This is a genomic window from Piscinibacter defluvii, from assembly GCF_004011805.1.
GTDB classification, from domain to species: domain Bacteria; phylum Pseudomonadota; class Gammaproteobacteria; order Burkholderiales; family Burkholderiaceae_C; genus Piscinibacter; species Piscinibacter defluvii.
This window is the reverse complement of sequence record NZ_RCHJ01000015.1, coordinates 54,772-240,380: the sequence shown is the minus strand read 5'-3', so window position 1 is coordinate 240,380 and position 185,609 is coordinate 54,772. Positions and strand designations below refer to the sequence as shown.

Sequence of the window (185,609 nt, the reverse complement as noted above, 5' to 3'; positions counted from 1 at the left end):
ATGCTCATCCTCATGGACATCGAGGCCCTCATGGCCTCCACCGACATGGGGCTGTTCGAGACCACCCATTGAGACCACGCCAAGGACAAGACCAATGAACCCCCTGACCTCCTTCGGAATCTCCGGCCGCCTCTACGCCGTGGCCGGTGTGCTCTCGCTGGCGCTGGCCGGCGTGGCGGGCATGTCGTACACGAAACTCAGCGACGTCGAGGAACTCGCCCACCACACCGAGGAACAGCGCGTGCCGCAACTGCAGCGCGTGGCGCAGCTCGAGCTGAACGTCACGCGCACCTCGCTGCAGCTGCGCCATGCCATCCTGTCGCGCACGCCGCAGGAGCTGGAGGCCACGCTGGCCGACGTGGGCGAGAAGCGCAAGCTCATCGCCGAGCTGATGGCGAGCTTCGAGAAGGCCCTGGAGACGCCCGAAGGCAAGTCGCGCTTCGCCAAGCTGCCGCCGCTGTTCGACAAGTTCTGGGCCGTGGGCACCGAGAACATCCAGCTGATCAAGGCCGGGCAGAAGGTCGAGGCCTTCGCCTTCCTCGTGGACAAGACCATCCCCGCGCGCAACGACGTGCTGGTGGTGCTGGCCGACCTGGTCAAGCTCCAGGAAGGCCTGCTGCGCGAGGACCTCAACCGGGTGGAAAGCCAGGCCGCCACGACGCTGAAGGTGCTGATCGGGCTCGTGCTGGCCACGATGGGCGGACTGATGGTCTTCTCGTGGCACATCTCGTCGGTGCTGCGCCGCCGCGTGGCCACCTCGCGCGAGGTGGCCGAGCGCGTGCGCGACGGCGACCTCGCCACCGCCATCCGCGACGACGCGAAGGACGAGTTCTCGCCCCTGCTGGCCGCGCTGCGCGACATGCAGGAGGCGCTGACCCGGGTGGTGAGCAACGTGCGCGGCAACGCCGAGAGCGTGGCCACCGCGAGCGCGCAGATCGCCCAGGGCAACCAGGATCTCTCCGGCCGCACCGAGCAGCAGGCCAGCGCGCTGCAGCAGACCGCCGCCACCATGGACGAGCTGGGCAGCACGGTGCGCAACAACGCCGACAACGCGAAGCAGGCCAACCAGCTGGCCGCAGGCGCTTCCTCGGTGGCCCAGCGCGGCGGCGAGGTGGTCAGCCAGGTGGTCGACACGATGAAGGGCATCAACGACTCGTCGCGCAAGATCGCCGACATCATCGGCGTGATTGACGGCATCGCCTTCCAGACCAACATCCTGGCGCTCAACGCCGCGGTGGAAGCGGCGCGCGCCGGCGAGCAGGGCCGCGGCTTCGCGGTCGTCGCCGGCGAGGTGCGCAACCTCGCGCAGCGCAGCGCCGAGGCGGCCAAGGAGATCAAGTCGCTGATCTCCGACAGCGTCGAACGCGTCGAGCGCGGCAGCCAGCCCGTCGACGAGGCCGGCACGACGATGGCCGAGATCGTCCATTCGATCCAGCGCGTCACCGACATCATGGGCGAGATCAGCTCGGCCAGCGTGGAGCAGAGTTCCGGCGTGGCGCAGGTGGGTCAGGCCGTCAATCAGATGGACCAGGCGACGCAGCAGAACGCGGCGCTGGTCGAGCAGAGCGCGGCCGCGGCCGAGGGCCTGAAGGGCCAGGCGCGCCAGCTGGTCGATGCGGTCGCGGTGTTCAGGCTCTCCCACGACGCGGGCTACCGCACCGCCGCCCCGGCCCCGACCCCGGCCGCGACGGTTCGGGCCGCCGTGCCGGCCAAGAAACCGGCTGCGAAACCGCTCGCGGCGCCCGTGGCCAAGCCCGCCGCGAAAGCCTCCGAGAAACCGGCCGTCAAGCCGGCAGCGCCGACGGACGCCGCGCTGGCCGCCGCCGGCACCGACTCCTGGGAAACCTTCTGACCGGGGCGACCGCGCGGCGCCGGCCGGCTACTCGGCCGCGCGCCGCAGTGTCTCGACCACCGGCCGGCGCAGCACCTCGCGCAGCCCCCACCAGCCGGCGCCGAGGGCGAGCAAGGCACCCGCCAGCGTGCCGGCCAGCGGCACCCAGGGTGACGGGTTCCAGCTGAACTCGAACACCCAGCGCGCCAGCGACCAGCCCACCGCCACCGCGGCGGCCGAGGCCAGCAGCCCGGCCAGCGCACCGACGCCGAGCAGCTCGGCGCGCTGCACCTGGGCGAGCAGCTGCGCGCCGGCACCGAGCGCACGCATCACCGCGAACTCGCGCGAGCGCGCCTCGCGCGTGGCCGTCACGGCGGCGAACAGCACCACCAGGCCGGCCGCGAGCGTGAAGCCGAACAGGAACTCGACCGCCCGGATGACCTGGTCCAGCACGCGCTGCACCTGGGCGATCTGGGCCGTCACGTCGATCGCGGTGATGTTCGGGAAGTCGCGCGACAGGGCGTTGTCGAAGACCGCGCCACCGCCCGGGCCGCCGGGCGCGCGGAACGCGGCGATGTAGGTCGAGGGCAGCCCGTCCAGCACCGCGGTCGGGAACATCACGAAGAAGTTGACCCGCATCGAGGTCCAGTCCACCTTGCGCAGGCTGCTGATGCGGCCTTCGACCAGCGTGCCGGCGATGTCGAAGCGCAGCCGGTCGCCGAGCGTCACGCCGAGCGTCTTGGCCAGGCCCTCCTCGACGCTCAGCGCATCGGGTTCGTCCTCGACCCAGCGGCCGCCCACCAGCTCGTTGTGCGCCGGCAGGCGGGCGGCGTGGCTCAGGTTGAACTCGCGGTCGACCAGGCGCTGCGCACGCTCCTCGCCCATGTCCTCGGGCCGCACCGAACGGCCGTTGATCGCCACCAGGCGGCCGCGGATCATCGGGTACCAGTCGTGCCGTCCCACGCCGGCCTCGGCCAGGCGGGCCTGGAAGGCCTCGGCCTGCTCGGGCTGCACGTTGATCACGAAGCGGTTCGGCGCGTCCGGCGGCGTGGCGGCGCGCCAGCTGGCGATCAGGTCGGTGCGCAGCAGCACCAGCAGCACCAGCGCGAGCAGGCCGACCGACAGCGCCGAGACCTGCAGCACCGCGAAGGCCGGCCGCGCGGCGATCTGGCGCGTGGCCAGCACCAGCCAGCGCGGAGCGCGCGACTCCGGCACGAGGCGCCGCAGCAGGCGCACCGCCACGTAGGACAGCAGCGCGAACAGCGCCACCGCGGCAGCGAAGCCGCCCACCGCGAACAGGCCGAGCTTCGGGTCGCTGGCCACCGCCAGCAGCAACGCGACGAAACCGGCCGCGCCGGCCGCCAGCACCGTCAGCGAGGCCGGCTTGAGCGCGCCCAGGTCGCGCCGCATCACGCGCAGCGGCGGCACGCGCGCCAGCTGCAGCACCGGCGGCAGGCCGAAGGCGGCCAGCAGCGTCAGCCCGACACCGAGACCGAACAGCGCCGGCCACACGCCGGCCGGCGGCAGGCGGCCGCCCTCGACCAGCCCGGCCAGCAGCCAGACGAACACGTGGTGCACCGTGAAGCCGAGCGCCACGCCGGCGCCGCTGGCCACCAGGCCGACACCGCCGAACTGCAGCGCGTACTGCCAGGCGATGCGCCGCTGCGGCTGGCCGAGCACACGCTGCATCGCGCAGTCGTCGAGGTGGCGTTCGGCGAAGTCGCGCGCCGCGATGCCCACCGCCACCGCCGCCAGCAGCGCGGCCAGCAGTGCGACCAGGTTGAGGAACTTGCCGGCCCGGTCGAGCGTCTGGCGCATCTCCGGCCGGCCGCCGGCGAGCGACTCGATGCGCAGGCCGCGCAGGTCCTGCTGCTTGATCTGCGCCTCGGCCCAGGCGACGAAACGCTGCACGGCGGCATCGTCGCCCGCGCGCGAGGCCACGGCCAGGCGCCAGGTGACGCGGCTGGCCGGCTGGATCAGGCCCGAGGCCGGCAGGTCGGCCGCATGGAACATCACGCGCGGCGCGAAGGCCATGAAGCCGGCACCGCGGTCGGGCTCGATCAGCAGGGTATGGGTCAGCTGCAGCGCGGCGTCGCCGAGCAGCAGCGTGTCGCCGAGCTTCAGGTTCAGCGCGACCAGCAGCGCCGGGTCGACCCAGGCGGTGCCGCGCGCCGGCGCCTGCGCCAGCTCGGCCTCGCGCCCCGCAGCGTCGGCGATGCGCAGGCGGCCCCGCAGCGGGTAGGCGTCGCTCACCGCCTTGACGGTGACCAGGCGGGTCGCGCCGCCACGTTCGTCGGGCGCCCGGCCCATGCTCGGGAAGGTGGCGCTGTCGGCCGTCACCAGGCCGAAGGCGGCGGCCTGGGCGGCGAACGCCGGCGGCGCCGGCTTGTCGCTCGCCACCACCGCGTCGCCGCCGAGCAGCTGGCGCGCGTCGCGCTGCAGGCCGCGGTCGATGCGGTCGGCGAAGAAGCCCACCGCGGTCAGCGCCGCCACCGCCAGCATCACCGCGACGATCAGCAGGCGCAGCTCGCCGGCGCGCAGGTCGCGCAGGGTCTGGCGCCAGGCCAGTTGCAGCAGGGAGGGCAGTTGGTTCGGTGGCACGGTCGGCAGCCTCGGCGGGTGGGGCAGGCGGCAGACTGTGCCACGGCGCGCGAAACCGCATCGGTGGCCGGACCGGTGGCCGGGCCGGCGGCCGGGTCGGCATGCAGCGCACACGGCGGCGCGGGCGCTCGAGCCTGCCGACATCGGCGCGGTGGCGCAGTGCTTCGAGTGCATCCGGCACGACACGCGCCACGCCGCTGTGCTGCCGCTGCTCGACGGCGCGGCCACCGAGCGCGCCCTCTCCGGCCGGGCGATGCGCTGCGTCAAGCCCGGCGCGCCGACACCGAGCCGCAGCCGGGCTGAACGCTGCGTGCAAGCCGGCTGAGCCGAGCGCGGCGGCGCTGGTGCTCCAATGCAGCGCATGGACACGCTGCCTTCGATCTTCGTCTCGCACGGCTCGCCGATGACGGCACTGGAGCCGGGCGCGGCCGGTGCCTTCTTCGGCGCGCTCGGCCCGGCCATCGACGCCGCCTTCGGCCGGCCCAAGGCCATCCTGGCCGTCTCGGCACACACGCTGATGCGCGCCCCGGTGCTGCTGGCCGCGCCGCGCCACGCCGCGGTGTACGACTTCGGCGGCTTCGATCCGGCGCTCTACACGCTGCGCTACGACGCGGCGGGCGCACCGGCGCTGGCCGGCCGGGTGGCCGAGCTGCTCGGCGCCGCCGGGCTGCCGGCGCACCAACTCACGGAGGGCGATCTCGACCACGGCATCTGGACGCCGCTGCGCTATGTCTACCCGGCAGCCGACGTGCCGGTGCTGCCGCTCGGCTGGGTGCCGGGCTGGACGCCCGCGCAGCAGTTCGCGCTCGGTGCCGCGCTCGCGCCGCTGCGCGCGCAGGGCGTGCTGGTGCTGGCCAGCGGCAGCATCACGCACAACCTGCGCCGGGTGTTCGCCGACGGCCTGCGCGGCCCGGTGGACAAGCCGGAGATCCCGGAGAGCGCCGCGTTCCGCGACTGGTTCGCGCAGCGCAGCGCGGCGCGCGACTGGGACGCGCTGTTCGACTACCGCGCCCGCGCGCCGCATGCAGCGGACATGCACCCGACCGACGAGCACCTGCTGCCCTGGTACGTGGCCGCCGGCGCCGGCGGGCGCGACGCGGCGCCGCAGCGCCTGCACACGAGCATCACCTACGGCTGCCTGGGCATGGACGCCTACGCGTTCGGCGATTCGGCGCCTGCGCTCACCCAGCGCCTGACCGCCGCCGCGAGCTGAGCCTTGGCCACCGGCTTGGTCAGGTAGTCGTCCATGCCGGCGGCCAGGCAGCGCTCGCGGTCGCCGGCCAGGGCATCGGCGGTCAGCGCGACGATCGGCACATGCCTTGCGTTGCCGGCCTCCTGCGCGCGGATGCGACGCGTGGCCTCGAAGCCGTCGACGCGCGGCATGTGGCAGTCCATGAACACCAGGTCGTAGCCGCCGCGCTCGAGCGCGCGGCAGGCCTCCTCGCCATCGCCGGCCAGCACCACCTCGCAGCCCAGGCCGCGCAGCATCTCCTCGACCACCATGCGGTTGACCAGGTCGTCCTCGGCCAGCAGCAGGCGCGCCTGCAGCGCGCCGATCTCGGCCCAGGTGGAGGGCGTGGGCAGCGGTTCGCCGGCGGCGCGCGCCAGGCGCAGCTCGACCCAGAAGCGCGAGCCCTCGCCGAGCCGGCTCTCGACGCCCACGGTGCCCCCCATCAGCTCGGCGATCTCCTTGACGATCGCCAGGCCCAGTCCGCTGCCGCCGTGGCGCCGCGTGGTCGAGGCATCGGCCTGCGTGAAGGCGTCGAACACCGTGTCGGTCTTGTCGGGCGGGATGCCGATGCCGGTGTCCTGCACGGCGATGCGCACGCGCAGCGCCTCGCCCGCAGCCTCGAGCAGCGCCAGCTCGAGCACGACGCTGCCACGTTCGGTGAACTTGATCGCGTTGTGCAGCAGGTTGACGAGCATCTGGCGCAGGCGCAGCGGGTCGGCCTCGACATGGCGCGGCAGTGCCGCGTCGACCGTGCAGCGCAGCTCGATCGGCTTGTCGCGCCCGATCGCCTGCATCAGGTCGACCGCCTCGGCCACCAGCGCGCGCAGCTCGATGGTGGACGGATGCAGCGTCAGCTTGCCGGCCTCGATGCGCGAGAGGTCGAGCACGTCGTCGATCAGCGCCAGCAGCGCGTTGCCCGAGTGCTGCGCGGTGCGGGCGTACTGGCGCTGCTGCGGCGTCAGCGGCGTCTCCAGCAGCAGCGCGGTGGTGCCGAGGATGCCGTTCATCGGCGTGCGGATCTCGTGGCTGATCATGGCCAGGAACTGCGATTTCGCCAGGCTCGCCGCCTCGGCGGCGCTGCGCGCCTGCTCGAGCTCGCGCGCCTGCGCCTCGAGCGCCTCGGTCTTCTGCTCCAGGCGCGTGACCAGGCCGCGTGCCGCCTCGACCGCGCGGCGCGTGCGTGCACGCAGCCGCTCGCTGACCACCCCGGTGAAGGCGAGGTAGGTGCCCAGCAGGTACATGGTGGCGGCGATCGGGCCGCGCTCGGCCCACGCCAGCGGAGCGTCGAAGGCGCCGAGCCAGGCGCAGTAGCCCAGGTAGGCGGCGATCACCACATGGTTGAACCACAGTGCGCGGCGCAACCCGACGTTGGCCTGGTCGGCCACGCGCACCAGCAGGAAGTAGGCGAAGAACAGCCCGCCGCGCTCGAAGTGGTGCAGGTTGACCAGCCACACCAGCAGGTCGAGGTGGAACAGCAGCAGGCTGGTGTCGACCCGCCGCACGTGCCGGTGCGCCCAGATCGACCAGGCCCAGGCCAGCGCGGCGTAGCCGAAGTTCAGCGCGACCAGCACCTGCAGCGGGGGATGGGCCGGGACATCGTGCAGCCGGAGGTCCTGCACGATGGCCATCAGGCTCAGGATCACGAAGCCGCCGGTGCGGATCAGCGGGATCTCGCGCGTGTGCACGCGGCGTGCCGCGGCCGCCTTGCGGCGTGCCAGCTGCTCGGCATCCAGCGTGAACTCGGCGTCGATGTCGGGCGGCGGTACTGAACTTGCCACGTGCCCTCCCTGCGGCAGCCATTCTCCGCCGCCGCGCGGCCGCGCGCTACGGCAATCGGCCGACCACGCCCTGCACCAGCCAGTCCATCGTCGCGATCGCGGCGTCGTCGAGCGTGCCGGCCCCCAGCCGCACGCGGCCCTGCTGATCGCGCAGCGGGGCGTCGAAGGGCTGGCGCCGGCCGGCCAGCAGCGCGGCACGGCGCTCCTCCAGCCCGGCACGCAGCGCGGCGGGCAAGGCGGGGTCGAGCGCCTCGAGCTGCACCGTGCCGTCCCGCAGGCCGCCCCAGTAGGGCCGGTTCGACCAGCGGCCCGCCAGCACGCTGCGCGCCACGTCGGTGTAGCGGCCCTCCCAGTGGTGCGTCACCGCGGCGAGCTGGGCGTCCGGCGCGTAGCGGCGCATGTCGCTCTGGTAGGCGATCACCCGCACGCCCTTCTCGCGGAACGCCGCCTGCGCCGCCTGCGGCACGGCCGGGGAGCCGCTGTGGTTGGTCAGCACGTCGGCGCCCTGGTCGATCAGCGCCTGCGCAGCCTCGCGCTCACGCGCCGGGTCGAACCAGGTGTTGAGCCACAGCACGCGCAACTCGGCCTTCGGGTTGGCCTCGCGCAGGCCGAGCGCGAAGGCGTTGATGCCCTGCACCACCTCGGGCACCGGGAAGCCGGCCACGTAGCCGGCGATGCCCGAGCGACTGGTGCGTCCGGCCAGCCAGCCGGCCAGCCAGCGCGCCTCGTAGAAGCGCGCGTTGTACGTGGCGAGGTTGGGCGCGCTCTTGTAGCCGCCGGCGTGCTCGAACTTGACCTGCGGGAACTCGGCCGCGACGCGCAGGGCCGGCTCCAGGTAGCCGAAGCTGGTGGCGAAGATCAGGCCGTGGCCCTGGCGCGCCAGGTCGCGCAACACGCGTTCCGAATCGGCACCTTCGGCGACCGCCTCGACCACCGTGGTCTGCACCTGCGCGCCGAGCGCGCGCTGCAGCGCCCGGCGGCCGAGGTCGTGCTGGTAGGTCCAGCCGGCCTCGCCGACCGGGCTGACGTAGACGAAGCCGACCTTCAGCGGGGCGTCGGCGGCGATGGTGGGGGGGCTCGATGCAACGGCCAGCGCGAGCGCGCCGGCGCGCATGAGGTTTTTGAGCATGGTTGTCCTCGACATGGCTCCGGGGGTTGGAAACGACGAAGCGGCCGGGAGCACGGCCGCTTCGTGGGCTGGATTATGCGGGGTCGGTCAGCTGATCGCCCCAGGAGGTCACCAGCGCCTGCAGGGTCTGCGCGACCACGCGGCAGGCCGGTGCCAGCTTGCCGTGCCGGGGCAGTGCCAACGTGACGTGGCGGACCAGGTCGGGTCGCACCAGGCGGCTGGCCTGCAGCTGGCCGCGCCGCAGTTCGTCGGCGATCGAGTAGGGCCCGAGGAGCGAGTACAGCCCGGCCTGCTGCGCCACCAGCGCCTTCTGCACCGTCAGCGAATCCGCCTCGGCCACCGGATCGAGCTTGAAGCCCAGGCTGCGCGCGGTCTCGTCCAGCGCGTTGCGCCAGTGGCTCGGGCGGCGCGGCAGCACCAGGCGCGCTCCGGCCAGGCGGGCAAAGGGAATCGTCGGCTCGCGCGTCAGCGCATCGCCGGGTGCCGAAACCAGGAAGGTGTGCGCGACGCTGAGCAGGCGTTCCTCGCCGCCGCTCGGGCGCTGGAAGCGGAACAGCACCGCCAGGTCGACCGCGCCGCTGTCGAGCATCGTGTCCAGCTCGGCGCCCTGCGCCTCGGCGATGTCGAGCCGGATGCCCGGGTGCTCGGCCTGCAGGCGCTCGAACAGGCGTGTGGTCAGCGGATGGGCTGCGGAAGGAATGATGCCCAGCCGCACCACGCCCGTCAGTCGGCCCGCCTCCGAGCGCAGTTCCTCGGCCAGCCGCTCGGTTTCCTGCAACCAGGGCCGCAGGCGCGCCAGCGCGCGCGTGCCCAGCTCGGTCAGTGCCACGCCGCGGCCGGTGCGGCGGAACAGCTTACCGCCGCACTCGGCCTCGAACTCACTGATCTGGCGGCTGACGTGCGACTGCACGGTCCGGCGGCGTGCCGCCACCTTGCTCAGGCTGCCGGCCTCGGCCGCCTCGACGAACAGCCGGACGCTGGAGGGGTTCATGGGCGGGCTCCCCGTGATATGCCTGAAATGGCAAGTCTGAAAGCTCTGAATTCTATCTAGCCGCAGATCTGCTCGGTCCCTAAAGTGACCCTACCGCAGCCCGAAACCTCCCCCCACCGAAAGGACACTCCCATGAACGCCCCTGATCTGCGCGGCCTGGTTCCCGCTCCCATCACCCCCTTCACCCGCGACGGCGCGGTCGACTACGCGGCCATCCAGCGCCTCGGCTCCTGGCTCGCCAGCGTGCCCGGCGTCACCGGCCTGACCGTGCTCGGCCACGCCGGCGAAGGCACCTTCCTCGAGCGTGACGAACAGTTCAAAGTCATCGAGGCCTTCAAGGAATCGGTCGGCGGCCGCCTGCCGATCATTGCCGGCATCACGCTCGAAGGCACCCAGGTCGCGGCCGAGGAGGCCAAGCGTGCCGTCAAGGCCGGCGCCTCGGCCGGCCTGGTCTACCCCTCGCACGGCTGGCTGCGCTTCGGCTACCAGAAAGGCGCGCCGCAGGACCGCTACCGCGCCATCTACGAGGCCAGCGGCCTGCCGCTGATCCTGTTCCAGTACCCCGACGTGACCAAGGCCACCTACAGCCTGGAGACCATGCTCGACATCGCCGCGCAACCGGGCGTGTTCGCGATGAAGAACGGCGTGCGCAACATGAAGCGCTGGGACCGCGAGATCCCGGTGATCCGCAAGGAGCGTCCGAACCTGCAGGTCTTCACCTGCCACGACGAGTACCTGCTGCACACCATGTTCGACGTCGACGGCGCGCTGGTCGGTTACGGCGGCATCGCGCCCGAGCCGCTGATCGAGATGATCGCCGCGGGCAAGGCCAAGGACTACAAGAAGGCGCGCGAACTGCACGACCGCCTGCTGCCCGTCACCGCCAACGTCTACCACCGCGGCTCGCACATGGAAGGCTCGGTCGCGCTGAAGTGGGCGCTGGTGGCACGCGGCATCCTCGACCACGCCACGGTGCGCTCGCCGCTGCTGCCGCTGGCCGAGGGCGCCGAGCAGGAGATCGCCGAGGCGATGCGTGCAGCCGGCCTGGGCCGGGTGCGCTGAGCCCGACGCGGCCGATCACGACACCACCAGGAGACGACATGCGACTGCTCAGCACGCTGGCCGCGCTGCTGCTGTGCCCGGCCCTGCCGGCCGGCGCACAGGGCACGGCCAAGTTCCCCGAGCGCGACAAGACGCTGAAGATCGTCGTGCCCTTCGCGGCCGGCGGCGGGGTCGACAACGCGGCCCGGCTGCTCGGCGAACAGCTGCGCAAGCAGCTGGGGCTGACGGTGATCGTCGAGAACAAGGCCGGCGCGAGCGGCAGCATCGGCGGCAAGGCGGTGCAGACCGCCCCGGCCGACGGCTACACGCTGCTGTTCTCCGCCGCGACCCATGTGCTCGCGAAGCAGGTGCTGAGCAGCCCGCCCTACGACCCGCAGACCGACTTCGCGCCGGTGGCGCGGGTCGGCGAGGCGCCGCTGATGCTGGTGATCGCGCCGCAGCTGCCCGAGCGCAGCCTGGCCGAGGTGCTGGCGGCGGCCAAGGCCAAGCCCGAGAGCTGGATGGCGGCGATCCCCGCGGCCGGCGCGCCCAGCCACCTGGCCACGCTGCTGCTGGCCCAGCAAGGCGGCGTCAAGTTCAGCTACGTGCCCTACAAGGGCACGCAGCCGGCGCTCGTCGATGTCGGCGGCGGGCATGTCAACCTGCTGATGGACTCGATGATCTCGCTGCTGCCGCTGGCCAAGAGCGGCAAGGTGCGGCCGATCGCGATCACGTCGACGAAACGCAGCCCGCTCGCGCCCGAGGTGCCCACCGTGCAGGAGAGCGGGCTGGCGAAGTTCGCCTACACCTCGTGGTACGGCGTGTGGGCGCCGAAGGACACCCCGGCCGATCGCATCGCCACCCTGAACGGCGCGATCAACCAGGCCGTGACGGAACTCGGCCGCTCCGGCGCCTACGCGAGCCTGGGCATCGATCCCGTCAACGAGAGCGTCGAGCAGTTCCGGCGCTTCGTCGCCGCGGACGTGGCGCAAGGCGCCGAGCTGCTGAAGAACGCCGGCTACCGCCCCGAGTAGGCCGCCACCCGACACACCAAGGAGACCTTCCGATGAACACCGTTCTGGCGGCCGCGCTGGCCGGCCTGGGCGCGAGCGCGCTCGCCCAATCCTCCGTCACCCTGTCCGGCACGCTCGACGTGGCCGTGCGCCAGGTGCGCAACGACACGCTGGGCAGCATCAGCTCGCAGGTCAGCGGCTCCAACTCCACGAGCAAGCTGATCGTGCGCGGACAGGAAGACCTGGGCGGCGGCCTCGCCGCCGGCTTCTATCTCGACGGCACGCTCCTGGCCGACACCGGTGGCGCCGGCGCGGCGACACCCGCGGGCCAGTTCTGGGACCGCCGCTCGACCGTCGGCCTGACGCACGCACGCTTCGGCGAAGTGCGACTCGGGCGCGACTGGGTGCCCACGCACCTGGTGTGGAGCGGCTTCGATCCGTTCGCGACGCTGGGCATCGCGGGCGCCAACAGCTTCCGCTCCTTCGCCGGGTCGCGTGCGCTCGGCCAGGCCTTCGGCACGCTGCCGGACGCGCAGGCAGCCAACCCGACGCTGCGCGTCAGCAATGCAGCGGAGTACTTCCTGCCGGCGAACCTGGGCGGGGTCTACGGCCAGCTGATCGTGACGGCCGGCGAAGGCGGCGCGACCGCGGCCGGCTTCACGCGCGGCAACGGCTTCCGGCTCGGCTGGGCCGGCGCGGGATTCAACCTCGCCGCGGCACAGTTCACGACGCGCAACTCGACGGCCAACCGGTCGTTCAAGGACCAGGTGCTCGGGGCGTCCTACGACTTCGGCGTCGTGAAGCTGAGCCTCGCGCAGCGGCGCTGGGTGTTCGGCGCGGACAAGACCGTCAACACGCAACTCGGCGCGGTGATTCCGGTCGGGCCGGGCGTGGTCAAGCTGACCCACGTGCGCGCCGATCAGAAGGGCGTCGCGGACGCCAACGACGCCAGGCTGTTCGGTGCCGGCTACGTCTACAACCTGTCCAAGCGCAGTGCGCTGTACGGGCATGTCGCGCGCATCGACAACCAGGGGGGCGCGGCCTTCGCCATCGCCGGCGGACCGGCCACCAGCGGCAATCCGACCGCGCCGAACTACTTCGGCGGCAAGGCGTCGACAGGCCTCGAGTTCGGCCTGCGTCACGACTTCTGATCGGCATTGCGCCGCGCCATCCACGCGGCGTAGAAATCGACGAAGGCGCGCACCTTCGGCGGCGTGTGCCGGCCCGGCGCCCACACGGCGTGGATGCCGCCGCTGGGCAGCTGCCATTGCGGCAGCAGGCGCACCAGCGTGCCGGCGCGCACCCCGGCCTCGGCGTTGAACTGGTCCATCACGCTGATGCCGGCACCGGCCTCGACCAGCGCACGCAGCGAGAGCGAGGCGTCGCTGCGCAGCCGGCTGGCCATGCGCACCGTGCGGCGCTGGCCGCCGGGGGAGACGAAGGTCCAGGTGAGCGGGCTGCGCAACAGCGTCAGCGCGACCCAGTCGTGGCCGGCCAGGTCTTCCGGACGGCGTGGCGCGCCGCGGCGCGCCAGGTAGGCCGGCGCCGCCACCAGGTGCTGCTCGAAATCGCCCAGGCGCCGCGCGCGCAGCGTCGAGTCGCGCAGCCAGCCGATGCGCAGGGCCAGGTCGATGCCCTCGGCCACCAGGTCGACCACCCGGTCGCTGCTGCGCAGCTCGATCTGCAGCGCCGGATGCAGGGCCGCGAATTCGGCCACGGCCTTTGCCAGGGACAGGCTGGCGTACTCCGCGGTGCTGGCGATGCGCAGGCTGCCGGAGAGCCCGGCGCCGCGCGGCTGGCCCAGCGTGGCCAGTGCCGACTCCAGCTGGCGCAGCGGCGCCAGGCCCTCGCGCAGCAGCGCCTCGCCGGCCTCGGTGAGCGTGGTGCGGCGCGTGGTGCGCACGAACAGCCCGGCGCCGAGCCGGGCCTCGAGCCGGGCGACGTCCTGGCTGACACGCGCCTTGCTCGTGCCCAGGCGCTCGGCCGCCGCGGTGAAGCCGCCGGCCTCGGCCACCGCGGCCACGCTGCGCAGCGCGTTCAGGTCGACGGCGTGGCGGAAGGTCATGCCGAGATTGTCGTCGAAACGATGACAGTACGTTCCGATTGTGACGGTTGATCGTGCCAATGAAGGCCGCGAGGATGACACCCGTCCTGCATCCCCCACGAAGGAGTTCCCATGAACATCGCCCTGATCGGCGCCAGCGGCTTCATCGGCTCGGCGCTGCTGGCCGAAGCCCTGCAGCGCGGCCACCACGTGACCGCGCTGGTGACCCGCCCCGAGAAGATCGCCGCGCGCGAGCGCCTGGCGGTCGAGCGCGTCGACGTCAACGACGGTGCCGCGCTGGCAGCGCAGCTGCGCGGCAAGGACGCGGCGCTGAGCGCCTTCAGCGGCCATGCGCAGGCCGACGTGCGCGGCTACTACGTGGCCGGCATGCGCTCGGTCATCGCCGCCGCGAAGCAGGCCGGGCTGGCGCGCCTGCTGGTGGTGGGCGGCGCGGCGAGCCTGGAGATCGCGCCGGGCAGGATCCTGCTCGACTCGCCCGACTTCCCGGCCCAGTGGCACGGCACCGCCGCCGGTGCGCGCGACGTGCTGAACCTGCTGCGCGACGAGCCGACGCTCGACTGGACCATGCTCAGCCCGTCGGCCCACCTCGAGCCCGGGCCGCGCACCGGCCGCTTCCGCCTCGGCGGCGACCAGCTGCTGGTGGACGCGGACGGCCGCAGCCACATCTCGGTGGCCGACTACGCGGTGGCGATGCTCGACGAGCTGGAGCGGCCGGCGCATCGCCGGCGCCGCTTCACGGTGGGCTACTGACCCCGCCGGCGGGCAGGCCTATTTGAGAATGATTCTCATTTGATGCAGAATCCGTCGCATCCCGGACCGACGGAGTTCCGCATGCCCTGCCCCCTCCATGCGCTGGCCGACGAGCACGAACTGCCGTCCAGCGAAGCGGTGATCGCCGCCACGCTCGCCCTGATGACCGGCTACAGCCAGGCGCTGCAGGCCGAGCTGCACCCGCAGCAGCGCCTGCTGATGGGCGCCAAGATCGGCCGCAACCTCGAGCTGCTGGCCGGGCACCCGGCGCTCAGCGAAGGCTTCCAGCGCATCGCGCTGGGCCTGCAGGCGCGCTGGCAGCTGATGAGCGCGTGCACGCTGCAGGCCGAGCCGGCCGCGACGCCGGCCCGGATTCACTGAGCCGCGGCGGCGAAGGCCTCATCGAGCTGCGCGATCCAGCCGGCCTTGGCCGCGTCGTCGGCAAAGCTCGCCTCGAAGCTGTTGCGCGCCAGCACGTAGGCCTCGCGCGCGCCGAGCTGCGGCAACGCCGCGAAGGTCTCGACGAAGTTCTGGTTGATGTAGCCGCCGAAGTAGGCCGGGTCGTCCGAGTTCACGGTCGCCTTCAGCCCGGCCGCCAGCAGCGCGGGCAGCTGGTGCTCGGCCATGGTCTTGTAGACGCACAGCCTGACGTTGGACAGCGGGCACACCGTCAGCGGGATGCCCTCCCTGGCCAGGCGCGCCATCAGCGCCGGGTCCTCGATGCTGCGCACGCCGTGGTCGATGCGCTCGACCTCGAGCATGTCGAGCGCGCTGCGGATGTACTCCGGTGGGCCCTCCTCGCCCGCATGCGCCACCACGTGCAGCCCCGCGGCGCGGGCGCGGTCGAACACACGCACGAACTTCTCCGGCGGGTGGCCGCGCTCGCTGCTGTCCAGACCGACGCCGATGAAATGGTGCCGGTACGGCAGCGCGGCCTCGAGCGTGGCGAGCGCCTCGTCCTCGCTCAGGTGGCGCAGGAAACACAGGATCAGCTTCGCGCTGATGCGCAGCTCCTGGTGTGCGCGCCGGCAGGCATGGTCCAGGCCCTTGATCACCGTCTCGATCGGCACGCCGCGCGCGGTGTGGGTCTGCGGGTCGAAGAAGATCTCGGCGTGCAGCACGTTGTCGGCCGCGGCGCGCTGCAGGTAGGCCCAGGCCAGGTCGAAGAAGTCCTCTTCCTTCAGCAGCACGCTGGCGCCGGCGTAGTAGATGTCGAGAAAGCTCTGCAGGTCGGTGAAGGCGTAGGCCGCTCGCAGCGCCTCCACGCTCGGGTAGGCGAGCGCCACGCCGTTGCGCTGCGCGAGCCGGAAGATCAGCTCGGGCTCGAGCGAGCCCTCGACGTGCATGTGCAGCTCGGCCTTGGGCATGGCGCGCAGCAAGGCGGGCAGGCAATCGCGCGGAATGCGATCGAAGGCGGTGAACGTCATGGCGTCACTCCGAAGGTGATGGCTCGTTCCTTTAAGTATCGGCGGTAGGCGGCCGAGCTGCGGTCGGCGGCGCAATGCACTTCACCGGACAGGGGCAGCCGCTTCGGCCGCTGGGACTCCAGCACCGGCTGGTCCTGCGTGAAGATGGTGTGCTGGAAGGCGGTGATCTCGGCGTCGCTGGAGTCGAAGTCGGTCAGCGCCATGCGGAACCAGACGCGGCTCGACTCCTCGTCGACCGGGCTGACGAACAGCGCGATGTCGTCGCGGTAGCCGCCCTGCCTCTCGGGCAGCTTGGTCAGCAGCGCGGCGTAGGGCGCGAGCAGTTCGTAGCGATACTCGACCCACGAGCCCTCGGTCGAGAGCCGGTTGCTCTTGGGCTGCCAGGCGCGGCAACCGGTGGCGACGAAACCGGTGGGCGTCGGCTCGGTGCGGTAGTCGTCCAGCGCGACATGCGCGCGGTCGCCCAGCCAGCCCTCGTGCACGAAGCCGAAATGGGCCAGGTCGAGGAAGTTCTCGACGATGCGCGGCGCGCTGGTCGCCACGTCGTACGGGCCGACGTTGAGCTTGCGGAGTTTCGGGTCGCTCTCCGCGTCCAGGCGCGGCAGCGGCGCGCCGGCTTCGAGCTGCAGCCACAGCAGGCCGTGTGCCTCGACCACTCCGAGGGTCGCCAGGCCATGCGACGCCGGCGGCGCGAAGCTCGGCAGCGCGGGGATGTGCACGCAGCGCCCGCTGCCCTCGAAGCGCCAGCCGTGATACGGGCACTCGAGCTGCCCGTCGCAGATGCGGCCCAGCGACAGCCGGGTGCCGCGGTGCGGGCAGCGGTCCGGCGCGGCGCGGGGCGTGCCGCCCGCATCGCGCCAGAGCACGATGTCGTCGCCGAGCAGGCGCACGGCGACGGGCGCATCGCCCAGGACCCGCGCGTCGAGCACGGGATGAGCGACGCGCCGCTCCACCATCACTTGTCGCCCGGCACCTTGCCTTCGACGCCCTTGACGTAGAACTTGATGCCGCCGAGCCACTTGTCGTCGGCGACCTCGTCCTTCTTCAGCACTTCCTTGCCGTCCTGGCCGACGATCGGGCCCTTCCAGATCGCGAAGCTGCCGTCCTTCAGGCCGGCCTTGACGGTCTCGACCTTGGTCTTGATCTCGGCGGGCACCTTGTCGGAGATCGAAACGATGTCGATCGTCCCTTCCTTGACGCCCCACCACGAGGCCTCGTTGCCCTTCCAGGTGCCTTCGAGCGCGTCCTTCGTGGCCTTGATGTAGTACGGGCCCCAGTTGATGATCGCCGAGGCCAGGTGCGCCTCGGGCGAGTAGGCGCTCATGTCGCTGTCCCAGCCGAAGGCGTACTTCTTGGCCTTGCCGGCGGTCTGCAGCACGGCCGACGAATCGGTGTTCTGGAACAGCACGTCGGCGCCGCCGTTGATCAGCGACTGCGCGGCCTCGGTCTCCTTGGGCGGGTTGAACCACTCGTTGACCCAGACCACCTTGGTCTTGATCTTCGGGTTCACGCTCTGCGCGCCGAGGGTGAAGCTGTTGATGTTGCGGATCACCTCGGGAATCGGGATCGAGCCGACCACGCCCAGCGTGTTGGACTTCGTCATGCCGCCGGCGATGATGCCGGCCATGTACGCGCCCTCGTAGGTGCGGCTGTCGTAGGTGCGCATGTTCTCGGCCTGCTTGTAGCCGGTGGCATGCTCGAACTTCACGTCCTTCAGGTCGGCCGCGACCTTGAGCATCGGCTCCATGTAGCCGAAGGTGGTGCCGAAGATCAGCTTGTTGCCCTGGCCGGCCATGTCGCGGAACACACGCTCGGCGTCGGCCGCCTCGGGCACCTTCTCGACGAAGCTGGTGATCACCTTGTCGCCGAACTCCTTCTCGACCGCCTTGCGGCCGTTGTCGTGCGCGAAGGTCCAGCCGCCGTCGCCCACCGGGCCGACGTAGGCGAAGGCGATCTTCAGCGGCTCGGGCTTGGCGGGGGCGGCGGCGCTCGCGGGGGCCTCGGCCACCGGTGCCGGCGCGGCAGCCGGTGCCGGCTCCTCCTTCTTGCCGCAACCGGCCAGGGCGGCCAGCGCGGCCAGCGAGGACCAGCCGGCCAGCTTCAGCAGCGAGCGCTTCGAATCGAGAGTCATGAAACCTCCGAGGGAATGGTCTGGGGGTGGTATCGGGAAACGCGGATTATCCGGTGCGTCACGAGCCCGGGAAGAAGGGCTTGCCGATCGACGCGGGCATGTTGACCTTGATGAAATTGGCGTTGCGCGAGATCAGCACCAGCACGACGATGGTCGCGACATAGGGCAGCATGGTCAGGAACTGGCTCGGCACCTGCACGCCCTCGCCCTGCAGGTGGAATTGCAGCATGGTGACGCCGCCGAACAGGTAGGCACCGAGCAAGACACGTGCCGGTCGCCAGGTGGCGAAGGTGGTGAGCGCGAGCGCGATCCAGCCCTTGCCGGCGATCATGCCCTCGACCCACAGCGGCGTGTAGATCACCGAGATGTAGGCCCCGGCGACACCGCACAGCGCCCCGCCCACCACCACCGCCAGCAGGCGGATGCGGCGCACCGGGTAGCCGAGTGCGTGGGCCGATTCGGGCGACTCGCCGACCGCGCGCAGCACCAGCCCGGCGCGGGAGCGGTACAGGAACCACGCCAGCCCGAGCGTCAGCGCGACGGCGAAGTACACCATCGGATGCTGCTTGAACACGGCCGGCCCGACGAACGGGATGTCGGCCAGGAACGGGATCTCGAAATGCGGCCGCTCGGACAGCTTCTCCTGCGTGTAGGCGATGCCCGCGAAGGCCGAGAAGCCGGCCCCGAACAGGCTCAGGGCCAGGCCGGTGGCGTACTGGTTGGTGTTCAGCCAGATCACCAGCACGCCGAAGGCCGCGGCCATCAGCGCGCCGGCCAGCGCGCCGGCGCCGAAGGCGAGCCAGTCGTTGCCGGTGTGCACCGCGGTGGCGAAACCGGCGATCGCGGCCACCAGCATCATGCCTTCGGCCCCGAGGTTGACGATGCCGGCACGTTCGTTGATCAGGAGGCCGAGCGCGGCGATCGCCAGCACGGTGCCGGCGTTGAAGGTGGCGGCCAGGAGCAATGCGAAGGCGTCCATCTCAGGCCTCCTTCGTGGTCGTGTTCACCACGGCCGCTTTCGCCGCCGGCACGTGCGCCGTCTTCCAGCGGATGCGGTAGTGGATCAGGGTGTCGCAGGCCAGCAGCGTGAACAGCAGCAGCCCCTGGAACACGCCGGTCAGCGACTTGGGCAGCCCGAGGCGCGACTGCGCCAGTTCGCCGCCGATGTAGAACATGCTCATCAGGACGGCGGAGAACACGATGCCCAGCGGATGCAGCCGACCGACGAAGGCCACGATGATGGCGGCGAACCCGTACCCCGCCGGCACGTGCGGCGTCAGCTGGCCGAGCGGTCCGGCGGCCTCGAGCCCACCGGCCAGCCCGGCCATGCCGCCCGAGAGCAGCAGCGCCGTCCACAGCGCCTTGCGCGACGAGAAGCCGGCGTAGCGTGCCGCCGCCGGCGCGAGACCGCCCACCTGCAGCTGGAAGCCGGCGTAGGTGCGGAACAGCAGCACCCAGAACGCGGCGACCAGGCCGAGCGCGAGCAGCAGGCCGATGTTGACGCGGAAGCCCTGCATCAGCTTGGGCACCTGCGTGCTCTTCAGGAAGGTGATGGTCTGCGGGAAGTTGTAGCCGGCCGGGTCCTTCCAGGGCCCGTAGACGAGGTAGCCGAGCACCATGTCGGCCACGTACACGAGCATCAGGCTGACCAGGATCTCGCTGGCGTTGAAGCGGTCGCGCAGCAGTGCCACGATGCCGGCCCACACCATGCCGCCCAGCACGCCGGCCAGCAGCACCGGCACGACGATCCAGCGCCCGGTGTCGGGCGTGGCCTGCATGGCCACACCGCTCGCGAAGATCGCCCCGAGGATGAACTGGCCCTCGGCGCCGATGTTCCACACGTTCGAGCGGAAGCACACCGCCAGGCCGAGCGCGATCAGCAGCAGCGGCGTGGCCTTCATCGCCAGCTCGGAGAGCGCGTACAGGCTCTTGACCGGCTCGACGAAAAACACCTGCAGGCCGCGCACCGGGTCCTTGCCGAGTGCGACGAACAGGATGGTGCCGATCACGACCGTGATCGCCAGCGCCAGCAGCGGCGAGGCGATGGACATGAACTTCGACGCTTCCGGGCGGGCTTCAAGCTTCAGCATGGAGCGCCTCCTTGTTCCAGAGACCACTCATCCACTCGCCGATCATCTCGATGGTGGCCTTCGAGGTGGCAATGCTGGGCGACACCCGGCCCTGCGCGATGACCACCAGCCGGTCGCAGATCTCGAACAGCTCGTCGAGCTCCTCGCTGACCACCAGCACGGCGCAGCCGGCGTCGCGCAGCTTCAGCAGCTCGCCGCGGATCTGCGCCGCGGCGCCGACATCCACGCCCCAGGTGGGCTGCGAGACGATCAGCAGCTTCGGGTTGGCATCGATCTCGCGACCGACGATGAACTTCTGCAGGTTGCCGCCCGAGAGCGACTTCGCAGCCGCCTCCGGCCCGCCGGCCTTGACGTTGAAGCGGCGGATCAGGTCCTCCGCGAGCTTCTTCACCTCGCCGGTGCGGATCCAGCCGCTGCGGTCCACCGTGCCGGTGCGCGTCAGCAGCGTGTTCTGCGCCAGCGAGAGCGTGGGCACCGCACCGCGGCCCAGGCGCTCCTCGGGCACGAAGTGCAGCCCTTCCTTGCGCCGGCGGCGCGGCGAGTCGTGCGCGATGTCCTGGCCGAACAGCGTGATCGAGCCGGCCGGCGCGCGCAGGTCCTCGCCCGAGAGCGCAGCCATCAGCTCCTGCTGGCCGTTGCCGGAGACGCCGGCGATGCCGACGATCTCGCCGGCGCGCACCTCGAAGCCGATGTCCGTCAGCGCGGTGGCGAACGGGTCGGCCTTGGGCACCGACAGGCCCTTCACTGCCAGCACCGTGCCGCCGAGCTTCGCCTGGATGTGCTGCAGCGAGGGCGGCTCGGCGCCGATCATCAGGCGCGACAGGCTGGCGTTGGTCTCCTGCGTCGGGTCGACCTCGCCGGTGACCTTGCCGCCGCGCAGCACCGTGCAGTGGTGGCACAGCGCGCGGATCTCGTCGAGCTTGTGGCTGATGTAGAGGATCGAGCAGCCCTCGTCGGCGAGTTGTCGCAGCGTGACGAACAGCGTCTCCACGGCCTGCGGCGTCAGCACCGAGGTCGGCTCGTCGAGGATCAGCAGCTTGGGATTGGTAAGCAGCGCGCGCACGATCTCCACGCGCTGGCGCTCGCCCACCGAGAGCGTGTGCACCGGGCGCGCCGGGTCGACGTCCAGCCCGTAGCTCTTGGCCACCTGGCCGATGCGCGCCGTCACGTCCGCGAGCGAGAGGCTCTTGTCCAGGCCGAGCCAGACGTTCTCGGCCGCGGTCAGCGTGTCGAACAGCGAGAAGTGCTGGTAGACCATGCTGATGCCGAGCTGGCGGGCCTGCGCCGGCGAGGCGATCTCGACCTTCTGGCCGTTCCAGCGGATCTCGCCCTCGTCGGGGCGGACCGCGCCGTAGATCATCTTCATCATGGTCGACTTGCCCGCGCCGTTCTCGCCCAGCACGGCGTGGATCTCGCCGGGCTTGACGCGCAGGTTGACGCGGTCGTTGGCCTTGACGGCCGGGTACTGCTTGCTGATGTCGACCAGCTCGAGGCGCAGCATGTCTCCTCCTTCGTCTGCCGGGCGCGACCTGGTGCCGCGCGACCGGCATGGTGCCCCAGTCTAGAAGTGGTACTCGGCGCGGATCATCGGGGTCTTCGCGAAGGCACCGTCGCCGGCCGGGCCCTGGTGGTCGTTGCCGAACTTGTTGCGCCAGTACTGGTACTCCAGGCCGACCTTGAACTTGCCCTTGCTGCCCCAGGCCGAGCTCACGTCGTACATGAGCTGCATGTCGATGTTGGTCTCGGGCTTGGTGCCGCCGCCGAACTCGTTGCTGCCCTTGGAGGCGATCCAGTTCATGAAGCCCTCGAACGACAGCCCGGTGCTGCCGATCGGGATGCCCCAGGCGGCGTTCAGCATCGGGTGCGTCTTGTACGTGTAGCGCGACACGCCGGTGTTGGTGAAGGTGTTGTAGGGCGCGTTGCTTTCCTCCAGCAGCAGCAGGCTGAGGTTCAGGAAGCCCGGCACGTCGACGAACACCGTCGGGCCGAGCACCAGCATGCGCTTGCGCGAGTTGTAGCCGGCGTGGTTCTTCGCGTTCGCGTCGAAGCCGAAGGTCAGCCCGGCACCGCGGATCGGGCCGAACGCGATCGGGCTGCCGGTGAGCTTGCCGAAGTCCAGCGTGTGGCGGTAGACGATGTAGACCTCCTGCGCGCCGGCGCTCGAGCCGGCGCCGCCGGGGTCCTTCGAGTCGGACAGCAGCAGGTCGGCATTGAAGAAGTTGGTGCCCCAGGCGTAGCCGCTGACGTGGTTCAGGTTGACGATGCTCTTCTTGATGTCGTTCGGGTTGAACGGCTCGGCGAACTTGGTGCCGTAGCGGTAGCCGATGGAGGTGTCGCTCCAATCGGCGGCAGCCGCGGTGCCGCCGAGCAGCGCGAGCGCAACGGCGCCCGCCATGGAAGAGAGCTTGCTCATGGTCGTGTCCTCTTGGTGTGTGGGAAGGGGTGACGGATACCGGCGGGGGTGGTCCGCAAGTTCCGTGCCCTCGGCGGCTCAATGCCCGCCGACGTAGATGAACTTGAACAGGAACACGCCGGCGATCAGCCACACCATCGGATGCACCTCGCGGGCGCGCCCGGTGCACCCCTTCAGCACCGCGTAGGTGATGAAGCCGAAGGCTAGGCCGTTGGCGATCGAGTAGGTGAAGGGCATGGCCAGGGCGCAGACGGCCGCCGGGATGACCTCGGTGCTCTCGTCCCAGTCGAGCTCGGTCAGCTCGCGCAGCATCAGGCAGGAGACGAAGAACAGCGCCGGCGCGGTGGCATAGGCCGGCACGGAGCCCGCGAGCGGCGAGATCGCCAGGCAGGCCAGGAACAGCACCGCCACGGTGACGGCGGTGAGCCCGGTGCGGCCGCCGGCCTGCACGCCGGCCGCGCTCTCGATGTAGGCGGTGGTGCTGGAGGTGCCCAGCAGCGAGCCGGCGAAGATGGCGCCGCTGTCGGCCAGCAGCGCCTTGTTCATGCGGTCCATCTTGCCTTCCTTCAGCAGCCCGGCGCGCTTGGCCACGCCCATCAGCGTGCCGGTCGCGTCGAACAGCTCGACCAGGAAGAAGACCAGCACCACATTGAGGATGCCGACCGAGAGCGCGCCGCTGATGTCGAGCTCGAGGAAGGTGGGCGCGATCGAGGGCGGCGCGGAGAACACGCCGCCGAAGGTGTTGCCGCCGAAGAAGAAGGACAGCACCGTCACCGCCAGGATGCCGACCAGGATCGCGCCGGGCACACGCAGCCGGTCGAGCACGACGATCAGGAAGAAGCCGAGCACCGCCAGCACCACCGTGGGCGAGTGCAGGTCGCCCAGCGTCACGTAGGTGGCCGGCGAGGCCGCGACGATGCCGGCGCTCTTGAGCGAGATGATCGCCAGGAACAGCCCGATGCCCACCGTGATCGCGCTGCGCAGCGTGTGCGGGATGCCGCGGATGATCAGCTCGCGCAGGCGGAACAGCGTCACCGCGAGGAACAGGCAGCCCGAGATGAACACCGCGCCGAGCGCCACCTGCCAGGAAAAGCCCATGCCCTTGACGACGACGTAGGCGAAGTAGGCGTTCAGCCCCATGCCCGGCGCCAGCGCGATCGGGTAGTTGGCGAACAGGCCCATGATCAGCGTGCCCAGCGCCGCGATCAGGCAGGTGGCGACGAACACCGCATCGCGCGGCATGCCGGCGTCACCGAGGATGGCCGGGTTGACGAAGACGATGTAGGCCATCGTCAGGAAGGTGGTCAGGCCGGCCACCAGTTCGGTGCGGACGGTCGTGCCGTGTTCTTCGAGCTTGAAGAACTTCTCGAGTGCTTGCACGCTTGTCTCCTGTGCATGGGTCGTGATGAGGGCGCCGTCTGATGCGGCGCTCCGGGTTCGGCCGGGCGGCCGGTCAGGGCACGCCGGTGGGCGGGCGGCGGTAGCGTTCGACGCCGGCCACGCGCGTCGAGACCAGGTTGCTGCGATCGGCCAGCGTCGCCCAGGCGAACAGCTTCTCGTGCAGGCCCCGCGCCACCGCCAGGCGGCGCGCGGCCACGGGCTCGCTGGCCCAGTCCCAGACGCAGACGTCGGCCAGCCGGCCGGGCTCGAGGGAGCCAATCTCGGCGTCGAGCCCGAGCGCGCGGGCTCCGCCGCGCGTGGCGGCGTACAGGCCCTTCCAGGCCGTCAGCCGCTCGCCCGACAGCGCCTGGATCTTGTAGGCGTCGCGCAGCGTCGCAAGCATGGAGAGGTCGGTGCCGCCACCCACGTCGCTGGCCAGGCTGACGGCCGCGCCGCCGGCCTCGGCGTCGCGCCAGCGGAACAGCCCGCTGCCGAGGAACAGGTTGGACGAGGGGCTGTGCGCGATCTGCGCGCCGGCGTCACGCAGCGCGGCGCGGTCTTCGTCGTCGAGCCAGATGCCGTGCGCCAGCACGCTGCGCGGGTGCAGCAGCCCGGCGCGGGCGTAGACGTCGAGGTAGCTGCGTGCATCGGGGAACAGCTCGCGCACCCACTGCACCTCGGCGCGGTTCTCGGCCACGTGGGTCTGCATGTAGAGCGTCGGGTCGGCGCTGCAGAGTGCGCCGGCCATCGCCAGTTGCGCTGTAGTGCTGGTCGGCGCGAAGCGCACGGTCACCGCATAGGCCAGGCGCGCCTTGCCGTGCCAGCGCGCGATCAGGTCGAGGCAGTCGCGCTCGGCGCCGGCGACATCGTCGCGCAGGCCGTCCGGCGCGTTGCGGTCCATCAGCACCTTCCCGGCGATCACGCGCATGCCGCGCTGCTCGGCGGCCGCGAACAGGCGGTCGGCCGAGACCTTGTGCACCGTCGGGAACACCACCGCCGCGGTGGTGCCGCGGGCCAGCAGCGCGTCGAGGAAGACCGCCGCGCCCTGCTCGGCCACGCCGGCGTCGGCATAGCGCCGCTCGGCCGGGAAGGTGTAGGTCTCGAGCCAGTCGAGCAGCTCGGTGCCGTAGCTGCCGATCACGTCCAGCTGCGGGCTGTGCACATGGGTATCGATGAAACCCGGCAGGATCAGCCGCCCGGCCTGGTCGTCGCGCACCCACTCGGGGCCGGGCGCTTCGGCCTGCACCGCGACGATGCGGCCGTCGTCCACCAGCAGCCAGTGGCCGGGGCGGAAGCGCACCGCGGGCGACTCGGTGTCGCCCCAGGCCGGCTCGGCGGTGAAATCGAGCAGGTCGCCTCGGAGTGCCAGCTTCATGACGCCGCCTCCGCGCGGCCGCGCCGCAGCATGCCGTGCGTGCCGAGGTTGCGCGCCACGTCGCGCACCTGCTCGCGCAGCCAGCGGTTGGCCGCGGACGCATGGGTCACGTCGTGCCAGAGCTGGTAGTAGGTCAGCGGCGGGAAGGCGACGGGGCAGCGCACGATGCGCACCGGCAGGGTGTCGACGTAGCGGCTGCAGAACAGCCGCCCGGTGGTCAGCACCAGCAGGCTCTGTGCCACCATCAGCGGGATCAGGCTGAAGTGCGCGCTGCGCACCACGATGTCGCGCGTCACGCCCTGCGAGGCGAGGTGTTCGTCGATGACGCCCGGCGCGCCGCCGCTGGCCTTGGCGTGCAGCGGGGTCGGCGCGACGTGCTCGCTCGCGAGATACCGCTCGGCCGTCCAGCTGCGCGCGCTCATGCGCGCCGCCGGGTGCTGCTCGCCGACCAGGCAGACGATCTCGTCGGACAGCAGCTTGCCCAGGTGCAGTTCGCCCGGCGGCTCGAGCCAGTTGCCGATCACCAGGTCCACCGCGCCCTGCGCCAGGCCGCGCCGGTAGTCGAACTCGCCCGACAGCGGCAGCAGTTCCAATCGCACGCCGGGCGCGGCGCGCTTCAGGTGCGCCACCAGCTCGGGCAGGAACAGCGGGTCGAGGTAGTCGCTCGCGGCGATGCGGAAGGTCAGGGTGCTCGCCAGCGGCTCGAAGCCGCGCTGCGGCGCATGCGCGCCGAACAGGCGCTGCACGTCCTGCAGCACGCGGTTGGCCGGGTCCAGGAGTTGCAGCGCGGTCTCGGTGGGCACCATGCCGTTGCCGGCGCGTACCAGCAGCGGGTCGCCCGTCAGCGTGCGCAGCCGCTTGAGCTGGGCGCTGACGGCCGGCTGCGAGCTGTGCAGCTTCATGGCGGCCCGCGAGACACTGCGTTCGGTGATCAAGGTCTGCAACACCCGGATGAGATGGAGCTCGATCTTGTCCAAAGCCAAAGGCTGCGCCATAAGGCATCTCCCATAACCGATATGAGAAATCCCGTATACCACTTCCGCCGGATCGGCGTAACTTGCGGCTTCTTCGCACGCCGCTGAACCCGCCATGAGCACACGCCCCATCCGCTTCTTCCACCGTGGCCAGATCGTCGAAGTGGCCGACGCCGCGCCGACCCGCTCGGTGCTCGACTGGCTGCGCGAGGACGCGCACTGCACCGGCACCAAGGAAGGCTGCAACGAGGGCGACTGCGGCGCCTGCACCGTGGTGCTCGGCGAACTCGACGTCGACGGCCGGCTCGCGCTGGCCACCACCAACGCCTGCATCCAGTTCCTGCCCACGCTCGACGGCAAGGCCCTCTTCACCGTCGAGGACCTGAAGTCGCCGCAGGGCGCGCTGCACCCGGTGCAGCAGGCGCTGGTGGACTGCCACGGCTCGCAGTGCGGCTTCTGCACGCCGGGTTTCGCGATGTCGATGTGGCACGTCTACCAGCAGCACCAGCCCTGCGGCACGCAGGCCACGCGCGCCGAGATGGCCGACGCGCTGTCGGGCAACCTGTGTCGCTGCACCGGCTACCGGCCCATCCTCGATGCCGGCGAGCGCATGTTCGAGCTGCCGGCCGCCGCGTTCGACCCCGCCCCGGTGGTGGCGGCGCTGCAGTCGCTGCACCAGCCGATGAGCTTCGCCTACGACCAGGGCGCCGGCTACCACGCGCCGCGCACGCTCGACGAACTGGCGGCGCTGCGCGAGCGCCTGCCGCAGGCGCGCCTGCTGGCCGGCTCGACCGACATCGGCCTGTGGGTCAACAAGCAGTTCAAGGACGTCGGCACGCTGATCTACGTCGGCGAGGTGGCCGAGATGAAGGCCATCGAGCCGCGCGACGGCGGGCTGTGGATCGGCGCGGCCGCCTCGCTCGAGGCCGCCTGGGGCGCGCTCGCGCAGCGCCACCCGTCGCTCACCGAGGTGTGGCGGCGCTTCGCCTCGCCGCCGGTGCGCCACGCCGGCACGATGGGCGGCAACGTCGCCAACGGTTCGCCGATCGGCGACTCGGCGCCGGTGCTGATGGCGCTGGACGCGCTGATCGAGCTGCGCCGCGGCGAGCGGGTGCGCCGCCTGCCGCTGACCGACTTCTACGTCGACTACATGAAGAACCGGCTCGAGCCGGGCGAGTTCGTGCAGGCGCTCTGGTTGCCCGAGCTGCCGGCGTCGCGCCAGGTGCGCGCCTACAAGATCAGCAAGCGTTTCGACTGCGACATCTCGGCGCTGCTGCTGGCGGCGTCGATCGAGCTCGACGGCGACAGCGTGAAGGCCATCCGCCTCGCCTATGGCGGCATGGCCGCGATCGTCAAGCGCGCTGCCGCGGCCGAGGCCGCGCTGCTCGGGAAGCCCTGGACCGAGGCGAACGTCGCCGCCGCGATGCAGGCGCTGGCGCAGGACTTCAAGCCCCTGACCGACATGCGGGCCAGCGCCGCCTACCGCGCGCAGGCGGCGCAGAATCTGCTGCAGCGCTTCTGGCTCGAGACCCGGCGCGACGCGCCGCTGGCGGCCGCGCAGGTCAACGTCTTCGTCGCTGCCTGAGGAAGGAGACCGCCGTGAACAAGCCCCTTCCCGCCGCCCTGCTCGACCCGCAGCTGCAACCCGCCGAGGAGGCCGCGCACCGCGCCGGCGCGCGCGTGGGCATCAGCCGCCCGCACGAATCGGCCCACCTGCACGTGGCCGGCGAGGCCGCCTACATCGACGACCTGCCGGAGCTCGCCGGCACGCTGCACTGCGCGCTCGGCCTGTCGCCGGTGGCGCATGGCCGCATCCGGGCGATGGCGCTGGAGAAGATCCGCGCGCTGCCGGGCGTCGTCGCGGTGCTGAGCGCCGCCGACATCCCCGGCACGAACGACTGCGGCTCGATCGTGCACGACGAGCCCATCCTCAGCGACGGCGAGCTGCGCTACCTCGGCCAGCCCGTGTTCGCGGTGATCGCCAGGACACGCGACGCCGCCCGCCGCGCCGCCGCGAAGGCGAAGGACGTGCTCGAGGTCGAGCCCCTGCCGCCGGTGCTGACCCCGCGCGACGCGCACGCGAAGCAGCAGTACGTGCTGCCGGCTATGCACCTCGAGCGCGCGACCAACGGCGGCGCACGCGCCGCGATAGCCGCCGCGCCGCGCAGGCTCAAGGGCAGCTTCGACGTCGGCGGCCAGGAGCAGTTCTACCTGGAAGGCCAGATCAGCTACGCCGTCCCGCTCGAGAACGACGGCCTGCTGGTGCACTGCTCGACGCAGCACCCGAGCGAGATGCAGCACCTCGTGGCGCACGCGCTCGGCCTGTCCGCCCACCACGTGCAGGTGCAGTGCCGGCGCATGGGCGGGGGCTTCGGCGGCAAGGAGTCGCAGTCGGCGCCGTTCGCCTGCATCGCCGCCGTCGCGGCGCGGAAGCTGAACCGCCCGGTCAAGCTGCGCCTGGACCGCGACGACGACTTCCTGATCACCGGCCGGCGCCACTGCTTCTGGTACGAGTACGAGGTCGGCTACGACGACGACGGCCGCATCCTCGGCGCCGAGGTGACGATGGTCTCGCGCGCCGGCCACTCGGCCGACCTGTCCGGCCCGGTGATGACGCGTGCGCTGTGCCACTTCGACAACGCCTACTGGCTGCCCGACGTGGCCATGCACGGCTACTCCGGCAAGACCAACACGCAGAGCAACACCGCCTTCCGCGGCTTCGGCGGGCCGCAGGGCGCGATCGCGATCGAGAACATCGTCGACTCGATCGCCCGCACGCTCGGCAAGGATGCGCTGGACGTGCGCAAGCTGAACTTCTATGGCCAGGGCCAGCGCACGCCGTACGAGCAGCCGGTGGTCGACAACGTGATCCACGAGCTGGTCGGCGAGCTCGAGGCCACCAGCCAGTACCGCGAGCGCCGCGCCGCCATCGCCGCGTTCAACGCGACGAGCCCGGTGCTCAAGCGCGGCCTGGCACTGACGCCGGTGAAGTTCGGCATCTCCTTCAACGTCAAGCATTTCAACCAGGCCGGCGCGCTGGTGCATGTCTACAACGACGGCTCGATCCTGGTGAACCACGGCGGCACCGAGATGGGCCAGGGCCTGAACACCAAGGTGGCGCAGGTGGTGGCGCACGAGCTCGGCGTGCACTTCGAACGCGTGCGCGTGACGGCCACCGACACCCAGAAGGTGGCCAACACCTCGGCCACGGCCGCCTCGACCGGCAGCGACCTGAACGGCAAGGCGGCGCAGGACGCCGCGCGCCAGATCCGCGAGCGCCTGGCCGCCTGCATCGCGGCACACCATGGCGGCGAGGCATCGGCGGTGCGCTTCGCCAACGACTTCGTCGAGGTGGCGGGCAAGCGGCTGCCCTTCTCGGCCGTGGTGGCGCAGGCCTACGTCGACCGGGTGCAGCTCTGGTCCGACGGCTTCTACGCCACGCCCGGGCTGAGCTGGGACCGCGAGAAGCTCAAGGGCCGGCCCTTCTACTACTACGCCTACGGCGCGGCGGTCAGCGAGGTGGTGGTGGACACGCTGACCGGCGAATGGAAGCTGCTGCGCGCCGACCTGCTGCACGACGTGGGCAAGTCGCTGAATCCGGCGGTGGACATCGGCCAGGTCGAGGGCGCGTTCATCCAGGGCATGGGCTGGCTGACGATGGAAGAACTCGTCTGGCACCCGCAGAGCGGGCTGCTGACCACGCACGCGCCGAGCACCTACAAGATCCCGACCGCGAACGACTGCCCGGCGCAGTTCACCACGCGGCTGTTCGAGAACACCAACGTCGAGGACAGCATCCACCGCAGCAAGGCGGTCGGCGAGCCGCCGCTGCTACTGCCCTTCTCGGTGTTCTACGCGATCCGCGATGCGGTCTCGGCGGTGGGCGGGCACCGGGTCGATCCGCCGCTGTCGGCACCGGCGACGAGCGAATCGATCCTGCGCGCGATCACCGCGGTGAAGGCGGGCTGAGCATGGACCCCTTGCGCCGCACCGCAACGCAATGGCTGGCCGGGGGCGAGCCGGCGGTTCTGGTCGAAGTGACCCGGGCACTCGGCTCGGCCCCGCGCGAGGCCGGTACGCGCATGCTGGTCTCGGCCGCGCGCTGCGCCGGCACGGTGGGCGGCGGCCACCTCGAGCTGAAGGCCATCGAGCAGGCGCGGCAGATGCTGGCGGCCGGCAGCACCGGGCCGCTGTCGGTGCACTACCCGCTCGGCCCGGCCCTCGGCCAATGCTGCGGCGGCGCCGTGACGCTCGGCTTCGCGGCGTTCGATGCCGCCGCGCTGGCGGCCTGGCCGCAGCGCGCGCCGCGCTTGCATCTTCAGCTCTACGGCGCCGGCCACGTCGGCCGCGCGATCGTGATGGCGCTGGCGCCGCTGAACGTGCGCATCGACTGGATCGACGAACGCGACGCCGAGTTTCCGCCCGATGACGAGCTGCCCGAGGGGGTGCGCAAGGTCTGCGTGGACGCGGTCGAGGCCGAGGTCGACGAGGCGCCGCCCGGCACCTTCTACCTCGTGCTGACGCACCGGCACGACCTGGACCTGCGCCTCGCGCTGGCCATCCTGAAGCGGGGCGACGCCGGGTTCTTCGGCCTGATCGGCTCGAAGACCAAGCGCGCCCGTTTCATTCGCCGCTTCGAGACCTACGGGCTCCCGCCGGCGGCGATCGCCCGCATGACCTGCCCGATCGGCGTGCCGGGCATAGCGGGCAAGGAGCCGGAGGTGATCGCCGCGTCGGTGGCCGCGCAACTGCTGCAGGCGAGCAGCGCCGCCGCGCGCGGTCACAGGTCGGCCGAGGTGCCGGCCGACGCGCCGGCTCAGGACGAGGCGACGACCCGCAGCGCGCCCACGTCCTGTACGCTGACGGTGTAGCCGCGCACCTCGATCAGGCCCTTGCGGCTGAGCTGGCGCAGCAGGCGCGACAGGGTCTCGGGCGTGATGCCGAGTTGTGCGGCGATGTCGCGCTTGCGCTCGTGCAGGGTGACGATGGCCTGCTCCGGCGCGTCGGGCACGGCCACGCAGCGCTGGATCAGCCAGTCGCAGAAGCGCGCCTCGGCATCCTTGTGCATCAGGTCGTGCGCCACCGTGGTCAGCTGGCGCACCTGCTGGGCCAGCACGTGCAGCAGCGGCGCGGCCAGCTCGGGCTGGCGCAGCAGCAGCGCCTGCACCTCGGCCACCGGCAGGGCCAGCACCCGCACGTCGCTCAGCGCGATCGCGTCCTGAGCCGGCGTGCCGCCCAGCCAGGCGCTGGCCGGGTCCAGCCAGTCCGGGCCCTGCAGGCTGCGCTCAGGCTGGAACGGCGCGCCTTCCTGCACGAAGCCGAGCGCGGCGTCGCCGTGGGCCAGGACGAGCAGCTCACGGGCCGGTTGCTGGCGCGACACCAGCAGGCTGCCGGCGGGCAGGTCGCGCGCAGTGGCCAGCGCCTGCAGTTCGTCGATCAGCGCCGGGCCCGGCACGGGCAGGCCGAGCAGGCCGCCCCACAGCGCGCGCTCCATGCCGCTGGCGCTGCCTTCGCCGGCGCCGACGAAACGCTGCCGCGGCGGCCGCAGCACCGTGCGCCGCCCGACTGCTGCGTTGCTGGCGATGTTGGTGTCCACTGCAGTCCCCACCCTGGATTCGGATGAATTGACTGTGGCGCAGCCGCTGGCGGGCTGCCTTGCGGCTCGTCAAACGGGCCCGGACTGGCCGGCGCCGGGTGTCGGACTGGGGAGGCGCGTCAGCGGCCGAGCCACTGCTGCAGGGCGGCGCCGTCGATCAGGCGCAGCGGGCTGCCGGCGGCGAAACGCTGCGCCTCGCGGCTGAAGCGGCCCTGGCAGACGACGAAGCCGCCGGCCGCCGCGCGCGACCGGATCTCGGCCTGCAGGTCGCGCAGCGCCTCGATGCCGACCTTGTCGGCCTGCCACTGGCGGCTGTGCACGAGAAAGGTGCCACGGTCGCGCCGCAGCACCAGATCGACCGGCCCGCCGGTGCCGCCGGGCACGATCTGGTAACCCTGGGACTGGAAGGCTTCCGCCAGGCGCCCCTCGAATTCGCGCCGGCTCCGGGAGACGGCCGACGGCCCGCGAGGCGCGCTGCGCCGGCGCCATTGCCACAGCGCTGCCGCCGCCAACCCCAGGCCGGCCGCCGCCACGGCCGGGGCCGCGGCACCCAGGCCGGCCCGGTGGCCGACCAGCTGCAGGCCGGCCACGCACAGCGCGACGGCGCCCGAACCGATCACCCAGGGGGTGAGGCGGACGAGTTCGGGGCGGGAGGAACGTTTGCGGCCCATGACGACATGATCGGCGACACCCCGCCGGGCTTGAGGCCGGATAACCGGCCGAGGCTCATTCAGGCGTGACCGGATGTTTCGCCAGTAGTTCCAGCGCCTTGACCAGCGCCGAATGGTCGAGCTGGTCCCAGCCCTGGGCAGCGCAGGCCTGCATCAGCTGGGCGGTGCTGGCGGTGTTGGGCAGCGCGACGCCGAGCGATCGGGCGCCTTGCAGCGCCAGGTTCAGGTCCTTCTGGTGCAGCCCGATGCGGAAGCCCGGGTTGAAGGTGCGCTTGATCATGCGCTCGCCGTGCACCTCCAGGATGCGGCTGGACGCGAAGCCGCCCATCAGCGCCTGGCGCACCCTGGCCGGGTCGGCCCCGGCCTTGCTGGCGAACACCAGCGCCTCGCCGACGGCGGCGATGTTCAGCGCCACGATGATCTGGTTGGCGACCTTGGTGATCTGCCCCGCGCCGGCCGCGCCGACATGGGTGATGTTCTTGCCCATCAGCGCCAGCAGCGGCTGCACGCGCTCGAACACCTCGGCCTTGCCGCCGACCATGATGGTGAGCGAGGCCGCCTTGGCGCCCACCTCGCCGCCGGAGACCGGCGCGTCCAGCCAGTCGCAGCCCAGCGCCTCGATCTGCTTCGCGAAGGCCTGGGTCTCGATCGGCGAGATCGAGCTCATGTCGACCACCGTCTTGCCCGGGGAGAGGCCGGCGGCCACGCCGTTCTCGCCAAACAGCACCTTCTGCACGTCCGGCGTGTCCGGCACCATCGTGAAGATCACCTCGGCGGCGCGCGCCACCTCGGCCGCGCTGGCGCAGGCCACGGCGCCGGCGTCCAGCAGCGCCTGGGGCAGCTTGCTGCGCGTGGTGACGAACAGCTCGTGGCCGGCGGCGCGCAGGTGGCCCGCCATCGGCGCGCCCATGATGCCGAGGCCGATGAATCCGAGTTTCATGGCAAGTCCTTTCGAGTCGGGGGTCAGTAGCTGCCGGAGCCCGTCGGCGCCGGTGCGCCGGCGCGCATCTTCGCCACCACCTGCTGCGCGCCGGCAGCCATCAGACGGGCGTCCGAGCTGACCGTGACAAAGCGGAAGCCCCTGGCGACGCGCGCCAGCGCCGCCTCGGGCGTGCCGTTGTGAATGCCGGCCACCAGGCCGTGCGCGCGGGCCCGCGCGAGGATGTGGTCGATCGCCTGCACCACCGGCGGGTCGACGTCGTCGAAGGTCGGCCGGCAGCCGAGCGCCAGCGAGAGGTCCGAGGGGCCGATGTAGATCGCGTCCAGGCCCTCCACCGAGAGGATGGCGTCCAGGTTGTCGAGCGCCTGCGCCGTCTCGATCATCGCGAAGCGCACGATGGTGCGGTTGGCGTGCTCGGGGTAGTCCGCCCCGCCGTACAGCAGCGCGCGGATCGGCCCGAAGCTGCGCGTGCCCTGCGGCGCATAGCTCGTGTAGGCGACGAAACGCTGCGCGTCCTCGCGCGTGTTGACCATCGGGCAGATCACGCCGTAGGCGCCGGCATCCAGCGTCTTCATGATGATGCCGGGCTCGAGCCAGGGCACGCGCACCACCGGCACGGTGGGCGTGGTGGAGATGGCCTGCAGCATCGAGACCATCGCCTGGTAGTCGACCACGCCGTGCTGCAGGTCGATGGTCAGCGTGTCCCAGCCCTGGTGGGCCATGGTCTCGGCGGCGAAGCCGCTCGGGATCGCGAGCCAGCCGTTCAGCGCGGCCCGGTCGTCCTTCCACAGGATACGCAGGCGGTTCTCTCTCATCGTCTCCTCCGGGTGTGGGTCACATCGGCGCGGGCGAGATCATGCGGCCGTCGCGCAGGAAGCCCTGCAGGTTGTCGAACACGCGGTCGGCCATGGCCTGGCGCGTCTCCTCGGTGCCGCTGGCGATGTGCGGCACCAGCACCACGTTGTCCAGATCGAACAGCGCGCGCGGCACGTTCGGCTCGTCCTCGAACACGTCCAGCCCCGCTCCGCCGATGCGGCGCTCGACCAGCGCTTGCACCAGCGCCGCCTCGTCGATCACCGAACCGCGGGCCACGTTGACCACGAAGCCGCGCGGGCCGAGCGCCTCCAGCACCTCGGCGTTCACCAGGTGGCGCGTGCCGGCGCCGCCGGCGGTGATCACGACGAGGTAATCGCACCAGCGCGCCAGTTCGACCAGCGCGGGCTCGTGCAGCCACGGCGCGCCCGCGACCGGCCGGCGCGTGTGGTAGCGGATGTCCATCCCGAAGCCGGCGGCGCGCCGCGCGATCGTCTGGCCGATTCGGCCGAAGCCGACGATGCCGAGCTTCGCGCCGCTCACCTTGCGCGCCAGCGGGAAGCTCTTCGCGCCTGGCGTGGTCCAGGCGCCGCGGCGCACGAAGCGGTCGGCCTCGCTGACGCGGCGGCCGATGTCCAGCAGCAGCGCCATCGCGAGATCCGCGACGCAGTCGTTCAGCACGTCGGGCGTGTAACCCACCGCGATGCCGCGCGCCCGCGCGGCGGCGAGGTCGAGCTTGTCGAGGCCGACGCCGAAGCTCGAGATCACGCGCAGCCGGGGCAGCCTGTCCAGCGTCGCCGCGGTGAAGCCGACGCCGGCCGAAGTCACGAAGCCTTCGAAGCCGGCACCGTACTCGGCGAGGTAGGCCTGCGGGTCGGGCTGCTCGGCCAGCAGCACGGTGTCGAACGCCGCCGCGAGCCGCGCCTCGAGCGAAGGCAGCAGCCGGCCGGCCTGCAGGATGCGCGTCTTCATGTCAGTCGAGTTTGACGCCGCCGGACTGCACCACGGCGGCCCAGTTCCGGCGCTCCTTCTCGAAGAACGACGCGAACTCGGCCGGCGTCATCGTGTACACCTCGGCGCCCTGCGAGACCAGTCGCTCGCGCACCTCGGGCAGGCGGATGATGCGCGTCAGCTCGGCGGACAGCTTCGCCAGCACCGCCGGCGGTGTCGACGCCGGCACCAGCACCCCCTGCCAGGTGCCGCTCTCGAAGCCCTTGACTCCCTGCTCGGCGATGGTCGGCACGTTGGCCAGCAGCGGCACGCGGCTCGACTTCGACACGCCGAGCACCTTCAGCTTGCCCGACTGCACGTGCGGCAGCGTGGCCAGCATGCCGTTCATCAGCACCTGGGTCTGGCCGGCCACGGTGTCTCCGATGGCCTGCGCGCCACCCTTGTACGGGATGTAGGTCCACTCGGCCCTGGTCGCCTTCTCGACCGCCACGCCGGCCAGGTGCGGCGCGCTGCCGATCGCCGTGACGGCGAAGTTCAGCTTGTCCTTGTGCGAAAGCGCCACCAGCTCGGCCAGGTTGTTCGCCGGCACCGAGGGGTGCACGACGAGCAGGTGCGGCGAGTAGGCCAGCATCGTGACACCGCGCAGGTCCTTGCTCGGCTCGAAGGGCAGCTGCTTGTAGACCGAGGCCGTGATGGCCAGCGCGCCGACGTCGCACAGCAGGATCGTGTGGCCGTCCGTCGACTTGGCCACCGCGTCGGTGCCGGTGTTGCCGTTCGCGCCGGCCTTGTTCTCGACGATCACCGTCTGCTTCAGCGCCTCGGACAAGGGCTGCGAGATGGCGCGGGCGATGATGTCCGACGAGCCGCCCGGCGGGTAGGGCACGACGATGCGGACCGGCTTGGTCGGCCAGGCCTGGGCAGCGGCCGCGAACGGCAGCAGGGCCAGCGATGCAGCCGCGAGGGCCTTCAGGGCGAGTTGTTTCATGCTTGGGTGTAGGCGGTCTTGACGGTGGTGTAGAACTCGGCGGCGTAGCGGCCCTGTTCGCGCGGGCCGTAGCTGCTGCCCTTGCGGCCGCCGAAGGGCACGTGGTAGTCGACCCCCGCGGTGGGCAGGTTGACCATCACCATGCCGGCCTGCGCATGGCGCTTGAAGTGGGTGGCGTGTTTCAGCGAGGTGGTCGCGATGCCGCTCGAGAGCCCGAACGGCGTGTCGTTGGCCAGCGCCAGCGCCTCGTCGTAGTCCTTCGCCCGAATCACGCTGATCACCGGGCCGAAGATCTCCTCGCGGTTGATGCGCATGCCGGGCGTGGTCTCGGTGAACAGCGCCGGGCGCAGGTAGAAGCCGGGTGCGCCGTCGGCATTGCGCTCGATCGCCTCGCCGCCGGCGGCGAGCGTCGCGCCTTCCTTGCGACCGATCTCGATGTAGTCGAGGTCCTGCGCCAGCTGCGCGGAATCGACCACCGGGCCGATGTCGGTGCCGGCCTTGCGCGCGTCGTCGACCTTCAGCGCCTTCATCTTCTCGGCCACCGCGGCGACGAAGCGGTCGTGGATGCCCTCGGTGACGATCACGCGCGAGCTCGCGGTGCAGCGCTGGCCGGTCGAGAAGAAGCCGCTCTGCACGGCGCAGTTGACGGCGACGGCGAGGTCCGCGTCGTCGAGCACGACGAACGGGTTCTTGCCGCCCATCTCGAGCTGGAACTTCGCCATGCGCGCGGCGCAGGCCGCGGCCACGCGCTGGCCGGTGGCCACCGAGCCGGTGAAGCTGATGGCGTCGACGCCCTTGTCTTCCAGCAGCACCGCGCCGACTTCCGAGCCGCGCCCCATCACGAGGTTGAACACGCCCTTGGGCAGGCCGGCGCGGTGCAGGATGTCGGCCAGCGCCCAGGCCGAGCCGGGCACGAGATCGGCTGGCTTCATCACCACGCAGTTGCCGAAGGCGAGCGCGGGGGCGAGCTTCCAGGCGGGGATCGCGATGGGGAAGTTCCACGGCGTGATCAGGCCCACCACGCCGAGCGGCTCGCGCGTGACCTCCACGCCCACACCCGGCCGCACCGAGCCGATCACCTCGCCGCCCACGCGCAGCGCCTCGCCGGCGAAGAACTTGAAGATGTTGCCGGCGCGCGCGACCTCGCCGATCGCTTCCGGCAAGGTCTTGCCCTCCTCGCGCGCGAGCAGGTCGCCGAGCTCGGCCTTGCGGGCGAGGATCTCGCTGCCCGCCGCATCGAGCAGGTCGAAGCGTTGCTGCGGCGTGGTGACGCTCCAGCCGGCGAAGGCCGCACGCGCCGCGGCGATGGCCTGCCTGGCCTGGGCGGCATCGGCCTGCGCGTACTCGCCGACCAGGTCGCGCGTGTCCGACGGGTTGATGTTGCGGCTGACGCGGGCCCCCTCGACCCACTCGCCGTTGATCAGGTTCCTGTGCATCGCATCTCCTTCGAAGTCAGCGGACCATGCAGGGGCGCTTGGGGTCGAACGTCCAGTTCGGGATCAGGTACTGCATCGCGACGGCGTCGTCGCGTGCCCCGAGCCCATGCTGCTTGTACAGCAGGTGGGCCTTCTCGACCTCGGCCATGTCGAGCTCGACGCCCAGGCCCGGCTTCTTCGGCACGGCGACGTGGCCGTCGACGATCTGCAGCGGCTCCCTGGTCAGGCGCTGGCCGTCCTGCCAGATCCAGTGCGTGTCGATGGCCGTCACCTTGCCCGGCGCGGCGGCGCCGACATGCGTGAACATCGCGAGCGAGACGTCGAAGTGGTTGTTCGAGTGCGAGCCCCAGGTCAGGCCCCAGTCGCGGCAGGTCTGGGCCACGCGCACCGAGCCGGCCATGGTCCAGAAATGCGGGTCGGCGAGCGGGATGTCGACGCTCTGCAGCGCGAGCGCGTGGCTCATCTGGCGCCAGTCGGTGGCGATCATGTTGGTGGCGGTCGGCAGGCCGGTGGCGCGGCGGAACTCGGCCATCACCTCGCGGCCGCTGAATCCGCCCTCGGCCCCGCAGGGGTCTTCGGCGTAGGCCACCACGCCGCGCATGCGCTGGCCGAGGCGGATCGCCTCCTTCAGCAGCCAGCCGCCGTTCGGGTCGAGCGTCACGCGCGCGTCCGGGAAACGCTCGTGCAGTGCCGTCACCGCATCGACCTCGGCGTCGCCAGCCAGCACGCCGCCCTTGAGCTTGAAGTCGTTGAAGCCGTAACGCTCGCGCGCCGCCTCGGCCAGGCGCAGCACGGCCTCGGGCGTCATCGCGGTCTCGTGGCGGACGCGGAACCAGGCGTTGTCGGCCTCGGGGTCGCTGACGTAGGGCAGATCGGTCTTCGCCTTGTCGCCGACGAAGAACAGGTAGCCGAGCATCTCGACCGAGTCGCGCTGCTGCCCTTCGCCGAGCAGCGCGGCGACCGGCAGGCCGAGGTGCTGGCCGAGCAGGTCGAGCAGCGCCGACTCGACCGCGGTGACGGCGTGGATCGTCGTGCGCAGGTCGAAGGTCTGCAGGCCGCGGCCGCCGCTGTCGCGGTCGGCGAAACGCTGCTGCATCTGGCGCAGCACGGCCTGCACGTTGCCGATCGGCTGGCCGACCACCAGCGCGGCGGCGTCTTCCAGCGTCTGGCGGATCTTCTCGCCGCCGGGCACCTCGCCGACACCGGTGTTCCCGGCGCTGTCGGTCAGGACCAGCAGGTTGCGGGTGAAGAACGGGCCGTGCGCGCCGCTGAGGTTCAGCAGCATGCTGTCGCGGCCTGCGACGGGAATCGCGCGCAGCGCGGTGACGGTTGGTGTCGAACTCATGGCGTCAGTCGGCAGTGATCTTGCGCGCCTCGATCAGCTTCTTCCAGCGCGCGTACTCGCTGGCCTGGAAGGCGGCGAACTGCTCCGGCGTGTTGCCGACGATCTCCAGCCCCACCGAGGTGAACTGCTGCCGGATCTGCGGATCGTTCAGCGCCGCGACCACGGCCGCGTGGAACTTGAGCTTGATGTCCTCGGGCAGGCCCTTGGGCGCGGCGATCGCCTGCCAGGAGTAGACGTCGACGTTCTTCACGCCGGCCTCGGCCATCGTGGGCACCTCGGGCAGCACCGGCGAGCGCTTCGCGCCGGTGACCGCGAGCGCCCGCAGCTTGCCGGCCTTGATGTGCTGGAAGACGGTGTTGACGTTCTGGAACGAGGCGTCGACCTGGCCGCCGAGCAGGTCCGACACGGCCGGACCGCCGCCCTTGTAGGGGATGTGCAGGCCGGTGGTGCCGCTCTCGAGCCAGTACAGCTCGGCGGTGAGGTGGTCGCTCGAGCCGTTGCCCGAGGAGGCGAAGCTCATCTTGTCCGGGTTGGCCTTCTGCCAGGCCATCACGTCGGCGAGCGACTTGTGCGGCGACGCCGCCGGCACCACCAGCACGTTGGGCGCCTGCACCGCGACGGTGATCAGGTCGAAGTCGTGCAGCGCGTCGTACTGCACGTTCTTGATCAGGTGCGGCGCGATGACGAACGGGCCCAGCGAGGAGACGAAGAAGGTGTAGCCGTCCGGCGGCGAACGCTTGACCGCCGCCGCGCCGATCGTGCCGGTGGCGCCGGCCTTGTTGTCGACGACGAAGGTCTGGTTGAAGGTCTTGGACAGCGCGGGGCCGATGGCGCGTGCGATCGAGTCGGTCGAGCCGCCCGGCGGAAAGGGCACCAGCAGCGTGACCGGCTTGTCGGGCCAGGCCTGGGCCGGGGCGGCGAGCCCGAGGGTGAAGGTCGCGAAGGCCGCGAGGGCAAACAGTTTCTTCATGGCTTGTCTCCTGGGGGAAGTCATTGCGGGCCGAGACGCGCGATCAGCGCACGCAGCGCATCGACCTCCGGCGCCTTCAGGTCCGACAGCGGCGGGCGCACCGGACCGGCACCGTGGCCCACGATCGTCGCGCCGGCCTTGACGATGCTGACGGCGTACCCGGCGCCGCGGTTGCGCAGTTCGATGTAGGGCAGGAAGAACTCGTCCAGCAGCCGGCCGGTGGTGGCGTGGTCGCCGCTCGCGCTGGCCTCGTAGAACTGCATCGCGGTGCGCGGGATGAAGTTGAAGACCGCCGACGAGTACACCGGGCAGCCCATCGCCTTGTAGGCGCCGGCGAACACCTCCGCGGTGGGCAGGCCGCCGAGGTAGGCAAAGCGGTCGCCCAGGCGCTGGCGGATGGCGACGAAGGCCTCGATGTCGCCCACGCCGTCCTTGAAGCCGACCAGGTTCGGGCAGCGCGCGGCCAGTTGCTCCAGCGAGGCCGGGCTCAGGCGACAGGCGCCGCGGTTGTAGACGATCACGCCGAACTTCACGCTGCGGCACACCGCCTCGACATGCGCGACCAGGCCCTCCTGGGTGGCCTCGGTCAGGTAGTGCGGCAGCAGCAGCAGGCCCTGTGCACCCAGGCGCTCGGCCTCGCGGGCGTACTGGATGGCCAGCGTGGTGCCGCCGCCGGCACCGGCGACGATGGGCACGCGGCCGCGGCAGGTCTCGACCGCGGTCTTCACCACCTCGGCGTACTCGGTCGGCTCGAGCGAGAAGAACTCGCCGGTGCCGCCGGCGGCGAACAGCACGCTCGCGCCGTAGGGCATCAGCCACTCCAGGCGCTGCGCGTACGGCCGTGGCGCAAAGCGCAGGTCGGCGTCGAAGTCGGTGAGCGGGAAGGACAGCAGGCCCGAGGACATGGCCTGCTTCAGTTGCTGCGGATTCAAGACGGTCGCTCCGGGTCGGGTGGGTGAATCACAGGTCAGTAGTTGTATGTCATCGTACAACTAGATCCGCCGAAGTCAACCGCCCGCCGATAAGGACTATTGCGTACCCGCCCCCGACTCGGCAAATGCCCGGCGGCGCCGCTCGCGGCTGTTGGCCAGGTGCGTGCGCATCGCGGCACGCGCGGCGTCGGCGTCCTGCGCGGCAATGGCGTCGAAGATGCTCTCGTGCTCGGCGTTCACGCGGCGCAGGTACTCCTGGCGCGCCGGGTCGGGCGGCGCGGCGGGCGCGGCGCCCTCGAGCCGGGCACGCGGGATGATCTGCGCACCCAACGTGGCCATCAGCCCGGTGAAATGCTCGTTCTGCGTGGCGCGCGCGATCTCGGCGTGGAACTGGAAGTCGGCCGCCACCGCGTCGGTGCCCGCCTCCACCGCGGCGGCAAAGCTGTCCAGCGCGGCGCGCATCGCCGCCAGGTTGGCGGCCGTGCGGCGCCGCGAGGCGAGCGCGGCGGCCTCGCTCTCGACGCCGATGCGCAGCTCGAGCACCGCGATCACGTCGCGCAAGGTGCCGAGCTGGGCCGGCTCGATGCGGAAGGCCGAGCCGTCGCCCACGCCGACCACGAAGGTGCCCACGCCGTGGCGCGTTTCCACCAGGCCCGAGGCCTGCAGCTTGGAGATCGCCTCGCGCACCACGGTGCGGCTGACGCCGAACTCGGCCATCACCGCGGCCTCGGTGGGCAGCTTGTCGCCCGGCGCCAGCCGGCCGTCGCGGATGCGCTCGCCGAGCGCCTCGACGAGCCCGAGGGCGAGGGTGCGGGGCCGGCGCGCGGCCAGGGCGTCTGGGTTCATGGCACTTCGGTACAAACCCCGATCGGCTTGCCTTGACAGGCGGTCGGGCATCGCTGAACAATCAAGTTATACGACAACTGATGTCTGACCTCAAGCGTGTCGACCCGGACTCTAGCAGACACCGACCCCGGTACCCGCCTTCTCCCGACATGACTGCCCTGCACCCCACCGGCCTGCGCTTCGGCCGCCTCCTGCTGACCGGCGCCGCCGGCGGCCTGGGCCGCGAACTGCGCGGCCGGCTCAAGGCCTACTGCGACACGCTGCGCCTGTCCGACATCGCCGAGCTCGGCCCGGCCGGCCCGGGCGAGGAGCTGCAGCGCACCGAGTTGGAGGACCGCGCCGCCGTGCTGGCGCTGCTCGAGGGCGTCGACGCGGTGGTCCACCTGGGCGGCATTTCCACCGAGCACCCGTTCGACGCCATCCTGCAGGCGAACATCGTCGGCACCTACAACGTGTACGAGGCCGCGCGCAGGCAGGGCGTGAAGCGCATCGTGTTCGCGAGCTCGAACCACGTGATCGGCTTCTACCGCCAGGACGAAGTGATCGACACCCGGGTGCCGATGCGGCCCGACGGCCACTACGGCCTGTCCAAGGCCTTCGGCGAGAACCTGGCGCAGTTCTACTGGGACCGCTACGGCCTCGAGACGGTGAGCCTGCGCATCGGCTCGTCGTTTCCCGAGCCGAAGGACCGCCGCATGCTCGCCACCTGGATGAGCTACGACGACCTGGAGCGCCTGGTGGTCGCCAGCCTCACCGCACCGGCGGTCGGGCACACGGTGATCTACGGCGCGTCCGACAACGCGACGAGCTGGTGGGACAACACGCACGCGCGCCATGTCGGCTACCGCCCGCAGGACAGCTCGGAGCGCTTCCGCGCCGCCGTCGAGGCGCGCCAGCCGGTGATCGACCCGGACGACCCGGCGGCCCGCCACCAGGGCGGTGGCTTCGTCACCAAGGGTCCGTTCGAAGACTGACTTCCCTTCCCGTCAACAGGAGACATCCATGGCTCTGCGCCGTTCACTCATCGCCGCTGCCGCGCTGGCCGTCGCCGGCGCCTTCGCCCCGTTCGCCACCCAGGCGCAGATGGTGCTCAAGGCCGTGGACACCCACCCGGCCGGCTACCCCACCGTGGCGGCCGTCGAGATGATGGGCAAGAAGCTCGAGACGGCCACCAACGGCCGCATCAAGCTGCAGATGTTCCCGGGCGCGGTGCTCGGGCAGGAGAAGGAGGCGGTCGAGCAGACACAGCTCGGCGCGGTGCAGATCGCGCGCATCTCGCTGGGCGTCATCGGCCCGGTGGTGCCGGAGGTCAACGTCTTCAACATGCCCTTCGTGTTCCGCGACATCAGCCACATGCGCAAGGTGATCGACGGCGCGGTGGGCGACGAACTGCTCGCCAAGGTCACCGCCAGCCCGGCCAAGCTGGTGGCCCTGGGCTGGATGGACGGCGGCTCGCGCAGCCTCTACACGAAGAAGCCGGTGCGCAAGCCCGACGACCTGAAGGGCCAGAAGATCCGCATGATGGGCAACCCGCTGTTCGTCGACACCATGAACGCGATGGGCGGCAACGGCATCAGCATGGCCTACGGCGAGGTGTTCAGCGCGCTGCAGACCGGCGTGATCGACGGCGCCGAGAACAACCCGCCGAGCATGTTCACGAGCAACCATTTCTCGGCCGGCGCGAAGTACTACACGCAGACCCATCACCTGATCATCCCGGAGATCCTGGTGATGTCCAAGGTCACCTGGGACAAGCTGTCCAAGGAGGATCAGGCGCTGGTCAAGAAGCTCGGTCGCGAGGCGCAGATGGACCAGCGCGTGCTGTGGGACAAGAGCGTCGAGGAGTACACCGGCAAGCTGAAGGCCGCCGGCGTCGAGTTCATCCCGATCGACAACAAGCCCTTCTTCGACGCCACCGCGCCGGTGCGGGCCAAGTACGGCGCGCAGTACGCCGACCTGCTGGCGAAGATCGAAGCGGTCAAGTGAGCGCCGCCGCCCCCGTCATGAAGGAACGCTTCCTCGCGTTGAACGACGCGCTGTACCTCGCCTGCCTGTGGGTCGCCGGCATCGCGATCGTCGTGATGTCGCTGGTGATCCCCTGGGGGATCTTCGCGCGCTACGTGCTGGGCACCGGCTCGCAATGGCCCGAGCCGGTGGCGATCCTGCTGATGGTGGTGTTCACCTTCCTCGGCGCGGCGGTCAGCTACCGCGCCGGCGCGCACATCGCCGTCGCGATGCTGACCGACCGGCTCGGTGCCGTGCCGCGCCGGCTGCTGGCCGGCATCGTGCACGTGGTGATGCTGGCGGTGGCCGCCTTCATGGTCTGGTACGGCACGCGGCTGTGCATCGAGACCTGGGGCCAGAGCATCGGCGAGCTGCCGTTCATCCCGGTGGGCCTGAGCTACACGCCGGTTCCGGTCGGCGGACTGATCACCCTGCTGTTCGTGCTGGAGCACATCCTGTTCGGCAGCCAGCACACGCGGCCGGTCGTCACCTTCGACCACGAGCAACCCGCGCCGGAGCCCGTCTGACATGGATGCCCTCGTCCTGCTCGGCTCTTTCTTCGTGCTGATGATCATCGGCGTGCCCGTCGCCTACGCGATGGGCGCGGCGGCGCTGGTCGGCGCGTGGTGGATCGACATCCCGCTCGATGCGCTGATGATCCAGATCGCCGCCGGGGTCAACAAGTTCTCGCTGCTCGCGATCCCGTTCTTCGTGCTCGCCGGCGCCATCATGGCCGAGGGCGGCATGTCGCGCCGGCTGGTCGCCTTCGCCGGCGTGCTGGTGGGCTTCATCCGCGGCGGGCTCTCGCTCGTCAACATCCTCGCGTCGACCTTCTTCGGCGCGATTTCCGGCTCGTCGATGGCCGACACGGCCTCGATCGGCTCGGTGCTGATCCCCGAGATGGAGAAGAAGGGCTACCCGCGCGACTTCGCCACCGCGGTGACGGTCAGCGGCTCGGTGCAGGCGATCCTGATCCCGCCCAGCCACAACGCGGTGATCTACTCGCTGGCCGCGGGCGGCTCGGTGTCGATCGCGGCGCTGTTCCTGGCCGGCGTGCTGCCCGGCCTGCTGCTCGGGCTGACGCTGGCGATCCTGTGCCTCGTGATCGCGCGCAAGCGCAACTTCCCGGCCGGGCGGCGCATCCCGCTGGGCGAGGCGGTGAAGATCAGCATCGATGCGCTGTGGGGCCTGATGACCATGGTCATCATCCTCGGCGGCATCCTCACCGGCGTGTTCACGGCCACCGAGTCGGCCTCGATCGCGGTGATCTGGGCGTTCTTCGTCACGATGTTCATCTACCGCGACTACCGGTGGCGCGACCTGCCCAAGCTCGTGCACCGCACCGTCAAGACGCTGACCATCGTGATGATCCTGATCGGCTTCGCGGCGGCCTTCGGCTACGTGATGACCCTGATGATGATCCCGCAGAAGATCACCGCGGCGATCACGCAGCTGTCGAGCAACCCGATCATGGTGCTGCTGCTGATCAACGTGCTGCTGCTGGCGCTGGGCACGCTGATGGACATGGCGCCGCTGATCCTCATCATGACGCCGATCCTGATGCCGGTGGTCAAGTCCATCGGCGTCGATCCGGTGCACTTCGGCATGATCATGATGGTCAACCTCGGCATGGGGCTGATCACGCCGCCCGTGGGCGGGGTGCTGTTCGTCGGCAGCGCGGTCGCCAAGCTGCCGATCGAGCGGGTGGTCAAGGCGCTCTACCCGTTCTTCGGCGCGCTGCTGATCGTGCTGGCGATGGTGACCTACCTGCCCTGGCTCTCGCTGTGGCTGCCGAACCTGCTGCTGAAATGACCCCTGCTGCCGCGCTGCCGATGGGCAGCGAGCCCCGCGTGCCCTTCGTGCCGTCGAGCCGGCTGCCCGACCCGGCCGTCGAGCTGCTCGACCCGTCGTTCGCCGCGTTGCGGCTGTACGGCGGCACCGTCGAGCAGCTCGTCACCGGGCTGCGCTGGGCCGAGGGGCCGGTGTGGTTCGGCGACATGCGCTGCCTGCTCGTCTCCGACATCCCGAACGACCGCATCGTCCGCTGGGACGAGGCCAGCGGCCTGACCAGCGTGTTCCGCGCCCCGTCCGGCCATTCGAACGGCCTGGCGCGCGACGCGCAGGGCCGGCTGCTCGCCTGCGAGCACCTCGGCCGGCGCATCACCCGCACCGAGTACGACGGCTCGGTCACGGTGCTCGCCGACCGCTTCGACGGCGCGCGGCTGAACTCGCCCAACGACATCGTCTGCCGGCGCGACGGCTCGATCTGGTTCACCGACCCGCCGTTCGGGATCGGCGGCTGGTGGGAGGGCGAGCCGGCGGCAGCCGAACGCCCGCACGGCGTGTACCGGCTCGGCACCGACGGCCGGCTGGAATGCGTGCTCGACGACCTGGCCGGCCCGAACGGCCTGGCCTTCGCGCCCGACGACCGCGTGCTCTACGTGATCGAGAGCCGCGCGGTGCCGAGCCGGCGCGTCTGGGCCTGGGACGTGGACGCCGCCGGGCGCCTCTCGAACAAGCGCCTGCAGGTCGATGCCGACGGTGCCGGCGCGCTCGACGGCATCGCGGTCGACGTGCAGGGCAACCTGTGGTGCGGCTTCGGCAGCGACGGCCGGGCCGGCGCGGACGCCGCGGCGCTCGACGGCGTGCGCGTGTTCGACCGCGACGGCCGGCCGATCGGCCACATCCACCTGCCCGAACGCTGTGCCAACCTGTGCTTCGGCGGTGCGCGCCGCAACCGTCTCTTCATGGCGGCCAGCCACAGCGTCTACGCGCTGGCCGTCAACGTGCAAGGTCTGTGATGTCCGACCCCCTGGCGATCCGCATGCAGGCGGACGACAACGTGGCGATCGTCGCCAACGACGGCGGCCTGCCCGCCGGCACCGCGCTGCCCGGCGGGCCGGTGCTGCGCGACAAGGTGCCGCAGGGGCACAAGGTGGCGCTGGCCGACATCCCCGCCGGCGCGCCGGTGCGGCGCTACGGCGTCGCGATCGGCTTCGCGAAGCAGGCCATCGAGGCCGGGCGCTGGGTGCACGAGAAGCTGCTCGAGATGCCGGCCGCGCGCACGCTCGAGGCCCTGCCGATGGCCACCGTGACGCCGGCGCCGCAGCCGCCGCTGGAGGGCTACACCTTCGAGGGCTACCGCAACCCGGACGGCTCGGTGGGCACGCGCAACCTGCTGGCCATCACCACCACCGTGCAGTGCGTGGCCGGCGTGGTGGCCCATGCGCTGCAGCGCATCCGCGACGAACTGCTGCCGCAGTACCCGAACGTGGACGGCGTGGTCGCGCTCGAGCACAGCTACGGCTGCGGCGTGGCGATCGACGCACCCGACGCGGTGATCCCGATCCGCACGCTGCGCCACATCAGCCTGAACCCGAACTTCGGCGGCGAGGTGATGGTCGTCAGCCTGGGCTGCGAGAAGCTGCAGCCCGAGCGCATGCTGCCGCCGGGCACGATCGCGATCGCCGAGCACGACGGCAGCGCGGATCTCGACGTGGTGCGCCTGCAGGACGAGGCCCATGTCGGCTTCGGCTCGATGATCGACTCCATCCTGCGCCAGGCGCGTGTGCACCTCGAGCGGCTGAACCGCCGCCGGCGCGAGACGGTGCCGGCCAGCGAGCTGGTGGTCGGCGTGCAGTGCGGCGGCAGCGACGCGTTCTCCGGCGTCACCGCCAACCCGGCGGTCGGCTTCGCGGCCGACCTGCTGGTGCGCGCCGGCGCGACCATCATGTTCAGCGAGAACACCGAGGTGCGCGACGCGGTCGAGCAGCTCACCAGCCGCGCCGCGACGCCCGAGGTCGCCGAGGCCATCGTGCGCGAGCTCGGCTGGTACGACCGCTACCTGGAGCGCGGACGGGTCGACCGCAGCGCCAACACCACGCCGGGCAACAAGGCCGGCGGCTTGTCCAACATCGTCGAGAAGGCGATGGGCTCGATCGTCAAGAGCGGCCGCATGCCGATCGCCCACGTGCTCGCGCCCGGCGAGAAGCTGCGGCGCGACCAGCGCGGCCTGGTGTTCGCCGCCACGCCGGCCTCGGACTTCATCTGCGGCACGCTGCAGCTGGCCGCCGGCATGAACCTGCACGTCTTCACCACCGGCCGCGGCACGCCCTACGGCCTGGCCGCCTGCCCGGTGGTCAAGGTGGCGACGCGCAGCGACCTGGCACGCCGCTGGCACGACCTGATGGACCTGAACGCCGGCCAGGTGGCCGACGGCGCGAAGAGCATCGAGGAACTGGGCTGGGAGCTGTTCCACCTGCTGCTCGACGTGGCCAGCGGCCGGCGCACCTGGGCCGAGCAGCACCGGCTGCACAACGCACTCGTGCTGTTCAACCCGGCCCCGGTGACCTGAGCGTCGCGGCGGCCGCACGGCCATCGAGGATTGCCGGTGATCCTTCACGCCGGGGCGCGGCGGCGGCGGCCGGCGACGGCCCCGGCGCAATCGCCGGCGGCACACTCCGCCGCGATCGCCCGACAACCGCCCGCTGGAGCCCACGATGACCGACCGACTCCGCCGCCCCGTCCCCCTGCTGCGCCGCCGCGACCTGCTGTGCCTGGCCGGCGCCGGGGCCGCCTGCCTGGCCGCCCCGGCACGGGCCCAGGGTCGCGTGATCCGCATCGGTTCGACCTTCGCCAACAGCGGCCCGGAGAAGGTCAACGGCGCCGGCCTGTTCCAGGGGTCGACGGCCTTCTTCAACGCCGTGAACCGGTCCGGCGGCATCGGCGGCGCGAAGGTCGAGCTCGTGATGGCCGACGACCAGTTCAACCCCGACATCGCGAAGCAGAACGTGCTGGCCTTCCAGGCCGACCCCACCGTGCTGGCCCTGCTGCACCCGCTCGGAACGCGCCAGACGGCGGCGGCCATGGACGCCGTCAAGGACATGGCCATCGTCGGGCCGAACACCGGCACCGTGGCACTGCGCAAGAAGCCGTCGCCGAACACCTTCTGGGTGCGGGCGAACTACGAGCAGGAGGTCGAGAAGCTGATCTCCACCGCCACCACGCTGGGCATCTCGCAACTCGGCCTGGTGCACCCCAAGGATCCGCTCGGCGCCGGCCTGCTGGCGGCCTTCACCGCGTCGTGCGAGAAGCACAGGATCAAGCCGGCCGTCATCGCGACCACGCCCGGCACGACCAGCCCCGAGGTCGAGCCCGCCGCGCAGGAGATCGCCAAGGCGGCGCCGCAGGTGGTCATCATGGGACTGGGGGCCGGCACGGCGCCGCTGTTCGTGCGCGCGCTGCGCAAGACCGGCAGCACCAGCACGATCTACGGCCTGTCGATCGCGATGAGCGCGCAGAACATCCGCGACCTCGGCGAGCTGTCGCGCGGCCTCGGCTTCTCGATCGTCGTGCCGTCGCCGGTGGCGACCAAATACGAGATCGTGCGCCGCTACCAGGCCGACATGGAGGCCTCCGGGTCGACAGACTTCTCGCTGCCGAGCCTGGAAGGCTACGTCGGCGCGCGCGTGCTCGCCGAGGGCCTGCGCCGGGCCGGGTCGGCGCCGAGCCGCGCCGCCATCGTCGCGGCCCTGGAGCAGGTCGACGCGCTCGACCTGGGCGGCCTGCGCATCGGCTTCGGCAAGGGCCAGCGCGAGGGCAGCCACTTCGTCGACGTGGCGGTGATCGGCAGCGGCGGGCGCTTCATGAGCTGACGCCCCCGGCGCGGCCGAGCGCCTGCCGCAGGCGCTGCGCCCGGCGCGAGGTCCAGCCGTCCAGCGTGCAGCCGGACAGCAGCGCCTCGATCTCGGCCCGGGCCGCGGCCAGCGCGGCGGGCTCGGCGGCGGCCAGCGCGCGATCCAGCCACGCGGCAAGCGCTGCCACCGCCGGCGCACCGGGCCGGGACAGGATCCAGCGCAGCAACGCAGCCACGGCCGTGGCCAGATCCAGGCCTTGACGGCAGGCGGCCTGGATCGCGCCCTGCACATCGTCGTGCAGGGTCCGCGCCACCAGCCGCTCGGCCACTTCGGCGGGCGAGCGTCCGGCCGCGGCATCGGCGGCGGCGCGCGCCAGCATCTCCCGCAGGGTATCCGGCGCGCCGGCGCAGATGCTCAAGCGGACCTCCCCGTCCAGCGCGTCCAAGCCGAGCCCCGCACGCCGCGGCGCGCCCAGTGCGTAGCGCACCGCACCGCCCTGCTTCAGCCGCATCTCCGGGCTCGCGCCGATATGAGCCTCGAGCGCGCCGAACAGCCCCATCGAGGCCACGCGGTGCAGTTCGGCCGCCTTGCCGGCCTTCTGCGCCGCCGCGCGTTCGTGCACCAGCACGCAATGGGTCTGGTCCGTCAGCAGCTGGTAGCGCACCGCGAACGCGGCGTCGTGACCGCCTTCGGCCCAGCGGCGCGCCGCCGCCAGGCGGGCCAGCGTGTCGCCGGCCACCGGGGCCTGGGCTTCGGTGGCCGCGAGCGCCTGCCCGGCGCCGTCGAGCAGACGCACCCCGGCGGCCGGAGCGCGGGCGAAGCCGGCGCAGGCGAACAGCGTGTCGCCGTCGAACAGGCCCTGCGGCAGCGGCAGCTGCCAGGCGGGCTCGGCCCCCCAGTCGATGCGCAGCCCGCTGCGGCGCGGCTGGCGCATGCGCTGCAGCATGCGCTGCGCCGCCAGCGCCAGCGCCTCGCCGGGCGTCGCGAACTCGCAGGCCCCGCCGGTCGCCTCGGCCAGGCGCCGCAGCGGGGCCTCGGCCGGCGAGTGGCCGACGCCGATCACGAACACGCGCTGTCCGCCGCGGCGCGCCGCGGCGACCACGCCGTCGGTGTCCCAGATCTCGCCGTCGGTGATCAGCAGCACGTCGGCCGCGCCGCCGGGCTGCGCGAACGCGGCCTCGAGCGCGGCCGCCATCTCGGTGCCGCCCAGGTCGGCCTGCAGGCCGTCGACCGCCGGCGCGAGGCGGCGCAGCGTGGCCGCACCGGCCGGCGCGAGCCCGGCCAGCACGTCGGGCGAGGAGCCGAAGCGGGTCAGCGCCACGCGGTCGCGCTCGTCGAGCGACGCGAGCAGCCCGCGCAGTGCGCTGCGCGCCGAGTCGATCGCGGCGCCGGCCATCGAGCCGGAGCAATCCACCAGCAGCTTCAGTGCAACCGGCGCGTCGGCCGTCGCCGCGGGCAGCTGCAGTGCGGCCAGGCGCACCTGCGCCGCGGCGCCCTCGGCCGCGTCGTGGCCCTGCACCAGCAGCGACGGGCGCGGTTCGCGCGGCGTGACGAGCACCACCAGGTCGCGGTCGAGGAAGGCGCGGCCGGCCAGGCGCAGGCAGCGTTCGCCGCCGGCGGCCTCGAGCGTGACCGCATGCGTCGGGCATTCGACCGTCGCCCCGGCGAGCGCGGCACCGATCGCGAGGCGGCACTCGAGCGGGTACTCGACGTCGAGCCGGCTCTCCGGCACCTGCTGCGGCTGCAGGCCGGCAGCGCCGGCATCGCCGTAGCGCGGTGCGATCGTCGTCGGGATGGCGATGCGCAGCCGGCCCTGCTCGAAGCGCAGCAGTTCGGCGAAGCGCAGCTCGATCGCCAGCTCGTCGCCGGGCTGCAGGTTGCCGACGTTGGCGGTGTACAGCCCGTCGCCCAGCGCCTCGAGCAGCACCGGCGCGTCGCCTTCGTCCAGCGCGGCCTCGTAGCGCGCCTCGGCCCGGCCGCGCTGCGTGACCACGCCCTCGAGCCGGCGCCCGTTCAGCGTGCTGGCGAAGCCGAGCAGCACGGCCTGCGCCGGCAGCGGGAAGGTGTAGACGACCTCCAGCACCCGCGGCCCGTCGTTGCGGTAGGACTGCTGCAGCGTCTGCTCGAACAGCACCGCGTCGAGCCGGCCCTCCAGCCGCACCCCGGTCAGCACGGGAGCAGGCATCGCGGGATGGCGGCAGCACAGCTGGAAGGCATGTTCTCGTGATTCAGGCATCGTCGTTCTCCCGGGTCGGAAGGGGCAGGGAAGCGGCCGGCGGCGCGGGCGCCGCGTCGGCTGCACGGATGTCCCGGTACAGCGCCGTCACGCCCCGCACCAGGGCACGCACCTGCTCCGGCGCGAGGCCGGCGCGGCCGGGTTCGAGGTGCAGCTCCACGCCGTCGGCCAGGGTGACGCGGCTCCACACCTCGACCGAACCGGGCGCGGCGCGGCGCGGCGGGGGGTCGTCGGGCGCGCCGGCGATCAGCTCGCGCACCCGCTCCAGGCTCAGGCCGGCCTCGGTCCAGCGCCGGATCAGCAGCAGCTGCTCGAGGTGGCGGCGCAGGTAGTGCGCGCCGCGCTTCTCCCCCGCCGGGCGCGAGACCAGCCCCTCGGCGATGTAGTAGCGCACCGTGCGCGGCGTCAGGCCGGCCCGCGCCGCGAGCTCGTCGAGCGAGAAGCGTTCGGGGTCGGCAGGGGCAGGACTGGCGGGCATGCGCCAGTATCAGACAGTTATTTCAGACAGTCAACTGTCTTAAATCTGCCCTGCCCCTCGTCAGGCCAGGTGGCGCAGTTCCCGCAGGGCCACCGACAGCATCGCGAGGTCGGCCGACTTGGCGTCCGCCAGCTCGACGAGCAGCTTGCCGGCGCGCTCCAGCACCGCGGCGTTGCGCTCCTCCCATGCGGCCAGGCGCTGCGCCGCGCTGCCCTCGCCGCCGGACACCGCGTCCTGCGTGATGGCGCGCTGCAGCCCGGCCAGGTCGTCGCGCAGCGCGCCCTTGGCCAGGCCCTGCCAGTGGCTGCCGCCGGGCAGCGCGTCGATCTGGACGCGCAGGCGCGCCAGGCCGAGCCGCGCGCCGATCGCGGCGAACACCTCGGCCACCTCGGGCAGCGGGCGCTGCGCGGCCTCGGCCACCTCGGCCACGTCGAGCGCCGCGACCAGGCCGTCGGCACAGGCGATGCGCGCGGCCAGCGGCGCCGGCACGCCGGCGGTTATCCAGCCCTGCGTGCGCGGCTGCGCCGCCTCGGCCGGCTCGAGCCGATCGCGCAGCGCGGCCACCGCGGGCGTGAAGCGCGCCACCGTCTGCTCCATCGGGTCGGCCAGGCGCCGGCTGCGCAGGAACCAGGTGGTGGCGCGCGAGGTCAGCCAGCCTTCCTCGATCAGCAGCTCGGCCTGCAGCGCGTCGGGCACCCGGTTGTCGAGCGCCTCGACCTGCTGCCACAGCGCGACATGGCCGAACACCTCGCGCGCCGCCAGGTAGGCGCGCACCACCTGCGCCGGTTTCGCGCCGGTGGCCTCGATGATGCGGTGCGTGAAGGTGATGCCGACGCGGTTGACCATGCTGTTGAGCACGTGCGTGGCGACGATCTCGCGCTTGAGCGGGTGGCGCGGGATCCAGGCGCCGAACTTCTCGCGCAGCAGCGCCGGGAAGTAGCGCGCCAGCGCGGTGCCGACCCAGGGGTCCTCGGGCAGGTCGCTGGCGAGGATCTCGTCGAACAGCCACATCTTGCAGTAGGCCAGCAGCACCGCGCGCTCGGGCGTCGTCAGGCCCTCGCCGTGGGCCTGGCGCTGCGCGAGCTCGTCGTCGTCGGGCAGGAACTCGACCGCCCGGTTCAGCCGCCCCTGGCGCTCGAGGAAGCGCATGAAGCGGATCTCGGCGTCGAGCAGCCGCGGCCCGAGCCGGTTCAGCACCGACAGGCACTGGGTCTGGAAGGTGTTGTCGCGCAGCACCAGCGCCGCCACGTCGTCGGTCATCTGCGCCAGCAGCGTGTTGCGCTGCTTGACGGTCAGCTCGCCGTCGGCCACCGCGAGGCCGAGCAGGATCTTGATGTTGACCTCGTGGTCCGAGGTGTCGACACCCGCCGAGTTGTCGATCGCGTCGGTGTTGATGCGCACGCCCGCCTGCGCCGCCTCGATGCGGCCGCGCTGGGTGAAGCCGAGGTTGCCGCCCTCGCCCACCACCTTGCAGCGCAGCTGCCGGCCGTCGATGCGGATCGCGTCGCTGGCGCGGTCGCCGACCTCGGCATGCGTCTCGTCGCTCGCCTTCACGTAGGTGCCGATGCCGCCGTTGTAGAGCAGGTCCACCGGCGCGGCCAGGATGGCCGAGAGCAGCTCGTTGGGCGTGAGCCGCTCGGCCGTGATGCCCAGCGCCGCGCGCACCTGCGGCGACAGGGGAATCGACTTCTCGCCGCGTGCCCACACGCCGCCGCCGGCGGAGATCTTCTGCAGGTCGTAGTCGGCCCAGCTCGAGCGCGGCAGCTTGAACAGCCGCTCGCGCTCGGCGAACGAGACCGCCGGGTCCGGATCGGGGTCGAGGAACACGTGCCGATGGTCGAAGGCCGCGACGAGCCGGATGTGGCGCGACAGCAGCATGCCGTTGCCGAACACGTCGCCGCTCATGTCGCCCACGCCCACCACCGTGAAGGGCTGCGACTGCGTGTCCACGCCCAGCTCGCGGAAGTGGCGCTTGACGCTCTCCCACGCGCCGCGCGCGGTGATGCCCATGCCCTTGTGGTCGTAGCCGGCGCTGCCGCCGGAGGCGAAGGCGTCGCCCAGCCAGTGGCCGTATTCGGCGCTGACGGCGTTGGCGAAGTCGGAGAAGGTGGCGGTGCCCTTGTCGGCCGCCACCACCAGGTAGGGGTCGTCGCCGTCGTGGCGCACCACCTGCGGCGGCGCCACCACCTGGCCGCCGACCAGGTTGTCGGTCAGGTCGAGCAGGCCGCGCAGGTAGTCCTGGTAGCAGGCCACGCCCTCCTTCATGAAGGCGTCGCGGTCGCCGGCCGGCGGCGCCTTCTTGAGCACGAAGCCGCCCTTGCTGCCCACCGGCACGATGACGGTGTTCTTCACCATCTGCGCCTTCACGAGACCGAGCACTTCGGTGCGGAAGTCTTCCGCCCGGTCGCTCCAGCGCAGGCCGCCGCGCGCCACCTTGCCGCCGCGCAGGTGGATGCCCTCGAACCTCGGCGCGTAGACGAAGATCTCGTACAGCGGCCGGGGTTCGGGCAGGCCCGGCACCTTGGCCGACTCGAACTTGAACGACAGGAACGCCCGCCGCGGCCCGGGGGCGCCGGTGTGGCCGGTGCCGGTGCGCCAGAAGTTCGTGCGCAGCGTGGCGCGCACCAGCGCCAGCAGCTGGCGCAGCACCCGGTCCTCGGACAGGTTGGCCACCTTCTCGAGCGCCTGCTCGATGGCATTGCCCTGGGCACGCTCGCCTTCGGCGTCGCGGCCGGCCGGGTCGAAGCGCAGCTTGAACAGCAGCACGAGCATGCGCGCGATGCGCGGGTGCGCCACCAGCGTGGCCTCGATGGCCGCCTGCGAGATCGCGAAGCCGATCTGCTTGAGGTACTTGGCGTAGGCCCGCAGCACCACCACCTCGTCAGCGGCGAGCCCGGCGCGCAGCACCAGGCGGTTGAAGCCGTCGTTCTCGATCTCGCCGCGGAAGGCGCGCGCGAAGGTGTCCTCGAACAGGCGCGCCAGCGTGTCGGGCTCCTGCTCCTCGCTGCCCGGCGCGCTCAGCTCGAAGTCGTAGATGCCGATCGCCGCGTCGCTGCCTTCCAGCCGGGCCGAGTGTTCGGCCAGCACCCGCACGCCCAGGTGCTCGAGCATCGGCAGGCTGTCGGACAGCACCACCGGCTCGCCGAGCCGGTAGACCTTGAAGCCGAGCTGGCCGGCCGCCGCGCCGAGCGGGCGGTACAGCGCCAGCGCGAGCGGCGCCTCGGGCGTCAGGGCGTCGACCTTGCGCACGTCGGCCACCGCGGCGCGCGGGCTCACGCGCTCGCGGTAGGCGGCCGGGAAGGCAGCCGCCCAGCGCTTGAACAGCACCAGGCCACGCGCCTCGCCCTCGGCCTCGACCAGCGCGTCGCGCAGCTGGTCGGGCCAGCGCCGCGCGGCCTGCGCCAGGCGCGCCTCGAGCGCACGGCGGTCCACCTCGCGCACGGCGCCGGGCGTGGTGCGGATCGTGAAGCGGATGCGCGCCAGCGCGATGTCGCCGAGCTGCACCTCGAAGTCGGCCGCGCTGCCGCCGAAGGCCTCGCCGAGCAGGCGCTGGCACTTGACGCGCAGCTCGGTCGAGTAGGCCTCGCGCGGCACGTAGAGCAGGCAGCTGACGAAGCGGTCGAACGGGTCGCGCCGCACGAACAGGCGCAGGCGCTGCCGCTCGCCGAGCGCGAGGATGCCCAGCGCCGTCTCGTACAGGTCGTCGTCGGCGATCTGGAACAGCTCGTCGCGCGGAAAGGTCTCGAGGATGTGGTCCAGCGCCTTGGCGAGGTGGCCGCCCGGCGGCAGCCCGGCACGCCGCGCCAGGGCCTCGACCTTGCCGCGCAGCAGCGGCGTCTCGGCCACCCGCGCCGAGTAGGCGGTGGCGGTGAACAGGCCCAGGAAGCGGTGCTCGCCCACCACGCGGCCCTGTGCGTCGTAGCGCTTGATGCCGACGTAATCGGTGTAGCCCGGACGGTGCACCGTCGAGCGGGTGTTCGCCTTGGTGACGATCAGCACCGGCGCCGGGGCCCGTGCCAGCGCGCCGGCGCCCGGCGGCAGCGGCACCGGCGCCGTGCCCTCGCCGGCCGCCTCGCGCAGCACGCCCAGCCCGCTGCCGGGCACGAGCTGCAGCGCGTCGGCGCCGCCCTCGGCGAGCACCAGGTCGTGGCGCCGGTAGCCCAGCAGCGTGAAATGGTCGTCGGACAGCCACTGCACGAAGGCGCGGCTCTCGGCCACCAGCTCGGCGTCGAGCACGGGCGGGGCCAGCGCGAGCTCACGCTCGGCCTCGGCCAGCCGGTCCAGCATGGGCTGCCAGTCCTCCACCGCGGCGCGCACGTCGGCGAGCACGCGCTCGAGGCCGGCCACCAGCTCGGCGCGCTGCGCCGCGTCGACGATGCGGTCGATCTCGACCAGCATCCACGATTCGCCGCGGGCCGTCGGCGCGTCGCCGGGCAGCTGCAGCGACTGCAGGTGGCCGGCCGCGTCGCGCGTCACGCCGAAGATCGGGTGCACGATCAGGTGCAGCGTCAGCCCGTGGCGGTGGATCTCGGCGCTGGCGGAATCCACCAGGAAGGGCATGTCGTCGTTGACGATCTGCAGCACCGAGTGGCGCGAGGCCCAACCCTGCTCCTCCACGCTCGGGTTCAGCAGCCGCACCTTGGGCCGGCCCGGCAGGCGCTGCGCGCCGAACTGCCAGTGCGCCAGCAGCGCGCCGTACAGGTCTTCCGCGGAGCGCTCGGCCAGGTCGTCGAGGTCGAGCTGGCGCAGGTGGGCCTGCACGAAGGTCTCGAAGCCGGGGCGCTGCGCCGCGGCCGGCGCGGCCAGCGCGAGCACGGCCTCGGCGCGCTCCTGGCGCAGCGAATCGGGGGCGGGCGACATGGTGTCTCCTCGTTGTTTTCGTGTCCGCGGAGCTTACGCCCGTGCGTCCGCCGCAGCCATGCCTGATGCGCATGGCTTGCACCGTTCGATGCATGGGCTGGCCTAGGCCACCCGGGCGCCCACGGCGTGTCAGCGCGCCTTGCTGCCCTTGGCCGGCGCGGTGCCGAAGATCTGCTCGAAGTCGATGCCGCGCGTCGGCGTGCTGGGCGGCTGGATGCCGGCCTCGACGTGGTCGAGGTGCGTCAGCATCAGCTTCTCGGCGCGGCGCGCGTCGCCGGCTTCGATGGCCTCGACGATGTCGGCATGTTCGTGCTCGGGGCAGGCGCTGTGGGCCTGCGCGTCGTACTGCGCGATCACCAGGCTGGTCAGCGCGACCAGGCGGCGCAGGTTGTCGGAGAACAGCCGGTTCTCGGTGATCTCGGCCAGGCGCACGTGGAAGATGCCCGTCAGGCGCGCCAGCTCGGCGCGGTCACCCGCCGCGCGCGCGCGCGCCTCGGCCTCCAGATGGCCGCGCATCGGCGCCAGCGCCTGGCCGGCGTAGCGCGTGGCCAGCTGGGCGGCGATGGCGCGCTCGAGCGCGCGCCGCACCTCGAACACGTGCTGCATGTCGCGCTCGCTCGGCCGGGCCACGAAGGCGCCGCGGTTCATGTGCAGCTCGACGATCAGCTCCTGCGACAGCCGCATCAGCACCTCGCGGATGCGCGTGCGGCTGGCGTGGAACGCCTGCGCAAGGCGCTCCTCGCTGAGCTTGGTGCCGGGCAGCAGGCGGCGGTCGCTGATCGCCGCGTAGATGCGCTCGTAGATCTCCTGGTTGCTCAGCTCGCTCACGTCGTCGTCGGTGGGCCCGGGGGATGGCATGCATTATCCGCCGAGGTACAGGCGCCTCACGTGGTCGTTGTGCATCAGCTCCTGCGACGGGCCTTCCAGCGCCACGTGCCCGGTCTCCAGCACGTAGGCGTAGGAGGAGAGCGCCAGCGCCATGCGGCTGTTCTGCTCCACCAGCACGATGGTGATGCCGTCGGCCTGGTTGATCTCGCGCAGGCTGCGCCCGATCAGGCGGATCACCTGCGGCGCGATGCCCAGCGAGGGCTCGTCCAGCAGCAGCAGCTTCGGGCGCGCCATCAGCGCGCGGCCGATCGCCACCATCTGCTGCTCGCCGCCCGACAGGCTGGAGCCCTGCTGGTGGAAGCGTTCCTTCAGGAGCGGGAAGCGTTCGCAGACACGCTCCAGGTCGGCGGCGATGCCGTCCTTGTCGCTGCGCGTGTAGGCCCCCATCAGCAGGTTGTCCTTGATGCTCATGTAGGGGAACACGTGGCGGCCTTCCGGCACCATCGCCACCCCCTGGCGCACCAGGGCATGCGCCGGCTCCTGCCGGTCCTTCGAGTTGATCGTGCGGCCTTCGAGCTTGACCTCGCCGCCGGCCACCTTGCGCAGGCCCGTGATGGCGCGCAGCGACGAGGACTTGCCCGCGCCGTTGGCGCCGATCAGCGCGACGATCTGGCCGCGCTGCACCCTCAGCGAGACCTGCTCCAGCGCCCGCACCTCGCCGTAGCGCAGCGAGACCTTCGTCAGCTCGAGGTGCGGGGTTCCGTTCACGGCGCTCACAGCCCCAGCTCCTCGTCTTCCTGGCCCAGGTAGGCTTCGATCACCTTCGGGTCGTTGCGGATCTCCTCGGGCGTGCCCTCGGCGATCTTCCTGCCGAAGTACAGCACGTGGATGCGGTCGCTGATCGCCATCACCGCCTTCATGTCGTGCTCGACCAGCAGCACCGAGACACCGGAGGCGGCAATCTTGCGCGTGATGGCGACGGCGCGGTTGGTCTCCTCCGGGTTCAGGCCGGCGTACGGCTCGTCCAGCAGCAGCACCTGCGGCCGCGCCGCCAGTCCCATCGCGATGCCCAGCAGGCGCAGCAGGCCCTGCGGCAGATGCCGCGCGGCCACGTCGGCGCTGGCCGAGAGTTCCATCAGCTCGAGGATCTCGCGTGCGCTTTCGCCGAGGCGGATCTCGTCGCCCTTGGCGCGTGGTGCGCCCAGCACCACTTCCAGGTCGCTGGCCTCGCGGTGCAGCTGGTGCGCCAGCGAGACATGCTCCATCGCCGTCAGGTCCGGGAAGATCGTGGTTTCCTGGAAGGTGCGCACCAGGCCCAGCCTGGCGATGCGGTGCGGCGGCATGCCGGTGATGTCCTGCCCGTGCAGCAGCACCTGGCCGCTGCTGGGCCTGAGGAAGCCGGAGAGCATCTTGAAGAAGGTGCTCTTGCCGGCGCCGTTCGGGCCGATCACCGAGATCACCTGGCCCACCGGGGCCGGAAGCACGAGGCTGACGTCCTCGTTGGCCGTCAGGCCGCCGAAGCGCTTGGTGATGCTGCGCGCCTCCAGGATGGGTGCACTCATGCCCGACCCTCCTTCGTGGCCGCGCGGATCGCCATCAGCCCGTTGGGCAGCAGCAGGATCACCGCGATCATCAGCACGCCGTAGATCAGGGTCTGGTACTGCTGGAACTGGCTCAGCAGCTCGAACAGGATGGTCAGCGCGAACGCGCCGATCATCGCGCCGGAGACGAACTCCAGCCCGCCGAGGAAGCAGAACAGCATGTAGTAGATGCTGTGCTCGACCGTGAAGCTCTGCGGGTAGACGCTCTGCGTGAACACCGCGAAGTAGCTGCCGCCCAGGCCGCCGAGCGCGCAGGCGATCGAGAACGCGACGACGCGGTAGCGCCAGACGTTGGTGCCGAAGCTCTCGGCCAGGTCCTCGTTCAGGCGCATCGCGCGGAAGATGCGGCCCAGGCGCGAGTAGTGCACCCGCCAGGTGACCAGCAGCCCGACACCCAGCAGCGCGACGGCCAGGTAGTACATCGGCAGCGGCGAATCACCCTCGAAGGGCTGCGGCAGGCCGGTGATGCCCTTGCTGCCCTGCGTGAAGTCGCCGCCGTTGAGGAAGGCCAGGCGGATCGCCTCGGTCAGGCAGATCGTCAGCATCGAGAAGTAGATGCCGCGCAGCTTCAGGATGAAGCTGCCGATCACGGCCCCCGCGGCCGCCGAGACCAGCGCCGACAGCGGCAGCGCGAGCCAGAAGCTCAGGCCGAAGCGCGACAGCAGGATCGCCGTCGCGTAGCCACCGATCAGCGCGAAGCCGGCCTGGCAGATGTTGATGCGCCCGATCGTGAAGGTGATCCACACGCCGAAGGCGATCAGCGACAGCCCGGCGCAGTTCATCAGCACCGACAGCAGGTAGCGCGAGCCGCCGAGCGCCAGCGGCAGGAACGCCAGCACGACGAGGAAGCCGAGCGCGATGGTGAGGTCGCGTTTCTTCAGGGGATTCATGGTGGCCTCCTTCAGCCCCAAGGCTTGCCGTAGAGCCCGTTGGGCTTGAAGACCAGGAACACGATCATCGCGACGAAGATCAGCAGGTAGGTCACGCTGCCGGGCAGCAGGTCGTAGCCGATCGCCTCGGCGAAGCCGAGCAGCACGCCGCCGACGATCGCGCCCTGCGTGACCCCGGCCCCGCCGATCATGATCATGATGAAGGCCTTGGTCGAGATGTTGGTGCCGACGCCGGAGTTGACGCCGTAGGTCGTCACCAGCAGCCCGCCGGCCAGGCCCGCCAGCGCGGCGCCGATCGCGAAGCCGAGCGTGGTGGTGGCCTTCACGTCCACGCCCTGCAGGCGCGCAGCCTCCTTGTCCTGCGCCACCGCGCGCAGCGCGCGGCCGGGCCGGGTGTACTGCACGAAGGCGAGCAGCCCGACGATGGCCACCACCGCGAGCAGCGCGACCATCGCGTTCGGGTAGGTCAGGATCGCGCCGCCCTCGGCCACGTCGCCGAAGATGAACGCGCCGTCCACCACCGGCGGCACGCCGCGCTGCTTCTCGCCGAACACAGTGAGCGCGAGGTTCTCGAGCAGCAGCGCGGTGCCCACCGCCATCAGCATCGAGTTCTCCTCGCGCGTCGCGTTGGCGAGCACGGGCTGGAAGAAGAAGCGGTTGAACAGCACGCCCACCACGCCCAGCACCGCGGCGGCGGCCGGCAGCGCGACGAAGAACGGCGCGCCGTACTCGCCGTAGAGGTAGTACACGACGAAGGCGCCGAGCATGTACATCTGCCCGTGCGCGAAGTTCACGACCCGCATGATCGAGAACACCATCGTCAGGCCGAGCGCGATGAGGGCGTACACGCAGCCCAGCACCGCACCGTTGATCAGGACCTGGGCCATGGCTGGCGCCTTTCGTGTTCGGTCGCCGGTCAGTTCTTGATGGTGCCGACGAACAAGGTCTTGAACTCCTTGCCGTCGAACTCGTTCACCACCAGCGGCACGCCCACCTGGCTGCGCCGGCCGAAGTCGGCGTTGCCGGTGAACTCGAGCTTGGTCGTGCCACCCTTGACATACGGGTTGGTCATCGAGAAGGTCGCCATCTCCTTCTTGAACACCTCCACGTCGTTCATCGCGGCCGGGTTCTTCTTCAGCACCGCGAGGATCAGCTCGAGCGCGTACACCTTGGTGCCGGCCTCGTCGTTCCACTCGCCGACGCGCTTCTTGTAGGCCTCGGCGAAGGCCTTCATCTCGTCGGACTGGATCTCCGGCGTCGAGGCGCCGCCCACGCTCATGAAGCCGGCCGCCTTGGCGCCGGCCACTTGCGCGAGGATCTTCGCGTCCTGCGCGGTCTCGGTGGAGATCGTGCCCTTGAAGCCGAGGTCGCGCGCCGCCTTGTTCAGCAGCGGCGCATCGGCCGGCGCCACGCCCGAGAGCACGATGTGGTCGGGCTTGGTCTTGATGATCTTGGTCATCACCGGCATGAAGTCCTTGGTGCCGGGCTCGTAGCTCTCGTTCGCGGCCACCACGTACAGGCCGAGTTTCTTCGCGGCCTCGACGCCCTCGACCTGCTGGTTCTTCGCGTCCGACTCGTTGCGCGCCAGGAAGGCGATCGACTTCACGCCCTTCTTGCCCTTCAGGTAGTCGTACATGATCGGGCCGACCTGGTAGCTCGCCACCATGCCCAGCACCGAGGCGTTGGCCGGCGCCTTGTAGAGCTCCTTGGCGAAGGCGTACGGGAAGTTCATCGCCTTGGCACGCTCCATCACCGGCTTGACCGCCAGTGCGGTGGTGTCGATGTTCGGGCCGATGACGTACTTGATGCCCTGGCTGGTGAGCTTCTCGGCGTTGGTCACCGAGATCTTCGGGTCGTTCTTGTCGTCCAGCGCGACGATCTCGAGCTTGTACTTCTTGCCGCCGATCTCGACGCCGCCCTTGGCGTTGTAGAGGTCGGCCGTGGTCTCGGCGCAGTACTTGTTGACCAGGCCCCAGGAGGCGGCCTCGCCGGACATCACGCCGTTGACGCCGATCTTCAGCACCTCCTGCGCGTGGGCCGCGCCGGCGAGCAGCAGGCTGCTGGCGAAGGCCACGCGCAGCAGGGTCGGGCGGAGAACTTGCTTCATCGGGAGGTCCTTTCCTCAGGGTTCGTTCGGTGTGCTCTCGAGCTCGCTTGCTGACATTCACGGCTTGAGATTGCATACAATCTAGCCTAGAGTCTTGCGGACATAGTTGGTACTTTCCCGCAGGCAAACTTCACGGAGCCGCTCATGCGCATCAAGGTGATCAACCCCAACACCACCTGGTCGATGACCGAGACGATCGCGCACGCGGCGCGCGCGGCGGTGTCGCCGGGGGTCGAGATCGAGGCCGTCAGCCCGGCGCACGGGCCGGTGTCGATCGAAGGGCACTACGACGAGGCGATGGCCTGTCTGGGCCTGCTCGACGAGGTGAAAAAGGGCGAGCGCGACGGCGTCGACGCCTACGTGATCGCCTGCTTCGGCGATCCGGGGCTGGACGCGGCCCGCGAGATCGCGCGCGGCCCGGTGATCGGCATCGCCGAGGCCGCGATGCGTTCGGCCGGGTACCTGGCCACCGGCTTCTCGGTGGTGACGACGCTGCAGCGCACCGTGGTGATCGCCGAGCACCTGCTCGACAAGTACGGCGCCCGCGCCCAGTGCCGGCGCGTGCGCGCCTGCGAGATCGCGGTGCTCGAGCTGGAGAACCCGGCCAGCGACGCCTACCGCACCATCCTGGCCGAATGCCGCCGTGCGTTGGCCGAGGACGGCTGCGGCGCGATCGTGCTCGGCTGCGCCGGCATGGCCGACCTGTGCCGGCGCCTCTCCGGCGAACTCGGCGTGCCGGTGATCGACGGCGTGGCCGCCGCGGTGGCCACCGCCGAGGCGCTGGTGCGCATCGGCCTGGGCACCAGCAAACGCGGCGACTACGCCGCGCCGCTGCGCAAGCCCTACGCCGGCATGCTGGCGCCCTGGGCCCCGGGGGGCTGAGCCGAGAGCACGCGGTCGCGCCCGGCGCGCTTGGCGGCGTAGAGCGCGCGGTCGGCCTCGCGCCAGGCGGCGTCCCAGCCCGCGCGGCTGGTGCAGGGCTGCGAGATGCCCACGCTGACCGTGCAGCGCATCGGCGCCCTGCCGTCCGGCGTCGGCAGCGCGAGCGAGCGCACCGCGTCGCGCAGCCGCTCGGCCAGCGCGGCCGCCGTGCCGGCGTCGCCGCCGACGCAGCCGACCAGGAACTCCTCGCCGCCGACGCGGGCGACGAAGTCGCTGCCACGCACCGCGCGCGCAAGCGCCTGCGCCACCGCGTGCAGCGCGGCGTCGCCGGCGGCGTGGCCGTGTTCGTCGTTGATGCGCTTGAAGTGGTCGATGTCGACCTGCAGCAGCGTCAGCGGCTGCACGCTGCGGGCGGCAAAATGCCGCGCCAGCACCTCGTCCAGGCCGTTGCGGTTCAGCACCCGGGTCAGCGCATCGCGCGAGGCCAGCTCGGCGAGCTGGCGGTGCAGCCGCACGAACACCATCCACAGCAGGTTCAGCCCGAGCAGCACCGCGGCGAGCGAGGCGTAGACGTAGTAGGCCTGCGCGAAGCCGCCGCGGTACATCACCTCGACGCCGCGCTGCGCGATGTGCACCCCGCGGACCACGGTCAGCGCGGCCAGCAGGCCCATCACCAGCGTCAGCACGATCAGCGGGGCGCGCAGCGGGCGGCCCTCGCGCGACAGGGCGCGCAGGTTGTCGATCACCAGCACGGCGTAGGCCAGGCCGAGCGCCAGGTTCAGCAGCGCATATCGACCGCCCTGCCCGGCCGCCGCCACCATGGCGCCCTGCGCGAGCAGGAAGCCGACGATCAGCGCGGCGAGCTGGGTCGCCGTCGGCGCCGCCCGGCCGAGGAAGCGTCGCAGGCCGCCGATGAACAGCAGGGCCGCGAGCAGCATCGCCGCGTCCAGCAGCAGCATCCAGGCCTGCGGGTTGGACAGGCCGGCAGCGAGCCGAGCCACGTAGGCGCAACCGAACAGCACGGCGCCGGCGCTCCAGTGCTGCAGGCCGCTGCGCGGCGGCATGCCGCGACCGATCAGGTGGAACAGGCCGCCGACGCAGACAAGATTGATCGCGAGGACGATGACGAGGGTGACCGGATCCATGGGTCCGGCGATTATCCCGGCCGAGCCTGACAAGAGCCCCAGCCCGCTCCTGGGGCAGACGCCCGGGTTTTTGCCGCGCAGACTTCTAGGTACGGACCGCGCTGCGGCGGCGCACCGCCTCGACCACCTCGTGCGGCGGCACGGTGTCCTCGAAGCCGGTGGAGTGGAAGGTGGTGCCCGGGCCGCGGCCGTGCCAGGCATGGCCAGCCTGCTCGCGCCGCTCCTTGAGCGTGATCAGCACATGGTCGACCGCGAGCCAGGCCACGATGGCACCCACGATCAGCGCGACAGCGGTCAGCATGACCCTCTCCTCCCGGCAAGCCTCAGCGTCGAAGAATCTACGCCGGCTCGTGACGGACTCCACCCCCCGGAATGGAGGCCCGTGCAGGTTGCGTCAGAGCACCAGCAGGGCGCGGAAGTCGTTGACGTTGGTGAAGGTCGGCCCGGGCACGACCAGGTCGCCGAGCGGCGCGAAGAAGTTGTAGGCGTCGTTGCGGTCGAGGTAGTCCTGCGCCTTCAGGCCCTTCGCGGCGGCACGCTCCAGCGTGTCGGGCGCGACGATGGCGCCCGCGTTGTCCTCCACGCCGTCGATGCCGTCGGTGTCGGCCGCCAGCACGTGCACCCCGGGCTCGCCCTGCAGCGCGATCGCGCAGCCGAGCAGGAACTCGGTGGCCCGCCCGCCGCGCCCGCCCTTGGCCCTGACCGTCACCGTGGTCTCGCCCCCGGAGAGGATCACGCAGGGCTTCGCGAACGGGGCGCCACGCCGCGCGACCGCGCGCGCCAGCGCCGCATGCACCTTGCCGACCTCGCGGCTCTCGCCCTCGATCTCGTCGGACAGGATGTGCGCGTCGACCCCGGCGCGCCGGGCCAGCGCGGCGGCCGCCTCCAGGCTCTGCTGCGGCGTGGCGATCATGTGCACTTGGTGGCCGGCGAAGCGCGGGTCCCCCGGCTTGGGCGTCTCGAAGCTGCCGGTCTCCAGGCCGACCCGGGCCGCCGCCGGCAGCGGGATGCCGTAGCGCTCCAGGATGGCCAGCGCGTCGGCGCAGGTGGTCGGGTCGGGTACCGTGGGCCCGCTGGCGATCACTTCCGGCGCATCGCCCGGCACGTCGCTGATCAGCAGCGTCACCACCCGTGCCGGCGCACACAGCGCCGCGAGCCGCCCGCCCTTGATGGCCGAGAGGTGCTTGCGCACGCAGTTCATCTCGTCGATCGCGGCGCCGCTCTTCAGCAGTGCCTTGTTGATCTCCTGCTTCTGCTCGAGCGTCAGCCCGGGCGCGGGCAGCGAGAGCAGCGCGGAACCGCCACCGGAGACCAGGCACAGCACCAGGTCGTCGGCCGTCAGCCCCTGGGCCAGCGCCAGGATGCGCGCGGCCGCCTGCCGGCCGGCTTCGTCGGGCACCGGGTGCGAGGCTTCGACCACCTCGATGCGGCCCGGCCGCGCCCGGTAGGCGGGCGGCACGTGGTCGTAGCGCGTCACCACCAGGCCGGACAAGGGCGCGCCGGCCGGCCAGAGCGCATCGACCGCCGCGGCCATCGCGCCGCCGGCCTTGCCGGCGCCGATCACGACCGTGCGGCCTTTCGGCGGCGGCGGCAGCCATGCGGCGGTGTTCTCGGCGGGCAGCGCACGCGCCACCGCGGCGTCGTACAGCGAGCGAAGAAATGCGCGCGGGTCGGTCTGGTGCGATTCCATGTTCATGCGTCGATTATCGAGAGGGTGCTGGGGGAGGACAACGCGGCGTCGATGGTGCACCATCGGCGCACCGCACTTGGAGTGGCTCGTGATGACGACAATCGATCTGCGCGCTGGGTTGGCAGGCGGCGCGACACTGCTCGTGGCCCTGTGGCTGGCCGGCTGCGCCGTGCCGCCCGCCGCGTCCCCCGCCGCGTCCCCCGCCGCATCGCCCGCCGTGCAGGCGCCCGCCGCGCCGGTGGCCGCCGCGCCCGCGCCGCCCCCCGCCGCCGCCCCGGCAGCACCGGCCGCGGCCCCGGCGGCCCCGCCGCCGCCGATCCTGCCCTTCGACGAGGCCGTGCTCAGCGCCGCCACCAACCTGCTCGGCAAGGCCCAGCTGGCCGACCCCGGTGCGCGATACCCGGTGGTGATCGATCCGCTCATCGACGGCGTCACCGGCATGCAGTCCAAGGCCACGCAGGACATGGGCCGGCGCCTGGCCGGGCTGATCCGCGAACGCTACGAGCAGCGCTACGAGTTGCAGCCGTTCAACACCGGCACGGTGGCGAAGTCGCCGCTGGTGCTGATCGGCACCTTCACCGGCGTGAACGCCGAGCGCAAGACCGAAGGAACGCGCGAGGCCTTCCGCATCTGCTTCGCGCTCGCGGATCTGCGCACGGGCAAGCTGGTCAGCAAGGGCCTCGCGTTCGCCAAGGCCGAGGGCGTGGACATCACGCCGACGGCCGCGTTCCGCGATGCGCCCGCCTGGGCCGAGGACCCGGCCACGCTGGGCTACATCCGCACCTGCCAGGGCACGCGCGCGGGCGACCCTATCCACCCGCTGTACGTGGACCGCATCCTGGTCGCCTCGATGCTCGCCGAGGCGATGGACGCCTACGACGCCGGTCGCTACAAGGACGCGCTGTCGCTCTACGACACCGTGCTGCGCACACCGGTGGGCCGCCAGCTGCGCACCTACACCGGCCTGTACCTGACCAACCTGAAGCTCGGCCGGCGCAACGACGCGGCGCGCGCCTTCGGCCAGATCGTCGACCAGGGGCTGGACGCGAAGCGCCTGGGCGTGAAGTTCCTGTTCCGCCCGGGTTCGACCGCGTTCTGGAACGACGCCCGTGCCGGCGCGGCGCCCTACCCGATGTGGCTCAGCGAGATCGCCTCGCGCGCGGGCGAGCGCAAGGCCTGCCTGGAGGTGGTGGGTCATACCAGCGCCACCGGACCGGAGCCGGTCAACGAGCGGCTCTCGCTGCTGCGCGCCGAGTACGTCAAGGGGCAGATCGAGCGCACGAGCCCCATCCTCGCCGGCCGGATGATCGCCAACGGACGGGGCTCGCGCGAGACCATGGTCGGCAACGGGCGCGACGACGCGTCGGACGCGCTCGACCGCCGCGTCGAGTTCAAGGTCGTCGGCTGCTGATCAGGCCTTGGCCACCTCGTGGTTGGCCATGAGCTCGAGCGCGCGCACCAGCGCGGAGTGATCCAGGTCCTGCATGCCGTTGGCGGCGCAGGCCTGCATCAGCTGGGCGGCGTTGGCGGTGTTGGGCAGCGCCACGCCGAGCGCGCGCGCGCCCTGCAGCGCCAGGTTCAGGTCCTTCTGGTGCAGCCCGATGCGGAAGCCCGGGTCGAAGGTGCGCTTGATCATGCGTTCGCCGTGCACCTCCAGGATGCGGCTGGCCGCAAAGCCGCCCATCAGCGCCTGGCGCACCTTGGCCGGATCGGCCCCCGCCTTGCTGGCGAACACCAGCGCCTCGCCGACGGCGGCGATGTTCAGCGCCACGATGATCTGGTTCGCGACCTTGGTCGTCTGGCCGTCGCCGTTGCCTCCCACCAGCGTGATGTTCTTGCCCATCAGCTGGAACAGCGGCAGCACCTTGTCGAAGGCCGCCTGCGGGCCGCCGACCATGATCGTGAGCGAGGCCGCCTTGGCGCCCACCTCGCCGCCGGAGACCGGCGCATCGAGGTAGTCGCAGCCGAGCGCGTTGATGCGCTTGGCGAACTCCTTGGTCGCGATCGGCGAGATCGAGCTCATGTCGACGACGATCTTGCCCTTCGTCAGGCCGGAGGCGACACCGGTCTCGCTGAACAGCACGCTTTCGACGTCCGGCGTGTCCGGCACCATCGTGAACACGATGTCGGCGCGCTCGGCCACGCCGCGTGCGTTGACGCATTGCGTCGCGCTGCTGGCGGCGATCTCCGGGTGCAGCTTGCCGTGCGTGAAGACGAACAGCTGGTGGCCGGCCTTGAGCAGGTGCAGCGCCATCGGCGCACCCATGATGCCCAGGCCGATGAAGCCGAGCTTGAGAGGCGAGGAAGTCATGTGGTTCTCGGGGTCGTGAGGTGAAGGTCAGGTCGTGGCGCGCAGCGTGCGGCGCGCCTGCTCGAGCCAGCCGAGGCCGGCCTCGGTGGTCGACGCCGGCTTGTACTCGCAGCCGATTGCGCCGCGGTAGCCGAGCTGGTCGAGCCGCTTGAACAGGAAGGCATAGTTGATCTCGCCCGTGCCCGGCTCGTGGCGGCCGGGGTTGTCGGCCACCTGGATGTGGGCGATGCGCGCGAGGTGCTTCTCCATCGTCGCGGCCAGCTCGCCTTCGCTGCGCTGCGCGTGGTAGATGTCGTACTGCAGGAACAGATTGTCCGCGCCGACCTCGTCGATGACGGAGATCGCCTGCGCGGTGCGGTTCAGGTAGAAGCCCGGGATGTCGTAGGTGTTGATCGGCTCGATCAGCAGCTTCAGGTTGGCCTTCTTCAGCTCGGCGGCGGCATAGCGCAGGTTGGCCACGAAGGTCTTGCGCAGCGATTCCTCGCCCGCGCCCAGCGGCACCTTGCCGGCCAGGCAGTTGAGCTGCGGCGCGCCCAGCACGGTGGCGTACTCGATCGCCTTGCCGACGCCGGCGCGGAACTCGTCCACCCGGTCGGGCAGGCAGGCGATGCCGCGCTCGCCGGCCTCCCAGTCGCCGGCGGGCAGGTTGTGCAGCACCACTTTCAGGCGGTTGCCCTGCACACGCGCGGCCACCTCGCCGGGCGTGTGCGCGTAGGGGAACAGGAACTCGACGCTGCCGAAGCCGGCGCGCGCGGCGCGTTCGAAGCGGTCGAGGAAGGGCACCTCCGTGAAGAGCATCGAGAGGTTGGCGGCAAAGCGGGGCATGGCGTGCTCTCCGGAATCAGTCGAGAAGACCCGCGAGCTCGAGGCCCTTGGTGCCCTCGGGGTGTCGGCAGTCGATCGCCTCGAACTCGTTGACCTTGTCGATCTCGGTGCCCATCGCGATGTTGGTCACCTTCTCGAGGATCACCTCCACCACCACCGGCACGCTGTGCTGGCGCGCCAGCGCCGAGGCCTCGGCGAGTGCGCCCTGCAGCTTCTCGGGGTCGGTCACACGCAGGCTCTTGCAGCCCAGGCCCTGCACCACCGCCTGGTGGTCGACGCCGTAGCCCTTGAGCGCCGGGTCGTCGACGTTCTGGTTCTCGAAGGCGAGCTGCACGCAGTAGTCCATCTCGAAACCGCGCTGGCTCTGGCGGATCAGGCCGAGGTAGCTGTTGTTGACCAGCACGTGCACGTAGGGCAGGCGGAACTGCGCGCCGACCGCCAGCTCCTCGATGAGGAACTGGAAGTCGTAGTCGCCCGAGATGCCGACCACGGTGCGCGTCGGGTCGGCGGCCACCACGCCGAGCGCGGCGGGGATGGTCCAGCCCAGCGGGCCGGCCTGGCCGCAGTTGATCCACTGGCGCGGGCCGTAGACGTGCAGGAACTGCGCCGCCGCGATCTGCGACAGGCCGATGGTCGTGACGTAGATCGTGTCGCGCGGGAACGAGGCGTTCATCTCCTCGTAGACGCGCATCGGCTTGATCGGCGTCTCGGTGTAGTGCGTCTTGCGGTGCATCAGCTTCTTGCGCTCGGCGCAGCGCTCGGCCCAGTCGGCGTAGCTCTTCAGCGTGCCGGCCGCCTTGCGCTCCTTCGCGACCTGCACGAACAGCTCGAGCGCGCTCTTGGCGTCGCTGACGATGCCGTAGTCGGGCGAGAACACGCGGCCGATCTGCGTCGGCTCGATGTCCACGTGGACGAAGGTGCGGCCCTTGCAGTACACCTCGGTCGAGCCGGTATGGCGATTCGCCCAGCGGTTGCCGATGCCGAGCACGAAGTCGCTCGCCAGCATCGTGGCGTTGCCGTAGCGGTGGCTGGTCTGCAGGCCGCACATGCCGGCCATCAGCGGGTGGTCGTCGGGGATCGCACCCCAGCCCATCAGCGTCGGGATCACCGGCACGCCGAGCGTCTCGGCGAGCTCGACCAGCAGCCCGGACGCGTCGGCGTTGATGATGCCGCCGCCGGCCACGATCAGCGGCTTGTCGGCCGCGAGCAGCATGTCGATCGCCTTTTCGGCCTGCCTGCGCGTGGCCGCGGGCTTGTAGACCGGCAGCGGCTCGTAGGTGTCGATGTCGAACTCGATCTCGGCCATCTGCACGTCGAACGGCAGGTCGATCAGCACCGGGCCCGGGCGGCCCGAGCGCATCAGGTGGAAGGCCTGCTGGAAGGCGCGCGGCACCTGGGCCGGCTCGCGCACCGTGACGGCCCACTTGGTGACCGGCTTGGCGATGGACTCGATGTCCACCGCCTGGAAATCCTCCTTGTACAGCCGCGCACGCGGCGCCTGGCCGGTGATGCACAGGATGGGGATGCTGTCGGCGCTGGCCGAGTACAGCCCGGTGATCATGTCGGTGCCGGCCGGGCCCGAGGTGCCGATGCACACGCCGATGTTGCCGGCCCTGGCGCGGGTGTAGCCCTCGGCCATGTGCGAGGCGGCCTCGACGTGGCGCGCCAGCACGTGGGCGATGGAGGCGCGCTCGCGCAGCGCGGCATACAGCGGGTTGATCGCCGCGCCCGGCACGCCGAAGGCCTGGCTGATGCCTTCCTTCTCCATCACCAGCACCGCCGCCAACGCGGCCTTCATCTTCGCCATGGAAGTCTCCTTGAGTGTGAATCCGATTGGCGCCGATGGTCGGCGCAGGCGCGCGCGGCGTGAAGCCCAGCCCGGGCATCAGACCTATTCCGTGCCGGAATGGCTGTCAGGCGCCGGGGCGCTCCGAGAATCCACCGGCCAGCACCAGCACTCCGTCCTCCTCGCGCAGCCCCAGGTGCGGCAGCGGGCGCGGCGCCGGGCCCGAGACGACGGCGGCGCCGCGCAGCGGGTCGAAGTGGGAGAAGTGGCAGGGGCAGTGAAGCAGCTGCTGCCGCGGGCGCCAGTCGCGCACGGCGCAGTCGCCATGCGTGCAGACGGCCGAGTAGGCCAGCACGCCGTCGGCCGAGCGCGCCCGCGTGGCCGCGTCCATCGCGGCCGGGTCGAGGCGGATCAGCAGGATGCGGTGCCGCGGCGAGCCCTGGCGCGCGCGGCCGGTCGCCGGGTCGACGGCCCAGACGAGCCGCGGCGCCGCACCGGTGGCGAGCATGTCGCTGCGCAACGTCGGCGTGCCGGGCTCGGCCGCCAGCCGGTCGCCGGCGCGCGGGGCGTCGTCGTCGCCCGCCGCGGGCACGGCCCACCAGGCGGCCGCACCGGCCAGCAGGCGGCGACGGGACGAGCGTCGATCCATGCCCGGCAATGTACGCCGGCCCCCGGCAGTGCATGATGGGCGCCCATGGACCGCATCACCGGCGTACAGCTGTTCGTCCGCATCGTCGAGACCGGCAGCTTCAGCAAGGCCTCGGCCGACCTGGGCATCACCCAGCCCACCGCCACCAAGCATGTCGCCGCGCTCGAAGCCAAGCTCGGCGCGCGGCTGCTGAACCGCAACACCCGCGGCGTCAGCGCCACCGAGATCGGCCAGCTCTACTACGAGAAGTGCAAGACCATCCAGCGCGAGCTGGAGGAGGCCGACAGCCTGGCCGCGCTGCTGCAGAGCAAGGTGGGCGGGCAGCTGCGCATCAGCACCTCGGTGGCCTTCGGCCGGCGCATCGCCACGCCGCTGGCGCTGCGCTTCATGCGCGAGCATCCGGAGGTCACCATCGACCTGAGCTTCGACGACCGCTACGTCAACCTGGTCGAGCAGGGCGTGGACGTCGCGCTGCGCATGGGCCGGCTGGCGGATTCCGCGCTGGGCGCGCGCTACCTCGGGGTGAACCCCTGGCTGACCGCCGCGGCGCCCGACTACCTGGCGCGGCGCGGCACACCGGCCACGCCGGCCGAGCTGGCCACGCACGACTGCCTGGTCTACAGCAGCGTGCAGGGCGACGACCGCTGGGCCTTCACCGCCCCGGGCGGCGAGGAGCAGTCGGTGCCGGTGCGCGGCCCGCTGCGCTCGAACAACCTGTCGGCCGTGCTGGCCGCCTGCCGCGCCGGGCTCGGCCTGGCGGTGCTGCCCTGGTACGTGGCGCGCGAGTCGGTGGCCGACGGCAGCATCGTGCCGGTGCTGGCCGAGTTCGGCCTGCCGGCCCAGGAACTGCACGCGGTGTTCCCGTCGCCGAAGCTGGTGCCGCACAAGGTGCGCAGCTTCATCGAGTTCCTCCGCGTGCAGCTGGACGGCGAGTGGTGGATGCGCGCGCCCTGATCAGGCGGCCGCCGGCGTGCCGGCCGGTGCGCTGCGCCCGGCCAGGCGCATCGCCACCAGGTAGATCGCCGCGCCGGCCACCGCGCCGATCACCCAGCCGAAGTTGTTCTCCGGCAGCACCTTGAAGAGCTGCGTGGCCAGTTCCCAGCCCACCGCGATGGTGCCCGAGACCGCCAGGGACAGCAGGCCCAGCTTGTTCCAGCCGCCGTCGTAGTGGTAGCGCCCGGTGGGGGCCATCGTGTAGAGGTCGGCCGTCTTGATCTGCTGGCGCTTGACCAGGTAGTAGTCGGCCACCATCACGCCGAACAGCGGGGCCAGCACGGCGCCGAACACGCTGACGAACACGGTGATCGCCTGCGGGCTGTCGACGAAGATCCACGGGCACACCACCACCGCCAGGATGGAGGCGATCAGCCCGCCCTTCTTGAAGTCGATGTGCTTCGGGAACAGGTTGGCGATGTCGTAGGCCGGCGAGACGAAGTTGGCGACGATGTTGATGCCCATGGTGGCGATCACGAAGGTCACGCTGCCCAGCACGACGGCCCACTTGTTGTCGATCCGGGCGACGATCTCCACCGGGTCCATGATCATGTGGCCGAACACCTTGGCGCTGCCGGCGGTGACGATCACGACGATGATCGCGAACAGGATGAAGTTCAGCGGCAGGCCGAGGAAGTTGCCGCGGCGCATCGCCTTCTCGCTCTTGGCGAAGCGCGAGAAGTCGCCGAAGTTCAGCAGCAGCGCGGCGAAGTAGCTCACCACCAGCAGCACGGCGCTGCCCATCGCGACGATCGACTGCGTGGGCGTCAGCACCTTGTCCGACAGCGACAGGTCGATCGCGTCCCAGCCGGCCTTCCAGAGGATCCAGCCCATCAGCAGGAACATCACCAGGTAGACCGCGGGGCCGCAGAAGTCGATGAACTTGCGGATCGTCTCCATGCCGCGCTGGAAGATCATCAGCTGGAAGAACCACATGAACAGGAAGCAGCTCCAGCCCAGCAGGTCCAGCCTCAGCACGCTGGTGGCCTGCAGCGAGGCCGCTGCGGGGAAGAACACCAGCACCAGCGTGGCCACCGCCTTGGAGGCGAAGTAGGTCTGCACGCCGTACCAGACGATGCCGACCACGCCGCGGATCACCGCCGCCAGGTTGGCCCCCATCACGCCGCACGAGACCCGCGCCATCACCGGGAACGGGATGCCGTGCTGCTGGCTCGGCTTGCCGATCCAGTTCATCAGCACGTTCACGATGCCGATGCCGATCACCAGCGCCAGCAGCACCTGCCAGCCCGACAGGCCGAGCAGGAACAGGCTGGCCGCGAAGGTGTAGCCGCCGACGCTGTGCACGTCGGACATCCACATCGCGAACACGCTGTAGGACGACCAGGTGCGCTTGTCGGGTGGTACCGGCGCGAGGTCTTCGTTGATCAGCCGAGGGTCGGCCCCGGGCAGGGAGGAGGTGGTGGCGGACATGGGCGCTCCTTGGGGGTGACGGGTCAATGTACGCACAAACTGTATACACTTTGTGCGACAAAACGAATAGAGGATTGCCCGCGATCGTTTGGTCAGTTCTGTTTTGACCCGGGTGCCGGGAATCGGGCCGCCCGCGGGCCCGCGGCACAATCGTCCGCATGCACCGATACCGAACGGCCTTGGCCTGCGGCGGCCTGGCGGCCGCCTTCGCGGCCGCGGCCGCCCCGCTGCCCGACACGCTGGCCCAGCGGGTGGCGCCCTGCACCGCCTGCCACGGCAAGGAAGGGCGGGCCGCCCCCGACGGCTACCACCCGCGCATCGCCGGCAAGCCGGCCGGCTACCTGTACAACCAGCTGCTGAACTTCCGCGACGGCCGGCGGCGCTACGCGCCGATGGTCTATCTGGTCGATCCGCTCAGCGACGGCTACCTGCGCGAGATCGCCGAGCACTTCGCCGCGCTGGACCTGCCCTACCCGGCGCCGGCCCCGACCCGCGAGGACGCTGCCACCCTGCAGCATGGCGAACGCCTGGTGCAGCAGGGCGACCCGGCGCGCGAGCTGCCCGCCTGTACCGGCTGCCACGGCCGGCAGCTCACCGGCGTGGCACCGGCGGTGCCCGGGCTGCTCGGCCTGCCGCGCGACTACCTCGGGGCGCAGCTCGGTGCCTGGGTCAGCGGCCAGCGGCGCGCGCAGGCGCCGGACTGCATGGCGGCCATCGCCCGCAAGCTGACGCCGCAGGACGTGGCGGCCCTCGCCGCCTGGCTGGCCAGCCGGCCGGTGCCGCAGCCGGCCAGGCCGGCCGCGCGTTTCGAGGCCGACCCGCCGCTCGAATGCGGCGGCGTGCCGCGCAGCCCATGACGGCACGCTTCATCGCCCTGCTGCTCGTGCTGCTGGCGCTGCTGGCGGCCGGCGTGGCCTGGCTGAACCAGCGCGGCGAGCCCGCCATCGCGCCCGGGGCGGTGCCGGCCGACGGCACGCCGGCGCAGATCGCCCGCGGCGCCTACCTGGCCCGCGCCGGCAACTGCGCGGCCTGCCACACCGAACGCGGCGGCGCGCCCTATGCCGGCGGGCGCGGCATCGCCACGCCCTTCGGCACCGTCTACGCAAGCAACCTGACACCCGACCCGGCCACCGGCCTGGGGCGCTGGAGCGCGGACCATTTCTGGCGCGCGCTGCACCACGGGCGCTCGGCCGACGGTCGGCTGCTCTACCCGGCCTTCCCCTATCCCGACTACACGCGGGTGACACGCGAGGACAGCGATGCGCTGTACGCCTTCCTGCGCTCGCTGCCGCCGGTGGCGCAGGCCAACCGGCCGCATGCGCTGGAGTTCCCGTACCGCACCCAGGCGGCGCTGGCGGTGTGGCGCGCGCTGTTCTTCCGTGCCGGGGTGTTCGAGCCCGACCCGGCGCGCTCACCTGTCTGGAACCGCGGCGCCTACCTGGTGCGCGGGCTCGGGCATTGCGGCGCCTGCCACGGCGGCCGCAACGTGCTGGGCGCCACGCCCGACGGCGGCCAGTCGCTGGCCGGTGGCGTGATCCCGATGCGCCAGTGGTACGCCCCGGCGCTCACCTCGCCGGCCCAGGCCGGGGTGGCGGACTGGCCCGAGGACGAGGTGGTGGCGCTGCTGCGCGACGGCGTCGCGCCGCGCGGCAGCGTGCTCGGGCCGATGGCCGAGGTGGTGCTCGGCAGCACGCAGCACCTGGACGAGGCCGACCTGCGCGCGATCGCCAGCTTCCTGAAGTCGCTGCCGCAGGCGGCCGCGTCGCGCGCCGCGCCCCGGCCGGCCGATCCGCAGGTGCTGGCGCTGGGCGAATCGACCTACGCCGACCATTGCGCCGGCTGCCACGGCGCGCAGGGCGAAGGCGGGCGCAGCGCGGACGGCCGGCTGCTCTACCCGGCGCTGCAGGGCAGCCGGATGGTGGCGATGGACCCGCCGGTCAACCTGGTGCGCGTGATCGTGCACGGCGGCTACCTGCCGGCCACACGCGGCAACCCGCGGCCCTTCGGCATGCCGCCCTTCGGCCTGCTGCTCGACGACGCCCGGATCGCCGCGCTGGCCACCTGGCTGCGCCAGCGCGAGGGCGCCGCACCGGTGGCGCCGCAGGAGGTGGCGCGGCTGCGCGGCGCGGCGGCGGTCGACTGAGGCGCTCGCCGGCCGGATCCGCGCCCGCGCATCCGCCGTGGGCCCGGACAGGGGGCCTGGCCCGCGTCAACGTCGCCTGCGCGGAACTTTCGCCGGCGGCGGATCCGCGGCCCGGGCCGCGCCGCCGGCCCCGCGCATCGCCGTCTCGATCATCCGCATCACATGCTCGGGGGCCTGCGCCCCCACCTTGGGCGCCAGCTTCAGGCAGTCCATCACGTTGGCGTGCGTGATGCTCGCGAAGCCGTGCATCGTCGACCAGATGAACATCGCATTCAGGTCGACTTCGGCCCGCATCGCCGCGGACTCGCCGTGGAGCCGGCGCAGCACGCCGCGCAGCACGTCGAAGGCATGCACCGCATCGCGCACCAGCTCCGGATGCTCGGCCGGTTCGGGCCAGGGCGTGCCGAACATCAGCCGGTACTCGAGCGGGTGGGCGGACGCGTAGCCCAGGTACTGCCGCCCCAGGGACTCGAGGTCCTCCATCGGGTCGTCGTTGCGCTCGCGGGCGTCGAGGGCCTGCGCGAAGCTCTCGAAGCAGCGCCGCATCACTTCGGCCAGCAGGTGGTCGCGGCTCGGATAGTGGCGATACGGCGCCTGGTGCGACACGCCGAGCTTGCGCGCCACCTCGCGCAGGCTCAGCTGCTCGACGCCATGCTCGGCGATCACCTCGCGGGCGGCGAGGATGCAGGCCTCCTTGAGTTCGAGCGGCTCGTCCTTCTTCTTCGGCATCGGGCACGGGTCAGCGGGCAACGCCGGCACGGTAACACGGCCGCATCCGCGACGGCTCTCAGCGCGTGGGCGCGACGCCCGGGCCGCCGTCGCGCCGGCGCCCGGTCATGCCCTTCATGACCCGGGCGAGCAGCACCACGCGCATCGGGCGCGGCAGCGTCGCGAGCGACCAGCCGAGCAGCTTCGACAGCCAGCCGGGCCGAACGGTGCCCTGCCGGCCGAGCGCGTCGATGGTCTGCCGGGCGACCACCTCGGCGCTCAGCATCGTGCCCGGCGCCAGCCGGGCGCGCGCGGCAAACCCGGTGTCCACCGGCCCCGGCGCGCTCGCGAGCACGTCGACGCCGCGCCCGCGCAGCTCGCCGCGCAGCCCCTCGGCCAGGGACTGCACCCAGGCCTTGGTCGCCGCATAGTGTGCCGAGCCCGGCACGCCGTTGAAGGCCAGCACCGAGCTGAGCAGCACGATGCCGCCGCGTCCGCGATCCGCCATCCGCGGGGCGACGTGGCCGACCAGCTCGAGCACCGACGCGCAGTTGACGGCCAGCATCTCGCGCTCGGCGCCGAGCGGGCTGTCGACGAACGCGCCCGAGGTGCCGAAGCCCGCCGCGGCCACGAGCACGCCGACCTCGTGCGCCGCGATCATGCGCCGCACCGCCTCGCAGCCCTCGGCCGTGCCCAGGTCCGCGGCGAGCGCCTGGCACTCGACGCCGTGGCGGCCGGCCAGTTCGCGTGCCAGCTGCTGCAGCCGCTCGCCGCGGCGCGCCACCACCACCAGGTGGAGGCCGCGCGCCGCAAGCTCGCGCGCGATCGCCAGTCCGATGCCGTCGGAGGCGCCCGTCACCACCGCCCAGGGGCCGTAGCGATGCGCGAAGGCGTTGTCACGAGGCGCCGGCAAGGCGTTCTTCGCGGTCTCGTGCTGCGGGCGGCTCATTTCGCCACCCTCACCTCGAGTTCGACCGGCTGGCCGTCGGCGACCTTGAACGCCGCTTCGTCGAAGCGCGGCGCGCGCAGCGTCGGCCGCACGTTGTTCGACACGCCCCAGGCCTCGGTGGGCATGCCCAGGAAGTTGGTGTCGACCTTGCGGTTGCCGTTCAGGTCGTGCGAGACCGAGACCGCCCAGGTGCCCGGGGCCACGTCGGCGAAGCGGCAGGCGACACCGGCCGCATCGGCCTTCACCCACACCTGCCGCGCGCCGCCGGCATCCATCGGGAAGGCCGTGCCGGCAGGGAACAGCGCGCAGCCGATCTCGCCGGCCGACCCCGCGAGGCCGCTGACGCGGACGACGACTTCGGTGGCCGCTGCCCGCGCGGGCCCGGCCAGCAGGAGCAGACAGGCGGACGCGCACAGCGCGGCAGGCGGGCATCGCTTGGGCTTCATCGCAAGACTCCTTCGAGGTTGACTTCGATCCCCGGGACCAGGCGGAGCCGGACGGGGAGTTGACAGCGTCAACAGCATAGACGATCATTGTTGACACCGTCAACTCAGATCATCGAAACGAGCTGCCATGCACCAGGTCCTGCCTTCCGCACCGTCGGCCCCGGCGACCGCTCCCTGGCCGACCTTCGCACCGGCCGGGGCCGCGCTCGTGGCGCTCACGCTGCTGGCCGGCTGCGCCGCGCCGCCGACCGTCACGCGCCCGCCGACGACCGGGCTGCCCGCCGCCTTCGGCGCGACGCCGGCACCCGCGGCCGCGTTCGACGAACCCTGGTGGCGGGCCCTCGGCGACGCGCCGCTGCAGGCCCTGGTGGCCGAGGCCGGCGAGCGCAATCTCGACTGGCGCATCGCCGTCACGCGCGTCGAGCAGGCCCGCGCAGGCGCCAGCGCCGCGGCCTCGCGGCTCGCGCCCATGCTGGCCTTGAACGCCGGAGCCTCCGACCAGCGCAGCGGTCTGCCCGACGAGGTCAAGCGCGGCTCGCCCGACACGCGGGCGCTGCGGGCTTCGGTCGACCTCGGCTGGGAGCTCGACCTCTTCGGCGCCGCGCGTGCCGCGCGCGCTGCCGCGGCCTTCGATGCCGACGCCGCCGCCGAGGGCGCGCGCGCCGCGCGGCTGCTCGCCGCCGCCGAGACCGCCCGCCAGTACGTCGTCTGGCAGGGCGCCCGCTTGCGGCTCGCGCAGGTGCAGGAGCTGCTGCGCACCCAGGCCGAGACCGAAGGCCTGACGCGCAGCCGCGAGGCCGCCGGCCAGGCGAGCCGCTTCGACGTGGCGCGGGCTGCGGCCGAGACGCGCGCGCTCGCGGCCCAGCTGCCGCCGCTGCGCACGCTCGTCGCCAGCACCGAGCACCAGATCGCGCTGCTGCTCGGGCGCCCGGCGTCGGCGCCGCTCGATGCGCTGCCGCGAGCGCAGGCCGCGGCGCTGCCCGAGGTTCCCGCACTGGCGCCCGGCCAGCCCGCCGAGTTGCTGCTGCGCCGCCCCGACCTGCGCGCGGCCGAGCGCCAGCTCGCCGCCGAAGACGCGCGCCTGCGCGAGGCCCGGGCCGACCGGCTGCCGAAGTTCTTCCTTGCCGCGCTGCTGGGCCGCCAGGACCTGCGCCTGAACGGGCTGGACCTGAGCCCGGTCGGCTACCGCAACGTGGCGCTCGCGTTTGCCTGGCCGCTGTTCGACGCCGGGCGCCTGCAGGCGGGCGAGGAGCGCGCCGCGGCCCGCGCGCGCGGCGCGACGCTGCAGTTGGAACGCACCTGGCTAGCGGCGCTGCAGGAGGTCGAGTCCAGCCTCGTCGCGCTGGCCGAGGAACGCGAGCGCGCCGCCCCGCTCGACGCCTTGCGCGAGGAACGTGCGGCGGCGCTGCGCCATGCCGAGTCGCTGCGCCGCGAAGGCCAGATCGACCTGCTGCAACTGCTCGACGCGCAGCGCGGCCGCATCGCCGCCGAGCTGGCGTGGACCGAGCACCGCACCCAGCTGGCGCTGAACGGCCTCCAGCTCTACCGCGCGCTCGGCGGCGGCTGGTCGCTCGACGCCCCACCCGCCACCCGCGTTTCGGAGGTCCGCCCGTGAACCCTCGCCCGTCCTTCGCGCTGGCCGCGCCGCTGGCTGCCGCGCTCGCCGCCTGCAGCCCGCCCGGGTCCACGCCGCCCGCGCTGCCCGCGGTCTACGTCACGCCGGTCGTGCTGCAGCCGGCCGCGCACGAACGGCGCTTCACCGCCGTCGTCGCGCCGCGCGTCGAGAGCGACCTGGCCTTCCGCACCGGCGGCAAGGTGCTGGCGCGGCTGGTGGACCTCGGCCAGTCCGTGCGCGCCGGCCAGCCGCTGGCGCGCCTGGACGGCAAGGACCTGCGGCTCGCGGTCGACGCCGCGGCCGAGCAGTGGCGCGCCGCCGAGGTCGACGCGCAACAGGCGGCGAGCGACGCGGCGCGCTTCACGCGGCTGGCGGCCGACGGCTCGATCCCGGGCGCCGACCGCGAACGCCAGCAGGCGCGTGCCGATGCCGCCGCGGCGCGCCTCGCGCAGGCGCAACGCCAGCTCGACCTGGCGCGCAACCGCGACGGCTACACCACGCTCGCCGCGCCGTTCGACGGCGTGGTCACTGCAGTGCGCGTCGAGCCGGGCCAGGTGGTGGCGGAAGGGCAGCCGGCCTTCGCCATCGCCCGCGCGCAGGAACTGGAACTCGCGGTCGACGTGCCCGAGGCGCTGGCCGCGACGCTGGCCCTCCAGCAGGCCAGCGCCACCGGCCCGGCGGGCGCGGCGCTGCCGCTGCGCCTGCGCGAGCTGGCGCCGAGCGCCCATCCGGCGACGCGCAGCTTCCGCGCCCGCTACGCACTGGCCGCGCCCAGGCCCGAGGGCTGGCGGCTCGGCATGACGGTCGAGCTGCGCCTGGCCGGCCGGGCCGCCGCCGCAGTGGCCGAGCTGCCGGCCGGCGCGCTGCTCAAGGCCGATGGCGCGCCCGCCGTGTGGCTGGTGGCCGACCCCGCCAGGGACTCGGCCGGCACGCTGCGCGCGCAGCCGGTGGAGGTGCTGGGCCAGTCGGGCGACCGCGTGCGCCTGCGTGGGCTGCCCGACGGCGCCTGGGTGGTGAGCGCCGGCGCGCACAAGCTCGATGCCAGGATGCGCGTGCGGCCCGTCGCCCGTCCGCTCGATGCCCCGCTGCCGGCGGCACCGGCGGTCGCGGTCGCGCGCCAGGAGTCGCGGCCGTGAGCCGCTTCAACCTCTCCGAATGGGCCGTCGCGCACCGGCCGCTGGTGCTGTTCCTGCTGATCGGCACCCTGCTCGCCGGACTGGTCTCGTTCACGCGACTCGGTCGGCTCGAAGACCCGGTGTTCAACGTGCCGACGATGACCGTGATCGTCGCCTGGCCGGGGGCGCCGGCGCAGCAGGTGCAGGACCAGGTGCTGAACCGTCTCGAACGCCAGCTGCAGGAGCTCGACGCCCTCGACAACGTGCGCAGCTTCGCCCGCCAGGGCTACGGCGGCATCACGCTGTGGATGAAGGGCGGCACCTCGAAGGCCGATCTCGAGACCTCCTGGTACCAGGCGCGCAAGAAGATCGGCGACATCCGCCACGAGCTGCCCGACGGCGTGCGCGGGCCGTTCTTCAACGACGAGTTCACCGACGTCTACAGCCTGCTGTACGCGCTGGCTGCGCCCGACCTGTCGCAGGCCGAGCAGCAGGCGGTCGCCGAGGAGGTGAAGCGCGCGCTGCAGGTCGTGCCCGGTGTCGTCAAGGTCGACGTGATGGGCCGGCAGGCGCAGCAGGTGCACGTGGAGGTCTCGACGCGCCGGCTCGCCGCGCTCGGCGTGCCGGTGCAGGCGGTCATCGACGCGCTCGCGCGCCAGAACCTGGTGCTGCCGTCCGGCGCCTTCGAGGGACCGGCGGACCGGCCCTTCGTGCGCGTCAGCGGCAGCGCGCGCAGCGCCGCCGAGCTGGCGCGGCTGCCCATCGAGGCGGGTGGCCGGCTGCTGCTTCTCTCCGACGTGGCCGAGGTGCGCGAAGGGCTCGAAGACCCGCCGTCGTTCACCGTGCGCCGCAACGGCGAACCGGTGCTCGCGATCGGCGTGGCGTTCTCGCGCCAGGTCAACGTGCTCGAGGTCGGCGCCGCGGTCGAGGCGGCTGCGCAGGCCGCCACCGCGAAGCTGCCGCTGGGCGTGACGCTCGAGAAGTACGCCGACCAGCCGAGGATCGTCGACGCGGCGGTGTGGGAGTTCGAACGCGCCTTCCTGGAGGCGCTGGCGATCGTGCTCGCGGTGTGCTTCGTCGCGCTCGGCTGGCGCAGCGGCATCGTCGTCGCCGCCTCGGTGCCGCTGGTGCTGGCGCTGGTCGCCACCGTGATGGCCGCGGCCGGTTGGGCGCTGGACCGCATCTCGCTCGGGGCGCTGATCATCGCGCTCGGGCTGCTGGTCGACGACGCGATCATCGCGGTGGAGATGATGGTCGTGAAGATCGAGCAGGGCTGGGACCGCGTGCGCGCCGCCACCTTCGCCTACAGCTCGACCGCCTTCCCGATGCTCACCGGCACGCTGGTCACGGTGGCCGGGTTCATGCCGGTGGGCTTCGCGAAGTCGATCTCGGGCGAGTACGCCGGCGGCATCTTCTGGGTCGTCGGGCTGGCGCTGCTGGCCTCGTGGCTGGTGGCGGTGGTGTTCACGCCCTACCTGGGTGTGCTGCTGCTGCCCGCGCGCATGCAGGCCGTGGCGCACGATCCCTACGACCGGCCGATCTACCGGCGGCTGCGCGGGGTGGTCGGATTCGCGGTCGGGCACCGCTGGTGGGTGCTCGGCGCAACCGCGCTTGCCTTCGGCGCCGCCGGCGCGGGCATGACGCTGGTGCAGCAGCAGTTCTTCCCGACCGCCTCGCGCAGCGAGCTGCTGGTGGACCTGCGGCTGCGCGAGGGGGCCTCCTTCGCGGCGACCGCGCTGCAGGTGCAGCGGCTCGAGGCGGTGCTGAAGCAGGATGCCGACGTCCAGGGCTTCACGGCCTACACCGGGGCCGGCTCGCCGCGTTTCTACCTGAGCCTCGCGCCCGAGCTGCCGAACCCGGGCTACGCGCAGTTCGTGCTGCAGACCGCCGGCACGCCCGAGCGCGAGGCGGTGCGGCGGCGCCTGATCGCGCTCTTCGATGCCGGCGAAGCCTTCCCCGACCTGCGCGGCCGCGTGCAGCGGCTCGAGTTCGGCCCGCCGGTGGGCTTCCCGGTGCAGTTCCGGGTGATCGGGCCCGACCCGGTGCAGGTGCGGCAGATCGCCTACCGGGTGCGCGACCTGGTGCGCGAGAGCCCGCTCGTGCGCGACACGCACCTGGAGTGGAACGAGCAGGTGCGCACGCTGCGGCTGGACGTGGACCAGGACCGTGCGCGGCTGGCCGGCCTGTCGAGCGCGGAGGTCGCCAACGCCGTGCAGCTCGCGCTCTCGGGGGCACCGGTGGCGCAGTTGAAGCGCGGCGAGGAACTCGTCGACGTGGTGCTGCGCGCCGCGCCCGAGGAACGCCTGACGCTCGACGCGCTGCCCGATCTGCGCCTGCCCACCCGCGGCGGCGGCGCGGTCGCGCTGTCGGAAGTGGCGCACATCGACACCGGCTGGGAAGACCCGGTGCTGTGGCGGCGCAACCGCGACGCGGTGCTGACGGTGCGCAGCGACCTGGCCGACGGCGTGCAGGGCCCGTACGCGACGCAGAAGATCCGGCCCTCGCTGCAGCCGCTGCTGGACGCGCTGCCGCCCGGCTACCGCATCGAGCAGGGCGGCGCAATCGAGGAGAGCGACAAGAGCAACCTGGCGCTGTTCGCCGTGTTCCCGGCGATGTTCGCGGTGACGCTGCTGCTGCTGATGCTGCAGCTGCAGAGCTTCGCGCGCATGGGGCTGGTGTTCCTGACCGCGCCGCTCGGGCTGATCGGCGTCGTGCCGGCACTGCTGGCCTTCGATGCGCCGTTCGGCTTCGTCGCACTGCTGGGCGTGATCGCGCTCGGCGGCATGATCATGCGCAACGCGGTGATCCTGGTCGACCAGATTGACCGCGACATCGAGGCCGGCGCCTCACCCGCCCAGGCCATCGTCGATGCGACGGTGCGGCGCGCGCGCCCGGTCGTGCTCACTGCCGCGGCAGCGATCCTGGCGATGATCCCGCTCACGCGCAGCGTGTTCTGGGGCCCGATGGCGATGGCGATCATGGGCGGGCTGCTGGCCGCCACGGCGCTGACGCTGGTGTGCGTGCCGGCGCTCTACGCCGCGTTCTTCCGCGTGCCGCGCCCGCGGCCCGCGCCGCCGGCCGGCGGCGCAAGCCCGGCGGTGCCGGCCATCGCGCCATAGACGAAAGGAGTCGAGATGCCCCCCTTCGTCGATCGCCTGCCCGCTCCGCGGCGGCGGCACCTGCTGCTCGGCGCGCTCCTGTCACCGCTCGCGCTGCCCGGCTGCGCCGCATTCGACTACCGGGAGGGCGACGCGCCGGAACCGCTTGCCGACGTGCCGCCGCTGTCGCCCCGCCCGCGCATCGCGCTCGTGCTGGGCAGCGGCGGGCCGCGCGGCTATGCGCACCTGGGCGTGCTGCGCGTGCTGGAGGAGGCCGGGGTGCAGCCCGACCTGATCGTCGGCAGCAGCGTCGGCGCGCTGATCGGCACCTTCTGGGCCAGCGGGCTGGACGCGGCGCGCCTGGACGAACTGTCGTTCCAGGGCGGCCCGCTGACGGTGTTCGATCCCAGCCCGTTTGCCGACCGCGGCTGGATCCGCGGCCAGAAGCTGCAGGACTACGTGAACCGCGGCGTGGCCGGCCGGCCGCTCGAGGCGCTGCCGCGGCGGGTGGTCGTCGCGGTCACGCGGCGCGACGACAAGCAGCCGCGTTTCTTCCTGCGCGGCAACGCCGGCGTGGCGGTGCGTGCGTCGGGCGCGATGCCCGGCATCGTGTCGCCGGTGGGCATCGCCGGCATCGAGTACGAGGACGGCGACGAGTCGCTGCCGGTGCCGGTGCGCGCGGCGCGCGCGGCCGGCACGCAGTTCGTGATCGCCGTCGACGTGGCCGCGCGCACGACGCCCGCGGATGCGTCGGAGGCGATGCGCGAACGCGACCGGCGCCGGCGCCTGCGCATCGAGCCCGAGGTGGCGCAGGCCGACTTCCTGCTCCATCCGGACCTCGACTACCGGGCCGGTCCGTGGCGCAGCTACTTCGTCGACTCGCGCGCCCGCGGCGAGGCGCACGCCCGGCAGCGGCTGCCGGACCTCCTGCGTGCGCTCGAGGCACGTTTCGGTCCGGATGCCCGGCAGCGCAAGGCAGCGACGGCCATGGCGCCGACCGGGTGACCGGCCCGGGCACGATCCGTCGTCGGGTCGGGCCTGGGCTTCTGCGCGCCGCTCAGAGATCCAGGACCAGCCGCGCCGTGGCCGCGCGCGAGCAGCACACCAGCATCTGGTCGCCGGCGGCCTGCTCCTCGGGCGTGAGGTACATGTCGCGGTGGTCGGGCGTGCCCTCGATCACGCGTGTCAGGCAGGTGCCGCAGACACCCTGCTCGCAGGAGGTGGCCACGGCGATGCCCTCGGCCGCCAGCGCCTGCACGATCGTGCGGTCCGGCGGCACCACGACGATGCGGCCGGAGCTGGCCAGCAGCACCTCGAATGAACCGTCGTCCGCCTTCTGCGCCACCTCGGCGCCGAAGAACTCGTAGTGCAGCTGGGCCTCGGGCCAGCCGGCCGCGCGCGCGCTGGCCAGCACCACGTCCATGAAGCCCTTGGGCCCGCAGACGTAGAGATGCCGCCCCGGCTGCGGCGCTTCGAGCAGCGCCGGGATGTCGAGCTTCTGCACCGTGGCGCCGTCGTCGAAGTGGTAGTGCACACGGCCGGCGAAGGACGAGGCCACGATGCGCTCGACGAACGCGGTGCGTGCGCGCGAGCGGGTGCAGTAGTGCATCTCGAACACGGCGCCGGTGTTGGCCAGCCTCTCGGCCATGCACAGCAGCGGCGTGATGCCGATGCCGCCGGCCAGCAGCAGGTGGCTCTTCGCCTCGTGCGCCAGCGCGAAGTGGTTCTTCGGCGTGCTGATGGCGAGGGTGTCGCCTTCCTTGACCACATCGTGCATGGCCACCGAGCCGCCGCGCGAGGCGGCGTCGCGCAGCACGGCGATCTGGTAGCGGTGCGTCTCGCGCGGATCGTTGCACAGCGAGTACTGGCGCGTCAGCCCGCCGGGCACCTGCACGTCGACATGCGAGCCGGCCGAGAACGCCGGCAGCGGCGCGCCGCCGACGCTCACCAGCTCGAAGCTGCAGATGCCCTCGGCCTCGACCGCCTTGCGCGCCACGCGCACCTGGAGCGTCGCGCCACTCACGAGGCCTGCTCCTGCGCCACCAGGCGCTCGATGATGCGGCGCGCCTGCACGCCGCCCAGGTCGGTGTTCAGCGACAGCAGCTTGCGCTCGGGCTGCGCGCTCAGGTTGCGCTGCTGGGCTTCGAGCATCTCCAGGTCCTCCAGGAACACCTTGCCCTGCGCCTCGCGGATCGAGGCGGTGAGCGCCTTGTCCTCGGGACGGAAGTTGCGCGCCAGGCCCCAGAAGTACCAGATCGAGGTCTCGGTCTCGGGGGTGATCAGGTCCACCACGATGCCCGAGGTCTTCACCGGCGCCGGCGCGTCGAAGCCCCCCTGCCCGGCCAGCGCGACGCCGACGTCGATCATCACGCTGGACGGCGGCATGAAGCGGCAGCGCTGCCAGCGGTCCACCGTGGCCTCGCCGTCCAGCCCGTTGCCGCGCATCGCGGTGGCCCAGAACGGCGGTGCCTTCACGCCCGGCATCTCGCGCTTGGTGATGACGAGGTCGCCTTCGGTCACGGTCTGCGGCACCACCTCGTCGAGTTCCTTCTGGCCGATGCTGGTGGCATGCACGTACTTCTCGTGCGTCAGGTCCATCAGGTTGTCGACCATCAGGCGGAAGTCGCACTTCACGTGGTACATGCCGCCGCCGTAGGCCCAGCCCGGGTCCTCGGCCCAGTCGAGTCGGGGCAGTTTCGCCGGGTCGGCCTGGGCCGCATCACCCGGCCAGACCCAGACGAAGCCGTGGCGCTCGATCACCGGGTAGCTCTTCACGCCAGGGAAGCCGCGCACGCGCTGGCCCGGCATCGCGACCACCTTGCCCTCGCAGCCCATCTCCAGGCCGTGGTAGCCGCACACCAGCTTGCCCTCGACCACCTGGCCGAGCGAGAGCGGAGCGCCGCGGTGCGGGCACCAGTCGTCCAGCCCGACGGCCTGGTTCTCGGGGCCGCGGAAGAACACGATCGGCTCGCCGCAGATGCGCCGGCCGAGCGGCTTCTCGTCGATCTCGTGCGGCATGCAGGCCACGTACCAGGCGTTCTTGGGGAACATGGGAAGTCTCCGGGGCTTGTAGATTGGATCCAATTGTGCGACAAACAAGCCATTGAACGCAAGATTCGAGCTTCAATGGATCCAATTAAACCCTCCGGGACGGAAACCACCAGCGTCGTGGCGACACTGCGCCAGCTCATCGTCGGCGGCCGGCTGCCCGCCGGCGAGCGGGTGGCGGAGATCCCGGTGGCGCAGTCGCTGGGCGTCTCGCGCACGCCGGTGCGGCTGGCCTTCCGCGCGCTCGAGCAGGAGGGGCTGCTCTCCAAGGCGGGCAAGCGCGGCTACGTGGTGCGGCGCTTCTCCGAAGCCGACGTGCGCGCCGCCATCGAGGTGCGCGGCACGCTCGAGGGCCTGGCGGCGCGCCAGCTGGCCGAACGCGGACTCGACGAGGCGGTGCGCGCGGTGCTGCACGAGTGCCTCGCCGAGGGCGCCGCGGTGCTCGCCAAGGGTCACCTGGAAGACGCCGACGTGGCGCGCTGGAGCCGCCTGAACAAGCGCTTCCACGACGCGCTGGTGGACGCCCACGAGAGCCGCGTGATCGCCGATGCGATCGCGCGCAACAACCACCTGCCCTTCGCCTCGGCCGACTCGATCGCGCTCGACCGCGCGGCCTTGCCGGCCGAGTACGAGAAGCTGCGCATCGCGCAGCTGCAGCACCAGCTGGTGGTCGACGCGCTGGAGCGGCGCGAGTCGGCGCGTGTCGAGATGCTGATGCGCGAGCACGCCTGGGTCGGCTTCCGCTACGGCGCGCTGGTCGGCGCCGCGCCGGTGCTGGCCTGATCGGCGGCTGATGGGCGGCGTCAGAACGCGGCCAGCAGCGCCGCGACGTCGAGCACGCCCCAGCCCTGGCCGCGGTCCCAGCGGCCGTTGAAGTTCTGCGTCTTCTGGCGCAGCGCGCCGGCGATCTGGTTGGCCCCGGGCACACGCCCGGCCTTGGCACCGCGCGACAGCAGCAGCGCGATCGCGCCGGCCACGTGCGGTGCGGCCATGCTGGTGCCGTCCTTGCGGGTCACGCCGTCGGCGCTGCCTCCGCGCGCGGCCCTCACGCCGACGCCGGGGGCGCACACCAGCGGCTTGCGCTGCCCGTCGCGCGTCGGCCCGTAGGACGAGGACTTGCCCACCCGCACCGGCCGGCTCGCCTCGACCGAGCCGACCGCGATCACGCTGGCGGCGGTGCCCGGGATGCTGAGCGTCACGTTCTCGTCCGCATGGTCGAGGAAGCGGCTCGGCGCCCCCGGGCTGCGCTCGATCCACACATGCACCTCGCCGCCCTCCGGCGCGTCGATGCCCTGGGCCTCGAGCGCCCATTCACCCGGTGCGGCCGGCGCGGCGTCGCGGCCCAGCTCGATGGCCAGCAGGCTGTCGCCGTTGTCGACGTGGCGCGGCGTGAAGACCAGCCGGTACGGCCCGCCGTCGGGCAGGCTGCCGGCGCACTCGGGATGTGCCGCGTCGACCCAGTCGGTCCAGTGCGCCGCGGCCGGACCGCGCAGGCGGAAGGCGAGCTGGTCGGCGCTGCTCCACCACAGCTCCAGGCGCTCGACCGCATCGGCGTCGGGGCTGCGCTGCCAGCGCAGCGCGTCCAGCCCGCCGGTGGGCACGGTGAGCAGCGCGTGGCCGCCCTTGTCGCGCTCGTTGCCGGCCGACTTCACCACCACCCGGCCCGGCTTGCGGCCGGATTCGGCGAAGGCGTCGAACGCCACCTCGAGCGCCGACTTGCCGTCGTGCGCGCCGGCGTTCATGCCCTGGCTGAGGTTCACCACCACCGGCAGGCGCAGCTCGTCGGCCACGCGGTCGATGAAGGCCAGCGCGTCGATGTGGCTGCCCGAGTAGCCGGTCGGCCCGGAGGCGGCGGCGATCACCACCAGCAGCTTCGCCTGCGGCGCCACGCCTCCGGCGAAGTCTCCGGCCGCACGGCCGGCCGCGATGCTCGCCACATGCGTGCCGTGGCCCTCGTCATTGCGCGGCAGCCCGGCCGGCCACTGGCCCGCGGCCACCGCGGCGGCGATGCTGGCGGCGTCGTGGAAGTGGCCGTAGCCGAAGCCCGGCGGCGGCGTGCCGGCCGCGGCGGTCTGGTCCCAGATGCCGACGATGCGCGAGGCCCCGGCGGCATCGCGGAAGGCCTGGTGCAGCACGTCGATGCCGTCGTCGATCACCGCCACCAGCGCCGCGTCGCCACGCTCCTCGAACGGCCCGGCGGGCGCGGTGTATTGCGCGGCCACGCCGATGAAGGGCAGCGAGCGGTCGCAGTCGAGCGCCGCGGCGACCGGGCGGCTCTGCTCGACCGAGATCACCTTCGGGTCGGCCAGCAGGGCCTGCACGCTCGCGTCGCTGCCCTGCGCCGTGACCACGGTGCCCAGGCGCGACTGCAGCGCGAGGCCCGGGATGCCGGCCGGCTGCCACTGCGCGTCGGCCAGGCGGATCAGCAGCGTGCGGCGCTCCCCCTCCGCCGAGCCGGCCGGCGCCAGGCGCGTGCGGTGGCGCCGCACCGCCGCGCTCAGGCGCGCCAGGATCGAGCCGCCGGGCTGGCGCCGGCCGAGCTCGAGCAGCTGGTCGAACTGGCGGTGCGTGGACGACACCTCGAAGGCATGCATGTCGCGGTGGCGCAGGTAGGCCTCGACCGCCGCCTCGGCGCCGGCGTAGTGCTGCAGCGCGACCAGCGCCTCGGCGTGCGAGGCGCAGTCCCACACGTCCAGCGGCCGCTCGCGTTCGCGCTGCGCGAGCGTCGTCAGCACGTCGAGTGCGATCGCCTCGGCGCGCGGGCCGGTGTCGAGCAGCACGCCGTCGCGTTCGGCGCGCAGCAGGCAGCTGGCGGCGTTGACCGCGTGCCAGACCCGTTCGCGGTTGCGCTCGGCCACCGCGCCGTAGGCCGCGATCGCGCGCCGCAGCCAGCCCGGCGCCTCGGCCGCCTTCGGCGCATCCACGTAACGCTGCTTGAACACACGGCCGACCAGGCCGTGGGCCTCGTCGATTTCATCCGGGCTCGAATCGGCCCCGCCGATGATCGACTGCAGCACCTCCAGCGCCTGCTCGAGCGCGCCAGTCTCGATCAGCGCCTGGGCGTACAGGCGGCGCACGGTATCGCTCCGGGTGCCGGAGGCAAGCTGCAGCTCGGCGAGGCGGCGCATCGCCGCGAAGGACCGCTCGCGCCGCAAGGCCTGCAGGTCCGCGACGGCGTGCCGCTCGGGGTAGGCCCCGGTCCGGCGCGAGCGCTGGCCTTCGAGCGCCGCGAGCAGCCGCTCGGCCCCGGCAGCGTCATGCCGTCGCACGGCGCGTTGCAGCGCTTCGCTGAAGAGCGCCTCGTTCCACTCGATCGGGCGCGCCGGCAGGCCGGCCGCGCCGGCGTCGTCACCCGGCGCAGGCTCCGGCAGCAGCGCGGCGAGCTGCCGATGGGCCGGCTGCAGGTCGTCGGCCGAAGAGAAGTCGACCACCGGCAATGCGGCCAGCGGCGCCGGCAGCCCGACCGTCGCGCCCAGGCTCACGACCACCCGCGTGCCCGGATGCGCCGCCACGAGCGCCAGCTCCTGCGCCAGCGTCGGCAGACCGAGCAGCGCCGGCGTCGCCACCACCAGCAGCACCGGGCAGGCGGCGGCCGCCCGGTCCTGTTGTGCGGCATCGGCGTCCGGCAGCAGCAGGCGCGCCAGCCAGCCGCCGTAGCCCAGCCGCGGCAGGCCGGGCAGCACGCGCTCGCGCAGCGGCGGCGCGTCCACGGCGGCCAGGATCACCCAGGCGCAGGCCACGGCTGCCGCTCAGGGCTGGCCGGTGCCCAGCAGCAACTCGTCGGGCAGGCCGCGGATGAAGGACTTGGTCAGCGCGCTCAGCCGCGCCTTCAGGTCGCCGTTCATGTCGGCCAGCAGGTCGATGTCGGCGGAGAACTTCTGGCTCACCTGCTCGAAGCGGGCCTTCTCCTTGGTGAGCTTGAAGAACAGCACCTGGGTGCGGCCGTAGTCGGCGTTCAGGCGCGCCGCGGCCATGCTCAGGCGCACCAGGCGGTTCGGTTCGTCCATCTCGACCACGGTGAACTGGTACTCGGTGACGTCGAAGCGGCGGCTCTGCTTGTCGAACAGCGTGATCCAGGGCGAGTCCTGGTCGATCTTCTGCAGCTGCTCGAGCGCGGTGACGATCAGGCTGCCCGCCGCCACCGCACCGCCCAGCGCCGCGGTCAGGAACGGAATGATCGCCTGGTGCACCGCGACGTTGACGCTCTTGAACTCCGACTCGACCTTGCCGCCGCCGTCGTTGTGCCAGTTCAGGTTCTGCAGCACGGTGTTGTGGCGCGCGACCCATTGGTCGGGGTCGAGCACCACCGGGTCGTTGCTGGCCACACGCTGGGCGGCCAGCAGCGAGAGCGTGACGCTGGACTTGATCGGCGCCGAGACCGCGGGCGAGAACTGGATCAGGTTCGAGCCGGTCACCAGGCCGGTGGGCAGTTGGTCGACGTTGATCGCGTTGACGACCTCGCCCTCCTCGGCCATCGAGCGGGGAAGCGCACCGACCGGCAGATCGGCGATGTAGCGGCGCAGCGTGTCGCGGTTGGCGGGCATGGCGGTTCCTTTCGCGAGGTGAGGCAGAGGATTCTGGACAGTCCGGCGCGCGGCACAAGCCCCCAGGATCCCCACTTCGGCGGAGCGAGAATCGACCATGGCTTCCACCTCGCACGACGACCCGATCGCCGAGCGGCTCGCGCAGCAGCCGCACCTGGTGCTCGACGGTGCGCTGGGCACCGAGCTCGCCCGGCGTGGCGCGGACATGAGCGATCCGCTCTGGTCCGCGCGCCTGCTGATCGAGAACCCGGACCTGATCCGCGCCGTGCACCTGGACTACTACCGCGCCGGCGCCGACGTGGCGACCACCGCCACCTACCAGGCCACCTTCGAAGGCTTCGCGCAGCGCGGCATCGGCGTGGCCGACGCCGCGGCGCTGATGCGGCGCGCGGTGCAGCTCGCCTGCGAGGCGCGCGATCAGTACGTCGCCGAGGCCCGGCCGGCGCGGCGCCCGCTGGTGGCCGCCTCGATCGGCCCGTACGGCGCGATGCTGGCCGACGGTTCGGAGTACCGCGGGAACTACGGCCTGGACGAGGCCGCGCTGATGCGCTTCCACCGCCCGCGCCTGCGGGTGCTGGCCGACGCCGGCGCCGACCTGCTGGCCTGCGAGACGCTGCCCTGCCTGGCCGAGGCGCGCGCGCTGGCGCGGCTGATCGAGGAACTGCCGGGGGCCTGCGCCTGGTTCGCCTTCTCCTGCCGCGACGCGGCGCACGACTGCCAGCGCGAGCCGTTCGCCGACTGCGTGGCGGCGCTGGACGGCTTCGCCCGGGTGGCGGCGATCGGCATCAACTGCACCGCGCCGCACCACGTGGCGGGCCTGGTGGCCATCGCCGCGGCGCAGACCCGCAAGCCGATCGTGGTCTACCCGAACAGCGGCGAGGAGTGGGACGGCGCCGCCAAGGTCTGGCGCGGCCAGGACGAATGCGCCGGCGCACCGCTGGCCGAACAGGCGATGGCCTGGGCGGCTGGCGGCGCCCGGCTGATCGGCGGCTGCTGTCGCACCACGCCCGAGCACATCGCCGCGTTGGCGCGACGCTGGTCGCGCGAGTGAGCGGTCGGTCGGTTTGTGAGTGGTTGCTCACGCGGCCGCATGGCCGCAGAGCGGGGGTCAGCGCTTGCGATCGGCCAGCAATTCCTGGCTCAGCGAGCGGCGCACCGAACCGGCCATCTCGTAGAAGGGGCTCTCCTGCTTGGCATCGCGGCGTTCGCCGAGCAGGCGGGACACCGGCCGGGGCGGTTGCTTGGGGGAGACCGGCGGTTGCGCGGAACGGAATGACATCGGGACACCGGATCGCTGCGGGAGGCCCGCAACGCGCTTGGAAATCTTGTGACGCCCTCTGAACGCGGTGCGCCGGCGCCCGGTTGACAGGCCGGCCCGGCCCGCCGTGGTGCGGCCATCGGACAGAATCGCGCCCAGCCATGGACCGCTTCCTCGCCATCGAGGCCTTCGTGCGTGTGGCCGAAACGCGCAGCTTCGCCGAAGCGGCGCGCCAGATGCGGCTGAGCCGCTCGGTGCTGACCGAGCGCGTGCAGCAGCTCGAGGCTTTCGTCGGTGCGCCGCTGCTGGTGCGCAACACGCGCAGCGTGCGGCTGTCCGACCTCGGCCAGACCTTCCTGCGCGACTGCGTCGAGCTGGTCGGCCGCACCAACGAGGTGGTCAACCAGATGCGCGAGGTGACCACCTCGCCGGTGGGCCGGCTGCGCGTGCATGCGCTGCCCGGTTTCGTGCTCGGCCACCTGGCCACGCTGCTGCAGGAGTTCCAGGCGCGTTACCCGCAGATCGCGCTGGACATCGTGGTCAACGACGCCGCGATCGACCCGGTCAAGGAGGGCTTCGACTGCGCGCTGCAGATCTTCCCGCCACGCTCGGAGGAGCTGGTGTCGCGCAAGCTGTTCCCGGTGCGGCGCGTGTTCTGCGCCTCGCCCACCTACCTGCGGCGCTGGGGCGTGCCGCGCCAGCCGGCCGACCTGCTGCGCCACCGGCTCGGCTGGTACTCGGGCTACCCGACGCGCGAGCGCGTGGCCTTCCACGGCCCGGCGGGCGAACCGGTGTCGCTGGAGCTGAAGCCGACCCTGCTGTCCAACTCCGTGCACCTGCTGCGCGAGTACGCGCTGGAGCATGCCGGCATCGTCTGCCTGCCCACGCTGGTGGCCTCGGCCTCGGTGACCGCGGGCGACCTGGTGCTGGTGCTGCCCCGGCACCAGCTCAGCTCGTTCTGGCTGAGCGTGTTCTACCCGCAGGCGGCGCGCAGCTCGCTCAAGCTCAAGCTGTTCCTCGAGGCACTGGTCAAGAGCTTCACCGGCACCCCGCCCTGGGACCAGGTGCTGCTCGACGCCGGGCTGATTCCCGCGGACATCATCGAGTAGCCCGGCTTCACGCGCGCGTCACGCGGCGCGGGCAGCATGCCGGGGTGATGATGCCCGACGCGCCCGAACCCGCCGACCCCGCGCCGCTGCGCGTCCGCACGGTCTGGATCTCCGACCTGCATCTCGGCACGCCGGGTTGCCAGGCCCGGGCGCTGCTCGACTTCCTGCGCGAGGTGGAGTGCGAGACGCTCTACCTGGTGGGCGACATCATCGACGGCTGGCAGCTGCGGCGCAGCTGGTACTGGCCGCAGGCCCACAACGACGTGGTGCAGAAGATCCTGCGCAAGGCGCGCAAGGGCACGCGCGTGGTGTTCGTGCCGGGCAACCACGACGAGTTCGCCCGCAAGTACGTCACCCACAACTTCGGCGGCGTCGACGTGGTCGACGACTGCATCCACCTCACCGCCGACGGCCGCCGGCTGTGGATCACGCATGGCGACCTGTTCGACGGGGTGATCCAGTGCGCCCGCTGGCTCGCCCATGCGGGCGACCTCGCCTACGAGTTCGTGCTGAAGGTGAACCGCGGCTTCAACCGCGCGCGGGCGCGCCTCGGGCTGCCGTACTGGAGCCTCTCGCGCTACCTGAAGCTCAAGGTCAAGCGCGCGGTCAGCTACGTCAACGACTTCGAGCGCGCCGTCGCGCACGAGGCGCGCCGGCGCGGCGCCGACGGCGTGGTCTGCGGCCACATCCACCATGCCGAGATGCGCACCATCGACGGGGTGCTCTACTGCAACGACGGCGACTGGGTCGAGAGCCTGACCGCGCTGATCGAACACCCCGACGGCCGGCTCGAAATCATCGACCGCAGCTTGACCGCGACCGCGCCGCAGTTCACGCTGCGGCCTGCTCCCGCTCCCGCCGCGGGCATCGCGGCCCCGGCCCCGGCACCGCTGCCGGACCCGGTCCACTGACTCGTTCACGCAGGAGACCCTCGATGCAACAGACCCTCCGACTTGGCGCACTGGCCCTGGCCTGCGCCGCACTCGCCTTGCCGCCGGCCGTGCAGGCCGACGACCGCGAGGTCGAGCATGGGCAGCGCCTGCACGGCCGCGACGGCGGCACGGCGATCCAGCTCGGCCCGCGCCCGTTCTACCTCGTCGACGGACTGGACGATGGCCCGCTGAAGCGCGCCCTGCAGCAATGCCGGCACGGGAGCACGCGCCGCACCGACTTCTCGATCGGCCACCGCGGCGCGGCGCTGCAGTTCCCCGAACACACGCAGGAGTCGTACACGGCGGCGGCGCGCCTGGGCGCCGGCATCGTCGAGTGCGACGTGACCTTCACGCGCGAGGGCGAGTTCGTCTGCCGCCATGCGCAGAACGACCTGCACACGACCACCAACATCCTGCAGACGGCGCTGGCCGCCACCTGCCTCAGGCCCTTCGTGCCGGCGGTGCTGGACGGCAACGGCAAGGTCGTCACCCCGGCCAGCGCCGAATGCCGCACCTCCGAGCTGACGCTGGACCAGTTCCGCAGCCTGCGCGGCAAGATGGACGCGTTCAACCCGGCCGCGCGCACGGTCGACGAGTTCGTCGGCGGCACCGCGCCCTGGCGCACCGACCTCTACACCGGCCGCGGCACGCTGATGACGCTGCGCGAGAGCATCGCGCTGAACGAGCGGCTCGGCGTGAAGCACACGCCGGAGCTGAAGGCGGGCGACGCAGCCTCGATCGCCGCCGTGTTCGGCAGCCAGCAGAACTACGCGCTGAAGTTCGCCGACGAACTCCGGCGGGCCGGCGTGCGGCCGCGCGACGCCTGGCCGCAGTCCTTCAACGTCGAGGACGTGCTGGCCTGGATCGACCACACCCCCTACGGGCGCCAGGCGGTCTACCTGCTCGACTACAACGCGGCCGACCCGGTGAACGACATCGTGATCCAGTCGCCCTACAACCAGATGGACCGCGCCGAGTACTTCAGGATGCTGAAGCAGCGCGGCGTGCGCATCGTCGCACCGCCGATCCCGGCGCTGCTGGCGGTGGATGCGAACGGCCGCATCGTGCCCTCGGCGCTGGCCAAGCAGCTCAGGGCCTGGGGCTTCGACATCATCACCTGGACGCTCGAGCGCTCCGACCTGCGCGCCGGCGCCTCGCGTGCCGGCTTCTACTACGACTTCGACGCGGCCGGCCGCGCGATCCGCAAGGACAGCGACCAGTACCTCGCCGTCGACGTGCTCGCGCGCGAGGTCGGCGTGCTGGGCATCTTCTCCGACTGGCCGGCCACGGTGTCGTACTACGCGAGCTGCATGGGCATGAGGTAGTCGCCGGCGGCCGGTGCGCGCCGGTGCGCTTGCGGCAATGCCGCGCAAGGTCTCCAATACGGGGCGGCCCGCAGCGGCGGGCCGGCAACGGATTGCGGGAGGTCGCCTGCCATGCTTGCCACCGTCAGCGTGCAGTTCCGCGCATCGACCTTCCTGGCGCACCAGCTGGCCGAACTGCAGCGCCGGCCGCCCTGCCCGCCGCCGGCCCAGTTCGGCATCCAGCTGCAGCGGGTGCGGGTCACCGGCGTGTCGCTGTGGCAGAACGAGCCGAAGGACTTCGACATCTTCACGCGTGACGCGCTCGGCGACCGCGTCGCCAACGACTTCCCTGCCAAGGGGCGCCAGACGCAGCTGGTGCTGGACCTGGATCTCTCGGTCACCACCTCCGACGCCGTCGCCGCGAGTCCCGGCGCGCTGACGAACCAGCTGCTGGCCTTCACGCCGCGCCTGGTCTGCGACCTGACGGCCTTCGTGCCGCCGGGGCCCGGCATCTCGCTGCGCGTCGAGAAGCGGTCGCTCGAGTGGCCGCCGGGCTCGCTGCCCGCGCTGCCGCCCACACCGGTGCCGCTGCCGATGCACCTGATCCAGCAGGCGGTCGAGGACGAGGTGCTGCAGCATGTGCCCAACGTGACGCGCCGGCTCGACCCGGAGGGCCGGCTGCACGGCGGGCAGGAGGCGGTCAACGCCGGGCTCGCCGCGGATGCCTCGCTCGAGTTCCTCGAGCTGCGCAGCGAAGCCTCGCCCGGCAACGACTACAACCACGTGCGCTGGACCTACTTCCACCAGGGGCAGCTCGTCGACCGCCTGCACGGCGAGGACTGGGCGCTGTACTTCCGCGCCAGCGACATCGCACTCACCATGACCCTGACGGTCGAGGCGCTGCTGAAGGAGGCGCTGAGCACCCCCGAGGCGCGCTTCAGGCAGTGCTGGACCGATTTCGAGGGCGGTACCGACGTGGCGCGCTTCCGCACCACGGTCGTGATCCGTGTCGACGTGCCGATGGTGCCGACCTTCGACAAGCAGATCCCCGTGGTGACGACGATCTCGCTCGCTCCCGGCGGCGCCGGCCTGGTGGTGGACCTGTGGCTGCAGGGGCTGGAGGAGCTGGTCGACGACGTGATCGGCTTCGCCCGCGTGGCGGTGTCGTTCCTGCCGCCGGCCCTGTCGCTGCCGATGCAGTTCGCGATCGGCGAGGGCGTGTCCGCCGGCGAAGACCTGCTGCAGGGCCTGGAGGTGCCGCCGAAGAAGGGCATCACCTTCACCCGGCCCGGGCCGTACTCGGTGCGCGGCGTCATCGAGCTGCCGGCGCCGGCGGAACTGGTGGGCCCGGGGGCGTCGATCCGGCGGCTGGCCTCCGACGCCGGCGGCTTCAGCCTCGCCGGCGGCTGGCCTGCCGTGGCGTTGACGCCCTCGACCGTCGAGGTCCGCTCCGAAGGCTTCGAGTGGCGCGGCCCGCAGTTCTCCTGCAGCGCGGCCAGCCGCAACATCCTGACCGACTTCGAGAACGACCCGTACGCGCACATCCGGCTGGATGCGGTGATCGAGCTGTCGCAGGCGGGCAGCGAGCCAATCGAGCTGTGTTCGGCCGCCATCGCCCAGGCGCCCGAGGACCTCGAGTTTCCGCTGTCCCTGGCACCGGTGCTGCCCGGCCACCTGCCGCGCGCCGTGGCGCTGCAGGCCTCGGGCCGCTGGGCGCAGCGTCACCCGGGCGACAGCGTGACGATCGAACTGCGCACCACCGCCGGCGTGCTGCGGGTCACGCTGCCGCCTGCGGGCGAGCTGCGCCCCGAGCTGCGGCGCGCGCTGAGCGGCGCGATCGAGGTCAAGCTGCTGGCGTGCGAACAGGTGCTGCCGGAGTGGTTCGGCGGCGGCTGGGGCGGCGGCCGCAAGTTCAGGCTCGACTGGATCGACGACCCGCTGATCGACCCCGAGCGCTGGGGCAGCGACCCCGTCGTCAGCGGCGCTCGCTTCGAGCGCTGGAACGTGCACCTGAGCGGCATGCCCGCCGAGACGACGGTGCTGCTCGGAACCGAAGACGAGGCGCGCTGGACGACGTCGGTGGCGGGCCCGTCCGGCACGGCATCGCTGTCACTGCTGCTGCCCGGCGGCCAGGTGCCCGAACTCTCCGCGCAGGCGCCGTTGCTGTCCCGCTCCGCCGGTGCCGGGGTGCGCGCGGCGGCGCAGGGGCCGCTGCCGGGGATCGCGGTGTCGCGGCAGGCGATGCTGCGCGTGGCGCGGATCCGGCTCGAGCGCCCGGTGCGCATGGCCGTCGGCGCCGCCGTGCGCGGCGCGGCGGGCTTCGTCGTGCTGATCGACGGTGCGGTGCTCGACCTGGCGCTGGCCTCGATGCACCGGATGACGGTGGTCCGGCGCCGCCCGGCCCCCGGCGCGCGCCAGCTCGTCGCCACCCCGGCGGGCGTGATGGTCGTCGGCGACTGCGGTGCGCTGCTCCACCGTGCGAACGGCGACGACCTGCGGCTCGGCGCCGCGGGCACCGGCGTGCGAGGGGCGGCATGCCTGGGCAGCGAGCTGTTCGTCCTGCGCGCCGGGATGATCGAGTGCCGGAGCGCGGACGACGGATGCCTGCGCCGATCGATGGCGACGGACGCGACCGCGATCGCGACCCACGGCCGCCGGCTGGTGCTCGCCACCCCGCGCGGGCTGGTGCTGCACGACGGCGCCGACGCGGGCTGCGCGACCGCCCTGCCCCTGGCCCTGCCCGACACCGTGGACATGCTGCGCCGGGTGGACGATCTGCTGCTGGCGCGCGGCGCGGACGAGCGCTGGTGGCGCATCGACGTCGAGCGCGGAACCGCACAGCGCATGGCGCCGGACGCCGAACCGCTGCGCTTCGCCAGCTCGTCGCAGGCGGCGCTGCACGTCGTCCCGGGCGCCAGCGCCATCGACCTGTACCTGCCGGGCGAGGCGGCACCCATGGTCCCCGTACCGGCGGACCGAGGGCGCCGTCCCGGCGATTCGAGCGCCACGGCCGGTTGATCGGCGCTCGCTGCCGGCGCGCCACGGCAGCGCGGGTTCCGCGCGGGCTCGTCGTGGCGCCCGCGGCCGGCCTCACACCCGCCGCAGCAGGGGCTCCCCCATCTTCAGCCGCCGCCCGGGCGCCACCCCCTCGGCGAGCGCGAAGCCGGGCGGCACGAACACCAGGATGGTCGAGCCGTGCTCGAACCAGCCCATCTCCTGCCCCTTGGCCACCGCCACGTCGCAGGGCATCTCGTTCGGGCCCTTCCAGCGCAGGTGCAGCAGCACGTCCAGCGCATGCAGCCGGATGCTCGCCACCAGCACCGCGGCCACCGGCACCAGCGCGAGCGGCGTGCCGTCGGACAGCGTCAAACGCAGCACGGCGCGTTCGTTGCGGCAGAACAGCCGCTCCACCCGCGCCAGCGCGATCGGGTTGACGTTCCAGGTGTCGCCGCTCAGGTAGGTCACGTGCCCGAGGCGCGCCTCCGCCGGTGCGTGGAAGCGGTGGTACATCGCCGAGGTCAGGCGCAAGGTCACGTACGTGCCGCCCTCGAAGGGCGACGGGTCCTGGCTCGGGCCGAACAGCTCGTGCAGCGAATACGGAAAGCCCTTGGCCTGGACGACGATGTCGCGCTGCGCCTGGCCGCAGGCGCCGACGATGGCGTCGCAGGGGCTCGTCAGCACGCCCGGGTCGGGGTCGACCGGGCGCGCGCCCTCGACCAGCTCGCGCGTGAACACCTCGTGCAGGCTGCGCCAGCGGCGCGGCTTCGCCTCCGAGAGATCGAGCTCGGTGAACAGGCGCCACACGGCGAGCGAGGCGCGTGTCAGCAACGGGCTCTCGATGCGGCTGAAGCGTCCCATCAGCCGCGTGAGCAAGAGGCGCGGGATGCGGTTGGTGAGCAGGAAGTTCAGGTCCTCCTGCTGCAGGACGCGACGCAACGCGCCGGCTTTCACGACGGTGTCAATCATCTCGGTTAGACCTCGGTCTTTCGGACAAGGGACGTACATGGACGACGGATTCGCGCTCACCGCCGCTGCGCTCGGCCTGCTCGCCTGGGGGCTGCCGAAGGCGCACCGGCGGCTGCAGCTCTCGCGTGCCAAGCACCGCTCGCTGGCCGGCCACGCACGCATCGCCAAGCGCATCGCCGCGCTGATCCCGGGTTACGCCTACGACGAGGCGCGCTTCTTCGCGGTCGACGGCGCACCGGAGCACGTCGCGGCGCGGCGGCGTGCCGGCTTCTTCCGCCTTGCGGTGCAGTTCGCCGAGCGCTTCCCCAAGGGCATCGCGCTGACAGCGCAGGCGCGCGAGGGCCTCTCGGACCTGCAGTTCACCGGCCGCTACCGCGTGCCCTTCCAGTTCAGCCCGCTGGTGCGCGAGCACCTGAAGACGAGCAGCTTCGTCGCGCGCGCCAGCGGCGTGACGCTCGAGGACGTGGACGGCAACCTCTTCCACGACCTGACCGGCAGCTACGGCGTCAACGTGTTCGGCGTGGACTTCTACAAGGCCTGCATGGACGAAGGCTTCGCCGCCGCACGCGCGCTCGGCCCCATCCTCGGCAGCTACCTGCCCTGCGTGGCGCGCAACGTCGAGCGCCTGAAGGCGCTCTCGGGCCTGGACGAGGTCTCGTTCCACATGAGCGGCACCGAGGCCGTGATGCAGGCGGTGCGCCTGGCGCGCTACCACACCGGCCGGCGCCACCTGGTGCGCTTCAGCGGCGCCTACCACGGCTGGTGGGAGGACGTGCAGCCCGGCCCCGGCAACCCGGTGCCGCCGCGCGAGACCTACACGCTCAAGGACATGGACGAACGTGCGCTCGCGGTGCTGCGCACCCGGCGCGACATCGCCTGCGTGCTGGTCAACCCCCTGCAGGCGCTGCACCCGAACGCCAGTGCGCCGGGCGACTCGTCGCTGGTGGACAGCAGCCGCCGCGCCGGCGTCGACCGCGCCGCCTACGCGGACTGGCTGAAGCGCCTGCGCGCGGTGTGCAGCGAGCGCGGCATCGTGCTGATCTTCGACGAGATCTTCGTCGGCTTCCGCCTCGCCAAGGGCGGCGCGCAGGAGTACTTCGGCGTGCAGGCCGACATGGTCACCTACGGCAAGACGCTCGGCGGCGGGCTGCCGGTGGGCGTGGTGTGCGGGCGCGCGGCGCTGATGAAGCGCTTCCGCGACGAACGCCCGGCCGACATCTGCTTCGCGCGCGGCACCTTCAACGCGCACCCGGCGGTGATGGCGTCGATGAGCGCGTTCCTCGACCGGCTCGAGAGCCCCGAGGTGGCGGCGCTCTACGACGGCCTGGACGAGCGCTGGAACGCACGCGCGGCACGCTTCAACGCCGCGCTCGAGGCCGCGGGCGTGCCGGTGCGCGTGGCCAACCTGTCGAGCATCTGGACGGTGCTCTACACGGAGCCCTCGCGCTACAACTGGATGCTGCAGTTCTACCTGCGCGCGCATGGTCTGGCGCTGTCGTGGGTGGGCAGCGGCCGCATCGTCTTCAGCCTCAACTACACGGAGGCGGACCTCGACGCGGTGATCGCCAGGTTCGTCGCCGCCGCGCGCGAGATGCAGGCCGACGGCTGGTGGTGGCGCGATGCCGGCGCCAGCAACAAGGCGATCCGGCGCAGCCTGCTCAAGGAGATGCTGCGCCGGCGCTTTGCCTGAGCGTCGGCTCAACGGTGCCGCACGTGCGGCATCGGGTCGATCAGCTCGCCGCGCAGCAGCGCCAGCGGCGCCTTGTGGTAGAGCACGATGTCGTGCACCGGGTCGGTGAGGATCTTCGTCATCCACGCCAGCGCCGGCACCGCGCCGTCGCGCTGCCACAGCTGGCCGACGCGAAAGCCCAGGCCGGCCACGCCGAGCGCCAGCCAGGCGATGCCGACGTCGTGCACGAAGCCGGAGAAGCCGGCGGCCGGTTCGATCAGCCCGCCCAGCGAGGGGCTCAGCCACAGCACCAGCGGCAGGCCGACCCACACCGACAGCAGCACGATCTTGCGGCGGATGTTGTAGCCGACCTTGACCTCCTCCTTGTACTCGTCGCTCACGCCGTTGACCTGGTCGAAGCCGCGCGGCTCGAAGAAGAAGTGGCCCGCCTGGCGCGTGGTCATCGAGACGCACCAGCCGACGATGGCGGCCATCGCCGGGTCGACGAACAGCAGCGCATAGGCCACCAGGAAGCTGACCGCGCTGACGAAGTGCAGGCTCTGGTTGATGCGGCTCTGGTGGTAGTAGCGGTGGTCGTCCCAGCGCTGGATGCGCAGCGTCTCGAAGAATGGCTTCACGGGCAATCCTCTCTTGTCGTGGGGGAAGGAGATGACGCGATCGTGATGCGCGCGCGTGAAACGGCTGTGACCGCACGGCTGTCATCGGCCTGTCGAACTCGCCGTTCACGATGCAGGGCATGGACGACACGCTCGAGCTGCAGGTCGACGAGATCCCGGCGCGCCGGCGCTCGATGCGCGTGGCCTTCGTCACCGAGACCTACCCGCCGGAGGTCAACGGCGTGGCCACGACGACGGCGCAGTTCGTCGAGGGCCTGCATCGGCGCCAGCACGACGTGCAGCTGATCCGGCCGCGCCAGGCCGAGGGCGACCGGCCCGATGCGGAGCCCGGTTTCCACGAGGTGCTGATGCGCGGGCTGGCGATCCCGAAGTACCCGCAGCTGCGCATGGGCGTGCCGTCCAAGCGCGCGCTGGTCAAGCTCTGGTCGCTGCGCCGGCCCGACGTGGTGCACGTGGCCACCGAAGGGCCGCTCGGCTGGTCGGCGCTGCAGGCCGCGCGCCACCTGCAGCTGCCCGCGACCTCGGACTTCCGCACCAACTTCCACGCCTACAGTCGTCACTACGGCGTCGGCTGGCTGCAGCGGCCCATCATGGCCTACCTGCGCAAGTTCCATAACCGCTGCGTCTGCACGCTGGTGCCCACCGAGGCGCTGCGCGCCGACCTCGCGGCGGCCGGCTTCGAGCGCCTGCAGGTGGTGCCGCGCGGCGTGGACACGCAGCGCTTCGCGCCGGCGCGCCGCAGCGAGGACCTGCGCCGCGCCTGGGGCGCCGCGCCCGGCGACCTGGTGGTGGGCTGCGTCGGCCGGCTCGCCGCGGAGAAGAACCTGGGCGTCGTGCTGGCGGCCTTCCGCGCGATCCGCGAGAACCTGCCGCGCGCCCGGCTCGTGCTGGTGGGCGACGGCCCGTTGCGTGCCGAGCTGGCCGCGGCCTGCCCCGACGCGGTCTTCGCCGGCATGCGCGGCGGCGACGACCTCGCGGCGCACTACGCGTCGCTCGACCTGTTCCTCTTCCCGAGCCTGACCGAGACCTTCGGCAACGTCACGGTGGAGGCGCTGGCCAGCGGCCTGCCGGTGCTGGCCTTCGACCATGCGGCCGCCGGGCAGCTGATCCGCAGCGGCGAGAACGGCCGGCTGGCCGCGGCCGGCGACAGCGCCGCGTTCGTCGCCGCCGCCGTGGCCCTCGCGCGCGACGACGCGCTGCGCGCGCGGCTCGCGGCGCAGGCGCTGGCCACCGCGCAGGGCCTGGGTTGGGAGGCGGTGGTGGCGCGCTTCGAGAGCCACCTCGGCGCCGCCTGCGGGGCCGGCAGCACGCCGTCCCCGGCCCCGGTTTCACTCCTGGAGCGAGCATGAAGATCAGCGTCCTGGGTGCCGGCTACGTCGGCCTGGTCACCGCGGCCTGCCTGGCCGAGATGGGCAACAGCGTGGTGTGCGTCGACATCGACGAGGCGCGTGTCGCCGCGCTCGGCCGCGGCGAGATCCCGATCCACGAGCCCGGGCTGGATACGCTGGTGGCACGCAACGCCGCCGCCGGGCGTCTGCAGTTCACCACCGACGCCGCGCTGGCGGTGCAGGCGGCGACGGTGATCTTCATCGCGGTGGGCACGCCGGCCCACGAGGACGGCTCGGCCGACCTCGACCATGTGCTGGCCGCCGCCAAGAGCATCGGCCGCCACATGGCCGACTACAAGGTGGTGGTCGACAAGAGCACGGTCCCGGTGGGCACCGCCGAGCGGGTGCGCCGCGCGATCGACGAGCAGCTGCAGCGGCGCGGCGTCGCGCTGCGCTACGCGGTGGTCTCCAACCCCGAGTTCCTGAAGGAAGGCGCGGCGATCGACGACTTCATGCGGCCCGACCGAGTGATCGTCGGCGCCGACGACGAACAGGCCGAGCTGCTGATGCGCGCGCTGTACGCGCCCTTCCTGCGCAACCGCGACCGCCTGCTGGTGATGGACGTGCGCAGCGCCGAGCTGACCAAGTACGCCGCCAACGCGATGCTGGCCACGCGCATCAGCTTCATGAACGAGATGGCGCTGCTGGCCGAGCGCCTGGGCGCCGACATCGAGCGTGTGCGCCAGGGCATCGGCAGCGATCCGCGCATCGGCACGCATTTCCTCTACGCCGGCTGCGGCTGGGGCGGCTCCTGCCTGCCCAAGGACGTGAAGGCGATCCGCCGTATGGGTGAATCGGTCGGCCTGGAGCTGCGCATCGTCGGCGCGGTGCAGTCGGTCAACGAGCAGCAGCGCCGGCTGCTGGTGGAACGGGTGGTGGCGCTGTTCGGCGAGCAGCTCGAAGGCCACACGCTGGCGCTGTGGGGCCTGGCCTTCAAGCCCGGCACCGACGACCTGCGCGAGGCGCCGAGCCTGACCATCATCGACGAGCTGCTCGCCCGCGGCGCGCGCGTGCAGGCCTACGACCCGGTGGCGATGGCGGGGGTGTCGCCGCGCCCGGGCCTGAGCCTGGTCGACGAGCCCTACGCGGCGGCGGCCGGCGCCAGCGCGCTGCTGGTCGTCACCGAATGGCACGAGTTCCGCAGCCCGGACTTCGAGCGCCTGCGCGGCCACCTGCGCCAGCCGCTGATCCTGGACGGCCGCAACCTGTACGACCCGGCCACGCTGCGCGCGCTCGGCTTCGGCCACATGGGCATCGGCCGCCCGTTCGTCGCCACGCCGCAGACCGCGCCGGCGCCTGCCGAACACTCGGCGCTGCCGGCCTGACAAGAGTCCGCGTTCGGACACGTCGATCGCCTGTCGCTGCACGGCGCTTCGGCAACATCCGCTGCGCTGCGCCGGGCACCGCAAGGCTGCCGCTCGCTTGACCCGGCGCAACGGCCGCCGCCATGCGTCGGCGCAGAGTGCCGTCGAGTGGGCGTGGCGTCATCCGGCTTGGCGGGCGACGCAGCGAGGAGGTGGCACATGAACGGCACTGAAGAGGATCGGCCGGGACGAGCGCAGACACCGAGCGCCGCCAAGGTCGACACCGTCGGCTGGGGCGTCTTCCTGATGTGGGTCGGCACGGCCCTGTTGGCGGACGTCGGCTGGCCCGTCTTCTTCGTGGGGACCGGCCTCATCATGCTCGGCGGCCAGGCGGCGCGCAGGCGCCTCGGCCTGAGGCCGGACTGGTTCGCGCTCGTGCTCGGCACGTGCTTTGTCGCGGCCGGCGGATGGCGCGCCCTCGACGTCCCCCTGGGTCAGTTGGCGGTGCCGGCCTGGCTCGTGCCTTCGGCGTTCATCGCCGCGGGCGCGGCCATCGTGCTGTCGGCATGGCGAGGGCGGGGGCCGCGACCCTAGGGCCGGCCGACGGCACGCGCGGTCTCTGCGCGACCGGCCAGTGATTCGCACAAGCCTCTTCCCGCAGTGGGCATGGACGGCCCGTTGCCCCTGCGCCCGGCGCGCCAGGCATCGGGAACCGACGCACGAATGAAGATCAAGAACCCCATCTTGCGGGGATGCAACCCCGACCCGTCGATCCTGAGGGTCGACGACGACTACTACATCGCGACGTCGACGTTCGAGTGGTTCCCCGGCGTGCAGATCCACCACTCGCGCGATCTCGTCCACTGGCGCCTGCTCACGCGCCCGTTGACGAGGACCTCCCAGCTCGATCTGCGGGGCGTCAAGGACTCGGGCGGTGTCTTCGCCCCCTGTCTCAGCCATCACGACGGGACCTTCTACCTCGTGTACACGAATGCCATGTGCATGAGCGGCATGCACGGCGGCCCGATGAACGACCTCTACACCTATCTCGTCACGGCCCCGGACATCACGGGCCCCTGGTCGGAGCCGGTGCACCTGGTCAACGCCGGCTTCGACCCTTCCCTGTTCCATGACACCGACGGCCGGAAATGGCTTCTGTGGGCGGCATTCGACTACCGGCCGATGTACTTCATGCAGTCCGGCCGGCTGCACTACCTGACCGGCCTCAGGATGCTGGTCAAGTGGGGTGCCGGCGCCGTGAACCCGTTCAAGGGCATCGTGATGCAGGAGTACGCCCACGAGCAGGAGAAGCTCGTCGGCGACCCGACGGTGATCTTCACGGGAACAAGACTCGGGGTGACCGAGGGCCCGCACATCTACCGGCGCGGCGGGTACTACTACCTGATGACGGCGGAGGGCGGAACGGGCTGGAATCACGCGGTGACCCTGGCGCGCTCCCGGGCCATCGGCGGACCCTACGAGGTGCACCCGGACAACCCCGTGCTGACGTCCCGGGGCAGGCGCGCACTGACGCTCCAGAAGGCGGGACACGGCAGCCTCGTCGAGACGCAGGGCGGCGAGTGGTACCTGCCCCATCTCTGCTCCAGGCCCGTCAAGGGGACCCGGCAGGCCCGGTGCCCCCTGGGACGGGAGTCGGCGCTGCAGAAGGTGACCTGGGGCGATGACGGGTGGCTGAGGCTCGAGAGTGGCAGCCGGTATCCCGAACTCACGGTCCCGGCGCCGGGCCTCCCCGCCCAGGCCTGGCCCTCGAAGCCCGCCCGCGACGACTTCGACGCGCCCGAGTTGGGATTGGAGTACCAGACCCTGAGGGTTCCGCTGGGCGAAGACAGCCTGTCGCTCGGTGAACGCCCCGGCTTTCTTCGACTGAAGGGGCGCGAAGGCCTCGGCTCGCTGTTCACCCAGGCCCTCGTCGCCCGCCGCCAGCAGTCGTTCACCTGCAGGGCGGAAACCTGCGTCGAGTTCGAGCCCCGGAGCTTCCTCCAGTCCGCGGGTCTCATCGCCTGGTACGACACGGGCAACTACTACTACCTGCGCATCACCCACGACGAGAGGCTCGGAAAGGTCCTGGACATCATCGGATCGAGCAAGTACGTCGCCAGGCCCTTGCTGTGGAACCCCGTCCCCGTCAACGACGCAGGCCGGATCCGCCTGCGTGCGAGCATCACGGACAGCCGCCTGGTGTTCAGCTACTCGGCCGATGGCGAAGACTGGAAGGCGATCGGCAAGCCCTGCGACGCCAGCACCCTGTCCGACGAGAATCACGACCTGGTGAGATCGTGGGTCGACAGGATGGTCATGAAGGTCCTGGGGAACTACTCACCGGCCTTCACGAGCGCCTTCGTCGGCATGTGCTGCCAGGATCTGTCGGGCCAGCGCTTGCCTGCGGATTTCGACTACTTCGAGTACAGCGAGCACTAGGGGCCCGCGCGGTGGCCGCGAAACCCGCGGCGCAGCTCCGGCGGCAGGGCCGCGGGGATGCGGGACCTGCGCCTTCCGACAGCGGCCCTTCGCAGGCGTCGGCGGGTGGCCGGCAACATGAGTACGGGCCGAGCCGGAGCGCTGACCTTCGCGCTGTGCGCACGGCCGGCGAAGCTCAGCTGTCTGCCGCGACCTTGAACCGGAAGTCCTGGCCACATGCGGCCCCTCCGGCGCGGCCCCGAAGGCCACCTTCCGCGCCGCTATGCCTGCTTTGCGAATTGCCCGAAGAGTTCGAGAAGGCGACGGGTCGCCGGTGACACGTAGCCATGGGCTCGGTACATGATCACGAGTCGGCGCCGCATCGCCGCGCCCTTCACCGGCACCTCCTTGAGGCCCCGGATGCGCGCGTCACCTTCGAGGTGATGGCGCGAGATGAAACTCAGCAGCCCCGTCTGCACGATCAAGGTCGGCAGCATCAGCAGCATCGTGGTCTCGACCTGCACGCGCGGGCGGGGCAGGCGGTGGCGGTCGAAGGTGTGGTCCAGCCAGTCGCGCGTCGGCGCGCCGGGAGGCTGCAGCGCCCACGGATAGGACGTCAGTTCCCCCAGCGTGAGGCCTGACCGGAACACCGGGTGCCGCTCGCTCGCCGCCACCACGATGGTGTCCTCGGCGAGCGGCTCCGAGACCCAGCCGGCCTCCGGTGCGCTCTCGGTGCCGACCACCAGGTCCAGTTCGCCGGCACGCAGCTGCGGCTTCAAGGTATCGACCAGGCCGACGACGGTCCGCATCGTCACGCCCGGCGCCTCCTGCAGCAGTTGCCGCGCCACCGCGGGCAGCAGGAACTGCGCCGCCGTCGGCACGATGCCGATGCGCACGTGACCGGTCAGACCCGCGCCGATCGACTGCAGCTCGCGCTGCGCGTCCTCGACGTCGAAGCGCATGCGCTGCGCCCACTTCTGCAGCACCTTGCCTGCTTCGGTGAGCCGGATGCCGCGGCCGGCCTTCTCGAACAGCGCGGCGCCGCAGGCCGCCTCGAGCCGCCGGATGCTGCTGGTCAGCGCCGGCTGCGTGCGGTGCAGCCGGGCCGACGCGCGGCCCAGGTGCTGCAGCTCGGCGATGGTCTCGAAGTAGCGCAGGTCCCGCAGGTCCATTGCAAAAGTCCCGTTGATCGGTTCCAAGAAACTATCGATTGGACTGTACGCCTGCCGGCGCCAATACTTGCCGCCAGACCCCGCGCCCGCATCGCTCCCGACGCCGGCGCCAAGGCATCCACGGAGACACCATGCCCTCGATCCGACGCCTCGCGCTCGCGCTGGCCGCCGTCACCTTCGGCTGTGCCGCCCAGGCACAGAGCTGGCCGACCAAGCCGATCCGCATCGTCGTGCCGTTCCCGCCCGGCGGCGGCACGGACATCATCGCCCGCGAGACCAGCCAGCGCGTCGCCAAGGCGACCGGCTGGACCTTCGTGATCGACAACAAGCCCGGCGCCGGCGGCAACCTCGGCGTCGATTCGGTGGCCAAGGCGCCGCCGGACGGCTACACCCTTGTGCTCGGCCAGTCGAGCAACCTCGCGATCAACCCGACGCTGTACACGAAGCTGCCCTACGACCCGCAGAAGGACCTGCTGCCGATCGTGCTGGTGGCCAACGCGCCGCTGGTCATGGTCACCGGCATGACGACGCCCTACAAGACGCTGGCCGACGCGGTGAATGCCGCCAAGGCCAAGCCGGGGCAGATCAACTTCGCGTCGCCGGGCAACGGCACGGTGGCGCACCTGACGAGCGAGCTGTTCCAGAAGGCGGCCGGCGTGAAGACGCAGCACGTGCCGTACAAGGGCGCGGCGCAGGCGCTGACCGACGTCGTGAGCGGCACGGTGGACCTCTACATGTCGTCGGTGCCCACACTGCTCGCCCAGATCAGGCAGGGCAAGCTGCGGCCGCTGGCGGTCACCTCGGCCAAGCGCGTCGACGACCTGCCGAACGTGCCGACGATCGGCGAGTCGGGGTACCCGGGCTTCGACGCGGTCACCTGGTTCGGCCTGCTGGCCCCGGCCGGCACGCCGAAGGACGTGGTGGCCCGGCTGAACGCCGAGTTCAACAAGGTGCTGAAGGAACCCGAAACCGCCAAGCGCCTCGGCGACGAAGGCGCCGACGCGGCCGGCGGCACGCCCGAGCAGTTCGCCGCGCTGATCCGCGACGAGATTCCGCGCTGGGGCAAGGTCGTCAAGGAATCCGGCGCCAAGGTCGACTGACCGTCCGCCAACGGCCGCTCCCCGCGGCCACCCCGAACACCCGAAGGAGATTCTCATGAGTCAAGCCGCTGCATGCCCGGACGTGGTCCGGGACTTCGAACGCGTGGAGCCCGGCATCGTCGAGCAGGCCGCGCAGTTCCCGTCGTCGATCCTCGCCGACGTCGCCGGGCGCCGCGGGGCGCTGCACGGGCGCATCGCGCCGCTGGCGCCGTCGATGCGCTTCGCCGGCCCGGCGCTGACGGTCGAGCTGCGCCCGGGCGACAACCTGATGATCCACGCCGCGCTCGCGGTGGCCAAGCCCGGCGACGTGATCGTCGTCGATGGCAAGGGCGACCTGAGCAGCGCGCTGATGGGCGAGATCATGAGCCAGCAGGCGGTGGCGCTCGGCGTTGCCGCGGTCGTCATCGACGGCGCGGTGCGCGACAGCGAGGCGATCCGCGAACTCGGCTTCCCGATGTTCGCGGCCGGGCTCAACCCGAACGGGCCGACGAAGAGCGTCGCGGGCCGGCTCAACCACCCGATCTCGATCGGCGGCGTGAGCGTGAAGCCGGGCGACCTGGTCGTCGGCGACGCCGACGGCGTGACGGTGATCGAGCGCGAGAAGGCCGCGGCGATGCTGCCGCTCGCCGCCGAGAAGGTGGCCGCGGAGACGAAGCGCATCGCCGACATCAAGAGCCGCAAGTCGCTGCGCCCGGGCTGGCTGGACGGCGCGCTGCGCACGGCCGGCGTGATCGGCGAAGGGGAATCGCTGTGAGCACGAAGCGGCCCGTCTTCCTCGTCACCGGCAACGACCTCGCCGCCCCGGCGCTGGCGCTGCTCGGCGACTACGAGGTGATCTACGCCGGCAAGGCGCCGACCGAGGACGATATCGTCGCGCTGTGCCGCCACCACGACCCGGTGGCGATCATCGTGCGCTACGGCAAGGTCGGCGCCGCCGCGATGGCCGCCGCCCCGAGCCTGAAGGTGATCTCCAAGCACGGCAGCGGCACCGACACGATCGACAAGACGGCTGCCGCCGCTCGCGGCATCCAGGTCGTCGCGGCCGCGGGCGCCAACGCGGCGGCCGTCGCCGAGCACGCGCTGGCGCTGCTGCTCGCCTGCGCGAAGTCGGTCGTCACGCTGAACGCACGCATGCACGCCGGCCACTGGGACAAGGCCACGCACAAGAGCGTCGAGCTCGAGGGCCGCACGATTGGCCTCGTCGGCCTGGGCGCGATCGGCCTGCGCTTCGCGCGTATGTGCGATGCGATGGGCATGCGCGTGATCGGCTTCGATCCGTTCGCGAAGGATCTGCCGGCCCATGTGCAGTCGGTGGACCTGGCGACGGTCTGGCGCGAATCGGACGCCATCTCGCTGCACTGCCCGCTGACCGCCGACAACGCGAAGCTGCTCAATGCGCAGACCCTCGCGGCCTGCCGGAAGGGCGTGTTGATCGTCAACACCGCCCGCGGCGGCCTGATCGACGAGGCGGCGCTGCTCGAGGCGATCCGCAGCGGCCAGGTGGCCAGCGCCGGTCTCGACAGCTTCGCCGTCGAGCCGATGACGGCACCGCATCCCTTCCACGGCGAACCGCGCATCACGCTCAGCCCGCACATCGGCGGCGTGACGGCGGATGCCTACGTGAAGATGGGCGTCGGCGCGGCGCAGAACGCGCTGGCCGTGCTGCACGGCTGAGGACACGATGAGCCGGCGCTGGGTCCATGCCCCGGAGGGCAGCCACTGGGGCGAGTTCGGGCCGGACGACCAGCGCGGCCGCATGAACCTGGTGACGCCCGAGAAGGTGCTGCAGGGCATCGCCGAAGTCCGCCACGGCCGCAGCTTCTGCCTCAGCCTGCCGCTGGACGTGCCCGGCGGGCAGGCGATGAACCCGCGCCGCATCGCGCCGCGCCGCTATGCGGTCACGCGCGACGGCCGCAGCGCCGGGCAGCAGGGCTTCTGCTGGTCCTACGCGAGCGAGGACCCGGAACTCACCGACGTCGTCAACGACGACCTGGTGCTGATGAGCCTGCAGTACTCGACGCAGTGGGACAGCCTCGCGCACGTCGGCAGCCGCTTCGATGCGGACGGCGACGGCATCGACGAGGCGGTCTTCTACAACGGCTTCCGCGCGGGCGCGGAGATCCGGCCGGCGCGCGAGGACGCGGCGGCGAGCGAGGCGCACGCCCGCTATCCCGAGCCGGTGGCCGGCGCGCTCGGCATCGAACGGCTGGCCGAGCACGGCGTGCAGGGCCGCGGCGTGCTGATCGACCTGGCCCACCACCTCGGCCGCACGCGCCAGGCGGTCGGCTACGACGCGTTGATGCGCATCCTCGAGGCCGACCGCATCACGATCGAACCCGGCGACATGGTGTGCCTGCACACCGGCTTCGCCGACACGCTGCTGGCGATGAACCGCCAGCCCGACCTCGACGTGCTGCACGCCACCGGCAGCGGCCTCGATGGCCACGACCGGCGGCTGCTCGACTGGATCGTCGACGTCCGGCTCGCCTGCCTGATCGCCGACAACCCGGCCGTCGAGCTGGTCGTGCCGAAGCTGCAGCACCCGCAGCCGCTGCGCCGGCCGCGGCTGCCGCTGCACGAGCACTGCCTGTTCAAGAACGGCATCCACCTCGGCGAGCTCTGGTACCTGACCGAGCTCGCCGGCTGGCTGCGCGCGCACGGCCGCTCGCGCTTCCTGCTGACCGCGCCGCCCTTGCGCCTGCCCGGCGCGGTGGGCTCGCCGGTCACGCCGATCGCGACGGTCTGACCCCGACCTCGACACCCCACACCCACCAGGAGACGACCCGATGAAACGCCGATTCCTCGCCCGCACACTGCTCGCGTTGGCCGCCGCCTGCAGCATCGCCCCGGCCTTCGCGGCCTGGCCCGACAAGCCGATCAGCCTCGTCGTGCCCTACGCGCCCGGCGGCACCGCCGACGCGCTCGCGCGGCTGGTGGCCCAGCACCTCGGGCCGCGCCTGAAGACCACCGTCGTCGTGCTCAACAAGGCGGGCGCCAGCGGCGTGATCGGCCAGGGCGAGGTCGCCCGCGCACCGGCCGACGGCTACACCGTTCTCTACGACGCGACGCCGCTGTCGATCAACCCGCACCTGCAGAAGCTGCCGTACGACCCCGACAAGGACCTGCAGCCGCTGTCGCTCGTGGCGGTCACGCCGATGCTGGTCGCCGTGCCGAAGAGCTCGCCGTACAACACCTTGCCCGACCTGATCAAGGCGGCGAAGCAGTCGCCCGGCAAGCTGACCTTCGGCTCCGGTGGACAGGGCACGGTGCAGTACATGGGCGCCGAACTGTTCGCGCAGAAGGCCGGCATCGCGCTGACGCACGTGCCCTACAAGAGCGGCGGCCCGTTCATCCAGGCCATCCTCTCCGGCGAGATCGACCTGGGCTTCGGCAACGTGCCCGCGCTGACCGCCCACGTGAAGAGCGGCATGGTCAAGCCGCTGGCGATCACCTCCGGCGCGCGCAACCCCGGCTACCCCGACGTGCCGACGATCGGCGAGAGCGCGGTCAAGGGCTACGAGGTCTACGAGTGGAACGGGATGTTCGTGCCCGCGGGCACGCCGGCCGAGACCGTGAACGCGCTGCACGCCGCGATCCGCGACGTGATGGCGCTGCCCGAGGTCAAGGAACGCTTCGACGCCCTCGGCTCGCGCATCGTCGCCTCGTCGCCGGAGGACTTCCGCAAGTTCCTCGCCGCCGAGCACTCGCGCTGGGCCGAGACCGTCAAGGCCGCCGGGATCAAGAAGGAATGATCACGCTGCTGCAGCCTCCGCAGGTGCGCGACACCGAGGTGTTCACGCGGCTGCCGGATCGCTTTCGCCGCACCGGCGTGCGCTCGAGCTGGGCGGACGCGAACCGCGGCGGCCAGCCGACCGACTCCTTCCTCGAAGGGCCGGTGTTCGACGGCGCCGGCAACCTCTACGTGACCGACATTCCGTTCGGCCGCATCTTCCGCATCGACTCGCAGGGCGAATGGTCGCAGGTCGCCGAGTGGGACGGCGAGCCCAACGGCGCGAAGTTCCTGAACGACCGCGAACTGCTGGTGACCGACTACCGCAACGGCCTGATGGCCGTCGACGTCGCCACCGGCGCAGTGAGGCCCTTCCTCGACCGCCGCAACAGCGAGCGCTTCAAGGGCGTCAACGACCTGGTCTTCGACAGCATCGGCAACCTCTACTTCACCGACCAGGGCCAGACCGGCCTGCACGACCCGACCGGCCGGCTCTACCGGCTGCGCCCGGACGGGCAGCTGGACCTGCTGCTGGCCAACGTGCCGAGCCCGAACGGCGTTGCGCTGTCGCCCGACGAGCGCGTGCTCTTCCTCGCCGTGACGCGCGGCAACCAGGTATGGCGCGTGCCCCTGCTGGAGGACGGCAGCGTTTCGAAGGTCAGCGCGTTCTTCACCTCGTACGGGCCCAGCGGCCCGGATGGCCTGGCCGTCGATCAAGCCGGGCGCCTGATCGTCGCCAATCCCGGGCTCGGATATGCCTGGGTGCTGAACCACCGTGCCGAGCCGGAATGCGTGCTGCGCAGCTGTGCCGGCAGCTCGCTGACCAACGTCGCATTCGGCGGGCCGGACCGGCGGACGCTGTACTGCACCGAGTCCGTCACCGGCAGCGTGCTGCGCGCGACGCTCGACACCCCGGGCGGCCCGATCCACCGCTCCCGCCGCTGATCCGAAGACCAAGAGGAGACCCTTCCATGCACCGTGTCCTGTGGCTCGCCGCCTTCGTGGCCGGCACCGCATCCGCGCAGGCGCCGGGCTACCCGGCCCAGCCCGTCAAGCTCGTCGTCGGCTTCGCCGCCGGCGGACCGTCCGACCTCGTCGCCCGCGCGTTCGCCGACCAGGCGGCCCGCACGCTGGGCCAGCCGGTCATCGTCGAGAACAAGCCGGGCGCGAACGCCGTGCTCGCGACCGAGGCCGTTGCGGCCGCGAAGCCGGACGGCCTCACGCTGCTCGCCGCGGCGACCAACCACACGATGATTCCGGCGCTGTACGGCGAACGCATCAAGTTCGATGCGGCGAAGTCCTTCGTGCCGGTCTGCACGATCGCCAGCAGCGCGACGGTGCTCGTCGTCGGCCCGTCGATGCCGGTGAAGAACGTCGCCGAGTTCCTCGCCCGCGTGAAGGCCAAGCCCGATGCCTCCACCTATGCGACACCCGGCCAGGGCAGCTCGCCGCACCTCGCCACCGAGCAGTTCCGCCGGCTGACCGGGACGAGCATGGTGCACGTGCCCTACAAGGGCGCGGCGCCCGCGGTGACCGACCTGATCGGCGGCCAGGTGGACCTGTCGTTCGCGACGGTCGGCTCGGTGCTGCCGCACCTGAAATCCGGCAAGCTGAAGGCGCTCGCGGTCGCTTCGCGCCAGCGCTCGGCGCTGCTGCCTGAGGTGCCGACCTTCGAGGAGGCCGGCGTCAAGGGCTTCGTGATCGACACCTGGTACGGGGTGCTGGCCCCGGCCGGCACGCCGGCCGAGGCACTGCGCGTGCTGAGCCGCGAGGCGGCCGAGTTTGCGCGATCGGAGCCCGCGCGCGAGCGCCTCGCGTCGGCCGGCCTCGAGCCCGGTGGCGTCTGCGGCGAGGCCTTCGCGGCGCAGATCGTGCGCGAGATCGACGCCAACACGCGCCTCGCGCGCGACCTCAACCTGAAGGTGGAGTGATGGTCATGCTGATCCGCAGCCGTCGTCTGCTCATTGCAGCGCTGCTTGCGCTGCCGCTGGCGAGCCCGGCGCAGAGCCCGGCCGCGAACAAGCCGGTCCGGCTGATCGTTCCCTTTCCGCCGGGCGGCAACGTCGACCTGAGCGCGCGCATCCTCGCGCCGGAGCTCGCGAAGGAGCTGGGCCAGCCCGTCGTCGTCGAGAACAAGGCCGGGGCCGGTGGCACCGTCGGTCTCGATGCCGTCGCGAAGTCGGCGCCGGACGGCACGACGCTGGGCATCGCGTCGCCGGTGAACCACCTCGCCGCGCCGTCGCTGTACCCGAAGCTGCCCTACGACTCGATCAGGGACTTTACGCCGGTGGGCCTGATCGCGAGCGTGCCGATGGTGCTGGTGGTGGGCCCGTCGTCGCCGGTGAAGTCGGTCTCCGAACTGCTGGCCCTCGCACGCAGCCGCAACGGCGCGATGACGATGGCCTCCGCCGGCAGCGGCAGCGGCAACCACATCGTCGGCGAGCTGTTCCAGGAGGCGACCGTGGTCCGCTTCGTGCACGTGCCCTACAAGGGCAGCGCACCCGCGAACACCGACCTGGCCGGCGGCCACGTCGACCTCCACTTCGACCAGCTGTCGTCGGTGCTGCCGCTGGTGCAGGGCGGCAAGCTGCGCCCGCTCGCGGTCACGACGCTGCGGCGCTCCGCGCTGCTGCCGGACGTGCCGACGCTCGCCGAGGCGGGTGTCGCGACGTTCGACGCGTCGACGACGCTCGGCCTCGTGCTGCCCGGCAAGGCAGCGCCCGAACTCGCGACACGGCTCAACCAGGTGCTCGACAAGGTGCTGGCGCAGGCAGCCGTCAGGGAGCAGTTCGCGCGGCTGGGCGCCGAGGTGAAGCCGGGCACGCCGGCCGAGTACGCGGAGTTCATCCGCGGCGAGATCGCGCGCACCGCGAAGATCGTCAAGGACGCGAAGATCACGCTCGACTGAGCATGGCGCCATGGGCACCGTCGACTGCCACTTCCACGTGATCGCGCCGGCGGATCGGGCGCCGATGCTGCCCGGGCGCAGCTACACGCCCGCGCCCGCCTCGCTCGCGCAGTGGCGCGCGACGCTCGAGCCGCTGGGCGTGACGCACGGCGTGGTCGTGCAGCCCAGCATCTACGGCACCGACAACCGGGTGTTGCTCGGCGCGCTCGCCGAGGGTGGCGGTGCGCTGGTCGGCGTGGCGGCCGTGCGGCCCGACGTCTCCGACGCCGAGCTGGACCAGTTGGTCGCCGCCGGCGTGCGCGGCGTGCGTCTGGCGCACTTCGAGCCGGGCGATCCACGGGCCATGGGCGGCTTCGTGCCCTTCGAGGCGTTCGACGCGCTGGAGGACCGGCTGGCCGAGCGCGCGCTGCACCTGCAGCTCTTCACCGACAGCCGGCTGCTGCCGGCGCTGGAAGAGCGGCTGATGGGCTGTCGTGTGCCGGTCGTGATCGACCACATGGGCCGCGCGCCCGCCTCGCTGGGCGCGGCGCACGAGGGCCTGCGTTCCCTGGCCCGGCTGATGCGGGACGGGCCGGCGTGGGTCAAGCTCTCGGGCGTGGCGAACCTCTCGGAGGCCGCGCCGCGATGCGAGGATGCGCGCCGGATCCACCAGGTGCTGCTGGACGCTGCGCCGGACCGGCTCGTCTGGGGATCCGACTGGCCGCACACCCGACCCGCCGGCGAGCGCCCCTCCACGGTCGCGTTGCGGGCGCTGTTCGACATGTGGACGCCAGCAGCGCTGCGGGAAGGAATCCTGTCGGGGAACGCGAAGGCGCTGTATCGCCTCCCGCGCTAGCGCGACGGACAGGTGACGCACGTCTGCCTTGCAGCCATCGCGCGGGCCGCTTTGGCTCGACTCCACGCGGTGGCGACCCACTGCTTCCGGGCCGGCCTGCTCCAAGGACTGCGTTGCGGCGGTGACCTCGGCAAGCCGTCGGGTGTGACACAGGCACCCGCTGCGGGCCCCGAGGCGGTGTACGCACATCGTCAGGCAAGCAACGGCGACTGAGGTGCGACGCTCGGATTGCCGCCATGCTCGCTCATGAGTTCGAGAGCGTGGCGTGCATGCCGGCGGCCGTCGGCTGCAACGGGCGCCGGATGGCTCCTGCGCTGCCACGAGCGAAGTCGCACCGAGAGGCGCCCGCGGAGCGGGTAAACGCCAGATCCGATTTGTCGGGAAGGTGCAAAGAATGGGCTGGCTTCTTGCGCAGTTGGCCGGGCCTGCGCAAGGCGGGCCAGTCCCGGCACGCAATCGAACCCTGGAGCAGTACAAGCATGAAATCCCTTCGATCGTTGGTCCTGGGCGCCCGTTCGACTCTCAAGACCGGGGCAGGCGCGGTCACCCGCGAGACGCCATCCGTGATCGTCCGGTGCGCATGGGCCGCCGCCCTGCGAGGAATCCTCGTCGTGCTCATGGTTGCGGCGGGCATCGGCCTCGCGCGGCCCGCGCTGGCCGGCGCGCCCCTCGCGGGCCTCGGACCCAACGTCGTCGTCTTCGACCCGTCGATGCCGGTCTGGCAGATCAAGGCCACCGCCGACGCGATCTGGGCCGCCCAGGTCGACGACGAGATGGGTGGAAACCGCTACGCCCTGCTCTTCAAGCCCGGCACCTACGGCATGCCGGGGCAGCCGTTGCAGATCAACGTCGGCTACTACACCGAGGTCATGGGCCTCGGGGAGTCGCCGGGTGACGTGACGATCGTCGGCAAGGTCGAGGTGCGCAACCGCTGCTTCAACGACCCCAGCAACCCCGAGTTCATCGGATGCTTCGCGCTGAACAACTTCTGGCGCGGGATTTCCAACCTCACGATCCAGGTCGACGGCTCCGGCCAGGACGGGTGCACCGCGTCGTCGAACTTCTGGGCCGTTTCACAGGCGGTCTCGATGCGCCGCGTCGAGGTGCGGGGCGGCAACCTGTCGCTGATGGACTACTGCACCGGGCCGTCGTTCGCGTCCGGCGGATTCATCGCGGACAGCGCCGCAGGCGTGCTGATCAACGGCTCGCAGCAGCAGTGGTACACCCGAAACAGCAACGTCGCGGTCTGGACCAACGCGGTCTGGAACCAGGTGTTCACCGGAGTCATTGGCGCCCCGGACGACAGCACCTTCCCGAATCCGCCCTACACCACGCTCGAAACCACGCCGGTCAGCCGCGAGAAGCCCTATCTGCACGTCAAGGACGGCCAGGCGTTCGTGCGTGTCCCGGACGCGAGGTTCGACACGAAGGGCACGTCGTGGTCCGCCGGCCTGCCCGCCGGCCGCAGCCTGCCGCTTTCGAGCTTCTTCGTCGCCAGACCCGGTGACCGCGTGCAGACGATCAACGCTGCGCTGGCCCGCGGCAGGCACCTGCTCCTGACCCCCGGCGTCTATCCGATCGACTCGTCGATCGAGGTCAGGCATCCGAACACCGTGGTCCTGGGCCTCGGCCTGGCCACGCTGAAGGCAGTGCGCGGCTCGACGCCGCTCGTGGTCAAGGACAATCCCGGCATCGTCATCGCGGGCGTCACCATCGACGCAGGCGAGACCCTCTCGAAGGTCCTGCTGCAGGTCGGCAAGTCGCGCGGCGAACGCGGCACCGCCAAGGCCGATCCGGCGAACCCGATCACGCTGAGCGACGTCTACTTCCGTGTCGGTGGGCCCTATGTCGGCAAGACGCAGACCGCCATGCAGATCGACAGCGATGGCGTGCTGATCGACCACACCTGGGTCTGGCGCGCCGACCACGGGATCGAGGGCTTCAACCGTGCCGACGGTGCGTTCGGCGACAACGAACGCTGGCGCACGAACATCGGCACCGTGGGCCTGATCGTGAACGGTGACGACGTCACGGCGACCGGGCTCTTCGTCGAACACTTCCAGACCTACAACACGCTCTGGAACGGTGAGCGCGGCCGCGTCTACCTGTACCAGAACGAACTGCCCTACGACCCGCCGAGCCAGGCCGAGTGGTACCGACCCGACGGCACGCTGGGCTATCCGGGCTACAAGGTGGCGGACCACGTGCAGCAGCACAGCCTCTGGGGCGCCGGCGTCTACTGCTTCAACCGCAACAACCCCTCCATCGTCACCCAGAACGGCTACGAGGTGCCCAGGGGTCCGGGAATCTCGCTCGTCCACGTGATGACGAAGAACCTCAGCGGCCCGGGCACCATCAACGCCGTGGTGAACGGTGTCGGTGCCAAGGTCGATGGCATCCCCGATCCGGGCGACCCGGACAACTACGAAGACCCGTCGTACGTGATCAGGTATCCGTGACGACACCCGGGGTCAGGAGGCCGACGAAGGGGCGTGCGGTCGCCGCTGCGTGTCGCTGTCCCGCTGCCTGGGGTGCCGCGCCGATCCGCAGCGGGTCCGGCTCCGGTCGCTGCCGAACGTGGCGGCCTGTGGCGGTGTGGGTCTGGAGGCAGGTGGCTCGACGCGCCGCACGGTGACGACGGGATGAGTCGCCGCGACCGGCCCGCGGCCACCGTGCGCGATTCGGCTGCGGCGTCGGACCGGAACGGCCACGCGCTGCGTGCCCTGGCCCGTGGATGACATGCGTGCGGCGGCCGAGACATCGTTCGCGGGGCCCCGTCCCCCGGGATAATCTGCGGAACCGATGGCCCTGCCCAAGGCGAACCGCGATGGAGATTCGCCCGAACAGGCCGTGCCCTGCAGGGGGAAGTCGATGCCGCGCAGTATCCAAGTCGAGACCCCGATCCCTTCAGGAGCGATTCAGGATCCGCGTTCCTCCCCGGCGCGCCGTGGCCGCCGCCGCAATCCTCCCCTGGCGGCGGTGCTGCTCGGCTCGATCCTCGCGGTGCTGGTTCCCGCCCTGGGATTCGGCGCACTCTCGGCCTGGCAGGCTGCCAACGCCAACCGGCTTGCGGCGACCGGCCGACTGCAGGACACGGTTCATGGGCTTGCCCTGTCCGTGGACCGCGAGATCGCCAGCATCCGAAGCACCATGTCGGCCCTGGCCACATCCACGGTGCTGGACAGCAGGCCGCCCGAACTCCAGCGGTTCGAGACCGAAGTTCGTCGCGCGTCGTCGGTACTCGACACGTCGATCGTCGTACTGGACGCTCAAGACCTGCGGCAACTCATCAACACGGCGCTGCCCCCGGGGCAGGCCCCGCGCGGCGTCTCGGCGGCGGACTTCAGCGAGGTCGTCCGGACGGCACGCCCGCTGGTCACCAACGTCGTCATCGGCGCAGTGGCCCGCAAACCGGTCGTCGGCGTGGCCGTCCCGGTCCAGCGCGACGGCGCGGTCAGCCTGATCGTCGCGGCGCGGCTGGAGCCTCAACGCCTGCAGCGCCTGCTGGCCGCCCAGTCGTTGCCGACGGGCGCGGTCGCCACGGTTCTCGATGCGGCCGGCACGGTCGTCGCGGTCTCCGACGGAAAGCTGCACGCCGCGCAGCTGGGCAGCAAGGCCGCGACGAGCCTTCGCCCCGCCGATGCCGGCCAGGACCACCGGGTGTGGCGCGCGACACGCGACGGTGTCGAGCACGTCCAGAGTTCCCGCGCGATCGCCACGGCGCCGGGATGGACCATGGTCATCGCCCAGCCGGCTCGAGATTTCGACTTCGCCTGGCGTACGCCGCTGACGGCGCTGGTGCCGGCGGATCCGTCGCCTTGGCCATCGGGGTCATCCTCGCCGTGATGCTGGCGCGGCGCATCGTCGCCCCGCTTCGCGTGCTCGGGAACCGTGCGCAGGCCGTCGCCCAAGCCCAGGCGCTGGATCCGATTGCCGCCCCGTGGTCCTGGATCGCGGAGCTCGACAGCCTGGGCAACAGCCTGGAGGCGGCCAGCAAGGTCGTCCAGTCGAGAACGGCATCCCTGCAGGAAAGCGAACAGCGCTTTCGAACCCTGTTCAACGCCTCGCCGGTGGCGATGGTCGTGATCGATCCGGTGGACGATCGCATCGTCGACGCCAACCACCGTGCCGTCGACCAGCTGGGCCTGGACCATCCGCTCCTGGTCGGACGCCGGATCGACGAGATCGACCGACTCTCCGATGCGGCGCTGTTGCAGGGACTCCACGCCGTCGCCGCGTCCGGCGAGCCCCTGGAGTTCGAGTCACGCCACCGAAAGGGCGCGGACGAGACCCGCGACGTCATCGTGCGTGCCGACCTGGCGCACGTCGGAGGGCGCCCGCTCGTCTTCGCCAGCCTGCTCGACATCACCGAGCGCAAGCGGACGGAACAGGCGCTGAAGGCGAGCCAGCAGCAGCTCCAGCGCTACAACCAGGACCTGGCGGCGGAGGTGGCGGCGCGGACGTCGGAACTGCTGCTGCGGCAGCAGGAACTGGAGGCTGCGCGCGACAGCGCCGAGCAGGCCAACCGCGCCAAGAGCGTGTTCCTGGCCAACATGAGCCACGAGATCCGCACGCCGATGAACGCGATCATCGGCCTGAACCACCTGCTGGCTCGCGACGCCACGGACGCGCTGCAGCGTGACCGGCTGGCCAAGGTGAATGCGGCGGCCCAGCATCTGCTGCAGGTGATCAACGACATCCTGGACCTGTCCAAGATCGAAGCCGGCAAGCTGGTGCTGGAGCGCCGCGAGTTCGTTCTGGACGAGGTCCTGGAGCGTGCGGTCGGGATGGTGCGCTCCCGCGCGTCGGAGAAGGGGCTGGAGCTGGTGCTCAACAGCGACCACCTGCCCGATCGGCTGCTGGGCGATCCGACGCGACTGGCCCAGGTGCTGATCAACCTGCTGAGCAACGCGGTCAAGTTCACGTCCGCCGGCTGGGTCAGCCTGCGCGGCGCCCGCGTTGCGGAAGAAGGTGACCGCCTGGTGGTGCGCTTCGAGGTGCAGGACACGGGCCCGGGTCTTTCGGTCGACCAGCAGCAACGGCTGTTCAGGCCGTTCGAGCAGGGCGACACCTCGCTGACACGGCGCGAGGGCGGCACCGGCCTGGGTCTCGCATTGACCAGGCATTTCGCCGAGCTGATGGGGGGCGAGGCCGGCGTGTCCAGCCAGGAGGGGGAAGGCAGCACCTTCTGGTTCACGGCGCGGCTGGAGCATGCCCCGCCGGCGGAGCACCCGCAGGCGTGGTCCCACTCGTTTCAGGGCCTGCGTGTCCTGCTGGTCGACGACCTCCGGGAGGCTCGCGAAGCGCTCGAAACGCAACTCGGGGTGCTGAGGCTGACGGTCGACTCCGAGAGCAGCGCCGAGGAGGCGCTGCGCCGCATGGAACTGGCCGCCCGGGAGGGACGTGCGTACGACGTTCTGCTCGTCGACTGGCGGATGGGCGAGATCGACGGCATCGAGATGTTGCGCCGCGCGAAGCTGGCGCTGGGCAGTGCCATGCCGCCGAGCATCCTGGTCACGGCATTCGACGATCCGGAGATGTGGCGGCAGGTGCGCGAGCAACACATCAACGCGGTGCTGCTCAAGCCCATCACGCTCTCGGCGCTGGGCGATGCGCTGTCCACCGTGCTTCAGCGCCACGGCCCGCGGACTTCCGGCCAGAGCATCGGGAAGGCAGAGGCCAAGCTGCGCCAGCTCCATGCCGGCAGGCGCGTCCTGCTCGTCGAAGACAACCCGATCAATCAAGAGGTCGCGCTGGAGTTGCTGCGCTCCGTCGGCCTGGTGGTCGAGCCGGCCGCAGACGGCGCGCAGGGCGTCACGCTGGCCACGGCGAACCCCTACGACCTCGTGCTGATGGACATGCAGATGCCCGTGATGGACGGGCTCGAGGCGACACGACGGATCCGGCAGGCGATCGGCGACGCGCTGCCCATCATCGCCATGACCGCCAACGCGTTCGGGGAGGATCAGGTCGCCTGCCTGGACGCGGGGATGAACGATCACATCGGCAAGCCGGTCGATCCCGAGAGGCTCTACGCGTTGCTGCTGCGCTGGCTTCCATCGCCCGCCGGCGACGTCCCCCCGGATGGGTCACCGGAAGAGGCGGCGAGATCGATGCCGCCCGCGATGGCGGCGCAGCGGTCGCTGGAGGAACGGCTGGCCGAAGTGCCCGGGTTCAGCCTGGCCCACGGCCTGTCCAATGTCGGCGGCAAGTTCCACGTGCTCGTGCGCATCCTGCGAACCTTCCTCGGCAGCTATCGCACCGGTGTTCCGGGGCTGCTCCAGGCGGCCGCTGCGGGCGACCGGGCTGCCGTGATGACGATCTGCCACTCGCTCAAGGGTGCGTGCGCCAGCGTCGGCGTGTCGACGGCTGCGGAGCTTGCGGCGGCGCTGGAGACATCGGCCACCGGCCTGCCCTCCCCGGCGATCGAGAACAGCGCGCGGCAGATCCACGACGAGCTGACCGCCGTGGTTACCAGGCTGGCGCTCGAACTGGGGGCATGACAGGACCGCCGGGAACGGGCACCTCGGCGCACTGCCGTCGGTGGAGCGAGCGTTTCGAGTGCCCTCGTCGAGGGTCCGTTCGCGGCCGTTCGGCGACGACCGATCTCACCCATCGAATGGCCGGCCCGCGCGCCGCATCAGCACGAGCATGCCGGCGGCCACCGCGAGGCCCAGCCCCCACATCAGCGTGACGATGGGCACCTGCAGTGCGAGCAGCGCGGCGTAGGCCGCGAGCATCGCCAGCACGCTGGCGTTCTCGTTGAAGCCCTGCACCGCGATCGAGCGGCCGGCGGAGAGCAGCACGCAGCCGCGGTGCTGCAGCAGGGCGTTCAGCGGCACCACCAGCAGGCCGCCGACCGCGCCGGTGGCGGCCAGCAGCGCGGCGGCGAGCGCCACGTCGTGCACGCCGGCCACCACCGGCATCATCAGCCCGAGCAGCACGCCGCAGGCGAGCATGCGGCGCGCCCGCGCGAGCGCGACGAAGCGCCCCGCCGCCGCCGCGCCGCCGATCACGCCCAGCGCCGTGGCGGCCTGCAGGTAGGCCGCCTTGTCCAGCGTGAGGCCGAGCGCCTCGGTCGACCAGCGCAGCACGACGAACTGGAGCGTCGCACCGACGCCCCAGAACAGCGTGGTCACGGCCAGCGAGAGGCCGCCGTCGCGGTCGCGCCAGAGCGTTGCATTGGCGGCCAGGAAGTCGCGCCACAGCGCGAGCGGGTGCACGTCGGCCGCCGGGTAGCGCGCGCCGCTGTCGGGCACGCCGAGGTTCAGCAGCGCGGCCAGCGCGTAGGCGCCGAGCACCACGCCGACCGAGGCCTCGAGCGAGCCGGCCCAGGCCAGCCAGGGCCCGCCCACCAGCACGCCGCCGGCCGCGGTGCCCAGCAGCACCGCGCACACCACCGACACCTCGAGCCAGCCGTTGGCCGCCACCAGCGCGTGCGGCGCGACGAGTTCGGTGACGAGGCCGTACTTGGCCGGCGCGTAGGCCGCCGCGCCCAGGCCGACCACCGCGAACGCGAGCATCGGGTGCACGCCGGCCAGGAGCAGCGCCGCACCGCCGATCTTCAACGCGTTCATCCAGGCCATCAGCCGGCCTTTCGGGAAGGCATCGGCGAGCGGCCCGACCAGCGGCGCGAGCAGCACGTAGGCGAGCGTGAATCCGACCTTCAGCAGCGGCGCCCACCAGGGCGGATGGCCGCCGCGCTCGAGCCAGGCGATGGTGACGATGAGCAGCGCGTTGTCGGCCAGCGCGGAGAAGAACTGCGCCCCCAGCAGCGCGCCGAGGCCGCACCGCCGGGGCGCCGGCAGGGCTGGCAGCGCGGCCGACACCAGCGCCGCCGGCGTCTCGTCAGTCGGCATGGCGCGCAGGCTAGGCACAGCGCATGACGCGGGCGTGACTCGTCCCGGCGGCGCAGCAGCGTCATGGAGTCGTCACGCGTCTGTCATCGTCGCCAGCGAGCCTTGCGCCTTGCACCGTCACCACCGGCCACGCGCCGCCTCCCGATGCCCGTGCTCCACCGCCCCGCGCCGCTGCGCGCCCTCGCCTTCACCGCCGCCCTGCTGGCCGCGCCCTTCGCCCGTGCCGACGCGCTGGGCGCCGAGCGGGTCTGGCAATACGCGCATCAGGCCGCGAACCCGGGCCAGAAGGCCGAGATCGTGGCCTACGACAAGCGCACCGACACGCTCTGGGTGGCCGGCGTGCTCGGCATCGATGTGCTCGACCGCGCCAGCGGCAGCCCGCTCGCGCACATCGCGCTGGCGCATCTCGGCGCGGTGAACAGCGTCGCGATCCACCGCGGCCTGGCCGCCGTCGCGATCGAGAACACGCTCGACCGCACCCTGCCCGGCGTGGTGGTGTTCTACGACACGCGCAGCCGCCGGCAGCTCGGCGCGCCGGTACCGGTGGGCGCGCTGCCTGACATGCTGGCCTTCACGCCGGACGGCCGCCGGCTGCTGGTGGCCAACGAGGCGACGCCGAACCCGCGGCCCGCGCCGGCCGGCCAGGGCACGGACGATCCGACCGGCAGCGTGAGCATCGTCGACGTGCACAGCCGGCGCGTGACGACCCTGGCCATCGAGCCCTCCCTCCCCGGCTACGACAGGCTGCGCCTGTTCCCGGCCGCCGGCACGCTGCCGACCCAGCCGGCCGCCTACAGCCCCTACGGACCCGAGCCCGAGTACATCGCCGTCGACCCGAACGGCCAGCGCGCCTACGTGACCCTGCAGGAGGCCAACGGCATCGCGGTGCTGGACCTGCGCCGCCAGCGCTTCGAGAAGATCCTGCCGCTCGGGCTGAAGGACTTCTCGCGGCCCGGCAACGAGATCGACCCGAACGACCAGGACGGCGAGATCCGCCTGCGCAGCGTGAGCGCCTTCGGCCTCTACCAGCCCGACGCCATCGCCGCCTACACGCACCGCGGCCGCAGCTACCTGCTGATGGCCAACGAGGGCGACGCGCGCGACAACGGCAGCGGCGACGGCGAGGACGAGCGGCGCGGTGCGGCCGGCAACGCCGCCATCGAGTACGTTCCCGACGGCAGCGAGCTGGGCCGGCTGACCTTCTCGAACGTCGATTCGGCGCGCGGCGGCCCGCTGGTGGCCTTCGGCGCGCGTTCGTTCTCGATCCGCACCACCGACGGCGAACTGGTGTTCGACAGCGGCAGCGCGCTCGACCGCGAGGCGATCCGGCTCGGCCTGTACGACGACGGCCGCAGCGACAACAAGGGCGTCGAGCCCGAAGGCGTCGCCCTGCTGCGCGTGGGCGGGCGCACGCTCGCCTTCGTCGGGCTGGAGCGCACGCTGAAGTCGGTGGTCGTGGTCTGGGACGTGACCGACCCGCGCGACGTGCGCCCCCTCGGCACCATCGTCGGCGAGGGCGACGTCTCGCCGGAGGGCCTGACCGCCTTCCGCGCCGGCCGTCACGTGTACGTGGCGGTGGCCAACGAGGTGAGCGACACCACCTCGCTGTTCCGCCTGGCGCTGCACTGCGACGACGAGGACGACGACGCGGACGACGACGCGGACGAGGGTGATCGCACGGAGTGACCCGGCCGACGGCGCGCCTGTCGTCAAGCTGTCATGACGGGCGCCGAGGATCGATCGCCCCGCCCCCGCGTCGACTCGGAGCCCTGCATGGATGCCTTCGCTGCCCCCCGCCGCTATCAGGAACTGCGTGCCGAGCTGCGCGAGGTGCTGGCGCAGGCGCGGCGCTGGAACGAGCTGCCCCGGCTGATGGACCGGCTCGACCGGGCGCGACGCGGCGCCGACGACGACGGGGCCGGCCCGCCACCCGGCGCGCAGCGCGAGCTGCTGTGGGTGGACCGCTTCGCCGGCGCGCTGCTCGACGGCCGCCCGCCGGCGGGCCGTGCCGAGCAGGTGCGCCGCACCGCGCAGGCGCTCTGGCCCTGGCTGGGCGCCCATGACCCGGTAGCCGTCGCGCGCGGCCGCTGGGACGCGCTGCCGCGCAGCTACGCCTGAGCCACCTGAGGCGGCGCCGCGTTCGGCCATGCCACATGGCCGTCGCTGACGGGCCGTCAGATTCGGCACGGACCTCGCGAGCGAGCGGGCAGAGGCCAGGGCGGTCACGGCCACCGATGATCTCGATGTGACCCGAGGTGGCCGGCGGCGCCACACCGACGGCACTCATCTGCAACAGCCGCATGAACGCCGGCGGACGGCAGCAGCGGCCCTGCAGCGAGTTCCATCGCCCGTGCCCGCAGCGCGTTGCGAAGGAGACGTTCGTCGCCTCGCCGAGGCGACTCGTCGGCTCGGCGATCGCTCCCATCCTGGCAGGGTTGGCGCTTTCGACCTTGGCCGCCGTTCGTGCCGGCGGCCCAATGCGGCAGGGCCGACAGTCCGCGCGGGCACCCGTGGTCGCCTTCGTCTTCTCGGTCAAGCGCGAGAGTTGCGCACGCTCATGCGCGAATGACGAGATGCTGAGCACATTCCCTTCCTGGCCAGGACAGCCTGGTGCCGATGCCGTCGCCCGCCGCCGCTTTCCTATCCGGTCGCGAACGCGGCATCTGTCGCGGCCTGCGCGCGACTGCACGAGGCAATGATGAACGAGGGTTGGCCTGGCCAGGCGGTTCTGTCCAGTGCCAGCGTCTGACGCTGGGGTCTGGGCCGCACGATCGCTACATCGTCATCCAGAAATGGACCGGCTCTGCGAGTCACTCAAGAGGCAGTCATGCAATCCACCGGCTCTCCACTCATGTGGTCCCTGTTCGCCGCGTTCGTGCTCGTTGCGCTGCTGGTCGACTTCCTTGCGATGAGCAAGCAGGGCGCGCACCGCGTCAGCACCCGCGAGGCTGCCATCTGGTCGCTCGTCTGGGTCGGCGTGTCGTTCGTCTTCATGGGGTGGCTGTGGTGGCACCTCGGTGGCGCTGGAACCGACGAGGCCGCACGCTCGCTGGCCAATGCCAAGTCGCTGGAGTTCCTGACCGGCTACCTGATCGAAAAGGCACTTGCTGTCGACAACATCTTCGTGTTCCTGATGTTGTTCACGTACTTCGCGGTGCCGGCCGAGTTCCAGAAGCGCGTGCTGATGATCGGCATCCTGGCTGCGCTCGTGCTGCGTGCAGCAATGATCGTGGTGGGCGCGTGGCTGATCGCGAAGTTCCACTGGATCCTCTATGTGTTCGGCCTCTTCCTTCTGTTCACCGGCGTCAAGATGTGGTGGGCCGCCGGCCAGGAGCCCGACCTGGACAACAACCCGGCATTGAAATGGATCCGCGGGCGATTCAAGATCGCACCGGACTACGACGGCGAGAAGTTCTTCACCGTCGTTGGCGGCGTCAAGATGGCCACGCCGCTGCTGGTGGTGATCCTGCTCATTGGCATCGTCGACATCGTGTTCGCTGTCGACTCCATCCCGGCCATCTTCGCGATCACGACCGACCCCTTCATCGTGCTCACCTCCAACGTGTTCGCCATTCTGGGCCTGCGCGCGATGTACTTCCTGCTGGCCAACATGCACGAGCGCTTTCACCTGCTCAGCTACGGTCTGGCCATCGTCCTGGTGTTCATCGGCGCAAAGATGCTGCTGATCGACGTCTACAAGATTCCTGTGGTGTTGTCGCTCGGCTTCACCGCGGTCACGCTGGCCGTGACGATGATCCTGTCTCTCAAGATCCCGCCCAAGGGGGCCCCTGGCGGTGCCTATCCGTTTGGCGTGAAGAAGCAGGACGAGCAGGCATAGAGGGTCCCAAGAGACCCGGCCGGCGCGCCTGATGCGTGGCGCGCTGTGCGTTTCAGCAAGCGTGCGCTGCATCGGAGGAGGTCGCCGCCCCTGTCCAAGCGACGCACTCAGCGCTCGCCGCCGCGGTGATCACTGACTGGTGACGCAGGCGATCCTGCTCGACACGGCGCGCTGACGCTCGCCGCGTTCAGGCAACACGCCTGGCGCGCCGCCGTGCAGGAGGTGCGAACAGTTCGTTGCGCGCCGCCTCGGTGATCGCCGTCACGCACGGGTGCGTGATGCGGCGCTCGACCGAGATCGCGAAGAACTCTTCCACGACATCGGGTGTCGCGCCGAGCGCGCGCACGCCGTACTGCTTCTCGATGTCCCGCTCGAGTACGGTTGGACCGACGAAGATGCCCATTCCTCGCCGCCCGAACTCCTTGGCCAGGGCGCTGTCGTCGCACTCACCGACCACCCGGGGGTGCAGCGACCGCGCCTGCAGCCACGCGCGCAGGCGCTGGCCGACCGCCGAGTCGTCGGCCGGCATCAGCAGCGGCGCACCGTCGAGGCAGGCCGGGAAGCGCTTGTTGCACGAATCGAACAGCGACGGTGCCGCGAAGAAGCTGACACCGCAACTGCCCAGCCTGTGGTTGAAGGCACGCACGCTGACGCCGGAGGGGATGGGCGCATCGGCGATCACGAGGTCGAGCCGGTGCAGGGCCAACTCGCCGAGCAGCGTGTCCAGTTTCCATTCGCGGCAGACGATGCGAACCGGCTCTGGCAGCTGCGAGGCCGGCTCGATCAGCCGGCAGGCGATCGTCTTCGGCACGGCATCGGCCACGCCGACGCGGAACTCGAGCAGCTTGCCCTTGCGTGGGTAGTCGCGCACAGCCTCCTCGAGCTCGGCACCGGTCGAGAAGATGTCCTCGGCGTAGCCGAGCACCATGCGGCCGGCCTCGGTCAGCACCAGGCCGCGCCCGCTCTTGGCGAACAGCGGCGTTCCAAGCGCCTCCTCGAGCGACTGGATCTGGCCGCTGATCGTCTGCGGCGACAGGTGCAGACGTTCGCTGGCACGCAGCACGCCACCGAGCTTGGCGACCTGCAGGAAGTAGTGGAGGTGCTTGTAGTTCATGGGTGTGGCCGTCGTGGAGTCTGGCCTGGCAGGCACGATTGTCCGTTTTTTTCGGATGATGTCAGCCGAACAATCTGATTTTCACGGACAGTACCCGGCCTTAGATTCTTGCGTGTCGCCACTGACGGCGAAGCGGAGGTGCAAGGTGATTGTCGACATCCACGGTCAGGGATTCACGGTGACGCCGGCGTTGGCCGAGCACCTGCGGCGCCGGCTGGGCTTCGTGCTGACACGCCACGGTAACCGCATCCAGCGGGTCGCGATCCGTGTGGGCGACGAGAATGGGCCGCGCGGCGGTGTCGACAAGTACTGCCGCATCCAGGTCCACCTGCTCGACGCGCCCGTCGCCGTGGTCACGGATGTCGGCGCCGAGCTGTACGCCGTGATCGACCGAGCCGCCGATCGCGTCGGCCGGGTGGTCGTCAAACACCTCAATCGCACGCATCCGGTGCGCGACGTCGCGCGCCATGGCGCGCGCCCGGTGCGCAACCGCCGGGAACCCCAGCCATCCGACCGTGCCCAAGGAGACTTGGCATGAGTATCGAGACCCTCCAGAGACCGGCCGCCGAGCACCAGGTCACGCCGAGCCTGATCAGCACCCATCGGGTGCTGCGCAATACCTACGGACTGCTGTCGCTGACGCTGCTCTTCAGCGCCGCGACCGCCGCAGCCAGTGCAGCCTTCGCGCTGCCGCACCCTGGCCTGCTGCTGACGCTGGCCGGCTTCTTCGGCCTGCTGTTCCTGACCAGCAAGCTGCGCGACAGCGGCTGGGGCGTGTTGTCGGTGTTCGGCCTGACCGGCTTCATGGGCTACACCCTGGGCCCGATCCTCGGCCAGCACCTGGCGCTGCCCAACGGCCACCAGGTGGTGATGATGGCCATGGGCGGCACGGCGGCGATCTTCGTCGCGCTGTCGGCCTACGCGCTGGTCACCCGCAAGGACTTCAGCTTCATGGGCGGGTTCCTGCTGGCCGGCATCGTCGTGGCCTTCCTGGCCGGTCTGGGCGCACTGTTCTTCGACGTGACGGCGCTATCGCTCACCGTGTCCGCGGCCTTCGTGCTGCTGATGGGCGGCCTGATCCTGTTCGAGACCAGCCGCATCGTGCACGGCGGCGAGACCAACTACGTGATGGCCACCGTGAGCCTGTATGTCTCGATCTACAACCTGTTCGTGAGTCTGCTGGCGCTGTTCGGCTTCGGCAGCACCAGTGACTGACGAGCCCTTGTCCACCTTGCCGGGAGACCTCCCCATGGTCACGCTTCTCCTGCCCTGCGACGGATCTTCCAACGCGTTGTTTGCGGTTCGGCACGCGGTCGTGGCACGGCACATCAACCGGGAGCTGCGCGCCGACTTCCACCGTGAGCGCGCCGACGAAGCGCTCGCCGAGGCGCGGCAGTTGCTCGAGGCCGCCGGCGTGCCTCACCACGTTCACACGGAAGTGAGGGACCAGGCCCGCTGCATCGCCGACGCGGCACGCCGCCTCCACTGCGCCCGCAGTGTCATCGGCACGGCGCGCAAGAGCGCTTTCGCACGCGCGCTCGAGAACTCGCTCAGCGGTCCGTTGCTCGAGCGCAGCTCGGTGCCGGTCGAGCTGATCTGCGGCGCCACGGCCGGCGCATGGGAGAAGTTCGGCATTCCGGCTGGCGTCGGTGCCGGCATGGCATTGCTGGTGGTGGGTGGCTCGTGAGCACCACTCGCAGCACTCCGTCGACACCGGCGGCGCCCATCGAACTGCCGCGCTGCTCACATGGCGCGGCGTCACCCCGTACGGTGACCGCCGGCTCCGCAAGCGGGTGGCCGTTCGACGCCCCGCGGGTGCCCACCGCGCCCCGCGTCCCGCGCCTCCGGCCGTCGATTCTCGACCTCGTCTTCCGCCACCACTTCGCAGGAGCCCGCCCTTGAGAACCCGAGCGAGCACAAGTCCGCGTCTCGACCCGCGTCACTTCGCCATGGCAGTGCTGTTGCTGACGACCTCCCTCTGGCTGATGGCCGCCCCCTCGGTCCCCCTCTGACATGCGCACCCACATGGACACTCCTTCCCCGCAGCTCCGCCCCTATCCCCGCAACAGTGCCGAGGCTGCAGCACGGATCGTCGCGCTGGCGCTGATCGCCAATGGCCGCATCAAGGCGGTCGAGACTGCGGCGCTCGAGGCACTCCAGGCCCCCGAACGGCTCGGTCTCACCCGGCCGCAGTGGCATGGCGTGATCCATGACCTGTGCGCCGACCTGCTGGGGCCGGCCCGCTGCGGCAACGAGGGCTGCATCCCCAGCGGACTGCTGGACCGGATGCTGGACGAGGTCGACGACGACACCACGCGGCGCCTCGTGCTGCGCTTGTGCTCGGCCGTCGTGCACGCCGACCGGCAGATCGACGACGGCGAGTCCTTCGTGCTGCTGGCCGCGATAGAGCGCTGGGGCTTGCACCCCGACGACCAGGCGCTGCTCGAACCCATGCTGTATGGCGCGGACTTCCAGGTGCGCCCGCGTGGCGTCGCAGCCGATGCCGGGCACAGGCTGCGCCTTCGCTGAGATCACCTCAGCCGAGAACCGGCCGATGACGCCGAGCACTCCAACCGCCGGCGAAGCGTGACGCCGAGAGTGCGAGGCTGCCCTGTGCGACGCGCTGCGAGGACCATCGCTCGATGGTCCTGTTCGTGGCCGACGTCGAGGTGCTGCGACTCGAGAAGTCCTGACCGTTCCACACCTTCCGATCACCTGAGGAGTTCCTTGTGCGCATCCTGATGCCCGTCGATGCCAGCGAATTCAGCAAGGCCGCGGTCTCCTTCGTCGCGTCGCGCGCCACACTGCTGAAGAATCCAACCGAGGTCGAACTGATCAACGTCCAATATCCGGTCTCGCCGCGGGTTTCACGCGCTGCAGGCAAGGAGATCGTGCAGTGCTACCACGAGGCTGAAGCGGCGAAGGCATTGAAGTCCGCGGCGGCGGCGCTCAAGCGAGCGGGCGCGAACGCCACGGCACGGTACGTCGTCGGCACCGTGGCACATGATCTGGGGTCGATCGTCGCCAACGACCGGGCCGACCTGATCGTGATGGGCTCGCACGGCGACACGGGATTGAAGAAGCTGCTGCTCGGCTCGGTGGCGAGCACCGTGGCCGTCGCGTGCACCAAGCCGCTGCTCATCCTGCGCGGAGCCCCCATCCCCAGGCGGGATTCGCTGAAGGTCGGCATTGCGCTGGACGGCAGCCCCTACGGCCTTGCCGTCGCGCGCTTCGTGGCCGGACATCGCGACCTGTTCGGCGCATCGCCCTCGGTGAGCCTGATTCACGTCGTTCCCGACCTGGCGAAGATCAGCGTGCCGGGCTGGATCGAACGGGAGGTGCAGACCGGCCTCAAGCCGGAGCAGGCCGAGGCCATGCAGAAGGCCGCATTCGAGAACGTGTTCAAGCCGGCTCAGGATCTGCTGGCCCGAGCGGGCATCGCGGCCACGGAAGTGCGGCTGGTCGGGCAGGTGCCTGGCGATGCGATCGCCTCACAGGCCACGAAGAGCAGGCTGGACCTGCTGGCGATGGGGTCGCTCGGCTTCGGTGCTTCCCGGCACTCCATCATGGGCTCGGTCGCAACCCGTGTGGCGTCGCGTTGCCGGACGGCGCTGCTGCTGGTACGCGAGAAGTAGTGGCGGCAGCCGCCGCCATCCGGCCCAACGCAACTGGGGTGGCCGAAACGCCGCTTCGGCCCAGAGAGGCTGGCCTAGCCCCGCTGAATGCGACATCAGCGCCGGCACCGTCATCGAGGTGACACCGAGCGGGAGCACAGCCTTCGCGACGGCCACCCCTGAGTCTTCCGAAACCCGCGTCAGCATTGGCTTTGCGGCTTGCTGGCATCAATTGAACCGGACACTGCTGACAAGGGGCTGCTCACCGCACCGGCCGCCGACGGAGCAGCCATGCTGCCAACGCGAAGCCAAGCCACGGCGCTGCGGGGACGACGCGCACGCAGCGTTCTTGCCACCTACCCGCGCCACGGGGTGATGCGCGGCAACCATCGCCTCACGTTCGCCCGGTAGCGCCTGTACTCGTCGCGGAACTGCTCGTCCAGCGTCGGCTCTTCGTAGGCGACCACGAATGCGAAGAATCCGACCCACAGGATTGCACCGTACTCCAGCACCGTGACGCTCCCGAACAGGAGGCCCTGGCCGGCGATCAACGCCGTGACTGCGACGTACATCGGATTGCGGACGTAGCGGTAGAACCCGGTGACGACGAGGCGCTGGGGAGGCATCACGGGCGCCGGTGTGCCCAGGCCCTGCAACGCGAAGCGGGCGAACGAATCCAGCAAGATGGGCAACCCGGCGACGATCAGGGCGGCGCCGAGCACGCGCGCGATCGGGAATAGCGGCGGCGCGAAGTGCCAGTGCGTGAGGTACCAAGGGACGACCACGGCGAGCGTGCCCGGAGCAATGACCAGGAAGATCGCGGAACCGATGATCGCGGCGGCGTGCTGCACGATGGGAGAATACTCAACGAGTCCTGCGGACCGGGTGGGGGCTGGCGTCGCGTGATGCAGCCATCAGCTGCTCACGGCGTGAGGCTCGCCTTGCGCTCCGCCTCGGCCGACAGCGCGAGGTGCTCCGCATCCTTGTTCGCCCGCCACCAGGCCAACATCGCCCCGAAGTCGCCGCCGAAGCGGCGCTTGTTGAGCGCTTCGTAGGCGATGCTGCACTGCGCCGCCGTGCCGGCGTCGAGCAAGCTCCGCGCGGCCGCATGGTCACAGCGCCAGAACTCCCGCTCGAGTTCCTGCAGGCTTGTGCCTGCGCCCTGAGCGCCGGCTTGCGTCGCAGCCGACGCGACGGCCCAGGCCACCATCCATCGCCTTGCACTCCTTGCCATGGTCACGCTCCTCTTGGTAGAGCCGCTGTTCAAAGGAACACCGCTCCCGCAGGAGCGCATCAGCCATGCCAGCCGCTGCCTGGCACCAAGACCAAGATGGATCAAGCACTTGGAACTGCCGGCGGGCGATCTTGGCCGCGCGGACCCACCGCATGCGACGGGCCGGCCGCCACCGGCGACGGCTCAACGCGGCTTGCCGATGCCGAGCTTGCGCAGCCGACCTCGCAGCGTGCTGGGGTTCAGGCCCAGCGCGCGTGCCGCACCGTCCGGGCCCTCGATGACCCAGTGCTTGCCCTCCAGCACGCGCAGCAGATGGGCGCGTTCAATGCTCTCGAGCGCGTCGCCGTCCGGCGGCGCCCTCAAGGGCGCCGGTCGTGCCGCCGGCAGCGGTGCATCGAGCAGGCCGCCCTGCGAGACGATCAACGCGCGTTCGACAACATTCTCGAGTTCGCGCACATTGCCGGGCCAGTCGTAGACCGCCGCCGCCGCGAGGAACGACGGTGCGATGCCCGTCACCTCGCGCCCGAGGCGGCGCGCCAGGCGCCGCACCGCATGGTCCAGCAGTGCGGCGGTATCCTCGCGCCGCTCGCGCAGAGGTGGCAAGGCGATCGGGAAGACGTTGAGCCGGTAATAGAGGTCGGCACGAAAGCGCCCGGCATCGACCTCGGCCTTCAGGTCGCGGTTGGTCGCCGCCACCAACCGGACGTCCACGCGCAGGCTACGCGTGCCGCCGACACGCTCGAACTCGCGCTCCTGCAGCACGCGCAGCAGTTTGGCCTGGGCTTCCAGCGGCAATTCGCCGACCTCGTCGAGCAGCAGCGTGCCGCCGTCGGCCAGCTCGAAGCGCCCGCGCCGCTGCGCGAGCGCGCCGGTGAAGGCGCCCTTCTCGTGGCCGAACAGCTCGCTCTCGACCAGCTCGCGCGGCAGCGCGGCGCAATTGAGCTTGACCAGCGGCCGGTTGCGCCGGCCGCTCTGCGCGTGCACGGCGCGCGCCACCAGCTCCTTGCCGGTCCCGGTCTCGCCGGTAATGAGCACCGTGCTGTCGGTGCCTGCGACCTGCGCGATCTGCTCGCGCACATGCGCGAGCGCCGCCGACCGGCCGAGCAGCTCGCCCTCGGCGTCGCCATGCGCCTGATCGACCAGAGCGCGGATCGTCGCCCTGGAGCGCCGATGCGCCTCGATCTCACGTCGCAACGCCACATGCACCCCCACGCGCGCGAGCAGCTCCTCAGCCTCGAAGGGCTTGGTCACATAGTCCACGGCGCCGAGCTCGAAGGCGCGCACCTTCTCGAAGGTTTCCTTCAGCGCGGTCAGGAAGATCACCGGAGTTGCCCGCGTGGTCTCATCGGCCTTCAGGCGTGCGCAGGTCTCGTAGCCGTCCACGCCGGGCATCATCACGTCGAGCAGGATCAGCTCGGGGGCCTCACGCCGGGCCAGCGCGATCGCCTGCTCGCCGCTGCGCGCGGCGATGGTGCGGTAGCCTGCAGCTGCGAGCTCCTGTTCCAGAAGGTCGATATTGAGCGGCTGGTCGTCGACGATCAGCACGCGGGCGGCCTCAGGCTTCACCGGGTTCGCTCCAGCGCAGCGGCAGGCTCAGCGTGAAGGTTGATCCGACGCCCAGCGCCGACACCGCCACCAGGTCGCCGCCCATGGCCCGCGCCAGCCGGCGCGCGATCGCCAGACCCAGACCCGTGCCGCCGTGCGCGCGCGCATGGCTGGCATCGACCTGCTCGAACTCCTCGAACACCGCTTCCAGCTTGTCGGGTGGGATGCCGATGCCGCTGTCCTCGACGTCGATCGCGATGTTCCCGTCGCGGACGGCTGCCCGCAGCTCGATCGTGCCCTGCTCGGTGAACTTGACTGCATTGCCCAGCAGGTTCAGGAGGATCTGGTGCAGCTTCTCGACATCGACCCGCAGCGGTGGCAGGCCGGGGGGAAGACGAGCGTGCAGGGAGACGCCATCGGCGGCCAGAGGCTCGACGCTGCGCAGGCATTCGTCGACCAGCGCCCCCAGCTCAAGCTCGCTCGCGACGATCTCGACGCGCCCGGCCTCGATGCGTGTCAAGTCCAGGGTCGCGTTGATCAGGCCGACCAGGTGGCGCGTGCTGGCCTGGATCTTCTCCAGGTTCTCGGTCTGCTTCGGCGCGATCTGCGCGCGCGTCTCGCGCAACACGATCCGCGTGAAGCCGAGGACAGCGTTGAGCGGCGTGCGCAGTTCGTGCGACATGTTGGCCAGGAACGCGGTCTTGTGGCGGCTCGCAATCTCCAACTCGCGCGTCTTCTCCTGCAGCGCGGTGAACAGACGGGCGTTCTCGATGGCGATCACGGCCTGGTCGGCAAAGGTGCGCAGCAAGGCAATCTGGGAGGCCGGAAACGGCCCCGGCTCGGCGCGACCCACCGCGATGGCACCGATCGGCAGCCCCTCGCGCAGCAAGGGGACCGAGACGACGCTGCGAAACCCGGACCGCACCGCCGCGTCCGCGACGCGGTAGTGCGGATCGGCCAGCACGTCGGCCACCTCCGCAACATCGGTGTCCAGGATGGCCCGCCCGAGCGAGGTGCCGCGGTCGACGAGGCGCGGATACACCTCGCGGATCGCATCGGCACCGAGCGCATCGGCATTCGCGAGCGCGGCGATGTGCAGCAGCTTTCCGTCATAGCGCACCACGTTCGCCGAGCGCGCATTGCACAAGCGCAGCGCCGCCGCCGCGATGGTGACGAACACCGGCTGAGCATCGGTCGGCGAACAGGAGATGACGCGCAGGATCTCCGCCGTCGCGGTCTGCCGCTCCAGCGCCTCGGCGAGTTCCCGACGGCACGCTTGCAGCGCTTGCTCGAGCGATGCGGTGCCGGCGGGCAGCGTAGGCGACGCCATGGTGGGTCAACCATACAAGGCGCTGGCTCGCGTGACAATCCAGGCCTGGAGCCTGGACTTCGGTACGTACATCGCGCGGCCGGTCGCCAGTGCCCGCTCCTGGCCGACTGCGTGGTTTCGAGCCTGCGCCCGACCGCCGACGTTCGAGGTGCGGTGAGCGAGCCGGATGGTCGGCTCGCCCAGCGGTTTCGAGGCCCCGCGCTGTGGGCCGTGAGCGGGTGTCCCCGAGTGGCGGTCTCGGGCCAAGCCGGCGTCGCATCCCCAGGCGCGCCCGCCCGCGCGATCGGTCGATCGTGTCGAATCGGCTAGCGTTGGCTCGTCGAGCAGGTACGACGCGTCCTCGGACGGGCGCGGCGACCGGTCCACCCCACAGGAGTCCAGGCATGTCCTACATCGACGGATTTGTGATCGCGGTTCCCACGGCCAACAAGCAGAAGTTCATCGAGCACGCGCAGCACTTCGATGCGTTGTTCATCGAACTGGGCGCGATCCGTGTGATCGAGAGCTGGGGCGACGATGTCCCCGACGGCAAGGTCACCGACTTTCGCCGCGCGGTGCAGGCGACCGCCGAAGAGACGGTGGCCTTCTCGTGGGTCGAGTGGCCGGACAAGGCCACGCGCGACGCCGCCATGAAGAAGATGATCGAGGACCCCCGCATGGACCCGTCCACGCCCGGCAATCCTCCCATGCCCTTCGACGGCAAGCGCATGATCTTCGGCGGCTTCGAGCAGGTGGTCGAAGTGAAGGCCTGAGCGGCGGCGCTGCGCCGTGGCCGAACCGCGTTCAGGGCCACGGCCCCGGGTGCTCATTCCTACGCCGCGCTGCGCTCGCCCGCCCGCACGCCGGCGGCCGGCGCGTGCAGCAGGCCCAGGCTCGGGCGCCGATCGAGCAGGCCGCGCCACCCTCCGGCCTCGAAGCGCAACTCGGCCAGCGTGCCGGTGGCGAGGTAGCCGATCCCGGGCCAGAAGTGCCGGCACAGGTCCGCCAGCTCCGGGTGGTGGCCGACCAGCACGACACAGTCCCACGCATCGTCCAGGCCCTCGAGCAGCGTCGTCAGCCCGTGGGCCGAGCCGTGGTAGAGCCGTTCGTCGACGACGACCGCGCCGCCCGGCAGGCCGAAGCCGTGCGCCATCGCCCGGGCCGTCTCGAGGGCCTGCGTGGCCGGGCTGCTGACGATCCGGCGCGGCAGCACCAGGCGCTCGGCGCACCAGCGGTGCAGCCGGGCCAGCTCCTGCTCGCCGCGCCGGTCCGGCGGCCGGTGACGTTCGCTGGCGCCGGCGTCCTGCCAGGCGGCTTGCACATGACGGGCCAGCAGCAGCGTCTTGGTCGTTGTGGTCACGGGTCCGGCGGCGAGTGGCGACCGGCGCAGTGTTCGGTGTCGGCGTGACGGCGCGGTGGCAGGCGCGGTCGCCACGTGGCCCGGTGTTGAGCCGGCTCAAGCTTCCTGTCGGCGGTTCGCGTCGCCCGCGCACGCCGTCATGCACGCGTCATTCGGCGGGGCCAGACTCCCTGCGCATGGAACACAGCGTCGACACCGGCCTGCCGCGCGAGGCGGCCTGGGAGCGCACCGAATGCCAGGCGCTGCTGGTCGAGTTGCAGGGGCTGCGCCGCGCGATGGCCGACTGCGAGCAGCGCCTGGCCGACTGGATCGCCGCCGTGCACCCGTCGCAGGCGGCCAGCGCGCGCAACCTGGCGCATTACCTGGCAATGCGCAGCGTCGACGCGCGCGGCCTGCAGGACCGGCTGGCGCGGCTCGGCCTGTCCTCGCTCGGGCGCGCCGAAAGCCACGTGATGGCCACCCTCGACAAGGTGATCGGCCTGCTGCACGTGCTGCTGGGCCGGCCCTGGCAGGCGCTGGCCGACGAACCGGCCGGCTTCCGCCTCGGCCGCGCGCTGCTCGAGGGGCAGGCGCAGCGCCTGTTCGGCCCGCCGCCGCCGGGCCGGCGCGTGCGCATGATGGTGACGCTGCCCGCCGAGGCGGCGCACGACGCGGCGCTGGTCGATGCGCTGGTGCACGCGGGCATGGACGTGGCCCGCATCAACTGCGCCCACGACGACGCGCCGTGCTGGACGGCGATGGCCGCGCAGGTGCGCCGCGCCGCGGCCGCGGTCGGGCGCCCGGTGCGGGTGCTGATGGACCTGGCCGGCCAGAAGATCCGCACCGGGCCGGTGGCGCCCGGCCCGCAGGTGGTCAAGCTGCGTCCGCAGCGCGACGCCTTCGGCCGCGTCACCGCGCCGGCCCTGCTCGGGCTGCGCGCGCGCGGCCTGGCGGCGCCCGTGCACGGCGCGCAGCTGACGCTGGGCGTCGCGCCCGAGTGGCTGGCGCGTCTGCACCCGGGCGACCGGGTCGAGCTGGTCGACGCGCGCGGCGCCGAGCGCCGCCTGACGGTGGTGGACGAGCGCTCCGGCGGCGTGCTGCTGCAATGCGAGCGCAGCGCCTACCTGACGCCGCAGACGCGGCTGCGCCTGCTGCGCCACGGCGCGCAACCGCGCGACACGCTGCTCGCGGACCTGCCCGAGCGGCCCGGCCGCATCGGCCTGCAGCGCGGCGACACCTTACGCCTGCTGCGCAGCGGCCTGGGCCACGACGCCAGCCACGGCTCCGACGAGGGCCGCGTGCGCCCGGCCGGCATCGCCTGCACCCCGCCCGAGGTGCTGGGCCGGCTGGCCAAGGGCGAGCGCGTCTGGTTCGACGACGGACGCATCGGCGGCGTGGTGCGGCGCGTGGCCGCGCGCGGCGTCGACGTGGAGATCACCGACATCGCCGAGGCCGGCGCCACGCTGGGCGCCGACAAGGGCATCAACCTGCCCGACAGCCGGCTCGAGCTGCCGGCCCTCACCCCCAAGGACCTGGCCGACCTGGACCTGGTGGCGCAGCAGGCCGATCTGGTCGGCCTCTCGTTCGCGCAGGGTGCGGCCGACGTGCGCGCGCTGCGCGCCGAGCTGGCGCGGCGCGGCGCGGGCGCGCTCGGCCTGGTGCTGAAGATCGAGACCCGGCGCGGCTTCGAGCACCTGCCCGAGATGCTGTTCGCCGCGATGGCCGGCGAGGCCGCGGGCGTGATGATCGCGCGCGGCGACCTGGCGGTGGAATGCGGCTTCGAGCGCCTGGCCGAGGTGCAGGAGGAGATCCTCTGGGCCTGCGAGGCGGCGCACCTGCCGGTGGTCTGGGCCACCCAGGTGCTGGAGGGCCTGGCCAAGACCGGCCGGCCCTCACGCGCGGAGATCACCGACGCGGCAATGGGCGAACGCGCCGAGTGCGTGATGCTGAACAAGGGCCCGCACATCCTCGAGGCGATGCACACGCTCGACGACGTGCTGCGCCGCATGGAGGGCCACCAGTCCAAGAAGCGCCCGCTGCTGCGCGCGCTCAAGGCCTGGGGGCCGGTGCCGGGGTGAGCGGCCACGCCGGCGACATGGCCCACCATGGGCCCGCGCTGCGTTGCGCCCCTGCCGTGACCCGCGCCGACGGGCTGCCCCGGGTGGTGCCGGCCGCCCTGGCCCTGGGGCTGCTGCTGGCCCAGCTGGGGTGCGCCACGAGTGCCGGCAGCCCGCCCTACCCGCCGGCATGGGCATCGATCAAGTCAGCACCGACCGCCGAGGGCTGCCCCGACATCCGCGGAACGTACGGCAACCGGGGAGCGGCCTCGTTTCCGCCCGAGGCCGGCGAGCCGCCCTCCCTGGCCGACATCTTCACCGCCATGGCCCGCTCCAGGAGCCCCACCGGCCCGGCGGCCTGGAACCGGACCTGGCCGACGCTCCCGGCCGACCCGGCCTGGGTGTCCATCGAGCAGGCACCCGAGTCGATGACCGTCACTTTCATCGACGCCGCCGGCGGCCGCACGCCGCTGAGCTTCCGTCGCTATCGCTTCGCGCTGTCGGAGGACCGTGTCGACGACCTGTTCAGCTGCCGGTCGCTGTACGGCGAGCCGACCCTGAGGTTCTTCAACGAGCCCAGCGCCCACAGCCGCGTCTCGATCCTGCTGATCGGCGGCGGCGGGACCTTCGTGAACCTGCTGCGCGCCGTCGACGGTTCGCTGGTCGTCAACTGGCGCAGCGACGAGGTCACCGTCACGCGCTTCATCCTGGGCTCGGGTTACCACGCCGACAACCTGTGGTACCGGTACGCGCGTGTCGCTGCCGGCCTCCCCGCCGAGAGGTGACGCTGCGGGCAGGCCACGCGGTGGCGTGAAACCGCGCGACCTGCCTAGACTGCGGTCTCGCGAGCCCGGTCCGGGCCGACGGAGAGCGCCGCATGGAATCCCTGGTGATCAGTGACATCCGCGCCCGCGCCGTGATCGCGCCGCTGCTGCGACCGATCCGGACGGCCTCCGGCAGCATCGAGGCCTCGCCGCTGGTGCTGCTCGACGTGGCGACGGAACAAGGGATCACCGGGCGCTCCTACCTGTTCGCGTACACGCCGGTCGTGCTGCGGCCGCTGCTGGCGCTCGCCGAGCAGGTCGCCCCGCTGCTGCGCGGGCAGCCGGTGGTGCCGCTGGCACGGCAGGAGCAGTTCGAGAAGCAGTTCCGCCTGCTGGGCCTGCAGGGCCTGCTGGGCATGCTGGTCTCGGGCCTCGACATGGCGTTCTGGGATGCGATGGGGCAGGCCTCGGGCCTGCCGGTGGTGCGCCTGCTCGGCGGCGAAGCGCGGCCCGTGCGGGCCTACGACAGCTGGGGCCTGGTCGACCCGGCCAGGGATGCGGAGGCGCTGGCGCGCAGCGTCGAACGCGGCTTCCGCGGCCTGAAGATCAAGCTCGGCGGCGGGTCGCTGGAGCATGACCTGGCCACGCTGCGCGATCTGCGCAGCATCGTCGGCGACGCCGTCGCGCTGATGGTGGACTACAACCAGAGCCTCGGTCCCGGCGAAGCGATCCGGCGCGTGCGCGCGCTCGAGCCGTTCGGGCTGGAATGGGTCGAGGAGCCCGTCGCCGCGGAGGACCTGCAGGGTCATGCGCAGGTGCGCGCGCGTTCGCCGATACCGATCCAGACCGGCGAGAACTGGTGGTTCGCGCGCGACGCCCAACGGGCGCTGAGCGCCGGCGCCTGCGACCGCATGATGCCCGACCTGATGAAGATCGGCGGCATCACCGGCTGGCTCAGTGTCATGGGCCTGGCGCGCGCGGCATCCATGCCCATGTCCAGCCACCTGTTCATCGAGGCCAGCGCCCATGTGCTGGCCGTCACGCCGACCTGCGACTGGCTGGAGTTCATGGACTTCGGCGCCGCGGTGCTGGCCCACCCCTGCCAGCCCGTCGACGGCTGCGTGACCGCCCGCGGCCCCGGCCTGGGCATCGACTGGGACGAGGCGGCCGTGGCGCGCTACGCCCTGCCCTGAGAAGGTGTGAGGCTGTGAGGCGCAGGAGCGACGCGGTGCCTCCCAAGGAAACGCCGGGCCGCCCCAAGTTTCCTTGCCCCCCGCGGGGGGCGGGCCGGGCTCGTCCCGGCCCTGGGGGTGCTCAGTAGCGCTCGGGCACGAACATCCGCGCCGGCAGCGCGACGACGCGGCACACACGCGGGTTCAGGTGCGGCGTGGTGCGCTTGATCGCGCCGCTCTGGCCGGCCGCGTCGCGCCCTTCGAACATGGTCACGACCTTCTGCGTCGTGGCGGCCACCGCGTCCTGCAGCCGCACCCGCTCGCGCTGCAGCGCGAACAGGGACTTGAAGCAGGTCGGCGCGGATGCGGGAAACGAGTTCGGCGGGATTGGTGCCGCGGTCCATGCGGGGGCCGGGCAGCGGAGTCGAGCCGGCGACGAGGGTTGCCGGCGCCTGCGACCGCTCGGTGACGCCACGGAAGGCCAGGGGGGAAAACCCGGAGCATTGCTCGGCATCGTCGAACAATGACGTGCCCTTGTTGCCTCTACCCGAACTGCGGACTGGTGCCTAGACTGGTCTTCATCCGCTCGCAAAGGCGAACGATCCACCGAGGAGACCCTCCATGCCCCAGGTTGCCTACCAGACGAAGTTCGCGTCGCTGGACCACTACGAGAAGGGCCAGGTCCAGGCCATCGACGACGACGTGCGCCACTACGCGTTCAGCAACTGCTTCGAGATCGCGTCGAAGGCCAGGCCGTACGAGCGCGTCGTGTTCGGCCAGAACCAGATCTACGTGCTCGAGTGCGTGCGCGCCGAGGGCACCTCGCCCTGGTACACCTGCGCGCACGACGAGTTCGCCCTGGCGATGGACGGCGAGGTCGAGATCCACCTCGTGCAGCTGCAGGGCGAGCAGATCGTGCCCGACGCGGAGCACAACGGCGCCGTGCTCGTGAAGGGCGAGCCCAAGGGCCCGAAGATGGGCTGGATGAAGCTCAGGCGCGGCCACCAGGGCCTGCTGCCGAAGAACTGCGCCTACCAGTTCCGCAGCGCGAAGCCGGGGGTCGTGATCCTGCAGACCTGCAAGGGCGACGTCTCCGTCGAGCGCTGGGCCGAGATCTGCCAGGCCAACTGATCGCCTCCCACCGTCTTCGCCGAGGAACCACACCATGAACGCACCCGCCGACCTCGCCAAGGTCATCGCCTCGCAGCCCGACGCCACGATGGGCTACCGGAGCTTCACGCTCGGCAGCTTCACCTTCCGCCGCGACGAGTACTTCGCCCACATCACCTGGACCACGCGCGACGGCCGCCCGCTCAGCCACACGATGGACGCGGGCAACTTCCTGCGCGCGCTGATGCGCGACGTGGCCTGGGGCTTCTTCTACGGCTGGGTCAACTTCGACCATGTGATCGGCACCGTCAACCACTACAAGACGGTCGACTTCTTCGCCGGCAGCTACAACGCGACGATGAAGGACGCGGGCGTCGACCTGCTGGAGAACTTCCCGACCGAGCAGATCGGCGAGACCTTCAAGCAAATGCTGGACGACTGGACCAACGAGGGCTTCGACCCCTTCGCCGCGCCGCAGGAGACCGGCTCGCCCTACGGCCGCAAGAACGGCCACAACCGCCCGGCGATCACGCGGGCCCGCGAGCTGGCCACGCGCTGCGTCGGCCTGAAGGGCGACCTCGACCTGCGCACCGACGCGCGCGGCGCGCCGATCAACCGCGCCTTCGCCGACGTGCCGCAGGACCAGCCCGAGCTGCACCCCGAGCCCGGCTTCGAGAACGAGGTGCACGCCTTCAACCTGTTCGCCTTCCTGAGCCGCAGCCAGGTGACCTGGAACCCGAGCTTCACCAGCGTCGTCAAGTACAGCTACATGTGCCCGACCACCGAGGAGCACATCCTGCCCATCGTGCACGGCAACGACCGCGTCGAGTGGTTCTTCCAGATGTGCGACGAGATCCACTGGGACTGCGCGCACAAGGAAAGCGGCAAGCCGCTGGCGCGCGTGATCATGAAGGCCGGCGACATGGCCGCGATGCCGGCCTACTGCCGCCACCAGGGCTACAGCCCGAAGCGCTCGATGCTGCTGGTGTGGGAGAACGGCTCGCCGAACCTCGTCTACGAGATCCAGAAGGGCGAAGCGCCCGAAGTGCCGGTGCAGTTCTGACGGCGACCCGCTGACCGGCGAGCGCGCCGGTCGGCACCGACGCTCGCGACCACGCGCCCCGACGGGCGCGCCGGGCGCCGCCTTGCCTGAACCCGGAGATCCGCCATGGATGCCACCACCTCGCGCCGGCGCTTCGTCACCGGCGCCACCGCCGCCGCCGCCACCCTCGGCCTTGCCGCGCGCCCCGCGGCCGCCGCCGAACCGGCCTTCGACGGCGAGTTCGACTTCGTCGTCTGCGGCAGCGGCGCCGGCGGCCTGGCCTCGGCCCTGTTCGCCCGCTGGCAGGGCGCCAGCGTCGTCGTGCTCGAGAAGGCCGGCAGCATCGGCGGCACCACGAACAAGGCTGCGTTCTGGTACTGGGTGCCGAACAACGCCGCGATGCGCAAGGCCGGCATGAGCGACCCGAAGCCGGACTTCCTGAAGTACGTCGCGCGGCTCTCGAACCCGCAGGGCTACGACCCGGCCGCGCCGCGCTATGGCCTGAGCGCCTGGGAGTACGAGATGTGCGAGGCCTTCTACGACAGCGCCTCGCCGGCCGCCGAGCTGCTGGCCGAACGCGGCGCGCTGCCCTACCGCCACGTGGCCGACGTGCCCGACTACTTCGCCGAGCTGCCGGAAGACAAGGCGCCCAAGGGCCGCGTGCTGGTGCCGGCCGAGGCGGCGCCGAGCATGTCCGACGGCGGGCGGGTCGCGATCCGCACGATGTCGGCCAAGGCACGCGCCGAGGGCATCTCGATCCGCACCGGCACGCGCGCCACGAAGATCCTGCGCAATGCCGAGGGCCGCGTGATCGGCCTGGAAGCCACCGACGAGCTCGGCGCGACGCTGCGCTTCAAGGCGCGCCGCGGTGTGGTGTTCGCCACCGGCGGCTTCACGCACAACGCCGAGCTGCGCCGCCACTTCCTGAACGGCCCGGTCTACGGCGGCTGCGCGGCGCCGAGCAACGAGGGCGACTTCGTCACGCTCGCCTCGGCCGTCGGCGCGCAGCTGCGCAACATGAACTACGCCTGGATGTGCCCGATCCCGCTGGAGAAGGCGGTGGCGCGCGACGGATCGATCTCCGGCATGTTCTCGGTGGCCGGCGACTCGATGCTGTGGGTCAACAAGTACGGCGTGCGCAACGTCAACGAGAAGCTGCAGTACAACGAGCTCGCGCACACCTTCTTCGAGTGGGACGGCGCCAAGGCCGAGTACCCGAACCTGGTGCGCATCGCGGTGTGGGACCAGCGCTCGCAGGACCATTCCGCCAGCGCCGAGTACGGCCGCCTGATCGTGCCCAAGGGCACCGACGACCGCCACGTGATCCGCGGCGCGACGCTCGACGAGCTGGCCAAGGCGATCGATGCGCGCCTGGCCAAGTACGCCAGCGTGACCGGCGGTGCGAAGCTCGCGCCGGACTTCCTCGCCAAGCTGCGCGCGAGCATCGCCCGCTTCAACGGCTTCGCCCGCAATGGCAAGGACCTCGACTTCCATCGCGGCGAGCGCATCGTCGAGCAGCTGTTCAACGGCGACGTGAAGGACGAGCCGGGCCGCAAGAACCCGACGATGTGGCCGCTGTCCGACAGCGGGCCGTACTACGCCGCGCTCGTGGTCGCCGGCACGCTCGACACCAAGGGCGGGCCGAAGACCGACACGAACGGCCGCGTGCTCGACGCGGCCGACAAGCCGATCCCCGGCCTCTACGGCGTCGGCAACTGCGTCGCCTCGGCCTCGGGCCGCGCCTACTGGGCCGGCGGCGCGACGCTCGGCCCCATCCTCGCGTTTGCCTACCGAACGGCCAACGCGGCGATGCGCGACGGAGTCGCGGCATGAAGGCGCCACGGCTTCTCGCTGCCGCGCTGCTGCTCGCCGGCACCGCCTCGCAGGCCCAGGCGAACGTCGAGCTCGGCCAGCGCCTCGCGCAGAGCAGCTGCGCCCAGTGCCACAGCTTCACCGCGGGCGAAGGCCATGGCGTCGGGCCCAACCTGTTCGGTCTGCTCGGCCGGCCGGCCGCGGTGGCCGAGGGCTTCGCCTTCACGCCGCAGTACACGTCGGCGATGAAGGGCCGCACCTGGGACCGCGCGCTGCTCGATCGCTGGCTCACCGACTCGCAGACCGTCGCGCCCGGCAGCGGGATGGTCTATTTCCAGGACGACCCGCGCAAGCGCGACGCGCTGATCGCCTACCTGCAATCGCTCCAGTGAAGGAGACCGCACCATGGCCCTCACCCGCCAGACCATGACCGACGAGCAGCGCAAGTCCGTTGCGCTCGAATACCTGAAGGCCTTCGACAAGGGTGGCGTCACCTCCAGCGGCGGCTCGATCCTCGAGCTGTTCGCGACGGACGCGCAGGTCTACTTCCCGAAGTGGGGCATCGCCAGCGGCCGCGACGAGATCGGCCGGCTGTTCGGCGACGTGGGCGGCACGCTCAAATCCATCGTGCACGACTACGCGGCCTTCAACTGGATCTTCTCCGGCAGCGACCTCGTGGTCTGCGAAGGCACGAGCTACGGCGTGCACCGCGACGGCCCCTGGCGCGCCGGCGTGCCCGAGCACGGCGCGGGCCGCTGGTGCGACGTGTTCGAGATCCGCGACTGGCAGATCCAGCGCTGCTTCATCTACCTCGATCCGGACTACGCGGGCCAGGACACCGCGCGCTACCCCTGGCTCGCGGCCAAGGCGAAGTAACCCAAGGACGACCCACCATGAACCTGGCCGACATCCAGGCCGCCGCCGGCCTGCGCGCGCCCATCCGCCATCAGCTGTTCATCGACGGGAAGTTCGTCGATGCGGAAAGCGGCGAGACGCTGCCGACGCTCAACCCGCACGACAACTCGCCGATCGCCGATGTCGCGATGGCCGGGCGCGTCGACATCGACAAGGCCGTCGCGGCCGCGCAGCGCGCCTTCCCGGCCTGGAGCCGGATGGCGGCGGCCGACCGCGGGCGCATCCTGCTCAAGCTGGCCGACCTGATCGAGGCGAATGCCGAAGAGCTCGCGCGGCTCGAGTCGCTCGACACCGGCCACCCGATCCGCGACAGCCGCAGCCTCGACGTGCCGCGCACCGCCGCCTGCTACCGCTACTTCGGCGGGATGGCCGACAAGTTCCAGGGCGAGACCATTCCCGTCGAGGCCGGCTTCCTGAACTACACGCTGCGCGAGCCGGTCGGCGTGGTCGGCCAGGTGGTGCCGTGGAACTTCCCGCTGATGTTCACGAGCTGGAAGATGGCACCCGCGCTCGCGGCCGGCAACACCATCGTGATGAAGCCGGCCGAGATCACGCCGCTCACGAGCCTGAAGATCGCCGAGCTGATGGCCGAGGCCGGCCTGCCGCCCGGGGTCGTCAACATCGTGCCCGGCCTCGGCGCGGTGGCCGGCCAGTACATCGCCGAGCACGAGGGCATCGCCAAGGTGGCCTTCACCGGCAGCACGGCCACGGGCCGGCGCATCGTGCAGGCGAGCGCGGGCAACCTGAAGAAGGTGCAGCTCGAGCTCGGCGGCAAGGGCGCGAACATCGTGTTCGACGACGCCAACCTCGCCGCAGCGGTGAACGGCAGCGCCTGGGCGATCTTCCACAACCAGGGCCAGGCCTGCATCGCGGGCAGCCGGCTGATGCTGCACGAGAGGATCGCCGACGAGTTCCTGGAGCGCTTCGCCGCGCTGGCCAGGAGCATCCGGCTCGGCAACCCGCTGGAAGCGACGACGGAGATGGGCCCGCTGACGAGTGCGCAGCACCGCGATCGCGTGCTGAGCTACGTCGGCGTGGCGCGCGAGCAGGGCGGTGTGGTGATCGCCGGTGGCAAGCCGCCCGCGGACGCGGCGCTGGCCAACGGCTGCTACGTCGAACCGACCATCGTGCGCGCGGCCTCGTGGCGCGACCGCGTCGCGCAGGAGGAGGTGTTCGGTCCCTTCGTCACCGTGCTCACCTTCAAGGACGACGCCGAGGCGCTGCAGATCGCCAACGGCACCGAGTACGGCCTCGGCTCCGGCCTCTGGACGAGCAACCTGCCGCGCGCGCACCGCTTCGCCCGCGAGCTGCACGCCGGCATGGTGTGGATCAACTCCTACAAGCGCGTGAACCCCGGCTCGCCGTTCGGTGGCGTGGGGCAGAGCGGCTACGGCCGCGAGATGGGCTTCGACGCGATGCGCGAGTACACGCAGGTGAAAAGCGTGTGGGTCAACGTCGACGCGCAGATTCCCCCTTGGTATCCCCGCGGATGAACGCCTTCACCTACACCGCGAACGCGGCGCGCATCGTGTTCGGTGCGGGTGTGCTGGCGCGCCTGCCGGAGGAAGTGGAACGGCTCGGCGCAAAGCGCGCGCTGGTGCTGTCGACGCCCGAGCAGGCCGAGGCGGCGCAGCGGGTCGCCGCCCTGCTCGGCGAGCGCAGCGCCGGCGTATTCCCGCGTGCGGTGATGCACGTGCCGCTCGAAACCGCCCGCGCGGCGCGCGAAGAGGCCGCGCGGCTCGGCGCCGATTGCGCCGTCGCGATCGGCGGCGGCTCGACCACCGGCCTGGGCAAGGCGATCGCGCTGGACAGCGGCCTGCCGATCATCGCCATCCCGACCACCTACGCCGGCAGCGAGGTCACGCCGATCTACGGGCTGACCGAGGGCGGCGTCAAGAAGACGGGGCGCGATGCCCGCGTGCTGCCGAAGGTCGTGCTGTACGACCCCGAGCTCACCTTGACGCTGCCGCTCGGCCTGACCGTCACCAGCGCGCTGAACGCGATCGCGCATGCCGCCGAGGGCCTGTACGCCCACGACGGCAACCCGGTCACCGCGCTGATGGCCGAGGAAGGCATCCGCGCCTGCGCCGCCGCACTGCCGGCGCTGGCGGCCGACCCGCGCGACCTCGCCGCGCGCAGCGATGCGCTCTACGGCGCCTGGCTGTGCGGCACGGTGCTCGGCACGGTCGCGATGGGCCTGCACCACAAGCTCTGCCACACGCTCGGCGGCAGTTTCGATCTGCCGCATGCCGAGGTGCACACCGTCGTGCTGCCGCATGCGCTGGCCTACAACGCCGCGCAGGCGCCCGAGGCGATGCGGCGCTTCGGCCGCGCGCTCGGTGTCGATGCGCGCGAGGTGCCGGCGGCCGTGCAGGCGCTGGCCACGCGACACGGCGCGCCCACCGCGCTGCGCGCCATCGGCATGCCCGAGGGCGGGCTGGATCGCGCCGCCGACCTCGCCGTCACCACGCCCTACCCGAACCCGCGCCCGCTCGAACGCGCCGCGCTGCGCGCCCTGCTGCAGCGTGCCTTCGACGGCGCCCCGCCGCAGTCCTGACACCACAACCACCACGAAGGAGACCTCCATGACGATGAACCGCCGCCACCTGATCCAGGGCGCCGCCGCGCTCGCCGCCGCCGGCACCGTGCCGCGCGTCTTCGCCGCCGATGTCGTCAAGATCGGCTACGTCAGCCCGCAGACGGGGCCGCTCGCGCCCTTCGGCGAGGCGGACAAGTGGGTGATCGAGCAGATGAAGGCCGCGTTCAAGGACGGCCTGACCATCGGCGGCAGGAAGCACGAGGTGCAGATCGTGCTGAAGGACAGCCAGAGCAACCCGAACCGTGCCGGCGAGGTGGCCAACGACCTGATCCTGAAGGACAAGGTCGCGCTGATGCTGACGGCCGGCACGCCCGAGACGGCCAACCCGGTCAGCGACGCCTGCGAGCTCAACGAGATCCCCTGCGTCAGCAGCGTGGTGCCCTGGCAGCCGTGGTTCTTCGGCCGCAAGGGCGATCCGGCCAAGGGCTTCGCGTGGACCTACCACCTGTTCTGGGGCCTGGAGGACGTCATCGCCAACTTCACCAACGGCTGGAAGAGCGTGGCGACGAACAAGAAGGTCGGAGGCCTGTTCCCGAACGACGGCGACGGCAACGCCTGGGGCGACAAGGAACTCGGCTTCCCGAAGCCGCTGGCCGGCATGGGCTACTCGCTCACCGACCCGGGCCGCTTCCAGAACGGCACGCAGGACTTCAGCGCGCAGATCGCCGCGTTCAAGAAGGACGGTGTCGAGATCGTCACCGGCGTCGTCATCCCGCCCGATGCGAAGACCTTCCTGACGCAGGCGCGCCAGCAGGGCTTCAAGCCGAAGGTCATCACGCTGGGCAAGGCGCTGCTCTTCCCCGGCGCGATCGAGGCGCTCGGCGACCTCGGCCATGGCCTGACCACCGAGGTGTGGTGGACACCCTCGCACCCGTTCGCCTCGTCGCTGACCAGGCAGAGCGCCAAGGCGCTGGCCGACGCCTACGAGAGCGGCACCGGCAAGCAGTGGACGCAGCCGATCGGCTTTGCCCACGCGCTGTTCGAGGTGGCGAGCAACGCCCTCTCGCGCAGCAAGTCGCTCAAGGCGGGTGACGTGCGCGATGCGGTCGCCGCCACCTCGCTCGACACCGTGGTCGGCCCGGTCAAGTGGGGCGGCCCGGGGCCGATGAAGAACGTCAGCAAGACGCCGCTGGTGCTGGGCCAATGGGTCAAGGGCACGGGCAAGCGCAAGGTGGAGCTGGTGGTCGTCAACAACGAGGCCGCGAAGAACATCCCCACCGGCGGCACGCTGTCGCTGATCGCCTGAGCCACGAGGTCGGCCATGCCGCTGCTCGCGCTGCACGGGGTGCACAAGTCCTTCGGCGCCGTGAAGGTGACCGACGGCATCTCGCTGACCGTCGCGCCGGGCGAGACGCTCGGCATCCTCGGCCCCAACGGCGCGGGCAAGACCACGCTCTTCAACCTGATCTCGGGCGACCTGCGTGCCGACGGCGGCCGCATCGAGTACGAGGGCCGCGACGTGAGCACGCTGCCGCCGCACCAGCGCTGCCGCGGCGGCATCGGGCGCAGCTACCAGGTGCCGCAGCCGTTCGGGAACATGAGCGTGTTCGAGAACCTCGTCACCGCGGCCTGTTTCGGGGGCGGGCAGCGCGAGCGCGAGGCCTGGGCCACCGCGGTGGAGGTGCTGGAGCAGACCGGCCTCGCGCCGCACGCCAACCGCCCGGCCGGTGGCCTCACCTTGCTGAACCGCAAGCGCCTCGAGCTCGCCCGCGCGCTGGCCACGCGCCCGAAGCTGCTGCTGCTCGACGAGATCGCCGGCGGGCTGACCGAGCCGGAGGCGAAGGAACTGGTCGGCGAGCTGAAGCGCATCAAGGCGCGCGGCGTCACGATGATCTGGATCGAGCACGTGGTGCACGCCCTGCTGGCGATCGCCGATCGCCTGTTCGTCATCAACTTCGGCCAGAAGCTCGCGGAAGGCGAACCACGCGCGGTGATGGCCGACCCGGACGTGCGGCGGGTCTACATGGGAATGGAAGCATGAGCGCGCTCGTGGAGACACACGGCCTCACCGCCTTCTACGGCGACGCCCAGGCCCTGTTCGGCATCGACTTCAGGCTCGCCGCCGGCGAGGTGGTGGCCGTGATCGGCGCCAACGGCGCCGGCAAGAGCACCTTCCTGAAATCCCTCACCGGCCTGGTGAGGGCGGCGCGCGAGCACATCCGCTTCGATGGCCGGGCCATCGGCGGCCTGCCGCCGGGCCAGATCGTGCGCCAGGGCCTGGCGATGGTGCCGGAAGGCCGGCGCCTGTTCCCGAGCCTCAGCGTCGAGGAGAACCTGCTGATGGGTGCCGTGGCCGGCCGGCCGGGGCCGTGGAGCCTGGAGCGGCTCTACAAGCTCTTCCCCATCCTGCAGCAGAAGCGCCGCAACCCGGGCACGTCGTTGTCGGGCGGCCAGCAGCAGATGGTGGCGATCGGCCGCGCGCTGATGAGCAACCCGCGCGTGCTGCTGTGCGACGAACTCTCGCTCGGCCTCGCACCCATCGTGATCAAGGAGATCTACGACGCGCTGCCGTCCATCACCGCCGAGGGCATGAGCGTGGTCGTCGTGGAGCAGGACGTGAGCGTCGCGCAGCGCGTGAGCGACCGCGTCTACTGCTTCCAGGAAGGGCGCGTGTCGCTCGAAGGCGCGAGCGACTCGTTCAGCCGCGAGCAGATCAGCGCGGCCTACTTCGGCGTGTGACACCATGATCGAGACCCTCGTCCAGGGCCTGCTGCTCGGCGGCCTCTACGCGCTCTTCGCGCTCGGCCTCTCGCTGATGTTCGGCGTGATGCGGCTGACCAACACCGCGCAGGGCGACTTCGTCGTGCTCGCCGCCTTCGGCGCGATCGCACTGGCCTCGACCTGGGCGGCGCATCCGAGCCTGATCGGCCTGGCGCTGCTGCCCATCGCCTTCGGCGCCGGCTACGCGCTGCAGCGCTTCGTGCTCAACGGCACCCTGGGGCGCGACCCGCTGCCCTCGCTGGTGGTCACCTTCGGCCTGTCGATCGTGATCCAGAACGCGCTGCTCGAGACCTTCTCGGCCGACCCGCGCTCGCTGGACAGCGGCGCGCTCGCCACGAGCAGCCTGGCGCTGCCCGGTGGCCTGTCCGTCGGCGTGCTGCCGCTCGTCATCCTCGGCGTCGCGCTCGCCGCCACCGCGGCGCTGCAGGCCCTGTTCGACCGCACCGGCCTGGGCCGCTCGTTCCGTGCCGTGTCGGACGACCGCGAGATCGCCGAGCTGATGGGCCTGGATGCGCGCAAGGTCTACGCGCTGGCCACCGGCATCGCCTTCGTCGTGATCGCGCTGGCCGGCACGCTGCAGGCGATGCGCACGACGGTGGCGCCGTCGGACGGCCCGCTGCTGCTGCTGTTCGCCTTCGAGGCCGTGATCATCGGCGGCATGGGCTCGTTCTGGGGCACGCTGGTCGGCGCGCTGGTGCTCGGGCTCACGCAGCAGATCGGCTTTCGCATCGATCCCGGCTGGGGACTGTGGGCCGGGCACCTGATGTTCCTCGCGGTGCTGGTGGTGCGGCCGCAGGGACTGTTCCCCAAGACCCGGGGATGAAGGGAAACCGAGGATGAGTGCCGTGATGCCTTCCCCGCTGGCCGACGCGCCGCCCGCTCCGGGACACCGATTCGAGGTCGTGCGCGGCACGCGCGCGAGCCGCGCCGCGCTGGCGGTCGGCGTCCTGCTGGTGGCCCTTGCAGCGACCCTGCCGGCCTGGGGCGAATCGAGCTGGATGCGCGACTTCGTCGAGATCGCCTGCTACTTCATCTTCGCGATGATGTGGAACCTGCTGGCCGGCTACGGCGGCATGGTGTCGATTGGCCAGCAGGCCTTCTTCGGCCTGGGCGGTTACGTGATGCTCGCGCTCGGCAACTTCGCCGGCGTGAACCCGTTCGTCGCGGTGCCGATCGCTGCGCTGGCGGCGGCAGCGATCGCGGTGCCGGTGTCCTGGGTCGCGTTCCGGCTGCAGGGCGGCTACTTCGCGATCGGCACCTGGGTGATTGCGGAGGTGTTCCGGCTGAGCGTGGCCAACATCAGCGCGGTCGGCGGGGGCTCGGGCACCAGCCTGACCGCGCTGCGCGGCATCGAGAAGGCCACGCGCGAGAGCGTCACGTTCTGGATGGCGCTGGCCTGCGTGGTGGCGAGCATCGCGCTCGTCTACCTGTTCCTGCGCAGCAAGCAGGGCCTGGCGCTGCTGGCGATCCGCGACAACGAGGTCGCGGCCGAGAGCCAGGGCATCGCGGTCAGGCGCATGAAGCTCGCGGTCTACGTGGTGGCGGCCTTCGGCGCCGGGCTGGCCGGGGCGCTGTACTTCGTCGGCAACCTGCGCATCAGCCCGGACGCGGCCTTCAGCGTCAACTGGACGGCGTTCGCGATCTTCATGGTCGTGATCGGCGGCATCGGCCGCATCGAGGGGCCGATCGTCGGCGCGCTGATCTTCTTCCTGCTCAACAAGTTCCTCAGCGACTACGGCAGCTGGTACCTGCTGGGCCTCGGGCTGCTGGCGATCGTCACGACGATCTTCTTCCGCCAGGGTCTGTGGGGCTATGCGCAACAGCGCTGGGGCTGGACCCTGTTTCCCACCGCGCGCACGCTCAGGCGCGAGCCGTGAGACCAACCATGACCGACACAGCGAATGACACATTGACCGACGAGGTCGTCGCGCGTTTCGCCGACACGCCCGACCCGCGCCTGCGCGAGATCCTCTCCTCGCTGGTGCGCCACCTGCACGCCTTCGCACGCGAGGTGCAGCTGACCGAGGACGAATGGTTCCGCGGCATCGATTTCCTGACGCGCACCGGCCACCAGTGCAGCGGCACGCGGCAGGAGTTCATCCTGCTCAGCGACGTGCTCGGGCTCTCGATGCAGACGGTCGCGATCAACGCACCGTCGCAGCCGGGCTGCACCGAGTCCACCGTGTTCGGCCCCTTCCACGTACCGGATGCGCCCAAGCTCGACCTGGGCGCCGACATCGCCCAGGGCGCGCGCGGCACGCCCTGCACCGTGCGCGGCCGCGTGCTCGGGCCGCAGGGCGAGCCGGTGCCGCACGCGAGCATCGACGTCTGGCAGGCCGACGACGACGGCCTGTACGACGTGCAGCGCGAGCACCTGCCACACGCCCAGGCGCGTGCGGTGCTGCAGGCGCGTGCGGACGGCAGCTTCGAGTTCCGCTCGATCCTGCCGCAGCCCTACCCGATCCCGACCGATGGCCCGGTCGGCGAGCTGCTGCGTGCGACGAGGCGCTCCGCGATCCGCCCGGCGCACCTGCACTTCATGGTGCAGGCCCCGGGCTGGCGGCGCCTGATCACGCACGTCTTCCGGCGCGGCGACCCGCAGCTCGCGAGCGACCCGGTGTTCGGCGTCAAGCCCTCGCTGGTGGCCGACTGGGTCGAGCAGAGCGACGGCACGGCGCTGCTCGAGTTCGACTTCGTGCTGCAGCCGCAGGAAGGAGGCAACGCATGATCGACAAGATCGTCGAGTCGGTGGCGCAGGCGCTGGCCGGCACGCGCGACGGTTCCATCGTGCTGATCGGCGGCTTCGGCACCGCCGGCATCCCGAACGAGCTGATCCAGGGCCTGATCGAGCAGGGCGCCCGCGAGCTCACCGTCGTCAACAACAACGCCGGCAACGGAGACACCGGGCTCGCCGCGCTGCTGAAGACCGGGCGCGTGCGCAAGATCGTCTGCAGCTTCCCGCGCCAGGCCGATTCCTTCGTGTTCGACGAGCTGTACCGCAGCGGCCGCATCGAGCTCGAGCTCGTGCCGCAGGGCAACCTGGCCGAGCGGCTGCGTGCCGCGGGGGCCGGCATCGGCGCCTTCTTCACGCCCACCGGCGTCGGCACCGAGCTCGCGAAAGGCAAGGAGACCCGCGTGATCGACGGCAGGCCCTACGTGCTGGAGTACCCGATCCGCGGCGACCTCGCGCTGATCAAGGCCGAGCGCGGCGACCGCTGGGGCAACCTGGTCTACCGCCAGGCGGCGCGCAACTTCGGGCCGGTGATGGCCACGGCCGCGGCCCGCACCGTCGCGAGCGTGCACGAGATCGCCGAACTCGGCACGCTCGACCCGGAGGCCATCGTCACGCCGGGCATCCATGTCAGCGCCGTCGTGCGCGTGCCGCGCACCGTCACGCAGGCCGGCGGCTTCAAGGCCGCGTGAAGGAGGACCCGATGAGCAACCAACCCCGCCGGCGCAGCAAGGAGCAGCTCGCCCAGCGTGTCGCGCGCGACCTGTTCGACGGCGCGTACGTCAACCTCGGCATCGGCATGCCCACCCTCGTGGCCAACCACCTGCCGCCGGGCATCGAGATCGTGCTGCACAGCGAGAACGGCATCCTCGGCATGGGCCCGGCGCCCGCGCCGGGCGAGGAGGACTACGACCTGATCAACGCCGGCAAGCAGCCCGTCACCCTGCGCCCCGGGGGGGCGTTTTTCCACCACGCGGACAGCTTCGCGATGATGCGCGGCGGCCACCTCGATGTCTGCGTGCTCGGCGCCTTCCAGGTGTCCGCGACGGGCGATCTCGCCAACTGGAGCACCGGCGAGCCCGGCGCGATTCCCGCCGTCGGCGGTGCGATGGACCTCGCGATCGGCGCGAAGCAGACCTGGGTGATGATGGACCTGCTCACCAGGCAGGGCACGAGCAAGATCGTCGAGCGCTGCAGCTACCCGCTCACCGGCGTGGCCTGCGTCAAGCGCATCTACACCGACCTCGCCACCTTCGACTGCACGCCGCAGGGCCTGCGGCTGGTGGACCAGGTCGACGGGCTGGACCACGCCGGGCTGGAGCGCCTGGTCGGTTTGCCGATCGCCCCCGCGGGCTGAAAGCGGGCTATCGTCGGCGGTCGGCCCGGTGGGGGCCGAGGAGGCGCGTCTCATGCCCGAGGCCTACATCGCCGCCGCGCTGCGCAGCGCCGGCGGCCGCCGCGGCGGCCGGCTCGCCGGCTGGCACCCGGTCGACCTGGCGGCGCAGCTGCTGGCCGCGCTCGCCGCGCGCGCCGGCATCGACCCGGCGTCGGTCGACGACGTCATCCTCGGCTGCGTCTCGCAGGTCGGCGAGCAGGCCGGCAACATCGCGCGCAATGCGGTGCTGGCCGCCGGCTGGCCGGAATCGGTGCCGGGCACGACCATCGACCGGCAATGCGGTTCGTCGCAGCAGGCGCTGCATTTCGCGGCCCAGGCGGTGATGAGCGGCACGATGGACCTGGTGGTGGCCGGCGGCGTGGAGAGCATGAGCCGCGTGCCGATGGGCCTGCCGATCACGCTGCCGGCGGCACAGGGCCATGGCCACTACCTCAGCCCGCGCCTGCAAGCGCGCTACGCGGTCGCCGAGTTCAGCCAGTTCACCGGCGCCGAGATGCTGGCGCAGCGCCACGGCCTGGTGCGCGGGCAGCTGGATGCCTATGCCCTGCGCAGCCACCAGCGTGCCGCGGCGGCCACGGCCGCGGGCGCGTTCGCGGACGAGATCCTGCCCCTGCCGGTGCGGCTCGCCGACGGCGGCAGCGCGGCGCTGCACACGCAGGACGAGGGCATCCGCACCGGCGGCACGCCGGAGTCGCTCGCCGCGCTGCAGCCGCTTCGGACGGGTGGCACGGTGACGGCCGGCAATGCCAGCCAGGTCTGCGACGGCGCCGCGGTGCTGCTGGTGGCCAGCGGACGCGCGCTGGCCACGCACGCGCTGACGCCGCTGGCGCGCGTGCGCCACCTCGAGGTGCTCGGCCAGGACCCGGTGCTGATGCTGGAGGCGCCGCTGCCGGCCACGCAGCGGGCGCTGCAGCGCGCCGGGCTGCGCCTGGACGACATCGACCTGTACGAGGTCAACGAGGCCTTTGCCTGCGTGCCGCTGGCCTGGCAGCACGCGCTCGATGCCGACCCGCAGCGGCTGAACGTGCACGGCGGGGCGATCGCCCTCGGCCACCCGCTCGGCGCGTCGGGCGCACGGCTTGCGACCACGCTGGTGCATGCGTTGCGTCGGCGCGGCGCCCGCCTCGGGCTGATGGCGATGTGCGAGGGCGGCGGCATGGCCAACGTGACGATCCTGGAGCGGGCCTGACGGGACCCCTGGCCGATAGAATCGGCCCGTCATGCGCCTGCATCGTTGCGCTCGCCTGCTGACCGGCTGGATCGCCGGTCTGGCGCTGCTGTTCGCGGCGCTGGCACCGACCCTCGCGCAGGCTTTCGGGGGCCATGCGGCGGCAACCTGGGTCGAGGTCTGCACCGCGCAGGGCCCGGCCCGGGTGAGCGTCGACCCCGGCGCAGACGCGGACGGCGCGGCGCCGGCGCACCCCTTCGAGCACTGCACCTTCTGCTCCTTCCAGGCGAACGGGCCGGCGCTGCCGCCGGCTGCGCCGACGCTGGCGCTGCTGGGCGGCACCGAGCGGCTCGTCCCGGCCTGCCTGGCCGCGCCGCGCACCCCGCCTGCGTGGGTGAGCGCGCAGCCGCGCGCCCCGCCGCCCCTCTCCTGATCTGCCGACCCCCTGGCTGGCCACCGGGCCCTGCGCCCCGTGCCGGATCGTCAACGTGTGCCGCGCACTGGGCGGCACCCCGGAGAGACCCATGAAACACATCAAGACTTCGTTCGCCCTCGCCACCCTCGCCACCCTCGCCACCCTCGCCATGTGGGCACCGATCGTGCTGGCCCAGACCACCGTCAAGGACGCCTGGGTGCGCGGCACCGTGCCCGAGCAGAAGGCCACCGGCGCCTTCATGCAACTGCAGTCCACCCAGGGCGGCAAGCTCGTCTCGGCCTCCTCGCCGGTGGCCGGCGTGGTGGAGATCCACGAGATGGCGATGGAAGGCAACACGATGAAGATGCGCGCCGTCCCGGGGCTGGAGCTTCCGGCGGGCAAGACCGTCGAGCTCAAGCCAGGCGGCTACCACGTGATGCTGATGGACCTGAAGCAGCCGCTGAAGAACGGCGAGTCGGTGCCGCTGACCCTGGTGGTCGAGGGCAAGGACGGCCGGCGCGAGACCCTCGAGCTCAAGGCGCCGGTCAAGGCGCTGGCCGGCGGCCACGACGCCACGAAACACTGAAGCGAGGCGTCAGAACTTGCGCACCTCGATCTGGTGCTTCTGGAGCGCGTAGCCGAGCTGGCGCGGCGTGATGCGCAGCAGCCGCGCCGCCTTGGCCTGCACCCAGCCGCATTGCTCCATGGCCCAGATCAGGCGCTCGCGCTCGCCCTCCGGCGGCTCGTTGCCGCGCTCGGCCGCGCGGACGGGGTCGCGCGAGGGGCTGGGCGGCAGGTGCTGGGTCGGGCCGATGCGGGTGACGCCGTCGGCGTCGGGCACGGGCCGGTCGCCGAGGTCGTCGTCGATCGGCAGTGCCGGCGCGGGCGCCTTGCGGAGTGCCTCCACCGCCGCCACCGCGTCGGCCTTCTCGACGAAGTGCAGCGTCTGGGTGAGGCAGCGGTTCTGGCGGCAGGGGAAGGCGAGGTCGCGGATCACGTCGCCGGTGACCATGGTCGCGGTGCGCTCGACGCAGTTCTCGAGCTCGCGCACGTTGCCCGGCCAGTAGCAGCTCGACAGCACCTTCATCGCCTCGGGCGTGACCTTGAGCTGGCGCCGGTTCTCCTTGTTGAAGCGGTCCAGGAAGTGGGCCACGAGCAGCGGGATGTCGGCACGCCGCTCGCGCAGCGGCGGCAGGAAGATCGACACCACGTTGATGCGGTAGTACAGGTCGGCGCGGTACTCGCCGCGCTGCACCATCTTCTCCAGGTCGCGGTTGGTGGCGCAGATCAGCCGCACGTCCACCTTCACCGGCTTGCTGCCGCCCACGCGCTCGAACTCGCGCTCCTGCAGCACGCGCAGCAGCTTGGCCTGGAAGGCGGGCGAGATGTCGCCGATCTCGTCGAGGAACAGCGTGCCGCCGTGCGCCATCTCGAAGCGGCCCTTGCGCTCGCCGACGGCGCCGGTGAAGGCGCCCTTCTCGTGGCCGAACAGCTCGCTCTCGAGCAGCGATTCGGTCAGCGCGGCGCAGTTGAGCTTGACGAAGGGCGCGCTCTTGCGCGGCGAGAGGAAGTGGATCGCGCGTGCGATCGCCTCCTTGCCGGTGCCCGATTCGCCGCGCAGCAGCACGGTGGCGCGCGAGGGTGCGGCCTGGTGCACCTCCTCGAACACGCGTTGCATCGGCGGCGAGTCGCCGATCACCTGCTCCAGCGCATGGCGGCCGCGCGGCTCGCGCGCCAGCGCCTTCTGCAACCGGGTGGTCTCCTGCTGCAGGCGGTGATGCTCCTCGCGCACCGCCGCGTGCAGCCCGGCGGCCTGCGCCAGCAGCGTGGCCACCATGGTCAGGATGCGCTGGTCGTCGGACAGGCGCGCACCACCCATCACCTCGCGCTGCGCGGCCAGCACGCCGAGCACGCCGCGGTCGGTCTTCAGCGGCACGACGACGAAGGCGGTCATCGTGTCGCCGCGCGCGCTGAACGCGCCGGTGCGGTCGATGAACTCGGCCGACTGCGCGACGTCGGGCACCACCACCGGCAGCCCGTTCTGGAACACGCGGCCGATCACGCCCTCGCCGACCTTCCAGCGCCCGCGCGCCTCCTGCTCGCGGTCGAGCCCGACGGAGCTGTGCACGCCGAGCTGCCCGGCGGCGTCTTCGGCGGGCATCACGATCATGGTGCGGGTCAGGCCCAGGTGGGCCGTCAGCACGTTCATCGCCGCGCGGAAAGTGCGCTCGATGTCCAGCGAACTGCCGAGGATGCGGCAGATCTCGTAGACCGAGATCAATTCGACGTGGGAGCGTTCCGCCATCGAAGCTCTGGCCAGCATGACTGCACCTCCAGGAGGCCACCACCCGCGCGCCGGACGCCCCGAGACGGTACGTCCGTCACGTACCTCGTGCAACGGCGCATCGTTTGCGGGCGGTCACCCACTTCCCGGCGCGCGCACGCGCCAACCTGTGCAAGATGCTTGCCTACGAAGCCGCCCGCGCGGCGATCAGCCGGCGCAGATCCACCACGTGCTGAGCCTCCTCGGCGGCGAACTCGCGCGCGAGGCGCACCGTCTCCGGGTCGCGCGAGGTGGCGGCCACGGCGGCGTAGTAGGCGTGGCCGCGCAGTTCGCTCTCGAGCGCGAGCTGCAGTGCGGCGGCGCCGTCCATCAGTGCATCGACGCCGGCCCAGTCGGCCGTCTCGGGCGCGATGGCGTCGGGCCACTCGAACTCGTGCGGCGCGAGCACCGGCAGCGTGCGGAACCCGCCGCGCAGCTGCGCCTCGGCCAGGTGCAGGCGCGAGTAGTGCGCCATCTTCGCGAAGAAGCCGGCCAGTTCACCATTGCCCTCGGTGCGCATCGCCGCGGCCAGTTCCTCGTAGCGGCGCGCGGCCTCGCGCTCGAGCGCGATCGCGTGGGCGAGGAAACGTTCCACTTCATTCATGATCGTCCTTTCGGCACGGCTGCGCATGCGGTCCGAACCGAAGCCGTGCCATCGAGCGGCCGCCGCGGATCCGGCTCTGCCGGTCCGCCGGCGGCGCCCCCTCGAGGGGGAGGCGCGTCAGCGCCTCCGGGGGTGGGCCCATTCACCCAAACTTGAACAGGATGCCGTAGCCGCCGCGCGGGTACTCCCAGGCGACGTTCTGGTGCTCGGTGCAGATCACCCGGCAGCTGCCGCACTCGAGGCAGCCGTCGGTGATCAGCGTGACCGACCGGTTGCCCTCGGCCTTGTAGCAGCTCGCCGGGCAGACGAAGGTGCAGCTCTGGTCCTTGCAGTCGTTGCTGCAGATCGACGCATTCTTGATCTGGATGTGCGGCCGCCCGTGATCCACCTTGTAGCGGTTCTGGAACAGCTTCTCCTCCACGTTGACGTGGATCTGCGTCATCACGGCACTCATCGGAAGGCCCTCCAGAGTTTGAACGCGTCGCCGACCAGGCCGCCCCAGCGGCGGGCCGTCTTGAAGCTGCCGAAGATCGCGCGCTCCTTGGTCTTCTTGTCCACGCCGTCGACGGTGAACATCGTGCGGGCGGCCTGGTTGACGAGCGCCGGGTAGGTGGTGAAGAAGTGCGGGCTGGTGTGCAGCACCTCGGGCATGTCGCGGTACTTGTGCAGGTCCTTCATCACGAAGGAGTCGTCCAGCGCTGCCTTGTAGGCCGAGAGCGTCTTCGCGGTCAGCGGCTTGCCGGCGGCCTTGGCGGCAATGATGGTCTCGGCGGCCAGGCGCCCGGTCGTCATCGCGAGGTTGCTGCCCTCGCGGTGCGCCGCGTTCACGAAGCCGCCGGAATCCCCGACGATCATCCAGCCGTCGCCGTAGACCTTGGGCACGGCGTGGAAACCGCCCTCGGGGATCAGGTGCGCGCAGTACTCCTTCATCTCGCCGCCGGCGATCAGCGGCGCGATGCTCGGGTGCTTCTTCAGCTTCTCGAGCAGCGCATAGGGCTGCGTGCGCTTCGGGTTGGCCTTGAAGTCGGAGAGCAGGCAGCCCACGCCGATGGTCAGCGACTCCTTGTTCGTGTAGAGGAAGCCGGTGCCGACCATGCCTTCGGTGACCGTGCCCATCATCTCGATGACCACGCCCTCCTCTTCCTGCACGTTGAAGCGCTGCTGGATCACCTCCTCGGGCATGAAGAGGATCTCCTTGACGGCGAGCGCCACGTTCTTCGGCTTGAGCTCCTCGTGCAGCCCGGCCTTGCGCGCGAGCGTGGAGTTCACGCCGTCGGCCAGCACCACCACGTCCGCGTGCACCTCGCCGCCCTTGCGGTCGCAGCGCACGCCGATGCAGCGGTCGCCGTCCATCAGCAGCTCTTCCACCGTGGTCTCGCAGATCAGCATCGCGCCGGCCTCGCGAACCTTGGCGCTGAACCACTTGTCGAACTGCGCGCGGATGATCGTGTAGCGGTTGTACGGCGGCTTGTTGTAGTCGTCGCTGCGGTAGTGCGTGCCGACGAAGGAGGCCTCGTCGAGCACCCAGATGCGCTGCTCGATCACGTGCCGCTCGAGCGGCGCGTCGTCGCGGAAATCGGGAATCACCTTCTCCAGCGCATCGGCGTACAGGATCGCGCCCTGCACGTTCTTGCTGCCGGGGTATTCGCCGCGCTCGATCTGCAGCACCTTGAGGCCGGCCTTGGCCAGCGTGTAGGCCGCGGTGTTGCCCGAGGGCCCCGCACCGACGACGATCGCATCGAACTTTTCAGCTGCCATGGCGTCCTCCTTCAGGCGACCTTGCGGATCCGCTTGTCCAGGTGAGTTCGGAAGGTCTGCGTCAGCACCGGCAGCACCTGCATCGCGTTGCCGACGATGCCGTGGTGCGCGAAGTCGAAGATCGGCGCGTTCGGATCGGTGTTGATCGCGACGATCACGTCCGAGCCCTCCATGCCGACGCGGTGCTGGATCGCGCCGCTGATGCCGCAGGCGATGTAGAGCTTGGGCCGCACGGTCTTGCCGGTCTGGCCCACCTGGCGCTCGGCCTCGCACCAGCCGGCCTGCGTGACCGCGCGTGTCGCGCCGACCTCGGCGCCCAGCACCCGCGCGAGCTCCCACACCAGGCGGAAGTTCTCGGCGTTCTTCAGCCCCTTGCCGCCGCTGACGATGATGTCGGCATAGGCCAGGTTCACCGTGTTGCGCGTCGCGTCGGGGATGAAGTCGAGCAGCTTGGTGACGATGTCGGTCTCGACCATGCCGAGCGGCATCTCGACGATGTCGCCGCTGCGCGTCGTGTCCTTGCGCGGCATCGGCATCACGCGCGGGCGCACGGTGGCCATCTGCGGCCGGTAGGCCAGCGTCATGATCGTGCACAGCAGCGAGCCGCCGAAGGTCGGCCGGGTCGCGGCCAGCGCGCGGCCGTCGATGTTCAGCTCGGTGCAGTCGGCGGTCAGGCCGGTCTGCAGCGTGGTCGCCACCGAGCCGGCGAGGTCGCGGCCCATGGTCGTCGCGCCCAGCAGCAGGATCTCCGGCTGGTGGGTGTTGACGAGGTCGGTCAGCCCCTTGGTGTAGGGCTCGTTGCGGTAGCCCTGCAGCACCGGATCGCGCACCAGGTAGCAGCGGTCGGCGCCGTAGGTATAGGCCTCCTTCGCGTACTTCTCGAGCTCGTCGGCCGGCCCGCCGAGCAGCACGCCGGCCACGCTCACCTGCAGCTTGTCGGCCAGGATGCGTGCCTGGCCCATCAGCTCCCAGCTCACCGGGTGCACGTGGCCGCGGTCGTGCTCGATGAAGACCCAGACCCCCTTGTAGGACTTCAGGTGCTCGGGCAGCTCGGTGTTCCGGCCGGCACGGCCGGCGGCCCTGGGCGCGGCAGGGGCCGAGGGCTTGGCGTCGTCGCTCATCGTGGTCCTCCGTTCAGGCGCTCAGGCGTTCGATGGTTTCCTCTTCCAGCGTCGGGTGCTGGGTGAAGATCTTCTCGAGCAGGTTCAGGCACACGTCGTTGACGTTGCTGTCGGCCACGGCCTGCACGTCGGCCTTCTCGCTGCGCGGCGTCGGGCCGAACACCTTGCTGACGATGGTGGGCGAGCCCTTCAGGCCGATCTTGGTGAGGTCCTCGATGCCGGCCTGCTCCTTGTTCCACTTGCGCACCGGGCAGCGTGCAGCGCGCAGCATGTCGTCCATGGTCGCGAAGCGCATCTCGTTGCTGCCTTCGAGCATGGTGATCAGCGAGGGCAGCGTCGTGTCCAGCAGCTGCACGCCGCCTTCGGCGCGGCGCTCCACCTTCAGTCGGCGCGCATCGAGGTCCACCTCGACGATGCGGCTCACGTAGGTGAGCAGGTTCATGCCCAGCCGCTTGGCGACGCCGGGGCCGACCTGCGCGGTGTCGCCGTCGATGGTCTGCTTGCCGGTGAAGACGAGGTCGACATGCTGCTCCTGGCCGATCACCTTGATGGCGGAGGCGAGGGCGTACGAGGTGGCCAGCGTGTCCGCGCCGGCGAAGGCGCGGTCGGTGACGAGGATGGCGTCGGTCGCGCCGAAGCTCAGGCACTTGCGCAGCGCCTCCTCGGCCTGCGGCGGGCCCATGCACAGCACGGTGACGCGGCCGCCGAACCGGTCCTTCAGGCGCAGCGCCTCCTCGAGGGCGAACAGGTCGTACGGGTTGACGATGGCCGGCACGCCCTGCCGCATGATGGTGTTGGTGACGGGGTGGACGCGGATCTGCGCCGAGTCCGGCACCTGCTTGATGCAGACGACGATGTGCATGGCTTCTCCCGTGGGTGCGTTCAGCGGCGCGCGGCGGCCAGGCTGCCGCGCAGCGAATCGAGCGAGACCGTGCGCGTGCCGCCGGCCTCCTGGAACACCTTGAACACCTTCTCCTGCGCCGGCGTGGAGCGCACGAAGTCGAGGTAGGAGCGCTGCAGCAGCTCGCGGTAGCGGCGGAACATCGCCACCTCGTCGAGTGCGGCCAGCCCTTCCTCCTGGCGCAGGTACTGGTAGAAGCGCTTGAGGATGTGCAGCCGATTCACATAGACCACCTTCGGGTCGAACGGCACGCCGAAGTGGTGCAGGAAGTCCTCGGCGCTGGAGAGCGCCTTCAGGCTGTTCAGGAAACCTTCCATCGTCGTCTCCTTCGTCAGGCGGCGGCCGGTTCGGCAGTGCCGCAGGTCTCGAGGTAGAAGCGCGTCAGCTCCTCGCGCGAGGGCTCGCGCTTGGTGGCCAGCACGTGGCTGCGGATGCGTTCGAGCAGCGGCGCCACCTGTCCGGCCGGCACCGGCAGGCCCAGGCGCGCATAACCGTCGCGCAGCGCGGCCGCGCCGGAATGCTTGCCGAGCACGAGGCGGTGGGCACGGCCCACTTCCTCGGGCGCAAAACTCTCGTAGTTGCGCCGGTCCTTCAGCAGGCCGTCGACGTGGATGCCGCTCTCGTGGCTGAACACCGCGTCGCCGACGATGCACTTGCCCGCCGCCACCGGCCGGCCCGAGGCGCGCGCGACGAGCGTGCTGATGGCCGGCAGCGCCGCCGTGTCCACGCCGCACTCCCGGCCGTGCACGTGGCGCAGCGCCATCAGCACCTCTTCCAGCGCCGCATTGCCGGCCCGTTCGCCCAGGCCGTTGACGGTGGTGTTGACATGCGTCGCGCCGGCGCACACCGCGGCGAGCGTATTGGCGGTGGCCAGGCCCAGGTCGTTGTGGGCATGCATCTCGATGCCGATGTCCACCGTGCGGCGCAGCTCGGCGATGACACGGTGCGTCGCGAACGGGTCGAGCAGGCCCAGGGTGTCTGCAAACCGCACCCGCACCGCGCCGGCGATTTCGGCCGCTTCCGCACAGCGGCGCAGGAACTCGGTGTCGGCCCGCGAGGCGTCCTCGAAGCCGACGCTGACGAACGCACCCTCGTTGCCCACCTTGCGCACGCTGCGGCGGATGGCCTGCAGCACCCAGGCCCGGTCGCGCCCGAGCTTGCGCTGGATCTGCAGGTCCGACACCGGCACCGACAGGTGCACGATGTCCGCCTCGCAGGCGAGCGCGGCCTCGATGTCGCCGTCGGTCATGCGACCCCAGACCATCGTGCGCGCCTGCGTCACTGTCGCGTTGATGGCACGGATGAGTTCGCACTCGTGCTCACCCATCGCCGGGATGCCGACCTCGAGTTCCGGCACGCCGGCCGCATCGAGCGCCGCGGCGATCGCGAGCTTCTCGTCGTCGGTGAAGGCCACGCCCGCGGTCTGTTCGCCATCACGCAGGGTGGTGTCGTTGACGACGATGATCGGCTCGGTCGGGTTCACGTCGGGCTCCTGGTCACGAGCTCGTCATCGCAAAGCGCGTGCCACGCGCGCATCGCGGCCAAGTGCCTCTGGCACAAGGACTTTTCTTCCGGGAGGCCGCCGGCGTGGCGGTGTGGGGTTTGTGCGGTTCGGTACAGCGCCGACCGCCACACGCGATCACGCCTCGCGGGCGTGGTTCTTCGTGTAGCGCGGCAGCTCGACCACGAGGCCCGGGCCCTTGACCTTCACGCAGCAGGCCAGGCGCGATTGCGCGTCCAGACCCCAGGCGTCGTCGAGCTGGTCCTCTTCCTCGTCGTCGGCGGGGGCGACGTGTTCGCCGCCTTCGCGCAGGTGCACGTGGCAGGTGGCGCAGGCGCCCACCTTCTCGCAGGCGTGTTCGATGGCGATGCCATGCGCGAGCAGTTCGTCGACCAGCTTGCGGCCGGCCTTGGCGTCGAACTCGCTGCCCTCGGGGCAGAGCTGCGGATGCGGCAGGACGCGCACGCGGGTGGGAGGTTTCTCCATCAGGCCGCCAGCTGGTCGAGACGCTGACCCGAGAGCGCCTCGCGCACCCGCGCGTCCATGCGGCGGCCCGCGAAGGCGGTGGTGGCGCGGTTCAGTTCGTCGCTGGCCGTCCGCAGGGCCTCGCGCAAGGCCTTCTGCTGGGCCACGTCGCTGCCTTCGTTCTCGGCACACTGCTCCAGCGCGTCGGCCACACCCTGCATCACGCGCAGGATCTGGAACTGCTCGGCACGCGAGAGCAGTGCGTCGCCGTCTTCCGACAGCGCCGCCTCGGTCGCATCGAGCAGCCGGCGCGCGTCGATCTCGGCCTCGCGCAAGAGGCGCGCCGCGGCGTCGGCCTCGGCGGCGCCGAGCGAATCCTTCAGCATGGCGGTGACCTGCTCGGTGGCCAGGCCGTAGCTCGGCTTGACCTCCACGTGCGCCTGCGCGCCGGTGGTCTGCTCGAGGGCACTCACCGAGAGCAGCCCGTCCGCATCGATCTGGAAGGTGACGCGGATGCGTGCCGCACCCGCCACCATCGGCGGGATGCCGCGCAGGGTGAAGCGCGCCAGCGAGCGGCACTCGCCCACCAGCTCGCGCTCGCCCTGCACCACGTGCAGCATCATCGCGGTCTGCCCGTCCTTGAAGGTGGTGAACTCCTGGGCGCGCGCGGTCGGCACCGTGCTGTTGCGCGGGATGATCTTCTCGACCAGGCCGCCCATGGTCTCGAGGCCGAGCGAGAGCGGGTTCACGTCCAGCAGCAGCAGGCCGTCGGCGCCAGCGCGGTTGCCGGCCAGCTGCTCGGCCTGGATCGCCGCACCGAGCGCGACGGCCTGGTCGGGGTCGATGCCGGTGAAGGGCTCGCGGCCGAAGAAGCGCTTGACCGCCGCGCGCACGCAGGGCATGCGGGTGGAACCGCCGACGAGCACGATGCCGTCCACCTCGTCGGGCTTGAGCTTCGCGTCGCGCAGCGCGCGGCGCAGCGGCACCAGGGTGCGCTCGACCAGCGGCTTCACCAGCGCTTCGAGGCCTTCGCGGGTGAGGGTCGCGATCTCGATCGAGCCGTCGGCGCGGGTGCAGGTCATGCTCACGCTGGCGGCGTCGGTCAGCGCCTCCTTGGCCTTGCGCGCGGCGGCGTGCAGCGCGCCGGATTCACCGCCCGTCCATCCGCCGGTCTCGGCCGCGAACCAGCGCGCGACGAGCTGGTCGACGTCGTCGCCGCCGAGCTGCGAATCTCCCGCGGTGGCGACCACCTCGAACACGCCCCGCGCGAGGCGCAGGATGGAGACGTCGAAGGTGCCGCCGCCCAGGTCGTAGACGACGTACAGCCCTTCGTGGCCGGAATCGAGCCCGTAGGCCACCGCGGCGGCCGTGGGTTCGTTCAGCAGGCGCAGCACGTTCAGGCCGGCCTGGCGCGCGGCGTCCTTGGTGGCCTGGCGCTGCGCATCGTCGAAGTAGGCCGGCACCGTGATCACCGCGCCGACCAGCGCGCCGCCGAGCGCGGACTCGGCGCGCTCGCGCAGCGCCTGCAGCACCTGCGCACCCACCTCCACGGGGCTCTTCACGCCCTGGCGGGTGCGGATGCCGACCGCGCTCTCGGAGATCGACTCGACGAGGTAGGGCAGCTCGTGCCCCGCCACGTCCGCCAGCGCGCGGCCGATCAGGCGCTTGGCCGAGGCGATGGTGTTGCGCGGGTCGGCGGCGGCCTGCGCCATCGCCTCGTGGCCCACCGTCACCGCGTCGCCGTAGTGCACGACCGAGGGCAGCAGCGAGCGGCCCTGCGCATCCGGCAGCACCGTGGGCACGCCGCTGCGCAGCGCGGCGACCAGTGAGTTGGTGGTGCCGAGGTCGATGCCGACGGCGAGGCGGTGCTGGTGCGGCGCCGCCGCGCGGCCGGGTTCGGCGATCTGCAGCAGGGCCATGGTCCGCTACCTACACAGCAAACGACTCGCCGCAGCCGCAGGTGGCGCTCGCGTTCGGGTTGTTGAACTTGAATCCCTCGTTCAACCCTTCGCGCACCCAGTCAAGCTGGGTGCCGTCGATCATCGGCAGGCTGCGCGCGTCTACCAGCAGCGTGACGCCTTCGCTCTCGAAGCGCAGGTCCTCGTCGGCGGGTGCATCGGCGAACTCCAGCGCGTAGGCGTAGCCCGAGCAGCCGCTCGTCTTCACCGCCACGCGCAGGCCCACGCCCGAGCCGCGCTTGTCGAGCGCCTTGCGGATCTGGTTCGCCGCCTTCGGGGTGACGCTGATCGACATGGCACCCTCCTTCAGACGGAGAACGAGCTGCCGCAGCCGCAGGTGCTGGCCGCGTTCGGGTTGCGGATCACGAAGCGCGCGCCGTCGAGCTTGTCCTCGTAGTCGATCTCGGCGCCGACCAGGTACTGCAGGCTCATCGCATCGACCACCACCGTGACCGCACCCTTGCTGACCTGCACGTCGTCGGCCTTGCGCTCGTCGTCGAAGGCGAAGCCGTACTGGAAGCCCGAGCAGCCGCCGCCGGTGACGAAGATGCGCAGCTGCAGCGAGGGGTCGCCCTCCTCGGCGATCAGCTCGGCCACCTTGGTGATCACGCTGTCGCTGATGGCGATCGGGTCGGTGCCCTCGGGCCACGTGGGCATCTCGGCGGGCATCGTCATCGTCGGGGTGGTGGCGCAGGACGAACCCTGCGACTGGCAAGTGGACATGGTCGTGTGCTCCTGGCGGGGGATGTTCAGGTCGGCGCGCAGGCCGGTTGTTCCACTACGGCGCTGCCGTCGGCGGCGGCGCTCACGTGGCGCTGGCGGTAGTCGGCCACGGCGGCCTTGATCGCGTCCTCGGCGAGGATCGAGCAGTGGATCTTCACCGGCGGCAGCGCGAGCTCCTCGGCGATCGCGGTGTTCTTGATCGCGAGCGCCTGGTCGAGCGTCTTGCCCTTGACCCACTCGGTGACCAGCGAGCTCGACGCGATGGCCGAGCCGCAGCCGTAGGTCTTGAACTTCGCGTCCTCGATCACGCCGGTGGCCGGGTTGACCTTGATCTGCAGCTTCATCACGTCGCCGCAGGCCGGCGCGCCGACCATGCCGGTGGCGACGTCGCCGTCCTGCGCGTCGAAGGCGCCGACGTTGCGCGGGTTCTCGTAGTGGTCGATGACCTTGTCGCTGTATGCCATGGGGTGCTCCTGCTCAGTGCTCGGCCCACTGGACCGTGTTCAGGTCGATGCCGGCGACGTGCATGTCCCACAGCGGGCTCATCGCGCGCAGCCGGGCCACGGTGTCGCGGGTCAGCGCGACGGCGGCGTCCACCTCGGCTTCGGTGGTGAAGCGGCCGATCGAGAAGCGGATCGAGCTGTGCGCCACCTCGTCGGAGAGGCCCAGCGCGCGCAGCACGTAGCTCGGCTCCAGGCTGGCCGAGGTGCAGGCCGAGCCGGACGAGACCGCGATGCCCTTCATGCCCATCAGCAGCGACTCGCCCTCGACGAACTGGAAGCTCACGTTCAGGTTGTGCGGAATGCGCGACTCGAGGCTGCCGTTGACGCGGATCTCCGGAATCGACTGCAGGCCGGCGAGCAGGCGGTCGCGCAGCGCACGGATGCGCTCGTTCTCGATGCCCATGTGCTCCTTCGCGAGCCGGTAGGCCTCGCCCATGCCGACGATCTGGTGCGTCGGCAGGGTTCCCGAGCGCATGCCGCGCTCGTGGCCGCCGCCATGGATCTGCGCCTCGATGCGCACGCGCGGCTTGCGCCGCACGTAGAGCGCGCCGATGCCCTTGGGCCCGTAGGTCTTGTGCGCCGAGAGGCTCATCAGGTCGATGGGCAGGGCCGAGAGGTCGATCGGCATCTTGCCGGTGGCCTGCGCCGCGTCCACGTGGAACAGGATGCCCCTGGAGCGGCACAGCGTGCCGATGGCCGGCAGGTCCTGGATCACGCCGATCTCGTTGTTGACGGCCATCACCGAGACGAGGATCGTGTCCGGCCGCAGTGCCGCCTCGAGCGCCGCGAGGTCGACGAGGCCGTCGTCCTGCACGTCGAGATAGGTCACCTCGAAACCTTCGCGCTCGAGCTCGCGCATCGTGTCGAGCACGGCCTTGTGCTCGGTCTTCACCGTGATCAGGTGCTTGCCCTTGGCCTTGTGGAACTGCGCGGCGCCCTTGATCGCGAGGTTGTTCGATTCGGTGGCGCCCGAGGTCCAGACGATCTCGCGCGGGTCGGCGCCGATCAGCGCGGCCACGTGCTCGCGGGCGATCTCCACCGCCTCTTCCGCCGCCCAGCCCCAGGCGTGGCTGCGCGAGGCGGGGTTGCCGAACTGCTCGTACAGGTAAGGCACCATCACCTGCACCACGCGCGGGTCGACCGGGGTGGTCGCCGCATAGTCCAGGTAGATCGGCTTGGTTCCGCTCGGGTCCATGGCGCTCCTTGCGTGGGCTGTTGGCAGACCGATTCGCACGGAGCGTGCCAAGCCGGGGTGCAGCGCAAAAGCCACGGTGCCACAAGCACTTGCGACGTTGTCGGGGCGTCCCGTCGGGCGCGGCGTCGCTGTCGGTTTTGTCGCAGAGGCTACGTGTCGGGCCGGGCATCGCTCGTGCTTGCCGCCCGGCCATGAACCTGTTGACCGGTGAAACCTCGGACGAGTACTTCGGCGGCGACGTGCCGGCCGCCGTGCGCGCCCTGCTCCAGGATGCGGCCCGGGCCCAGGCCGACGAGCGTGCCGTGCTGCTGTGGACGGCGCAGGCGCTCGCGCCACGCTGCCTCGCGGTGTATTACGCGCTCACCAAGCACCATGCGACGCGGCGCGAGCTCGCGCAGGCCGAACGGGCCGCCCGCCGCGGCCTGGCCGAAGCGGCGCAGCAGGCGGGCCTCGACGACACCGGAGCGCCCCGGGTCGCCGGCGCGACGGTGGACTTCCACGGCACCGGCCCGGCGCGCTTCTGGCTGTTCACGCAGAAGGCGCTGGCCTTTCTCGCGCTGCGCAGCGGCCGTCCCGAGGAGGCGCGCGATCGGCTGGCACTGATCACCCGGCTCGAGCCGCAGGCGCGCATCGGCGACGACGTGATCGCGCGGCTGGCTCGCGGCAGCTTCTGAGCCGCTCCGGGCGCTCAGCGCCCCGGTTCCTCCGGCCCGAAGCACACCGGGCGGTCACTGCAGACCGCGCAGCTCGGCGCCTTGCAGACGAAGACCTGCTCGCGCTCGCACAGCTGCTTGTAGAGGAACTTCTTCCACTTCATGTCGAAGCGGTTCTTCTCGACCAGGCCCGGGAACCAGTGCCGCATCAAGGCCGAGAGCTCGGCGCGCGAGCCGAGCTGCAGGTCCTGCCAGAGGTGGTTGTCGCCCAGGCAGGCGAGCGAGACGGTGCGCGCCATCGCCGCGATCGCCTCGCCGCTGCCGGCGGCCGGGTCGGCATGCTCGAGCAGCAGGCGCTCGACGTCCTCGACCTCGTCGAAACGTGTCGCCTGGCGTGCCAGCGCCACCGGCACGGGCGCCGGCACCAGGCTCAGAGCGTGGCCGCCGCGTGCGTGTAGCACTTCTTCGGGCAGATCTTCGAGCAGGCGGTGCAGCCGATGCACAGCTCGCCGTGCGCGATCGTCATCACCTTCTTCTCGTATTCCTCTTCCTCGTCGCCGTCGGGGTCGAGCACGATGCGCTCGCCCTCGTCGTCCAGGCCCACGAGTTCGAGCACGCCGCGCGGGCAGACTCGGAAGCAGCGCCCGCAGCCGATGCACTTCTCCTCGTTGATCGACTGCACGAAGGTCGGCGTCCAGGTCGAGCCGGACGGCAGGGTGACTTCGAAGGTGCTCATGACAGCCCCCCGACCGGCGAGTACGCCGATCGACCCCCCGTGGGGGTTGCGGGCCGGCTTGGGGCGGCCCGGCGCTCGGCCCGCCGCGCGGCAACAATCGACGAGTTCATGCCCCTGCTCCTGCCTGTGCGTCCGCCAGCGCCTGGCGCGCCGCGACCAGCGCCGCATGCGCCTCGTGCGCGATCTTCGCCACCTCGGGGATGCGCTGCCAGTTGGTCGGCAGCTCCTCGCTCAGGTCGTGCAGGTCCATCTTCGCCTGCGTGGCCTTGGCGTTGAGCTTCTTGACGTCGCTCTTGAGCGATTCGATGTCAGCCATAGGTGGCCACCTCCTTGTACTTCTCGATCATCCCCACGCCTTCGTTCACCAGCTTGTTGCCGCCCTCGGCCAGCTTGGCCAGCGACGGGAAGCCGAAGCGGTGCACGTCGCGCAGGTAGCGGTTGACGACGATCAGCCGGCCGGTGGTGAGCACGGTGCGGCCGAAGCCCTCGTGGCTCATCTTGGTCATGGGGCTGACCATGCAGCCGGTGGCGCGCTCGATCGCCAGTCCCACGGCGTTGTGGAACAGGTCCATGCGCCACAGGGTCTCGGGGTCGGGGTCGCCCATGATGGGCATCGCGCGGCGCTGCTCGGCCGTCAGGATGAAGGGCTCGAGCAGCTTGGCGTCGCTCTTGCCCTCCCAGGTGCCATGCGTGTCCTGCGCGCGGATCTGCTTGATCAGCTCGCGCACGAAGCCGTCCTGCAGCAGGGCCTCGTCGGTCGGCGCTTCCGGCGCCACGGCGGGTTCGCTCATTTCGCGGATTCCTCTTCGTCGTCGAAATCGAAGCTGCGCGCCTGGCCCTTCATCAGGGCCTTGCGCAGCCAGGGCGGCGGGGTGCCCTTGAGCACCTCCTGCAGCTTGTCCAGGATGTCCAGGATCGGCTCGGGCTGGTTCACCTTCACCGGGTGGATCTTGTGTGCCACCACGCGCGCCGCGGCGCTGCCGCCGATGGCCGCGACGTAGACGATCGCGCAGTCCTTGATGGCCTCGAGCTTGGGGGCGAGCTTGTCCTCGTTGCCGTCCTCGGCGAGGTCGTCGCCGAAGGCCAGGTCCTGCACGAACTGGTAGCCCTCGGCCGTGATGTCGTAGATGGCGAGGTGCTTGGCCCAGCCGAAATGCGCGTCGACGCGCTGCTGGTCCTGCGTGGCGAAGGCGATCTTCATGGGGCGCTCCTGAAGTTCATGCGCTGGCCGCCGAGAGGCGGCCGATGCGCGCGCTGACATAGGCTTCGGCCGGGCGCACCGCCGCGGCGCGCGAGGCCTCGGGCAGCGGCCAGTCGTTCGGGCCGTGGTGCGGGATCTGGTCCATCAGCAGGTTGCCGACGGCGTAGAGGAACTCGCGCGTGCCGCGGTAGCCGACCATCTTCACGTGCGCGTTGCCGATGCGGTCGAACATCGGGATGCCGAGGCGGAACAGCGGCTTCCCCAGCCGTTCCGCCGCCTGGCGGCCGTGCGAGTGCGTCATCAGCAGGTCGCAGCCATGGGCCTGGGCGAGCTGCTCGAAGTCCTCCAGGTCGCCAACCACCACCTCGTTGCAGGGCATGCGCTCGAGCAGCGGCGAGGCGGTGGTGGTGACGGCGGCGCCGAGCTCCGCACCCATCTCGACGAGGAAGCTGCCCGCGGCCCACAGCAGGTCCGGCTCGGCGCCGAGCGCCACCTTCACGTTGCCGAAGTGGAAGTGGCCGTCGAGCATCGCGTCCACGAGCTGGCTGCGCTGGCGGCGGATCTTCGCCGGCACCGGCGCGCCGGAGAGCTCGGCCAGGGTCCTGATCAGCGCATCGGTGGCGGTGAGCCCGGTGAGCCGGTCGAACACGGTGAAGGGCACGCCGCAGCACTCGTGAAGGGCCTGGGCCGCCGGCCGCATCTGCTCGCCGATCGCCAGCGTGTGCACGGCGCTGCCGAGGGCCTGGATGGCATCCACGCTGCAGCCGCCGATCGTCGTGCCCAGCCAGGTGTCGGGGATGTGGCCGTCGAGCGAGCCGGAGACATCCGGCACGAAGCTGGGCACCAGGCCGAAGGCCTCGATCAGCTCGCGCAGTTCCTCCAGGTCGCCCGGCGTCAGGTGCGCGCCAGGCAGCACCGCGACGTGGTTCGCGCGCCTCGGTTCGTCGGTGCGCGGCAGCTGCGACACCAGCACCTGCACCGCCTTCGCCCAGCCGTCCTGGAAGGCCCCGGTGTAGTCCGGCGTCGAGACGTAGACCAGTTCCGTGTCCGCCACCTCGGGGTGACGCTGGCGGATCAGCTTCAGGTGGCCGTCGACATCGTCGCCCTTGGTCTCGGTGAGGCCGGTCGAGCAGATCGCGATGATCCTCGGCTTGGCGCGGCTGCGGATGTTCAGCACCGCCTTCTCGAGGTTGTCGAAGCCGCCCATCACGGTGGTGGCCTCGTTCATCGCGGTGGTCTGCAGCGGGATGGCTTCCTTGAAGTGCCGCACCAGCAGCACCAGGCCGAACGAGGTGCAGCCCTGCGAGCCGTGCATCACCGGCATGCAGCTCTCCAGCCCCATGAACGCGTAGCTCGCGCCCAGCGGCTGGCTCATCTTCAGCGGGTTGACGGTGCAGGCCTTGCGGCTGTCGGTGACCAATGCCATGGATCAGGCCTCCGCCGCCAGCAGGGCGTCCTGCGTTTCCCAGGGCGCGGGCGTTCTCACCTCGCGCCACATCGGGTTGAACAGCGCCTTGTCGATCTCCGCGATCATCGTCACCATGCCCTCGTAGCCCGCGAAGGCGTGGTGGCGCTCCTGGTTGATGTCCATCCAGGGCATGCGCGCCTTCAGCGCGACGAACTGGCTGCGGCCGCCGCTGAGCATGATGTCGGCCTTGGCGTCGCGCAGCATCGCGTACATCTCGCGCGGCGAGAGGTCGTCGATCATGTGGGCGTCGTCCCCCATGATCTCCTTGATCTTTTCCTTGTCTTCCTTCGTGCTCTTCTTGACGCTGGTGCCGACGACCTCGAGCCCCGCCTCCTGCAGCGCCGAGACGACCGACCAGCTCTTCACCCCGCCGGTGATCAGCAGCACGCGCTTGCCGGCCAGCCGCTCGCGGTAGGCGCGGATGCGCTCCCAGGCGCGCGCCTCCTCGGCGGCGATCAGCGCCTCGGTGCGCTCCTTCAGCTCGGCGTCGGCGCCGCGTTCCACCAGCAGCCGCGCGATCTCGCGCAGCGTGCTGCTCATGTCGCTGATGCCGTAGAACGAGCCTTCGAAGTACGGGATGCCGAAGCGCTGCTGCATGCGCGTGGCGATGTTGATCATCGACTTCGAGCACACCATCATGTTGGCGCGGGCGCGGTGCGCGCCGGCGATCTCCTTGTAGCGGCCGTCGCCCGAGATGCACGAGAGCACGCGCACGCCGAGCGCATCCAGCAGCGGCTTGACCTGCCAGAGCTCGCCCGAGAGGTTGTACTCGCCGATGATGTTGATGTCGTACGGCGTCAGCAGTTCGGGCTCGACGGTGCCGATCACGTGATCGAGCAGCGCCTCGGCGCCGAGCTTGTTGCCCAGGTTCTTGGGCCCCGCGAATCCCGGCGCGTCCACCGGGATCACCGGCAGACCGAACTTGTCGGTGGCGCGCTTGCAGACGGCCTCGATGTCGTCGCCGATCATCGCGGTCACGCAGGTCTGGTAGACGAAGATGGCCGGCGGCTTCGTCTTCTCCGCGATCTCGCGGATCGACTTGAAGAGCCGCTTCTCGCCGCCGTAGACGACGTCGAGCTCGTTGATGTCGGTGGTGAAGCCGGTGCGGTAGGTCTGCGGGCCGGACGAGGCACTGTGGCGGTTGTCCCAGCTGTTGCCCTCGCAGGCGATCGGGCCGTGCACGAGGTGCGCGACGTCGACGATCGGCTGCAGCGCGATCTTCGCGCCGTCGAAGGCGCAGCCGCCCGCGGCCGCGCCGGGGGTCAGCTGCTTGGTGCAGCCCTTCTTGCGTTCCTTCTCGCTCTTGGCCTGATTGACGTCGCAGCCGGGCTCGTCGAAGACCTGGGCGATCTTGGCATTGAGCGAGGGCGACATGCAGGCCTCCGGGCGTGGGTTGCCCGGGGCATTGCAGGTTCGGTGCCAGCGCTGGATCCGCTCGAAACACCCGCTGAATCAAGCACTTGGTGGCTCGCCCGCATGCCGCGCGCGATGGCGGGAAACCGACAAAGCCAACGCCGCCGCGCTCGCCAGCGCGAGCAGCGACCACGACAGCGCCGGCCAGCCCTGCGCCACGCCGAGGTCGAACAGCGCGCCGGCCGCCAGCGCGCCCAGCATCACGCCGAGGTTCTGGTGCACCAGCTGGCGCGCCATCAGCGGCCCGGGCGGCAGGCTGCGGGCGCGGGCGATGGCGGTGAGCAGCACGTCCGACGAGGGCACGAACAGCACCTGGCCGAGCGCGAGCAGCACCGCCGCCAGCACCACCGCGGTGGCGTGCGTGCCGGCCAGCGCCATCAGTGCGAAGCCGGCGCCCTGCACCGCGAAGCCCAGGCGCAGGTAGCGCGCATGGCCGGCCAGGCCGCGGGCGCGGCGCGTCACGCGGGTCTGCAGCAACAGGATGGTGAGCGTGATGACCCAGTAGGTGGTCTGCACCGGCAGCTCGGGCACGTAGCGCGGCACGTGCAGGCTCATCGCGACGGTGGGCTGGATCATCAGCAGCCAGAACAGCGCGTTCAGCGCGATCAGCGTGCGCAGGCCGATGGGCACCGGTTCGTCCGGCGGCGCGGCGGCCTCGCCGTCGCGCGCGGCGGGCGACGCCGTCTGCGCCTGCGCCAGCGCGGTGATGCGGCGCGTGGCCAGGCCCATCGCCGCGGCGTAGGCGACGAAGCTCGCCAGCACGACGCTGAAGACCTCCAGCAGCCTGCCCGGTGGCACGAACGCGCCGGCGACGTAGCCCCACAACATGCCCAGCCGCAGCGCCAGCGAGTGCTCGGCGAACACACGCGAGGGCTCCTCGCCGGGGATGCGCAGCAGCCAGGCCTTCATGCCGGGAAACGACATCCCGCTGCCCAGCCCCGCCGCGAGCGCCGCCGCGCCGTAGGCCAGCGGCGTGCTCGCGAAGGCCATGGAGAACAGCGCCACGCCTTCGAGCACGATGGTGACCACCAGCGCCGCAGGCCGCTCGGTGAACAGCGCCTGCCGGCTGGCGACGTAGGAGCCGATCACGCGGCCCAGGTTGGTGGCGAAGATGATGGTCGCCGCCCAGGTGCCCGAGAAGCCGGCACCCACCGCCGCGAGCACCAGCGGCACGTACAGCGAGATGCCGCCCGAGGCGAGCACGATGCCGGCGAGGATCAGGCGGGTGAGCCGGCGGGTGGTGGTGGAGTCGGGCACGAGGGGGCTGCAGCCTGGCGCATCGGGCGCCCGACTGTAGCCTCAGCCGTCCGCCAGCACGTCGGTCGCGACGAGTTGTTCGTGCAACGCCCAGCGCGCCTTCCAGCCCGCGCCGCCCCACAGCGGATCGGCGTCGTTCTCGAAGGCGATGACGGCCTGCGCCGCGTCGGTCCACAGCCGACCGCCGCGCCGCGCGCGCATCGCCGCGGCGCAGGCCTCGACGATCGAGACCGGCTCCGGGCCGAAGTGGCCCCGGCCGCGCAGGTGATCGGCGCGGTAGAGCATCGTGTCCCAGCCGTGATCGCGGGCCAGCGCGCAGATGCCGGGCCAGCGTTCGGCCACGCCGGGCGTCTCGGGCGTGGTGTCGAAGGCTTCGAGCAGTTCGCGCGGGCTGGCGCAGTCCCAGATCTCGTGGGCCTGCAGCGCATCGCCGTCGGCCACCTTGGCCAGCAGGTCGGCCGGTTCGTAGGCGAACCAGGCACGCGGCTCGGCGCCTTCGGGCCACTCGAGCGCGTAGAACACCGCGCAGCCCCTACTCCACCCCTTCGGCGCAGGCCTTCTGCCAGACCACGCGGCGCAAGCGCTCGCGCACCGCGTGTTCGCTGCCGTCGAAGCGGTCCTGCGCGCGGCGCAGCGCCGCCTGCGCCACCGAGGCCTCGGCCAGGGTCAGCGGCAGCCGGCCGGCCACGTGCGTGGCGCCGGGCACCGCGCGCAGGATGGCCGCGCGGTTCGGGTGCTCGTCGATCGTGATCAGCGTGTCGGCCTCGGGCCGGCCGTCGAGGCAGACCCGGCCGTCGATCACCTCGACCTTGCGGCCGTCGAGGGTGGTCTTCACCAGCACGGCGGCGGCGTCCATCAGAACTGCACCAGGATGTCTTCGTGCCGCACGACGAACTGGCACGCCAAGCGCCATGGCGGCGGCACGTCGCCGGTCTCGGCCGCGGCGATCTGCTCCGCGGTGATCTTGCCGGCGAAGCGCAGCACCGTCTTCTCCTTCTCGGTGAGCGCCACGCCGTACGGCGCCTTGCCCGACAGCACCGTCACCTGCACCTGGCAGGAGCCGCATTCGCCGTTCTCGCACTCGAAGTTCAGCGGAATGTCGTGCTGCTTGGCCACGGCCAGCAGGGTCTTGGTGTCGCCCGCGACGGCGTACACCGTCACGTCCTTCTTCAGGCGCGGGGAACTGAAGGTCACGTTGGCCATGCTTGCCTCGTCAACGTACTGCGGTGAGATCGAGCAGCCGCCGCGGATCCGGCTTGGCCGGTCCGCTGGCGGCGCCCCCTCGAGGGGGAGCGCCGTGAGGCGCTCCGGGGGTGGACTTATCTGATGATGTCGTAGCTGTAGTCCGTCTTGCCCGGGATGATGGTGTTCGCATCCAGGGTCTCGAAGAACTCGTCCAGGAACATCGTCAGCAGCCGCAGCGCGCCCTCGTAGCCCCAGGTGGGGTAGCGGTGGTAGTGGTGGCGGTCGAAGATCGGGAACACCAGGCGGATCAGCGGCACGCCGGTGTCGCGCTCCAGGTACTTCGCGTAGGTGTTGCCGATCAGGAAGTCCACCGGCTCGGTGAAGAGCAGCGAGCGCAGGTGCCAGAGGTCGCGCTTCGGGTAGACCTTGCCGCCGGCGCCGAAGGGCGAGGCGTCGAGCACCTTCTGCACCTTGGCCGCCCAGTCGTCGTTGCCGTTGGTCGCGAGCACGTGCGTCGGCTCGGCGCCCAGCTCCAGCAGGAACTGCGTGTAGCCGATCATCTGGTCCGGGTCGCCGTAGAGCGCGTACTTCTTGCCGTGCAGGTGGGCCTGGCTGTCGGCCATCGCGTCGATCAGCTGGCCGCGCTCCTTCTCGAGCTGCGCCGGCACCGGCTTGCCGGTGAGGCGGCTGATGGCCATGATGAACTCGTCGGTGCCCGCCACGCCCACCGGCGCGTTCAGCACCACCACTTCCTGGCCCTTCTCGGCGATGTACTTCGCGGTCTTCTCGCAGCAGTACTCCTGGAAGACGATGGTCGCCTTGGCGTTCAGCGCGCGCTCCACCTCTTCCTTGGTGGTGCCGCCCTCGTACATGCGGAACTCGCCGTCGGTGGGCGTGTTCCAGACTTCCGACGGGTCGCAGAGGATCGTGACGTCCGCCCCGAACAGGTCGAAGATGCGGCGCACTTCCTTCATGTTGCCGACGACGAAGCCGTCGAAGCCGCCGATGAAGTTGATGCTGTCGTTCGGCTTGCGCTCGAGCGCCGGCGCGGTGCCGCTCTTGCCGTCCCAGAAGTGCTGCAGCACGCCGAGCAGCGCGTTGTCGTAGCCCGTCACGTGGCTGCCGACGAAGGCCGGCGTGTGCGCGAACGGCACGTCGAAGGCGGCCGGCACGCTGCCCTTCTCCTTGGCCGTCTTGATGAAGGCGTTCAGGTCGTCACCGATCACCTCCGCCATGCACGTCGTCGAGACGGCGATCATGTCCGGCTTGTAGAGGTTGTAGGTGTTGGCCAGGCCGTCGACCATGTTGTTCAGGCCGCCGAACACCGCCGCGTCTTCCGTCATCGACGAGCTGACGCAGGACGTCGGCTCCTTGAAGTGGCGGCTGAAGTGCGAGCGGTAGTAGGCCACGCAGCCCTGCGAGCCGTGCACGAAGCTCATCGTCTTGGCGAAGCCGTTGGCCACGTAGACGGCGCCCAGCGGCTGGCAGGCCTTGGCCGGGTTGACCGTCAGCGCCTCGCGGGCGAAGTTCTTCTCCTTGTACTCGGGCGTCTTGGTCCAGTTGCGGATCTCGTCGATCTTGACGTCCGCGTGGTTGAACTCGAACTCCTTCTTGGTCGCGAAGAGCTGCTGGTACTCGGGCTCGCGGAAGAGCATCTCGTGGTCGATGACCTTGTCTGCGTTCTGGGGCATGTCAATCTCCTGGCAGTGTTGGGTTCGACCTTCAGGCGGCCTTCTTCCAGGGCGCGCTCTTCGCGAGGCCCCAGATCGGCGAGCTGATCGCCATGTCCATGTCGCGCGCGAAGATCGCGAAGCCGTCGTAGCCGTGGTACGGGCCGGAATAGTCCCAGCTGTGCATCTGGCGGAAGGGCACGCCCATCTTCTGGAAGACGTACTTCTCCTTGATGCCCGAGCCGATCAGGTCCGGCTTGATCTTGTCGACGAACTGCTCGAACTCGTAGCCGGTCACGTCGTCGTAGATCAGCGTGCTGTCCTTGATGTAGTGCGTGGTGCGCTGGTAGTCGTCGTTGTGGCCGAATTCGTAGCCGGTGCCGACGACTTCCATGCCCAGGTCCTCGTACGCGCCGATCACGTGGCGCGGACGCAGGCCGCCGACGTACAGCATCACCGTCTTGCCTTCCAGGCGCGGCTTGTACTTCGCGATCACGGCGTCGACCATCGGCCGGTAGCGCGCGATCACCTTCTCGGCGTTGGCCTTGATCGTGTCGTCGAAGTGCGAGGCGATCTCGCGCAGCGACTTCTCGATCTGCGTCGGGCCGAAGAAGTTGTATTCCACCCAGGGAATGCCGTACTTCTCTTCCATGTGCCGGCTGATGTAGTTCATCGACCGGTAGCAGTGCAGCACGTTGAGCTTGGCCTTGGGCGTGTTCTCCAGCTCGGCGATCGTGCCGTCGCCCGACCACTGCGCGATCACGCGCAGGCCGATCTCTTCGAGCAGGATGCGGCTCGACCAGGCGTCGCCGCCGATGTTGTAGTCGCCGATGATGGCCACGTCGTAGGGGGTCGACTCGAACTCGCGTTCCTTCTTGGTCTTGCCGTCGAACACCCAGTCGCGGATCGCGTCGTTGGCGATGTGGTGGCCGAGCGACTGGCTCACGCCGCGGAAGCCCTCGCAGCGCACCGGCACGATGGTGTGGTTGCCGTACTGCGCGCTCTTCTTCTTGCTGACGGCCTCGATGTCGTCGCCGATCAGGCCGATCGGGCACTCCGACTGGATCGAGATGCCCTTGTTCAGCGGGAACAGCTCCTGGATCTCGTCGATGATCTTGTCGAGCTTCTTGTCGCCGCCGAAGACGATGTCCTTCTCCTGGAAGTCGGAGGTGAACTGCATCGTCACGAAGGTGTCGACGCCGGTGACGCCGATGTAGTAGTTGCGTCGCGCGGCCCAGCTGTACTGGCCGCAGCCGACCGGGCCGTGGCTGATGTGGATCATGTCCTTGATCGGACCCCACACCACGCCCTTGCTGCCCGCGTAGGCGCAGCCGCGGATCGTCATCACGCCGGGCAGCGACTTGATGTTGCTCTTGACGCCGCAGTCCGGCTTGCCTTCCTCGAAGCTGCCCAGGTGCTTGGCGCGACGCTTGGCCATCTTCTCCGGGTAGGCCTTCAGGACCTCGTCGATCAAGGCCTTGTTGGCGGCCTTGCGCTCTTCAACCGTCATCGTCATGGTCTTGCTCCTGGGCAGTTCGTGTTGCTTACGCGGCGAGTTCGGCCGCGGTCTTGCCGACCTGGCTCTCGTCGATCGTCTTCATGATCCCGTGCTCCATCAGCAGGTCTTCCAGCTGGTCCATCGTGATGGGGGTGGGGATGGTTCCCTGGCCGGCGTTGGCGTGGATCTTCTGGGCCAGCTCGCGGTACTCGTTGGCCTGCTTGGACTCCGGCGCGTACTCGAGCACGGTCATGCGGCGCAGCTCGGCGTGCTGCACGATGTTGTCGCGCGGCACGAAGTGGATCAGCTTGCTGCCCAGCATCTTGGCCAGGCTCTCGGCCAGCTCGAGTTCCTTGTCGGTCTGGCGCTCGTTGCAGACCAGGCCGCCCAGGCGCACGCCGCCGCTGTTGGCGTACTTCAGGATGCCCTTGGAGATGTTGTTGGCCGCGTACATGGCCATCATCTCGCCCGACATCACGATGTAGATCTCCTGCGCCTTGTTCTCGCGGATGGGCATCGCGAAGCCGCCGCAGACCACGTCACCCAGCACGTCGTAGGAGACGTAGTCGACGCCGTCGTAGGCACCGTTCTCCTCGAGGAAGTTGATCGAGGTGATCACGCCGCGGCCGGCGCAGCCCACGCCCGGCTCCGGGCCGCCGGACTCGACGCAACGGATGTCGCGGTAGCCGATCTTCATCACGTCCTCGAGCTCGAGGTCCTCCACCGAGCCGGCCTCGGCGGCGAGCGAGAGGATGGTGTCCTGCGCCTTGGCGTGCAGGATCAGGCGGGTGGAGTCGGCCTTCGGGTCGCAGCCGACGATCAGGATCTTCTGGCCCATCTCGGCCAGGGCCGCGAGGGTGTTCTGGGAGGTGGTGGACTTGCCGATGCCACCCTTGCCGTAGAAGGCGATCTGACGCAGTGAAGCCATTGCAGTGTTCCTTTGAATCGATGAGAAGTTGACGAGTGAAACCACGGTCGTCGGTTTCTCATGCCGGCTTCGGTGCCCTATCTGGTCTTCTTCGAAGGTCCCTCGGGGCCTGACATGGATTCCGCGCAGCCTCCTCATCGCAACCGTTGTGCCAGCCCTCGCGATCGTCGCAAGTGCTTGTTTTTCATGGGCAATGTGCGCGCCGCGGGCTTGTCGTGCGACAGGCGCGCGATGTACGAAACCCGACAAAAGCCGACGGCACGGGCGTTGCTAACGGCCATGCATGAACGCGAACGAGCTGCCCGTGGTCACGCGCGCCAACCCGCATTACGAGCGGCTCGGCGGGCACGCCGCCGTGGTCGCGCTGGTCGAGGCCTTCTACCGCGCGATGGACACGCGTGCGGACGCGCGCACGATCCGCGCGATGCACGAGCACGACCTCGCGGCCACGAAGCGCGTGCTGGTCAGCTACCTCACCGAATGGCTCGGCGGCCCCAAGGACTACAGCGTGCAGCGCGGTGCGCCGAAGCTGCGCCGCCGGCACGCGCCGTTTGCGATCGACGCGTCGGCGCGTGATGCGTGGATGGCCTGCATGACCCAGGCCCTCGAAGACACCTGCGGCGATGCCGCCCTGCGCACCGAACTGCTCGCCGCCTTCGCCAAGGTGGCGGAGGCGGTGCGCAACCTCCCATCCCACTGAAGGAGAAAACACGATGACCCTCGCCATCACCGACACCGCCCTCGGCCGCCTCGACGCCGAAGGCCGGCTGCTCAACAGCGTGCTGAAAGGCCCGACCAAGACCCCGGGCCGCATCGGCTTCCGCGGCGACCTCGCGCTCAAGTTCGCCGAGAAGCGCGCCGACGAGGCCCGGCCGCCGGAGATCAGCTCCGACCAGGTGATCGCGGTGGCCCGCGCCGGCGAGCCCTACATCGCGTTCTTCACCGGCTTCCTGCTCAGCTTCGAGTACATCGCGCTGCTGGCCGAGGTGCTGGGCGACGCGCTCTCGCCGCAGGGCAAGTACTTCCTGTTCGTAGACAACATCGACATCAGCAAGCGCTACCAGGTCGACTACGGCGGCGCCACCTTCTACGTGCTGCCGATCGACGAGTCGACCGTCTACAACGAGCTGCTCGCGCTGCTGTACATCGAGAAGAACGACCTGAAGAAGCTCGACACCGCGGGGAAGACCGATGCGGTGGCCGACAAGGCGCTCGCGTTCACGGGCTCGTTCGAGAAGATCACCTACGAGCAGGGCGTTGCCAGCATGGGCCCCGTGCGCAACATCTACGAGAACCGCCCTGTGTGAGTGACCATGGCGAGCAGCCGCAGCGCTGGTTCA

Annotated in this window: 172 protein-coding genes and 1 pseudogene (1 of these 173 running past the window's edge); 84 read left to right on the top strand and 89 right to left on the bottom strand. The window is 71.3% G+C overall.

What is annotated here, in order from left to right:
* Positions 1-94 precede the first annotated feature (94 nt).
* Positions 95-1,852, top strand: a complete 1,758-nt coding sequence (locus D9C15_RS23440; RefSeq protein WP_128000885.1) for a methyl-accepting chemotaxis protein — start codon at positions 95-97, stop codon at positions 1,850-1,852.
* 27 nt (positions 1,853-1,879) lie between these two features.
* Here D9C15_RS23440 and D9C15_RS23435 read toward each other — a convergent pair whose 3' ends face one another.
* Positions 1,880-4,432, bottom strand: coding sequence for an ABC transporter permease (locus D9C15_RS23435; protein WP_240668542.1), 2,553 nt, complete (start codon positions 4,430-4,432; stop codon positions 1,880-1,882).
* Between the two features lie 151 nt (positions 4,433-4,583).
* Here D9C15_RS23435 and D9C15_RS33500 point away from each other — a divergent pair, with 151 nt between their 5' ends.
* On the top strand, positions 4,584-4,757 hold the full coding sequence (locus D9C15_RS33500; RefSeq protein ID WP_164886825.1) for a BLUF domain-containing protein: 174 nt from the start codon (positions 4,584-4,586) through the stop codon (positions 4,755-4,757).
* 36 nt (positions 4,758-4,793) lie between these two features.
* A complete protein-coding gene (locus D9C15_RS23430; protein ID WP_128000883.1) occupies positions 4,794-5,645 on the top strand; it encodes a dioxygenase family protein in 852 nt (283 codons plus the stop codon).
* Here the strand turns inward: D9C15_RS23430 and D9C15_RS23425 are convergent.
* The 3 genes from D9C15_RS23425 to D9C15_RS23415 form a co-directional block, all read right to left on the bottom strand.
* Positions 5,585-7,441 carry an ATP-binding protein gene (locus tag D9C15_RS23425; protein ID WP_128000882.1) on the bottom strand — a complete coding sequence of 619 codons (1,857 nt, stop codon included), beginning with the start codon at positions 7,439-7,441 and terminating at the stop codon, positions 5,585-5,587. The genes D9C15_RS23430 and D9C15_RS23425 overlap by 61 nt on opposite strands.
* Positions 7,442-7,487: 46 nt before the next feature.
* Positions 7,488-8,570: a BMP family ABC transporter substrate-binding protein gene (locus tag D9C15_RS23420; protein ID WP_128000881.1), complete on the bottom strand. Its 1,083-nt coding sequence runs from the start codon at positions 8,568-8,570 to the stop codon at positions 7,488-7,490.
* 73 nt (positions 8,571-8,643) lie between these two features.
* The gene (locus D9C15_RS23415) at positions 8,644-9,561 is read right to left on the bottom strand and encodes a LysR family transcriptional regulator (protein WP_128000880.1); all 918 of its coding nucleotides are present in this window, start codon (positions 9,559-9,561) and stop codon (positions 8,644-8,646) included.
* 132 nt (positions 9,562-9,693) lie between these two features.
* Here D9C15_RS23415 and D9C15_RS23410 point away from each other — a divergent pair, with 132 nt between their 5' ends.
* The 3 genes from D9C15_RS23410 to D9C15_RS23400 are packed head-to-tail and all read left to right on the top strand — an operon-like array spanning position 9,694 to position 12,766.
* On the top strand, positions 9,694-10,623 hold the full coding sequence (locus D9C15_RS23410; RefSeq protein ID WP_128000879.1) for a dihydrodipicolinate synthase family protein: 930 nt from the start codon (positions 9,694-9,696) through the stop codon (positions 10,621-10,623).
* Between the two features lie 38 nt (positions 10,624-10,661).
* Positions 10,662-11,636 (top strand): Bug family tripartite tricarboxylate transporter substrate binding protein, encoded by a 975-nt coding sequence (locus D9C15_RS23405; protein ID WP_128000878.1) that lies wholly within the window; start codon positions 10,662-10,664, stop codon positions 11,634-11,636.
* A gap of 32 nt (positions 11,637-11,668) precedes the next feature.
* Entirely contained in the window at positions 11,669-12,766 is a 1,098-nt protein-coding gene (locus tag D9C15_RS23400) for a porin (RefSeq protein WP_128000877.1), read from the top strand.
* Here the strand turns inward: D9C15_RS23400 and D9C15_RS23395 are convergent.
* Entirely contained in the window at positions 12,754-13,680 is a 927-nt protein-coding gene (locus D9C15_RS23395) for a LysR substrate-binding domain-containing protein (RefSeq protein ID WP_128000876.1), read from the bottom strand. The two genes, D9C15_RS23400 and D9C15_RS23395, sit on opposite strands and share 13 nt — an antisense overlap.
* Before the next feature lie 111 nt (positions 13,681-13,791).
* Here D9C15_RS23395 and D9C15_RS23390 point away from each other — a divergent pair, with 111 nt between their 5' ends.
* Positions 13,792-14,430 (top strand): NAD(P)-dependent oxidoreductase, encoded by a 639-nt coding sequence (locus D9C15_RS23390; protein ID WP_128000875.1) that lies wholly within the window; start codon positions 13,792-13,794, stop codon positions 14,428-14,430.
* Between the two features lie 81 nt (positions 14,431-14,511).
* Positions 14,512-14,811 carry a hypothetical protein gene (locus D9C15_RS23385; protein WP_128000874.1) on the top strand — a complete coding sequence of 100 codons (300 nt, stop codon included), beginning with the start codon at positions 14,512-14,514 and terminating at the stop codon, positions 14,809-14,811.
* On the opposite strand, the gene D9C15_RS23380 is transcribed toward D9C15_RS23385, so the two are convergent.
* The 10 genes from D9C15_RS23380 to D9C15_RS23335 form a co-directional block, all read right to left on the bottom strand.
* Positions 14,805-15,857 (bottom strand): adenosine deaminase, encoded by a 1,053-nt coding sequence (locus D9C15_RS23380; RefSeq protein ID WP_128000873.1) that lies wholly within the window; start codon positions 15,855-15,857, stop codon positions 14,805-14,807. The two genes, D9C15_RS23385 and D9C15_RS23380, sit on opposite strands and share 7 nt — an antisense overlap.
* Positions 15,854-16,813 carry a Rieske 2Fe-2S domain-containing protein gene (locus D9C15_RS23375; protein WP_128000872.1) on the bottom strand — a complete coding sequence of 320 codons (960 nt, stop codon included), beginning with the start codon at positions 16,811-16,813 and terminating at the stop codon, positions 15,854-15,856. The genes D9C15_RS23380 and D9C15_RS23375 overlap by 4 nt, the downstream gene beginning before the upstream one ends.
* The gene (locus D9C15_RS23370) at positions 16,813-17,988 is read right to left on the bottom strand and encodes a BMP family ABC transporter substrate-binding protein (RefSeq protein WP_128000871.1); all 1,176 of its coding nucleotides are present in this window, start codon (positions 17,986-17,988) and stop codon (positions 16,813-16,815) included. The genes D9C15_RS23375 and D9C15_RS23370 overlap by 1 nt, the downstream gene beginning before the upstream one ends.
* Positions 17,989-18,046: 58 nt before the next feature.
* Positions 18,047-18,967 (bottom strand): ABC transporter permease, encoded by a 921-nt coding sequence (locus D9C15_RS23365; RefSeq protein ID WP_128000870.1) that lies wholly within the window; start codon positions 18,965-18,967, stop codon positions 18,047-18,049.
* A gap of 1 nt (position 18,968) precedes the next feature.
* The gene (locus D9C15_RS23360) at positions 18,969-20,078 is read right to left on the bottom strand and encodes an ABC transporter permease (protein WP_128000869.1); all 1,110 of its coding nucleotides are present in this window, start codon (positions 20,076-20,078) and stop codon (positions 18,969-18,971) included.
* Positions 20,065-21,579 (bottom strand): ABC transporter ATP-binding protein, encoded by a 1,515-nt coding sequence (locus D9C15_RS23355; RefSeq protein ID WP_128000868.1) that lies wholly within the window; start codon positions 21,577-21,579, stop codon positions 20,065-20,067. The genes D9C15_RS23360 and D9C15_RS23355 overlap by 14 nt, the downstream gene beginning before the upstream one ends.
* Positions 21,580-21,639: 60 nt before the next feature.
* Positions 21,640-22,491 (bottom strand): outer envelope protein, encoded by an 852-nt coding sequence (locus D9C15_RS23350; RefSeq protein WP_240668540.1) that lies wholly within the window; start codon positions 22,489-22,491, stop codon positions 21,640-21,642.
* 78 nt (positions 22,492-22,569) lie between these two features.
* A complete protein-coding gene (locus D9C15_RS23345; RefSeq protein WP_128000867.1) occupies positions 22,570-23,871 on the bottom strand; it encodes an NCS2 family permease in 1,302 nt (433 codons plus the stop codon).
* 73 nt (positions 23,872-23,944) lie between these two features.
* Positions 23,945-25,246, bottom strand: coding sequence for a guanine deaminase (gene guaD / locus D9C15_RS23340; protein WP_128000866.1), 1,302 nt, complete (start codon positions 25,244-25,246; stop codon positions 23,945-23,947).
* Entirely contained in the window at positions 25,243-26,241 is a 999-nt protein-coding gene (locus D9C15_RS23335; protein WP_128000865.1) for a LysR family transcriptional regulator, read from the bottom strand. Before D9C15_RS23335 ends, guaD begins: the two co-directional genes overlap by 4 nt.
* Positions 26,242-26,335: 94 nt before the next feature.
* Here D9C15_RS23335 and xdhA point away from each other — a divergent pair, with 94 nt between their 5' ends.
* From xdhA to xdhC, 3 genes are read left to right on the top strand one after another with little or no spacing between them, the layout of a single operon-like run.
* Positions 26,336-27,805, top strand: coding sequence for a xanthine dehydrogenase small subunit (xdhA, locus tag D9C15_RS23330; protein ID WP_128000864.1), 1,470 nt, complete (start codon positions 26,336-26,338; stop codon positions 27,803-27,805).
* Positions 27,806-27,819: 14 nt separating this feature from the next.
* On the top strand, positions 27,820-30,189 hold the full coding sequence (gene xdhB / locus D9C15_RS23325) for a xanthine dehydrogenase molybdopterin binding subunit (protein ID WP_375138815.1): 2,370 nt from the start codon (positions 27,820-27,822) through the stop codon (positions 30,187-30,189).
* Between the two features lie 2 nt (positions 30,190-30,191).
* Positions 30,192-31,091 (top strand): xanthine dehydrogenase accessory protein XdhC, encoded by a 900-nt coding sequence (gene xdhC, locus D9C15_RS23320; RefSeq protein WP_128000863.1) that lies wholly within the window; start codon positions 30,192-30,194, stop codon positions 31,089-31,091.
* On the opposite strand, the gene D9C15_RS23315 is transcribed toward xdhC, so the two are convergent.
* From D9C15_RS23315 to D9C15_RS23265, 11 genes are all read right to left on the bottom strand, one after another.
* Positions 31,037-31,816 carry a Crp/Fnr family transcriptional regulator gene (locus D9C15_RS23315; RefSeq protein WP_128000862.1) on the bottom strand — a complete coding sequence of 260 codons (780 nt, stop codon included), beginning with the start codon at positions 31,814-31,816 and terminating at the stop codon, positions 31,037-31,039. The two genes, xdhC and D9C15_RS23315, sit on opposite strands and share 55 nt — an antisense overlap.
* A 119-nt stretch (positions 31,817-31,935) precedes the next feature.
* Positions 31,936-32,487 carry a restriction endonuclease gene (locus tag D9C15_RS23310; protein ID WP_128000861.1) on the bottom strand — a complete coding sequence of 184 codons (552 nt, stop codon included), beginning with the start codon at positions 32,485-32,487 and terminating at the stop codon, positions 31,936-31,938.
* A 55-nt stretch (positions 32,488-32,542) separates the two neighbouring features.
* A complete protein-coding gene (locus D9C15_RS23305; protein WP_128000860.1) occupies positions 32,543-33,427 on the bottom strand; it encodes a 2-hydroxy-3-oxopropionate reductase in 885 nt (294 codons plus the stop codon).
* A 23-nt stretch (positions 33,428-33,450) separates the two neighbouring features.
* A complete protein-coding gene (locus tag D9C15_RS23300) occupies positions 33,451-34,242 on the bottom strand; it encodes an HpcH/HpaI aldolase family protein (protein ID WP_128000859.1) in 792 nt (263 codons plus the stop codon).
* Positions 34,243-34,261: 19 nt separating this feature from the next.
* Positions 34,262-35,212, bottom strand: a complete 951-nt coding sequence (locus D9C15_RS23295) for a 2-hydroxyacid dehydrogenase (RefSeq protein WP_128000858.1) — start codon at positions 35,210-35,212, stop codon at positions 34,262-34,264.
* Position 35,213: 1 nt separating this feature from the next.
* Positions 35,214-36,176: a Bug family tripartite tricarboxylate transporter substrate binding protein gene (locus tag D9C15_RS23290; protein WP_128000857.1), complete on the bottom strand. Its 963-nt coding sequence runs from the start codon at positions 36,174-36,176 to the stop codon at positions 35,214-35,216.
* Positions 36,173-37,612: an aldehyde dehydrogenase family protein gene (locus D9C15_RS23285; RefSeq protein ID WP_128000856.1), complete on the bottom strand. Its 1,440-nt coding sequence runs from the start codon at positions 37,610-37,612 to the stop codon at positions 36,173-36,175. The genes D9C15_RS23290 and D9C15_RS23285 overlap by 4 nt, the downstream gene beginning before the upstream one ends.
* A gap of 16 nt (positions 37,613-37,628) precedes the next feature.
* Positions 37,629-38,957 (bottom strand): glucarate dehydratase, encoded by a 1,329-nt coding sequence (gene gudD, locus D9C15_RS23280; RefSeq protein WP_128000855.1) that lies wholly within the window; start codon positions 38,955-38,957, stop codon positions 37,629-37,631.
* A gap of 4 nt (positions 38,958-38,961) precedes the next feature.
* Positions 38,962-39,927 (bottom strand): Bug family tripartite tricarboxylate transporter substrate binding protein, encoded by a 966-nt coding sequence (locus tag D9C15_RS23275; protein ID WP_128000854.1) that lies wholly within the window; start codon positions 39,925-39,927, stop codon positions 38,962-38,964.
* A 20-nt stretch (positions 39,928-39,947) separates the two neighbouring features.
* Positions 39,948-40,832, bottom strand: a complete 885-nt coding sequence (gene kdgD, locus D9C15_RS23270; RefSeq protein WP_240668548.1) for a 5-dehydro-4-deoxyglucarate dehydratase — start codon at positions 40,830-40,832, stop codon at positions 39,948-39,950.
* Between the two features lie 123 nt (positions 40,833-40,955).
* Complete coding sequence (locus D9C15_RS23265) at positions 40,956-41,705, bottom strand: FadR/GntR family transcriptional regulator (protein WP_128000852.1); 750 nt, start codon at positions 41,703-41,705, stop codon at positions 40,956-40,958.
* Between the two features lie 149 nt (positions 41,706-41,854).
* On the opposite strand from D9C15_RS23265, the gene D9C15_RS23260 reads away from it, so the two are divergent.
* The 7 genes from D9C15_RS23260 to D9C15_RS23230 all read left to right on the top strand — a co-directional run bounded on the left by D9C15_RS23260 (position 41,855) and on the right by D9C15_RS23230 (position 49,363).
* Positions 41,855-42,679: an NAD-dependent epimerase/dehydratase family protein gene (locus D9C15_RS23260; RefSeq protein WP_128000851.1), complete on the top strand. Its 825-nt coding sequence runs from the start codon at positions 41,855-41,857 to the stop codon at positions 42,677-42,679.
* A gap of 28 nt (positions 42,680-42,707) precedes the next feature.
* Complete coding sequence (locus D9C15_RS23255; RefSeq protein WP_128000850.1) at positions 42,708-43,691, top strand: TRAP transporter substrate-binding protein; 984 nt, start codon at positions 42,708-42,710, stop codon at positions 43,689-43,691.
* Complete coding sequence (locus D9C15_RS23250) at positions 43,688-44,236, top strand: TRAP transporter small permease (RefSeq protein WP_240668538.1); 549 nt, start codon at positions 43,688-43,690, stop codon at positions 44,234-44,236. The genes D9C15_RS23255 and D9C15_RS23250 overlap by 4 nt, the downstream gene beginning before the upstream one ends.
* A gap of 1 nt (position 44,237) precedes the next feature.
* Positions 44,238-45,521, top strand: a complete 1,284-nt coding sequence (locus tag D9C15_RS23245; RefSeq protein ID WP_128000849.1) for a TRAP transporter large permease — start codon at positions 44,238-44,240, stop codon at positions 45,519-45,521.
* Positions 45,518-46,510, top strand: a complete 993-nt coding sequence (locus tag D9C15_RS23240) for an SMP-30/gluconolactonase/LRE family protein (RefSeq protein WP_128000848.1) — start codon at positions 45,518-45,520, stop codon at positions 46,508-46,510. The genes D9C15_RS23245 and D9C15_RS23240 overlap by 4 nt, the downstream gene beginning before the upstream one ends.
* A complete protein-coding gene (gene garD / locus D9C15_RS23235) occupies positions 46,510-48,063 on the top strand; it encodes a galactarate dehydratase (protein WP_128000847.1) in 1,554 nt (517 codons plus the stop codon). The genes D9C15_RS23240 and garD overlap by 1 nt, the downstream gene beginning before the upstream one ends.
* 145 nt (positions 48,064-48,208) lie before the next feature.
* Positions 48,209-49,363 (top strand): ABC transporter substrate-binding protein, encoded by a 1,155-nt coding sequence (locus D9C15_RS23230; protein WP_128000846.1) that lies wholly within the window; start codon positions 48,209-48,211, stop codon positions 49,361-49,363.
* Here the strand turns inward: D9C15_RS23230 and D9C15_RS23225 are convergent.
* From D9C15_RS23225 to D9C15_RS23185, 9 genes are all read right to left on the bottom strand, one after another.
* Positions 49,353-51,581, bottom strand: coding sequence for a VIT domain-containing protein (locus D9C15_RS23225; protein ID WP_128000845.1), 2,229 nt, complete (start codon positions 51,579-51,581; stop codon positions 49,353-49,355). The two genes, D9C15_RS23230 and D9C15_RS23225, sit on opposite strands and share 11 nt — an antisense overlap.
* On the bottom strand, positions 51,574-52,059 hold the full coding sequence (locus D9C15_RS23220; protein ID WP_128000844.1) for a helix-turn-helix domain-containing protein: 486 nt from the start codon (positions 52,057-52,059) through the stop codon (positions 51,574-51,576). Before D9C15_RS23220 ends, D9C15_RS23225 begins: the two co-directional genes overlap by 8 nt.
* A 60-nt stretch (positions 52,060-52,119) precedes the next feature.
* Positions 52,120-56,919, bottom strand: a complete 4,800-nt coding sequence (locus D9C15_RS23215; protein WP_128000843.1) for an NAD-glutamate dehydrogenase — start codon at positions 56,917-56,919, stop codon at positions 52,120-52,122.
* A gap of 129 nt (positions 56,920-57,048) precedes the next feature.
* A complete protein-coding gene (locus tag D9C15_RS23210; RefSeq protein WP_128000842.1) occupies positions 57,049-57,777 on the bottom strand; it encodes a GntR family transcriptional regulator in 729 nt (242 codons plus the stop codon).
* A 3-nt stretch (positions 57,778-57,780) separates the two neighbouring features.
* Entirely contained in the window at positions 57,781-58,524 is a 744-nt protein-coding gene (locus tag D9C15_RS23205) for an ABC transporter ATP-binding protein (protein WP_240668536.1), read from the bottom strand.
* Complete coding sequence (locus tag D9C15_RS23200; protein ID WP_128000841.1) at positions 58,521-59,309, bottom strand: ABC transporter ATP-binding protein; 789 nt, start codon at positions 59,307-59,309, stop codon at positions 58,521-58,523. The genes D9C15_RS23205 and D9C15_RS23200 overlap by 4 nt, the downstream gene beginning before the upstream one ends.
* Positions 59,306-60,238 (bottom strand): branched-chain amino acid ABC transporter permease, encoded by a 933-nt coding sequence (locus D9C15_RS23195; protein ID WP_128000840.1) that lies wholly within the window; start codon positions 60,236-60,238, stop codon positions 59,306-59,308. The genes D9C15_RS23200 and D9C15_RS23195 overlap by 4 nt, the downstream gene beginning before the upstream one ends.
* Positions 60,239-60,249: 11 nt before the next feature.
* The gene (locus tag D9C15_RS23190) at positions 60,250-61,125 is read right to left on the bottom strand and encodes a branched-chain amino acid ABC transporter permease (RefSeq protein ID WP_128000839.1); all 876 of its coding nucleotides are present in this window, start codon (positions 61,123-61,125) and stop codon (positions 60,250-60,252) included.
* Positions 61,126-61,154: 29 nt separating this feature from the next.
* A complete protein-coding gene (locus D9C15_RS23185) occupies positions 61,155-62,345 on the bottom strand; it encodes an ABC transporter substrate-binding protein (RefSeq protein WP_128000838.1) in 1,191 nt (396 codons plus the stop codon).
* A gap of 144 nt (positions 62,346-62,489) precedes the next feature.
* Between D9C15_RS23185 and D9C15_RS23180 the strand changes: the two genes are divergently transcribed.
* A complete protein-coding gene (locus tag D9C15_RS23180; protein ID WP_128000837.1) occupies positions 62,490-63,227 on the top strand; it encodes an aspartate/glutamate racemase family protein in 738 nt (245 codons plus the stop codon).
* Here the strand turns inward: D9C15_RS23180 and D9C15_RS23175 are convergent.
* From D9C15_RS23175 to D9C15_RS23170, 3 genes are all read right to left on the bottom strand, one after another.
* Positions 63,188-64,372, bottom strand: coding sequence for a GGDEF domain-containing protein (locus D9C15_RS23175; RefSeq protein WP_164886824.1), 1,185 nt, complete (start codon positions 64,370-64,372; stop codon positions 63,188-63,190). The two genes, D9C15_RS23180 and D9C15_RS23175, sit on opposite strands and share 40 nt — an antisense overlap.
* Before the next feature lie 85 nt (positions 64,373-64,457).
* Entirely contained in the window at positions 64,458-64,673 is a 216-nt protein-coding gene (locus D9C15_RS33495) for a hypothetical protein (protein ID WP_164886823.1), read from the bottom strand.
* Positions 64,674-64,766: 93 nt separating this feature from the next.
* Positions 64,767-66,068 (bottom strand): glycerate kinase type-2 family protein, encoded by a 1,302-nt coding sequence (locus tag D9C15_RS23170; RefSeq protein WP_128000835.1) that lies wholly within the window; start codon positions 66,066-66,068, stop codon positions 64,767-64,769.
* An 85-nt stretch (positions 66,069-66,153) separates the two neighbouring features.
* Here D9C15_RS23170 and D9C15_RS23165 point away from each other — a divergent pair, with 85 nt between their 5' ends.
* The gene (locus tag D9C15_RS23165) at positions 66,154-67,473 is read left to right on the top strand and encodes an OmpA family protein (protein WP_128000834.1); all 1,320 of its coding nucleotides are present in this window, start codon (positions 66,154-66,156) and stop codon (positions 67,471-67,473) included.
* On the opposite strand, the gene glxR is transcribed toward D9C15_RS23165, so the two are convergent.
* The 4 genes from glxR to D9C15_RS23145 all read right to left on the bottom strand — a co-directional run bounded on the left by glxR (position 67,474) and on the right by D9C15_RS23145 (position 71,633).
* Entirely contained in the window at positions 67,474-68,373 is a 900-nt protein-coding gene (gene glxR / locus D9C15_RS23160) for a 2-hydroxy-3-oxopropionate reductase (RefSeq protein ID WP_128000833.1), read from the bottom strand. It abuts the gene before it with no gap.
* 27 nt (positions 68,374-68,400) lie between these two features.
* Complete coding sequence (gene hyi, locus D9C15_RS23155) at positions 68,401-69,198, bottom strand: hydroxypyruvate isomerase (RefSeq protein ID WP_128000832.1); 798 nt, start codon at positions 69,196-69,198, stop codon at positions 68,401-68,403.
* A gap of 16 nt (positions 69,199-69,214) precedes the next feature.
* Positions 69,215-71,005: a glyoxylate carboligase gene (gene gcl / locus D9C15_RS23150; RefSeq protein WP_128000831.1), complete on the bottom strand. Its 1,791-nt coding sequence runs from the start codon at positions 71,003-71,005 to the stop codon at positions 69,215-69,217.
* A 106-nt stretch (positions 71,006-71,111) separates the two neighbouring features.
* Complete coding sequence (locus D9C15_RS23145) at positions 71,112-71,633, bottom strand: QcrA and Rieske domain-containing protein (protein ID WP_164886822.1); 522 nt, start codon at positions 71,631-71,633, stop codon at positions 71,112-71,114.
* A gap of 45 nt (positions 71,634-71,678) precedes the next feature.
* Between D9C15_RS23145 and D9C15_RS23140 the strand changes: the two genes are divergently transcribed.
* Entirely contained in the window at positions 71,679-72,587 is a 909-nt protein-coding gene (locus tag D9C15_RS23140) for a LysR family transcriptional regulator (RefSeq protein ID WP_128000829.1), read from the top strand.
* Here D9C15_RS23140 and D9C15_RS23135 read toward each other — a convergent pair whose 3' ends face one another.
* Positions 72,588-74,057, bottom strand: a complete 1,470-nt coding sequence (locus tag D9C15_RS23135; protein ID WP_128000828.1) for an NCS1 family nucleobase:cation symporter-1 — start codon at positions 74,055-74,057, stop codon at positions 72,588-72,590.
* A 158-nt stretch (positions 74,058-74,215) separates the two neighbouring features.
* Here D9C15_RS23135 and D9C15_RS23130 point away from each other — a divergent pair, with 158 nt between their 5' ends.
* Both D9C15_RS23130 and D9C15_RS23125 read left to right on the top strand, forming a co-directional pair.
* Positions 74,216-74,914, top strand: coding sequence for a c-type cytochrome (locus D9C15_RS23130; RefSeq protein ID WP_128000827.1), 699 nt, complete (start codon positions 74,216-74,218; stop codon positions 74,912-74,914).
* The gene (locus D9C15_RS23125) at positions 74,911-76,200 is read left to right on the top strand and encodes a cytochrome c (protein ID WP_128000826.1); all 1,290 of its coding nucleotides are present in this window, start codon (positions 74,911-74,913) and stop codon (positions 76,198-76,200) included. Before D9C15_RS23130 ends, D9C15_RS23125 begins: the two co-directional genes overlap by 4 nt.
* Positions 76,201-76,266: 66 nt before the next feature.
* Here the strand turns inward: D9C15_RS23125 and D9C15_RS23120 are convergent, their stop codons facing one another.
* Genes D9C15_RS23120 through D9C15_RS23110 form a run of 3 tightly spaced genes read right to left on the bottom strand, consistent with a single transcriptional unit; the run spans position 76,267 to position 78,303 of the window.
* Positions 76,267-76,929, bottom strand: a complete 663-nt coding sequence (locus D9C15_RS23120) for a TetR/AcrR family transcriptional regulator (protein ID WP_128000825.1) — start codon at positions 76,927-76,929, stop codon at positions 76,267-76,269.
* Between the two features lie 58 nt (positions 76,930-76,987).
* Positions 76,988-77,857, bottom strand: coding sequence for an SDR family NAD(P)-dependent oxidoreductase (locus D9C15_RS23115; RefSeq protein ID WP_128000824.1), 870 nt, complete (start codon positions 77,855-77,857; stop codon positions 76,988-76,990).
* On the bottom strand, positions 77,854-78,303 hold the full coding sequence (locus D9C15_RS23110; protein ID WP_128000823.1) for a DUF2141 domain-containing protein: 450 nt from the start codon (positions 78,301-78,303) through the stop codon (positions 77,854-77,856). The genes D9C15_RS23115 and D9C15_RS23110 overlap by 4 nt, the downstream gene beginning before the upstream one ends.
* A 127-nt stretch (positions 78,304-78,430) precedes the next feature.
* On the opposite strand from D9C15_RS23110, the gene D9C15_RS23105 reads away from it, so the two are divergent.
* The 4 genes from D9C15_RS23105 to D9C15_RS23090 are packed head-to-tail and all read left to right on the top strand — an operon-like array spanning position 78,431 to position 85,136.
* Positions 78,431-79,918, top strand: a complete 1,488-nt coding sequence (locus D9C15_RS23105) for an efflux transporter outer membrane subunit (protein WP_128000822.1) — start codon at positions 78,431-78,433, stop codon at positions 79,916-79,918.
* Positions 79,915-81,054, top strand: a complete 1,140-nt coding sequence (locus D9C15_RS23100) for an efflux RND transporter periplasmic adaptor subunit (protein ID WP_164886821.1) — start codon at positions 79,915-79,917, stop codon at positions 81,052-81,054. The genes D9C15_RS23105 and D9C15_RS23100 overlap by 4 nt, the downstream gene beginning before the upstream one ends.
* A complete protein-coding gene (locus D9C15_RS23095) occupies positions 81,051-84,152 on the top strand; it encodes an efflux RND transporter permease subunit (RefSeq protein WP_128000820.1) in 3,102 nt (1,033 codons plus the stop codon). Before D9C15_RS23100 ends, D9C15_RS23095 begins: the two co-directional genes overlap by 4 nt.
* A gap of 15 nt (positions 84,153-84,167) precedes the next feature.
* Entirely contained in the window at positions 84,168-85,136 is a 969-nt protein-coding gene (locus tag D9C15_RS23090; protein WP_128000819.1) for a patatin-like phospholipase family protein, read from the top strand.
* 52 nt (positions 85,137-85,188) lie between these two features.
* Here the strand turns inward: D9C15_RS23090 and D9C15_RS23085 are convergent, their stop codons facing one another.
* On the bottom strand, positions 85,189-86,154 hold the full coding sequence (locus D9C15_RS23085; protein WP_128000818.1) for a PDR/VanB family oxidoreductase: 966 nt from the start codon (positions 86,152-86,154) through the stop codon (positions 85,189-85,191).
* Entirely contained in the window at positions 86,151-87,182 is a 1,032-nt protein-coding gene (locus tag D9C15_RS23080) for an aromatic ring-hydroxylating dioxygenase subunit alpha (RefSeq protein ID WP_128000817.1), read from the bottom strand. The genes D9C15_RS23085 and D9C15_RS23080 overlap by 4 nt, the downstream gene beginning before the upstream one ends.
* Before the next feature lie 117 nt (positions 87,183-87,299).
* Here D9C15_RS23080 and D9C15_RS23075 point away from each other — a divergent pair, with 117 nt between their 5' ends.
* Positions 87,300-87,962 carry a GntR family transcriptional regulator gene (locus D9C15_RS23075; protein ID WP_240668534.1) on the top strand — a complete coding sequence of 221 codons (663 nt, stop codon included), beginning with the start codon at positions 87,300-87,302 and terminating at the stop codon, positions 87,960-87,962.
* A gap of 20 nt (positions 87,963-87,982) precedes the next feature.
* Here the strand turns inward: D9C15_RS23075 and D9C15_RS23070 are convergent, their stop codons facing one another.
* Positions 87,983-90,919, bottom strand: a complete 2,937-nt coding sequence (locus D9C15_RS23070; RefSeq protein ID WP_128000815.1) for a S8 family serine peptidase — start codon at positions 90,917-90,919, stop codon at positions 87,983-87,985.
* 9 nt (positions 90,920-90,928) lie between these two features.
* Positions 90,929-91,723, bottom strand: a complete 795-nt coding sequence (locus D9C15_RS23065; protein WP_128000814.1) for a hypothetical protein — start codon at positions 91,721-91,723, stop codon at positions 90,929-90,931.
* Positions 91,724-91,820: 97 nt separating this feature from the next.
* On the opposite strand from D9C15_RS23065, the gene mmuM reads away from it, so the two are divergent.
* The 5 genes from mmuM to D9C15_RS23040 all read left to right on the top strand — a co-directional run bounded on the left by mmuM (position 91,821) and on the right by D9C15_RS23040 (position 99,344).
* Complete coding sequence (gene mmuM / locus D9C15_RS23060) at positions 91,821-92,774, top strand: homocysteine S-methyltransferase (protein ID WP_128000813.1); 954 nt, start codon at positions 91,821-91,823, stop codon at positions 92,772-92,774.
* 368 nt (positions 92,775-93,142) lie between these two features.
* Positions 93,143-94,090, top strand: coding sequence for a LysR family transcriptional regulator (locus tag D9C15_RS23055; protein ID WP_128000812.1), 948 nt, complete (start codon positions 93,143-93,145; stop codon positions 94,088-94,090).
* Between the two features lie 47 nt (positions 94,091-94,137).
* Positions 94,138-95,001, top strand: coding sequence for a UDP-2,3-diacylglucosamine diphosphatase (locus D9C15_RS23050; RefSeq protein ID WP_128000898.1), 864 nt, complete (start codon positions 94,138-94,140; stop codon positions 94,999-95,001).
* A gap of 23 nt (positions 95,002-95,024) precedes the next feature.
* Positions 95,025-96,347, top strand: a complete 1,323-nt coding sequence (locus D9C15_RS23045; protein WP_128000811.1) for a glycerophosphodiester phosphodiesterase family protein — start codon at positions 95,025-95,027, stop codon at positions 96,345-96,347.
* A gap of 111 nt (positions 96,348-96,458) precedes the next feature.
* Positions 96,459-99,344 (top strand): hypothetical protein, encoded by a 2,886-nt coding sequence (locus D9C15_RS23040; RefSeq protein ID WP_128000810.1) that lies wholly within the window; start codon positions 96,459-96,461, stop codon positions 99,342-99,344.
* 72 nt (positions 99,345-99,416) lie between these two features.
* On the opposite strand, the gene asd is transcribed toward D9C15_RS23040, so the two are convergent.
* A complete protein-coding gene (gene asd, locus D9C15_RS23035) occupies positions 99,417-100,292 on the bottom strand; it encodes an archaetidylserine decarboxylase (protein WP_128000809.1) in 876 nt (291 codons plus the stop codon).
* Between the two features lie 37 nt (positions 100,293-100,329).
* Here asd and D9C15_RS23030 point away from each other — a divergent pair, with 37 nt between their 5' ends.
* Positions 100,330-101,982 carry an aminotransferase class III-fold pyridoxal phosphate-dependent enzyme gene (locus D9C15_RS23030; protein WP_128000808.1) on the top strand — a complete coding sequence of 551 codons (1,653 nt, stop codon included), beginning with the start codon at positions 100,330-100,332 and terminating at the stop codon, positions 101,980-101,982.
* Between the two features lie 8 nt (positions 101,983-101,990).
* Here D9C15_RS23030 and D9C15_RS23025 read toward each other — a convergent pair whose 3' ends face one another.
* Positions 101,991-102,599 carry a hypothetical protein gene (locus D9C15_RS23025; protein ID WP_128000807.1) on the bottom strand — a complete coding sequence of 203 codons (609 nt, stop codon included), beginning with the start codon at positions 102,597-102,599 and terminating at the stop codon, positions 101,991-101,993.
* A gap of 119 nt (positions 102,600-102,718) precedes the next feature.
* On the opposite strand from D9C15_RS23025, the gene D9C15_RS23020 reads away from it, so the two are divergent.
* From D9C15_RS23020 to D9C15_RS23005, 4 genes are all read left to right on the top strand, one after another.
* Positions 102,719-103,948 carry a glycosyltransferase family 4 protein gene (locus D9C15_RS23020; protein ID WP_128000806.1) on the top strand — a complete coding sequence of 410 codons (1,230 nt, stop codon included), beginning with the start codon at positions 102,719-102,721 and terminating at the stop codon, positions 103,946-103,948.
* Entirely contained in the window at positions 103,945-105,312 is a 1,368-nt protein-coding gene (locus tag D9C15_RS23015; RefSeq protein WP_128000805.1) for a UDP-glucose dehydrogenase family protein, read from the top strand. Before D9C15_RS23020 ends, D9C15_RS23015 begins: the two co-directional genes overlap by 4 nt.
* Before the next feature lie 198 nt (positions 105,313-105,510).
* Complete coding sequence (locus tag D9C15_RS23010; protein WP_128000804.1) at positions 105,511-105,885, top strand: hypothetical protein; 375 nt, start codon at positions 105,511-105,513, stop codon at positions 105,883-105,885.
* 129 nt (positions 105,886-106,014) lie between these two features.
* Positions 106,015-107,730: a glycoside hydrolase family 43 protein gene (locus tag D9C15_RS23005; RefSeq protein ID WP_128000803.1), complete on the top strand. Its 1,716-nt coding sequence runs from the start codon at positions 106,015-106,017 to the stop codon at positions 107,728-107,730.
* Positions 107,731-107,990: 260 nt separating this feature from the next.
* On the opposite strand, the gene D9C15_RS23000 is transcribed toward D9C15_RS23005, so the two are convergent.
* Positions 107,991-108,881, bottom strand: coding sequence for a LysR substrate-binding domain-containing protein (locus tag D9C15_RS23000; protein WP_128000802.1), 891 nt, complete (start codon positions 108,879-108,881; stop codon positions 107,991-107,993).
* A gap of 131 nt (positions 108,882-109,012) precedes the next feature.
* Between D9C15_RS23000 and D9C15_RS22995 the strand changes: the two genes are divergently transcribed.
* The 12 genes from D9C15_RS22995 (at position 109,013) to D9C15_RS22940 (ending at position 123,957) form a co-directional block, all read left to right on the top strand.
* Positions 109,013-109,981, top strand: a complete 969-nt coding sequence (locus D9C15_RS22995; RefSeq protein ID WP_128000801.1) for a Bug family tripartite tricarboxylate transporter substrate binding protein — start codon at positions 109,013-109,015, stop codon at positions 109,979-109,981.
* 55 nt (positions 109,982-110,036) lie between these two features.
* Positions 110,037-110,735, top strand: coding sequence for an RraA family protein (locus tag D9C15_RS22990; protein WP_128000800.1), 699 nt, complete (start codon positions 110,037-110,039; stop codon positions 110,733-110,735).
* Positions 110,732-111,655 (top strand): NAD(P)-dependent oxidoreductase, encoded by a 924-nt coding sequence (locus D9C15_RS22985; protein ID WP_128000799.1) that lies wholly within the window; start codon positions 110,732-110,734, stop codon positions 111,653-111,655. The genes D9C15_RS22990 and D9C15_RS22985 overlap by 4 nt, the downstream gene beginning before the upstream one ends.
* A 7-nt stretch (positions 111,656-111,662) precedes the next feature.
* Complete coding sequence (locus tag D9C15_RS22980; RefSeq protein ID WP_128000798.1) at positions 111,663-112,727, top strand: cyclase family protein; 1,065 nt, start codon at positions 111,663-111,665, stop codon at positions 112,725-112,727.
* Between the two features lie 40 nt (positions 112,728-112,767).
* Positions 112,768-113,733, top strand: a complete 966-nt coding sequence (locus tag D9C15_RS22975) for a Bug family tripartite tricarboxylate transporter substrate binding protein (RefSeq protein ID WP_128000797.1) — start codon at positions 112,768-112,770, stop codon at positions 113,731-113,733.
* Positions 113,733-114,656 carry an SMP-30/gluconolactonase/LRE family protein gene (locus tag D9C15_RS22970; RefSeq protein ID WP_128000897.1) on the top strand — a complete coding sequence of 308 codons (924 nt, stop codon included), beginning with the start codon at positions 113,733-113,735 and terminating at the stop codon, positions 114,654-114,656. Before D9C15_RS22975 ends, D9C15_RS22970 begins: the two co-directional genes overlap by 1 nt.
* Positions 114,657-114,682: 26 nt before the next feature.
* Positions 114,683-115,642 carry a Bug family tripartite tricarboxylate transporter substrate binding protein gene (locus D9C15_RS22965; protein ID WP_128000796.1) on the top strand — a complete coding sequence of 320 codons (960 nt, stop codon included), beginning with the start codon at positions 114,683-114,685 and terminating at the stop codon, positions 115,640-115,642.
* 5 nt (positions 115,643-115,647) lie between these two features.
* Positions 115,648-116,619, top strand: a complete 972-nt coding sequence (locus tag D9C15_RS22960) for a Bug family tripartite tricarboxylate transporter substrate binding protein (RefSeq protein WP_128000795.1) — start codon at positions 115,648-115,650, stop codon at positions 116,617-116,619.
* 10 nt (positions 116,620-116,629) lie between these two features.
* Positions 116,630-117,454, top strand: a complete 825-nt coding sequence (locus D9C15_RS22955; protein WP_128000794.1) for an amidohydrolase family protein — start codon at positions 116,630-116,632, stop codon at positions 117,452-117,454.
* Between the two features lie 479 nt (positions 117,455-117,933).
* A complete protein-coding gene (locus D9C15_RS22950) occupies positions 117,934-119,913 on the top strand; it encodes a pectate lyase-like domain-containing protein (RefSeq protein ID WP_205854880.1) in 1,980 nt (659 codons plus the stop codon).
* A 343-nt stretch (positions 119,914-120,256) separates the two neighbouring features.
* A complete protein-coding gene (locus tag D9C15_RS22945) occupies positions 120,257-121,300 on the top strand; it encodes a cache domain-containing protein (protein ID WP_128000793.1) in 1,044 nt (347 codons plus the stop codon).
* Positions 121,273-123,957 (top strand): PAS domain-containing hybrid sensor histidine kinase/response regulator, encoded by a 2,685-nt coding sequence (locus D9C15_RS22940; protein ID WP_164886820.1) that lies wholly within the window; start codon positions 121,273-121,275, stop codon positions 123,955-123,957. Before D9C15_RS22945 ends, D9C15_RS22940 begins: the two co-directional genes overlap by 28 nt.
* Before the next feature lie 105 nt (positions 123,958-124,062).
* Here D9C15_RS22940 and lplT read toward each other — a convergent pair whose 3' ends face one another.
* Positions 124,063-125,313 carry a lysophospholipid transporter LplT gene (lplT, locus tag D9C15_RS22935; protein WP_128000791.1) on the bottom strand — a complete coding sequence of 417 codons (1,251 nt, stop codon included), beginning with the start codon at positions 125,311-125,313 and terminating at the stop codon, positions 124,063-124,065.
* Between the two features lie 144 nt (positions 125,314-125,457).
* On the opposite strand from lplT, the gene D9C15_RS22930 reads away from it, so the two are divergent.
* From D9C15_RS22930 to D9C15_RS22920, 3 genes are all read left to right on the top strand, one after another.
* Entirely contained in the window at positions 125,458-126,999 is a 1,542-nt protein-coding gene (locus tag D9C15_RS22930; RefSeq protein ID WP_205854879.1) for a choice-of-anchor I family protein, read from the top strand.
* 87 nt (positions 127,000-127,086) lie between these two features.
* The gene (locus D9C15_RS22925) at positions 127,087-127,431 is read left to right on the top strand and encodes a hypothetical protein (RefSeq protein ID WP_128000790.1); all 345 of its coding nucleotides are present in this window, start codon (positions 127,087-127,089) and stop codon (positions 127,429-127,431) included.
* A 733-nt stretch (positions 127,432-128,164) separates the two neighbouring features.
* The gene (locus tag D9C15_RS22920; RefSeq protein ID WP_240668531.1) at positions 128,165-129,151 is read left to right on the top strand and encodes a TerC family protein; all 987 of its coding nucleotides are present in this window, start codon (positions 128,165-128,167) and stop codon (positions 129,149-129,151) included.
* Positions 129,152-129,338: 187 nt separating this feature from the next.
* Here the strand turns inward: D9C15_RS22920 and nhaR are convergent, their stop codons facing one another.
* Positions 129,339-130,265, bottom strand: coding sequence for a transcriptional activator NhaR (nhaR, locus tag D9C15_RS22915; RefSeq protein ID WP_128000788.1), 927 nt, complete (start codon positions 130,263-130,265; stop codon positions 129,339-129,341).
* 145 nt (positions 130,266-130,410) lie between these two features.
* Between nhaR and D9C15_RS22910 the strand changes: the two genes are divergently transcribed.
* The 5 genes from D9C15_RS22910 to D9C15_RS22890 all read left to right on the top strand — a co-directional run bounded on the left by D9C15_RS22910 (position 130,411) and on the right by D9C15_RS22890 (position 133,900).
* On the top strand, positions 130,411-130,803 hold the full coding sequence (locus D9C15_RS22910; RefSeq protein WP_164886819.1) for an HPF/RaiA family ribosome-associated protein: 393 nt from the start codon (positions 130,411-130,413) through the stop codon (positions 130,801-130,803).
* Positions 130,800-131,480 (top strand): Bax inhibitor-1/YccA family protein, encoded by a 681-nt coding sequence (locus tag D9C15_RS22905; protein WP_128000786.1) that lies wholly within the window; start codon positions 130,800-130,802, stop codon positions 131,478-131,480. The genes D9C15_RS22910 and D9C15_RS22905 overlap by 4 nt, the downstream gene beginning before the upstream one ends.
* A 7-nt stretch (positions 131,481-131,487) precedes the next feature.
* Positions 131,488-131,952, top strand: coding sequence for a universal stress protein (locus tag D9C15_RS22900; protein ID WP_240668529.1), 465 nt, complete (start codon positions 131,488-131,490; stop codon positions 131,950-131,952).
* Positions 131,953-132,290: 338 nt separating this feature from the next.
* Positions 132,291-132,794 (top strand): TerB family tellurite resistance protein, encoded by a 504-nt coding sequence (locus tag D9C15_RS22895; protein WP_128000785.1) that lies wholly within the window; start codon positions 132,291-132,293, stop codon positions 132,792-132,794.
* A gap of 200 nt (positions 132,795-132,994) precedes the next feature.
* Entirely contained in the window at positions 132,995-133,900 is a 906-nt protein-coding gene (locus D9C15_RS22890) for a universal stress protein (RefSeq protein WP_128000784.1), read from the top strand.
* A 335-nt stretch (positions 133,901-134,235) separates the two neighbouring features.
* On the opposite strand, the gene D9C15_RS22885 is transcribed toward D9C15_RS22890, so the two are convergent.
* The 4 genes from D9C15_RS22885 to D9C15_RS22870 form a co-directional block, all read right to left on the bottom strand.
* Positions 134,236-134,730 carry a methyltransferase family protein gene (locus tag D9C15_RS22885; protein WP_128000783.1) on the bottom strand — a complete coding sequence of 165 codons (495 nt, stop codon included), beginning with the start codon at positions 134,728-134,730 and terminating at the stop codon, positions 134,236-134,238.
* Positions 134,731-134,801: 71 nt separating this feature from the next.
* Entirely contained in the window at positions 134,802-135,086 is a 285-nt protein-coding gene (locus D9C15_RS22880; protein ID WP_128000782.1) for a hypothetical protein, read from the bottom strand.
* 210 nt (positions 135,087-135,296) lie between these two features.
* Complete coding sequence (locus D9C15_RS22875; protein WP_128000781.1) at positions 135,297-136,679, bottom strand: sigma-54-dependent transcriptional regulator; 1,383 nt, start codon at positions 136,677-136,679, stop codon at positions 135,297-135,299.
* Complete coding sequence (locus D9C15_RS22870; protein WP_128000780.1) at positions 136,669-137,988, bottom strand: sensor histidine kinase; 1,320 nt, start codon at positions 137,986-137,988, stop codon at positions 136,669-136,671. The genes D9C15_RS22875 and D9C15_RS22870 overlap by 11 nt, the downstream gene beginning before the upstream one ends.
* A gap of 383 nt (positions 137,989-138,371) precedes the next feature.
* Here D9C15_RS22870 and D9C15_RS22865 point away from each other — a divergent pair, with 383 nt between their 5' ends.
* A complete protein-coding gene (locus D9C15_RS22865; protein WP_128000779.1) occupies positions 138,372-138,740 on the top strand; it encodes a DUF1428 domain-containing protein in 369 nt (122 codons plus the stop codon).
* 59 nt (positions 138,741-138,799) lie between these two features.
* On the opposite strand, the gene D9C15_RS22860 is transcribed toward D9C15_RS22865, so the two are convergent.
* Positions 138,800-139,327 (bottom strand): SixA phosphatase family protein, encoded by a 528-nt coding sequence (locus D9C15_RS22860; protein WP_164886816.1) that lies wholly within the window; start codon positions 139,325-139,327, stop codon positions 138,800-138,802.
* Positions 139,328-139,503: 176 nt separating this feature from the next.
* Between D9C15_RS22860 and D9C15_RS22855 the strand changes: the two genes are divergently transcribed.
* The 3 genes from D9C15_RS22855 (at position 139,504) to D9C15_RS22845 (ending at position 143,320) form a co-directional block, all read left to right on the top strand.
* On the top strand, positions 139,504-141,384 hold the full coding sequence (locus D9C15_RS22855) for a pyruvate kinase (RefSeq protein ID WP_128000777.1): 1,881 nt from the start codon (positions 139,504-139,506) through the stop codon (positions 141,382-141,384).
* A 56-nt stretch (positions 141,385-141,440) separates the two neighbouring features.
* Complete coding sequence (locus D9C15_RS22850; RefSeq protein WP_128000776.1) at positions 141,441-142,148, top strand: hypothetical protein; 708 nt, start codon at positions 141,441-141,443, stop codon at positions 142,146-142,148.
* A 92-nt stretch (positions 142,149-142,240) separates the two neighbouring features.
* On the top strand, positions 142,241-143,320 hold the full coding sequence (locus D9C15_RS22845; protein WP_128000775.1) for an enolase C-terminal domain-like protein: 1,080 nt from the start codon (positions 142,241-142,243) through the stop codon (positions 143,318-143,320).
* Positions 143,321-143,468: 148 nt separating this feature from the next.
* Here the strand turns inward: D9C15_RS22845 and D9C15_RS34150 are convergent.
* Positions 143,469-143,648 (bottom strand): annotated as a pseudogene (locus D9C15_RS34150) (polyphosphate kinase 2); the annotation flags it as partial.
* 272 nt (positions 143,649-143,920) lie between these two features.
* Here D9C15_RS34150 and D9C15_RS22835 point away from each other — a divergent pair.
* From D9C15_RS22835 to D9C15_RS22750, 18 genes are all read left to right on the top strand, one after another.
* Entirely contained in the window at positions 143,921-144,430 is a 510-nt protein-coding gene (locus D9C15_RS22835; RefSeq protein ID WP_128000773.1) for a cupin domain-containing protein, read from the top strand.
* Positions 144,431-144,464: 34 nt separating this feature from the next.
* On the top strand, positions 144,465-145,472 hold the full coding sequence (locus tag D9C15_RS22830; protein ID WP_128000772.1) for a hydroxyquinol 1,2-dioxygenase: 1,008 nt from the start codon (positions 144,465-144,467) through the stop codon (positions 145,470-145,472).
* A gap of 105 nt (positions 145,473-145,577) precedes the next feature.
* Entirely contained in the window at positions 145,578-147,284 is a 1,707-nt protein-coding gene (locus D9C15_RS22825; RefSeq protein ID WP_128000771.1) for an FAD-dependent oxidoreductase, read from the top strand.
* Positions 147,281-147,655: a c-type cytochrome gene (locus tag D9C15_RS22820; protein WP_128000770.1), complete on the top strand. Its 375-nt coding sequence runs from the start codon at positions 147,281-147,283 to the stop codon at positions 147,653-147,655. Before D9C15_RS22825 ends, D9C15_RS22820 begins: the two co-directional genes overlap by 4 nt.
* A 13-nt stretch (positions 147,656-147,668) precedes the next feature.
* A complete protein-coding gene (locus D9C15_RS22815; RefSeq protein WP_128000769.1) occupies positions 147,669-148,139 on the top strand; it encodes a nuclear transport factor 2 family protein in 471 nt (156 codons plus the stop codon).
* Between the two features lie 62 nt (positions 148,140-148,201).
* Positions 148,202-149,671 carry an aldehyde dehydrogenase family protein gene (locus tag D9C15_RS22810; protein ID WP_128000895.1) on the top strand — a complete coding sequence of 490 codons (1,470 nt, stop codon included), beginning with the start codon at positions 148,202-148,204 and terminating at the stop codon, positions 149,669-149,671.
* Entirely contained in the window at positions 149,668-150,735 is a 1,068-nt protein-coding gene (locus D9C15_RS22805) for a maleylacetate reductase (RefSeq protein WP_128000768.1), read from the top strand. Before D9C15_RS22810 ends, D9C15_RS22805 begins: the two co-directional genes overlap by 4 nt.
* Positions 150,736-150,763: 28 nt before the next feature.
* Positions 150,764-152,023 carry an ABC transporter substrate-binding protein gene (locus D9C15_RS22800; RefSeq protein ID WP_128000767.1) on the top strand — a complete coding sequence of 420 codons (1,260 nt, stop codon included), beginning with the start codon at positions 150,764-150,766 and terminating at the stop codon, positions 152,021-152,023.
* 15 nt (positions 152,024-152,038) lie between these two features.
* Entirely contained in the window at positions 152,039-152,758 is a 720-nt protein-coding gene (locus tag D9C15_RS22795; RefSeq protein ID WP_128000766.1) for an ABC transporter ATP-binding protein, read from the top strand.
* Positions 152,755-153,456, top strand: coding sequence for an ABC transporter ATP-binding protein (locus tag D9C15_RS22790; protein ID WP_128000765.1), 702 nt, complete (start codon positions 152,755-152,757; stop codon positions 153,454-153,456). Before D9C15_RS22795 ends, D9C15_RS22790 begins: the two co-directional genes overlap by 4 nt.
* Positions 153,457-153,460: 4 nt before the next feature.
* The gene (locus D9C15_RS22785) at positions 153,461-154,321 is read left to right on the top strand and encodes a branched-chain amino acid ABC transporter permease (protein WP_128000764.1); all 861 of its coding nucleotides are present in this window, start codon (positions 153,461-153,463) and stop codon (positions 154,319-154,321) included.
* A 25-nt stretch (positions 154,322-154,346) separates the two neighbouring features.
* The gene (locus tag D9C15_RS22780; RefSeq protein ID WP_128000763.1) at positions 154,347-155,375 is read left to right on the top strand and encodes a branched-chain amino acid ABC transporter permease; all 1,029 of its coding nucleotides are present in this window, start codon (positions 154,347-154,349) and stop codon (positions 155,373-155,375) included.
* Between the two features lie 8 nt (positions 155,376-155,383).
* Positions 155,384-156,226 carry a dioxygenase family protein gene (locus tag D9C15_RS22775; RefSeq protein WP_128000762.1) on the top strand — a complete coding sequence of 281 codons (843 nt, stop codon included), beginning with the start codon at positions 155,384-155,386 and terminating at the stop codon, positions 156,224-156,226.
* Positions 156,223-156,921: a 3-oxoacid CoA-transferase subunit A gene (locus D9C15_RS22770; RefSeq protein ID WP_128000761.1), complete on the top strand. Its 699-nt coding sequence runs from the start codon at positions 156,223-156,225 to the stop codon at positions 156,919-156,921. Before D9C15_RS22775 ends, D9C15_RS22770 begins: the two co-directional genes overlap by 4 nt.
* Before the next feature lie 11 nt (positions 156,922-156,932).
* Complete coding sequence (locus tag D9C15_RS22765) at positions 156,933-157,586, top strand: 3-oxoacid CoA-transferase subunit B (RefSeq protein ID WP_128000760.1); 654 nt, start codon at positions 156,933-156,935, stop codon at positions 157,584-157,586.
* Between the two features lie 52 nt (positions 157,587-157,638).
* On the top strand, positions 157,639-158,814 hold the full coding sequence (locus tag D9C15_RS22760; protein ID WP_128000759.1) for an acetyl-CoA C-acetyltransferase: 1,176 nt from the start codon (positions 157,639-157,641) through the stop codon (positions 158,812-158,814).
* Positions 158,815-158,845: 31 nt separating this feature from the next.
* Positions 158,846-159,226, top strand: coding sequence for a DUF2946 family protein (locus D9C15_RS22755; protein WP_128000758.1), 381 nt, complete (start codon positions 158,846-158,848; stop codon positions 159,224-159,226).
* Positions 159,227-159,317: 91 nt separating this feature from the next.
* Positions 159,318-159,794, top strand: a complete 477-nt coding sequence (locus tag D9C15_RS22750) for a copper chaperone PCu(A)C (RefSeq protein WP_128000757.1) — start codon at positions 159,318-159,320, stop codon at positions 159,792-159,794.
* A 9-nt stretch (positions 159,795-159,803) separates the two neighbouring features.
* Here D9C15_RS22750 and nifA read toward each other — a convergent pair whose 3' ends face one another.
* The 14 genes from nifA to D9C15_RS22680 all read right to left on the bottom strand — a co-directional run bounded on the left by nifA (position 159,804) and on the right by D9C15_RS22680 (position 172,260).
* Entirely contained in the window at positions 159,804-161,531 is a 1,728-nt protein-coding gene (gene nifA / locus D9C15_RS22745) for a nif-specific transcriptional activator NifA (protein ID WP_128000756.1), read from the bottom strand.
* Positions 161,532-161,676: 145 nt separating this feature from the next.
* A complete protein-coding gene (locus D9C15_RS22740; RefSeq protein ID WP_128000755.1) occupies positions 161,677-162,135 on the bottom strand; it encodes a ferritin-like domain-containing protein in 459 nt (152 codons plus the stop codon).
* Between the two features lie 142 nt (positions 162,136-162,277).
* Positions 162,278-162,577, bottom strand: a complete 300-nt coding sequence (locus D9C15_RS22735) for a ferredoxin family protein (protein ID WP_128000754.1) — start codon at positions 162,575-162,577, stop codon at positions 162,278-162,280.
* Between the two features lie 8 nt (positions 162,578-162,585).
* The gene (locus D9C15_RS22730; protein WP_128000753.1) at positions 162,586-163,893 is read right to left on the bottom strand and encodes an FAD-dependent monooxygenase; all 1,308 of its coding nucleotides are present in this window, start codon (positions 163,891-163,893) and stop codon (positions 162,586-162,588) included.
* A gap of 11 nt (positions 163,894-163,904) precedes the next feature.
* Positions 163,905-165,014 (bottom strand): electron transfer flavoprotein subunit alpha/FixB family protein, encoded by a 1,110-nt coding sequence (locus tag D9C15_RS22725; RefSeq protein ID WP_128000752.1) that lies wholly within the window; start codon positions 165,012-165,014, stop codon positions 163,905-163,907.
* A 13-nt stretch (positions 165,015-165,027) separates the two neighbouring features.
* Positions 165,028-165,876 carry an electron transfer flavoprotein subunit beta/FixA family protein gene (locus D9C15_RS22720; RefSeq protein ID WP_128000751.1) on the bottom strand — a complete coding sequence of 283 codons (849 nt, stop codon included), beginning with the start codon at positions 165,874-165,876 and terminating at the stop codon, positions 165,028-165,030.
* A 20-nt stretch (positions 165,877-165,896) separates the two neighbouring features.
* Positions 165,897-166,232 (bottom strand): nitrogenase stabilizing/protective protein NifW, encoded by a 336-nt coding sequence (nifW, locus tag D9C15_RS22715; RefSeq protein WP_128000750.1) that lies wholly within the window; start codon positions 166,230-166,232, stop codon positions 165,897-165,899.
* Positions 166,233-166,246: 14 nt separating this feature from the next.
* A complete protein-coding gene (gene nifV, locus D9C15_RS22710) occupies positions 166,247-167,380 on the bottom strand; it encodes a homocitrate synthase (protein WP_128000894.1) in 1,134 nt (377 codons plus the stop codon).
* Between the two features lie 174 nt (positions 167,381-167,554).
* Entirely contained in the window at positions 167,555-167,902 is a 348-nt protein-coding gene (locus tag D9C15_RS22705; RefSeq protein ID WP_205854878.1) for a 2Fe-2S iron-sulfur cluster-binding protein, read from the bottom strand.
* Positions 167,902-169,800, bottom strand: coding sequence for a Fe-S protein assembly chaperone HscA (gene hscA, locus D9C15_RS22700; RefSeq protein ID WP_128000749.1), 1,899 nt, complete (start codon positions 169,798-169,800; stop codon positions 167,902-167,904). Before hscA ends, D9C15_RS22705 begins: the two co-directional genes overlap by 1 nt.
* A gap of 10 nt (positions 169,801-169,810) precedes the next feature.
* Positions 169,811-170,134: a HesB/IscA family protein gene (locus D9C15_RS22695; RefSeq protein WP_128000748.1), complete on the bottom strand. Its 324-nt coding sequence runs from the start codon at positions 170,132-170,134 to the stop codon at positions 169,811-169,813.
* Between the two features lie 11 nt (positions 170,135-170,145).
* Positions 170,146-170,562: an iron-sulfur cluster insertion protein ErpA gene (erpA, locus tag D9C15_RS22690; RefSeq protein ID WP_205854877.1), complete on the bottom strand. Its 417-nt coding sequence runs from the start codon at positions 170,560-170,562 to the stop codon at positions 170,146-170,148.
* A 26-nt stretch (positions 170,563-170,588) separates the two neighbouring features.
* Positions 170,589-171,026 (bottom strand): Fe-S cluster assembly scaffold IscU, encoded by a 438-nt coding sequence (iscU, locus tag D9C15_RS22685; RefSeq protein WP_128000747.1) that lies wholly within the window; start codon positions 171,024-171,026, stop codon positions 170,589-170,591.
* A 13-nt stretch (positions 171,027-171,039) separates the two neighbouring features.
* Positions 171,040-172,260 carry an IscS subfamily cysteine desulfurase gene (locus D9C15_RS22680; protein WP_128000746.1) on the bottom strand — a complete coding sequence of 407 codons (1,221 nt, stop codon included), beginning with the start codon at positions 172,258-172,260 and terminating at the stop codon, positions 171,040-171,042.
* A gap of 191 nt (positions 172,261-172,451) precedes the next feature.
* Here D9C15_RS22680 and D9C15_RS22675 point away from each other — a divergent pair, with 191 nt between their 5' ends.
* Positions 172,452-172,934 carry a hypothetical protein gene (locus D9C15_RS22675; RefSeq protein ID WP_128000745.1) on the top strand — a complete coding sequence of 161 codons (483 nt, stop codon included), beginning with the start codon at positions 172,452-172,454 and terminating at the stop codon, positions 172,932-172,934.
* A 14-nt stretch (positions 172,935-172,948) separates the two neighbouring features.
* Here D9C15_RS22675 and D9C15_RS22670 read toward each other — a convergent pair whose 3' ends face one another.
* The 14 genes from D9C15_RS22670 to nifH form a co-directional block, all read right to left on the bottom strand.
* Positions 172,949-173,338 (bottom strand): nitrogen fixation protein NifQ, encoded by a 390-nt coding sequence (locus tag D9C15_RS22670; RefSeq protein ID WP_310734489.1) that lies wholly within the window; start codon positions 173,336-173,338, stop codon positions 172,949-172,951.
* 5 nt (positions 173,339-173,343) lie between these two features.
* Positions 173,344-173,649, bottom strand: coding sequence for a ferredoxin III, nif-specific (gene fdxB / locus D9C15_RS22665; RefSeq protein WP_128000744.1), 306 nt, complete (start codon positions 173,647-173,649; stop codon positions 173,344-173,346).
* Positions 173,650-173,755: 106 nt separating this feature from the next.
* A complete protein-coding gene (locus tag D9C15_RS22660; RefSeq protein WP_128000743.1) occupies positions 173,756-173,965 on the bottom strand; it encodes a CCE_0567 family metalloprotein in 210 nt (69 codons plus the stop codon).
* Positions 173,958-174,440 (bottom strand): NifX-associated nitrogen fixation protein, encoded by a 483-nt coding sequence (locus D9C15_RS22655; protein WP_128000742.1) that lies wholly within the window; start codon positions 174,438-174,440, stop codon positions 173,958-173,960. Before D9C15_RS22655 ends, D9C15_RS22660 begins: the two co-directional genes overlap by 8 nt.
* A complete protein-coding gene (gene nifX, locus D9C15_RS22650; RefSeq protein WP_128000741.1) occupies positions 174,437-174,850 on the bottom strand; it encodes a nitrogen fixation protein NifX in 414 nt (137 codons plus the stop codon). Before nifX ends, D9C15_RS22655 begins: the two co-directional genes overlap by 4 nt.
* Before the next feature lie 16 nt (positions 174,851-174,866).
* On the bottom strand, positions 174,867-176,276 hold the full coding sequence (gene nifN / locus D9C15_RS22645) for a nitrogenase iron-molybdenum cofactor biosynthesis protein NifN (RefSeq protein ID WP_128000740.1): 1,410 nt from the start codon (positions 176,274-176,276) through the stop codon (positions 174,867-174,869).
* A 3-nt stretch (positions 176,277-176,279) separates the two neighbouring features.
* Positions 176,280-177,692, bottom strand: coding sequence for a nitrogenase iron-molybdenum cofactor biosynthesis protein NifE (nifE, locus tag D9C15_RS22640; protein ID WP_128000739.1), 1,413 nt, complete (start codon positions 177,690-177,692; stop codon positions 176,280-176,282).
* 78 nt (positions 177,693-177,770) lie between these two features.
* Positions 177,771-178,988: an MFS transporter gene (locus tag D9C15_RS22635; RefSeq protein WP_128000738.1), complete on the bottom strand. Its 1,218-nt coding sequence runs from the start codon at positions 178,986-178,988 to the stop codon at positions 177,771-177,773.
* A 42-nt stretch (positions 178,989-179,030) separates the two neighbouring features.
* The gene (locus D9C15_RS22630; protein WP_128000737.1) at positions 179,031-179,510 is read right to left on the bottom strand and encodes a hypothetical protein; all 480 of its coding nucleotides are present in this window, start codon (positions 179,508-179,510) and stop codon (positions 179,031-179,033) included.
* 10 nt (positions 179,511-179,520) lie between these two features.
* On the bottom strand, positions 179,521-179,844 hold the full coding sequence (locus tag D9C15_RS22625; RefSeq protein ID WP_128000736.1) for a hypothetical protein: 324 nt from the start codon (positions 179,842-179,844) through the stop codon (positions 179,521-179,523).
* The gene (locus tag D9C15_RS22620) at positions 179,844-180,191 is read right to left on the bottom strand and encodes a 2Fe-2S iron-sulfur cluster-binding protein (protein ID WP_128000735.1); all 348 of its coding nucleotides are present in this window, start codon (positions 180,189-180,191) and stop codon (positions 179,844-179,846) included. The genes D9C15_RS22625 and D9C15_RS22620 overlap by 1 nt, the downstream gene beginning before the upstream one ends.
* A gap of 116 nt (positions 180,192-180,307) precedes the next feature.
* Positions 180,308-181,864 carry a nitrogenase molybdenum-iron protein subunit beta gene (gene nifK / locus D9C15_RS22615; RefSeq protein WP_128000734.1) on the bottom strand — a complete coding sequence of 519 codons (1,557 nt, stop codon included), beginning with the start codon at positions 181,862-181,864 and terminating at the stop codon, positions 180,308-180,310.
* A gap of 31 nt (positions 181,865-181,895) precedes the next feature.
* Positions 181,896-183,359 (bottom strand): nitrogenase molybdenum-iron protein alpha chain, encoded by a 1,464-nt coding sequence (gene nifD, locus D9C15_RS22610; RefSeq protein WP_128000733.1) that lies wholly within the window; start codon positions 183,357-183,359, stop codon positions 181,896-181,898.
* Between the two features lie 28 nt (positions 183,360-183,387).
* The gene (gene nifH / locus D9C15_RS22605) at positions 183,388-184,269 is read right to left on the bottom strand and encodes a nitrogenase iron protein (protein ID WP_128000732.1); all 882 of its coding nucleotides are present in this window, start codon (positions 184,267-184,269) and stop codon (positions 183,388-183,390) included.
* 283 nt (positions 184,270-184,552) lie between these two features.
* On the opposite strand from nifH, the gene D9C15_RS22600 reads away from it, so the two are divergent.
* The 3 genes in view from D9C15_RS22600 to D9C15_RS22590 are tightly spaced (at most 13 nt apart) and all read left to right on the top strand, a layout consistent with a single transcriptional unit that may run on beyond the window.
* Positions 184,553-184,969: a group II truncated hemoglobin gene (locus tag D9C15_RS22600; protein WP_128000731.1), complete on the top strand. Its 417-nt coding sequence runs from the start codon at positions 184,553-184,555 to the stop codon at positions 184,967-184,969.
* A 13-nt stretch (positions 184,970-184,982) separates the two neighbouring features.
* Positions 184,983-185,576 (top strand): hypothetical protein, encoded by a 594-nt coding sequence (locus D9C15_RS22595; RefSeq protein WP_128000730.1) that lies wholly within the window; start codon positions 184,983-184,985, stop codon positions 185,574-185,576.
* On the top strand, positions 185,573-185,609 hold the beginning of the coding sequence (locus D9C15_RS22590; RefSeq protein ID WP_205854876.1) for an NAD(+)--dinitrogen-reductase ADP-D-ribosyltransferase. It continues 791 nt past the right edge of the window; 37 of the gene's 828 nt are visible here — the first part of the coding sequence; its start codon is at positions 185,573-185,575; its stop codon lies beyond the right edge, outside the window. Before D9C15_RS22595 ends, D9C15_RS22590 begins: the two co-directional genes overlap by 4 nt.

Bases quoted from the DNA above. Each gene is read 5' to 3' on its own strand.
- D9C15_RS22865 (WP_128000779.1), top strand. From the start codon at position 138,372: ATGTCCTACATCGACGGATTTGTGATCGCGGTTCCCACGGCCAACAAG.
- nifD (WP_128000733.1), bottom strand. From the start codon at position 183,359: ATGACGATGACGGTTGAAGAGCGCAAGGCCGCCAACAAGGCCTTGATC.
- guaD (WP_128000866.1), bottom strand. From the start codon at position 25,246: ATGAAGCTGGCACTCCGAGGCGACCTGCTCGATTTCACCGCCGAGCCG.
- D9C15_RS23305 (WP_128000860.1), bottom strand. From the start codon at position 33,427: ATGAAACTCGGATTCATCGGCCTCGGCATCATGGGCGCGCCGATGGCG.
- D9C15_RS22695 (WP_128000748.1), bottom strand. From the start codon at position 170,134: ATGTCGATCAGCGTCACCCCGAAGGCGGCGAACCAGATCCGCAAGGCG.
- D9C15_RS23220 (WP_128000844.1), bottom strand. From the start codon at position 52,059: ATGCCCGCCAGTCCTGCCCCTGCCGACCCCGAACGCTTCTCGCTCGAC.
- D9C15_RS23050 (WP_128000898.1), top strand. From the start codon at position 94,138: ATGATGCCCGACGCGCCCGAACCCGCCGACCCCGCGCCGCTGCGCGTC.
- D9C15_RS22925 (WP_128000790.1), top strand. From the start codon at position 127,087: ATGGATGCCTTCGCTGCCCCCCGCCGCTATCAGGAACTGCGTGCCGAG.
- D9C15_RS22990 (WP_128000800.1), top strand. From the start codon at position 110,037: ATGAGTCAAGCCGCTGCATGCCCGGACGTGGTCCGGGACTTCGAACGC.
- D9C15_RS23420 (WP_128000881.1), bottom strand. From the start codon at position 8,570: ATGCTCAAAAACCTCATGCGCGCCGGCGCGCTCGCGCTGGCCGTTGCA.
- D9C15_RS23300 (WP_128000859.1), bottom strand. From the start codon at position 34,242: ATGAGAGAGAACCGCCTGCGTATCCTGTGGAAGGACGACCGGGCCGCG.
- D9C15_RS22975 (WP_128000797.1), top strand. From the start codon at position 112,768: ATGAAACGCCGATTCCTCGCCCGCACACTGCTCGCGTTGGCCGCCGCC.
- D9C15_RS22750 (WP_128000757.1), top strand. From the start codon at position 159,318: ATGAAACACATCAAGACTTCGTTCGCCCTCGCCACCCTCGCCACCCTC.
- D9C15_RS23350 (WP_240668540.1), bottom strand. From the start codon at position 22,491: ATGAGCAAGCTCTCTTCCATGGCGGGCGCCGTTGCGCTCGCGCTGCTC.
- D9C15_RS22965 (WP_128000796.1), top strand. From the start codon at position 114,683: ATGCACCGTGTCCTGTGGCTCGCCGCCTTCGTGGCCGGCACCGCATCC.
- D9C15_RS22735 (WP_128000754.1), bottom strand. From the start codon at position 162,577: ATGACGCAGATCCACGTCAACGTGGAGGAGAAGCTGTTCCAGAACCGC.
- D9C15_RS22720 (WP_128000751.1), bottom strand. From the start codon at position 165,876: ATGCACATCGTCGTCTGCATCAAGCAGGTGCCGGACTCGGCGCAGATC.
- D9C15_RS23385 (WP_128000874.1), top strand. From the start codon at position 14,512: ATGCCCTGCCCCCTCCATGCGCTGGCCGACGAGCACGAACTGCCGTCC.
- D9C15_RS23000 (WP_128000802.1), bottom strand. From the start codon at position 108,881: ATGGACCTGCGGGACCTGCGCTACTTCGAGACCATCGCCGAGCTGCAG.
- D9C15_RS22760 (WP_128000759.1), top strand. From the start codon at position 157,639: ATGCCCGAGGCCTACATCGCCGCCGCGCTGCGCAGCGCCGGCGGCCGC.
- D9C15_RS23130 (WP_128000827.1), top strand. From the start codon at position 74,216: ATGCACCGATACCGAACGGCCTTGGCCTGCGGCGGCCTGGCGGCCGCC.
- fdxB (WP_128000744.1), bottom strand. From the start codon at position 173,649: ATGAGCACCTTCGAAGTCACCCTGCCGTCCGGCTCGACCTGGACGCCG.
- D9C15_RS23415 (WP_128000880.1), bottom strand. From the start codon at position 9,561: ATGAACCCCTCCAGCGTCCGGCTGTTCGTCGAGGCGGCCGAGGCCGGC.
- D9C15_RS23290 (WP_128000857.1), bottom strand. From the start codon at position 36,176: ATGAAACAACTCGCCCTGAAGGCCCTCGCGGCTGCATCGCTGGCCCTG.
- D9C15_RS22625 (WP_128000736.1), bottom strand. From the start codon at position 179,844: ATGGACGCCGCCGCCGTGCTGGTGAAGACCACCCTCGACGGCCGCAAG.
- lplT (WP_128000791.1), bottom strand. From the start codon at position 125,313: ATGCCGACTGACGAGACGCCGGCGGCGCTGGTGTCGGCCGCGCTGCCA.
- D9C15_RS22680 (WP_128000746.1), bottom strand. From the start codon at position 172,260: ATGGACCCGAGCGGAACCAAGCCGATCTACCTGGACTATGCGGCGACC.
- D9C15_RS23125 (WP_128000826.1), top strand. From the start codon at position 74,911: ATGACGGCACGCTTCATCGCCCTGCTGCTCGTGCTGCTGGCGCTGCTG.
- kdgD (WP_240668548.1), bottom strand. From the start codon at position 40,832: ATGTCCTCGGGCCTGCTGTCCTTCCCGCTCACCGACTTCGACGCCGAC.
- asd (WP_128000809.1), bottom strand. From the start codon at position 100,292: ATGATTGACACCGTCGTGAAAGCCGGCGCGTTGCGTCGCGTCCTGCAG.
- D9C15_RS23225 (WP_128000845.1), bottom strand. From the start codon at position 51,581: ATGCCTGAATCACGAGAACATGCCTTCCAGCTGTGCTGCCGCCATCCC.
- D9C15_RS22765 (WP_128000760.1), top strand. From the start codon at position 156,933: ATGAGCAACCAACCCCGCCGGCGCAGCAAGGAGCAGCTCGCCCAGCGT.
- nifN (WP_128000740.1), bottom strand. From the start codon at position 176,276: ATGGCATTGGTCACCGACAGCCGCAAGGCCTGCACCGTCAACCCGCTG.
- D9C15_RS23020 (WP_128000806.1), top strand. From the start codon at position 102,719: ATGGACGACACGCTCGAGCTGCAGGTCGACGAGATCCCGGCGCGCCGG.
- D9C15_RS23400 (WP_128000877.1), top strand. From the start codon at position 11,669: ATGAACACCGTTCTGGCGGCCGCGCTGGCCGGCCTGGGCGCGAGCGCG.
- D9C15_RS22780 (WP_128000763.1), top strand. From the start codon at position 154,347: ATGCCTTCCCCGCTGGCCGACGCGCCGCCCGCTCCGGGACACCGATTC.
- D9C15_RS22820 (WP_128000770.1), top strand. From the start codon at position 147,281: ATGAAGGCGCCACGGCTTCTCGCTGCCGCGCTGCTGCTCGCCGGCACC.
- D9C15_RS23045 (WP_128000811.1), top strand. From the start codon at position 95,025: ATGCAACAGACCCTCCGACTTGGCGCACTGGCCCTGGCCTGCGCCGCA.
- nifW (WP_128000750.1), bottom strand. From the start codon at position 166,232: ATGGAAGGTTTCCTGAACAGCCTGAAGGCGCTCTCCAGCGCCGAGGAC.
- D9C15_RS23390 (WP_128000875.1), top strand. From the start codon at position 13,792: ATGAACATCGCCCTGATCGGCGCCAGCGGCTTCATCGGCTCGGCGCTG.
- D9C15_RS23040 (WP_128000810.1), top strand. From the start codon at position 96,459: ATGCTTGCCACCGTCAGCGTGCAGTTCCGCGCATCGACCTTCCTGGCG.
- D9C15_RS23010 (WP_128000804.1), top strand. From the start codon at position 105,511: ATGAACGGCACTGAAGAGGATCGGCCGGGACGAGCGCAGACACCGAGC.
- D9C15_RS23185 (WP_128000838.1), bottom strand. From the start codon at position 62,345: ATGAAGCAAGTTCTCCGCCCGACCCTGCTGCGCGTGGCCTTCGCCAGC.
- gudD (WP_128000855.1), bottom strand. From the start codon at position 38,957: ATGAGTTCGACACCAACCGTCACCGCGCTGCGCGCGATTCCCGTCGCA.
- D9C15_RS22775 (WP_128000762.1), top strand. From the start codon at position 155,384: ATGACCGACACAGCGAATGACACATTGACCGACGAGGTCGTCGCGCGT.
- iscU (WP_128000747.1), bottom strand. From the start codon at position 171,026: ATGGCATACAGCGACAAGGTCATCGACCACTACGAGAACCCGCGCAAC.
- garD (WP_128000847.1), top strand. From the start codon at position 46,510: ATGTCCGACCCCCTGGCGATCCGCATGCAGGCGGACGACAACGTGGCG.
- D9C15_RS23245 (WP_128000849.1), top strand. From the start codon at position 44,238: ATGGATGCCCTCGTCCTGCTCGGCTCTTTCTTCGTGCTGATGATCATC.
- erpA (WP_205854877.1), bottom strand. From the start codon at position 170,562: ATGTCCACTTGCCAGTCGCAGGGTTCGTCCTGCGCCACCACCCCGACG.
- D9C15_RS22770 (WP_128000761.1), top strand. From the start codon at position 156,223: ATGATCGACAAGATCGTCGAGTCGGTGGCGCAGGCGCTGGCCGGCACG.
- D9C15_RS23145 (WP_164886822.1), bottom strand. From the start codon at position 71,633: ATGGATCGACGCTCGTCCCGTCGCCGCCTGCTGGCCGGTGCGGCCGCC.
- D9C15_RS23115 (WP_128000824.1), bottom strand. From the start codon at position 77,857: ATGAGCCGCCCGCAGCACGAGACCGCGAAGAACGCCTTGCCGGCGCCT.
- nhaR (WP_128000788.1), bottom strand. From the start codon at position 130,265: ATGAACTACAAGCACCTCCACTACTTCCTGCAGGTCGCCAAGCTCGGT.
- D9C15_RS22785 (WP_128000764.1), top strand. From the start codon at position 153,461: ATGATCGAGACCCTCGTCCAGGGCCTGCTGCTCGGCGGCCTCTACGCG.
- D9C15_RS23380 (WP_128000873.1), bottom strand. From the start codon at position 15,857: ATGACGTTCACCGCCTTCGATCGCATTCCGCGCGATTGCCTGCCCGCC.
- D9C15_RS23410 (WP_128000879.1), top strand. From the start codon at position 9,694: ATGAACGCCCCTGATCTGCGCGGCCTGGTTCCCGCTCCCATCACCCCC.
- D9C15_RS22845 (WP_128000775.1), top strand. From the start codon at position 142,241: ATGGAATCCCTGGTGATCAGTGACATCCGCGCCCGCGCCGTGATCGCG.
- hyi (WP_128000832.1), bottom strand. From the start codon at position 69,198: ATGCCCCGCTTTGCCGCCAACCTCTCGATGCTCTTCACGGAGGTGCCC.
- D9C15_RS22960 (WP_128000795.1), top strand. From the start codon at position 115,648: ATGCTGATCCGCAGCCGTCGTCTGCTCATTGCAGCGCTGCTTGCGCTG.
- D9C15_RS23200 (WP_128000841.1), bottom strand. From the start codon at position 59,309: ATGAGTGCACCCATCCTGGAGGCGCGCAGCATCACCAAGCGCTTCGGC.
- D9C15_RS22815 (WP_128000769.1), top strand. From the start codon at position 147,669: ATGGCCCTCACCCGCCAGACCATGACCGACGAGCAGCGCAAGTCCGTT.
- nifX (WP_128000741.1), bottom strand. From the start codon at position 174,850: ATGAAGATCGCCTTCGCCACGCAGGACCAGCAGCGCGTCGACGCGCAT.
- D9C15_RS22805 (WP_128000768.1), top strand. From the start codon at position 149,668: ATGAACGCCTTCACCTACACCGCGAACGCGGCGCGCATCGTGTTCGGT.
- D9C15_RS23210 (WP_128000842.1), bottom strand. From the start codon at position 57,777: ATGCCATCCCCCGGGCCCACCGACGACGACGTGAGCGAGCTGAGCAAC.
- D9C15_RS23295 (WP_128000858.1), bottom strand. From the start codon at position 35,212: ATGAAGACGCGCATCCTGCAGGCCGGCCGGCTGCTGCCTTCGCTCGAG.
- D9C15_RS22705 (WP_205854878.1), bottom strand. From the start codon at position 167,902: ATGGAGAAACCTCCCACCCGCGTGCGCGTCCTGCCGCATCCGCAGCTC.
- D9C15_RS23105 (WP_128000822.1), top strand. From the start codon at position 78,431: ATGCACCAGGTCCTGCCTTCCGCACCGTCGGCCCCGGCGACCGCTCCC.
- D9C15_RS23080 (WP_128000817.1), bottom strand. From the start codon at position 87,182: ATGTTCCCCAAGAACGCCTGGTACGTGGCCTGCATGCCGCACGAGATC.
- D9C15_RS22620 (WP_128000735.1), bottom strand. From the start codon at position 180,191: ATGGCCAACGTGACCTTCAGTTCCCCGCGCCTGAAGAAGGACGTGACG.
- D9C15_RS22800 (WP_128000767.1), top strand. From the start codon at position 150,764: ATGACGATGAACCGCCGCCACCTGATCCAGGGCGCCGCCGCGCTCGCC.
- D9C15_RS22945 (WP_128000793.1), top strand. From the start codon at position 120,257: ATGGCCCTGCCCAAGGCGAACCGCGATGGAGATTCGCCCGAACAGGCC.
- D9C15_RS23165 (WP_128000834.1), top strand. From the start codon at position 66,154: ATGACGACAATCGATCTGCGCGCTGGGTTGGCAGGCGGCGCGACACTG.
- D9C15_RS23240 (WP_128000848.1), top strand. From the start codon at position 45,518: ATGACCCCTGCTGCCGCGCTGCCGATGGGCAGCGAGCCCCGCGTGCCC.
- D9C15_RS23405 (WP_128000878.1), top strand. From the start codon at position 10,662: ATGCGACTGCTCAGCACGCTGGCCGCGCTGCTGCTGTGCCCGGCCCTG.
- glxR (WP_128000833.1), bottom strand. From the start codon at position 68,373: ATGACTTCCTCGCCTCTCAAGCTCGGCTTCATCGGCCTGGGCATCATG.
- D9C15_RS22955 (WP_128000794.1), top strand. From the start codon at position 116,630: ATGGGCACCGTCGACTGCCACTTCCACGTGATCGCGCCGGCGGATCGG.
- D9C15_RS22895 (WP_128000785.1), top strand. From the start codon at position 132,291: ATGGACACTCCTTCCCCGCAGCTCCGCCCCTATCCCCGCAACAGTGCC.
- D9C15_RS23375 (WP_128000872.1), bottom strand. From the start codon at position 16,813: ATGGTGGAGCGGCGCGTCGCTCATCCCGTGCTCGACGCGCGGGTCCTG.
- D9C15_RS23065 (WP_128000814.1), bottom strand. From the start codon at position 91,723: ATGCCCGCCAACCGCGACACGCTGCGCCGCTACATCGCCGATCTGCCG.
- D9C15_RS23110 (WP_128000823.1), bottom strand. From the start codon at position 78,303: ATGAAGCCCAAGCGATGCCCGCCTGCCGCGCTGTGCGCGTCCGCCTGT.
- D9C15_RS22595 (WP_128000730.1), top strand. From the start codon at position 184,983: ATGACCCTCGCCATCACCGACACCGCCCTCGGCCGCCTCGACGCCGAA.
- D9C15_RS23355 (WP_128000868.1), bottom strand. From the start codon at position 21,579: ATGCTGCGCCTCGAGCTGGTCGACATCAGCAAGCAGTACCCGGCCGTC.
- D9C15_RS22655 (WP_128000742.1), bottom strand. From the start codon at position 174,440: ATGAGCGAACCCGCCGTGGCGCCGGAAGCGCCGACCGACGAGGCCCTG.
- xdhC (WP_128000863.1), top strand. From the start codon at position 30,192: ATGGACCCCTTGCGCCGCACCGCAACGCAATGGCTGGCCGGGGGCGAG.
- D9C15_RS22920 (WP_240668531.1), top strand. From the start codon at position 128,165: ATGTGGTCCCTGTTCGCCGCGTTCGTGCTCGTTGCGCTGCTGGTCGAC.
- D9C15_RS22835 (WP_128000773.1), top strand. From the start codon at position 143,921: ATGCCCCAGGTTGCCTACCAGACGAAGTTCGCGTCGCTGGACCACTAC.
- D9C15_RS22825 (WP_128000771.1), top strand. From the start codon at position 145,578: ATGGATGCCACCACCTCGCGCCGGCGCTTCGTCACCGGCGCCACCGCC.
- D9C15_RS23430 (WP_128000883.1), top strand. From the start codon at position 4,794: ATGGACACGCTGCCTTCGATCTTCGTCTCGCACGGCTCGCCGATGACG.
- D9C15_RS23190 (WP_128000839.1), bottom strand. From the start codon at position 61,125: ATGGCCCAGGTCCTGATCAACGGTGCGGTGCTGGGCTGCGTGTACGCC.
- D9C15_RS22660 (WP_128000743.1), bottom strand. From the start codon at position 173,965: ATGGCTGACATCGAATCGCTCAAGAGCGACGTCAAGAAGCTCAACGCC.
- nifA (WP_128000756.1), bottom strand. From the start codon at position 161,531: ATGCTGGCCAGAGCTTCGATGGCGGAACGCTCCCACGTCGAATTGATC.
- D9C15_RS22830 (WP_128000772.1), top strand. From the start codon at position 144,465: ATGAACGCACCCGCCGACCTCGCCAAGGTCATCGCCTCGCAGCCCGAC.
- D9C15_RS22950 (WP_205854880.1), top strand. From the start codon at position 117,934: ATGAAATCCCTTCGATCGTTGGTCCTGGGCGCCCGTTCGACTCTCAAG.
- nifH (WP_128000732.1), bottom strand. From the start codon at position 184,269: ATGGCTTCACTGCGTCAGATCGCCTTCTACGGCAAGGGTGGCATCGGC.
- D9C15_RS33495 (WP_164886823.1), bottom strand. From the start codon at position 64,673: ATGCTGACCGCTGTCGCGCTGATCGTGGGTGCCATCGTGGCCTGGCTC.
- gcl (WP_128000831.1), bottom strand. From the start codon at position 71,005: ATGGCGAAGATGAAGGCCGCGTTGGCGGCGGTGCTGGTGATGGAGAAG.
- D9C15_RS22600 (WP_128000731.1), top strand. From the start codon at position 184,553: ATGAACGCGAACGAGCTGCCCGTGGTCACGCGCGCCAACCCGCATTAC.
- D9C15_RS23120 (WP_128000825.1), bottom strand. From the start codon at position 76,929: ATGCCGAAGAAGAAGGACGAGCCGCTCGAACTCAAGGAGGCCTGCATC.
- D9C15_RS22725 (WP_128000752.1), bottom strand. From the start codon at position 165,014: ATGAGCGACGACGCCAAGCCCTCGGCCCCTGCCGCGCCCAGGGCCGCC.
- D9C15_RS23260 (WP_128000851.1), top strand. From the start codon at position 41,855: ATGACTGCCCTGCACCCCACCGGCCTGCGCTTCGGCCGCCTCCTGCTG.
- D9C15_RS22855 (WP_128000777.1), top strand. From the start codon at position 139,504: ATGGAACACAGCGTCGACACCGGCCTGCCGCGCGAGGCGGCCTGGGAG.
- nifK (WP_128000734.1), bottom strand. From the start codon at position 181,864: ATGCCCCAGAACGCAGACAAGGTCATCGACCACGAGATGCTCTTCCGC.
- D9C15_RS22905 (WP_128000786.1), top strand. From the start codon at position 130,800: ATGAGTATCGAGACCCTCCAGAGACCGGCCGCCGAGCACCAGGTCACG.
- D9C15_RS22980 (WP_128000798.1), top strand. From the start codon at position 111,663: ATGAGCCGGCGCTGGGTCCATGCCCCGGAGGGCAGCCACTGGGGCGAG.
- D9C15_RS23365 (WP_128000870.1), bottom strand. From the start codon at position 18,967: ATGGACGCCTTCGCATTGCTCCTGGCCGCCACCTTCAACGCCGGCACC.
- D9C15_RS23370 (WP_128000871.1), bottom strand. From the start codon at position 17,988: ATGACTCTCGATTCGAAGCGCTCGCTGCTGAAGCTGGCCGGCTGGTCC.
- D9C15_RS23265 (WP_128000852.1), bottom strand. From the start codon at position 41,705: ATGAACCCAGACGCCCTGGCCGCGCGCCGGCCCCGCACCCTCGCCCTC.
- D9C15_RS23285 (WP_128000856.1), bottom strand. From the start codon at position 37,612: ATGCACAGGAACCTGATCAACGGCGAGTGGGTCGAGGGGGCCCGCGTC.
- D9C15_RS23180 (WP_128000837.1), top strand. From the start codon at position 62,490: ATGCGCATCAAGGTGATCAACCCCAACACCACCTGGTCGATGACCGAG.
- D9C15_RS23360 (WP_128000869.1), bottom strand. From the start codon at position 20,078: ATGCTGAAGCTTGAAGCCCGCCCGGAAGCGTCGAAGTTCATGTCCATC.
- D9C15_RS23440 (WP_128000885.1), top strand. From the start codon at position 95: ATGAACCCCCTGACCTCCTTCGGAATCTCCGGCCGCCTCTACGCCGTG.
- D9C15_RS22740 (WP_128000755.1), bottom strand. From the start codon at position 162,135: ATGAATGAAGTGGAACGTTTCCTCGCCCACGCGATCGCGCTCGAGCGC.
- D9C15_RS23195 (WP_128000840.1), bottom strand. From the start codon at position 60,238: ATGAATCCCCTGAAGAAACGCGACCTCACCATCGCGCTCGGCTTCCTC.
- nifE (WP_128000739.1), bottom strand. From the start codon at position 177,692: ATGTCGCCCTCGCTCAATGCCAAGATCGCCCAGGTCTTCGACGAGCCC.
- D9C15_RS23395 (WP_128000876.1), bottom strand. From the start codon at position 13,680: ATGACCTTCCGCCACGCCGTCGACCTGAACGCGCTGCGCAGCGTGGCC.
- D9C15_RS22870 (WP_128000780.1), bottom strand. From the start codon at position 137,988: ATGGCGTCGCCTACGCTGCCCGCCGGCACCGCATCGCTCGAGCAAGCG.
- D9C15_RS22795 (WP_128000766.1), top strand. From the start codon at position 152,039: ATGCCGCTGCTCGCGCTGCACGGGGTGCACAAGTCCTTCGGCGCCGTG.
- D9C15_RS23275 (WP_128000854.1), bottom strand. From the start codon at position 39,927: ATGAAGAAACTGTTTGCCCTCGCGGCCTTCGCGACCTTCACCCTCGGG.
- D9C15_RS22995 (WP_128000801.1), top strand. From the start codon at position 109,013: ATGCCCTCGATCCGACGCCTCGCGCTCGCGCTGGCCGCCGTCACCTTC.
- D9C15_RS23005 (WP_128000803.1), top strand. From the start codon at position 106,015: ATGAAGATCAAGAACCCCATCTTGCGGGGATGCAACCCCGACCCGTCG.
- D9C15_RS23255 (WP_128000850.1), top strand. From the start codon at position 42,708: ATGGCTCTGCGCCGTTCACTCATCGCCGCTGCCGCGCTGGCCGTCGCC.
- D9C15_RS23175 (WP_164886824.1), bottom strand. From the start codon at position 64,372: ATGGATCCGGTCACCCTCGTCATCGTCCTCGCGATCAATCTTGTCTGC.
- D9C15_RS23140 (WP_128000829.1), top strand. From the start codon at position 71,679: ATGGACCGCATCACCGGCGTACAGCTGTTCGTCCGCATCGTCGAGACC.
- D9C15_RS23015 (WP_128000805.1), top strand. From the start codon at position 103,945: ATGAAGATCAGCGTCCTGGGTGCCGGCTACGTCGGCCTGGTCACCGCG.
- D9C15_RS23090 (WP_128000819.1), top strand. From the start codon at position 84,168: ATGCCCCCCTTCGTCGATCGCCTGCCCGCTCCGCGGCGGCGGCACCTG.
- D9C15_RS22790 (WP_128000765.1), top strand. From the start codon at position 152,755: ATGAGCGCGCTCGTGGAGACACACGGCCTCACCGCCTTCTACGGCGAC.
- mmuM (WP_128000813.1), top strand. From the start codon at position 91,821: ATGGCTTCCACCTCGCACGACGACCCGATCGCCGAGCGGCTCGCGCAG.
- D9C15_RS23030 (WP_128000808.1), top strand. From the start codon at position 100,330: ATGGACGACGGATTCGCGCTCACCGCCGCTGCGCTCGGCCTGCTCGCC.
- D9C15_RS22755 (WP_128000758.1), top strand. From the start codon at position 158,846: ATGCGCCTGCATCGTTGCGCTCGCCTGCTGACCGGCTGGATCGCCGGT.
- D9C15_RS23230 (WP_128000846.1), top strand. From the start codon at position 48,209: ATGACCGACCGACTCCGCCGCCCCGTCCCCCTGCTGCGCCGCCGCGAC.
- D9C15_RS23055 (WP_128000812.1), top strand. From the start codon at position 93,143: ATGGACCGCTTCCTCGCCATCGAGGCCTTCGTGCGTGTGGCCGAAACG.
- xdhA (WP_128000864.1), top strand. From the start codon at position 26,336: ATGAGCACACGCCCCATCCGCTTCTTCCACCGTGGCCAGATCGTCGAA.
- D9C15_RS23335 (WP_128000865.1), bottom strand. From the start codon at position 26,241: ATGGCGCAGCCTTTGGCTTTGGACAAGATCGAGCTCCATCTCATCCGG.
- D9C15_RS22930 (WP_205854879.1), top strand. From the start codon at position 125,458: ATGCCCGTGCTCCACCGCCCCGCGCCGCTGCGCGCCCTCGCCTTCACC.
- D9C15_RS23170 (WP_128000835.1), bottom strand. From the start codon at position 66,068: ATGAACATGGAATCGCACCAGACCGACCCGCGCGCATTTCTTCGCTCG.
- hscA (WP_128000749.1), bottom strand. From the start codon at position 169,800: ATGGCCCTGCTGCAGATCGCCGAACCCGGCCGCGCGGCGGCGCCGCAC.
- D9C15_RS23215 (WP_128000843.1), bottom strand. From the start codon at position 56,919: ATGTCGCCCGCCCCCGATTCGCTGCGCCAGGAGCGCGCCGAGGCCGTG.
- D9C15_RS23310 (WP_128000861.1), bottom strand. From the start codon at position 32,487: ATGGGCCGCAAACGTTCCTCCCGCCCCGAACTCGTCCGCCTCACCCCC.
- D9C15_RS23135 (WP_128000828.1), bottom strand. From the start codon at position 74,057: ATGTCCGCCACCACCTCCTCCCTGCCCGGGGCCGACCCTCGGCTGATC.
- D9C15_RS22675 (WP_128000745.1), top strand. From the start codon at position 172,452: ATGAACCTGTTGACCGGTGAAACCTCGGACGAGTACTTCGGCGGCGAC.
- D9C15_RS22730 (WP_128000753.1), bottom strand. From the start codon at position 163,893: ATGGCAGCTGAAAAGTTCGATGCGATCGTCGTCGGTGCGGGGCCCTCG.